This window comes from Arcobacter pernae (assembly GCF_049472135.1).
Taxonomy (GTDB): Bacteria; Campylobacterota; Campylobacteria; order Campylobacterales; family Arcobacteraceae; genus Arcobacter_B.
Window position 1 is genome coordinate 1 of record NZ_JBMOVV010000005.1, and the last position, 200,000, is coordinate 200,000.

Annotated in this window: 203 protein-coding genes, 5 tRNA genes, 1 other RNA gene and 1 pseudogene; 51 read left to right on the forward strand and 159 right to left on the reverse strand. The window is 28.2% G+C overall.

The features are described 5' to 3' along the window. Together ACH5BF_RS07020 and ACH5BF_RS07025 are read left to right on the forward strand one after the other, a co-directional pair. Nucleotides 1–279 (forward strand): PAS domain-containing protein (locus ACH5BF_RS07020; protein WP_423273503.1); only part of this gene is annotated, 279 nt, incomplete at its 5' end. A gap of 124 nt (nucleotides 280–403) precedes the next feature. Continuing rightward, nucleotides 404–772 (forward strand): hypothetical protein, encoded by a 369-nt coding sequence (locus tag ACH5BF_RS07025; protein ID WP_423273504.1) that lies wholly within the window; start codon nucleotides 404–406, stop codon nucleotides 770–772. A 30-nt stretch (nucleotides 773–802) separates the two neighbouring features. Here the strand turns inward: ACH5BF_RS07025 and def are convergent, their stop codons facing one another. Genes def through tig form a run of 3 tightly spaced genes read right to left on the reverse strand, consistent with a single transcriptional unit; the run spans nucleotide 803 to nucleotide 3,239 of the window. Then, on the reverse strand, nucleotides 803–1,324 hold the full coding sequence (def, locus tag ACH5BF_RS07030; protein WP_423273505.1) for a peptide deformylase: 522 nt from the start codon (nucleotides 1,322–1,324) through the stop codon (nucleotides 803–805). An 11-nt stretch (nucleotides 1,325–1,335) separates the two neighbouring features. Beyond that, a complete protein-coding gene (gene clpP / locus ACH5BF_RS07035; protein WP_423273506.1) occupies nucleotides 1,336–1,920 on the reverse strand; it encodes an ATP-dependent Clp endopeptidase proteolytic subunit ClpP in 585 nt (194 codons plus the stop codon). A 17-nt stretch (nucleotides 1,921–1,937) separates the two neighbouring features. Further along, nucleotides 1,938–3,239, reverse strand: a complete 1,302-nt coding sequence (tig, locus tag ACH5BF_RS07040) for a trigger factor (RefSeq protein WP_423273507.1) — start codon at nucleotides 3,237–3,239, stop codon at nucleotides 1,938–1,940. Between the two features lie 89 nt (nucleotides 3,240–3,328). Here tig and ACH5BF_RS07045 point away from each other — a divergent pair, with 89 nt between their 5' ends. After that, a complete protein-coding gene (locus tag ACH5BF_RS07045; RefSeq protein WP_423273508.1) occupies nucleotides 3,329–4,993 on the forward strand; it encodes a VWA domain-containing protein in 1,665 nt (554 codons plus the stop codon). An 11-nt stretch (nucleotides 4,994–5,004) separates the two neighbouring features. Here the strand turns inward: ACH5BF_RS07045 and ppk2 (ACH5BF_RS07050) are convergent, their stop codons facing one another. From ppk2 (ACH5BF_RS07050) to ACH5BF_RS07070, 5 genes are all read right to left on the reverse strand, one after another. Next, nucleotides 5,005–6,126: a polyphosphate kinase 2 gene (gene ppk2 / locus ACH5BF_RS07050; protein WP_423273509.1), complete on the reverse strand. Its 1,122-nt coding sequence runs from the start codon at nucleotides 6,124–6,126 to the stop codon at nucleotides 5,005–5,007. Further along, nucleotides 6,127–7,053 (reverse strand): polyphosphate kinase 2, encoded by a 927-nt coding sequence (ppk2, locus tag ACH5BF_RS07055; RefSeq protein ID WP_423273510.1) that lies wholly within the window; start codon nucleotides 7,051–7,053, stop codon nucleotides 6,127–6,129. Nucleotides 7,054–7,069: 16 nt separating this feature from the next. Beyond that, nucleotides 7,070–8,212: a carboxynorspermidine decarboxylase gene (gene nspC / locus ACH5BF_RS07060; RefSeq protein WP_423273511.1), complete on the reverse strand. Its 1,143-nt coding sequence runs from the start codon at nucleotides 8,210–8,212 to the stop codon at nucleotides 7,070–7,072. After that, a complete protein-coding gene (gene rd, locus ACH5BF_RS07065; protein WP_423273512.1) occupies nucleotides 8,202–8,366 on the reverse strand; it encodes a rubredoxin in 165 nt (54 codons plus the stop codon). The genes nspC and rd overlap by 11 nt, the downstream gene beginning before the upstream one ends. A gap of 85 nt (nucleotides 8,367–8,451) precedes the next feature. Beyond that, a complete protein-coding gene (locus ACH5BF_RS07070) occupies nucleotides 8,452–9,654 on the reverse strand; it encodes a saccharopine dehydrogenase family protein (protein WP_423273513.1) in 1,203 nt (400 codons plus the stop codon). A 138-nt stretch (nucleotides 9,655–9,792) separates the two neighbouring features. Between ACH5BF_RS07070 and ssrA the strand changes: the two genes are divergently transcribed. Then, nucleotides 9,793–10,190: a transfer-messenger RNA gene (ssrA, locus tag ACH5BF_RS07075) on the forward strand. 38 nt (nucleotides 10,191–10,228) lie between these two features. On the opposite strand, the gene ACH5BF_RS07080 is transcribed toward ssrA, so the two are convergent. Next, entirely contained in the window at nucleotides 10,229–11,005 is a 777-nt protein-coding gene (locus ACH5BF_RS07080) for an NYN domain-containing protein (RefSeq protein WP_423273514.1), read from the reverse strand. A 144-nt stretch (nucleotides 11,006–11,149) separates the two neighbouring features. Here ACH5BF_RS07080 and ACH5BF_RS07085 point away from each other — a divergent pair, with 144 nt between their 5' ends. The 4 genes from ACH5BF_RS07085 to ACH5BF_RS07100 all read left to right on the forward strand — a co-directional run bounded on the left by ACH5BF_RS07085 (nucleotide 11,150) and on the right by ACH5BF_RS07100 (nucleotide 12,936). Further along, nucleotides 11,150–11,686: a nuclease-related domain-containing protein gene (locus tag ACH5BF_RS07085; RefSeq protein WP_423273515.1), complete on the forward strand. Its 537-nt coding sequence runs from the start codon at nucleotides 11,150–11,152 to the stop codon at nucleotides 11,684–11,686. Nucleotides 11,687–11,846: 160 nt separating this feature from the next. Next, nucleotides 11,847–12,179 (forward strand): hypothetical protein, encoded by a 333-nt coding sequence (locus ACH5BF_RS07090; protein ID WP_423273516.1) that lies wholly within the window; start codon nucleotides 11,847–11,849, stop codon nucleotides 12,177–12,179. Between the two features lie 6 nt (nucleotides 12,180–12,185). Further along, nucleotides 12,186–12,602, forward strand: coding sequence for a DUF3293 domain-containing protein (locus tag ACH5BF_RS07095; protein WP_423273517.1), 417 nt, complete (start codon nucleotides 12,186–12,188; stop codon nucleotides 12,600–12,602). Nucleotides 12,603–12,669: 67 nt separating this feature from the next. Then, nucleotides 12,670–12,936 carry a hypothetical protein gene (locus ACH5BF_RS07100; RefSeq protein ID WP_423273518.1) on the forward strand — a complete coding sequence of 89 codons (267 nt, stop codon included), beginning with the start codon at nucleotides 12,670–12,672 and terminating at the stop codon, nucleotides 12,934–12,936. 231 nt (nucleotides 12,937–13,167) lie between these two features. Here ACH5BF_RS07100 and ACH5BF_RS07105 read toward each other — a convergent pair whose 3' ends face one another. Together ACH5BF_RS07105 and ACH5BF_RS07110 are read right to left on the reverse strand one after the other, a co-directional pair. Next, nucleotides 13,168–16,008, reverse strand: a complete 2,841-nt coding sequence (locus tag ACH5BF_RS07105) for an EAL domain-containing protein (RefSeq protein ID WP_423273519.1) — start codon at nucleotides 16,006–16,008, stop codon at nucleotides 13,168–13,170. Beyond that, a complete protein-coding gene (locus tag ACH5BF_RS07110; RefSeq protein WP_423273699.1) occupies nucleotides 16,008–16,922 on the reverse strand; it encodes a cytochrome-c peroxidase in 915 nt (304 codons plus the stop codon). The genes ACH5BF_RS07105 and ACH5BF_RS07110 overlap by 1 nt, the downstream gene beginning before the upstream one ends. A gap of 152 nt (nucleotides 16,923–17,074) precedes the next feature. Between ACH5BF_RS07110 and ACH5BF_RS07115 the strand changes: the two genes are divergently transcribed. From ACH5BF_RS07115 to ACH5BF_RS07135, 5 genes are all read left to right on the forward strand, one after another. Then, entirely contained in the window at nucleotides 17,075–17,374 is a 300-nt protein-coding gene (locus ACH5BF_RS07115) for a hypothetical protein (RefSeq protein ID WP_423273520.1), read from the forward strand. 147 nt (nucleotides 17,375–17,521) lie between these two features. Further along, nucleotides 17,522–18,610: an Opr family porin gene (locus ACH5BF_RS07120; protein WP_423273521.1), complete on the forward strand. Its 1,089-nt coding sequence runs from the start codon at nucleotides 17,522–17,524 to the stop codon at nucleotides 18,608–18,610. 239 nt (nucleotides 18,611–18,849) lie between these two features. Next, a complete protein-coding gene (locus tag ACH5BF_RS07125) occupies nucleotides 18,850–19,185 on the forward strand; it encodes a DUF2325 domain-containing protein (protein ID WP_423273522.1) in 336 nt (111 codons plus the stop codon). Continuing rightward, entirely contained in the window at nucleotides 19,185–19,952 is a 768-nt protein-coding gene (locus ACH5BF_RS07130; protein WP_423273523.1) for a hypothetical protein, read from the forward strand. The genes ACH5BF_RS07125 and ACH5BF_RS07130 overlap by 1 nt, the downstream gene beginning before the upstream one ends. Before the next feature lie 17 nt (nucleotides 19,953–19,969). After that, on the forward strand, nucleotides 19,970–20,464 hold the full coding sequence (locus ACH5BF_RS07135) for a flavodoxin (protein ID WP_423273524.1): 495 nt from the start codon (nucleotides 19,970–19,972) through the stop codon (nucleotides 20,462–20,464). A 25-nt stretch (nucleotides 20,465–20,489) separates the two neighbouring features. On the opposite strand, the gene ACH5BF_RS07140 is transcribed toward ACH5BF_RS07135, so the two are convergent. Next, on the reverse strand, nucleotides 20,490–20,933 hold the full coding sequence (locus ACH5BF_RS07140) for a Fur family transcriptional regulator (protein WP_423273525.1): 444 nt from the start codon (nucleotides 20,931–20,933) through the stop codon (nucleotides 20,490–20,492). 170 nt (nucleotides 20,934–21,103) lie between these two features. On the opposite strand from ACH5BF_RS07140, the gene ACH5BF_RS07145 reads away from it, so the two are divergent. Together ACH5BF_RS07145 and feoB are read left to right on the forward strand one after the other, a co-directional pair. Beyond that, the gene (locus ACH5BF_RS07145; RefSeq protein ID WP_423273526.1) at nucleotides 21,104–21,328 is read left to right on the forward strand and encodes a FeoA family protein; all 225 of its coding nucleotides are present in this window, start codon (nucleotides 21,104–21,106) and stop codon (nucleotides 21,326–21,328) included. Then, nucleotides 21,328–23,448 (forward strand): ferrous iron transport protein B, encoded by a 2,121-nt coding sequence (gene feoB / locus ACH5BF_RS07150; protein WP_423273700.1) that lies wholly within the window; start codon nucleotides 21,328–21,330, stop codon nucleotides 23,446–23,448. Before ACH5BF_RS07145 ends, feoB begins: the two co-directional genes overlap by 1 nt. Nucleotides 23,449–23,457: 9 nt before the next feature. Here feoB and ACH5BF_RS07155 read toward each other — a convergent pair whose 3' ends face one another. The 8 genes from ACH5BF_RS07155 to ACH5BF_RS07190 all read right to left on the reverse strand — a co-directional run bounded on the left by ACH5BF_RS07155 (nucleotide 23,458) and on the right by ACH5BF_RS07190 (nucleotide 31,723). Next, nucleotides 23,458–25,266 carry a GGDEF domain-containing protein gene (locus ACH5BF_RS07155; protein ID WP_423273527.1) on the reverse strand — a complete coding sequence of 603 codons (1,809 nt, stop codon included), beginning with the start codon at nucleotides 25,264–25,266 and terminating at the stop codon, nucleotides 23,458–23,460. Nucleotides 25,267–25,348: 82 nt separating this feature from the next. Then, nucleotides 25,349–25,798, reverse strand: coding sequence for a Fur family transcriptional regulator (locus ACH5BF_RS07160; RefSeq protein ID WP_423273528.1), 450 nt, complete (start codon nucleotides 25,796–25,798; stop codon nucleotides 25,349–25,351). Next, nucleotides 25,798–25,923, reverse strand: coding sequence for a hypothetical protein (locus tag ACH5BF_RS07165; RefSeq protein WP_423273529.1), 126 nt, complete (start codon nucleotides 25,921–25,923; stop codon nucleotides 25,798–25,800). The genes ACH5BF_RS07160 and ACH5BF_RS07165 overlap by 1 nt, the downstream gene beginning before the upstream one ends. 134 nt (nucleotides 25,924–26,057) lie before the next feature. Then, complete coding sequence (locus ACH5BF_RS07170; protein WP_423273530.1) at nucleotides 26,058–26,414, reverse strand: hypothetical protein; 357 nt, start codon at nucleotides 26,412–26,414, stop codon at nucleotides 26,058–26,060. Further along, the gene (locus tag ACH5BF_RS07175) at nucleotides 26,407–26,637 is read right to left on the reverse strand and encodes a hypothetical protein (RefSeq protein ID WP_423273531.1); all 231 of its coding nucleotides are present in this window, start codon (nucleotides 26,635–26,637) and stop codon (nucleotides 26,407–26,409) included. Before ACH5BF_RS07175 ends, ACH5BF_RS07170 begins: the two co-directional genes overlap by 8 nt. Then, nucleotides 26,627–27,364: an arginyltransferase gene (locus tag ACH5BF_RS07180; RefSeq protein ID WP_423273532.1), complete on the reverse strand. Its 738-nt coding sequence runs from the start codon at nucleotides 27,362–27,364 to the stop codon at nucleotides 26,627–26,629. Before ACH5BF_RS07180 ends, ACH5BF_RS07175 begins: the two co-directional genes overlap by 11 nt. A 1-nt stretch (nucleotide 27,365) precedes the next feature. Beyond that, a complete protein-coding gene (trpA, locus tag ACH5BF_RS07185) occupies nucleotides 27,366–28,121 on the reverse strand; it encodes a tryptophan synthase subunit alpha (protein WP_423273533.1) in 756 nt (251 codons plus the stop codon). Between the two features lie 80 nt (nucleotides 28,122–28,201). After that, complete coding sequence (locus ACH5BF_RS07190; protein ID WP_423273534.1) at nucleotides 28,202–31,723, reverse strand: transporter substrate-binding domain-containing protein; 3,522 nt, start codon at nucleotides 31,721–31,723, stop codon at nucleotides 28,202–28,204. 142 nt (nucleotides 31,724–31,865) lie between these two features. On the opposite strand from ACH5BF_RS07190, the gene panB reads away from it, so the two are divergent. Genes panB through ACH5BF_RS07205 form a run of 3 tightly spaced genes read left to right on the forward strand, consistent with a single transcriptional unit; the run spans nucleotide 31,866 to nucleotide 34,749 of the window. Beyond that, entirely contained in the window at nucleotides 31,866–32,675 is an 810-nt protein-coding gene (gene panB, locus ACH5BF_RS07195; RefSeq protein ID WP_423273535.1) for a 3-methyl-2-oxobutanoate hydroxymethyltransferase, read from the forward strand. Between the two features lie 2 nt (nucleotides 32,676–32,677). Continuing rightward, on the forward strand, nucleotides 32,678–33,706 hold the full coding sequence (ruvB, locus tag ACH5BF_RS07200) for a Holliday junction branch migration DNA helicase RuvB (protein WP_423273536.1): 1,029 nt from the start codon (nucleotides 32,678–32,680) through the stop codon (nucleotides 33,704–33,706). After that, nucleotides 33,703–34,749 (forward strand): AI-2E family transporter, encoded by a 1,047-nt coding sequence (locus ACH5BF_RS07205; RefSeq protein ID WP_423273537.1) that lies wholly within the window; start codon nucleotides 33,703–33,705, stop codon nucleotides 34,747–34,749. Before ruvB ends, ACH5BF_RS07205 begins: the two co-directional genes overlap by 4 nt. A gap of 11 nt (nucleotides 34,750–34,760) precedes the next feature. On the opposite strand, the gene ACH5BF_RS07210 is transcribed toward ACH5BF_RS07205, so the two are convergent. Then, nucleotides 34,761–35,510, reverse strand: coding sequence for a ferredoxin-thioredoxin reductase catalytic domain-containing protein (locus ACH5BF_RS07210; RefSeq protein ID WP_423273538.1), 750 nt, complete (start codon nucleotides 35,508–35,510; stop codon nucleotides 34,761–34,763). Nucleotides 35,511–35,555: 45 nt separating this feature from the next. Further along, nucleotides 35,556–35,963, reverse strand: coding sequence for a BLUF domain-containing protein (locus tag ACH5BF_RS07215; RefSeq protein ID WP_423273539.1), 408 nt, complete (start codon nucleotides 35,961–35,963; stop codon nucleotides 35,556–35,558). Between the two features lie 242 nt (nucleotides 35,964–36,205). Here ACH5BF_RS07215 and ACH5BF_RS07220 point away from each other — a divergent pair, with 242 nt between their 5' ends. Continuing rightward, on the forward strand, nucleotides 36,206–37,132 hold the full coding sequence (locus ACH5BF_RS07220) for a helix-turn-helix transcriptional regulator (protein WP_423273540.1): 927 nt from the start codon (nucleotides 36,206–36,208) through the stop codon (nucleotides 37,130–37,132). On the opposite strand, the gene aat is transcribed toward ACH5BF_RS07220, so the two are convergent. From aat to ACH5BF_RS07245, 5 genes are all read right to left on the reverse strand, one after another. Then, nucleotides 37,129–37,800 (reverse strand): leucyl/phenylalanyl-tRNA--protein transferase, encoded by a 672-nt coding sequence (gene aat / locus ACH5BF_RS07225; RefSeq protein ID WP_423273541.1) that lies wholly within the window; start codon nucleotides 37,798–37,800, stop codon nucleotides 37,129–37,131. The genes ACH5BF_RS07220 and aat overlap by 4 nt on opposite strands. Before the next feature lie 79 nt (nucleotides 37,801–37,879). Further along, the gene (locus ACH5BF_RS07230) at nucleotides 37,880–38,545 is read right to left on the reverse strand and encodes a c-type cytochrome (protein WP_423273542.1); all 666 of its coding nucleotides are present in this window, start codon (nucleotides 38,543–38,545) and stop codon (nucleotides 37,880–37,882) included. A 118-nt stretch (nucleotides 38,546–38,663) separates the two neighbouring features. Beyond that, nucleotides 38,664–39,512 (reverse strand): flagellin, encoded by an 849-nt coding sequence (locus ACH5BF_RS07235; RefSeq protein ID WP_423273543.1) that lies wholly within the window; start codon nucleotides 39,510–39,512, stop codon nucleotides 38,664–38,666. A 129-nt stretch (nucleotides 39,513–39,641) separates the two neighbouring features. Further along, nucleotides 39,642–41,861 (reverse strand): ATP-dependent Clp protease ATP-binding subunit ClpA, encoded by a 2,220-nt coding sequence (gene clpA / locus ACH5BF_RS07240; protein WP_423273544.1) that lies wholly within the window; start codon nucleotides 41,859–41,861, stop codon nucleotides 39,642–39,644. A gap of 3 nt (nucleotides 41,862–41,864) precedes the next feature. Then, a complete protein-coding gene (locus ACH5BF_RS07245) occupies nucleotides 41,865–42,164 on the reverse strand; it encodes an ATP-dependent Clp protease adaptor ClpS (protein WP_423273545.1) in 300 nt (99 codons plus the stop codon). Nucleotides 42,165–42,235: 71 nt separating this feature from the next. Here ACH5BF_RS07245 and bioD point away from each other — a divergent pair, with 71 nt between their 5' ends. The 7 genes from bioD (at nucleotide 42,236) to ACH5BF_RS07280 (ending at nucleotide 51,699) form a co-directional block, all read left to right on the forward strand. Then, nucleotides 42,236–42,868, forward strand: a complete 633-nt coding sequence (gene bioD / locus ACH5BF_RS07250) for a dethiobiotin synthase (RefSeq protein ID WP_423273546.1) — start codon at nucleotides 42,236–42,238, stop codon at nucleotides 42,866–42,868. Nucleotides 42,869–43,202: 334 nt separating this feature from the next. Further along, nucleotides 43,203–44,333, forward strand: coding sequence for an HpcH/HpaI aldolase/citrate lyase family protein (locus ACH5BF_RS07255; RefSeq protein WP_423273547.1), 1,131 nt, complete (start codon nucleotides 43,203–43,205; stop codon nucleotides 44,331–44,333). A 14-nt stretch (nucleotides 44,334–44,347) separates the two neighbouring features. After that, nucleotides 44,348–46,867 (forward strand): aldolase/citrate lyase family protein, encoded by a 2,520-nt coding sequence (locus ACH5BF_RS07260; RefSeq protein ID WP_423273548.1) that lies wholly within the window; start codon nucleotides 44,348–44,350, stop codon nucleotides 46,865–46,867. Between the two features lie 10 nt (nucleotides 46,868–46,877). Beyond that, on the forward strand, nucleotides 46,878–47,936 hold the full coding sequence (locus ACH5BF_RS07265) for a MaoC family dehydratase (RefSeq protein WP_423273549.1): 1,059 nt from the start codon (nucleotides 46,878–46,880) through the stop codon (nucleotides 47,934–47,936). Nucleotides 47,937–47,966: 30 nt separating this feature from the next. Then, nucleotides 47,967–48,950 carry an HpcH/HpaI aldolase/citrate lyase family protein gene (locus ACH5BF_RS07270; RefSeq protein WP_423273550.1) on the forward strand — a complete coding sequence of 328 codons (984 nt, stop codon included), beginning with the start codon at nucleotides 47,967–47,969 and terminating at the stop codon, nucleotides 48,948–48,950. Nucleotides 48,951–49,187: 237 nt separating this feature from the next. After that, a complete protein-coding gene (locus tag ACH5BF_RS07275) occupies nucleotides 49,188–50,678 on the forward strand; it encodes a fumarate hydratase (RefSeq protein WP_423273551.1) in 1,491 nt (496 codons plus the stop codon). A gap of 184 nt (nucleotides 50,679–50,862) precedes the next feature. Beyond that, nucleotides 50,863–51,699, forward strand: coding sequence for a DUF5718 family protein (locus ACH5BF_RS07280; RefSeq protein ID WP_423273552.1), 837 nt, complete (start codon nucleotides 50,863–50,865; stop codon nucleotides 51,697–51,699). Between the two features lie 27 nt (nucleotides 51,700–51,726). Here ACH5BF_RS07280 and ACH5BF_RS07285 read toward each other — a convergent pair whose 3' ends face one another. From ACH5BF_RS07285 to ACH5BF_RS07480, 40 genes are all read right to left on the reverse strand, one after another. Continuing rightward, nucleotides 51,727–54,681 carry a methyl-accepting chemotaxis protein gene (locus tag ACH5BF_RS07285; protein ID WP_423273553.1) on the reverse strand — a complete coding sequence of 985 codons (2,955 nt, stop codon included), beginning with the start codon at nucleotides 54,679–54,681 and terminating at the stop codon, nucleotides 51,727–51,729. A 232-nt stretch (nucleotides 54,682–54,913) separates the two neighbouring features. Then, nucleotides 54,914–55,480 carry a flavin reductase family protein gene (locus tag ACH5BF_RS07290; RefSeq protein ID WP_423273554.1) on the reverse strand — a complete coding sequence of 189 codons (567 nt, stop codon included), beginning with the start codon at nucleotides 55,478–55,480 and terminating at the stop codon, nucleotides 54,914–54,916. Nucleotides 55,481–55,593: 113 nt separating this feature from the next. Beyond that, nucleotides 55,594–57,594 (reverse strand): sensor histidine kinase, encoded by a 2,001-nt coding sequence (locus ACH5BF_RS07295; protein ID WP_423273555.1) that lies wholly within the window; start codon nucleotides 57,592–57,594, stop codon nucleotides 55,594–55,596. Nucleotides 57,595–57,602: 8 nt separating this feature from the next. Continuing rightward, entirely contained in the window at nucleotides 57,603–57,827 is a 225-nt protein-coding gene (locus ACH5BF_RS07300; protein ID WP_423273556.1) for a hypothetical protein, read from the reverse strand. Then, the gene (locus ACH5BF_RS07305) at nucleotides 57,818–58,999 is read right to left on the reverse strand and encodes an MFS transporter (RefSeq protein ID WP_423273557.1); all 1,182 of its coding nucleotides are present in this window, start codon (nucleotides 58,997–58,999) and stop codon (nucleotides 57,818–57,820) included. Before ACH5BF_RS07305 ends, ACH5BF_RS07300 begins: the two co-directional genes overlap by 10 nt. Then, on the reverse strand, nucleotides 58,986–60,695 hold the full coding sequence (locus ACH5BF_RS07310; RefSeq protein WP_423273558.1) for a molybdopterin-dependent oxidoreductase: 1,710 nt from the start codon (nucleotides 60,693–60,695) through the stop codon (nucleotides 58,986–58,988). Before ACH5BF_RS07310 ends, ACH5BF_RS07305 begins: the two co-directional genes overlap by 14 nt. Next, nucleotides 60,682–61,389: an efflux RND transporter periplasmic adaptor subunit gene (locus ACH5BF_RS07315; protein WP_423273559.1), complete on the reverse strand. Its 708-nt coding sequence runs from the start codon at nucleotides 61,387–61,389 to the stop codon at nucleotides 60,682–60,684. Before ACH5BF_RS07315 ends, ACH5BF_RS07310 begins: the two co-directional genes overlap by 14 nt. After that, a complete protein-coding gene (locus ACH5BF_RS07320) occupies nucleotides 61,390–62,871 on the reverse strand; it encodes a BatD family protein (RefSeq protein WP_423273560.1) in 1,482 nt (493 codons plus the stop codon). A 2-nt stretch (nucleotides 62,872–62,873) separates the two neighbouring features. After that, nucleotides 62,874–64,997, reverse strand: a complete 2,124-nt coding sequence (gene flhA, locus ACH5BF_RS07325) for a flagellar biosynthesis protein FlhA (RefSeq protein WP_423273561.1) — start codon at nucleotides 64,995–64,997, stop codon at nucleotides 62,874–62,876. Nucleotides 64,998–65,027: 30 nt separating this feature from the next. Then, nucleotides 65,028–66,182 carry a flagellar hook-associated protein FlgL gene (flgL, locus tag ACH5BF_RS07330; RefSeq protein ID WP_423273562.1) on the reverse strand — a complete coding sequence of 385 codons (1,155 nt, stop codon included), beginning with the start codon at nucleotides 66,180–66,182 and terminating at the stop codon, nucleotides 65,028–65,030. Continuing rightward, nucleotides 66,179–67,483 (reverse strand): flagellar protein export ATPase FliI, encoded by a 1,305-nt coding sequence (gene fliI, locus ACH5BF_RS07335; RefSeq protein WP_423273563.1) that lies wholly within the window; start codon nucleotides 67,481–67,483, stop codon nucleotides 66,179–66,181. Before fliI ends, flgL begins: the two co-directional genes overlap by 4 nt. Beyond that, a complete protein-coding gene (locus tag ACH5BF_RS07340) occupies nucleotides 67,483–69,477 on the reverse strand; it encodes a hypothetical protein (RefSeq protein WP_423273564.1) in 1,995 nt (664 codons plus the stop codon). The genes fliI and ACH5BF_RS07340 overlap by 1 nt, the downstream gene beginning before the upstream one ends. A 3-nt stretch (nucleotides 69,478–69,480) precedes the next feature. Further along, complete coding sequence (flhB, locus tag ACH5BF_RS07345; RefSeq protein ID WP_423273565.1) at nucleotides 69,481–70,536, reverse strand: flagellar biosynthesis protein FlhB; 1,056 nt, start codon at nucleotides 70,534–70,536, stop codon at nucleotides 69,481–69,483. A 13-nt stretch (nucleotides 70,537–70,549) separates the two neighbouring features. Next, complete coding sequence (locus ACH5BF_RS07350; RefSeq protein WP_423273566.1) at nucleotides 70,550–71,299, reverse strand: flagellar biosynthetic protein FliR; 750 nt, start codon at nucleotides 71,297–71,299, stop codon at nucleotides 70,550–70,552. Between the two features lie 6 nt (nucleotides 71,300–71,305). Then, the gene (fliK, locus tag ACH5BF_RS07355; protein WP_423273567.1) at nucleotides 71,306–73,870 is read right to left on the reverse strand and encodes a flagellar hook-length control protein FliK; all 2,565 of its coding nucleotides are present in this window, start codon (nucleotides 73,868–73,870) and stop codon (nucleotides 71,306–71,308) included. Between the two features lie 3 nt (nucleotides 73,871–73,873). Then, the gene (flgC, locus tag ACH5BF_RS07360) at nucleotides 73,874–74,344 is read right to left on the reverse strand and encodes a flagellar basal body rod protein FlgC (RefSeq protein ID WP_423273568.1); all 471 of its coding nucleotides are present in this window, start codon (nucleotides 74,342–74,344) and stop codon (nucleotides 73,874–73,876) included. A gap of 13 nt (nucleotides 74,345–74,357) precedes the next feature. Continuing rightward, a complete protein-coding gene (gene fliE, locus ACH5BF_RS07365) occupies nucleotides 74,358–74,654 on the reverse strand; it encodes a flagellar hook-basal body complex protein FliE (RefSeq protein ID WP_423273569.1) in 297 nt (98 codons plus the stop codon). A gap of 10 nt (nucleotides 74,655–74,664) precedes the next feature. Continuing rightward, nucleotides 74,665–75,006 carry a hypothetical protein gene (locus tag ACH5BF_RS07370; RefSeq protein WP_423273570.1) on the reverse strand — a complete coding sequence of 114 codons (342 nt, stop codon included), beginning with the start codon at nucleotides 75,004–75,006 and terminating at the stop codon, nucleotides 74,665–74,667. A 68-nt stretch (nucleotides 75,007–75,074) separates the two neighbouring features. Next, nucleotides 75,075–75,887 carry a P-loop NTPase gene (locus tag ACH5BF_RS07375; protein ID WP_423273701.1) on the reverse strand — a complete coding sequence of 271 codons (813 nt, stop codon included), beginning with the start codon at nucleotides 75,885–75,887 and terminating at the stop codon, nucleotides 75,075–75,077. 11 nt (nucleotides 75,888–75,898) lie between these two features. Next, on the reverse strand, nucleotides 75,899–77,053 hold the full coding sequence (gene flhF / locus ACH5BF_RS07380; RefSeq protein WP_423273571.1) for a flagellar biosynthesis GTPase FlhF: 1,155 nt from the start codon (nucleotides 77,051–77,053) through the stop codon (nucleotides 75,899–75,901). Beyond that, entirely contained in the window at nucleotides 77,050–77,442 is a 393-nt protein-coding gene (locus ACH5BF_RS07385; RefSeq protein WP_423273572.1) for a hypothetical protein, read from the reverse strand. The genes flhF and ACH5BF_RS07385 overlap by 4 nt, the downstream gene beginning before the upstream one ends. Beyond that, nucleotides 77,429–77,806, reverse strand: a complete 378-nt coding sequence (locus ACH5BF_RS07390; RefSeq protein ID WP_423273573.1) for a hypothetical protein — start codon at nucleotides 77,804–77,806, stop codon at nucleotides 77,429–77,431. Before ACH5BF_RS07390 ends, ACH5BF_RS07385 begins: the two co-directional genes overlap by 14 nt. Nucleotides 77,807–77,815: 9 nt before the next feature. Beyond that, complete coding sequence (locus ACH5BF_RS07395; RefSeq protein WP_423273574.1) at nucleotides 77,816–78,115, reverse strand: hypothetical protein; 300 nt, start codon at nucleotides 78,113–78,115, stop codon at nucleotides 77,816–77,818. Continuing rightward, the gene (locus tag ACH5BF_RS07400) at nucleotides 78,115–78,891 is read right to left on the reverse strand and encodes an OmpA/MotB family protein (protein ID WP_423273575.1); all 777 of its coding nucleotides are present in this window, start codon (nucleotides 78,889–78,891) and stop codon (nucleotides 78,115–78,117) included. The genes ACH5BF_RS07395 and ACH5BF_RS07400 overlap by 1 nt, the downstream gene beginning before the upstream one ends. 8 nt (nucleotides 78,892–78,899) lie before the next feature. Next, nucleotides 78,900–79,655: a motility protein A gene (locus tag ACH5BF_RS07405; RefSeq protein ID WP_423273576.1), complete on the reverse strand. Its 756-nt coding sequence runs from the start codon at nucleotides 79,653–79,655 to the stop codon at nucleotides 78,900–78,902. A 3-nt stretch (nucleotides 79,656–79,658) separates the two neighbouring features. After that, on the reverse strand, nucleotides 79,659–80,528 hold the full coding sequence (locus ACH5BF_RS07410; protein WP_423273577.1) for a FliM/FliN family flagellar motor switch protein: 870 nt from the start codon (nucleotides 80,526–80,528) through the stop codon (nucleotides 79,659–79,661). Between the two features lie 11 nt (nucleotides 80,529–80,539). After that, nucleotides 80,540–80,857 (reverse strand): flagellin, encoded by a 318-nt coding sequence (locus ACH5BF_RS07415; RefSeq protein WP_423273578.1) that lies wholly within the window; start codon nucleotides 80,855–80,857, stop codon nucleotides 80,540–80,542. An 87-nt stretch (nucleotides 80,858–80,944) separates the two neighbouring features. Continuing rightward, nucleotides 80,945–82,981, reverse strand: a complete 2,037-nt coding sequence (locus ACH5BF_RS07420; protein WP_423273579.1) for a tetratricopeptide repeat protein — start codon at nucleotides 82,979–82,981, stop codon at nucleotides 80,945–80,947. Continuing rightward, on the reverse strand, nucleotides 82,956–83,285 hold the full coding sequence (locus ACH5BF_RS07425) for a PIN domain-containing protein (RefSeq protein ID WP_423273580.1): 330 nt from the start codon (nucleotides 83,283–83,285) through the stop codon (nucleotides 82,956–82,958). Before ACH5BF_RS07425 ends, ACH5BF_RS07420 begins: the two co-directional genes overlap by 26 nt. Before the next feature lie 48 nt (nucleotides 83,286–83,333). Beyond that, nucleotides 83,334–85,565, reverse strand: coding sequence for a flagellar hook-basal body complex protein (locus tag ACH5BF_RS07430; protein ID WP_423273581.1), 2,232 nt, complete (start codon nucleotides 85,563–85,565; stop codon nucleotides 83,334–83,336). Nucleotides 85,566–85,650: 85 nt separating this feature from the next. Further along, on the reverse strand, nucleotides 85,651–87,111 hold the full coding sequence (locus ACH5BF_RS07435) for a flagellar hook-basal body complex protein (RefSeq protein ID WP_423273582.1): 1,461 nt from the start codon (nucleotides 87,109–87,111) through the stop codon (nucleotides 85,651–85,653). A 10-nt stretch (nucleotides 87,112–87,121) separates the two neighbouring features. Then, complete coding sequence (locus ACH5BF_RS07440) at nucleotides 87,122–87,808, reverse strand: flagellar hook assembly protein FlgD (protein WP_423273583.1); 687 nt, start codon at nucleotides 87,806–87,808, stop codon at nucleotides 87,122–87,124. 9 nt (nucleotides 87,809–87,817) lie between these two features. Next, entirely contained in the window at nucleotides 87,818–88,105 is a 288-nt protein-coding gene (locus ACH5BF_RS07445; protein WP_423273584.1) for a FliM/FliN family flagellar motor switch protein, read from the reverse strand. 77 nt (nucleotides 88,106–88,182) lie between these two features. Beyond that, nucleotides 88,183–88,848 carry a FliH/SctL family protein gene (locus tag ACH5BF_RS07450; RefSeq protein WP_423273585.1) on the reverse strand — a complete coding sequence of 222 codons (666 nt, stop codon included), beginning with the start codon at nucleotides 88,846–88,848 and terminating at the stop codon, nucleotides 88,183–88,185. Next, nucleotides 88,848–89,861, reverse strand: coding sequence for a flagellar motor switch protein FliG (gene fliG / locus ACH5BF_RS07455; protein ID WP_423273586.1), 1,014 nt, complete (start codon nucleotides 89,859–89,861; stop codon nucleotides 88,848–88,850). Before fliG ends, ACH5BF_RS07450 begins: the two co-directional genes overlap by 1 nt. Beyond that, nucleotides 89,861–91,600, reverse strand: coding sequence for a flagellar basal-body MS-ring/collar protein FliF (gene fliF / locus ACH5BF_RS07460; protein WP_423273587.1), 1,740 nt, complete (start codon nucleotides 91,598–91,600; stop codon nucleotides 89,861–89,863). Before fliF ends, fliG begins: the two co-directional genes overlap by 1 nt. Nucleotides 91,601–91,616: 16 nt before the next feature. Beyond that, nucleotides 91,617–92,024 (reverse strand): flagellar basal body rod protein FlgB, encoded by a 408-nt coding sequence (gene flgB, locus ACH5BF_RS07465; RefSeq protein WP_423273588.1) that lies wholly within the window; start codon nucleotides 92,022–92,024, stop codon nucleotides 91,617–91,619. After that, nucleotides 92,024–92,743: a flagellar hook-basal body protein gene (locus ACH5BF_RS07470; protein WP_423273589.1), complete on the reverse strand. Its 720-nt coding sequence runs from the start codon at nucleotides 92,741–92,743 to the stop codon at nucleotides 92,024–92,026. The genes flgB and ACH5BF_RS07470 overlap by 1 nt, the downstream gene beginning before the upstream one ends. 9 nt (nucleotides 92,744–92,752) lie before the next feature. Continuing rightward, nucleotides 92,753–93,757, reverse strand: coding sequence for a hypothetical protein (locus ACH5BF_RS07475; RefSeq protein WP_423273590.1), 1,005 nt, complete (start codon nucleotides 93,755–93,757; stop codon nucleotides 92,753–92,755). 22 nt (nucleotides 93,758–93,779) lie between these two features. Further along, complete coding sequence (locus ACH5BF_RS07480) at nucleotides 93,780–94,151, reverse strand: response regulator (RefSeq protein ID WP_423273591.1); 372 nt, start codon at nucleotides 94,149–94,151, stop codon at nucleotides 93,780–93,782. Nucleotides 94,152–94,317: 166 nt separating this feature from the next. On the opposite strand from ACH5BF_RS07480, the gene flgG reads away from it, so the two are divergent. From flgG to ACH5BF_RS07495, 3 genes are read left to right on the forward strand one after another with little or no spacing between them, the layout of a single operon-like run. Then, nucleotides 94,318–95,106, forward strand: a complete 789-nt coding sequence (gene flgG / locus ACH5BF_RS07485; RefSeq protein ID WP_423273592.1) for a flagellar basal-body rod protein FlgG — start codon at nucleotides 94,318–94,320, stop codon at nucleotides 95,104–95,106. Nucleotides 95,107–95,121: 15 nt separating this feature from the next. Next, nucleotides 95,122–95,535: a hypothetical protein gene (locus ACH5BF_RS07490; RefSeq protein ID WP_423273593.1), complete on the forward strand. Its 414-nt coding sequence runs from the start codon at nucleotides 95,122–95,124 to the stop codon at nucleotides 95,533–95,535. Then, complete coding sequence (locus ACH5BF_RS07495; protein WP_423273594.1) at nucleotides 95,535–96,599, forward strand: hypothetical protein; 1,065 nt, start codon at nucleotides 95,535–95,537, stop codon at nucleotides 96,597–96,599. Before ACH5BF_RS07490 ends, ACH5BF_RS07495 begins: the two co-directional genes overlap by 1 nt. A gap of 10 nt (nucleotides 96,600–96,609) precedes the next feature. Here ACH5BF_RS07495 and rimM read toward each other — a convergent pair whose 3' ends face one another. The 33 genes from rimM to ACH5BF_RS07660 form a co-directional block, all read right to left on the reverse strand. After that, a complete protein-coding gene (rimM, locus tag ACH5BF_RS07500) occupies nucleotides 96,610–97,140 on the reverse strand; it encodes a ribosome maturation factor RimM (RefSeq protein ID WP_423273595.1) in 531 nt (176 codons plus the stop codon). Between the two features lie 6 nt (nucleotides 97,141–97,146). Further along, complete coding sequence (locus ACH5BF_RS07505) at nucleotides 97,147–97,386, reverse strand: KH domain-containing protein (protein ID WP_423273596.1); 240 nt, start codon at nucleotides 97,384–97,386, stop codon at nucleotides 97,147–97,149. Nucleotides 97,387–97,402: 16 nt separating this feature from the next. Further along, on the reverse strand, nucleotides 97,403–97,630 hold the full coding sequence (gene rpsP / locus ACH5BF_RS07510; RefSeq protein WP_254576178.1) for a 30S ribosomal protein S16: 228 nt from the start codon (nucleotides 97,628–97,630) through the stop codon (nucleotides 97,403–97,405). An 84-nt stretch (nucleotides 97,631–97,714) separates the two neighbouring features. Continuing rightward, nucleotides 97,715–99,067, reverse strand: a complete 1,353-nt coding sequence (ffh, locus tag ACH5BF_RS07515) for a signal recognition particle protein (RefSeq protein ID WP_423273597.1) — start codon at nucleotides 99,065–99,067, stop codon at nucleotides 97,715–97,717. A 172-nt stretch (nucleotides 99,068–99,239) separates the two neighbouring features. Beyond that, on the reverse strand, nucleotides 99,240–99,995 hold the full coding sequence (locus ACH5BF_RS07520) for an RluA family pseudouridine synthase (protein WP_423273598.1): 756 nt from the start codon (nucleotides 99,993–99,995) through the stop codon (nucleotides 99,240–99,242). Beyond that, nucleotides 99,982–101,130 carry a lipid IV(A) 3-deoxy-D-manno-octulosonic acid transferase gene (gene waaA / locus ACH5BF_RS07525; protein WP_423273599.1) on the reverse strand — a complete coding sequence of 383 codons (1,149 nt, stop codon included), beginning with the start codon at nucleotides 101,128–101,130 and terminating at the stop codon, nucleotides 99,982–99,984. Before waaA ends, ACH5BF_RS07520 begins: the two co-directional genes overlap by 14 nt. Before the next feature lies 1 nt (nucleotide 101,131). Then, the gene (locus tag ACH5BF_RS07530; protein WP_423273600.1) at nucleotides 101,132–101,851 is read right to left on the reverse strand and encodes a zinc ribbon domain-containing protein; all 720 of its coding nucleotides are present in this window, start codon (nucleotides 101,849–101,851) and stop codon (nucleotides 101,132–101,134) included. Continuing rightward, nucleotides 101,844–102,599, reverse strand: coding sequence for a Nif3-like dinuclear metal center hexameric protein (locus ACH5BF_RS07535; protein WP_423273601.1), 756 nt, complete (start codon nucleotides 102,597–102,599; stop codon nucleotides 101,844–101,846). Before ACH5BF_RS07535 ends, ACH5BF_RS07530 begins: the two co-directional genes overlap by 8 nt. Before the next feature lie 9 nt (nucleotides 102,600–102,608). After that, entirely contained in the window at nucleotides 102,609–103,547 is a 939-nt protein-coding gene (glyQ, locus tag ACH5BF_RS07540; protein WP_423273602.1) for a glycine--tRNA ligase subunit alpha, read from the reverse strand. A 173-nt stretch (nucleotides 103,548–103,720) separates the two neighbouring features. Beyond that, entirely contained in the window at nucleotides 103,721–103,972 is a 252-nt protein-coding gene (locus ACH5BF_RS07545) for a hypothetical protein (RefSeq protein ID WP_423273603.1), read from the reverse strand. A gap of 4 nt (nucleotides 103,973–103,976) precedes the next feature. Beyond that, on the reverse strand, nucleotides 103,977–105,026 hold the full coding sequence (locus ACH5BF_RS07550; protein ID WP_423273604.1) for a hypothetical protein: 1,050 nt from the start codon (nucleotides 105,024–105,026) through the stop codon (nucleotides 103,977–103,979). Between the two features lie 11 nt (nucleotides 105,027–105,037). Then, nucleotides 105,038–106,318: a peptidase U32 family protein gene (locus ACH5BF_RS07555; RefSeq protein ID WP_423273605.1), complete on the reverse strand. Its 1,281-nt coding sequence runs from the start codon at nucleotides 106,316–106,318 to the stop codon at nucleotides 105,038–105,040. 107 nt (nucleotides 106,319–106,425) lie between these two features. Beyond that, a complete protein-coding gene (locus ACH5BF_RS07560; protein ID WP_423273606.1) occupies nucleotides 106,426–109,266 on the reverse strand; it encodes a methyl-accepting chemotaxis protein in 2,841 nt (946 codons plus the stop codon). 69 nt (nucleotides 109,267–109,335) lie between these two features. Continuing rightward, complete coding sequence (locus ACH5BF_RS07565) at nucleotides 109,336–110,493, reverse strand: HD-GYP domain-containing protein (protein WP_423273607.1); 1,158 nt, start codon at nucleotides 110,491–110,493, stop codon at nucleotides 109,336–109,338. A gap of 68 nt (nucleotides 110,494–110,561) precedes the next feature. Next, nucleotides 110,562–111,344 (reverse strand): alpha/beta hydrolase, encoded by a 783-nt coding sequence (locus tag ACH5BF_RS07570; RefSeq protein ID WP_423273608.1) that lies wholly within the window; start codon nucleotides 111,342–111,344, stop codon nucleotides 110,562–110,564. A 15-nt stretch (nucleotides 111,345–111,359) separates the two neighbouring features. Beyond that, nucleotides 111,360–111,797, reverse strand: a complete 438-nt coding sequence (locus ACH5BF_RS07575) for a DsrE family protein (RefSeq protein WP_423273609.1) — start codon at nucleotides 111,795–111,797, stop codon at nucleotides 111,360–111,362. A 10-nt stretch (nucleotides 111,798–111,807) separates the two neighbouring features. After that, on the reverse strand, nucleotides 111,808–112,248 hold the full coding sequence (locus ACH5BF_RS07580; protein WP_423273610.1) for an MOSC domain-containing protein: 441 nt from the start codon (nucleotides 112,246–112,248) through the stop codon (nucleotides 111,808–111,810). Then, the gene (locus tag ACH5BF_RS07585) at nucleotides 112,248–113,036 is read right to left on the reverse strand and encodes a thioredoxin family protein (protein ID WP_423273611.1); all 789 of its coding nucleotides are present in this window, start codon (nucleotides 113,034–113,036) and stop codon (nucleotides 112,248–112,250) included. The genes ACH5BF_RS07580 and ACH5BF_RS07585 overlap by 1 nt, the downstream gene beginning before the upstream one ends. A 95-nt stretch (nucleotides 113,037–113,131) precedes the next feature. Then, the gene (gene soxB / locus ACH5BF_RS07590; protein ID WP_423273612.1) at nucleotides 113,132–114,898 is read right to left on the reverse strand and encodes a thiosulfohydrolase SoxB; all 1,767 of its coding nucleotides are present in this window, start codon (nucleotides 114,896–114,898) and stop codon (nucleotides 113,132–113,134) included. A gap of 19 nt (nucleotides 114,899–114,917) precedes the next feature. Further along, complete coding sequence (locus tag ACH5BF_RS07595; protein WP_423273613.1) at nucleotides 114,918–115,571, reverse strand: rhodanese-like domain-containing protein; 654 nt, start codon at nucleotides 115,569–115,571, stop codon at nucleotides 114,918–114,920. 105 nt (nucleotides 115,572–115,676) lie between these two features. Further along, nucleotides 115,677–116,111: a hypothetical protein gene (locus ACH5BF_RS07600; RefSeq protein WP_423273614.1), complete on the reverse strand. Its 435-nt coding sequence runs from the start codon at nucleotides 116,109–116,111 to the stop codon at nucleotides 115,677–115,679. A gap of 12 nt (nucleotides 116,112–116,123) precedes the next feature. Next, a complete protein-coding gene (soxA, locus tag ACH5BF_RS07605; RefSeq protein ID WP_423273615.1) occupies nucleotides 116,124–117,059 on the reverse strand; it encodes a sulfur oxidation c-type cytochrome SoxA in 936 nt (311 codons plus the stop codon). A gap of 41 nt (nucleotides 117,060–117,100) precedes the next feature. Beyond that, on the reverse strand, nucleotides 117,101–117,418 hold the full coding sequence (gene soxZ / locus ACH5BF_RS07610; RefSeq protein WP_423273616.1) for a thiosulfate oxidation carrier complex protein SoxZ: 318 nt from the start codon (nucleotides 117,416–117,418) through the stop codon (nucleotides 117,101–117,103). A 68-nt stretch (nucleotides 117,419–117,486) separates the two neighbouring features. Next, nucleotides 117,487–117,936 (reverse strand): thiosulfate oxidation carrier protein SoxY, encoded by a 450-nt coding sequence (gene soxY / locus ACH5BF_RS07615; RefSeq protein WP_423273617.1) that lies wholly within the window; start codon nucleotides 117,934–117,936, stop codon nucleotides 117,487–117,489. A 16-nt stretch (nucleotides 117,937–117,952) separates the two neighbouring features. Next, entirely contained in the window at nucleotides 117,953–118,297 is a 345-nt protein-coding gene (gene soxX / locus ACH5BF_RS07620; protein WP_423273618.1) for a sulfur oxidation c-type cytochrome SoxX, read from the reverse strand. Nucleotides 118,298–118,314: 17 nt separating this feature from the next. After that, the gene (locus ACH5BF_RS07625) at nucleotides 118,315–119,496 is read right to left on the reverse strand and encodes a c-type cytochrome (protein ID WP_423273619.1); all 1,182 of its coding nucleotides are present in this window, start codon (nucleotides 119,494–119,496) and stop codon (nucleotides 118,315–118,317) included. Next, nucleotides 119,468–120,799, reverse strand: coding sequence for a sulfite dehydrogenase (gene soxC / locus ACH5BF_RS07630; protein WP_423273620.1), 1,332 nt, complete (start codon nucleotides 120,797–120,799; stop codon nucleotides 119,468–119,470). The genes ACH5BF_RS07625 and soxC overlap by 29 nt, the downstream gene beginning before the upstream one ends. A gap of 413 nt (nucleotides 120,800–121,212) precedes the next feature. After that, a complete protein-coding gene (locus ACH5BF_RS07635; protein WP_423273621.1) occupies nucleotides 121,213–122,745 on the reverse strand; it encodes an AAA family ATPase in 1,533 nt (510 codons plus the stop codon). Then, nucleotides 122,745–123,611, reverse strand: coding sequence for an NAD(+)/NADH kinase (locus ACH5BF_RS07640; protein WP_423273622.1), 867 nt, complete (start codon nucleotides 123,609–123,611; stop codon nucleotides 122,745–122,747). The genes ACH5BF_RS07635 and ACH5BF_RS07640 overlap by 1 nt, the downstream gene beginning before the upstream one ends. A 169-nt stretch (nucleotides 123,612–123,780) precedes the next feature. Then, the gene (fusA, locus tag ACH5BF_RS07645) at nucleotides 123,781–125,889 is read right to left on the reverse strand and encodes an elongation factor G (protein WP_423273623.1); all 2,109 of its coding nucleotides are present in this window, start codon (nucleotides 125,887–125,889) and stop codon (nucleotides 123,781–123,783) included. A 115-nt stretch (nucleotides 125,890–126,004) separates the two neighbouring features. Next, nucleotides 126,005–126,472 carry a 30S ribosomal protein S7 gene (gene rpsG, locus ACH5BF_RS07650; RefSeq protein ID WP_423273624.1) on the reverse strand — a complete coding sequence of 156 codons (468 nt, stop codon included), beginning with the start codon at nucleotides 126,470–126,472 and terminating at the stop codon, nucleotides 126,005–126,007. A 16-nt stretch (nucleotides 126,473–126,488) separates the two neighbouring features. After that, nucleotides 126,489–126,863 (reverse strand): 30S ribosomal protein S12, encoded by a 375-nt coding sequence (gene rpsL / locus ACH5BF_RS07655; RefSeq protein WP_423273625.1) that lies wholly within the window; start codon nucleotides 126,861–126,863, stop codon nucleotides 126,489–126,491. 170 nt (nucleotides 126,864–127,033) lie between these two features. Continuing rightward, nucleotides 127,034–127,333, reverse strand: coding sequence for a MerR family transcriptional regulator (locus ACH5BF_RS07660; RefSeq protein WP_423273626.1), 300 nt, complete (start codon nucleotides 127,331–127,333; stop codon nucleotides 127,034–127,036). Between the two features lie 115 nt (nucleotides 127,334–127,448). Here ACH5BF_RS07660 and ACH5BF_RS07665 point away from each other — a divergent pair, with 115 nt between their 5' ends. Both ACH5BF_RS07665 and ACH5BF_RS07670 read left to right on the forward strand, forming a co-directional pair. Then, nucleotides 127,449–127,673, forward strand: coding sequence for a DUF2798 domain-containing protein (locus ACH5BF_RS07665; protein ID WP_423273627.1), 225 nt, complete (start codon nucleotides 127,449–127,451; stop codon nucleotides 127,671–127,673). A 2-nt stretch (nucleotides 127,674–127,675) separates the two neighbouring features. Continuing rightward, nucleotides 127,676–128,398 (forward strand): hypothetical protein, encoded by a 723-nt coding sequence (locus tag ACH5BF_RS07670; RefSeq protein WP_423273628.1) that lies wholly within the window; start codon nucleotides 127,676–127,678, stop codon nucleotides 128,396–128,398. A 2-nt stretch (nucleotides 128,399–128,400) separates the two neighbouring features. Here the strand turns inward: ACH5BF_RS07670 and ACH5BF_RS07675 are convergent, their stop codons facing one another. Genes ACH5BF_RS07675 through ACH5BF_RS07720 form a run of 10 tightly spaced genes read right to left on the reverse strand, consistent with a single transcriptional unit; the run spans nucleotide 128,401 to nucleotide 134,888 of the window. Beyond that, nucleotides 128,401–128,844 (reverse strand): YaiI/YqxD family protein, encoded by a 444-nt coding sequence (locus tag ACH5BF_RS07675; RefSeq protein ID WP_423273629.1) that lies wholly within the window; start codon nucleotides 128,842–128,844, stop codon nucleotides 128,401–128,403. Next, complete coding sequence (locus ACH5BF_RS07680; RefSeq protein WP_423273630.1) at nucleotides 128,841–129,038, reverse strand: YwbE family protein; 198 nt, start codon at nucleotides 129,036–129,038, stop codon at nucleotides 128,841–128,843. The genes ACH5BF_RS07675 and ACH5BF_RS07680 overlap by 4 nt, the downstream gene beginning before the upstream one ends. 2 nt (nucleotides 129,039–129,040) lie before the next feature. After that, nucleotides 129,041–129,526 (reverse strand): hypothetical protein, encoded by a 486-nt coding sequence (locus tag ACH5BF_RS07685; protein WP_423273631.1) that lies wholly within the window; start codon nucleotides 129,524–129,526, stop codon nucleotides 129,041–129,043. A gap of 52 nt (nucleotides 129,527–129,578) precedes the next feature. Then, on the reverse strand, nucleotides 129,579–130,868 hold the full coding sequence (locus ACH5BF_RS07690) for a sensor domain-containing diguanylate cyclase (protein ID WP_423273632.1): 1,290 nt from the start codon (nucleotides 130,866–130,868) through the stop codon (nucleotides 129,579–129,581). Between the two features lie 48 nt (nucleotides 130,869–130,916). After that, on the reverse strand, nucleotides 130,917–131,732 hold the full coding sequence (locus tag ACH5BF_RS07695; protein ID WP_423273633.1) for a DUF2971 domain-containing protein: 816 nt from the start codon (nucleotides 131,730–131,732) through the stop codon (nucleotides 130,917–130,919). A gap of 43 nt (nucleotides 131,733–131,775) precedes the next feature. After that, complete coding sequence (locus ACH5BF_RS07700) at nucleotides 131,776–132,426, reverse strand: energy-coupling factor ABC transporter ATP-binding protein (RefSeq protein WP_423273634.1); 651 nt, start codon at nucleotides 132,424–132,426, stop codon at nucleotides 131,776–131,778. After that, nucleotides 132,410–133,069, reverse strand: a complete 660-nt coding sequence (locus ACH5BF_RS07705) for a CbiQ family ECF transporter T component (protein ID WP_423273635.1) — start codon at nucleotides 133,067–133,069, stop codon at nucleotides 132,410–132,412. The genes ACH5BF_RS07700 and ACH5BF_RS07705 overlap by 17 nt, the downstream gene beginning before the upstream one ends. A gap of 2 nt (nucleotides 133,070–133,071) precedes the next feature. Then, nucleotides 133,072–133,545, reverse strand: a complete 474-nt coding sequence (locus ACH5BF_RS07710; RefSeq protein WP_423273636.1) for a hypothetical protein — start codon at nucleotides 133,543–133,545, stop codon at nucleotides 133,072–133,074. Next, entirely contained in the window at nucleotides 133,542–134,144 is a 603-nt protein-coding gene (cbiM, locus tag ACH5BF_RS07715) for a cobalt transporter CbiM (RefSeq protein ID WP_423273637.1), read from the reverse strand. Before cbiM ends, ACH5BF_RS07710 begins: the two co-directional genes overlap by 4 nt. 21 nt (nucleotides 134,145–134,165) lie before the next feature. Further along, entirely contained in the window at nucleotides 134,166–134,888 is a 723-nt protein-coding gene (locus ACH5BF_RS07720; RefSeq protein WP_423273638.1) for a DUF4198 domain-containing protein, read from the reverse strand. An 87-nt stretch (nucleotides 134,889–134,975) separates the two neighbouring features. Between ACH5BF_RS07720 and ACH5BF_RS07725 the strand changes: the two genes are divergently transcribed. Continuing rightward, nucleotides 134,976–135,596 carry a transposase gene (locus ACH5BF_RS07725; protein ID WP_423273639.1) on the forward strand — a complete coding sequence of 207 codons (621 nt, stop codon included), beginning with the start codon at nucleotides 134,976–134,978 and terminating at the stop codon, nucleotides 135,594–135,596. A gap of 313 nt (nucleotides 135,597–135,909) precedes the next feature. Here ACH5BF_RS07725 and ACH5BF_RS07730 read toward each other — a convergent pair whose 3' ends face one another. Continuing rightward, nucleotides 135,910–136,605 (reverse strand): helix-turn-helix domain-containing protein, encoded by a 696-nt coding sequence (locus ACH5BF_RS07730; protein WP_423273640.1) that lies wholly within the window; start codon nucleotides 136,603–136,605, stop codon nucleotides 135,910–135,912. A gap of 179 nt (nucleotides 136,606–136,784) precedes the next feature. Between ACH5BF_RS07730 and ACH5BF_RS07735 the strand changes: the two genes are divergently transcribed. From ACH5BF_RS07735 to ACH5BF_RS07750, 4 genes are read left to right on the forward strand one after another with little or no spacing between them, the layout of a single operon-like run. Next, the gene (locus ACH5BF_RS07735) at nucleotides 136,785–136,976 is read left to right on the forward strand and encodes a helix-turn-helix transcriptional regulator (RefSeq protein WP_423273641.1); all 192 of its coding nucleotides are present in this window, start codon (nucleotides 136,785–136,787) and stop codon (nucleotides 136,974–136,976) included. Between the two features lie 2 nt (nucleotides 136,977–136,978). After that, nucleotides 136,979–137,434 carry a hypothetical protein gene (locus ACH5BF_RS07740; protein WP_423273642.1) on the forward strand — a complete coding sequence of 152 codons (456 nt, stop codon included), beginning with the start codon at nucleotides 136,979–136,981 and terminating at the stop codon, nucleotides 137,432–137,434. Nucleotide 137,435: 1 nt separating this feature from the next. After that, complete coding sequence (locus tag ACH5BF_RS07745) at nucleotides 137,436–137,912, forward strand: hypothetical protein (RefSeq protein ID WP_423273643.1); 477 nt, start codon at nucleotides 137,436–137,438, stop codon at nucleotides 137,910–137,912. Between the two features lie 2 nt (nucleotides 137,913–137,914). Next, the gene (locus tag ACH5BF_RS07750) at nucleotides 137,915–138,745 is read left to right on the forward strand and encodes a hypothetical protein (protein WP_423273644.1); all 831 of its coding nucleotides are present in this window, start codon (nucleotides 137,915–137,917) and stop codon (nucleotides 138,743–138,745) included. 159 nt (nucleotides 138,746–138,904) lie between these two features. Here ACH5BF_RS07750 and ACH5BF_RS07755 read toward each other — a convergent pair whose 3' ends face one another. Beyond that, nucleotides 138,905–139,255 carry a hypothetical protein gene (locus ACH5BF_RS07755; RefSeq protein WP_423273645.1) on the reverse strand — a complete coding sequence of 117 codons (351 nt, stop codon included), beginning with the start codon at nucleotides 139,253–139,255 and terminating at the stop codon, nucleotides 138,905–138,907. A gap of 605 nt (nucleotides 139,256–139,860) precedes the next feature. Here ACH5BF_RS07755 and ACH5BF_RS07760 point away from each other — a divergent pair. Both ACH5BF_RS07760 and ACH5BF_RS07765 read left to right on the forward strand, forming a co-directional pair. Continuing rightward, the gene (locus tag ACH5BF_RS07760; protein ID WP_423273646.1) at nucleotides 139,861–140,778 is read left to right on the forward strand and encodes a hypothetical protein; all 918 of its coding nucleotides are present in this window, start codon (nucleotides 139,861–139,863) and stop codon (nucleotides 140,776–140,778) included. 147 nt (nucleotides 140,779–140,925) lie between these two features. After that, complete coding sequence (locus tag ACH5BF_RS07765) at nucleotides 140,926–141,342, forward strand: hypothetical protein (RefSeq protein ID WP_423273647.1); 417 nt, start codon at nucleotides 140,926–140,928, stop codon at nucleotides 141,340–141,342. Nucleotides 141,343–141,351: 9 nt separating this feature from the next. Here the strand turns inward: ACH5BF_RS07765 and ACH5BF_RS07770 are convergent, their stop codons facing one another. Continuing rightward, nucleotides 141,352–141,585, reverse strand: a complete 234-nt coding sequence (locus ACH5BF_RS07770; protein ID WP_423273648.1) for a hypothetical protein — start codon at nucleotides 141,583–141,585, stop codon at nucleotides 141,352–141,354. A gap of 2 nt (nucleotides 141,586–141,587) precedes the next feature. Further along, nucleotides 141,588–141,875 (reverse strand): hypothetical protein, encoded by a 288-nt coding sequence (locus ACH5BF_RS07775; RefSeq protein ID WP_423273649.1) that lies wholly within the window; start codon nucleotides 141,873–141,875, stop codon nucleotides 141,588–141,590. Nucleotides 141,876–142,028: 153 nt separating this feature from the next. Between ACH5BF_RS07775 and ACH5BF_RS07780 the strand changes: the two genes are divergently transcribed. Then, entirely contained in the window at nucleotides 142,029–142,274 is a 246-nt protein-coding gene (locus tag ACH5BF_RS07780) for a helix-turn-helix domain-containing protein (protein WP_423273650.1), read from the forward strand. A gap of 396 nt (nucleotides 142,275–142,670) precedes the next feature. Then, nucleotides 142,671–144,392, forward strand: coding sequence for a hypothetical protein (locus tag ACH5BF_RS07785; RefSeq protein WP_423273651.1), 1,722 nt, complete (start codon nucleotides 142,671–142,673; stop codon nucleotides 144,390–144,392). Nucleotides 144,393–144,918: 526 nt separating this feature from the next. Here the strand turns inward: ACH5BF_RS07785 and ACH5BF_RS07790 are convergent. Next, a complete protein-coding gene (locus tag ACH5BF_RS07790; protein WP_423273652.1) occupies nucleotides 144,919–145,695 on the reverse strand; it encodes a hypothetical protein in 777 nt (258 codons plus the stop codon). 369 nt (nucleotides 145,696–146,064) lie between these two features. Here ACH5BF_RS07790 and ACH5BF_RS07795 point away from each other — a divergent pair, with 369 nt between their 5' ends. Together ACH5BF_RS07795 and ACH5BF_RS07800 are read left to right on the forward strand one after the other, a co-directional pair. Next, nucleotides 146,065–146,370 carry a hypothetical protein gene (locus ACH5BF_RS07795; RefSeq protein ID WP_423273653.1) on the forward strand — a complete coding sequence of 102 codons (306 nt, stop codon included), beginning with the start codon at nucleotides 146,065–146,067 and terminating at the stop codon, nucleotides 146,368–146,370. A 47-nt stretch (nucleotides 146,371–146,417) separates the two neighbouring features. Continuing rightward, entirely contained in the window at nucleotides 146,418–147,470 is a 1,053-nt protein-coding gene (locus ACH5BF_RS07800) for a hypothetical protein (protein WP_423273654.1), read from the forward strand. A 186-nt stretch (nucleotides 147,471–147,656) separates the two neighbouring features. Here the strand turns inward: ACH5BF_RS07800 and ACH5BF_RS07805 are convergent. The 7 genes and pseudogenes from ACH5BF_RS07805 to ACH5BF_RS07835 form a co-directional block, all read right to left on the reverse strand. Beyond that, nucleotides 147,657–148,216, reverse strand: a pseudogene (locus tag ACH5BF_RS07805) (recombinase family protein). Between the two features lie 354 nt (nucleotides 148,217–148,570). Continuing rightward, nucleotides 148,571–150,001 (reverse strand): protein kinase domain-containing protein, encoded by a 1,431-nt coding sequence (locus ACH5BF_RS07810; RefSeq protein WP_423273655.1) that lies wholly within the window; start codon nucleotides 149,999–150,001, stop codon nucleotides 148,571–148,573. Nucleotides 150,002–150,448: 447 nt separating this feature from the next. Next, the gene (locus ACH5BF_RS07815) at nucleotides 150,449–151,405 is read right to left on the reverse strand and encodes a hypothetical protein (RefSeq protein WP_423273656.1); all 957 of its coding nucleotides are present in this window, start codon (nucleotides 151,403–151,405) and stop codon (nucleotides 150,449–150,451) included. Nucleotides 151,406–151,963: 558 nt separating this feature from the next. Further along, the gene (locus ACH5BF_RS07820) at nucleotides 151,964–152,182 is read right to left on the reverse strand and encodes a hypothetical protein (protein ID WP_423273657.1); all 219 of its coding nucleotides are present in this window, start codon (nucleotides 152,180–152,182) and stop codon (nucleotides 151,964–151,966) included. 246 nt (nucleotides 152,183–152,428) lie between these two features. Beyond that, nucleotides 152,429–152,599 carry a hypothetical protein gene (locus ACH5BF_RS07825; protein WP_423273658.1) on the reverse strand — a complete coding sequence of 57 codons (171 nt, stop codon included), beginning with the start codon at nucleotides 152,597–152,599 and terminating at the stop codon, nucleotides 152,429–152,431. Between the two features lie 10 nt (nucleotides 152,600–152,609). After that, nucleotides 152,610–152,927 (reverse strand): hypothetical protein, encoded by a 318-nt coding sequence (locus tag ACH5BF_RS07830; RefSeq protein ID WP_423273659.1) that lies wholly within the window; start codon nucleotides 152,925–152,927, stop codon nucleotides 152,610–152,612. A 67-nt stretch (nucleotides 152,928–152,994) separates the two neighbouring features. Beyond that, on the reverse strand, nucleotides 152,995–153,555 hold the full coding sequence (locus ACH5BF_RS07835; RefSeq protein ID WP_423273660.1) for a recombinase family protein: 561 nt from the start codon (nucleotides 153,553–153,555) through the stop codon (nucleotides 152,995–152,997). Nucleotides 153,556–153,840: 285 nt separating this feature from the next. Here ACH5BF_RS07835 and ACH5BF_RS07840 point away from each other — a divergent pair, with 285 nt between their 5' ends. Then, entirely contained in the window at nucleotides 153,841–154,182 is a 342-nt protein-coding gene (locus ACH5BF_RS07840; protein WP_423273661.1) for a hypothetical protein, read from the forward strand. Nucleotides 154,183–154,259: 77 nt separating this feature from the next. On the opposite strand, the gene ACH5BF_RS07845 is transcribed toward ACH5BF_RS07840, so the two are convergent. From ACH5BF_RS07845 to ACH5BF_RS07890, 10 genes are read right to left on the reverse strand one after another with little or no spacing between them, the layout of a single operon-like run. Beyond that, nucleotides 154,260–155,237 carry a hypothetical protein gene (locus ACH5BF_RS07845; protein WP_423273662.1) on the reverse strand — a complete coding sequence of 326 codons (978 nt, stop codon included), beginning with the start codon at nucleotides 155,235–155,237 and terminating at the stop codon, nucleotides 154,260–154,262. Continuing rightward, nucleotides 155,234–155,926: a hypothetical protein gene (locus tag ACH5BF_RS07850; protein WP_423273663.1), complete on the reverse strand. Its 693-nt coding sequence runs from the start codon at nucleotides 155,924–155,926 to the stop codon at nucleotides 155,234–155,236. Before ACH5BF_RS07850 ends, ACH5BF_RS07845 begins: the two co-directional genes overlap by 4 nt. Before the next feature lies 1 nt (nucleotide 155,927). After that, nucleotides 155,928–156,617 (reverse strand): HNH endonuclease, encoded by a 690-nt coding sequence (locus ACH5BF_RS07855; protein ID WP_423273664.1) that lies wholly within the window; start codon nucleotides 156,615–156,617, stop codon nucleotides 155,928–155,930. Nucleotide 156,618: 1 nt separating this feature from the next. Next, a complete protein-coding gene (locus ACH5BF_RS07860) occupies nucleotides 156,619–157,170 on the reverse strand; it encodes a YfbU family protein (RefSeq protein WP_423273665.1) in 552 nt (183 codons plus the stop codon). A 9-nt stretch (nucleotides 157,171–157,179) separates the two neighbouring features. Next, entirely contained in the window at nucleotides 157,180–157,701 is a 522-nt protein-coding gene (locus ACH5BF_RS07865; protein ID WP_423273666.1) for a hypothetical protein, read from the reverse strand. After that, the gene (locus tag ACH5BF_RS07870; RefSeq protein ID WP_423273667.1) at nucleotides 157,688–160,789 is read right to left on the reverse strand and encodes a type I restriction endonuclease subunit R; all 3,102 of its coding nucleotides are present in this window, start codon (nucleotides 160,787–160,789) and stop codon (nucleotides 157,688–157,690) included. Before ACH5BF_RS07870 ends, ACH5BF_RS07865 begins: the two co-directional genes overlap by 14 nt. Continuing rightward, the gene (locus tag ACH5BF_RS07875; protein ID WP_423273668.1) at nucleotides 160,773–161,975 is read right to left on the reverse strand and encodes an AAA family ATPase; all 1,203 of its coding nucleotides are present in this window, start codon (nucleotides 161,973–161,975) and stop codon (nucleotides 160,773–160,775) included. The genes ACH5BF_RS07870 and ACH5BF_RS07875 overlap by 17 nt, the downstream gene beginning before the upstream one ends. A 7-nt stretch (nucleotides 161,976–161,982) precedes the next feature. Beyond that, complete coding sequence (locus tag ACH5BF_RS07880) at nucleotides 161,983–163,188, reverse strand: restriction endonuclease subunit S (protein ID WP_423273669.1); 1,206 nt, start codon at nucleotides 163,186–163,188, stop codon at nucleotides 161,983–161,985. Between the two features lie 2 nt (nucleotides 163,189–163,190). After that, entirely contained in the window at nucleotides 163,191–163,796 is a 606-nt protein-coding gene (gene fic, locus ACH5BF_RS07885; RefSeq protein WP_423273670.1) for a protein adenylyltransferase Fic, read from the reverse strand. Beyond that, nucleotides 163,793–165,355 (reverse strand): type I restriction-modification system subunit M, encoded by a 1,563-nt coding sequence (locus ACH5BF_RS07890; protein ID WP_423273671.1) that lies wholly within the window; start codon nucleotides 165,353–165,355, stop codon nucleotides 163,793–163,795. Before ACH5BF_RS07890 ends, fic begins: the two co-directional genes overlap by 4 nt. A gap of 287 nt (nucleotides 165,356–165,642) precedes the next feature. On the opposite strand from ACH5BF_RS07890, the gene ACH5BF_RS07895 reads away from it, so the two are divergent. Further along, a complete protein-coding gene (locus ACH5BF_RS07895) occupies nucleotides 165,643–165,939 on the forward strand; it encodes an AAA family ATPase (protein WP_423273702.1) in 297 nt (98 codons plus the stop codon). 966 nt (nucleotides 165,940–166,905) lie between these two features. Here the strand turns inward: ACH5BF_RS07895 and ACH5BF_RS07900 are convergent. From ACH5BF_RS07900 to mraY, 21 genes are all read right to left on the reverse strand, one after another. Continuing rightward, on the reverse strand, nucleotides 166,906–168,135 hold the full coding sequence (locus ACH5BF_RS07900) for a tyrosine-type recombinase/integrase (protein ID WP_423273672.1): 1,230 nt from the start codon (nucleotides 168,133–168,135) through the stop codon (nucleotides 166,906–166,908). 155 nt (nucleotides 168,136–168,290) lie between these two features. Further along, a complete protein-coding gene (locus ACH5BF_RS07905) occupies nucleotides 168,291–168,578 on the reverse strand; it encodes a YciI family protein (RefSeq protein WP_423273673.1) in 288 nt (95 codons plus the stop codon). Nucleotides 168,579–168,620: 42 nt separating this feature from the next. Further along, on the reverse strand, nucleotides 168,621–169,328 hold the full coding sequence (locus tag ACH5BF_RS07910) for an EAL domain-containing protein (RefSeq protein WP_423273674.1): 708 nt from the start codon (nucleotides 169,326–169,328) through the stop codon (nucleotides 168,621–168,623). Nucleotides 169,329–169,387: 59 nt separating this feature from the next. Further along, nucleotides 169,388–169,774, reverse strand: a complete 387-nt coding sequence (locus tag ACH5BF_RS07915; protein ID WP_423273675.1) for a hypothetical protein — start codon at nucleotides 169,772–169,774, stop codon at nucleotides 169,388–169,390. A 28-nt stretch (nucleotides 169,775–169,802) separates the two neighbouring features. Further along, nucleotides 169,803–174,335, reverse strand: coding sequence for a DNA-directed RNA polymerase subunit beta' (rpoC, locus tag ACH5BF_RS07920; protein WP_423273676.1), 4,533 nt, complete (start codon nucleotides 174,333–174,335; stop codon nucleotides 169,803–169,805). Beyond that, nucleotides 174,325–178,473 carry a DNA-directed RNA polymerase subunit beta gene (rpoB, locus tag ACH5BF_RS07925; RefSeq protein ID WP_423273677.1) on the reverse strand — a complete coding sequence of 1,383 codons (4,149 nt, stop codon included), beginning with the start codon at nucleotides 178,471–178,473 and terminating at the stop codon, nucleotides 174,325–174,327. The genes rpoC and rpoB overlap by 11 nt, the downstream gene beginning before the upstream one ends. Before the next feature lie 172 nt (nucleotides 178,474–178,645). Further along, nucleotides 178,646–179,020: a 50S ribosomal protein L7/L12 gene (gene rplL, locus ACH5BF_RS07930; RefSeq protein WP_423273678.1), complete on the reverse strand. Its 375-nt coding sequence runs from the start codon at nucleotides 179,018–179,020 to the stop codon at nucleotides 178,646–178,648. Nucleotides 179,021–179,079: 59 nt separating this feature from the next. Next, nucleotides 179,080–179,568: a 50S ribosomal protein L10 gene (gene rplJ / locus ACH5BF_RS07935; protein ID WP_423273679.1), complete on the reverse strand. Its 489-nt coding sequence runs from the start codon at nucleotides 179,566–179,568 to the stop codon at nucleotides 179,080–179,082. Nucleotides 179,569–179,734: 166 nt separating this feature from the next. Continuing rightward, complete coding sequence (gene rplA, locus ACH5BF_RS07940; RefSeq protein ID WP_423273680.1) at nucleotides 179,735–180,433, reverse strand: 50S ribosomal protein L1; 699 nt, start codon at nucleotides 180,431–180,433, stop codon at nucleotides 179,735–179,737. 74 nt (nucleotides 180,434–180,507) lie between these two features. Then, nucleotides 180,508–180,933 (reverse strand): 50S ribosomal protein L11, encoded by a 426-nt coding sequence (rplK, locus tag ACH5BF_RS07945; protein WP_423273681.1) that lies wholly within the window; start codon nucleotides 180,931–180,933, stop codon nucleotides 180,508–180,510. A 101-nt stretch (nucleotides 180,934–181,034) separates the two neighbouring features. Beyond that, nucleotides 181,035–181,562: a transcription termination/antitermination protein NusG gene (gene nusG / locus ACH5BF_RS07950; RefSeq protein ID WP_423273682.1), complete on the reverse strand. Its 528-nt coding sequence runs from the start codon at nucleotides 181,560–181,562 to the stop codon at nucleotides 181,035–181,037. Nucleotides 181,563–181,574: 12 nt separating this feature from the next. Then, complete coding sequence (gene secE, locus ACH5BF_RS07955) at nucleotides 181,575–181,757, reverse strand: preprotein translocase subunit SecE (protein WP_423273683.1); 183 nt, start codon at nucleotides 181,755–181,757, stop codon at nucleotides 181,575–181,577. Nucleotides 181,758–181,834: 77 nt separating this feature from the next. Further along, nucleotides 181,835–181,910, reverse strand: a tRNA-Trp gene (locus ACH5BF_RS07960). Nucleotides 181,911–181,949: 39 nt separating this feature from the next. Continuing rightward, nucleotides 181,950–182,120: a 50S ribosomal protein L33 gene (gene rpmG / locus ACH5BF_RS07965; RefSeq protein ID WP_404305795.1), complete on the reverse strand. Its 171-nt coding sequence runs from the start codon at nucleotides 182,118–182,120 to the stop codon at nucleotides 181,950–181,952. A 9-nt stretch (nucleotides 182,121–182,129) separates the two neighbouring features. Then, on the reverse strand, nucleotides 182,130–183,338 hold the full coding sequence (gene tuf, locus ACH5BF_RS07970) for an elongation factor Tu (RefSeq protein ID WP_423273684.1): 1,209 nt from the start codon (nucleotides 183,336–183,338) through the stop codon (nucleotides 182,130–182,132). A 208-nt stretch (nucleotides 183,339–183,546) separates the two neighbouring features. Further along, nucleotides 183,547–183,623 (reverse strand) — tRNA-Gly (locus ACH5BF_RS07975). A 9-nt stretch (nucleotides 183,624–183,632) separates the two neighbouring features. Then, nucleotides 183,633–183,717 (reverse strand) — tRNA-Tyr (locus ACH5BF_RS07980). 67 nt (nucleotides 183,718–183,784) lie between these two features. After that, nucleotides 183,785–183,861 (reverse strand) — tRNA-Thr (locus ACH5BF_RS07985). Between the two features lie 15 nt (nucleotides 183,862–183,876). Then, a tRNA-Phe gene (locus tag ACH5BF_RS07990) sits at nucleotides 183,877–183,952 on the reverse strand. A gap of 36 nt (nucleotides 183,953–183,988) precedes the next feature. Then, nucleotides 183,989–185,164 carry a UDP-N-acetylmuramoyl-L-alanine--D-glutamate ligase gene (murD, locus tag ACH5BF_RS07995; protein ID WP_423273685.1) on the reverse strand — a complete coding sequence of 392 codons (1,176 nt, stop codon included), beginning with the start codon at nucleotides 185,162–185,164 and terminating at the stop codon, nucleotides 183,989–183,991. 3 nt (nucleotides 185,165–185,167) lie between these two features. After that, the gene (gene mraY / locus ACH5BF_RS08000; protein WP_423273703.1) at nucleotides 185,168–186,229 is read right to left on the reverse strand and encodes a phospho-N-acetylmuramoyl-pentapeptide-transferase; all 1,062 of its coding nucleotides are present in this window, start codon (nucleotides 186,227–186,229) and stop codon (nucleotides 185,168–185,170) included. Nucleotides 186,230–186,344: 115 nt separating this feature from the next. Here mraY and gpmI point away from each other — a divergent pair, with 115 nt between their 5' ends. From gpmI to ACH5BF_RS08015, 3 genes are read left to right on the forward strand one after another with little or no spacing between them, the layout of a single operon-like run. Continuing rightward, a complete protein-coding gene (gpmI, locus tag ACH5BF_RS08005; RefSeq protein WP_423273686.1) occupies nucleotides 186,345–187,820 on the forward strand; it encodes a 2,3-bisphosphoglycerate-independent phosphoglycerate mutase in 1,476 nt (491 codons plus the stop codon). Nucleotides 187,821–187,826: 6 nt separating this feature from the next. Continuing rightward, nucleotides 187,827–188,522, forward strand: coding sequence for an ATP-binding cassette domain-containing protein (locus tag ACH5BF_RS08010; protein ID WP_423273687.1), 696 nt, complete (start codon nucleotides 187,827–187,829; stop codon nucleotides 188,520–188,522). A 2-nt stretch (nucleotides 188,523–188,524) separates the two neighbouring features. Then, nucleotides 188,525–190,501, forward strand: a complete 1,977-nt coding sequence (locus ACH5BF_RS08015) for a transglycosylase domain-containing protein (RefSeq protein ID WP_423273688.1) — start codon at nucleotides 188,525–188,527, stop codon at nucleotides 190,499–190,501. Nucleotides 190,502–190,584: 83 nt separating this feature from the next. Here the strand turns inward: ACH5BF_RS08015 and glnA are convergent, their stop codons facing one another. The 4 genes from glnA to ACH5BF_RS08035 form a co-directional block, all read right to left on the reverse strand. Beyond that, a complete protein-coding gene (gene glnA / locus ACH5BF_RS08020) occupies nucleotides 190,585–192,012 on the reverse strand; it encodes a type I glutamate--ammonia ligase (protein ID WP_423273689.1) in 1,428 nt (475 codons plus the stop codon). 122 nt (nucleotides 192,013–192,134) lie between these two features. Further along, entirely contained in the window at nucleotides 192,135–192,944 is an 810-nt protein-coding gene (locus ACH5BF_RS08025) for a histidinol-phosphatase (protein WP_423273690.1), read from the reverse strand. Then, entirely contained in the window at nucleotides 192,944–193,390 is a 447-nt protein-coding gene (locus tag ACH5BF_RS08030; protein WP_423273691.1) for a molybdopterin synthase catalytic subunit, read from the reverse strand. The genes ACH5BF_RS08025 and ACH5BF_RS08030 overlap by 1 nt, the downstream gene beginning before the upstream one ends. A 1-nt stretch (nucleotide 193,391) precedes the next feature. Beyond that, nucleotides 193,392–193,613, reverse strand: a complete 222-nt coding sequence (locus ACH5BF_RS08035; RefSeq protein ID WP_423273692.1) for a MoaD/ThiS family protein — start codon at nucleotides 193,611–193,613, stop codon at nucleotides 193,392–193,394. A 70-nt stretch (nucleotides 193,614–193,683) separates the two neighbouring features. On the opposite strand from ACH5BF_RS08035, the gene ACH5BF_RS08040 reads away from it, so the two are divergent. Beyond that, nucleotides 193,684–194,343, forward strand: coding sequence for an MqnA/MqnD/SBP family protein (locus ACH5BF_RS08040; RefSeq protein WP_423273693.1), 660 nt, complete (start codon nucleotides 193,684–193,686; stop codon nucleotides 194,341–194,343). Beyond that, nucleotides 194,343–195,113, forward strand: coding sequence for an undecaprenyl-diphosphate phosphatase (locus ACH5BF_RS08045; protein WP_423273694.1), 771 nt, complete (start codon nucleotides 194,343–194,345; stop codon nucleotides 195,111–195,113). The genes ACH5BF_RS08040 and ACH5BF_RS08045 overlap by 1 nt, the downstream gene beginning before the upstream one ends. Here the strand turns inward: ACH5BF_RS08045 and ACH5BF_RS08050 are convergent. Then, nucleotides 195,100–196,125, reverse strand: a complete 1,026-nt coding sequence (locus ACH5BF_RS08050) for a UDP-N-acetylglucosamine--N-acetylmuramyl-(pentapeptide) pyrophosphoryl-undecaprenol N-acetylglucosamine transferase (protein ID WP_423273695.1) — start codon at nucleotides 196,123–196,125, stop codon at nucleotides 195,100–195,102. The two genes, ACH5BF_RS08045 and ACH5BF_RS08050, sit on opposite strands and share 14 nt — an antisense overlap. Beyond that, nucleotides 196,126–197,373: an FtsW/RodA/SpoVE family cell cycle protein gene (locus ACH5BF_RS08055; protein ID WP_423273696.1), complete on the reverse strand. Its 1,248-nt coding sequence runs from the start codon at nucleotides 197,371–197,373 to the stop codon at nucleotides 196,126–196,128. 28 nt (nucleotides 197,374–197,401) lie between these two features. Between ACH5BF_RS08055 and ACH5BF_RS08060 the strand changes: the two genes are divergently transcribed. Next, nucleotides 197,402–199,276, forward strand: coding sequence for a peptidoglycan D,D-transpeptidase FtsI family protein (locus ACH5BF_RS08060; RefSeq protein ID WP_423273697.1), 1,875 nt, complete (start codon nucleotides 197,402–197,404; stop codon nucleotides 199,274–199,276). Nucleotides 199,277–199,286: 10 nt separating this feature from the next. Next, entirely contained in the window at nucleotides 199,287–199,799 is a 513-nt protein-coding gene (locus tag ACH5BF_RS08065) for a peptidylprolyl isomerase (RefSeq protein WP_423273698.1), read from the forward strand. Nucleotides 199,800–200,000: the final 201 nt, after the last annotated feature.

Below are 200,000 nucleotides of genomic sequence, written 5' to 3' on the forward strand. Positions count from 1 at the left end.
TTGTTAGGACAACCACATAGTATGGTAAGACATCCAGATATGCCAAGAAAAGCATTTAAATCATTATGGGATACAGTGCAAAAAGGTGAGATATGGACAGGGTATGTAAAAAATGCCACAAAATCAGGAGGGTTTTATTGGGTATATGCAACAGTATATCCATTTGAGTCATGTGATGGTTCAAGAGGTTACATGTCTTGTAGAAGAAAAGCTAGTCCTAAAGAAATAGCTGAGGCTGAAGAACTTTATGCTATTTGGAATAAGGAAGAAGGAAGATAATCTTTCTTTCTTAAAAGCTTCAAAACTAAACTACCTTTAAATAAAATCTCTTCTAAAAACTCTATAAATATTTAATTTATCTATAATAGGTATAATAAGAAAAAATTTATTATGGAGTAAGTTTATGGACTTAATAAACTGTCCTGTATGTGAACATCAAATACTATCAAGAATTGGAACTATTTGTCCGAATTGTGGCCATACAGTAAAATATTTTGAAGGTAATAAAAAAAGAAAAGAGTATAGCAAATATTTTGCCCTATCAATTTTTGTTCCTTTTACATCATTTCTAATTGTACTATTCTCAGCAGTAAATCAAACAGCTTTTTATATTGCAGTTGCTTTATTTATAGCACTAGCTATATATACAATACCTTTAAGATACAAAAATCTATTTTTTACAAACTACGAAAGATATTTATTTTGGGGGATTTGGCTTTTAGGAAATGGCTTAATTGTAACTATGATTTACAATTTAATAAGTAAATTTTAATAAATAAAAGAAAAAGAGCGGAAAAGTTTATTAACTTTTTCCTTTTTCTTTTAACTTCTTCTTCCATTCTTTTTCGAATTTCTTTCTTTTTAAGAATGATAAATTTTCAATAAATAAATGACCTTCTAAATGTTCCATCTCATGTTGCCATGCAACAGCTAGAAAACCTTCAGCTTCCATTGTTTGTTTTTGTCCAAACCTATCATAATATTCTACTATAATATGCTCAGCCCTTTTTACATCCTCATGAAAACCAGGAACACTTAAACATCCTTCTGTAAAAACTTGTTCTCCATCTTTATGAGTAATTACAGGATTAATTGCCTCAATTAACTCTTCTTTATTTTGAATATCATTCTCATCAGGTAGATTAATAATAAGTATATTTAAAGGAATAGCAACTTGAATTGCAGCAAGTCCAACTCCATTTTGGTCAATCATTGTTTCATACATATCATCTAAAAGAGTGTGAAGTTCTTCATCGAAGTTCTCCACATCTTTAGATTTTGTTCGAAGTAATTTATTTGGATAAGTAATAACTTCTCTAATCATTATATAAATCTCTATTTGTGTTTTGAAATAACTTGGTCAACTAAACCATACTCTTTTGCTTCATTAGCACTCATAAAGTTATCTCTGTCAGTATCTCTTTCAATTGTTTCGATATCTTGACCTGTTTGCTCAGCAATCATAGCATTTAAAGTATCTTTCATTCTTTGAATCTCTTTAGCTTGAATCTGAATATCAGTTGCTTGCCCTTGAGCTCCACCTAATGGTTGGTGAATCATTATTCTAGAGTTTGGAAGAGAATATCTCTTACCTTTAACTCCAGAAGATAATAAAAATGCACCCATAGATGCTGCTTGACCAATACAAATAGTACAAACATCTGGTTTTATATAATTCATAGTATCATAAATAGACATACCACTTGTAATCACTCCACCTGGAGAGTTGATGTAAAGATAGATGTCTTTATCTGGATCTTCAGCTTCTAAGAATAAAAGCTGTGCAACAACAGTAGAAGCTACTTGGTCATTAATCTCACCGCTTAACATAATAATTCTATCTTTAAGAAGTCTTGAGTAGATGTCGTAACTTCTCTCACCTCTTCCACTTTTCTCAACTACGTATGGTATATAGCTCATTTATCTATCCTAGTTAATTATTTACCTAATTTTTCATCTAATAATTTAGAGATAACTCTCTCTTCAATCATAGACATTTTAATAGCTGGTAGGTAACCTGCTTCTTCGTATTGTTTTAATACTTCTTGTGGGTTTTGTCCCATTTGCATTGCTTCAAAGTATAATACTTGAGTAACTTCTTGATCAGATACTTCTACTTCTTCAGCTTTAGCTAATGCATCTACAATGAATGTAGCTTTTACAGAGTTTTGAGCATCTTCTTTTAACTCATCTCTCATACTTTCAACTTTAGAAGCGTCTTCTTGTAATCCTTTGATTTCATCTTCGCTTAAAGTTCTGATTTTGTTATTTAACGCATAGTTTACTTCTTGGTCAACTACAGTTGCTGGTAAAGCGAAATCTAAAGTTTCAACTAATTTTTCTAAGTAAGCTGGCTTTAACTCTTCTCTGTAGTATTTAGCTTTTGCTTCGTTAGTGATTTGCTCTTTGATTTTCTCTTTTAAAGTTTCTAAAGTTGCACCCTCTTCTTGTGGTAACATTTTAGCTGCTAACTCATCATTTAATTCAGGAGCTGTTTTTTCTTGAATTTCATGTAAAGTTACTTTAAATGTAGCTTCTTTACCTGCTAATTCTTTAGATTGGTACTCTTCTGGGAAAGTTACAACGATATCTTTATCTTCTTCATATTTCATACCAATTACTTGATCTTCAAAACCTGGAATGAAAGAACCAGAACCAATTTCTAATGTATACTTTTCAGCTTTTCCACCATCAAATGCTACACCATCAACAAAACCTTCAAAATCGATAACAGCGAAGTCACCTTCTCTTACCATTCTTTTTCTTTTGATTTTTTCTAATGGAGCTGATTGCTTAGCAATCTCTTCTAATCTTGAAGTTACTTCTTCATCAGATGCTTCTTTAGACTCAACTTCTGGTAATAATGCTTTGTAATCACCTAAATCTACATTTGGCTTAACAGCTACTTTTACTTCTACGTCAATAGAACCATCTTCGTTTTTGTCAAATTTAGAAATTGAAGGCTCACCAACCATATCTTCATTTTTAACGTCTAATTCTTTTAATCCGTCAGTTAATACAGCTCTTAATGCTTCACCTTCAGCATCTTCTACTAATTTGTCAGCATATCTTTGTTTTACTACTGCTACAGGAACTTTTCCCTTTCTAAAACCTTGGATATCCATAGTTTTTGCAGCTTGCTTAGCTAAATTGTCTAAGTTTGTTTCAATAGTTGCTTTCTCAATTTTTGCAGAAATCACTACGTTTGCGTCGTCAACTCTTTGTGCGTTAAATTCCATTAAATTTACTCCGATTGTTATAATTTAAACGAAGATTTTATCTAAAAATTACTAAGGCTTTTATAAAATACTTTTTTAAAGGAGTCCACTTGAGTTTTTTATATGAAAATGTGCTATTTTTTATGCTAATTCCAAGTCTTTTTCTATTCTTTTTGATTCTGAAAAAAGGTGACAAATTTGGTGAATATTTTAGTAAAGAAATACTAGATAAACTATCTGTTTTAAATCAATATTTTTCTAATAAATCAAGAAATATAATAATGTTTATCTCACTTATTTTTATGATTATTGCTCTTGCTAGACCAGTTACAAATGAAAAAAATATAGAAACAAATCAAAAAATAAACTCTGTCATTATTGCTATTGATGTTTCAAAATCAATGTTAGCAAATGATATATTTCCAAACAGATTATCTTTTGCAAAAGAAAAAACCATAAACTTGATTAATGAGTATAAAGAATTCGCAATAGGTGTTATAGTTTTTGCAAAAGATGCTTTTATCTTATCACCTTTAACTCAAGATTTAGAATCATTGAAAGATCTTGTAAATAATCTTGATTATTCAATCAATTTTAATAATGGCACAAATATTTATAATACAATTGAAGCAAGTAATAAACTTTTAAAAGAGTATGAAAATAAAAATATAATTCTTCTTACAGATGGTGCCAATAAAGAAAACTTTAATGATGAAATCAATCTTGCAAAGCAAAATAATATAAAAGTATTTACTATTGCAACTGCTACAAAAAAGCCAACTGCAATAAAATTGAAAAACAATGAATATTTAACAAATGATAAAAATGAGGTTGTAACCGTAGCTTTAAATGAGAGAATAAAAGAGTTATCATTAAATACAAATGCTGGATATATAAACTTTACATTGGATAATCAAGATATAAAAAAGATTAAAAATGAAATCACTAGTTCATTTTCAAATAAAGAGTTTAAATCAAAAAAACATAAAACATACACTGAACTATTTTATTATCCTTTGGCATTAAGTATTCTTTTACTGCTGATTGCTTTTTCTTCTGTACCTAAAATAAGAAAAGTTAAAACTAGCGCTAATAGTTTTTTTGTTTTATTCATTTTATTATTTATACAAGAAGATATAAAAGCTTCTATCTTTGATTTTAAGTACATTGATGAAGGAGAAAAAGCTTATAAAAATAAGGAGTATGAAAAAGCATTTGATAACTTTAATGAAATTAAGCATAGTAATGAAAAAGAGTACAATATAGCAAATAGTTTGTATAAACAAAAAAAGTTTAAAGAAGCTATTAAAAGATATAAAAATGTTAAAACAGATGATAGAAATTTAAAATTTAATAAACTGCATAATCTTGGAAATGCCTATGCTAATAATAATCAATATAAAGAAGCAATACAAAGTTATGAAGATGCCTTGAAAATTAAAAATGACAAAGAAACAAAAGAGAATTTAGAAACAATAAAAAAATATTTAAATCGGCAAAAACAAAAAGATAAAAATCATGAAAAAAATGAAAATAAAGAAAATCCTAATAACAATGAATCTAAATTAGAAAAATCTAAAAAAGAACATAAAAATAGTCAAGACAAAAATAAAGAAAACAAACAAAAACCAAATGAAAAGAAACTAGATAATAAAGAGCACATTTCTAAACAAGAAGAAGATAAATGGCTTAAAAAATTAGAGAATCAAAATAAAAAAATATTTTTACAAAAAGTACCTAGTAAAAACAATTATGAAACAAAAACAGCTTGGTAAAATCTAAAAACTTAATAGTTTTTAGATTTTCTCATTTGAAGTAATTCTCTTTGAACAGAGATATTTACTTCTTCATTTGGCTCAAAGTCTAATGAGTAGTTTCTTCCATCATAGTCAACAGAATTTAAAATAACTTTCATTGCTTCAAGTCTTGCTTTGTGCTTGTCATCACTTCTTACTATATGCCATGGAGCAGATCTTGAAGTAGTTCTTCTTAGCATTTCATATTTTTTCTCAGAGAACTCATCCCATAAATCTTGTGCTTGCATATCAACTTCTGAGAATTTCCATTGTCTTAGTGGGTCATTGATTCTTCTATCAAATCTTCTTTTTTGTTCTTCTTTTGATACAGAGAAATAAAGTTTGATTAAAATCATTCCTTGTCTTACTAGATCTTGTTCAAAATTAACAACATCTTCCATAAAAATCTCATGTTCTTCTTTTGTACAAAATCCAAAAATAGGTTCAACCATAGCTCTGTTATACCAAGATCTATCAAATAAAACCATTTCTCCACCTGTTGGGAAATGCTCAATATATCTTTGGAAGAACCATTGGTTTCTTTGTGTTTCAGTTGGCTTACCAAGTGCTACAACTCTATAATGCTTATTATTCATATATCTTGTGATTCTTCTGATTGCTCCACCTTTACCTGAAGCATCTCTACCTTCAAAAAGAATAATCATTCTTTTATTCTCTTTTTCAAGATAGTTTTGAAGTTTAATAAGTTCGATTTGGTATTTTTTTAACTCTTCTAAATCATAAATTTTTTGAATACCATAAGCCAATGTTTCTGGATGAATTTTTTTATAATCACCTAGCACATTTATCAGCTCTTCATTCTCTTTTCTAAGTTTTTCTAACTCTTCATTTACATGTGTGTTTGTTTGAGCAGTCACTTTATTTGTCTCTTCCTTCGCTTTTTTTACAACAATAGACTCTTTAAAACTCTTCATAAGTTCTAATGCTGCTTTTTTAGTAAGATTATCCTTTTTTGTATAACCTAATACTTTTACATATCTTTTTCTTTCAAATTGAAATCTAGCAATATACTTTTTTCCAAAAATTGGATGTGTTGCTTTAGATATATATAATCCACTATAATTTGTCTTTTCAAAATCACTTAAATTCATCTATTGGGCCTTTGCAAACTTATTTTCTTGTTCCATAATTTCTATCTCTTTAGTACCATCAATTAAAACTTCGTTATCTATATTTTCAATAACTTCATGAACTTTATTTGGGTATTCAATATTAGATAAAATATGTTTTATACAATTTAATCTAGCTTTCTTTTTATTATCACTTCTAATTACTGTCCATGGTGCATGTTCAGAGTTTGAAGCCATAAGCATTGAAAACTTAGCTACTGTATATTTATCCCATAGATTTTGTGATTCTTTATCAACTGGTGAAAGTTTGTACTGTTTTAATGGGTCAACTTCTCTTTTTTTGAATCTTCTAGCTTGTTCTTTTTTTGACACTGAAAAATAAAATTTCATTAGAATAATTCCTGATTTTACTAACATTTTTTCAAACTCAGGAACTTCTCTTAAAAACTCATGATGTTCTTCTGTAGAACAGAATCCCATAACAGGTTCAACACCTGCTCTGTTATACCAAGACCTATCAAATAAAACTATTTCTCCTGCACTTGGAAGATGTTTTGTATATCTTTGGAAATACCACTGAGTCTTTTCAATATCACTAGGTTTTTCAAGAGCAACAACTCTTGCTCCCCTTGGATTTAAATGCTCAGTAATTCTTTTGATAGTACCACCTTTTCCAGCAGCATCTCTTCCTTCAAAAATCATTAAAAGTTTTAATCCTTTATCTTTTACATGATTTTGAAGTTTTAAAAGTTCAATCTGTAAAGAAGTAAGTTCTCTTTCATACTCTAAAGTCTCTTTCTTTACCCAGATTTGAACTTTTTTACCTTTTTGTCTAAGTTCAGTTCTTTTTCTATTTTTATTTACATAGTCATGTTTTATATCATCATGTGTATCAATCTCATCCATGTCTTTGAATTCTTCGTTAATGATATCTCTTTCTTGCCCCATTATCCACCTTTTTAAATCATGATAGTCTCATTTTATAGTCATTATATCCAAAATTGTTTACAACTTGGTAACAATCATTGTTCTTTTTTAATACTATAGATGGTAACTTAATTCCATTAAATGTAGTAGTTTTTACCATAGTATAATGAATCATATCTTCTAAAATAATTCTATCCCCTACTTTTAACTCATCATCAAAAGAGTAATCCCCTATTACATCACCAGCCAAACAAGTATTACCAGCAAATCTATAAGTATATTTTTTTTCATTTGCAAGACCACTATTTCTAACATCAGGTCTATATGGCATTGCTAATGTATCAGGCATATGTGCTTCAGCAGATGTATCTAAGATGGCTATTTTCATTCCATTATCAACAATATCTAATACTGTTGCACTTAGGTATCCAGTTTGCCAACCAACTGCTTCACCTGGTTCTAAATATACTTCTAAATGAGGATATCTTTTTTTGAAGCTTTTTAAAACTTCAATTAATCTATCTACATCATAATCAACTCTAGTGATATGATGACCACCTCCAAAATTTACCCATTTCATAGAAGGAAGGAATTCACCAAAATTTTTCTCAAAATTTGCTAAAGCACCTTCTAAAACATCAACATTTTGTTCACAAAGTGCATGAAAGTGTAACCCATCAATCCCTTCTAATTCATCTTCTTGGAAATTTGCTTTAGTAATACCAAGTCTTGAAAATGGTGCGCAAGGGTTATATAAATCAACCTCAACAGATGAGTATTCAGGATTTACTCTAAGTCCTAATGATGTTTTTCCTATTGCTTTTTCTTTAAATCTTTTTAATTGAGAAAAAGAGTTAAAAACTACATGATTTGATAAAGATACAATCTCATCAAACTCTTCATCTTTAAAAGCAGGAGAATAAGTATGAACTTCTCCACCAAACTCTTCTTTTGCAAGAATTGCTTCATGTAATCCTGAAGCACAACATCCTTTTAAATATTTTCTACAAATATCAAAAGTACTAAAAAGTGCAAATCCTTTTAAAGCAAGAAGTATATTTACTTCTGCTTCATCCTGTACTCTTTTTAGTGTTTCTAAATTTTTAATTAGTAATGCTTCTTCACAAACAAAAGCTGGGCTTGGAAGCTCTTCATTTTTAATAAGGTTATTATTCTTCAAGTGGTTCAAAATCCTCTTTACCTACGCCACAATCAGGACATTCCCAATCTTCAGGAATATCCTCAAATGCTGTACCTGGTTCAATCCCACTATCAGGATCACCTTTTTCTGGGTCATATACATAGTCACATACTGTACAAATATATTTTTGCATTTTATATCCTTTATATTTGATATAAACTATTATACAACTACTTTAAATAATAAAGTACTTAAATAAAGCACTTATTTTTATTATTTTACTCTGTTGGTAAATCTAATATTTTCCAAGGTAAACCTTGAGTCATTAACTCATCCATAAATGGTTTAGCATCAAACTCTTCAATATTAAATACACCTTTACCATCCCAGATACCTTTATAAAGCATCTTTGTTCCAATCATTGCAGGAACTCCTGTAGTATAAGAAACTGCTTGTGCTCCTGTTTCTTTATAACACTCTTGATGGTCACATACATTGTAAATATAAACTTTTTTCTTTTGTCCGTCTTTGTAACCTTCTATAATACAACCAATATTTGTTTTACCAACAGTTCTTGGTCCTAATGAAGCTGGATCTGGTAATAGTGTAGTTAAAAACTCTATTGGAGTGATTTCTACACCTTTGTGCATAACTGGTTCAATACCTAACATACCAACATTTTGTAAACAGTTCATGTGTTGAATATAAGAATCTCCAAATGTCATAAAGAATCTAATTCTTTTTAAACCTTTAATATTTTTAGATAGTGATTCTAACTCTTCATGGTATAAAAGGTATGAAGGTTTTACTCCAACTTCTGGATAATCATGGTCAACTCTAATTTCTAAAGGTTTAGTCTCTACCCATTCACCATTTTCCCAGTATCTACCATTTGCAGACACTTCTCTTAAGTTAATTTCTGGGTTAAAGTTTGTAGCAAATGGATATCCATGGTCACCTGCATTACAATCCATAATATCAATATAGTTTATTTCATCAAATAAGTTTTGTTGAGCATATGCACAAAATACACCTGTTACACCTGGGTCAAATCCTGAACCTAATAAAGCTTTAATTCCAGCTTTTTCAAATTGCTCATTTCTTGCCCATTGTTCTTTGTATTCAAACTTTGCTTCATCTGGGTGTTCATAGTTAGCAGTATCTACATAATCAACTCCACACTCAGTACAAGCATCCATGATTGTTAAGTCTTGATAAGGAAGTGCAACATTTAGCACCACTTTTGGATTTACTTTTTTAATTAATTCAACTAGTTCAGGAATATTATCAGCATCTACAGACGCAGTATCAATATCAACACCTTGATTCTTTTTTATATCAGCAGCTATAGCATCACACTTAGAAACTGTTCTTGATGCTAAAGTGATTTTCTCAAATGTATCAATATTCATAGCACACTTTACAGTAGCCACTCTACTTACTCCACCTGCACCGATGATTAAAATACCTTTTTTATCCATTTTTTTCTCCAAATTAATATATGCGATATTATAAACTTTTTTTAGTAAATAACAATTGAATTTTAAATTTGATTTTAATTAATTTATTTTATACTATATTTTAAGAAAATTACGATATGATTTCACACATTTTTTTATGGGGATGATATGGCTTCGATTAGAGCATTGAGGCTTGATTGCATGTCGGCCTGAGCATGCCGTTACGCGGCTCATTTTTTTTAGACGCAAACAATACAAATTACGCTCCAGCTTACGCTAAAGCTGCGTAAGTTTAACAACTTATAATAAGCTCCCTTCGGGTTGAGCTTTCGGAGGTTCACTCTGTAGATTCTATCTATGCAGAATATAGTGGATTCACCCAGATAGATTACCAAAGAGAGATTGATCGAATTTCTTTGGGACATCCTTAGATCTTAGCTTTTTAGTTGCCTTGCAGGTTGAGCTGCTAGAAAGTGAAACTTTTCAACCTCACTAAGCATGTAGACGTCAAGAGTAGATGTTTTAAGACTCCGGTTCGATCCCGGACATCTCCACCAAAATAATAAATAAAAGTTTTATAAATCAACTTTTATTCTCAATATTTATCAAAAACTTTTTTATTAGGTTTTACTAACATAGTTAAATTATCGTTTATATACCTAACTTCAAAAATTTCAAGATATTTGATTAAAGCTCCTAGCTTATTAAAGCCATGGTTAATTGGTGAGAAAGAACTATTTTGACTGATATATAAACCTACATCTTTTAAATCAGCCCATCCATTATCACCTGATACTTGTTCAACTGCATCAAGAAGAGACTTTTTTAGATTTTTATCTTTTTTTGCATCATAGTCATTACCTTTATAACTAATTTTAAAATCATATTTATATTCACTTTTATCATCAAGTACTTGACCTTTTTCTTGTAGTTGAATAAACTTCTCTACATAGATAAATTGAGAACAAGCTTTTACTAATGCATCTGGTGTTTTTTCTTCTCCATATCCAAGTACAGTTTTAGCATCAGATAATATCCTAGCAACTAGTGGAGTAAAATCACTATCACTTGTAATCAAAGCAACTATATCAATATCTTTTGTATATATTGAATCCATAACATCAATTACTATTGCAATATCTGAAGCATTTTTATTATTTGTGTATGCAAACTGCTGATAAGGTTGAATACTATAGTCTAATAAAACATTTTCCCAACCATTTAGATGTCTACTTGACCAGTCTCCATATGCTTTTCTTATAGTGATTTTTCCATATTGAGATAGATCTTTAAAAATACTATCTATATATTTTGCACTAACGTTATCACAATCAATAAACATTGCAATATTTTTTTGTTGATTATTTCCCATTGATAAAATATCCTCAAATTTATATAGTTTAGATTTTATCTAAAATCTATTTGAAGTAAAATGTTTTTTGAATTTTTGGCTAAATATAAGTATTTATTTAAACTTTATAATAATATAATAATTATTTATATCAAAAGGTTAAATATGATATCAGTTGAATTTATTATTCTATTTATACTTATTGTTATTATTGGATTTATATTTAAATCACCAATAGTAAAAGGAATTATTGGAGAAAAAAGTGTATATATAGTTTTAAATAATTTATTAAATAAAGAAAAATATTTTATAATGCAAGATATAACCCTAGAAAAAAAAGATGATACAACGCAAATTGACCTTATAGTATTTTCCATCTATGGAATTTTTGTTATAGAAGTAAAAAACTACAAAGGTTGGATTTTTGGAAATACAAACCAAAAAACTTGGACTCAAAGTATATATAAAAAGAAAAATAAATTTCAAAATCCTTTATATCAAAATTATAAGCATATAAAATTTTTAGAGGAAACTTTAAATATTTCTATGAATAATATATTTAAAAATGTAGTTGTTTTTACAGGTGATAGTAAATTTAAAACTAAACTTCCAAATAATATTTGCACTATACCTAATTTAGTTCTATATATTCAGAGTTTTAATAAACCTATACTATCAAGAAAAGATGTTGTAGAGCAGTAGAGCATATGAACAAAGTTAAGAAGTATAGATTAGACAAAGGTGTTAAAACAAATATCAGACATATTAATAATATAAAATCAAAACATAACAAATTGCAATAAAATCAAAACAATCAAAATTTTTTTGTTAAAATATAAAAAACAATAAAAAGGTTCATTTTATGGAAGGTAAGATTTTGGTTACTTACAAAATACTATGCAAGTCTGATTTCAATTTAGAAATTACTTTAGAGCAGTTACTTGCTAATGAAAAAGTTGCAAAGACAATTAAAAGTGAATTTGCAAAAGGCATTAGGAATATTGGATTAAATATAAAAAATAGTGAATGTAAACTAAAAATAGAAACACAAAAAGAGTTATATCAATTTGAAGCAAGAAAAGATGACTTTGCTGATTTAGTTAGTCTTGCAGAAGAAGATGCAAACACAAGAAAATTAAATAGAAAAGATTCTATTGGTATTGAACTTGTAGATATTGAAACAATAAAAGAGTGATTTATCTTGGATAACTACGAAAAGATTTATTTTGAAAACTACTATGAGATAGATGATAATTTTACTTTTTCACTAAAAGATTTCAATAAAGTGAAAAACAACTCTTTATTCAAAAAAGATTTTGCCGTTATTACTGCATTTAATCCTCAAAATGAACTTCTATCTTGTATTAAAAATCAAGATAGGCATATATTATTTAGAAAAGACATAGAGTCTAAGAAACTTGAGTTTTTGGATGCTAGAGGCTACTTAGATGATCATAGTGAAGATGGTTATTTAATTTTTAATATAAGTTTTGAAAACTCAATAAAACTTGCATTAAAGTATGAACAGTATGCAATATTTTATAACCATTGTCAAACTAAAAAAATTGGTTACTATATGTGTAGTTCAAAACTTCCAATTATTGAAAAAACCTATTAGACACTATTTTTATTCTAATATTAAAGTTTATTATATATACTAATCAAAAATACAATAAGGAAATAAAATGAAAAAGATACTAATTTCTGCTTTTTTACTGACAGCTTTTATTAATTCAGCATATGCCCTTAGTTGGTCTCAACTAAAAAGTTGGACAAATAAAGATATTGAGCCAGATGTTAAATATAATATCGAAACAGAAGGTTATAATGTAAGAGTTTATGAGTTTACACCACTTAGTGATCCAGGAAGCACTTGTATTATGACATTTACAAATGAAAAAATGGGAATGTTTTGTTTTAATAAATCAAAAGATGCAATAAAGAAAAAATAGAAGTTTAAACTTCTATTTTTTAAGATGACTTCTTTCTGTCATAATAATATACAAACATTAAAGAAACTAAACCAAAAACTGCAATAGAACTTAACATAAGATATAAGTTTTCCATCAAAATCCCCTTTTATAATACCATTTGATTATTTAATAAAAATTTTATCATTATAGATTAGATTTTTCAACACTTTTTTTATATTTTATAACAACAGTAATAACATTGTAACAAAATTACATATTTTGTGCTAATGTCTCTTTTGCATCCTCAAAACTTAAAGGTTTAGAATAAAAATACCCTTGTCCAATTTCACATCCTAAATCAGCTAATGTATCTTCTTGTTCTGGATACTCTATTCCTTCAGCAACAGTTTTATATCCTAGACTTTTAGATAGAGCTATTATTGCTTTTGATATTTGTAAATTACTATTATTTTTAGGAATATTATCAATAAAAGCTTTATCAATTTTGATTGTTTCTACAGGAAGTTTAGATAGATAACTCATAGAAGAATAACCTGTACCAAAATCATCAATAGACATTTTAAAACCTAGAGATTTTAATTCATTTAGCATTTTGATACTATCTTCACCAAAATCCATAATATATCTTTCAGTTAACTCAAGCTCAATTTGATTAGGTTTTATACCAACCTCATTAATAATAGATTTTACTTTACTTAAAAAATCAGCTGATCTAAACTGTACACTTGAAATATTAATAGCTATATACTCAAGTGTTCTATCAATCTCTTTAAACTTCATGAAGTCTTCACATGCTTTCTTAAAAATAAACTCCCCTATTGGCACAATCAATCCTGTATCTTCAGCAACTGGAATAAATGAAGCAGGAGAAACAAATCCAAGTTTTTCACAATCCCATCTAACTAAAGCTTCAAAGGATTTAGTCTTTTTAGAATGTAAATCATACTGAGGTTGATAGTTTAAATATAGTTCGTTTTTCTCAACTGCTTGTTTTAAAGCTTGTTCTATTACTAGCTGATCATGAACATCTTCAGATAACTTCTCATCATAATACTCAAAAGTATCTTTACCTTGTTTTTTTGCGTAATACATTGCTGTATCAGCATTTTTAATAAGAGTTTGCATATCTTTTCCATCATCTGGATACATAGCAACACCAATACTAGCACTCGTATTTAACTTGAAATTATCAATTTTAACAGGTTGCTTTACTATCTCTAAAATCTTTTCACATACAAAGGCTGCACTACTTTTATTTTTTGCTGATTCTAGTACTATTACGAACTCATCACCACCCATTCTTGCTAACATATCAGATTGTCTTAAAACAGATTTTATTCTAGATGAAACTTCAATTAATAATTTATCACCAATATTGTGCCCTAAAGTATCATTAATAATTTTGAATCTATCTAAATCTAAGAAAAGAAGTGAAATCGAATAATTATTTCTTTTTGATACATCAATAACATGATTTAAATGCTCTTCAAGCATAACTCTATTTGGTAAAGAAGTTAAACTATCATGGTACGCTAAAAAATCAGCTTTTTCTTGAGTATCTATAATCTCTTGAAGATTAGTATGTATTGAGATATATTTAAGAATTTTACCCTCTTTATTTCTTACAGCCGTTATATTTAACCAAGTAGGAATTAAAGTACCATCTTTTGCGATATCACTAACTTTTCCTTTAAAGTGTCCATATTTATTTAGATGACTTAAAACTTTTTTATAGAACATCTTATCTTGTCTATTTGTAGTAAGAACATTAGGTTTAGTTCCTATTAACTCTTTTATAGAATATCCAGAGATAGTCTCGTAAGCTTTATTAGCATTGATAATATCACCACTTCTATCAATAATAAGAATTCCTTCTTGAGTATTTTCAAATACAATAGCAGACTCTTTTAATTCTTGTTGCTGTCTAATATATTTTGTAATATCAAGTTTAATTGCAAGATAGTTTATAACTTCACCATTTAAAAAGATTGGAACGATAGAAGCTTTTTCATAGAAAATAGTACCATCTTTTCTTTTATTTATAAACTCACCTTCCCACTTCTCACCTCTACTTAGATTTTCATCTAGCTCTTTATATCTACTTTGTGGTGTCAATCCTGACTGTAATACTTTTGGTTTATTACCTAAAACTTCAGATTTTTCATACCCTGAGTTACTTTCAAAAATCTCATTTACATATAAAATATTTTTATTTGCATCTGTTAATACAACAGAGTTATCACTATGTTGAACAGCATATTTAAATGCTTGTAATTCATTTTGAATTTTTAAGGTATTTAAATATAGTTTTATCATCACAATAATCAAAATTACAGAAAAAATAAAAAACATAAGAGCAATAATCAACTGATGAAACATCTCTTTATCATGACTAATTTCTAAACTGTTAACGGTTCTAGTTATACTTGCATTTAAATCAATTTCATTAGATTTTTTTAATATCACAGCAAGCTCTTTTTTTAACTCTAAAACTTTTAAAGTATGTTTTACAAAATAGTCTATTTTTTTATCACTACTTAGTTCAGTAAGCCTTGAAACATGCTCTTTTATAACTTTTTCATTCTCATTTACATTTACATAATCTTGAACTAATAAAAAAATTACTTGACTAACTTCAGCTTTAATTTTTTTATCGAAATTACTATCTTTAGTAATACTACTATTTAAATCAAATAGATAATGTATAGAGTTAAGCCTTGTTGAATGCCTTGATTTATAATCTTCAATCAACTCAGATTTTTTTAAATAATCTATTTGTATATCTTTTAGCAAAAAAGTAAAGTTATTTCCAAAATCTTTTTTTATATCACTTTTTTCTAAAAATGATAATTGTTCTTCAAATTCATTTGTTTTTGATACGATATAATCAAAATTTATTAATTTACTATTTTTATGAAAGAAATTTGTAAAGTCTTTTTCTATAAGTAAAAGACTTATTAAACTATTTTTATAACTATCGTAGTTTTTTACGCTATTTTCTATTTTGAACAAATATAAAAAAAGACCTGATAATAATAGCGATGTTATAACTATTGAAGATATAAAAATACTCTTTGCTTTTAAAAACATTATTTCATACCTTCTTTAGGAAACTCACCTGATAGTGAATTTAAAAAGCTTACTATTTTATTAATTTGTTCATCACTTATTGGTCTACCTATTTGATAAAGAGCCATCATTTTTACTGCATCATGTAGACTATAAGTTCTTCCATCATGAAAGTAAGGAGCCGTATGTTCTATATTTCTTAAGGTTGGTACTTTGAAATAGTATTTATCTTTCTCTTTTTTTGTAACATTGTATCTTCCAAAATTTCCACTTAAAGCATCTTGCATAACACCAAATTTACTATATAAATTCCCTCCCACATTTACGCCATTATGACAAGCAATACAACCCTTGTTTTTAAAAAGCTCATAACCTTCTTTTTGTTCTTTTGTAATAGCATTTACATCGCCTTTTAAGTATTTATCAAAGGGCGAATTAGGAGTAATCAAAGTTTTTTCAAATTCAGCAATAGAGTTTACAATATTTTTTCTAGTAATCCCATCTTTAAATATCTCATCAAAAAGGGCTTTATATTCAGTATTATTTAGCTTATTAACTAATACTTTAAAATTACTTCCCATCTCAATAGGATTTTCAATTGGTCCTAAAGCCTGTTCGTGTAAAGTTTTTGCTCTACCATCCCAAAATTGCCTAAAATTAAATACAGCATTTAGAACTGTAGGCGTATTAATATCACCTACTTTGCCATCAATACCAACTGCAAAAACCATATTATCATCTCCACCATCACTTAAAATATGACATGAAGCACAAGAGATACTATTGTCTAAAGATAATCTTTTATCATTAAAAAGCTTTTCACCAAGTTTTGCTTTATTGATATTAATATCTAAATTAGTAGGTATAGGCTGTATATTTGAGCCATTTAAAAAAGTACAAATTAAAATTATTATTAAAAAAGATAGTTTAAAAATGTTATTTACCTTCGTTATTTTTATAGTTAGTATTATAGTACTATTTTACTTTATTGTTAAATAAACTTATATATATTTCAAAGCTAAATGAAAAAAGCCTTATTTAAGTATATTATCCATAAAATATAAAACTTTTTAACTAAGGAAAGAGATTGGAACCACAATACGAAAAAATCATAGTTTTAGTAATAGTTTTATCAGCAGCATTTATCACATGGAAAATGGTAAAAGATTTTTATATTACAAAACTACATAAAGTTTTTGCTCACCTAATTGCAGTTATCACTTCTTCTTTTATGCTACTTTCTACAATGTTTTTATTTATGCCTAAAAACTACCAAAGAGGTGCAGGTCCAGAAGTAGAATTAAGTATCATGTCAGTAGTGACTGTAGTTGCTATGGTAGCAGTTTTATACATATTTTTTAAATATGTACCTCAAAGTAAAAAATAGTTCTTTTCTATTTTTTACTTCTCTTTTTTTAATTTTCCTTATTGATAATCATAATCATAATTAAGTATACTTTAATTTTTTATTATATATTATTCCATCGAAATTTCGAATTTTTCTCCTAAAAATTCAAATAAAGGACATAAATAAATGAAAAAATTAAGTATTATTGCTAGTACTCTAGTATTAAGTTGTGCTGCATATGCAGCAAATAATGTAGATGAAGCTTTCAAAAATGGAAAAGTTTCAGGAGATGTATCTGTTCATCATCAATCTGAGAATAAAACAGCAGGAACAAATGATTCTGGATTTACAGCAGGAAGTATTGGATTAAACTATGAAACTGATTCATTAAATGGTTTTAAATTAAATGCAGGATTTAGAGCAAATCATGAATTTTCAGAAAAAGAAGCTGGAGACTATGAGGGTGAGTTTGAAAACGATGCAGTAATTAATACAGCAAATATCGAATATTCAAATGATTTCTTAACAGTAAAAGTTGGTAGACAAGAGATTGATTTAGAGTGGTTAGGTGATTTTAATGAAGCAGTTGTTATCTCATCATCAAAATTAATCCCTAATACAACATTAGTTGCTGGATATACTACAAGACAAGCAGCAGTAGGTGTTGATGAAAACAAAAAATTTGCTGATGTTACTAAAGATGGAGCATATGTAATTGATGCTAAATTTAATGGTATTGAAAATGTGATGTTAAATCCATACTACTATTCTGCTGAAGATGTAGCAAACTTCTATGGTTTAAAAGCAACATATGAAACTGATGTATTTGGAGTAACTGCTCACTATGCTACAAGTTCTGAAAAAGTTGCAGGACAAGAAGATGGTTCTATTGCACACTTAGAAGCAAGTACTAAAATTGCTGGATTATCATTAGCAGCTGGGTATATCACTACAGATAAAGATGCTGGTGTTGCTTCAATTTCTGCATTTGGAGATAATATTGATCCTACTGAAGAACTAGGAGATTATGTATATGCAAAAGATACAAATACAGTTTATGCAACTGCTGGATATACTATCTCGGATGTAGAATTATCAGCATTATATGCAATAGCTGACAATGATAGTTCAAATAAAGAAGATAAAGAATTAACAATCGCTGCTGCATACTCATTTACTGAGAATTTAGCTGCTGATATTACTTATACAGATTTATCTTTAGAATCTAACAATGATAAATCAAAAGTTGCTGTAAACTTAGCTTATTCATTCTAATATTTAAATAATATTTAAACTAAAAGGGAAGAAAGAATCTACTTTCTTCCCTTTTTTTATTTTAAATTTCAACAATTATGATAATTGTTCTCAATATTAATATATATTTAAGTTTTCTTCTTGTAGTATTCTAATAATGATTATCAATATGAAAGGATTTATAATGATTACTTGTTACGAAATTAAAAATAAAAAAGATTTAGTAAAACCAACTGGTTGTACTTGCTAAAGGAAGTAAAATGAGTGTATTAGTTATTGGAGGGGATAAGATATCTCCTATTTTAAATATGTTAGAAAACCTTGGTGCAAAAACTATAAATCATTGGGATGCAAGAAAAAAATCTTCAGCTCCTAAGAAAAAAGTTCCTATGGATACTGATTGTATAGTAATGCTTACTTCATTTTTAAATCACAATACTATGCTTAAATATAAGAATGAAGCTAAAAGAAAAAATATCCCATTTATATGTGCAAAAAGATCTGTTTCTTGTGTATATGATGAGTATGTAAAAATAATGGGAATAAAAGATTGTAGCCAGTGCTATGCAAACTGTTCAAAAAAAGAGGACATATAATGAAATTTAATTACTTTAACTACTGTGATGATTTTTTAGGATTTGATAACAACAAAGAGTTCTTACCAAAAGGATTTGATAGTTTTAATTCAATATACACACTTAGACAACTATTTTTAAATCTAAGTAATTATGTATTAAGACCATACTGTAACTTTTCAAAATATGAGCAAAAAAAACTAAGTTTACATCCATTAAAAGATGTATTTACATATAAAATAAAAAGCTTACTTCCAAATTCATATGTAAGAACACACAAGTTTTCAAAGAGTTTCAGATTTTGTGCAAACTCTACAATCATTATTAATAACTATTTAAACAAAAATACTAATACTAAATTCGTAACAAGTAAAAACCTAATTCCAGCTGCAAGACTAATTTCTCATTGTTTCATAAATAATAATATGCAGCTACTTATTGATAAGCATTTACTATTTCATGAGTTTGTCCTAGATAAGGTAAGAAAACTTCATAAAGACAAAAATGTAATAGATTTAGGTGATTCAATATGTATTGAAGCAAAAGATATTTGTAAACTAAAAATCTATACATCATGGAAAAATATTGAAGTTAAAAATCCTAATATCAAAGATGAATTAGAAAGTGCTATTAAGTCAATAAAAAAAGGAGAATACAATCAAGTATATTTAGCTTATCCAAAAGATGATGAGTTTAAAAAACAAATACCAATATTTGTAGATGAATTAAAAAACAAAGAGTACCAAATAAAAGCAATACCGTACTCTTTAAGATCAATTATTAGATAAAACAGGAGATTTTTTTAATGGCAACAGCTATATTTTATACAACAAGTACAGGAAATTCAACAGAGATTGCAAATAAAATTGCAGAAGAGTTAAATGGAATTGAAGTTTTTGATTTAAGTTCAAATCTTGACAAAATTGCAGAATATGAAAAAGTAATTATTGGTTGCTCAACTTGGGGTGATGGTGAACTTAATGATGATTTTGATGAAGTTTGGGATGAGTTTAGTGAAGTGGATTTTTCTGGAAAAACAGTAGCGTTATTCTCTTTAGGTGACCAAGAAGGATATGGTGATACATTTGCAGATGCACTAGGAATCATTTATGAACAAGTAAGCCAAAAAGGTGCTAATGTTATAGGATTTACATCAACTGATGGTTATGATTATGATGAATCAAAAGCTGAAATAGATGGTAAATTTGCTGGATTAGTAATTGATGAAGATAATCAAGATGATTTAACAGATGATAGAATTAAATCTTGGAGTGAAGATATCAAAAATGATATCTTATAAAAAACAAAACTAAAAGTTTAAACTTTTAGTTTTGAGTACAAGTTTCACAAGTACCATAAAGTTGCATTGAGTGACTAGTAATTTTAAATTTATTTTTCTTAGCTATTCTTTCTTGTCTTTTCTCAATTTCATCATCTAAAAACTCTACAATTTTGCCACATGAAGTACAGATTAAATGGTCATGATGAGATTTAGCATTGCTCTCATATTTTTTTCCATCTGTACCGAAGTTAATAGAAGCAATTAAATCAACCTCTTCTAAAAAGCTTAGTGCTCTATATACTGTAGCGATTCCGATATTAGTATCTGGATATTGTTGTTTAATTTCATTGTAAACTTCTTCAGCTGTTAAATGATCTTGTGCATTTATTAGAATACTTAAAACAATCTCTCTTTGTTCTGTGTATTTTAAACCTTTTTGTTTTACAATTTTTTTAAGTTCGTCTATTATCTCTTCGTTATCTACCATAAAAATTTGCCCTTAAATTTATAATGCCTAAAAGTATAGCTAAAGTTTCCCAAAATTACAAATACTAAATATTTTCGTCTAATATTTCTTATTTACAATAAAACTAGGATTTTAAGTATAAGTAAGTATTATTATATTATAATAATCATTATTAATTATAAGGTTTAATAATGACTTTAGACAAGTTAAATATAAAAGATAAAGCAATAATAAAATCTATAAATTGTGAACCCATTTTAAAAAATAGGTTCTACTCTTTTGGAATTGTAAAAGGTGCTTTAATCTCAGTAGAAGAAGTTACACTAACAAAAAGTACAATAGAGATTAAAATAAATAGTACAAAAGTTGCATTAAGACTAAAAGAAGCTTCAAATATTGAGGTTGAAAAGTGTTAATAAAAGATTTTAAAGAAGAAAAAGTAATAAAAGTAGCTTTAGTTGGTCAACCAAATGTTGGGAAATCAATGCTTATTAACTCTATTTCTAATGCAAGATTAAAAGTTGGTAACTTTTCAGGTGTTACAGTTACAAAAGAAGAGGTTTTTTTAAATTATAAAAACTATAAAATTGAAATTACAGATTTACCTGGTGCTTACTCTTTAAATGATTATACAATTGAAGAAAAGGTAACTAAAGAGTATTTAGAGAATTCTGTTTATGATATCATATTAAATGTATTAGATTCAACTAATCTTGAGAGAAACTTATATCTTACATCTGAACTTTTAGCCCTTGATAAAAAAATGATTATTGCTCTAAATATGAGTGATGAAGCGAAAAAAGAGAAAATTCATATTGATGAAAAACAACTAAGTAAAATTCTTGGGAAGCCTTGTATAAAAACAAGTGCTGCACAAAATATGGGTATAAAAGTTTTACTTGAAAATATAGTAGAAAAGTATGAATCAAAAAAACTTCCAACTAAACTTATTTTTTCTGATGCAATGGAAGAAGAGATTTCAAACTTAACAAAAGTTATGGAAGAGAACTCTTTTGGAACAAAACAAACATATAGACAACTTGCTATAAAACTTTTAAAAGAAGATAAACAAACTTATAAACTCTTTCATGATGAACCAATCTGGGTAAAACTACAACCTGTATTAAGTCATGCTTTTGAGCATTTATATATTCATTATGATACTAAAAATATGGATGATATATTTAGTGATGAGAGATTTGCTTTTGCAAAAGGTGCAGTAACTGAGACTGTTAAACAAGAAAAAACTATTGTAAAAACAACTACAGAGAAAATTGATTCTTTATTAATTCATAAAATATTTGGTTTACCAATCTTTTTATTTTTAATGTGGGGATTATTTCAACTTACTTTTGAAATTGGAAATATACCAATGGATATGATTGATGCATTTTTTGCATCACTAATTGATAATACAAAAGAAGTTTTAGGGAGTAGTCAAATAAGTTCTATTATAGCAGATGGAGCAATTGCTGGAGTTGGTTCTGTAATCTTATTTTTACCAAACATTGTAATTTTATTTTTAGGAATTGCCCTACTTGAAACAACAGGATATATGAGTAGAGTTGCTTTTTTATTAGATGGTTTTTTCCATAAGTTTGGTCTTCATGGTAAATCATTTATTCCTTTAGTTACAGGTTTTGGATGTTCTGTTCCTGCTTATATGGCAGCAAGAACACTAAAAAATGAAAAAGATAGGCTTCTTACACTTTTTATTATAGGATTTATGTCTTGTGGAGCTAGACTTCCTATTTATGTTCTTTTTGTGGGAGCATTTTTCAAAGAAGGAAATGCAGGAAATATTTTATTTATAATCTACATTAGTGGAGCAATTCTTGGATTATTTGCAGCAAAACTTCTTAAAATTGTAGTATTTAAAAGTGAAGATGAACCTTTCGTAATGGAAATGCCAAAATATAGAATGCCATCTTTTAAACTTATCTGGCACACTGTTTCAAATCAAGCTTTAATGTACTTGAAAAAAGCAGGTACATATATTTTAGCAGCTTCTATTTTAATTTGGTTTGCATCAAACTATCCTAAATACCCTCTAGTAGAACAAGAGTATGAAAAGAAAATTGAACTTGCTACTTCACTTGAAGAAAAAAATAGCTTAGGAAATGAACTTTCTATGTATAATTTAGAAAACTCTTATTTAGGGATTATTGGAAAAGCTACTCAACCGGTGTTTGAACCATTAGGATTTGACTGGAGAATGTCAGTTGCACTTGAAACTGGTCTTGCTGCAAAGGAGATTGTAGTATCAACTCTTGGAATTTTATATGGTTTAGGAGAAGACCATGACGAAAATTCAAAAGGTCTGATTGAAAAGATTAAAGACAATATACCATTTGCATCAGCAATATCATTTATAGTATTTGTAATGATTTATCTTCCATGTTTAGCTGCTTCAATGGTATTTACAAAAGAAGCAGGAGGATGGAGATATCTAGGTTATTTATTTGTATTTACGACTTCAACTGCTTGGATATTATCATTTATTGCATACAACATTACAAAAATAGTAGTAGGCTAAAGCCCTCTACTATTTTATAACAACTCTATTTCTTCCAGAGTTTTTTGCTTCATATAAAGCTTCATCAGCCATATTAAAATACTCTTCAAACTCTTTTCCTCTATCACAATATACGCATCCAAAACTTGATGTGATTTTTAGATTATACTTTTCATAAATAAACTCTTTTTCTTCTATTAAGACTCTTAATCTATTTGCAATACTTTCTAAATTTGTTTGAGATGTATTTACTGCTATGATAAACTCTTCACCACCAAATCTTCCAATTAAATCATCTTTATGCAAATGATCTTTTAATAAACTAGCAACATCTTTTAAAATACAATCTCCAATAAAGTGACCATAGTTATCATTTATACTTTTAAACTTATCAATATCAGCTACTATTAAACCAAAATCTTTTATATCTAACCAACATTTACAATAATCAATGATTGTATTTTTATTGTAACAAGAAGTTAACTCATCAATAGTTGCTTTATTTTCTAGCTCTTTTATTTTCTTATTATAGTTTGATACATCATTCATACAAACTATATATTTTGCGATTTCAACTTTTGATATATCAAAAACAAAATATTTTTCCTCACTATTATTTATAGTAAATTTAGCAGGCTTATCAATAGTTGAGTGTTTTTTAGCAATATTTAAAAGATTTAATTTGGCTTGATTATCCAAAATTGCAATATTACTCATAAAGCTATTGCTATTTTTAAATAAATCCAAAAACTTCTTGTTTACACTATGGATTTCACTTCCATCTGTTATAAAAATAATATGCTGTTGAGAATCAAGTACTGATTGTAAGAAGTCTCTTTCTTTTTTAATTTTTAAAGATTGTGAATCATGGATTGTTCTAAACATTTCATTCATTTTTTTTGTAAGATAAGTAATTTCATCATCATAAATAAGCTCTATTTTTTGTGTTAGATTTTTATCTTTTGATACAAGTTTTACAGTATTTGAAAGCATTTCAATTCTTCTAGTAAAAATCTTATTTATAAATACAAAAATTATAAAAGTAAAGATAATAAATGAAGTAAAAAACAATTGAAATAAAAGAGTATTACTATTCTTTATTTCATTATAAATCTCTCTTTTCATTTTCATTAATAAAAAAAAGCTATCATTTATATAATCATTTATTTTTATATCAATATATAAACTATCCTCTTCTCTATTTATATCATAATCAAAACCCTTTATAGTTTTATAATCATCTTTTAAAGTATAACTAGGAAGTAAAGATATATAAACATCCAATGCACTTGATAGTTCATTTAAAAAATCAGAGTTTAAAGATTTGGCTACAAATACATAACCTAAGTTTTCAACTCTTTCTAAACTAAAAATTAGTTTTTCATACTCAAATGTTGTAAATTTTATTTTCTCTTTCATTTGAAGATAGTTATCAAGATTTCCATCTTCAAAAAAATACTTAATACTATTTGCAATACTCATATACTCTTTAGAACTAGTATCAAACAGTTCACTATAAACTATCTTTTTTTCATTATTTAAAACAATAAAATATGAGATATCTAAATTAGAAGCGATTTCATAAAACTCTTTTGAAGGAATATCTTGCTTTAGCATATCAATAATAATTTGATTCTTTGAATACTCATAAGCTATATTTTTTAATATAAAGTTTTTTGTTTTTAAAACTTTTTTTAAACTAACAACCCTATTTTCGATTAATTTATCTTCAAATACTAAAAGACTATGTTCTCTATCTTTTATAATAAAATAAATGGATATTAGCAAAAGTAAGAATAAAGAAGTAAAAAGTAGAAATATTTTTTTGTTAATTGTCATTATAATCCTCTTTAATAAAATATAAAAAGAATTATAGTAACTTTTTGTTTAAATTATATTGATAATGATTATCATTAGCTAACTATTTTTGACAATCTTCGCAAATACCGTAAATTGTCATAATATGGTCTTTTAATTTGAAGTTATGTTTTTTCGCAACTTTTTCTTGTTGGTCTTCTATTAAATCATCTGTAAACTCAATAATTTTATTGCAGTTAGTACAAATCATATGGTCATGATGAATTGAGATATTTAACTCATATCTTTTTGTACCATCACCAATATCTAAAGACTTAACGATATTCATTGTTTCAAAAAACTTAACTGTTCTGTATACAGTTGCAATTCCCATATCTATTTTATATAAAGATTTTGAAATATTTACTATTTGTTCTGCACTTAAATGTTCATCACTAAAATATAAAATCTTTAAGATATAATCTTTTTGAATTGAATTTTTATAACCTGATCTTGCTACTGACTTCTTAAAATTTGCCAAAAAAGAATCAAAACTTATTTCATATCTTTTCACTATAAAACACCTTTAAAAAGTAAACCTATACCTATTAATACTAAAGATGCACTATAAACTTTCAACATGTTATTTTGAAGTTCAATATTTTTTTTATATAAATTTGTTTCATTAATATTTTTCATTTTTTAACCTTGATAATTAATATCATTTTTAATATGATACTAAACAAAGTCTTAATTAAATATTAATGATAACAATTATTGTTTTTAGATTAATTTTTTTGTAAAAGCTTATAGGAAGAGTGAATTGAAGTAAATTACTTCAATTCAAATTGTGTAGTATATTCTTGATTATCTAATATAATTTTAAAAGTCCAAGTTCCAATAGCTCTGCCTTTTATATATCTATAATCATAAATAGATCCATGACCAGCAGGCACTATCATCTCTCTACTTCTTGAAACTTCACCTGTAGGATCAATCCATTGAGCTATGATTGTTTGGTCTTCAACACTTCTTTGTGTTTCAAATTTACAAATAATAGAATTTTCATCTTTTAAAATAAGACAATCAACTGATGATTCTGTATCATCTTCTATTAAGTTTTCATTTTCTTGAACTTGTGCAACAGCAAATGTTATAAAAAATAAAAAAGGAACTAAAAATCTAATCATTTTTATTCTCACTTTCATCTGGTTCTACATCCATATATTTAAGTAATAAATGTTTAATTGGAGCATAAAAAGTTGTCATAGATACTATTGCTACGATAAGTTGTGCAATCTTAAATAGCGAGCTATTTTCATCTAATAAAAGCATTACTCCATAGTAACTTAACAATAAAGAGATTATAGCACAAATTACAACCGAAACGATTACAACAATATTATAATTCATATTTTTCCCAAATAGTTTCTTCATTTAATGTAGGTCTATTTTTTAAAACCTCAAATGGTTGATAAGCCTCTTTATATCCCATTGAAAAGTGATCTTTAATCCAATAACCAAGATATATATAAGGAATATTCATCTCTTTTGCAATCTTAATTTGTGCTAATATAGAAAACTTACCAATTGATAAATCAGCATAATCATGGTCATAATAACAGTAAATAGCAGAAATAGACTTAGGCAAAATATCAACTAATGCCACACCTATTAATTTATCATCTTTCATATACAAAAACTCTTTTGCATACTCTGCTTTACCTTCTACATATGACTTAGCATATTCATTTGGCTCGATTTTACTAAAAGGCCAATCTTTTTTTTCATTCATTAATTCATGATATTTATTATAAAGATTAAGATGTTCAACAGTCATTGAAGGAGGTCTTATATAAAGTTTAGTATCTTTGTTTCTATTAATTACTCTTTTTTCAGATTTTGAAAACTTATAATTTTTTACATCAATTCTCATTGATATACATTTATTACAGCTTTTACACTCTGGAACAAAGTGCATTTTACCAAATCTTCTCCAACCTCGCTCTAACATTTGTTGATATTGAGTTGTTGAACAATCATACATGTATCTATATCTAATATCTGATATTTCATCATCAAAATAAGAACACTCTCTTTGTTCTTCAACAAACTCTATATCTTTATTTAAAATATGCATCTTATTGGTTTATTTTTTCTTTAATCTCTTTAACAATTGAAGAGATTCTTTTTATTTTCTCATTATTAGATAATGATTCATCAATTAAATGTTTAACAAATGCACTACCAACAATAACACCATCTACACCTTGAGCTTTTTCTTGACAAGTTTTTTCATCAACACCAAATCCAATATATAATGGAGTATTAGTATATTTTCTAACACTTTGAATAACTTTTGATAAATCTTCACTTTGTCCACTACCTGTAATACCTGCATAAGCTACCATATAAATAAACTTTTGTGAATTTTCAACAACTTGTTTTATTCTTTCTTCACTATGAGTTGGAGCTACAAATGAAATATTAGCTTTATTATATTTTGTATATAAATCTTTTAAATTCTGTGCCATTTCAAAAGGAACATCAGGAATAATTGTTCCATTTACACCAAATTCATCTGCTTTTTTTAAGAAATTTTCAACTCCATAACTATAAAATGGATTCATATAACCCATCCATAAAGTATCAATATCTTTTGCTATTTTTGATGAAACTTCAAATAAGTCATCTAATTTAAAATTATTTGCTAATGCAATTTGATTAGCTTTTTCAATTACTGGTCCATCAGCAACTGGATCAGAAAAAGGAATACCTAATTCTAAAATATCAACTCCAGCTTCTTTCATACTAAATGCTAAATCAACGCTAAAGCTATTATCTGGAACTGATGATGTTATATAACCAACTAATTTTTTCTGTGTGTTTTCACCCATTTAAAATAATCCTATTAATATTTATAAAGATTACATTCTATCAAAAATCATCTTTTTTTCATATTTAATTTTAACTTAATCTATTTCTTCGTAAGTTTTTTAGGAAGCTGAATAATTATTTTAGCTCCTACAAAAACTTCATTATTTACAACTATTTCTTCATTTTCAATTTTTATATTTCCATTTAAGCTCTCATTGATTATCTTATAACACATATAAAGTCCTAAACCTGTTCCTTGTGATTCATGTTTAGTTGTAAAATAAGGTTCAAACACCTTTTCTAAAATCTCTTCAGGAATTCCTCCTGCATTATCATGGATAGTTATTACAACACCCTCTTCAAACTCTTCAAGGAAAACTCTAACTACTCTATTATCTTCACTAATATCTTTTAAGGCATCTTTTGCATTATTTAAAATATTTGATAAACATTGAATAAGTTCATTTTCATAACTCTCAATTTTTAAATTGCCCTTCATTTTAGTTTGAATATTTATAAAATGATTTGCCATAGCTGTACCAACAATATTTAATGCCTTATTGATTGTGCTACTTACATTAAACTCATCTTTGAATTTGTCACCTTTTATGAAGTTTCTAAAATCATCAATTGTTTGAGATAAATATTTAGAAGTTTCTGTAATTTTATCCATATCATGAACAAACTCTTTTTTATCTATTTGCATATTCATATCTTCTTTTAATTTGTAAGAGCTTGAAATAGAAGATATTATAGTTAGTGGCTGTCGCCATTGATGTGCTATATTCCCTATCATTTCACCTAAAGCAACCATTTTTGATTGTTCTGTAATTATTCTATTTTTATTTTCAATCTCTTTACTTTGAAGTATTTCTAAAGTAATATTTATTAACTCTATTAGATAAAAGCTTTGTTCATGCAGTTTTACAATACTTATATGAATTAAAAAGTGTTCATCATGCCCATCTTTTGAAAGAATAACTTTTAAGTTTCTTTGATTTTTATCATATAACTCTTCAACCCAAGTATTTGCATTTGTATTAGCAGATGAAATATAGCTTTTATTTTTATAATCTTTAAAAAGATTAAACATACAACCATAATCTCTTTTAAAATCTTCAAGATTAGAATATGAATCAAAAAAGTTTAAAAAGGCTTTATTAACTTTTGTCATTTCACTTCCTGAGTGAAGAACTAATATAGTAGATGAACCATTTAAAATAGAGTCATATTCATCATTTTGTTTTTGTATTTTTAATCTTTTTTCAACTTCTTTATTAATTTTTGATTTAAGTACAAAAATAAAAATAGCCAACAATAAAATAAGTAAAATAAGTCCTGCTAAATAGTTCCATAAAAAAGTATAACTCTCACTCTCTTCATACTCAACTTTTAACCATTTATCTACAATCTCATCTCTTTTTTGAGTATCAATTTGCGCTATTCCTTTATTTAAAATAGAAACTAAAATAGGATTAGTACTTCTTATTCCTATTTTTTGATGACCAATTGCATCATTAAAATGAACAAGATTTACCTTTAAATCTGTAAATAGATATTGTTTTATATTATGAATTATTACAGGAAGTGGAGCAAATATTCCATCAGCTTTATTCTCTTTTATCAAACTTAGTGCATCTTTATAATCATTTACAATCATAAGTTTTATGCTAGGATATTTTTTAGATAAATATTCTACTTCAACGGTTTTTCTTTTTACCACTAAAATTTTGTTTTTAAAGTCTTCTAATTTATTACTTTTAGCATAATCATTTTTAGTAATAATACCCATAGCAATAGTAATATATGGTTTTGTAAAAATAAGCTTCTCTTTTCTTGATTCACTATCATTTATATTTACGACACCACTTATTTCATGATTCATAGCTTTATTTAAAACATCTGGCCATGAGTTTGAATAGAACTCAATTTTTTTACCAATTTGCGTTTCTAAAGCTTTTATAAAATCTATTGTAAGACCATTTAACTCTTTTTTCTCATCTAGAAAATTCATAGGAGCATAATCATTATCAACTCCCAATACTATATCATTTTCACTTAACCATAATCTTTCTTCTTTTGTTAATTCAAAAGATGGCTTTTTATGTTCATTTGTAATAAACCATTTTTTCTTTATATCTCTTAAATCACTCGTACTTAAAGTACTTTCAATCTTATTTAATAACTCTATTAACTCTTTATTCTCTTTATTTGCAGCAATATATAAACTATTTGCTGAGTCATTCTCTTTTACATACTTTAAATTTGTAATATAGTTTTCTAACATCACATATTGAAGTGAACCTAAAGTTCCATGCCCAACATCAGCAAATCCATCAGATACAGCTCTTACAACCTCAGTACTATCATCTAAAGTTACAACATCAATATTTGGATAAGTATCTTTTAAATAATCATCAACATAATAGTCTTTTACAATTGCTAATTTTTTGCCATTTAAATCTTCAAAATCATCTATTAATTCAGCCTCTTTTCTTAAAACAAAACCATTACTAATCTTCAAATAACTATTATTTGTAAATAATAAATCATTCTCTCTTTTTTCATTTTTTGCAATATTTAAAATTAAATCTAACTCGTTTGATTTTAATTTTTCTAATGCTTCACTCCAAGAAATTCCAGAAATAAACTCAACTTCCAAGCCAAGTTCATCAGCAACTTTTTTAATATAATCAATAGAATAACCTTTTGGTTCACCATTTTCATTGTAATTATAAGGTGCCCAATCTTTTTCATTGTAAACTTTTAGAACTTTTTTATTTTCAATCCAAGATAACTGTTCTTTTGTAAAAGTTTTTAGACTCTTTTGCTCAAACTCTTTTACAATTAGTTTCCATTTTTCCTTTAGATATAACTCTTCTTCATACTTAACTTCATTTATTGCTTTATTTAATATTTCTTGTAAAATCTTCCAATCTTTTCTAATTCCAATCTTTTCAAAAAAATTAGAAATATCGTTAACTTTTGCTTCACCACTAATTGCAACATTTGTAATAAAATATTCGCTTATTAGATGTTCAAAAGTAGAAGACATACCAACAGTAGCATCAGCTTTTCCAGTAGAAACAGCTTTTAGGGCTTCTAAATTATCTTTCACAGAAAGCAGTTTTACTAAAGGGTAGTTTTGTTTAAAAAGTCCCTCAAAATAATAACCTTTTGGAATAGCTAATGTTTTATTTTTTAGTTCGGTTACAGAAGTGATTGGTTTATTTTTATTTGAATAGATAAAAGGATAAGATTTTAAATAAGATTCTGTAAAATTTAAATACTCTTCTCTTTGTTTTGTTTGAACAACATTTAAAACTATATCAATTTTTTTCTCTTTAGCCATGTTTAAATAATCATCCCAAGAATGATCAGTAACATATTTAACTTCAATACCCAATTTTTTTGCAAGCAAATTCATATAATCAATTGAATAACCTTGTATAATTCCATTTTTATTGAAGTTAATTGGAATATAGTCGGACTCATTTTGGGCAACTAGAACAGGATGCTCTTTTAACCATGATATTTCTTCTTGAGTTAAAGTAGAAACTGTTGGTTTTGCAAAAAGAGTAAACATAAAAACTACAAAGAATAAAATTAATTTTTTAATCATCTATTTTCAACCTTTTTTCGTAATTTTTAATGTAACTTTATATTTATTAATTTTTTCTAAAACATAGCCTACTTTACGATAATGTTGGAATAATTTAGATACAATAATTAGAAATTTAAATACACTATTAGGAAAACTTACAATGAGTATTATCAAAAATGATTTTGAGAAAATGAATGTTACAAAAATAAAAAAAGCAAAAAATAATAAAAAACTTACAATGATTACTGCATATGATGCACTTTTTGCTAAACTTTTTGAAGAAATAGCTGATATGATTTTGGTTGGTGATAGTTTAAATATGAGTTTCGCAGGTAAACCAGATACTTTATCTGCAACATTAGATCAAATGATTTATCATACAAATGCAGTTTGTACAGGAGCACCTAAAGCTTTTGTAATTTTAGACATGCCATTTGGAACATATAACAATAAAGATGAAGCATTAGCAAATGCAGTTAAAGTATATCAAGGAACAAATGCAGCAGCAGTAAAAATAGAAGGTGGAGAAGATAGAGCACATATTATCAAACATTTAACTTCAAACTCTATTGCAGTTGTTGGACATATTGGACTTATGCCTCAATATGTAAGAAGTGAAGGTGGATACAAAGTTAGAGGTAAAACACCAGAAGATACAGAACAACTAATCAAAGATGCAATTGCAGTTGAAAAAGCTGGTGCTTTTGCTGTAGTAGTTGAAGGAGTTATGAGTGATGCTGCTAAAAAGATTTCTGAAGCTGTTTCAATACCAACTATTGGTATTGGAGCTGGAAATGTAACTGATGGACAAGTTTTAGTTTGGTCAGATATGCTTGGATTTTTTGAAGAGTTTAAACCAAAATTTGTAAGACACTATATGAATGGTGCAGAAACTGTAAAAGAAGCTGTAAATCAATATAGAAGTGATGTACAAGACTCATCATTCCCATCTAAAGACGAAGAGTATTAAGAATGGAAAGAGTTGTAGAAGTTGAACAAGTCTCTTTTGAAGAGGATAATGCAGAAGTAAGTCTAAGACCCTCTTCTTGGGATGATTACATCGGTCAAGAGAAAATCAAAAAAAACTTAAAAGTTTTCATTGAAGCTTCAAAAAAAAGAGCAGAAGCCTTAGACCATATACTTTTTTATGGACCTCCAGGACTTGGAAAAACTACTATTTCTTACCTTATTTCAAATGAAATGAATACAAATATCAAGATTACAGCAGGTCCTATGATAGAAAAATCAGGGGATTTAGCTGCAATTTTAACAAATCTTGAAGAAGGTGATATTCTATTTATTGATGAGATTCACAGACTAAGTCCTGCTGTTGAAGAGATTTTATATCCTGCAATGGAAGATTATAGACTTGATATTATTATAGGTTCAGGACCTGCTGCTCAAACTGTAAAAATTGACCTACCAAGATTTACTTTAATTGGTGCAACTACAAGAGCTGGTATGCTTTCAAATCCTCTAAGAGAAAGATTTGGTATGCATTTTAGAATGCAGTTTTATACACATGATGAGTTAGCAAAAATTATTCAAAAAGCTTCACTTAAACTTGAGAAGCATTGTGAAGATGATGCTGCCCTTGAAATTTCAAGAAGAAGTAGAGGAACACCAAGGGTTGCACTAAGATTACTTAGAAGAGTAAGAGATTTTGCTGAAGTTGAAAATGAAAACTCGATACATATGAAAAGAGCTCAATATGCTCTTGATGAACTTGGAGTAAATGAAACAGGCTTTGATGAAATGGATATAAATCTTCTTGAATTGTTAGTATCAAATAAAGGTAAACCAATGGGGTTATCAACAATAGCAGCAGCACTTAGTGAAGATGAAGGAACAATCGAAGATGCAATTGAACCTTATCTTTTAGCAAATGGATATATTGAAAGAACAGCAAGAGGAAGAATTGCTTCTGTTAAAACATATGAAATGTTTAGATTATCATATCCAGGTAGTGAAAAACTCGAACCTGAAGGAACGCTATTTTGAGACCAGTCTACTTTTTAGTCGCAATTGCTTTAGTTACAATCTTTTTTATGGTGGAACTTTTTTCACCATTTTTAAAAGCTATGTTCGTAGCTTTACTTTTAGCAGTTGCAACAAACTCTTTAACATTTTATTTAGAGAATAGATTAAGAAGTAGAATAGTTGCCACTAGCTTTATGACTATAAGTTTAGCTGGAATATTTTTTATTCCAGTAATGTACTGTATTTTCTCTTTTGCAAATGCTTTTAAAGGAATCGATCAAAAACTACTTATAAATGGTTTTGAAAATATCAAACTTTGGGTTGAAAATATTTCTGAAGATTTTCACTTTTTAAAAGATTTATTGAATCAAATACTAGAAAAGATTGATGTGGGACAATTGGCTCAAAACATCATATCAACAGGGGCATATTTAGGAAGAAACTCTGCATCATTTATGATGGATATGGTTATGATACTTATATTTTTCTTCTTTTTCACACTATATGCAGGAAATCTATCTACTTATATAAAAGGTTTACTACCCATACAAAAAGATGATTCTATTATACTTTTTACAGAATCTTCTAATGTTATGACAGTAGTTTTATACTCTATTTTAGTTACTGCTGTATTTGAAGGATTTTTATTTGGATTCTTTTTAACTTTTTATAGATATGATGGTCTGTTGTTAGGAGTACTTTATGGTTTTGCTTCACTTATTCCAGTAATTGGGGGAGTTATTATGTGGCTTCCAATAGCTATTTATGAAGCGATGACAGGAAGTATTACAAATGCAATTGTAATAGCTGTCTATTCTATTTTAATGATTTCAGTATTTGCAGATACTTTTGCAAAACCTATAATCATTAAGTATATAAATCAAAAAGTAGTTAGAAGTCCAACTAAAATAAATGAGATTTTAATCTTTTTCTCTATTGTAGCAGGACTTTCAACTTTTGGTTTTTGGGGTATGATTATAGGACCCGCAACGGTGACATTTTTTATATCAATAATGCACCTATTAAAAAAATATTCAAATGAATATAAAGAGAATGCTTTTTAAAAGCATCTCTTTTACTCTTCATCTCCACTTAAACATTCACCTTGATAAGTTGAAATACCATAATCTAAGTTTGCCACTGATTTAAATCCTAAGTCAAGCATAATTCTTTGACAATAAGCAGATCTACTTCCACTTAAACAGTAAACAACAACTGGTGTATCTTTTTGGTCATCAATTTGCTCTAATGCTTGATAGAATGCTGTTGTAGGAACTAAATAATCAGTACCTTTGATTCGCTGACTTACCCATTCCATCCACTCTCTTGTATCAACAAGGTTAAACTTAACAAAACCTAAATCTCTAGCTTCAAGTAATGATTCTAACTCAACTGCATTTACTTCTGTTTTTTCTAAAAGTTTTTCACACTCTTCTTTTGTAAGTCCTCTTGAATGTGTAGCAATTGCATCATGCATTTCTTCTTCTTTTGCAGCTTCTTGTGCAAATTCTGCAGTACAGAAAATCCCACAGTGACAACTTCCACTTGTTGGTATTTCTTTTTCTAAAGCTGGTGTACATGGACATAATCGGTTGTTGGCTGCTTTTTGTTCTTCTTTTGTTTCTCCAACAACCATAAAACATGGACAGTATCTCTTACCATAAATCATTTTATTTCTAGTAAGACCCATTTGGATTGATTCATTAACCTCATCATTTGGGTTATATCTAAAATCAAATCTTTCAATTACTTTATCAGTAAATTGCTTTGTAAGTTCAAGTTCAGTTTGGTACTCTTCGCTTTCTATATCAATTTTTTTAATCATTTATAAAATCCTAGTTTGTATTTAAAATGACATCTTAATATAAAATCACTTAACCTCTATAAACTCTTTAAATATTTCAGAGATATCATCATGTGAAAAGGCTTTAATATTTTTATTATCAGAAAAATCAATAAGTTTCTTTGTCTTGATTTCATCTAAATGATTTATTGTTTTATATCCCATATACCAATTTGGAAAATATCTTTTGGAATCCTCTTCTTCTACAAGTTCTAAAATAGAATCATGTCTTTCATCTTTTTTGATTTTTTCAAAAATCTCTAAAACATCCTCTCTTTGCCCTTCTAAGCATTGTAAGAAGCTTCTACCTTTTAATATCAAAAGTCCAGTAACATTTTTCTTAGCATTATTTTGTCTAGCTTTAAATAATAACTCTTCTAGTTCCTTATCAGAAAATCTAACAACAGCTCTACTTAAATACATAATTCGATACATAACTAAACCTTTAAACTTTTATAAATAATTATATCATAGAAAATTGATACTATTTTTCAACACTTTTAATTATTTATAACTGATTATACAAACTTCTCATCCTCTTCAAAAAAAGTATCATAGATTACATATAACATTCCTACAAAAATAAAAAACTCCATTTTAATCCTTTTGTATATTTATAAAAAGTTTACTATACTTACTAGACAATATAATGTCCGTTTTTATACTAGGAAAAACTTATGAAAAAACATGATTATGATAAGATACTTTTTAGATTAACTTCTATCTGGCAACGCCTAAGAGAAGGCGAAATATTAAGTGTAAAAGAACTAGCTATTGAATACAATGTATCTACAAAAACTATACAAAGAGATTTCAATGAAAGACTTGCACCAAAACTTCCTATTGAAAAAAGTGGACATAAATGGAAGGTAAAAGATGGTTATAGTATTGACAAAGCATTAAGCTTTGAAGAAGACTTAGTATTAGATATATTAAAAGAGTTATCAATCTCAATGGGTAGTTCATTTAATGCCAAAACAAACAGATTATTTTCCAAGATACAAAATAGACATGAAACTCCTATTTATTCAAAGATAGATATAGAAGATATAAGTAGTAAGACAAATATCATAAAAGATATTCAAGAAAGTATCAAAAACAAAACACAAATAGAGTTCCAGTATAAAAACAAGTATAGATTTATTGAACCATATAAAATCACAACATTTGATGGATATTGGTATCTTTATGGAAATGATATCTTATCAAATAGACTTAAAACTTTTTATATTAAAGATATTGAAACTTTAAATACTACAAATAAAAAATTTGAAGAGAATAAAATAGCTATTGAAAAACTAAAACTAGCTATAAATGTCTGGTTTGAACCAAATGAAGATTTTTTTGAAGTAAGACTATTAGCAAAAAAAGAAGTTGCAAAATATTTTTTAAGAAGACCATTAAATAGTTCTCAAATTATCTCTAAAAAGTATAAGGATGAATCACTTGAGTTGATTTTAAATGTTACAAGTCAAAATGAAATAATATTTGAATTAAAAAAGTGGCAACCCTATTTATTAGTCATAGAACCAAAATCCTTAGCAAAAAAGATTTTAAATACAAGTAGAGAGTTTTTTGATAAGCAATTAGAACTTATGATTTAAAACTCTAAAGGATTTGAAATAGAGTTCTCAATCAAAGACAAGAAATCTTTCCTCAATATATTTTTAGCACCTAAAGAAGCTAAGTGTGAACTAGGTACTTGACAATCAATATATTTAAAACCTTTTTGCTTTAGTCTTTCAACTAAATAAAATAAAGCAACTTTTGAAGCATCACTTTTTTTAGCAAACATTGACTCACCACAAAATATATTACCTATATTAATTCCATAACCTCCACCAACAAGTTGACCATTTTCATAAGCCTCAAAGGAATGGGCAAATCCCATTTCATGAATTTTAATATATGCTTCTATTACTTCATCAAGAATCCAAGTACCTTCTTTATGTTTTCTTGCATTTGCACACTCTATTATAGTTTGTTCAAAGTTTGTATCAAACTTTATTTCATATATATTTTTATTTATAGTTTTTGTTAGACTTTTTGAGACTTTAAAATCATCTAAAGATAAAACCATTCTAGGATTAGGAGACCACCATAAAATTGGGTCGTTTTTATTATACCAAGGAAAGATTCCTTTTGTATAAGCAGTTATAATTCTATTTGGATTTAAATCTCCACCATAAGCAATAAGTCCTTCGTCATTTGCATATAAGGGATCAGGAAAGTTAAAAGAGTATTTATCTAAAGGAAAAATATTTAAATTCAAAAGTAACCTTCATTTTTTGAAGATTATAACAAATAAGTAGATTATGTAAAATAAAGTAGGTTTCCCTACTTTATTTATTTTATAAATTTGAGATATAAGTAGCTAATGCATCAATTTCAGCATCAGTCTTAGTAGCAACTTGTCCAGTCATAACACCTTTCATAGCTCCACCATAAGTTCCATTTTTATACCCATTTAAAGCATCAATAACTTTTTGTTTATCCCAACCTTTGATAATTTGAGATTTACCTAATGCAGCTTTTTCACCATTTTGACCATGACATCCAGCACATGTTGCAAATAAAGCTTGAGCGTTAATCGCAGGTTTTGCTTCTTCTTTTTCTTTAGTCATAGAACTAACCATAGCAGCAGCTTCTTTACTTACATTATTAACTACTTCTTTTGTCTTTTCAACTGTTTCATTTACAACTTCTTTAGTTTTTTCAACCGTTTCTTCAACTACAGCTGGTGTATCCTCAGCAACTTTTGAAGCAGCAGTTGCAACAGATTTTGAAATATCTTCAGCTGCTTTAGCAACTGTATCTTTAACTTCAGTAGCAGCTTGTGCAACTACTTCTTTAGTTGTTGGCTCTGTTTTTACTTCTTCAACTTTTGGTTCAACAGTTGTTTTAACTTCTTGTTTTACCTCAGCTTTAGGTGTAGGAGTTGTTTCTTCTTTTTTTTCTTCAGTACAACCAGTAAATAATAACACAGCTACAGCTGAACTTAATAAAATCTTTTTCATGTTCTAATCCTTTTGATTAATAATTTTTTATTTTACTTTAGAGTTGCTAAATAAGCACTAAATTTTTGAAAGTCTACAAAACTATTGTATAGAAATTGTGTTAATAAACACTAATTATTTATCTAAATAAATATTTAAGCATAATATCTTGTATTTTATTAGCTTGTGCAATAGCATACATTCCAGCTTCCATTGCAATTTTTAATCTATTTAAATTCATTATTTCTTCTGCATAATCAACATCTCTAATAGTTGATTCACTAGCTCTTAGATTTGTTTCCATAGTCATCATATATCTAATAGATGATTCAAGTTGGTTTTGAGTAGAACCAAATTCTGATCTAAAAGAGTTTAAAGTAGTTAAGGCATCATCAAGTACTCCCATATTTGTGGCTGCTATATCAGCAGTAAGTCCACCTTGAGCTAAATTTTTTAATGCAGTTAAATTAAGTCCAGTACTATTTGAACGAACACCATTTAGTTTAATAGTATCACTTGAACGCTCACCCACTTGAAAACTAAGCTCATTTGATAAAGTGTCATCATCACTTCCTTGCTGTAAAAGACTTATTCCATTATAGTTTGTTTGAGATGCTATGTTATCAAGTTGCTCAATATATTTAACAATATCTTTTCGTATAGCTTCTCTTCCCTCATCAGAAGTAGTTGCTGTTCTAGCTTGTATAAGTTTTGATTTAATTATATCAATTATATTAGATTGCTCACTCATAGCTTTATCTGCAATTTGAGTTAAAGCTATTGCTGAATTTGCATTTTCTATACTTTGTTTTACAGAATTAGCTTGAGTTCTTAGTTTATCTGCAATAGCTAAACCTGAGGGATCATCACTTGCACTATTTATTCTAAGTCCACTTGATAGTCTCTCTAAAGATTTTTGATAAAGATTACTAGTTGTATTATAATTTTCATAGGCTATATATGCAGCTATGTTTGTATTTAATCTCATAGTAAACTCCTTTCAAAAAATCTTTAATTAGCTAGTTTTACAAATTGTATTACTAATTATCTCATTTTTTATTTTAAACAATTCTTAAATTTAGTTTAATTAATTTTAGAGTTTAAAAAAAGCCACTTGTTAAAGTGGCTTATATTCGAATGTAAAATCTTCTTTATAGTCAATCTTAACTTGTCCGCCTTTTTTAAGTTTTCCAAATAAAATTTCATCTGTAAGAACATTTTTAATTTTCTCTGAAATAACTCTATTAAGTGGTCTAGCTCCCATTGCTTTGTCATAACCTAATAAGGCTAACTCTTTTTTAGCTTTAGCTGTAATAGAAATCTTAATATTCTTATCAACTAAGGCCTCTTCTAAGTCTTCTATAAATTTACCTGCAACTTTTGCTACTACATCCGAACTAAGAGGTGCAAATGATACTATATTATCAAGTCTATTTCTAAACTCAGGTGCAAAGAATTTATTGATAGCTTTATTTTCATTTAGCCCATCATCTTTTGCAAACCCCATAACATTAGCTTCTGTAGCACCAAGATTTGAAGTCATGATTAAAATTACATTTTGGAAATCAGCTTTATTTCCACTGTTATCTGTAAGTTCAGCATTATCCATAACTTGAAGTAAAATAGACATTAAATCAGGATGAGCTTTTTCAATCTCATCAAGTAATAGAACTGTATGAGGATGTTTTCTAATAGCCTCAGTTAAAAGTCCACCTTGTTCAAAACCAACATATCCAGCAGGTGCACCAATAAGTCTTGAGATTGTATGAGCTTCCATATATTCACTCATATCAAATCTCTCAAAATGAACACCTAATTGATTTGATAACTCTTTTGCAACTTCAGTTTTACCAACACCTGTAGGTCCTGTGAAAAGGAAACTTCCAATAGGCTTTTTATCAAGTCCAAGTCCTGCTTTATTTCTCTTAATTGATTGAGTAATTGCAGAAATTGCATCATCTTGTCCAAATACTCTTTTTTGCATATTTTTCTCTAAAGATTTTAATAAAGTCAAGTCAGACTTAGTAGCACTTCTAGCTGGAATATGAGCCATTTTTGAAACTGTAAGTTCTATATCTTTAGAAGATACAGTAAGATTGTTTTTAGTTTTTGTTTTTGTACTAGCTAATCCAATCTTCTTAGAAGCCCCAACCTCATCAATAACATCAATAGCACAATCAGGTAAAAATCTATCTGTAATATACTTTTTACTAAGCTCTACAGCACTTTGTATAGCACCTTTTGAATACTTAATACCATGAAACTCTTCATATTTAGATTTTAAACCTTCTAAAATTGTTATAGCATCTTCAGTTGATGGTTCTTCAACATCTACTTTAGCAAATCTTCTACTTAAAGCTTTATCTTTTGAGAAGTCATTTCTAAACTCTGCAAAAGTAGTAGCACCAATACATCTTAGTTTTCCATTTGCAAGCATAGGTTTTAAGATATTTGAAGCATCCATAGCACTTCCACCAACGCTTCCAGCACCAACTATTGTATGAATTTCGTCAATAAATAAAATTGCATTTGGAACTTTTACTACTTCTTTTAAAAGTGATTTTAATTTCTTTTCAAAATCACCTCTATACTTTGTCCCTGCAATCATAGAACCCATATCAAGAGAGAATACTTTTGCATTATTTAAAAACTCAGGTACTCTTTCATTTGCTATTTCTAAAGCTAAGCCCTCAGCAATTGCAGTTTTACCAACACCTGGTTCACCTACTAAAATAGGATTATTTTTCTTTCTTCTTGAAAGTATTTCAATTACTCTTGAAATCTCTTTTTCTCTTCCAATTACAGGATCTATTTCACCTTTTTTTGCAAGTTCTACTAACTCTGTAGAGTTCTGGTCTAATACTTTGTTCTCTTTTTCCTCACCAACTTTAGAGTTTTCCACGTCTTCATCAGGCTCTTTATGTGAAATCTCTTCTAAAATATCAACTCTTTGAATTCCTGATTTTTTTATTAAATAAGAAGCATAAGACTTCTCATCTTTTAAAAGTGCCACAAACATATCTTCTACATTTGCTTTTTGCTTACCACTTGTTTGTGTATGTGCTACCATATACTCAATTGTTGATGTTAAAGATACAGTCTCTATTGGTTCATCTTCAACACCCTCTGGTAATACCGGTGTATTTTCATCTATATACTTTTTAGTATCGTCAAAAAGCTTATTTGAATCAACTCCTAAATCTATAAAAAGATTTTCAATAGTCTCATCGTGTAGTAACATTAAAAAAATATGTTCACTTGTTAAATACTCATGTTTACTACTTTTTGCATAGCTTACAGCTTGTGCAAAAATATTTCTTAGCTCATTACTTATCATTTTTTACTCTTCTTCCATAACAGCTTTTAAAGGAAAGCCCTTCTCTCTTGCCATTGTTTTTACTTGTGCAACTTTAGTTGCAGCTATTTCGTAAGTATAAACGCCACAAACTTCTTTACCCTTATTATGAATATTCATCATAATACTTGATGCTTCATCAACAGACTTTCTAAAAACTTTTACTAATACATCTATAACAAAATCCATTGTTGAGTAATCATCATTTAATAGTAAAACCTTAAACTTCTTAGGTTCTTCTAAATCTAATTCATCATCTAATTCTATTTCTATTTCGTTACTCACTTCAAACCTTTTATGTGATAAAATATAATCTAAATTTTAAAATACATAAATTATACCAAAAAGAAAATTATATGCTAAAACAAAAAAATTATTATCAAAATAAAACAATATTCATAACAGCAACAAATACTGATGTTGGAAAAACTTACGCTTGTGAAAAGTTTCTAAGATATTTCGCAAGTTTAGGTTTAAAAGTTGGTTATTTAAAACCTTGTGAAACAGGAGTGATAGATAAACCATTAGATGGTTCTAAAATGCTAAAGTTAGTAAAAGAGCTAAATCCTAAGTTTGATGTAACTATAAATGATATAGTACCTTATCAATTTAAACTTCCTGCTGCTCCTTATGTAGCGAAAGGAAATACAACAATAGATATGGAGTTCTTAAAACAAAAACAAAAAGAACTTCAAAAAATGTGTGATGTTTTAATCATTGAAGGCGCAGGAGGATTAATGGTTCCTGTTGAAAAAGATATATTTATTATAGATTTAATAAAAGAGTTTAATGCTGAAGCTTTTTTAATCACTCCTTCAAAACTTGGTTGCATAAATGATACCCTACTTTCTATACAAGCTTTAAAAACAAAAAATATTAACTTTGAATTCTTTATAAATCTATATGAAGATAAAGATAGTTTTGAAGAAGTATCATTGCCATTTTTAAAAGACTATTTTAGTGAAATCAACTATCTAAATGAGATCTAAATTTTTTATTTAGATTTTTGAAAAAAACTGATTTTTTTGTAAAAAATTTGAAAATTTACAAAATTTTGGTTTTTTTCGCACTTTTATTTTTAAGTAAAACCTAGCCTTTTCTTACACTTTTGATACACTTTTATTACATCAAAGCACCATAAATACCTACTTTTATTATAATTCTAAATCTAATCTTAAATAAAATTGCTATTTTAAATAATATGAAAACAATTCATTTTAAATGCTGTATAACTTTCTCGTTCGTTTTTAATAAGCTATAATTAATAGGCTTAAAAACAGGAAGCAAATAAAAGCACAAAACAATATAGAAAGGTAAAGTAAGATGACTTCTGCAATAGATTTATCTAAATTAACGGCAAATGATGACTTAACACCAGTTCTTGGTGGTTACTGGCCAGGTATTCAAATTTACTACCCGCCAATTAAGTTTAATCCATTAGACGGAACATACGAGAGTATGGAGCAAGCAAAGCTTAGATTACAAAAACATGCTTATAAAACAAAAGCACATACTGTACTTTTTGACTTAGAAGATGGTTGTAGACAAAAAGCTATGTCAAGAGAGTTATTAATTCAAGAACTTCCAAAGTTCCCTGAAAGAAACTTTCAAATAGCTGTAAGAATCAACCCATTCAGAACAGACGAGTATGAAGAAGATTTAAAAATGTTAAAACAAATTCACCAATACATTGATGTAATTGTTTTAGCTAAAGCTGGAGAGGTTTATGGTTCAGCTGAAATTAGAGACTTATCTTCTTGGTTAGTATCTATTGGAAGTAACTTAACAATTCAACCAATTATTGAGCATCCAAAATCACTTCAAATTGCTGATAGATTAATGGACCACTCAACAGTTAAACACGTTGTATTTGGTATTCACGATTTCTCTAAAGCAATGGCGTATAAAATTACTCCAACTGGATGGATTAATGAATTAGAAACATTCTTTAACATGTTAACAATGGAAGCAAGAGTTAAAGGTACAGGTGTAATTGGTGGAGTTGAAGTAATGTTAACACCACACTCTTTACCAGATTCATGTGTTGAGAAAAAAGATATTAGAAGATGGTTAGATTTACATGGTGATGAAGCTTCAAGACAAGTTTACGCTCACGCTAAAAAAGAGTGTTTCATGGGTCTTACTGGTAAGCAAGTAATTACTCCAAATCATATTAATGTATGTAAAGTTGCATTTACTCCATCTCCAAAAGAGATAGCTAAAGATGTTTCAATCTTAAAAGCTGCTATTGAAGCAGATGCATTATTATCTGGTGCAATCAGATATGAAGGTGAGATGTTAGATCCACCAATGTTTGGTAAGTCATTACAAAACTTATTAAGAGCGTATGCATTAAGAGCATTACCAAAAGAGGATGAATTATTTGCATTAACAGTATTAAATAAAATGCCAATTCATACATTTAAAGAAAACTGGCCATACGGTCAAATTTAATAGGGAGTTATAATATGAGTTCAAATATTAAAATTGAAATACCTGAATTTTTAAATATCGGTGTTGCTTGTACATCATCTCATGTAGGGACTGATAAAGAGAACAATACTGCTATGATTATCGAAGATGATAAGTTAGGTACTGATGAAATTTCATATAAAGACTTAGCAGAAAAATCTGACCAAGTTTGTAACTTCTTACAAGGTTTAGGTTTTGAAGCTAGAGATAGAGTACTAGTTTGTTTAAAGAACTCACTTGCATACCCTATTTCATTCTTTGGAGCAATTAAAGCAGGAATTATTGCAGTTCCTACATCAACTTTATTATCAGGTTCTGAAGTTAAGTACTTAGCAGAAGATTCTCAAGCAAGAGCAATCGTACTAAGTGCTACTATGTATGAAAACTTAACTCCATATTTAGAAAACCTTGATAACCTTAAAACAATTATTGTTGCAGGTATTGATAGCGTTGATGGACTTAAAGTACCAAAGGGAATGAATGTTTACGCTTTAAATAAAGTTTTAGAAGAAACAGATAAAACTCCTAACCACTATAAGTCAAAATCTGGTGAGCCAGCATACTTAGTATATACATCAGGAACTACTGGTTATCCAAAAGGTGTTTTACACTCTCATAGATCACTAGTTGGTAGAACTCCTGCAACTGAGTACTGGTTTGACTTTAAAGAGAATGATAGAATCATGCACTCTGGTAAATTCAACTGGACTTATGTATTAGGTTCAGCATTAATGGACCCATTATTCAACGGTCATACAGTAATTGCATATGAAGGTGCAAACGAAGCTGGAACATGGATTGAGCTTATTAAAAAGCATAAGTGTACTATCTTTATTGGAGTACCTACAATTTATAGACAAATCATTCAAAAGACTGAATTTACAGCTGAAGATTGTCCATCATTAAGATATTGTATGTCTGCTGGTGAGCACTTATCTGATGAGATGATTGGTCTTTGGAGAGAAAGATTTAAGCAAGATATTTTCGAAGCTATTGGTATGTCTGAGTGTTCATACTATATTTCACACTCTAAAAACAATCCAATTAGACCTGGTTCTGCTGGATTTGTTCAACCAGGACACACTGTAAAATTATTAGATCCAGATACACTTGAAGAAGTTGAAGATGGAACTGAAGGTATGATTTGTATCGGTGAAGATGATCCAGGTTTATTCTTAGAATACTGGCAACTAGAAGAAGAGACTAGAAAAGCTAGACACAATGGATGGTTCTTTACTGGTGATTACGCTAAGAAAGATGAAGATGGATATATCTGGTTCATTGGTAGAAAAGATGATATTATCAACACTATGGGATTCAGAGTATCTCCACATGAGATTGAGAGAGTTGTAAAAACTAATAGTGATGTAGCTGATTGTGTTGCATTTGGTTTAGATATTGCTAAAGATAAAACACTTGTTGCAATTGCAGTAATTGGACATGATACTTTATCTGAAGAAAAAGAAGCTGAAATTTTAAAATTTGCACAAGATAATCTAGCTAAATATAAAGCACCTAAATTTATTTTTGGAATGAGTGATTATCCAAGAACTAAAAATGGTAAAGTTTTAAGAAAACAATTAGTTAAAAACTTACATGACCAATACCATGCTAAAGAGACAGGTGAAGAGATTGTTGAGTACAAAGCTAGAAGATCTATGTTATTTGTACCGTCATACAACAAGCACAATGTTGAAAAAGCAAAATCTGTATTAGCTGATACTGTAATCTTTGACTTAGAAGCGATTCTACCAGAGCAAAGAGAAGCAGGAAGAGAAACTATTAGAACTGTTTATAAAGAACAAGGTTGTAAGTTTGGTGAGTCTGAGAGAGTTCTTAGAATTAACAACTTAAATAGTGAAGATATTGCAAAAGATTTAGAACTTGCAAAAGAAGTTGAACTTGATGCTTTATTATTCTCGAAAATTGAAACTAAAGAAGATGTTTTAGAAGCTGTAAGATTAATTGAAGATGTAAATCCTGAATTAACACTTATGGTTATGATTGAAACACCATTAGCAGTTTTAAATATCCAAGACATTTGTGCAGCATCACCAAAAGTTGCAGTTGTAGTTGCAGGTTCAAACAAGTTAGCTAATAGACTTCAAATTGACATTAAAAAAGGTTCAAAAGCAATGTTCAACTACCTATCACAAATTGCACTAGCTGCAAAAGCATACGGTAAAATTGTTATTGATGGACCACATTTTGATGTTCATGATGAGTTTGCTTGTGAAGATTCAACTAAAGATGCATTTAACTTAGGATTCGATGGTAAGTCTTTAATCCACCCAATCCAAATTGAGTACATCAATGATATCTTTACTCCAAAGCAAAAAGAAGTTGAAAACTATGAAGCTATGATTGCATCATATGAAGAAGCTAAAAAAGAAGGTAAAGAAGTAATCTTACATAACAATAAACTTGTTGATGGTCCAAGAATTAAATGGGCTAGAAAAATGATTGCTTTATATGAAACATATAAATCATTAGGTCAAAACCTATTTGGTAAATAAGGAGAACTAAGTGTCTAAAATTAACGTTGGAAACTTTTTCGAAGATTTCTCAATCGGTCAAAAAATAGTACACCCACTTCCAAGAACAGTAAGTGAAGGTGATGTATCTTTATACATCGCTTTTACTGGTTCTAGATTTGCTTTACATTCATCTGATGTAGTAGCAAAAGAGATGGGATATGATAAAAGACCTATTGATGATACATTAAACTTCCACTTAACTTTTGGTAAGTCGGTACAAGATATTTCGTTAAATGCGATTGCTAACTTAGGTTATGCTGAGATTTCATTCCCTAATCCAGTATATGTTGGAGATACAGTTTCTATGACTTCAACAGTTATTGGTTTAAAAGAAAACTCAAATGGAAAATCAGGAGTTGTTTATGTTCACTCTATTGGTGTAAACCAAAAAGGTGAGGAAGTATTAAACTTCAAAAGATGGGTAATGGTTCATAAAAAGGACAAGACTACAACAACTGGAATTAAAGAAATTCCTACTTTTGCTGAGTCAACTCCAATTTTAGATGAGATTAATATTCCAGAGATTAAGTGTGTTGATACTGACGCATCTGGTGGAAAATATTTCTTTGAAGATTATGAAAAAGGTGAAAGATTAAATCACCCAGAAGGTATTACAATTGATAACAGTGACCACACTTTAGCAACTAAGTTATACCAAAACAATGCAAAAGTACACTTCAATGACCATATGATGAAATCTACTCCGATGGGAGAGAGATTAATGTATGGTGGTATTGTAATCTCAATAGCAAGAGCAATTTCATTTAATGGTTTACAAAACGCGTCATGGATGTATGCTATTAACTCTGGTGCTCATGCAAATCCAACTTATGCTGGAGATACTATCTATGCTTATACAGAAGTATTAGATACAATTGATCATAAAAGAGATGATATTGGATTATTAAGATTAAGAACAATTGCTGTTAAAAATCAAAAATCTGATGAAATTGAGTCACCAAAAGGTGAAGATGGTAAGTACTTAAAAAATGTAGTACTTGATTTAGATTACACAGTAATCATTCCAAAGAAAAAAACTCAAAAATAAATTTAATTTTAAAAAAGGAAGGAAATTATAATGACACACCCAAACGAAGCACTATTTGAATCTGGTAAATCTTTACCAATTATTCCAACTTGTGAGCACTTTGCAGGTAGCGAAAAGCTAATCAAAAAAGGTTTTGATATGCAAAGAAAACTAGGACCAGTTTTCGATATTACTTGTGACTGTGAAGATGGAGCAGAAACTGGTAAAGAAGTTGAGCATGCTGAAATGATCGTTAGAGTTGTTAACTCTGAAGAGAACCCATATGGAATGGCTGGTACTAGAATCCACGATTTCTCTCATCCAGATTGGAGACAAGATGTTGATATTTTAGTTCCTGGTGCTGGTGAAAAATTAGCATACATTACATTACCAAAATCAACTTCTTACGAAGATGTAAAAACTCAAATTGAGTACATTCAAGAAGTAGCTGCTAAAGCTGGTATTTCAAGAGAGATTCCAATTCACATCTTAATTGAAACTCACGGTGCATTACAAGATGTAGAAAAAATCGCTACATTACCATGGTTACAAGTTTTAGACTTTGGATTAATGGACTTCGTATCTGGATACCAAGGTGCAATTCCTGCAATCAACATGAGATCTCCTGGTCAATTTGATCACAGATTAATTGGTGCTGCTAAAGCTAAAGTTGCTCAAGCTGCAATCCAAAACCATGTTATTCCAGCACACAACGTAACACTTGACCTTAAAAACCCATACCAAACTTACAAAGATGCAGAAAGAGCTAGAAACGAGTTTGGATTCATGAGAATGTGGTCAATTTACCCAACACAAGTACAAGCTATCGTTGATGCAATGAAACCTGACTTTACTGAGTTAGAAGCTGCACAAAACATCTTAATCTTAGCACAAGATGCTGAGTGGGGACCAATCCAGTACGATGGTGAGTTACATGATAGAGCTACTTACAGATATTTCTGGGAATTAGTTCAAAGAGCTCACTTCTCTGGTGCAAAATTAATGGACGAAACTAATTCAAGATTCTTCTCTTAATAACTTAAATAATCTAAGGCTTTTGCCTTAGATTACTTCTTATAAATCACTTAATTTTTTTTCTTATAAAACAAAACCTTTTTTTACTTAATAATCTTTAGTTAAAATATCAATTATTTATATAGCTGTTAAGAGTTAACACTTTTTGAAAATAAAATTGTTAAGATTTTATGAAAAAAGATTTTTTTCATAATTACATAGGTATAATAATTACAATTTCTAAAGAAAAGGGAACAAATGAGCGTTATTACAGAACAAGATATTATTGATAGTGTTGCAGGAGCATGTCAATACATTTCATATTATCACCCAACTGATTTCGTAGAAGGAATGGTTGAGGCTTATGAAAAAGAACAATCTGAATCAGCAAAAAATGCTATCGGACAAATTTTAATTAACTCAAAAATGTGTGCAATGGGTCATAGACCTTTATGTCAAGATACTGGATCAATCAACATTTTTGTAAAAGTTGGTTTAAATGCTAAACTTGATATTTCAAGAGAATTAGAAGATATTTTAAATGATGGTGTAGCTAAAGGTTATACTGACCCAGATAATACTTTAAGATTCTCAGTAGTTTCTGACCCAGCAGGTGAAAGAAAAAACACTAAAAACAATACTCCAGCAGTTATTCACATGAGTGTTGATAACTCTGATAGATTAGATATTACAGTAGCTGCTAAAGGTGGTGGTTCTGAAAACAAATCTAAATTTGCAGTATTAAACCCATCTGATTCAATCTATGACTGGGTTATGGAAAATGTAAGAAATATGGGTGCTGGATGGTGTCCTCCTGGTATCTTAGGAATTGGAATTGGTGGAAATCCAGAAAAAGCTATGTTATTAGCTAAAGAGTCTTTAATGGATCACGTTGATATTCATGAACTAAAAGCAAGAGGTCCACAAAATGCTTTAGAAGAATTAAGACTTAAATTATACGAAGATATTAACAAAGTTGGTATTGGAGCACAAGGTTTAGGTGGTGTTACTACTGTTTTAGATGTTAAAATCTTAGACTACCCATGTCACGCTGCTTCTTTACCAGTTGCTATGATTCCAAACTGTGCTGCTACTAGACATATTCACTTTGAATTAGATGGTAATGGTGCTGCTAAATTTGAAAAACCAGATTTAGATATTTGGCCAGATTTAGAAATCCCAATGGATACAGTAAAAAAAGTTAACATTGAAGATTTAACAAAAGAGAACTTATCTCAATTTAAATCAGGTGATACTCTACTATTATCTGGAAAAATCTTAACTGCAAGAGATGCTGCTCACAAAAAAATCGTTGAGTACAAAAATGCTGGTAAGCCACTTCCAAATGGTGTTGAATTAAAAGACAGATTTATCTACTACGTTGGACCAGTTGATCCAGTAAGAGATGAAAAAGTAGGACCAGCAGGACCAACTACATCTACAAGAATGGATAAATTTACTAAAGACATGATGGAAATCGGTATCATGGGTATGATTGGTAAAGCTGAAAGAAAACAACCAACTATTGATTTAATTAAAGAGTACAAATCTACTTATTTAATTGCAACTGGTGGTGCAGCTTACTTAATTTCTCAATCAATTAAAGATGCTAAAGTTGTAGCATTTGAAGAACTTGGTATGGAAGCTATTTACGAATTTGAAGTAAAAGACATGCCAGTTACTGTTGCGGTCGACACTGAGGGTGTATCTATTCACACTACAGGTCCTGCAAAATGGAGAACTATTTAATTACAAAGGCTTTTGCCTTTGTGATTAATACTTCTTTTTTCTAACCTTATTTGAAATAATACTCCCTCCTAAAATAATCCTTATACAAAAAAACTAAGTTTTTACTTTGACTTTAAGAAGATAGATTTATGCTATATTCTTATTCAACAAAAAAAGATTGATATATTTTATAGGAAAACTCAATATGTTATTAGACGATTTAAAAGATTATTTAGGATTTGCTGTTGCTGGAAATTTTGCTAACCACTTAGGGGAAGCTGGGGAAGCTGATGAGTTTTCAGTAATCAAAACAGAAGAAAAAGATGCTCCAAAAGGAATGTTTCCTTTTTATATTAAAGGGCATGATTCATTTTTAGGAACATATCCTATTTGTGATGAGATTATTTACACACATGGAAGAGAAAAAGACAACTTACAAGTAGAAGCAGAAGTTGCACTAATTTGTGATTTTGTTTATGAAGACGGAAAAGTTAAAGATATTGTTCCTAAATATTTTTCTGCTTTCAATGATTGCTCTATTAGAATCCAAGATGGAAATAAGCTAAGTACAAAAAAGAACTGGGGAGAAAATACAAAAGGTATTTCTCAAGATATCATAGAGATTGATAACTTTACTGAAAAAGGTATTTTAAATAAATATCATATTGCTTCATTTATAAAAAGAGATGGTATTGTGCATGATTATGGAACGACAAGTGCTGTAAAGTCATATAGCTATTTCTTTGAACAATTAAAAGACTGGATGATTGATAAACTAAATACTCAAGAAGATTGTGGACCATTAGAAGAGTTAACACAATTTTTAAATACAGCAGCAGAAGATGCTAAAGGTATTTTAATCGCAGCAGGAGCAACAGCTTATGCAGACTTTGGAAAGAAGAACTTCTTAGAAAAAGGTGATGAGATTTTTGTTTATGTTTATGATGCACACTTCCATTCATTTGATGATATTTACAATGACATGTGTGGAATGGATACTTTCTTAAGTAAGTGTTCTAAACTTCATCAAGTAGTACAATAAAGTATAAAAGGTTAAACTCCTTTTATACTACTTTCTTAAATAGTTTGTATTAACTACAGCTATATCATTTAGACAACCAAATAATTCACCTGTAATATATTCAATATCTTTTGCTTTTTCTTTTAATTCATCATTACTTGCATTTGAAGCATTTAAATCCATAAACTCTTGCATTAGTGTATGGAAATTCTCTTTTTTAACTTTTAGATTTCTCCATTGAGTTGTACTTGTATAGTGCATATTTTTTGATTCACTATCAATAATCCATCTACCAAGTTCTGTATCTTCATTTTTTACTACATCAATATGCGTAAATCTATTTAATTCTTTATAATACTCTTTTTTAAGATTAATATTATTGTTTTTATATTTTGAGATTTGTTGAATTAAATCAATATCATCAACCATATCATAATATTTATCTGTAATTTTAGTCTTTTTAGTAATTCCTAAAAGTCTTGATGAAAGTTGGGCAACTTCATTTGATAATTGTCCAATATTTGCTGATGTTGAAGCATTTTCTTGTGTCATTTTATCAAGATGTGCCACGGCTGCATTAACTTGAACCATTCCACTTTCTTGCTCTTTTATTGCTAAACTTACATTATCAATAATATTTTTAGTATCAACAATTTTTGAAGATAGTTCATCATAACCTTTTATCATGTTATTAGCAATATTTTTACCTTCATTTGATTTTAGTGTGGCATCTTCAACTAAAGCCTTAATCTCATTTGCAGCTTCAGCACTTCTACTTGCAAGGTTTCTTACTTCTTGTGCAACAACAGCAAAACCTTTCCCTGCTTCACCAGCAGTTGCTGCTTCAACGGCTGCATTTAAAGATAAGATATTTGTTTGGAATGCAATTTTATCAATAACACTAATTGCTTCATTGATTGCTGTTACTTTATCATTAATTTCATCCATAGATTGGGAAGTTTTTGATGCTAACTCATTTCCTGTTCTTGCTGTATTATTTAGCTCATCAGAAATAGTAAGCATTTTTTCTACATCTTTACTACTTGATTGCATATTAGTTGTAATTTGCTCAATTGAAGCTGCTGTTTCTTCTAAAGATGATGCTTGCTCATTTGCACTAGTTGATAGATTCTGAGAAGATTGACTTAAAGTAATTGTATTTGACTCAAGTTCTCTTCCTGCATTTGTAATCATTGCAATTAGTTGTGATATTGATTGTCCTAATAAAACAGAACCTGCAAATAGTGTTCCAAAGTCACCATATAAGCCCTCTTTCTCATCTTCATTTAATCTTGTATCATATGCACCTTTTGCATATCCATCAAGAATTTTATTTATATTTGCAACTTTAGAACTAGTATTTAATATCATATCATTGATACTTACTCTTAATGATTCAACCTCAGCTGTAGCTCCATGTTGTTTTATTTGATATTGTAAGAATCCATTTGAAGTTTTCTGTGCTACATCTGCAAGTTCACTTACAACCTTTCTATCTTGCTCAATAATATCTCTTATTTTTACAATTTGTTCATTCATATCTTTTGTCATTAAAGCAAATTCGTCACTACCTTTAACTTCCATTGGTTTTAAATACTCTTTTTGTCTTATAACATACAAGAAGAAATACTCTAAACCTTGTTTAAACTCTTTAAGCGAACCAACTATTTTTCTTGTCATAAAGAACACTGATGCAAACACTAAAAATAGAACTAAAATAATTGAAGCAATTAATAAAGAAAAGTCTTGATTAATTGTTGCAATCTTTTCATCAATAATATTAGAAAGTTTTGAAACAATACTTTTTTCTAAGCTACTTAATTTCTCAATTCTTTTTAAAGAAACCTCATCCCATTTTTTCAAATCTGAACCATATATATTTTTAGACAATTCACTTAAAGCTTTTAAAGCTTGTGAATCATCAACTTGAACATACTCATCTATTTGCTCAATTGTTTGTTCTTGCTGTCTTAAAGCTTGAATTTCCGAAGCCATTAATAAATATGAATCAAATACTCTTTTTATTTTCTTAATTAGCTTTTTTTCTGCTCTTGTTACACCTTTTATTCTATTATATGCTTTTAACTTTCTAATAATAGATACATGATATTGTTCAAATTTTTTATAATTATCTAAATCACCTCTTAATACATAGTTTTTGAAATTATGTATCAAGCCACCATATCCAGCAAGTTCTTTTATTTCAGTTAAAAGACTCTCTTTACTATTTTTTATAGTTACTAATTCTCTAAACTTTTCAACTTCACTATTTTCATTTGATTTTAAAAACTCTTCTAATTTCTTAGACTCTTCTTCAAAAGCTAACTTCTCAAAAGTATTTAGATATGTATTTTGAGAAGAGACTAATGAGCCAAATCTAAAACCATCTTCACTAGAGACAGAAGCAACCTCAAAAATATTTCTAAGAATTAAAGACTCTTCATAAGCTTTATCTTTTGTATTTGATAAAGATACTAATAGTTGTGAATATTTTGATAACTCACCATTATTAGAAAAAGTCACTAACTCATCTAAAAAAGATAAAAGTCTATCGTTTAGTGAGTCATAATAATTTCTAACTTTTGTTGAGTCAACTTGATTTTGAACAATCTTTTTTCTAAAATCTATTAAAGTTGATAACTCTTTTTTTAACTCTTCTAAATTATTTTCTATTTTAATACCATATTTAGAAGAATCAAAATTCTCAATAAATTTATTAAATTTTTCAAGGTTTTCTATAGTTTTACTCTTTTGAGATTGAAGTTCAGTTTTAAAACTATTTCCATAAGAAGAAACATAAACTAAAGAATAATATCTTTCCTTTTGAAATTCATCTAATAAGCTACTTACTTTAATATTAAAATTCAAATACTCTTGCGTAGTCAGAGTTGATTTTTTTATATTGTACTCTCTTTCAAGAATCATTGCAGATAAAACAATAATACTAATTATGGGCAGTACTAAAATAAGTAGTATCTTATTTTGCAATTTTATTTTATTCATTACATCTCCAAAGTATATTTTTTGTACTATAGTATAAAATATATCAATAGATATTTAACGGTTATTTCTCTGTAACCGTAATGTAATCAAGATATTATTAGTGAGTTATTTATTATTAAGAAAGTTGAAAAAAAGTTTTTTATAATGCTAAATATAACAAATAAGTCTTTATAAAAAAAGTTAATTAATTTATCAGTTTAAGCTACAAAAAAGAGTAATACTCTTTTTTGTTTTATAGGTCAACTAGTGCTTTAAACTTAACACCACATCTTCCAATATTATCAATATTTACATGATTTCTTTCATTGATTTTATCATCTTCTATAAATTGATATTTAACTTCTAAAATTACTGGTGTAGTTTTTCCTGGAATTTCATATGTATCATAATACTCACAAAATAGTGCACTTTCACATGAAGCAATCATTGGAGGGAATCCCTCTTTTACATTTTGAACTTCAATTTCAAACTCTTCGATTTCACTTTGACCTTTATCTAAAGGTGTTGCGCATTTTTGTACAAGTTCAGCATGCTCTTTTTTAGCAAAACAGATAGTAGCTTTTTTACTTTTATTAATATTAGCAAGTGAGTCTTTTGGAGTTCCATCATCTTTTTGCCCAATAGCAACAAGTACTAAAGCTGGATTAGATGAAATAGGAATAAAATAAGAAAATGGTGCACAGTTTAAAACTCCATTTTCATCTTCCGTAACAATCCAAGCAATTGGTCTTGGAACAACAGTTCCTGACATTATTTTGTATCTGTTTAAATCATTTATATCTTTATAATCTAAAATCATTTACTTCCCTTATTTTTCTTTTGAATATACAAGATTATAGCTAAAGATTTAGATTAACAAAAATATTAATTATGATTTTTAAAACTTAATAAATCTATGTTTCTAAAAGTTATTTATTTACTTTCTAAGGGAAGAGAGATTTTGAAATTAGCACCTTTATAAACTAGTTCTTCCAATACAAACTCTTCATTATTTACACTTAAAATACCATTTAAATGTTTCTCAATAATCTGCTTTGTCATATAAAGACCTATACCTGTACCACTTTTTTGATCTTTAGTTGTAAAGTGAGCTTTAAATATATCATCTTTAATATCATCAGGAACACCACCTGCACTATCTTTTATACATATATAAGCATACTTATCATCGCTGTAAATATCAATTACAATAAATCTTTTTGATTCTTCTATTTCAAGTAAGGCATCTCTTGCATTATTTAAGATATTTAAAGTTGCTTGTAAAAGTTCATTTTTAATAGCTCTAATTTTTACACTATTATAGTTTTCAACCACAGTTATATAACTATTTTGAAAAGAAGCACTAATTAATGATAAATTCTTTTTAAGTAAATCTGTTAAGTCAAACTCTTCAAAACTCTTATTTTCATGAAAGAAATTTCTAAAATCCTCAATAGTATCAGATAAATGTTTTGTTGTATCAACTATTTTAGAAAAATCTTTTTTTAGTTCATCTTTTTCCAAAATATCAAACTCCATTTTTAAAGAGTTCCCACTTGCTATTGTAGAGATAGTACTTAATGGTTGTCTCCATTGATGTGCTATGTTACCAATCATCTCACCCATTGATGCCATTTTTGATTGACTATATAAAAGCTGATCTTTTTTTCTATTTTTTCTAACTTCTTCTTTAAATCTATTTTTTAACTTATCATTTAATTCTTCAAGCTCTTTAGTTTTTTCTTCAACTTTAAACTCTAAAGTAGCATTGATATTTCTTAATGCATTTTTCTGGCTTTCTATTCTAATCTTATGTTTTTTTAATAAGTGATTTAGTTTTAAAGATACAAAATATGAAATAATTAATGCTATAACTAAAAATACAACAACAATCTGAATTGTCTCTTTTATACTTTGTTCTGTCTTCTTTTTACTTGTACCTAAAATCTGTTCAATATTTTTATCTATATTATTTACATTTACAGCAACTGTAATTAGCCAATCCCAATGTTCAATATAGTTTAAAATATAAAGTTTATAACTATTTTCATTAATTTTTTTCCAAATAAATTTATATTTTTCATTTGATAGTTGAACTCTTGATTTTTTCATAAACTCATTTATAGATTCAATAACCTCTTTATTTTTTTCATACATTAAGAAGCTTCTATTTACATATTTATTTCTTTTTGAGTATTGAATAATTCTAAACTCATCATCAATAGTAAAAATATAACCATTTTCACCTAAACTCATTAGATTAAGTCTCTTGATTACTTCATTTTGAGATATTGATTCATACTCTTTTAAATCAACACTATATCCAATAACAATATTTAACTCTTTAAAATCTTTAATATAAGATATTTTTAAACTCTCTTTTTTATCATTTAAAGAATCATTAGCATTATATAAAATAAATCCAGAGCCCTTTGAACCTAGTATTTGATTAAACTTTTTTAGATACTCTTTATTTGAATATAAAGGTTCACCTAAAGTTGTACTATTTGAAGCATTTAAAAGTTTTGAGTCTTTTTGGTAAGTGTAAACAAAATATTTACCATGGTCTTTTGATTCAATTTGACTAAGAGATTTTAAAAGTTCAATTTGAATTGAGTTATGTAAGCTTTTTTCTTTATTGTATAATCCATCTAAAACTGTATTTGCAAAATCAACTTTAGATTTAACACTATCTTTTATTATATTTAAAGAACTAGCTTTTTTAAATTTTATATAAGAGTCAACAGACTCAACAATAGTTAAAATTCTTAGTTCTTCTTTATTTAAAAACTCATTTTTTAACTTATTGTAGTCTGTTTCAAATTGTAAGTTTGTTTTTTCTATATGAATAAAAGTTATAATCGAAGCAGTTAATATAATAAACACCATTGGTATTATGTATATTAAACCAGTTAAGTGTTTCTCTTTAAACATTTTTATTCTTATATTTTAAATTCTTGCTCTACTTGCTTTGCTAATAATTCACCTTTTACACTTAAAGATGAATCTAAAATATACTCATTTTTCTTTAAATTTTTTAATAATCTTTTTCCTTCTTTTAGTGAAAAAAGACCATTGTTTTCAAGTTTTAAAACAACATCAGTTAAAGATTCATCACTCTCTTTTTTTAAAATCCCTAAAAGTAAAACTTTTTCATTTATATCCATGTTCTAATCCTAATAAAATAAAAAGCAAACATTATAAATGCAAGCCCTAAAACGATAGTTATTATAGCAAGAGAAGTTAAAGTTGCCATTAATCCAATAAATAAGGTAGTTATTATGCATGAAATCATAAAAAACATATCATTATATGAGATTACTCTTCCTAAATACTCATCATCACATTTTTCTTGTAAAAGCGCATATGTAATAGACCACAATACTGTTGTAAATAAACCTGTCATAAATACAAAAATTAAAGACACATAAAAATTATGTTGTGTTAAACCCCACAAGATAATTGCTACACCTTGAATTATTAATAAATAATGTATATTTGTTTTATTAACATATTTTGATATAAAAAATGGACCTACCATTAAAGCTAAAGCTCTTACAGCATTTGAAATACCAATTGCCAAAGGAACAGCGATTACATACTTATACTCATTTTTTGCAAGTAGTGTAACTAATGTATCAAAAGATGTTAATCCCACACTAGCATGTAAAAAAATCAAGTGCATAATTTTTGGATTTTCTTTTATATAGTAAAATCCATCTTTAATCATAGCAAAGATTTTATGCTGTACTTCATTTTGTTTTACTTCAAAATCTATTCTAAATAAAACTAAAAGTGCTGCAAGGAAAAAACCTGCATCAATAATAAATGCAGTTTTCACACCCACATAATTTACAACAAGCCCACTTATTCCCATACCTGCTGAATATGCAAAAGACCAAATAATTGAGTGAACCTCATTTGCTTTTTGTAAAGCAGGACCTTTTACAAGTTTTGCTAAAAGAGACATCTCAGCTGAGAAAAATACTGATGCACAAGTCATTCTAATAAAAATAAAAATTAATAAAAGCCAAATATCACTTTTATCATCTATTAAAAGGAAACATAGCGTCATTAAAAGTTCAACACTAAGTAATCCAACCATTAGATTTTTTAGTTTAAATCTATCTATAATAGCACCTGAAAATGGAGCTATCACCACAGCAGGTAAAAAGTGCATTGCTGTTACAACAGCAATAGCAAACTCAGAAGAGCCAAATTGTACAAGCATTGTATAAATAGCTACATTTGAGAACCATGCTCCAAAATAAGCTATTAATTGAACTGTAGATAAGTCTCTTATTACCTTATGTTTTGAAAAAAGCTCACGATAGTTCAATTTGAATTAATACCTCTTGAAACATTGTAGAGTTTGCTACTTCATCCTCTTTATTTGGTGTAAGATAATTTATAGATCTATTTCCTGAAAAGAAAAAAGCACAATTACTTTTTATATCATCTGATATTTTAACACTAAAATTAGCTTCTCCATATTTAGATGATATTTTTACACTATCACCGTCTTTGTATCCCGTTGAACTATTCAAATAAACATTGTTATCAATTTTAAACTGAGAATTTAAAGAGTCATCTTTTTTAGCTGTTATTAAATAAAAGTCTTCTTCTGTTTTATCTTTATATAAAGGCTCAATATCTATATCTTCAATAAATTCAAATGATTCTAACTCTTCATAGTCAACTTCAGTATTTTTATAATATTCAATTATTTCTTCTTCATCTTTTAAGTTTTCAAAACCAAACTTATCAAGTAAGATTGAAGTTAATTCATATTCACTTAAAGAATTCTCATTTTTTTCTTCTATTACATCACTAATTGATATATGTCTATTTCCATAAGAAGATCTAACATCAAGTTTTGATAAAAATGAAGATGAAGGGATTATTAAATCAGCATACTTACATGTTTCATTAAAAGTTGTACCAAAATATACTACAAAAGAGTTTTCTAAACCATTTATGATTGATTGAGTATTAGGATTTGAAACTACTGGATCTGCACCTTGTATAAATGAAACTTCATATTTTGAAAAATCCATTTCAGGTACACAAACCTTTTTATTCTTACTTTTTGTTTCAAATTGGTCTTTATACCCATAAGAAGAGTTAGACAAGTACCAAACTCCACCTGCAGTTTTTGGATTATGGTATCCCATATATGCAGCAAAAGAATCAATACATCTCATAATTTGAGCACCTTCAAAATACTTTTGAACACCAACTCCTATCATAATAGCAACACTTTTACCTTCAATTAAATCAAAGAATTTATATACCTCATCAAGACCTACTCCAGTAGTTGCTTCATAAGATACTAAAGGTCTATTTTTTGCAATATCAAAAAACCAATCATACCCTTCACAATACTCTTCTAAAAACTCTTCATCATCTAAATTACTCATATGAGCAAGTCTTGTAAACATTAAAGCTAATTCATAATCAGTTTTTGGATTTATCTGTAAATGTAAATCTGATTTTTTTGCTGTTTTTGTCTTTATTGGATCAATTGTAATTAATGTCTTATCTTTTACTTGATTATACATATGAGAAGAAGTAACACAAAAATTTCTACCCCAAGATATAATCACATCAGCTTCAAGAAGTTTTTCTAAAGGTGGATTTATATTTACACCATTTCTTCCTTGCTCAATTCCTTCATTTCCAATCTCATCACATAGGCCACCTTTTGTTAAAACTGAACCATATTGAGAGAAAAAAGCTTTTGGTGCTTTTTGCATTAAACCTATATTTCCTGCACCCTTATAATAAATTGTATCTTCTGGATTTGTATTTTTTAACTTCTCTACTAAAATATCAATTGCTTCATTTAAAGATATTTCATTACCTTTATAAATTGGCTTTTGTAAATACTCTTGTTTTAAAAGTGATGCAAAATTTACACATAACTTTTTATTTGTAATATTCTCATCAGAACCTTTAATATTATCATCTATTTTTTGTGCTTGACAAGCATCAAAACAGTCCAATGGACATGCTATATTATTATTTGAACTCAATTTTTACTAACCTTGAAAATGTTTTTACTTTATCAACAATAATCTCTACTTTATATGATGAAATATGAGATTCATCAGCTACTTTATATACTTTATGGATTTTCTTATCTGTTTTTATACCATCTAAATAAATATCTTTTTTCTCTATATTTTCAATACTTGAAATTGGTACAAAAAATGATAGTTTAGCTTTTGATAAATCTTGTGCTTCATATAAAAGTGTTCCAGGATTAACATAATCCCCTTCTTTTACTGCGATACTTGAAATATAATTTGATTTTTCAATCAACCTCTTTTTTGAAATTGTATCTTTTAAATTCTCTATTTTTATGATGATATCAGCTTTTGATGATTTTAAATTTACAACTTTTAGTTTTTGTGAATCCTTTTCAAAAGCAGGTTTCGAAGAGATCCTACTTAATCTATCATAGTTTTTTTGCTCAATATTAATCATTTCATTGATAAAAGAAAGTTTGTTTTTTGATTGTTCTAAATCTATTTTATCAATATTTGAATCTATTTGTACAATTAAAGAATTATTTGCTTCTTTACCTTCAATCTCTTCATTTGTATAAACAACTTTACCTGAAACTGAAGACTTGATCTTATAACTTTGTACTGGCTCTAGTTTTGCATAATATTCACTTGCAAAAACTGAAACTGTTAAAAATATACTTATTAACACTATTCTCATTTATAATCCTTTTAAATTAACTCTTTTTAAAAGCTTAATAATCTCTTTTTTCAAAATATCTAAATCTTCATTTTTATTTTCTAATTTAAAAATCAATCTATTAAGTTCTTCATTTTTATTAACATAAACACTTAAAACCTTTAGAAGTTCATTTGAAGTTTTAGATTGCTTAACCTTTTTGATCAAAGGCGTATCTTCAAGCTTTTTAGATTTTTTAGAATTTATAACATAATAATATAAACCTAATGTTAATAGTGTTGATATAATACCTAAACAAAAGTATAAAATTTTACCTTGAAATGAACTTTTAACTATAATCTCTTCTACTTGTTTTTTTTCTACACTATTTGTAGCTTTTTCTAAAGTAGCTTTTTCAAGATTTAGATTTGATTCATCTTCAAGCACACTTATTTCAAAACTCTTAGTCTCTTTGTTTATAACTCTTTCTTCATCACTATTGAAATATGAAAACTTAAAAGAAGGAATTGTGTATGAACTATTAGAAATAATAGTATAGCTTTTTTCATAAATACCTTTATATTTGCCATCTATATATTTGGATTGAACTTGTGCTTTATTTGAATATATTTTTGCATTTTTAATATCTAAATTTAAATCTTTTATATCCTCAAAGTTTCCATTTCCTTCAATTTTAATAGTATATATAACAGCTTCAAGTGCTTGCACTTTTTGTTTACTAACTTTTGTTTCTATATCAAAATTTCCAACTAAATTAACACCGTTTGGTAATGCTTTAACACTTATATCCAAAAAGTTTGAATATATCTTTTTTGTAGAAATACTATTTGAGAAAAAAGAGATCTGGCTATTTGAAGTATCAACATATTGGGCATCAATTCTTAAAGGCTCAATTTGTAAGACACCATCTTTTTGAGGAAAAAGTAAAAATTTTAGTTCCGTAATGTTAAAACCATTGCTCTCATAACTTTTCTGATAATCAAGCTTTTTATACCAAAAGTTTTTAAAATCAGGATTTATAAATGACAAGTCTAATATTTGAATATCTAGTTTATGTTTAAATCGAATAAGTAGTTCAAAAGGCTGACCGACATACAACTCTTGCTTATTAGAACTAATTTCAAAATCAAATATTGAAGAGTTTGTCTTAGAAGCCATTGCAAGTTTTACTTCTTTTTTTTGTGTTCTAAACTCTTTATTATCAATATTAAAGACTAAAGAAGGGAATATAAAATCTTTTGTTGGATAAAAAGAGAAAACTCTTTTTATTTTTTTACTAATTTTTGAATTAATAATTGAAGTAGAACTTGAATTTGAAATGGTACTTACTTTAAATCCAGAAATCTCTTCAATTTTTGGAAAGATAACATCTTCACCTTGAACTTCAATACTAAAGATATAAGCTTCATCTTTTATTGCATTACTAGGAAGCTTTAAATCTACATTTGCAAAAAGTGTAGTAAAAAATAGAAAAAACAGAAGAATAAATCTAATTTTTTTCATTCTTAAAACTCCAATGTTCCTTCAATTGCAAAGTTTGCTCTTGAGTCTAATTCTGCATGAGATAAAACTGCAACTTGAAGACCAAATTTCTCATAAATTTCAGAAATTCTTTTTCTTAAAGATGGGTCAACAACCATAGCAACTTTACTAAATCCTTTTGCTTCTATTTGTTCAATTAAATCTTTTGTATGTGTTACAAGATTATTAATCTCTGCAATTGATAACATAAGTTGTGTTGCACCATGTTGGTCTTGCAGTTTTCCAATAAATTGTTGTTCAAGTTCTGGTTTTATAGTAACAATATGTAAAATACCATCATTATCAACAAACTTTTGTGTTATAAGTCTATAAAGTTTTGACCTTACATGTTCTAAAAGAACATCAGGTGCTTTTGTAAACTCTGCAATATCAGCAATTGCTTCAATAATAGTTAACATATCAACTATTGGTATTTTTTCATGTAAAAGGTCTTTACAAACTTTAAGTAAAGTACCATAAGAAGTAACCTTCATAGCTTCATCAACAACAATAGGAAAGTCTTTTTTTAATCTATCAACAATATCAACTATATCTTGTCTTGTAATAATATCTTCTGCATGTTTTTTAATAATCTCAGAAATATGTGTTGAAATAATAGTTGGAGCATCTACAACAGTAAATCCTTTCATTAAAGCTTCTTCTTTTAAATCAGGTAAAATCCATGTTGCATCAAGATTAAATACTGGTTCTTTAACTTTTAATCCTCTTAGTTTTTCACTTCCTAATCCACCCATAGCAAGTAGTTTATCTGTTTCAACTCTACCTTTTACTAAAGGTATTCTTTTTAAATATAATTGATATTCATTTGGCCCAATATTAGCATCATCTGAAATTCTTATTTGAGGGATAATAAATCCTAACTCACCTGCAATTGTCTTTCTAATTGCCTTGATTTTATCTAATAACTCTGAGTTTCCTTGAACTAATTGAAGAAGTCTAATTCCAAGCTTTAACTCTAAAACTTCAAGCTTCATAATTGTTTCTATGTTTTGTTCTTCATTAGCAGCTGCTGCTTGTTTTTTCTTCTCTTTAATAGTCTCAATATCATCAGTCATTTTAGTTTTAGACTTAGTCTCTTCTGGTTTTGTTTGGAAGAATCTTGTAATAGCATTTTCTTGCTCATTTTCAATCATATTTATTGTGTATCCAATAAATATTAAAATTCCACCCATTACAATTAAGATACCAGTGGGGAAACCTGGAACAAAACCAAAAAGAATCATACCAATACCAACTAGTACTAAAGCTTTTGAATCTTTTACAAGTTGCATTACAGATTGATTTGCAAATCTATCTTCATCCATATTTGATCTTGTAATAATAATTGCAGTAGCAGTTGATAAAATAAGTGCAGGTATTTGAGCAACTAAACCATCACCAATAGTTAAAATTGTATAAATCTCACCACTCTCACTAACACTCATATCATGTTGGAAAAGTCCAATTAATAAACCACCAATTAAGTTTACTAAAGTAATGATAATACCAGCAACAGCATCACCTTTTACGAACTTAGAAGATCCATCCATTGCTCCATAAAAGTTTGCTTCTGAAATTAAAGCTTTTCTTCTTTCTTGTGCTTGCTTATCATCGATAAAACCAGCATTTAAGTCTGCATCAATTGCCATTTGTTTACCAGGCATAGAATCAAGGTTAAATCTAGCAGTAACTTCTGCAACCCTTGTTGCACCTTTTGTTACAACCATAAAGTTAATAAGTACTAAAATAATAAATACAATAACACCAATAACCATATTACCACCAACAACGAACTCTCCAAAGGCGGAGATAATTGAACTTACGGCATCTGGACCATTATGTCCCTCACTTAAAATTGATCTGGTAGTTGCTATATTTAAGGATAGCCTAAATAGCGCTAAAATAAGTATTATTGTAGGAAAAGTTGTTAAATCAGATGGCTTATGAATATATAATGAAATTAATAAAATTAATAAAGATAAAGATAAAGATATTACCAAAAAAAAGTCTAGAATCCCTTTTGATAAGGGAACAATAATAATTACTAATATTGCAACAAATAGTGCAACTACAAATAAATCTTTCGATAATATCTTTCTTATGTTCATTTACGACTTTAACTTTTTAATTTAAAATAACTATCTAATAAAATTAACTAATGATAATTCATTAGTTTTATTAATTGTTGAATATAAAGCTGTAAAAGTTAATTCTAAAGCCTTTGCTTCAACTGCAACTTTTGATAAATCAGCTGCTCCAATTTCTTGAAATAAGATATTGTATTGTGTTAATTTTGCAGAAACTTTTTCTTCAGAAATTTCAAAAACTCTATTTCTTCCACCTAATTCTGCATGGGCAACGTTTACTGCATCAAATGCACTATTAATATTTTCTAATCCTTCAGTTAAAGCAGCATCTGCTACTGCATCACTTACAGGATTTCCATTAGAATCAACTTTATTTAAAGCATTTACAACATTATCTATTTCATCAAAAATATTTGTCTTAGCTTCAAACTTAGTACCATCTACATTTGGTGTTGTAACTTGATAAGGAAATTTTGCTGCGTTTGCTCCACCATTTGCTGATACTGTTAACTCATCAGTTGTTGGGTTTCCATTAAAATCATACCTTACTAATTTAGTAGGAGTTGTAAGTGAGTCTGGTTTCCATTCAAAACCATCTTGATCCACTATTCTTTGAGATGTTGAAAACTCTAAAGTATCAGCTTTTGTAGCGATATCAGTTGAAAACATCATCATATCAAAACCATTTACACCTTTTTCTCTATATGAACCTTCATCTACAGCAATTTTTCTTAAGTGGTTATCTCCATTATAAGAAACTTTCCCTGTTACTGGGTCTTCTGTAAAAGATGCAATTGATGAGTCTGATCCTGAGAATAAATACTCTCCATCAATTTTTGTATTAGCTAAATCTAAAATATTTTGCTTAACACCTGCAATACTAACTGCAATTGCTTTCTTACCTTCATCAGTAGTAGTATCAGTATTAGCCTTTAAAAGTTCGCTTTTTACTTGTTCTAATAGAGTTTTAATTTCTCCTATTGCTGAATCTGAAACGTTATTATGAACTGTTGTTTTATTTAACTGATCTTGAATACCTTCAAAAGTTCTAATTTTATCTTCAACAAAAATTTGTCTAGTAAATAAAACTGCATCATCACTACCATCATCTATCTTTTTACCAGTACTTGTTTGATAAGATATTCTTTGTTGTTCGGCATTAAGTTTATCTAATCTATGTAATGTAATTTCTGTTTGATTTATCATTGTAATACCTTTCTGAACATCTGTATAATTTCATTGAAGTTATACCGTTCTTGTGTACCTTGAGTTAAAAACTCTCTAATTCGCTCTTTTTTAGCCATTGCTTCATCTAATTCTGGATCCATTCCAGGTTTATAAGCACCTACTCTAACTAAAACTTCATTCTCTTTTATTAATGATAATACTCTTTTTAACTTTAAAAAGCCATTATAATGCTCTTTGTCAACAACTTTATCCATTACCCTTGAAGCTGATTTTAACAGATTTATAGGAGGATAAAAGCCTTGTTCTGTTAACTCTCTTGTTAAAACTATATGACCATCCAAAATAGATCTACTTTGATCAGCAATAGGGTCATTCATATCATCCCCATCAACAAGTACAGTAAAAAATGCTGTTAATGAACCTTTATCATTATTACCAGCTCGCTCCATAAGTTGAGGAAGTAAAGCAAAAACAGAAGGTGGATAACCACGACTTACTGGTGGTTCACCAGTACTTAATCCTATTTCTCTTTGAGCCATAGCAAATCTTGTAACTGAGTCCATCATAAGTAAAACATCATGACCTTTATCTCTAAAATACTCAGCAATTGCCATAGCCGTAAAAGCTCCATATTTTCTCATAAGTGCTGATTCATCTGAAGTTGCAGCTACAATTACTGTATTTTCTAAATTATTATCAAGATTATAGTGAATAAATTCAGGTATTTCTCTACCTCTTTCCCCTATAAGAGCAACAACTTTTATTTGAGCTTCACAACCTTTTACAACCATTCCCATAAGCGTAGACTTACCAACACCAGAACCTGCAAAAATACCTACTTTTTGACCTTTTCCTGCTGTTAACATTGAATCAATTGCTTTAACACCAGTTGAAAATCGCTCATCAATAATTCCTCTATCTAAAGGAGCCATAGAGAGTTTATTAATAGCAGAATTTTCATGTAAATCTTTTATTTTTCCTTTATCATCAATAGGTTCACCTAAAGCATTTACGACTCTTCCTAAAAGACCATATCCACATTTAACAGATAAACCTTCTTTTTGTAAATAAACCTTATCATGTATCCTAAATCCATCAATAAAAGAAAAAGGAACAATTGTAAAATCACTTCCATTAATAGAAGCAACCATTCCTAAAACCGTATATAAATGCTGAACTGATTCAATTTTGACAATATCCCCAACGGCAACTTCTAAACCAGTTGCGGTAACTGTTGTACTTGAAATATTTTTAATTCTTCCAAAAGCTATAGATAAATCACTTGATTCAATACTACTAATTAACTTATCTAAATCCATTACATCTCATCACACATTTTTTTATATAAACTATCAACAGTTCCCTCAACTTCTTTACATCTTGTAATATATTCTTGTTTTTTTGCTTTATTATTTTGTAAATCATAAATATTGATTAAATCATAATAGATTTTTACTTCATCATTTGGTTTAATTCTTCTCGTATTTTCTAAACCTTCAAGTAAAAACTGTTTTGATTTTTCAATATTATTTGTATCTTCTTCTAATTTAGCTAATGCCATTTCAACATCAGGAGAGTAAATATACGCTTTAATCTCTTTTTGCTTATCATATAGAGCATTTAAAATCTCTACTGCTTTATCTTTTTTTGAATGTTTCAATAAATAAAAATAGTAATCATAGTAAAAATCAACAATCAAAGGATTATTCTTATTTTTTTCTATAAATGCATTATTTCTTAAAGCATAAGAGAAAAATTTATCAAGAGCTAAACTATCATTTTGTAATTTAATAATTTTATATCTTGTCAAAAACTCTTGAGCTAAAATATTTTTATCATTAACCATCTCTACTTTTGCAGAAAAATCAAGAGCATCATCAAAAAGATTTAAAGATAATGCCATTTTTTCTAAATATAAATAAATATTACCATCTCTACTTGTATTAAATGTATTTTTAATTTGAGTATATGCTCTTTCATATGGAACATCAATTAAACATTGAAAGAATTTAAACTTAACACTATCATCTTCAATTAAACGCTCTAAAGTTGAGCTTCTTGAAGTATGTAAGGCTTCATTTAGAGCAAAACATTGGTCATTATTTAAAAGCATTTTAATTCGCTCGATATTTACCTCATCAAAAATTGCATTCATTGATTCATATCCAAATCTTTTTGCAATACTATCAGAAATAGTTTTATATATTTTCTTTTTTCTTAGAATATCATCAAATCTTTTAGCTTCTTTTTCATTTAATAACTCTTGTAATAAAGCTTTTTGTTGCATGGATTCTGAGTTTTCATATTTTTGAGAAATAACAGTTGTTTTTAAAATATTTTGTCTCATTAATATTTCATCAATAAACATTTTTGATTTATCTAAATATGCACCTTGAGAATAATCATTAATTATATCAGTATATAATTGCTTTGCTTTTTCTAAATAATAATTTGTTCTATCATACATAAGCATATATGTATTGGCTAATTTAAACTTAAAATCCTCAATAGACTCTTCTTTTGTAGTTCTATTTAAAAGCTCTTTTAAAATATTTGCAGCATGTTCAGGCATTCCAGCATTTATTAATTTTGTAATCTTTTTATTTGCTAAGTAAGAGTCGTTTGCATAAAAATCAATATTATTCTTTAAAACTTGAGAAATCAGCTCATTAGCTTTTTCATACTCTTCTGTAAAAATATATAAGTCAAAAAGCTCATTTGCAACTATCGTAGCAACCTCTTTATCTTTTGTTTTTGCTAGGATTTCATATAAGATTCTAATTGCCATATTTGGTTCTTTTTGATATTTATGAACCTTTGCAAGTGCTATTTTACCTCTAGTTTGAACTATCTTATCACTAAAGTTATTTACAATTATCTCAGCAAAATATTTAGCATCTTTTGACCTGTTTGATTGAAGTTTTAAATCAACTAGTAACTCATAAGCCCTTGGTAAATCATACTCGTTAATTTGTGCAGAATTAATAGCCTCTTCTAAAACTTTCGCTGCATCAATAATAAATCTTTTTGACTCTTTTTTTAAAGACAATTCACTATAAAGAATAACAATATCAGAGTTTAAAACTTTTAATTTATTTTTATCTTTAAAACTTTTTATTTGTGCATAGGCTTCATCAACTTTACCATCTTTAGCCATTAGTCTTGCATTTTTAATTAAATCAAAACCATCACTAATCTCTTGTTTTCTCTGTTCTGAGATTTGTATTCCAGAAGAGTTTATAAAACTATAATAAAAATCCTTCTTTGCATATAAAAAGTTTATTAATAAAAAAAATACAATTAAAAATTTCAAAATCTACCTTTTAGTCTTTTTTAACTCATAAACATAAGAGAAAATTTCTGCTAATGTTTTATAAAATTCACTTGGAACTTCTTGGTCAACATCTATTTGATCATATAAAGCCCTAGCTAATGCTGGATTTTCAATTATTGGAATATCATTCTCTTTTGCAATATCTTTTATTTTTATTGCTAAGAAATCTATCCCTTTTGCTATCATCTTAGGTGCTGCATCTACACTATTATCGTATTTCATTGCAATTGCATAATGAGTTGGATTTGTTATTACAACATCTGCATCAGGTACATCTGACATCATTCTTTTTTGTGCCATTTGCATCTGTATTCTTCTAATACGACCTTTTACTTGAGGATCTCCATCCATATTTTTAAATTCATCTTTAATCTCTTGCTTACTCATTCTAAGAGATTTCATATAATAGTGTCGTGTAAAATAAAAATCAATTATAGCAAAAATAATTATAATAAGTAATATGGCTGCTAAAAAGTAACTTGTTAACTCTATCATAGTATTTATAGTACCTAGAGTTTCTTGATCCATCATAGCAAGCATCATTTCACCAGTAAATAAAAAAAGAATAACCATTACAATCATGATTATTATTAGTTTAACTGTTAATTTAAATGCTTCAATTAACTTTTTTAAACCAAATACATTTTTCATTCCTTTAATTGGATCAAGCTTTTGTAAATCCAATTTTATAGGTGTAACAATCATTCCAAATTGAATCCAGTTAAATATCAACGACAAAATAAAAACCAAAATGAAAATTGGCGCTAAAGCTTTAAATGTTGCCATTGTTACTGAATAGGTCAGCGAATAAAAAATACTACCATCCATTTCTTGACCTATGAGGTTATAACAATACATCATAAGCTTCTTTATTTCAAACATTGCAGATGATGAAAAAAACAACAAGTATAAAGAACCAAAGAACAGTATAGCTGCCCCTGTAACTTCCATAGACTTAGCGACATTTCCTTCTTTTTTGGCGTCTTCTATCTTCTTGGGCGTGGGTTCTTCGGTTTTTTCGTCTTCATCATCAGCCATGAACTAATCCTACCTATTGAAACTTTGAAAGAAAGTACTCTGTAAAAGTTTCTGTAAATACTTCCATTCCAAACATTAAAAATAAAAAAATCAAACCAAATTTCATCTGAAAAGTAATAACAAAAGGTGAAAATGCTGGCATTGATTTCGTTCCATATCCGTAATATAAATCCATAATAAATCCAATAAAAAATAGAGGCAAAGCAAATGCAAATGCAAAAGTAAACATTCTTTTTATTTCATCAATTGCCAATTGAATTCCATTATATGAGAATATATCAAAAGAGCCTAAATGAACCATAGAAAAACTCTTTACCAACATTACAATTGTCATTTCATACATACCTGTTTGGAAAAACAATGCAATAATAATCCAATATAAAAGTCTAGAAACTAAACCCTCTTGAGAACCTGTTGAAGGGTCAAACATCATTGCCATAGATAAAGCTGTTGAATATCCAACAAAATCACCAATAATTCTAACAGCTGCAAACATTATTTGGAAAAATAAAGAAGCTATAGCACCTAGCGTAATTTCAGAAATTAATCCAATAATAAAAGTTTCTTGGGTAATTGCTGTTGTAACATTTACAACAGGAAAAAGAAAAACTGTAATATAAAAAGCAAAAGCAATTCTTATTCTTACACTAACAGCAGCATCACCAAATATTGGCATAAAAGCTACAAATGCTAAAATCCTAGCAAGCAACAATAAAAATTCATAAACTATATTTTCATTTAATAATGATAGAAAGGCTTCCATTAAATACTACATATAATCTAAGTTTTTATCGTCAGTTTTATTATTTTCTCTTGATTCTAAAATAGTTCTTGTATCTGCATTACTTTGAGCATTAGAGTTTTGATTACTATTTTGATTATTAGATGAGCTTTGATTATTTTCATTTGAGTTAAAATCTAAATTAAATGTTGTATCTTCACTAAATGTCTTATTTAATGCATTTTTTAATCCATTTTGACTATCCACAAAAGCTTCTAATGTAGAGTTATTAGAGATATTCATACTAATACTAATCGCATTATCTTTATCACTTTTCATAATAATTGCAATTGTTCCTAAGTTAGCTGGATTTAAATTAATTCTAAATGCAGTTACTGGTGGTTTGTAGTTCTCATACATTTGTCTTGCAACATCTGACATCATAGTTGACATTTGTTGTCTTGCACCAATTATTCTTGCTTGTATACTTTGTGCTAAAGAAGGATTTATATTAAGAGTAACTTCTTGTTCTATTTTATCAGTTGAAGTTGAAGTTGAAGTAGAAACTAATGTTTCAGTAGCTTTTGCAATATTATTACTATTTTCAATACTTTTATTGATTATATTTCTAATTTCATCTTGCTTAACACTATTACTTATAGCAAGTCTATCTAAGAAACTTCTTCTATCACTAACTAATGTTTCACTAACTTTAGTTTGCTCAGACTTAGTTACTTCAACATCAACTTTTTCTAAACCAATATCAAGTTTTTTAGCACCCTCTTTTACATCTTCTACATTTTTTGCATCTTTAACTTGGTTTAAAGCTTCAGCCTTATTTGCTAAAGAGCTTTTATTTGCATTACTTCTTTGAGTACTTAAATAAATATTTGTTAAGAAATCTTTTGAGTCATTGCTATTTTTTACAGCAGATGTTGAATCATTTTTAGAAACTTCATTATTTGCTTTTGTATCACCTAAAGTTTTCTTCTCATCTAAAAACTTAGACTCTTCTACCAGTTTATCTAGTAAAGATTTTTCTTCTTTCTTTTCAGGAGTTTTAGTATTTAAAACTGATTGCTCAAGCTCTTTTTTTGATACATTTAAACTTTCATTGTTATCTTTTGTATTTAATGAAGCTAAATCTTTTGCAACTTTTTCATTTTTAACTTCAACATTTGACAAATTAGAAGATTGAGATTCTTTATTTTCACTTTTTAAACTACTATTTTCTTCCTTAATATTCTTATTTAAATTAAGATTATCAGTTTTATCTTTTATTTGAGAATTAGTGTCTTCTTCTTTTAAACTATTTTGATTCAATGATATTGAAGTTTCTTTAGTTTCATTTTTCTTAGAATCTATTATACTTACAGTTTCAGTAGTTTGATTTTTTACTTGTGTATCTAAACTTGTTTTTTCTGTGTTATTACTATTTGATTGAGTAGTAGATTTTTGTTCACTATTTAATAAACTAACTTCTTTATCTTTAGATATTTCATCAGGTATATTATCACTTTGTTTAGTAGTGTTGTTTATATTTTCTTTATCTTTTATAAGCTTTTTATCATCTATAGCAGATTCTTTTTCTTTTGTTTCATCAGTTGACTCTACTGAAGATTTAATCTCTTTTGTTTCAACTTTTAGATCACTATTTTTACTAGTATCTTTTTTATTTTCTAAATTATTAGGTTCATTTTTATTTTCTACACTATTCTTAACTGAATCTTCTTTAGTATTTTGATTAGTTTTATTTTCACTATTATTTAATGAAACTGGTTTAGAATCGTTTAAAGGACTTGTTTCTTTAGTGTTTTTATCTTTTTTTGACTCACTAATAGTTTCAGTAGTTAAAGTTTCATCACTTTTTTTATCAGTCTTTGCTAAACTAGTTTCACTTTTATTTTGTTCTAATTCTTTTGAAACTTTTTGATTATCATCTTTTTTATCTTTTGAAGATACTTCTAATTGCTTTGTATCATCACTAGATTTTGTATCTTCTTTACTATCTGTTTTAGAAATTTCAAGCTCTTTTTTAGAACTATTATTTTCAGATAATAACTTTTTATCAGTTTTATTGTCTTCTGTTTGAGTTAAAGAATTATCTTTATTTTTTGTCTCATTTTTTGATTTATTATCAATATTTGAATTTTCACTATTTTTTGCTTCTTTTTTAGCCTCTACAATTAACCTATCCAATAAAGAATTAGAAGATTTTGTTGGATTTAATGTCTCACTTTTTTCTAAAGTTTTTTCAGTATTAGTTAAAGACTCTTTATTTTTTGAAGTATCTAAACTATTTTGCTTATTTTCAGTTTTTTCATTTGAAATATTTTTATCACTATTTTTTATTTCATCTTTAAACTCTACAGTTTGTGTTGATTTAGTAGATATTGTTTCATCTTTAGCAGATGATAACTCTTTAGAAGAATTAGAATTTACTTTATTTTCCTCTAAAGAACTATTATTCTTAGCTTCTTCTTTTAAGCCACTTAACATAGAATCAAAAAGTGAAGCACCTTCTTTTTTTTCACCTTTTAAAGATGTTTTACTTGATGAAGATGTATCATTAACACTTGTTTGTTTTGCTAAAAAATCAACTTGTTTACTCATAATCTATGCTTTCAATATATCTAATGTTTTAGTATCTATGTTCTTATGTGTATTAAATGCAGCAACATTTGATTCATAAGATCTCATAGCTTCAACTAAATTAACCATCTCAATTACAGGATTAATATCAGGATAAGCAACATATCCATCTTCATTTGCATCTGGATGATTTGGTTCAAATCTCATTACAGGTTGAGCATCAGATTCAACGATAGATTTAACACCTACTCCTCTTAATGCTACTTCTGTTTGTTCTTTACTATTCATTTTATCTAAAGTTTGTGCACTATTATTTTTAGTATTTGTTTTACCAAGTAAAATATCTTCAAAAACTACTTCTTGTTTCTTATAAGGTCCACCTTGTTCAGTGTGAGTTGTTTTAGCATTAGCTATATTTGCACTTGTAACATTTATTCTAGTTCTTTGAGCACTCATACCAGAAGTAGCTACATTATATCCATCAAAAAAACCCATTGCTAACTCCTAATTATATTTGCATTCTCATAACTTCTTTATATGCATTTAAAGCTTTATTTTTAACTTCTAATCCAAGTTTCATAGAAAGTTCAGCTTCTTCAATTTGTTGAACTGCATGTTGAAGATTTGTAACCTTACCAGTAGCTATTTCTTCCATAGCTTTATACCCTTGAAGTTGTTCTTTATTTACTTCTGAAACTGCATCATTTAACATATTTGAAAATGTTGAATCTTTTTTTGTATCAACATTTGTATTAGTATTTAATGTTAGTGGATTTATTGAGTCTGCTATTGAAGATATTTTCATTTATAATCCTTTAGCTTGCATTTTGTTTTTGCTGAGCTTTTTCTTCAGCATTTACTATTTCTTGAACATTTAGTTCATTTAACATAGCATCAATTTTTTCTTCATTGTAGTTAAAATCTAGTTCTGCTTTTCTATCATCTAAACTAAATAAAGAGATTATTAGTGATAGCATCATATTACTGATGCCTTTTAAAATTACTGTTATTCCTATTATACCTAAAATCATTTCATAAGGCGTAAATAGTTCTGCATTTACTACAAAAAATATTACTGTTGCAAAGAATCCAGTAGCTATATATAATCTAAATATACCACTGTTTATAACATTTTGAGAGAATCTTTCTACTACCATGTTACTCTTTTTTCTTTAACAATTAAAAAAGTACAATTTTTTTTATGCTCTTGCACTTCAACTAACCTTTAGTGAATATTTTTTAATAAATAATCAATTATCACCTGCAGTTGTCTTGTAGAATCATCTTGAATAAACTCTTTTGTAAAGAGTTTTCTTAGTCTTCCAGTTGTTGAGATATTAGCAGATGTTGAAACGTTTCCTATATATTCTACCATAAAATCTTTACTTAGTCTATTTTTTTTTGCTAAATTAACTAGAGAATTTACAATAGTTTTTCCTATCTGGTAACTCTTAGTGTGGTTAAAACACAACATAAGCTTACTTTTATCATTGGATAGCATTTTTATTAGTGAATACACATCTGTAAGGGCACTTGGATCAGTTGTTGTTATTGCCAAAATATTGTCAGAAATTGATAAAAACTCTTTTACATAATCATTTAATCCTGCTCCTGTATCAACAAGAACAATATCGAATTTATTTAAAGCAATTACATCTTGAACTATTCGTGAAAAAACAAAAGAGTTTGAGTGATTAGAATATTGATAACCACTTTTACCTGCTATTAAATATAAATCTTCATATTCCGTTTTTAAAATCACTTCATCTAAACTTTTCATTCCATCAATATAATCAAAAAGTGTCACCTTTGGCTTCATATTTAATAGAACTTGCATATTTGCTAAACCAATATCTGCATCAATTACAGCAACTTTAAAACCTCTTCTTGACAATAAAAAAGCAATATTTGCAGTAAAAGTTGATTTTCCAACACCACCTTTACCTGAAGTAATCGTAACAAGTTTAGTTTTTGATTGATAGTTTGATCTAACCCTATTAGTTAGATTTACAAGCTTACTAGCTTGTGAAGAAATCACATCAAACAATCTTATCTCCTAACACATTCATTATTCATGAAACAATCAATTAAAAAAGAACTATCTGATACTACTAAATCATCAGGTACATTTTGACCTACTGAAAAATAAGTAATAGATTTTTTTGTTTTATGAGCAAAAGAGATTAAGTTTCCAAAACTTTTTGTTTCATCAAGTTTTGTAAATGTTAAATAATCGATATTTAATCTTGAGTAATTAGCATATATTTCAAGTAAATCACTTTGTTTAACATTTGCTGGCATAACTAATATTTTTTCAATTGGAAGTTCTTCTACTTTTTTCTGATAATCATTTATCATCTCAATCTTATCCACATCATATTGACTAGAACCTGCTGTGTCAATAAATATGTAATTACAATCTTTTAATCTAAGTAGAGCTTCTGCTAAATCTTCAGGTTTTTTTACTATTTCTAAAGGTAATCTCATAATATTAGTATATGCTTGAAGTTGTTCAATAGCACCAACTCTAAATGAGTCTAAAGTAACAATACCTACTTTATAACTTTGACCTAATTTATAAGCATATCTTGCTGCTAATTTTGAAATAGTAGTTGTTTTACCAACACCTGTTGGTCCTACCATCATAATAATTTTTCTTTGATGCTTTCTTAAAGGCATTTCATATTTAATAGGTATAATTCTTCTTAGAATCAATTTAAAAAAATCATTAACTTTTTTAGGGTTTGATTTTAAAGAAATTGGCAATTGTTTTATTGTCTTTTTCATTATTGTATATGTCATTTCTTGATCAAATTCATTTTGCTCAAAAAGATTATATATATCTACAAACTCATGGGGAATTGTTAAATCATATAATTGACTTTTAGGATTCCATAAAGACTTTTGAACAAGCTCTAATTTCTCTTGCATTTTAGTTATTTCTTCTTTGAAATCATAAACATGCGTTTGAATTGGCTTTGTATCTTGACTATATTTTTTAGTTATTGCTGGCTTTTTATAAGAGAAGTTGTTTTTATTGTCTTCATCTTCTAATGCAACTACTACTTCATACATATCTTTACCAGATTCATGTGCATTAGCAATTTTTTTTGTAGAAATTACAATAGCTTCTTCACCGCACTCTTCTTGTGCAGCTCTTAAAGCAGCAGTAGGGGTTTCTCCTAAGAAAGAGAGCATATTCATTTTAATCTTCCATCTTTATAGATTTTTTCAATTGTACCGTCTGCCTTTTTAATTCTAATAAAATCATCATTTTCGTAAATAATTTTACCTCTTTTTTCAATTTCTAAAGCACCAAATTTAAACGTAACACTCTCTTTTTTATACACCTTTACATTTTTTTGGCAAAGGATAGAACCGTCATTTATATAGTGTCTTGTAACATACTCATTTTCATCAATATCTTTTAATGTTAAAGGGATACAAGACTTTCTAATTTTATTTACATTTACAAGTCTTAATTTTGCTTTTGAAAGCTTCTCTTCATATGCAAAAGACTCTTTTGCAATTAAAACAGTAATAGCATAAGATTGAATTGACAAAAATATAATCAATAAACTATGCTTTAACATCGAAGATTTGTCCTCCATTCACAGCAGAAATTTCATCTACTAAATCACTATACATTTGTTTAACAGGTAAAACTATAGAAGCTAGTTTTTTATTTAATTGATATAATTCTCTTAAATTATCTTCTAAACCATCTACTTGTTCTCTATAAATATTAACATCTACTCCTGTTTTCATTTCAGAGATAAGTTCTTTATTTAATTCAGATTTCAAAGAAGCAATTTCATTTATTAGATTATGTTTTTGTTCATTTCTTTCAAGTAAACCTTCATTTTTACCCTCTTTTATATCAACAATATCTTGATTAATCGACTCTTTTAATTCATTTACTAATTGAGTCATTTTTTGTACTACTTCTTCAACCATAAGAGTTCCTTACTTATTATTTCTTGATAAAAATTCATAAAGCATATTACTGATTCCCAAACTTCCTGTAGAACTATTAGAAATTGCTTGTGTATACATACCTTTTATGATATCAGAACCAGCTGCATCACCTGCAACTTTTGTTGATTTCAAAGATATATCCATGATTTGTTTTAAAAAAAATGCTTCAAATTCATCACTTACTTTTTTTAATTGTTGTTCTTCTAAGTTATCTGTTTTTATATTGTCAAACTTTTTTGCATTGTTTATTACAGACATGTTAACAAGATTATTAGTATTTATATCCATTATTCCAACCTATCAAAGAAATTTTCTTCACTTAAAATATCATCTTGTGCTTCTTGTGCAAAGAATCTCATTTCAACTCTTCTGTTATCTGCTGAAAGCTCACTTTTAGGATGAAAAGATGAGTAAGCAGAAACTTTTAAAATTGCAGGATCAATTCTATTTTTAATTAGCTCTTTTACAACAGAAATTGATCTTAAAGCTGATATATCCCAACCATCTCTTGGAATTTGACTATTGTTTAAATTATTTCTATCTGTATGACCTATAATTTCAATATTAAATGTTTGAGGCATCGTTCTAATAACTCTTGCAATTTTAGAAACAAAGTTTTTAGCCGCTGGGTTTGTTAAGTCATATTCACCCTCTTTAAACATAATAGTTGAAGGTATATCTAATGTAAACTCATTTTTCCCTTTTTCAATATTCACTTCTTGAAGTTCACTTGTAGAGTTTGCATTTATTTCTTGTACAATTTGAGCCATTTCTTCTGCTGCATTCTCTGCTGCATTTTCACTAGAGCCTTCGCTATTGTCATCTTCAGAAGTACTTTGAGCGTTATCATGTTTTTCTGTTTGAGTTTCAACTGATGTTGTTGTATCAATAAATCCCATTGCCTTTTTCATTACTTCAAAGTATTCTTCTACTTTCTTCTTATCCATTACAGCCATAGATAAAAGAAGAATAAAGAAAGTTAATAGTAATGACATTAGGTCACCAAATTGTACTAGCCAACCTGGTAAACATTTAGGACACTCTGGACATTTATCTTTTCCCATTTTATTTTCTACTCTTCTACTTCAGTTAAAATTGCATTTAATTGCATTTTGATATTACCAATAGACTCTTCTGCAGCAATCATAGTAGTACCTTTAATTATTACTTCACAAGCAACCATTTCTTTTTCATGTTTTTGACTTAATTTATTTTCAAAAATACCAGCTAAAAGAGTACCAACTAAAGCACCATACATTGTTGTAAGTAAGGCAACGGCCATTGCTGGACCAACAGCAGCAGGGTCAGATAAGTTTGCAAGCATTGCAACAAGTCCTACTAGAGTACCAATCATACCCATGGCACCAGCTGTTCCACCTACATTACCAAAAAGACCAATCATTGTTTTGTGTCTTTTTTCCATATGTTCTAATTTATACTCAAGTAAAGGCTGTAAAACTTCTGCTTTAGTACCATCAACTAAAAGTTGGAATCCTTCTTTAAAAAAAGGATTTGTTTCTTCCATAACTTTTTGCTCAATCTGCATTACACCATGTTTTTTAATTTCAGTAGCATAAAAAATGATTTTCTCTACTAATTCAGGTAAAGGTTCAACAGGAACTTCATTTAATGCAATTTTCATTGAAGCACCAACTCTTTTTAAATCACTTGCTTCAAATTGTCCTGCTGTTACAGCAATTGTTCCACCAAATACGATAACAACAGAAGGTATATCAATATAAGGTCCAAAACCAACTCCACCTAAAATAATAGCTAGGGCAACTAAACCCCATCCACCACCAAATCCAGCTAAGGTACTTTTATCCATAACTTACATCCCTATCTGACTTAATCTTAAGTCTTCATTTCCAATTTTTTTAATCTTTAAACCAAATTTCCCTTCAACAATAACAGCTTCACCTTCTCCTATTTTTACACCATTAACTAAAACTTCTAAAGGCTCGTTTACCATTTGTTCAAGTTCAATTATCTCTCCAACATCCCATTTTAAAATATCTTTTAATAAAACAATTTTTGTACCAAGTCTAACACTTAATTTTAGTTTTACATCATAAAGTAATTCTAAGTTTTTTGGAGGTTTGTATGAATTTTCAATTGGTGCACTTGGTGTATGAGAAGGAGCAGAAACAGCAGCTTGTGGTGCTTCTTCTGGTGTTGCTGTATCACCTACAATTGTAGAAAAGAAAGGTAATATTATTTCATCAAAACTAACAATAATTGGTAGTTTTTCATCACCTAAAGATACTAAAAATTCATAATTATTGTTTTGTGCTTCTAAACTATCTAATTCAACAATTTTAGAACCAACTACTTCTGCTTTTATTGATTCAACATCACCGAAACCTTGAGCATTTACAGCAGTACAAAAGCTTCCACATATATTTGAAATGATTTCATTTACAGCATCAGTAATTTCATCATCAATATGCTCTTTTAAATCACCCATTCCACCAAGCATTAAGTACTCAAATTTTGTTGCACTTACAGTTGGAATATAAAAATAACATGTTGATGATATAGCTTTAAACTCAAATTTAACTTGAGCTTCTATAAATTGAGATGATTCATAATTCTCAATTGCTAAGGGGTTTACTGTTTCAACTTGTGAACTATTAGATAATAATTGTTCTAATGTATTTGCTAGTTCATCTTTGAATATATTTGATAAATCTGATGCCAATTAAACTACCCTTATTTTTTATTTTGTGTTTCTTCTAATTGTTGTAAGATGTATGCTTTTACTTTCATCATATCCTCAGTTGGATATTTATATTCAGCTTCACCTTTAGTGATTTTAACAAAGAAGTCTTTTGAATTTTTGTTATAACCAAATTTTACATTGTCTAAAATTACTTCGTTTGTTTGAACTTCTTGCTTACTTCCAAGTGCTTTTTTATACTCTTCATCTTGAATAAGTTTACTTTTTTCACTTGTTTCGTTTATTTTTTCAACTTTTTCTATGTTATTTAATTTTGCATTATCTATTTCAGCTACTCTACCAAGTTCCATACTAGACTCCTTGAAAGATACTATTTTTAGATATTATAGCAGAAAAAAATTTAAATAATTAGTTGTATAAAAAGTTTTGTGTAGAAATTATAAAGATTCTAAATATTCATCAAAGCCAACAAGTTTAAAGTCAATTAATGCATCTTTATAAGCTTGAGTAATATATTGTTTAGCACTTGAAATTTTTAACTCTTGGATAAGTTGTACTGCTGTTAAGAAATCAGCATCTTTATCATTTAGAATAGCTTTAATTAATGAAATTTGAATGGAAGCATCATTATATCTTCCAGCTTCTAATAGTGCAGCTACTAGCAAATACATAGTATATTTATCTTCAAGTTTAAACTCTTTTTGTAAATATTCAATTGTTTTTATTGTTTCATCTGGCTTACCTGAATGTAAATCACTTAAAGCTTTTGTTCTTAAATATGATGGTGACTTCTTACCTGCAATATTTAAATCAGCTTTTTTCATTAATCCAATAGCTTTTAACACATCTATATAATATTTTGTAATAATTAGAGGACCTTCTAAAAAATTATTATTAAGAGTTAAAGGTACACTATCTTGAAGTCTTGAATAATAACCATAATTTGACTCATTTTTATCTCTATAAACCAATCTCATTAAATAAGTCAAAGGATCCTTAAAGTGCTTTGATAATAATGGATGGTCTAAAGTATGTTCATTATTATTAAGTTTTTCTAAATAGTCTAAAGCTTTGAAGAAAATTGTATTTTTATAAGATAAAGCCTCTTTTTCAAACTTATATTCTTCATTGATAAAAAGTTTATAAACTTTTTTTGCAAAATAATTATATGTACCATCTTTAGTTCTTATAATCGCGTCTATATAATCTCTATCTTTTAGTTTTTTACCTAATTTATCTGCAGTAATTAAAGTCATAACAGCATATAGTTTATTTCCAGGATTAAGTTTAAAAGCTTTTACAAACTGTTTATGAGCATTAAAATAATCTTGAATATGAGCATAAGATAAACCTAAATTATAGTAAATATAAGATTTTGTATCTGTAGTTAAAAGCTTTTTTAATTTAGTAACTCTAATAATTGGATCTTCTTTGATTACATCTAAAAATTTAGTATTATACTCAACCATTTCTTCTAAACTATCTAAATTTCCTGCTGAGTTAAAAATAAAACCTTTAGAACTATCATAAATTATTTCTTCAGAATCAGAGAATATAAATGGAGCAAAATAGAATAAGAAGTTATATTTTCTATCACTATCAAACTTTAAAACGAAATCTAAATAATCTTTAGCAGTATACTTGTTTTCATTGAAAAATATTTCCAATGGTAAATCTTGATTAGCTTTAAAAATCGATCTTCTTTCTTGAATTAAATCAAGATTCTCTCTAAGTCTCTCGATATTGTTAGCTTTTAAATCAATAAAAACTCTAAACCATAAAATATGATTTAATCTATTTTGATTAAGAGTATTATTTTGTGCTTTTTCAAGTAATATATTTGCTTTTTCATAATCTTTTAATTTTATATGCAATAAAGCTTTTTTTAAATCCATTGCATAGTCCATTGAATTTAAAACTTTTAAAGCACTACTATACTCTTTTAAAATAATATAAGTATCGGCTAACATTCTTTTTGAGTGTTCAGTTAAGTTTTTGTATTTTCTCGCAATTTTAACAATAGTATCTAAATATTTGTTATCTTTTGATATCTGATATAAATAATAACATGCTGACATATAAGAGTAAGTATTTGTATTTGCACTAGCTTTATTTTCATAAATAGTATTTAAATAAACTATTGCTTTATCAATTGCACCTAATTTATAATATGCAATTCCTATATTTAATTTTGATGGGATTTCTATAACATTTGAAGTTTTTTCAAGTATTTTAATCGCTTTTTCATATTCCCCTTTACCTAAAAATAAAACTGCTTTATTAAACTCTACTTGTAAAGCTAAATTTTCTTGCGATTTTTTTAGTTTATCATATTGAAAAAGTATTTCTGGTTGAGATTCTATTAATTCATTTTTAGCATATAAAGTATTATTTAAAAAAAATGATACTAATAATATTTTATATACTAAACTATTTAATTCTCTTATTTTAAACCATTGTATTAACTTGTGCATATAACTCTTCATTTCTTTTTTCAAGTTCATCAACTCTATGTCTTAAGTTCATATTTTCTAGTCTAGCTTCTTGTAAGTCATCTCTTGCTACTTGTAAAGTATCATGACTTTTTACTAGTGTATTTGAACTAATTTTTGCTTGTTTTTCATATCTATCAACAATTTTTTGCAATTTAGTTATTTCATCTTCTAATAAATTCTTTTCCTCATTTACTTTTCTATATAAAGATTTATATACATTAGCACTAGAAAAAAAGTATAATAATAAAATTCCAATAATAGTGATTAATAAAAAATTTTCCAAAACAATCCTACATAAATTAAGTAAAGTAGTATAAAACTACTTTACTTATTATCTTTTTAAGTTAATTAAAGTATTTAATAATTGGTCTGATGTTGTAATAGATTTAGCATTTGCTTCAAAGGCTCTTTGGAATACCATTAAATTTACTAAACTTTCACTTAAATCAGCTGTACTTAACTCTAAAGTTTTACCTTCAACTTTTGCAGTTTTGTCATTATTTAAGTTATAAATAGGCTCACCAGACTCATTAGTTTTAGCAAGTAAGTTATCTCCAGATGGATTTAAACCTCTATTATTATTAAATAGTGCAATAGCAACTTGTCCAATTGCAAAATCAGCTCCATCTTGTTTCATCATAATAAGACCAGTACTATCAACTGAGAACTCACCAAAAGCAGAATCAGAAATACCTAAAGTATCAAGTCTTAATTGCAATGACCCTTTTGTAGCAGTTTGGTCAACTTTATTGATAAGTTCAATAAACTCAGCACCTGCACCTTGTCTACCACTATAATCACTGTTTTTGTCAAGTGGTGTATAAACAGCTGTTAAGTTTGCACCAGCCGTATCTGTTGTATGGTCATCTGCAATTTTCATTGATCCTGTAAATTCAACATCATAGTTTTCATCTAATGTTTCAATTACTAAGTTTCCATTGATGTTCTTTGCAACAATATGGTCTGGTAAATTATTTGTTATTGTTGATGTTGTACCATCTTCAGCTGAATAAGTAATTCTTGAAGAATCATTAATAGCTGCTACAATATCATCAATAGAAGTTACACCATCTAAGTGAATATTTAATGCATTTGGTGGTGTTGCACCATCATTTGGAATTGGAACACTTTGTTTTAACTCTTTATCATAAATAGTAATTCCATAAGTAAAGTCTTTAGTTACACTTCCATCTTTTGCTAAAGATAAATCCGTAGTAGTATAAACATCTCTTTGCTTACCAGTAATAAGTTTAGATAAGGCATCTTTTGATGACTCTAATGCTCCTATCCCCTCACCTTTCTTAGCTTCTATTGTTGTTAAATAGTTACCTTGTACTGTTGTATTCCCTGAACTCTCACCTACCTCTGATATTGTAAACTCTTGTCCTGGAATTAATGATTTGATCTGGATTATACCTTTTGACATTTGGTATAAATCATGTGAGTTTGGACTTAATGTATCATCTAATTCTAATACATCATTATTTGTTCCTCCTCCCTCATCTGACATATGTGCTACTAATCCTGGTACTTCATCTGAAATCTTATTTGCTAGTCCTTTATATGTCTCTATTCTACTTGCTATCATATTAAATGTATCTCTTTGATCACTTGTTAATGTAGCTATTTCGGCATCTGTTGGCGGAGTTGAAAATGTCCCTGTTGCTGGTAAACTATAATCTGCTAAGTATGCATCACCAAATGGTGCATTTGCTGCTGCATCTACATAGAAATCTTTTATCCATTGATCTGTTGCTGTTGTTGATATAAATGTTTGTGATTTCTTCACTCCATCTATAAACACATATATCTCTTCACCCTCTTTACTTACTAAGGCATCTGAGTCTGATGTTTTGAAGTTTATATGAGATACTTGTGCTGTTGATGTTGCTGATGCTCCATCTGGCTCTTCTGATAATCTTTGTAACCATGTAGCATAATCTTTAATCGCTTCTTCTATATCTGATATCTTTGATGATTTACTCTTGTATCCTGCACCATTAAATACTGATTCTGAATCACCTTTTGCAGTTTGTGTATAATCTGTAGCTTTTGCTGTAATAGTTTCTACATATGTACTATGTTTTATTATCTTTGATGATAATAATTTTGTATAATCATTTGTAAATACATTTACATTTGGGTTTGTACTTGTTACATCTTTTGCAGTATCAATAGCTGTCATCATCCAACCTTGAACTTCATTCCCTGCTGAGTCTTGTAATGTACCATTATCTCCCATTCTAAAGTTACCAGCTCTTGTGTAGAAGTTTTCTGTTGTTCCTGTCGCTCTTGTATTTGCTACTGTAAAGAACCCTTCTCCACTTAAGGCCATATCATAATCAACACCTGTTAATTTTAAGTTACCTTGAGTGTATAACTTTTCTGCATCTAATATTTTAGAACCTTTACCAATTCTATCTTGGTACATTTGGTCTGCAAATGATATTCTTGATGACTTAAATCCGATTGTATTTACATTGGCAATGTTATTTGATTCATTGTCTAATGCTTGTTGTTGTGAAGATAGTCCAGATATCCCCGTCCATAGTGCCCCAATCATGATTTATCCTTTTTGTAAAAATGGTGAACAAAATGTTCACATATTAATACTTAAATAAGTACTAATATGAAAACACAAATAGCTATTATTTTCTAAGATTAATAGCTATTTTTAATAGTTCATCAGAAGTTGTAATTGACTTCGAGTTTGCTTCGAATGCCTTTTGATATGTTAACAAATTTGTCATAGTATCAGCATTATCAGTATTACTTACTTCTAAAGAATTACTATGTAATACATTTACTTTTCCAGCATATTGTGCTTCTCCAGCATCTAAACCATCTTTATATAAGTTATTTCCTTGAGGTTCTAGCCCCTGATCATTTCTAAAAAATGCTGTTTGTACTTTTCCAACAACAAACTTGTTATCTCCATCAGCTAAATAAACTATTCCTTCATCAACACTTATTTTTCCAAAAGTATATTCTGAAAGATTTAAATTTGCTAACTTCATTTGAATATCACTTACTTCTAATGCTTCCTGATTTTGCAAATCAATTGTACTAGTAATCTCAATAAATTCACTTCCCGCTGCTTCAACTGCTGCTTGTAGTGCATCTCTAGCACTTGTTACAATACCATAACCAGTACCTAAACTTTGATTTTGTAGTTGATAAATTGATGCAGCTTTATTATTTACAGCAACATCATAAATAGCAATCTCTTTTGCAGGAACCATTGATTCAACAGTAACTTTTCCTGTTGTTGTATCAACAACTCCTCTCATTGCTTGAATATCAGAAATTTTATCAGCGAACAATCTCATAGTAGTATCTACATCTGTATCAAAATATTGTATTACTTCTTCATTATTAATATTAACTTTTATAAAATCATTCTCGTCTTTTAACTCAGATAAATAACTTGTAAAATCTAAACTTGTTATTTGATTTGTAGAAGGAGTTGCTTCTTGAGTAGATACGGATCTATAAAGGTCAAGTTTATCTTTGTAGTCTGTAATTAAAGCTTCTATATCTACTATTTTTGAACTAGCACTTTTAAAACCTTCTCCATTTATTCCACTTGCTTGTGCGGTTTTTGAATAATCTCCAATTCTTGCATTTACTGTTTGAATAAAGTTTTCATTACCAATAGTTTCACTTGCAACAAAACCTGAATGTACTTTACTTAATTGAGTATAATTAGGATTAGTTGAAATAACTTGAGGCTCTTGAGGAACAAGTCCTTGAACTTTTAAGCCATCAGGAGTTTGTAAAAGCCCATCTGCACCTAATTGAAAGTTTCCTGCTCTTGTATAGTAAAGTTCATTATCTTCAGGGTCATTTACCATAAAATAACCCTTCCCTTCAATACCTATATCTAAACTATGTCCAGTTGGTTTAATATCACCTTGTTGAAATCTTTTAAAAACTTGTTCAATTTGAGAACCTTTTCCTGTTCCATTCTTATACATCAAATCTTCAAATCTTACATCATTAGCTTTATAACCAACAGTATTAGTATTTGAAGAGTTATTTGATTCAGCACTTAGTGCTCTTTCATAAGTACTTAATCCAGAAAATCCAGTCCAAAGTCCACCAATCATGATTTAGCCTTTAAAATATCTTTGTAATACTTGAGAATGGAATTGTAGTTAATTGATCTGAATAAACAGGTGTTGTAGCACCAGCTAATTCATATTTATGATCTGCAATTTCTTCATTGTTTTCATTAAGTATAACTAATTTACCATCTTTAATTAAAGGAAGTCCTGGTTCTTGTAAAACAATTTTTTTACCAGTAGTATTTCCTTCATCATCTAAGATTTCACCTTGAACATTATAGTTTACAAGTGTATCTGGAGTTGAGTCATCATCATCTGTAAGTTTAATTCTATCTTCATAATATAATATTTCTTGAGCTTTAACTTGCACTTCACCATCAACAGCCTCAACTGATCTTACTGTAAATGCCTTATTAACTCCATTTTCACTAATATTTCCATCTTCAATATTTTTTCCAATTACATTTGCCGCATTTGACAATGCTGTTTGTGCATAAGAAGATTGTAAAGAAGTCATTGCTTTTACCATTTCTTGGTTAGCATTAATTGTAGACATTTGCATTTGAGTTGATAACATTTGCTTAGAATCCATAGGTTTAGTTGGATCTTGAAGCTTTAACTCTTGAATCATTAATCTTAAAAAGTCATCATTAGTTAATTCATCATTACTAATAGATGAAGTATAAGCATTACCATCTACTCCTGTACTTGTATTTACTTGAACACTATCAACTGCCATAATTAACTCCTATGCCAAATTTTCATCAAAGAAATATCTAACAACATTGTCTGAATCCATCGCATCTTGGACTCTCACAGCTAATTTATCATCAATTACAATAATATCACCTGTACCAATAATTCTTTGATTTACATATATATCACCACCAGCACCTGCTGGTTTATTTAATGAAATTATATCTCCATCACCTAATTTCAAAAACTCTGCTATTGTAATATCTGAATTACCTAACATTACATCAACAGTAATTTCCGTATCAACTAATATATCATAATCTCTTTCACTAATTTCCATGACCAAACTTTAAAAATATTATTCTAAATACATTATAACATAAACTTTTAAGAAATAAAACTCTCCTAAATGTCTAATTAAATAACAGTATCTAAAGTTTCCAGCATAGAAGCTACTTTTGCTTCTATATTTCCATCAAAATTACCTAAATCACTAGCGATTACTACACCACCTGGTGCAACATTAGGATCTTCTCTAAGTTCAATATATGGTTCTAGAGCTAATTGATCTTTTAACATTTGATAATCTTTTGGATTTAAATGTATTTGTACCTTTGAAGCAGTTTTAATCTTATCTAAAAGATGAGAAATTGTTTGTCTTGCAATTTTTGCTGAGTTTTCACCAACTTCAATACTAATAATTTTTTGAGCAATTGAAATTGAAGTCTTTAAAAGTTTTGATTCCATTTGAAATGTTGCTTGTTCAAAAAAAGCTGCATAGTGTTTTAAATCTTTGATAGCTTGTACAACTTGTGCATCTATATCTCTTCCTTGAACTCCACCATTTTCAATACTTTCTACTTTAGCAGATATATGACTTATTTGTGCAGCAAGATTTCTCATTTCTGTTAATACAGGATCCACATGACCATTTAATTCTCTTGTATCTAAAACAGCTTGAGAAGGAGGAGCTTCTTCTGGAATTGGAGCACTGTTATTAACAAAACTACCTAATTCATATTTTTGAACATCAGCTGAACTATTTAAAACTTTTGCATTTGATCGAACATTATTACTTGCCATTATTCATCCATTTCTCTATCAATTATTCCATCTTCAATCATTTTCTGTGCAACATCAAGCATTTTTCTTTGAGCTGCTTCAATATCTTTAATCTTAACTTTATTAAGCATTTCAAACTCTTCTTTAAATCTATCTCTAGCTCTTTGAGACATAGCACTTGTGATTTTTTCCATATCTTCATCTGTAGCATTTTTCATAGCAACTGCTACATCTGCCGTATCAACATTTTGTAAAATTTTCATTACATATTCTGTATCTAGATTTAATAAATCTTCAAATACAAACATATTCTCTTTAATTTTTGTTGCAAGTGAAGTATCAACACCGTTAATATTTTTAAGAATATCTTGAGATTTTGGACCTAATCTATTTAACATATCAGCAACAACTTTAACTCCACCAACATCAACAATAGAAGAAAGTAAAGACTCTAGCTTCTTCTCTAAAACAACAGAAATTGTTCTTACTACATCAGGTGAAACATCCTTAATAGTAGCCATTTGCATAGTAACTTTAACTCTAACTTCTTCCTCTAATTGCATTAAAACCTCTGCAGATTTTGGAGCTTCCATATGAGATAATATTACAGCAATTGTATGGGGTGATTCGTCTTTAATAAAGTCTGATAACTGTTTTGGATTAATTGCATCTAAATAAGAGAATGATTGAGATGCTAACTTAAGTCTAGATAATTTAGCTAAAACTTCATCAGCCTCACCTTTACCTAATGACTTATATAAAATATCCCTAGCAAAATCATAACCACCAGAACTAATAAAACCTTTTGTTCTAGTATATAAATGGAACTCTTCTAAAATAGCTAAAGATGTCTCTTTATCAATTGAATTAATTTGTGTGATTGAAGTAGAAATATCTTCTACTATATTTTTTGGTAAATGTTGAAAAATTTTAACAGTTGCTTCTTCTCCAATTAGAACGAAGAATCTTGCAACCTTATCCTTCATTGACATCCCTTTTAGAACTTCATGTAGGTTATCATTTTTTTCAGCCATTATTTTTTCTTACCTTTTAAATTTGCATCACCTTCTGATAAAAGAAGTTCAATCATAGAAGCCATTTCCCCTGGGTTTGTATTAATCTCTTTATCTAACTCTTCAACTAATACTTCATATTTAGCAGCAGACTCTTCATCTAAACCTTCTATATTATTTAGAATTTGACTCTTAATTTTATTCTTTAATCTACCTCTAGCTGATTCTCTATCAAATTGATCACCATAATCACCTAGCATATCTTCAACTAAATTTTCATCATCTACTTCATCTTTTTTCTTAGCTGTTCCATCACCTAATATTACTACTTCGTGATTAACAATGAATTTTTTATAGAATACAAATAATAAAATTGCAGCAATTAAATATTGAATATATTCACTAAACTCTTTCATAATTGTTTTAACCATTGCAAGTGTATCTAAAGAAGAAGAGGCACTACCACCTTCAATAGGATTACCATTTTCATCTAATTGAACACCGCCAGCCGTAATAGGTTTTACACCAATAAATTTAAAATCTTTAACAGTAACTTTATCACCTCTTTTACTATCATATCCAATAGTATCTTGAACAATTGATTCAATTGAAGCTAAAAATTCATCTTTATTTTCAACATCATTTAAAACACTTGAATCAAAAGTTACCCCTGCTGTAATTCTATTTATTCTAGAATAATTGTTATCCTTTTGCTTAATAATCTTTTTTGAGATCTCATAGTTTGTTACGGTATTAGTTCCTTCACTATTAGAACTACTATTACCATTACCAGCTGCACCACCTGGTGTTTGAATATTATTATCAACACCTGCTGCACCACCAGTTCCAGCCGGACTTCCTGTTGAAGAAGCTGTATTTTCAATAACCTGCTGAGACCTAATAGTACCTTCTGGATCATATATCTCTTCTTGAATATCTTGCATAATAAAATCTAAAGAAACAGAGACCTTGGCAACTACTCTTCCAGGACCTACGAAAGGTTCTAATAATTCAACAATCTTTTTTTCATAATCATCTTCTATTTTCTTTTTATATTTTGTTTGAGAATAGGATTTTTGGCTTGCTAAATCATCTTTTGATTTTTGAAGTAAACTTCCATCTTGATCAATTAATTTAATATTTTCATGAGTTAAATCAGGAACAGCAGATGCTATAAAGTTTTTAATACCATCAATTTGTTTTTGTGTTAAAAAAACTCCAGGTTTTAATGACAATACAGCAGATGCAGTAGGAGGTGTTTTTCTTTCTGTAAAAATAGTATCTTTTGGAATAGCAATCTTTACACTAGCTCTTAATACACCTGTTAAAGACTCTAGAGATCTTGATAATTCACCTTCTAATGCTCTTAAATATTTAACTTTATTTTCAAAATTAGTTGTACCTAATGAAGATTTCTCAAATATTTCCCAACCTACATGTTTACTTGTAGATGCTTCACTTGTAACTAGTTTTATTTTTGCTATATTAATAAACTCTTTTGAAGTCTTTAAAGTCAAGTTATTTCCAGAACCAATAACACTAAAAGCGATACCTGAAGCTTCAAGTTCACTACTTGCCATCATAACTTGTGATTTTGTAAGATTAGAAGCGATTGTGTAATTAAGTTTTTTATCTTCAGCTTTAATATTTGAGTAAACTAATAAACCTATTAATAATATAAATAAAAGAGAAAATCCTCCTATAATAACTGCTCTTTGAGCAGCATTTAAATTATTAATAAATTTTAAAAGTTGATCCATATACTATTTATCCTGATTAATTTTTAGCTGATGATTCAATAACTGATCTAAATAATCTTGAATCTTTTTTAATTGCTGCTTGCAATGCGTCAAAAATCACTTTATTTTTTGACATTTCACTCATTTGAGTATCTAAATTTACATTATTTCCATCATTTTGTTCTTCTAAACCTTGCACTTGTACTAATCTAGGATTAGGCATGTTTAAATTATTATTGATGCTTGGTAAATGCTGACCATTTGTTTGTGCCAAAGCTAATCTTGGTTCTTTTTTTTGATTTGATAATTCATCTTCAAAAACAAGTTCTTTAGTCTTATAATTAGGCGTATTAATATTTGCAATATTACTTGATATTACTTTTTGTCTTTCACCTCTAAAATTTAAATGTGCAAAAAGAGTGTTTGTTACGCTACTTGCTTCCATTACTTAGTATCATTCCCAATTTTATCTATTACTCTTGAATTTATTTCATCAATACTTGTAACAGCTTTTTGTGATTGCTCAAATCTTCTATGTGCATCAATCAGTTCAACCATTGCTGTAACTGAGTTTACATTAGATTTTTCAATAGCACCTTGTTGTAATAAACCATCATTATTTTCATATAAAATTAAATCATCTTCATTTTTTAGTTTATAAGTATTATTTCCAAGCTTTTGAAGATTAGAATAAGGAGTTTGCGCAACACCAATATTATTTTGGAATCCCTCTTCTACTAATACTGGTTCATTATCAGCATTTAATACGTTATTTCCATTTGAATCCACTAAAAAACCATCAAATACTTTAAATGCACCATCTCTACTATAAACAATATCACCATTTTGATTTTGAATTTTAAAAAATGTATCAGGTTGTCTTAATGCAAAATCTAAATTATTACCAGTTGGTGTAATAGGTCCCATTTCACCATTTATAAATTTTGCATCAATTTTAGGTATATTATTTGTAACTTCATTAATTTTTGTAGGAACGAAACCTTCATCTTTTGCTCTTTGTAAATAATGATTAAAAGTAGTTTCAGTTAACCCTTCTTGTTTAAAACCATTTGTATTAACATTTGCTAAGTTATTACTAATCTGATCTAACCTATTGATTTGATTAATCATAGATGCAGCAAGTGGGTATGTTCCTTGATTCATTAAATATCCTTACTTTCCAAATTCTTCAATTAATTTATCTAGGTCTTCACCTATTAAAACTTCACCTTCATCTCCATGAATATGTTTAGCAACAGCTATTTCTTGATCCGTGTACTCATCTTCAAAAAGATTATTTAAGTAAAGTGATAATTTTCTAATTACAGACATTACTCTTTCGATTTTCTGTCTATTAATATCATTAAACTGCATTAGTTCCATAGCTTCGAAAATTTTCATATCTTCTTCATTCATGATAGTTTTCATAGCTTCTAAACTTTGATTTACTTCTTCAACTTTTTGTACATGTTGTTTGAAAACTTCTATATTTGGAAATTTTGCATTTAAAGATTTTAAAAGTTTTTCTTGAGAAACTAAAAATTGCTCAATATCTGATACCTTAGTTCTAAATTCATTATTATTATCAAGACCAAGACTTAATACATCAAAGATTTGAGAAACTTTTTCTTCTGAATCATTTGCTACTTGATTTAACTGATTTACAACTTTTGTATCTCTTTCAGCTGGTAGTGGAATTACACCTTCATTTATTTTAGTATCTGTCCAATCCCTAACTATCTTATCAGCATCAACAGGGTTATTTTGTTCCTTAACTTCGGGTTTAGGACTCTCAACAGGTTCATCTTCTTTAATACCATCAATTTGCGATAAAAGAGCATCAATATCATCATCAGATGATGTGTCATCACTAGAAATATTTGTTTCTAAATCATCTAAAATGTCATCAGTACTTATATTTTCAGATGAATTATCAAAATCTCTTAATAGTGCATCAATATCATCATTGTCAACTGTTTCATTTGAAGATACTTCTGGTTCTGCTGGTTCAACAGGTACCTCTTCTGGTACAGAAGTTTTCTCTTCACTTTGTGTTTGAGATATTAACTCATCTATTTCACTAGTATCAACAGTTGTGTCCGAAGACTCTGCAGATTCATTTTCATCATCAGAAATATCAAGTCCATTCATTAATGCTTCAATTTCTTCTTGGCTCATACTCATAATAATGCCTTATAAATTATTTTTTTAATACCCCATCAAGCTTTTCTTTTAAAACTTCTGCATTGAATGGTTTTACAATATAATTATTAACTCCAGCTTTTAAAGCTGTAATAACTTCACCTTTACCACCTTCAGTTGTAATCATGATAATAGGAGTTTTTTGATGAGCACCTTCTGCTCTAACTTTCTTAACTAAATCTAAACCATTCATATTAGGCATATTCCAGTCAGTTAGAATTACATCGTAGTGAGATTCCCCTAAAAGTTTCCAAGCTTTTACACCATCTTCAGCCTCATCAAAATCATCTTTCGCAAAACCTAACTGCATTACAACATTACCAATAATTCTCCTCATAGTAGAACTATCATCAACTATTAGAATTCTCATCATACAACCCTTTTAATCTTTATTAATATTCAATTATTGATTATTATATATAATTTGTTTTAAATATCCACTTAATCTAAACTGATAAATAACCACATAGATTTATCTTTTTTTAATTGTTCTTAAAATATAATAACTTATAATCTAAAACTCTAAAGGAAATTCTATGATAAGAGGACTTTACACTGCTGCAACAGGTATGAATTCTATGCAACATCAAATTGATGTTACTTCAAATAATATTGCCAATGTAAACTCAACTGGTTTTAAACAAGACAGAGCAGAATTTCAAGACTTAATGTACGAAACTTTAAACTATACAGCTGGACAAACTTCGCAAACAACTTTAAATCCTACTGGTATTGATGTTGGTCTTGGTGTAAGAATTTCAGGTGTACAAAAAAACTTTACTGAAGGTGATTTAAAACTTACATCAAATCCTTTAGATATTGCAATTGAAGGGAAAGGTTTCTTTCAAATTACACTTCCAAGTGGTGAAACAGCTTACACAAGAAATGGTACTTTTAAATTAAATGCAGAAGGTACAATTGTAAATGGTAATGGTTATGAGCTATCACCTCAAATTGTAGTACCTGATAATGTAGTTAAGTTAACAGTTGGAAAAGATGGAACTGTAACAGCTACAAATCCACAAACTGAAGAAATTGTAAATTTAGGAAGAATTGAAATTGCAGACTTTATAAACCCAGCAGGACTAGCACCAATGGGAGAGTCGCTTTTTAAAGAAACTGAAGCTTCAGGAGCAGTTATCACAGGTAATCCTACAACGGAACAATTTGGTAATACAAGACAAGGTATGATTGAGTTATCAAATGTAAAATTAGTTAATGAAATGGTTGATTTAATTACTGCACAAAGAGCTTATGAAGCTAATTCAAAAGCAATTACGACTACTGATGGTATGTTAGATACAGTAAATAGGTTAAAAAGATAGGTAATCAAATAAGTTATGGATTTAAGTGAATTAAAAAGACTTAGAGAAGAGAAATTTTTAGCACATAAAAGAAAAAAAAGAGAGTACTATCTAAAAAATAAAGCAAAAAAGAAAAGAGAAATCATTGATTACGAAAATGAATTAAATGATTTAAATTTTGCTAATAAAATAAAAGAGATTGCCAAAGTTCAAAAAGCTCATGTTGATAATAGAAAAGAGCTAATTATTGCTAAAATAAATGAATACAAAGATAAAAAGAAAGAGTACTACGAAGAGAATAAAGAAAAAAGACTTGAATATGATAAAGAGTACAGAGAAAAGAAAAAAGAAGAATTAAGAGAATACCGACGGCAATATTATCTTAAAAATAAAGAAAAAATATTAGCTAGACAAAAAGAAAAAAGAAAATATTCAAAAAAGAGTGACTAATGGCAGAAGAAGTAAAAGAAGAAGAATTAGAATTAACTTTAGAAGATGAGAATCAGCAAGACTCAGATACTAATAACGCAGCCCCTGATGAAAATAAAGAAGTAAATTCTAATGAGCAAGATGCTTCTACTGATTCAAAAGAAGATGAAAAACCTAACTTCAAAAAGAAGAAGGAAACAAATAAAGTAAAACTTATTTTATTTGGTGTAATTGGTTTTTTAGTATTACTACTTATTATTGGTCTAATTTTATATCTTATTGGTTTCTTTGATCCAGAAGAACCAAAAGAAGAACCCAAAGAAATGCAAAAACAAGAAAAGAAAATTATAGTAAAACAAGAAGATTATAAGTTTAGTTTAAAAGATGTAAATACTGATAATTTAAATAAAGAACTATCAAAATTGACAAACAAAGACATACTAGCAAAAAAAGAACAAGATAAAATTGAAGAACAAAAACAGATGCTAGAAAAAGAAAAAGAAGAGTATAAACAAAAACTTGCATTACAAGAAGAAGAATTAACAAAAGAAAAAGAACTACTACAATCAAAAAAAGAGAAACTAGAAATTCAGAAAAACGAATTAGAACAACTAAAAGAACAAGCTAAATCATTAAAAGAAGAGATGCTTAGAGAAAAAGAGATTTTAGAAGTTGAAAGAGAAAAGCTTATTTTAGCTCAAATGGAAATCGAAAATACTATAAAACATGAAGAGAATAAAAAAGAACAAGAAATGTCAAATAACGACTCTTCTAATATGCAAAATGAAATGATACAAAAAGAAGAAATAAAAGTAGAAAACAATTCATCTGAATTTATAAACTTAATTAATGTAGCGAAAATAAAAGGTGAACTATATAAAGACTACCTTGATAAAATACTTACAATTCACCATGATGTACTATTATGTAGAGATGACTTTAATAATATTGAAATCTATTATGGACCTTTTGATAATAGTGATGATAGAGCAGAAGTATTTAAAAAGTTAAGTAGTAATAATTTCTCAAATTCATATGAAGTTGAGCTAACAAAAGAAGAGTTTGATAAAAGATGTAATTATTAGTAAAACTCTTTTAAGAGTTTTCTAATATAACATAAGCATCTTTTACTTCAATAATCTTATTCTCAATATCAACATTTAATATATAAGTATCAAAAATATGTGGAAGTAAAAATGTTTTTGGTAACTGTTTCTTTACTAGTTCTTCAGATGTTTTAATCTCTAAATAATCACTAGCAGGATATCTGTGAAGTTCAACTACTTCACCTAATACTAAGCCATTTTCTACGATTTTACAAGCTACTAAATCAAACCAAAAGAACTCATTCTCTTTTAATTCACAATTTTGTCTAGTTTGTTCTAATGTTGAAAATAGTTGTTGATTAGTAAGTTTTTTTGCAAGTTCAACATCTTCATAGTTTTCAAATTGAATTAAATCTCTATTTGAATTATACTCTTTAACTACAAGTGTTGTTTTTTTATTAGTAATAAACTCTGAACCTTTTTTAAACTGTTCAGGGAAGTCTGAGTCTATAAAAAGTCTTAAATGACCTTTTAGACCCACTGCTTTTCCAAGCTTTGCTACGTAAATCTTATCATTCATAGAAAACTACTTTGATACAACTTGAATTTTATAAGAAATTCCATCTTTAGCTTTACAACCATTTGCCATAGTTTTTAAAGCATTAATCATATTTCCATTTTTACCAATAAGTTTACCAATATCAACACTATTAGAAACTATTGTAATTTCAGCAAAAGTATCATCAATCATCTCTTTATGAACCTTAATATCATTAGGTTCACTAACAATTAACTTTGCGTAGTTTTCTATAAATTTAGTAATCATTACTTATCTCGATGAACTATTTTGCAGCTAATTTTTTAACTTTTTCAGATGGTTTAGCACCAACACTTAACCAGTAGTTATATCTTTCTTCATCTAATTTTAATACTTTTGGCTCTGCAACTGGGTTGAAGTAACCAATTGATTCAATCCATCCTGAATCTCTTCTTTTTCTTGAGTCTGTTACAACGATTCTGTAAAATGGTTTTTTGTTTCTACCCATTCTAGTTAATCTAATTACTGTCATGTTTTTTCCTTTAATTTGTTTACTATTTATAGTATTGAATTCTAAACTCCACAAAGTTCACAGCTCAATACTATTAAGTATTTGTTATCTAGGGATTTTTGGCATCCCACCAGGTCCCATTTGAGACATCATATTTTGAAGACCTTTCATTCCACCTTTTGATGAAAGTTTCTTTGCCATTTTAGAAGCATTTTTAAATTGCTTTAAAATTTTATTTACTTGCATTTCTGATAGACCAGAACCTTTTGCAATTCTTTTCTTTCTTGATGCATTCATTAGGCTTGGTTGTTCTCTCTCTTTAGGAGTCATAGAACCAATTAATGCTTTAATTCTCTTGATCTCATCTGAGTTTTCAAAGTCCATATCTTTTAGAGGACCTGCCATTTGAGAAAGACCAGGAATCATTCCAATGATAGATTTCATAGAACCTAATTTACTCATCATTGCAAGTTGATCTAAGAAGTCATTAAAGTTAAATTCACCTTTTTTGATTTTCTTAGTTACTTCTTTTGCTTTTTTCTCATCAATAACAGCAGAAGTTTTTTCAGCAAGACCTTCAATATCCCCTGCACCCATTAATCTAGATACAATTCTATCTGGGATAAATACTTCAAGATCAGGCATTTTTTCACCAATACCAACAAATCTTAAAGGAACACCTACTTGATGAGAAATAGATAAGGCAACTCCACCTTTTGTATCACCATCATATTTAGATAAAATTACACCATCAATTCCAATTTTTTCTTTAAATGTAGTTGCTGTTTTAGTTGCATCATGACCTGTTAATGAGTCAGCAACATAGAAAATTTCGTCTACTTTAATTGCATCTCTAACATTTTTTAGTTGAAGCATTAACTCTTCATCAATTGCAAGTCTACCTGCTGTATCCACTAATAAAACATCATAATGTTCAGCTTTTGCTTTTTCTTGTGCAGCTATTGCAATTTTAACAGGGTCTTTTTCATTATCATCAAAGTAAACATCAACTTCAATTTGTGCTGCAATTTGTTTTAACTGCTCAACCGCTGCAAGTCTTTGTAAATCGGCTGCTGCCACTAAAACTTTTTTCTTTCTTTGTTTTAAGTAGTTAGCTAATTTACCTGTAGTAGTTGTTTTACCTGAACCTTGAAGTCCTGTCATTAAAATCGTTGTTGGAGGAGTATTAGAGAATACAAAACCTTGATTACCTTCAGTAGTTAAAAGTTTTGTTAATTCGTCTTTTAATGCATTTAAAAATGAATCTTGTCCTATTCCATTTTTCTTTGTTTCAATTTCAACAGCAGTTACTAACTCTTTAGTTGTTTTATGATGAACATCAGATTTTAATAAAGATTTTCTTAATTCAGTTACTGCTTTTTTTAATGAAGCAGCATCATCTTTATGTCTTATTTTATTAACTGCACTTCTTATTGAACCGGTTATTGAATCAAACAAAATGGAACTCCATGATTTTAAATTTTGTGGATTATACTTTTAAAATACTTTGATTAAGTTTAAACTTGTAGTATTTTAAGTTTTATTTCAGAAATAAGTTTTTAATTATTAGGCTAAAAATCCCATAAAATGGGATTTTTTGTTTTTTATCACTTTTTTATAAACTTAATTTTTAATTAAACTCATAAACATTGAATTCTCTTGGCTCTTTAGCTTCAAACTCATAATCAAAGATTTTTGTTTTCTTTGAGTGAAGTAATACTCTATTAATATTAGGAGCTACTTTTCCATAAATAGCATCACCAATAATTGGTAAACCAACTGAGTTTAAATGTACTCTGATTTGATGAGTTCTACCTGTTTCAATTACTACTTTAACTTTTGATTTTTTACCTTCAACAAGCATAGGATAAACTGTACTTTTTGCTGGTTTACCTTTTTTTGTATCAATTTTAGATTTTGCACTACCTTTTCTTTCTCTTGTAGTTAAAATTGGTTTATCTATTTCTATTTCATCAACTACTCTACCATCAACAATAGCAATGTATTCTTTATAAACTCTATTTGCTGCAAATTCTTTAACAGCTTTTCTTCTAAACTCTTCATTTTTAGCAAACATCATTACACCAGAAGTCTCTTTATCAAGTCTATTTAATAAAATTGCTTCTGGAAATTTTTTAGATACTTCATCTGCTGTTAAAAATGCAGGTTTATCAACAACTAAAATATCATCATCTTGAAAAATAACTTTTACTTCTGCTGGTCTTTTAACTGTAAATTTAGTATCTATACTAATTTCACCTCTTGCAATTACAACTTTTTTTCCATCTGCTTTTACTAAACCTTTATCAATTAAATCTTTAGCTTTTGAGTTTGAAATTTTTTCTTGTTTTGCTAATACTTTATATGCTTTATCATAAGTTGACATTTATTTCCTTTATTATAGGTTCTATCGAACCTATTTTAGTTAATTGTGATTCTTTTAAAGTATCTAATTTTTTTAAATACTCACCTAACTGTTCATTTTCAATCAAATAGTAATTCTCAACACATTCAAATAGAGGTTTTTGGTTAAATATATTTTTACCACTAATTATCTTACATGAAAAAAATGCTGGTTCAACTGGGTTATGACCACCTATTTTTTCAAAAGCACCACCTAATATTACAGTATTAGATATTGCAAAAATCTCATTTAAAATACCCATTTTATCAACTAGTATTATATCAGATTCAAAGTTCTCTTTAGAAGAAAATTTATGATATGAAATATTTTTATTTTTTATAAACTCTTTAATTAAGTTATCAACTTTTTCAAATCTTTCAGGATGTCTTGGTACTATTAACAATTTTCCATAAGATTTATCATAAGAGTTTAATATTAACTCTTCTTCATTTTCATGTGTACTTGCTGCTGTTATAACATTTTCATCTAATTTATTAAAAATATTTTCAACTTTAGGCAGTTGAGCTAATTTAATATTTCCTATAACTTCAACATTTTTTGCACCAAGTGACTCAAGTCTTTGTTTATCTATTTGGCTTTGTGCAAATACTTTATCAATATTTTCAAAAACTCTCTTATAAAAAAAAGATAATCTCTTATAAGAGTTATATGATTTATCAGAGATTCTTGCATTTATTAAAAAAGTCTTTGCACCTCTTGCTCTTGCACATAAAAACATCATATACCAAAGTTCAGCTTCCATTACAACTAAAACTTTTTGACGATTAACCCAAAAAGGTAAAAAAATCTCAAAAGGTAAATATCTAACTCTAGAAGTACTCTTTAATGCTTCTTCAAATCCTGTATTTGTTATTACAGAAATATTAGCATTATCTTTAAACCTGTCTAGTAAAGGTTTAATTGCTTTTGTTTCTCCCATTGAACATGAATGAAACCAAATACCATTCTCTTGAAATCTTCTATTATTCTTTAAAAAAAACTTTGCGGGAATTGCTTCTTTGTATTTTGTTGTTCTTGATTTATAAACTAAATAAGGTAATGCAAGTATATATATTACTAATAGTAATATGTAATAGAATATACTAAAAAGGCTCAAATTAAGCCTCTTCAGTTTCATCTTCTTTATATAAAATTCTTCCACAATGTGGACAGTTGATAATCTCTTCTGATTTAATTACTTCTGCATATGTTTTATCATTGATTTTCATATAACATCCATAACATGCTTGTTTTTTTACAGGAACTACAGCTGAATCTTTTGCCCATCTTTTAATTTTTTCATAGAAAGTTAAAATTTTATTATCAAATTTTTCTAATAATTCACTTCTTTCTTGGTAAACTACATTTCTTTCTTTGTTAATCTCTTCAATAGTATTGTCAACTGCTAATTGAATATCTTTAATAGACTCTTCTTCTTCAGCAAGTTTTTCTTGAAGTTCTTTTAACTCTTCTTCTTTAGCACTTGCTAAAGTATCAAGTCTTTCAATCTCTTCATTTGCAAAAGAGATTTGCTCTTTAGCAATTTCTTCTTCTAATTGTAAAGCTTTTAACTCTTTTTCAGTTTGAATATCTTTATTTTTCTTTGAGATATCTTCTAACTTAGATTTTAATTCTGCTAAGTGAATATTGTTTTTTGTTCTTTTAGATTTGATTTCATCAATCTCTAAATAAATATCATTTATTGATTTCTTAATAGACTCTGCTGTTTCAATAAATGTTGCTAGTTTAGCCTTTTCATTCTCAATTTTAGGCTCAAACATACTAATAGCTTTATCAAATTTTGATAACTTGATTAGATCCTGTAAATACTTATTCAACCGTTTCTCCTTGTTTAAAAAACTCAAATGGATTTTTTGAAGCTGTTATTATAGCTTTTAATTCATTTTTTTTCAAATATTCTGAAAGTAGCGACTCTAAAAGGTCACTAAAAAATCTTTCACTCTCATAATGTCTTATATCAATTAAAGAAATTCCCCTAGCTTTTGCTTCCATTGCATCATGATATTTTATATCTCCTGTTAGAAAACAATCAGCATCAACTTCATTTAATAATGACATTCCTGCACCTGTAACAATAGCAATCTTTTTAATCTCTTCACTACATTTAACTGCTTTTGTTGTTTTAAGATTTAATTTAGTAGATACATACTTTACTAAATCTTCAAAATTCATATCTATATTTGCATAAGATATAAACTCTTCACTATTTAAAACATCAAAACCTAAAACTTCATTTACTACATATTTATTCAAATGAGTTTTATCTATATTTGTATGCATTGATATTAAAGCTATATCTTTTTTAATTAATTGCTTTAATATTTTTGTACTATAAGAGTCATAATTAACTCTTTTTAATCCTGAAAAAATAAGTGGATGATGAGTAATAATTAAACTATTTTCTTCAATTTGTTCAACTAAAGCTTCATCTAAATCAATACTAATATGTACTGCTTTAACTTCATCTTCCATTGAACCTACTAATAAACCTGAATTATCCCATTTTTCTTGTAATTCAAAAGGTGACACTTCATTTAAATAGTTATAAATATCTTTTACTTTCAAGTTCTTATCCTATGCAAATAGTTCTGGATTATTCTCTTTTAAATTAGCTAAAGCTTTTCTAGCAGCATCACTATCAACTTTTTGTAATCTTTGAACTTCTTGTTCTTTATATAAAACAGCACACCCTTGAGCTAGTTCTCTAACTTTTAAGATATAGTTTTGTCTCTCAGTTACAGAAATTGCTTTTCTTGCATCTAAAGTATTAAATGCATGTGAAGCTATCATACATTGATCATATGCAGGTAAAGGAAGTCCTGCTTCTAAACAAGATTTACACTCATTGAACGCATCATCAAAATGTCTAAATAACATATCTGTATTAGCTACTTCAAAGTTATATTTAGAAAATTCATACTCCCCTTCTTTGTGAACATCAGCATAAGTTGTTGTTCCAAAGTCATTTTCATTCCATACAATATCAAATACAGAATCAACACCTTGTAAATACATTGCAAGTCTTTCAGTACCATAAGTAATCTCAACTGCAACAGGATCACAAGGAAGACCACCTACTTGTTGGAAATAAGTAAACTGAGTAACTTCCATACCATCAAGCCATACTTCCCATCCAAGACCCCATGCTCCAAGAGTTGGTGATTCCCAGTTGTCCTCAACAAATCTAATATCATGTTTAGATAAATCTAATCCTAAATACTCTAAAGATTGTAAATATAAATCTTGAATATTATCTGGACTTGGTTTTATTAATGTTTGAAACTGATAATATGCTCCAAGTCTATTTGGATTTTCACCATATCTTCCATCAGTTGGTCTTCTACTTGGAGCAACATATGCTGTACTCCAAGGAGTTGAATCTAAACTTCTTAAAAGTGTTGCTGGATGGAATGTTCCTGCACCTGCTGGAATATCATAAGGTTGAACAATATTACAACCTTGTTTAGCCCAGAACTCTTGTAGTTTTAATAGAATTTGTGAAAATGTAACCATTAACTTAACTTCCCTAACCTTAATTTTCAAAACCATAGATCTAACAATAGATAGTTTACTTTATTACATCGATGCTTTTGATTGTTTGTTTTGTATATTTTAAAAGAAGTAGTCTATTTATCAAGGTGAAGTCTATAAGATAAATAGTCTATTTCATAAAGTGTAAGATTATATCAAAATGTTTCTAATAGTTTGATAATCTTACTTACTTTGAGATTTTTCCAAGATTCAAATCTGTAAAAAGTTAAAGAATCATTTTCAAAAATAAATTTAGACATACTCTTTGAACTATCTTCAATTTTTATTGCTTTTACATAGTTATAGTACTTGATCTCTTCTTCAATTTTAGGACTTGTAGATATAACAACAGTAGGAATCATAAATGCATCACTTAAATGCATTGTAGAAGTATGAGTTGTAACCATACAATCAACCACATGATACTATGTATGTTAAATCTTTAAAAGTTTGAGAGTCTTTATTTAAATTAATAAGCCTATCATCTTTTATTTTTGAATCAATTGTTAAAGTTGTAACAATTAAATAGTCTTCGCATTTTTTTAATAGTTTTTTCAAAAATTTTATAGCATACTCTTGAGGTATACTCTTTTTAGGATCAGCAGAATAAGGATGATAAAGTAATAGTTTACCTTTTGATTTTAAATCAAAAAGTTTTTGCTTTAATTCATCACTAACACTTACCTTACTAATATCAATTTGATTATACTTTTCAAAGTCATTAACTTTTTTGTAATCAATTCCAAATTTATACAGCCATGCATCTACACAGTTCAATTCATGATAATAGCTTGAATTTTTACTTACCATGCTATTATCAACAAAATAATCATAAGTGCAAAATCTTTTTACATTTAAACTAAGAGGATAAACATTATTTATGAAATCTTGATTTGAATATATTTGTTTATCTCTTGAAAAATAAGTATTATTTGAAGCATTTAAATAAATATCAAATAATACCTCATCGTAGACTTCTTTTAGTTTATTATAGAAAATTCTAAGTGCAGCACATGAACAAATCATTTGTCCTATTGTATGTCCTAAACTTCCGATAAATGCAACATTTACTTTTTTTTCTTTTACTTTTAACTGTTTAAATAAATCAACACTCTCATTTTCTTGTAAAAATGACTCTACTTTTGATTCATCTTGAATAAAATAATTATTTGTTTTTTCTTTGTAAGATACAAAGTTTAAGTATTCGTTTTCATTAGAGATTCCTAATTCAATAGGAAAGTCCTCTAATTCTCTAATTTTTTCTTCTTTTAAAAGTCTGGCATGATACAACTTAGCATCAACACTTTTAAACACTGTTTTTAAATCTTCAAAATCATCATATGTAGTAATATATGCTGTTTCATTATTTAAATCAGATGGCGTTTTAAATTTAAAATATTTAACTAAACTGCCATCTGTTGTTTTAACATTGATATTTTGAGTAACTCTAAAAAAAATCATCTATTTAAAAACTAAACCTCTTCAGTATTTTCTACTCTTAACATAGTTAAGTAAGGTAATTTCCCTGGTAATTGAATTTTATTAGTATTTCCACTGTGAACAGAATCTAACTCTTTATTTGTTTCAGTTAAAATCTTATTAAAGTTTACATAATAAAGACCATCTTCTTTTTTGAAGATTTTTCCAATTTCATTATCACACTCTTCAATAACTGCGCCTCTTGGAGCAAAAATCTCTACATCATCACCTGGGTAGATTTTGTATTTACACATAAAGTGTTGTTCATCTTCAGTTACTAATCCACTTACTTCATAAGAACCTTTTGACAATGCATACTCATGGTTTTGAGTTGTTGTTTTTTCAAATGGTCTATGTACTAAATAAGCATCAGTAAATCCTCTGTTTTTAGTTGTGTGTAGTTCTCTTTGATATTTTTCTGGTTTAAATTCACCTGCATAATAATCATCAATTGCTTCTCTATATGCATTAGCTGTAACTGCTGCATAGTAAGGTGATTTTGTTCTACCTTCAATTTTAAGTGAATCAACTGCACCTGAATCTAAGATTTCTTGAATATGTGATGCTAAGTTCATATCTTTTGAATTAAAAATATAAGTTCCAACACCTGGTTCTTCTTCTAATCTAAATAGTGTATTTTGGTTTGTACTTTCTGCATATAAAGTATATTCAAATCTACAGTCATTTGCACATGAACCTCTATTTGGTACTCTTCCTGATTGTACTGCTGATACTAAACATCTACCAGAGTATGCAAAACACATAGAACCATGTACAAAAATCTCGATTTCCATATCAGGTAAATGCTCTTTAATTTGCTTAACATCTTTAAGTGAAATTTCTCTTGCTACAACAATTCTTTTTACACCTAAATCCCAATATACTTTTGCATCTAGATAGTTAAGTACATTTGCTTGAGTTGATAAGTGAACATCAATCTCTGGTGCAATTTCTCTACAAAGTTTTACAACTCCTGGTGCAGCTACAATAAAACCATCTGGTTTTAATTCAGCCATTTTTTCAATATGTTTTTTAAGTAAGTCTATTTGATTATTAAAAGGGAAACCATTAATAGTTGCATATACTTTTTTACCTCTAGCATGTGCATAATCAATTCCCTCTTTAAAAGTTTCAAATGTAAACTCTTTTCCAGCTCTAATTCTTAAACTGAAGTGACTAACACCAGCATAAACAGCATCAGCACCATAGTTAATAGCAATTTTTAATTTTTCTAAATTCCCTGCGGGGGAAAGTAGCTCTACTTTTTCGCTCATAAAATTCCTTTAATAATATTTATCAATTGTATATATTTTCTAAAATCTGGAATTATAGCGAATTTTGCCATAAATATAAAAGTTAAAATTAAAAAGAAGGAAAGCTTTTAAAAGCTTTCCCAATCATCGTTAGAAGATGTAGTAAATGAATTCTTATTTGGAGTATCTACAAGGGCAGGTTCATTGTTTTGTTTTGGATTATTTGTAATTATAGATTTTACATCATTCTCTTTTTTAATTTGGTCTAAAGAAGAGAATACATTTTGCATAGAGTGTTCTAAATTTGTTGCTATATCTTTTAACCTTTGATTGTTAGTTAAATCATTAGCATTAACATCTACATACTCTTGAACTAAAGCATGAACTTTATTGTGTTCAGCTTTTAGATTAGTCCAGTTTGAAGTTTTAGTAAAAGCCTTATTTTTTGATTCTTCTTCAATTATCCATTTACCAAACTTACACTCATGTGATGTTTTTACTTTCCATGAAGTTTTAGAGCTACCTACTTTTTCAAAGTTTTCATTTTTAAATTTAATATGGTCATTTTTCAGTTCAGAGATTTTATAAACTAAATCAATATCAGCAATCTCTTCATTTGAATACTCATTAAATTGAGCTCTTTTTGCAACCTTTAGTAAACTATCAGATAAAGAACTAACTTCAATTGCAAGATTACTAATTGTAGTAGCAGAGTTTGCATTTTCTTGCGTAGCTTGGTCTAAATCATTAATAGTATCATTGATTTGAATAATTCCTTTTTCCTCTTCACTACTAGCTTGTGTAACATCTTCTATTAGTTTAATAGTTTCATATACTTTTTCATTTAATGTTGTGTAACCACTTATCATTTCATTTGCAATGTCTTTACCTTCATTTGCTTTTGAAGTAGCTTTTTCAACAATCTCTTTAATCTCTTTTGCAGCATCAGCACTTCTATTTGCAAGATTTCTTACTTCTTGGGCTACAACTGCAAATCCTTTTCCAGCTTCACCTGCTGTTGCTGCTTCAACGGCTGCATTAAGTGAAAGAATATTTGTTTGGAATGCAATTTGGTCAATTACTGTAATTGCTTCATTAATTGAATTTACTTGCTCATCTATTTCATCCATTGATTTTGTTGTTTTAGAAGCCAATCTTTCTCCTGTAGAAGAAGATTTTTGAAGTTGAGTTGCTAAGGTTGACATCTTATTTACTTTTTCAACATTTGATTTAATAATTGATGTGATTTGCTCAACTGCCGCAGCTGTTTCCTCTAAAGATGCTGCTTGCTGATTTGCAGAAGAAGATAGACTAGCTGCACTTTGAGATAGAATCTTAGTATCATCATTTAACTTTTTACCACTAGCTGTAATCATAGATAAAAACTCAGATACACTTCTTCCAATTAATTTCGTACTTGAATCAATAGATGCAATAATTCCATTTGTATCAATTGCTTTACTATTTGACGAAGCTTTAAAGTTTGAGTTTCCATACTCTATTAATACATTATTTAATTTAACTAAATTCTCATTTGTTTTATCAATCATAGTATTAATAGAGTCTCTTAAACTTCTAATTTGTGGGTTAGATGAACTTTGTTCTATTTTATAAACATAAAAACCATTATTTACTTTTGTAATAACATCATCAACTTCTTTAATAACTTTTGAGTCTTCATTTGATTGATCAATTAGTTTTTTAATATATTTATTAAAACTTGAAACTAATTTTCCAAACTCATCCTTAGAATCAAGCGTAATTTGCTCACTTTTAGAATTAGGATCACTCATTTTTAAAATTGCATCATTTAAGTTATCTATAGGCTTAACAATCGTTCTTCTTACAAAATATGAGTAAATCAAATACATAACTACAATTGCTATTAAAGAAAATATTACTATATTTTTAATAATTTCATTTATCTCATTTTTTGTTTTTTCTTTCATCTTTATAATATCAGCTTCAATATCATCAACATAAGCACCTGTTCCTATTACCCATCCCCAAGGCTCAAATAACTGAACATAAGAAAATTTTCTTTGTGGTTTATCAAATCCTGGCTTTGGCCATAAATAAGGAACCATTCCACCATTTTGATTCTTTGTTGAAGCTTCTACAAACTCTTTAAATAAGTACTTACCATCTTTATCTGTTATATTTGATAAATCCTTACCATCTAAACTTGGTTTAATAGGATGCATTACCATTTTTGGATGAGTATCGTTTATCCAAAAGTATCCATTTTTACCATATCTCATTTTATTTATAGTAGCTAAAGCTTCTTTTTTTATTTTTGCTGATACATCATCTACATAAGCACCTGTTCCTACAACCCAATTAAAAGGTTTAAATAGTTTTACATAAGAAACTTTTGGCTGGGGCTTTTCAAAACCAGGTTTAGGCCATACATAATCTACAAAACCATCACCATTTGATTTTGCAACACTTGCAAACTCTTTGAATATTTGTTTTCCACCCTTGTCTTTATACTCATAAAGGTTTTTACCATTTAATTGAGGCTTTATAGGATGCATTACAATAACAGCATCTGTATCATTAATCCAGAAGTATCCATTTTTACCATACCTAGACTCTTCAACAATAGTTTTTAATCTAAGTTTTAATTCTTCTTGAGAGAGAGTATTTTTATGTTTTTCATATTCCCCATTTAATATTGAGAAAATAAAGTCAGTTTGATCTTTTAGATGATCTTGCACTTCTAATTTAATCTTATCTATTGAAGTTCTTTTATGATAAGCATTTACGGTTTTCATAGCTAAAGAAACATAGTTCTTTAATTCTTCTTCTTTTTTAGCAAAAGCCTCTTCTTGATACTTTTGCATATTCTGCTTGGAAAACTTGTTAATTGAATAAATTGATTCAATAGCCACAACACTTGAAACAACCAAAATTGTAAATAAAGCAAGCATTAATAGCTTTGCTTTAATCGTTAAATTCGAAAACATGAACCACCCTTATTATAAACTAGTTTATAATAGCCTCTAAAATAATAAAATGTCAAGTTTATCTATATCTTATTCTAAAATATTTTCAAAATCTTTTACTACCGTTAAGTCAATTTTGTTATTTGAAGCCATACCTTTCATTATTTCAATAGTTTTATTATGAGAATAAGCTTCTCTATAAGGTTTATTTGCAATTAGAGAACTATAAATAATTGCACAAGATAAAACTCTTTCTTTTAAACTTAAGTCTTTTGCTTCAAAAGAGTATGGATAACCTTTACCATCAAGTGTTTCTTGAACTTTACTAGCCCAAATACTAATATCATTAAAACCTATGATGTTACTTAAAAACTTTTTATTATAATATGGGTAAGACTTTACTAATTCATACTCGTAATCTTCTAGTCTATTTTTCTTATTTAATATTGATGAAGGTATAGTAAATTTACCTAATTTACTTAAAGATGCTGTTATTAATAGAGTCATTTTATCTTTATACTCAAATCCATAATAATCTACAACTTTCTCTAAAATAACTAAAAGCTCACTGTTCTTTGAATCTATTTTATCAAAGATACAAGTTATATCTAGAAGCTCATCAAAATTTAATACTTTTGAGTAGTCAAGTAAGTTTGAAAAGATGAAAAAAAGTATCTCATTTTCATTTTGTAAATCTAACCAAAAACTTGTATTAGCACTATATTTTAAAAAGTAGTTTGCAAACTCTTCTTTAAAAAGAACTCCTGAATTTGTCTTGATAAATTCATTTATCTTTTTAATATTTTCCAAACTATTATTTGATAAATCAAAATTAATATCTAATAAGTTTGCAAAAGATAAAATTTGAGAAAATAGTGGTATCTCATCATTTTTTAAACCAAAAACACCACTTCCATCTATCTTTTCATGACTATATTTTAAAATATAATTTTTCTGATTTTGAAAAGGCAACTTATCACAGTACTCTTGAGATAGTTCACAAAACTCTTTTGAAATACTCTTTGATTCATATAAACCTAAATTAGCACAAAGACTATATGCACATAAATCAAATTTATCTTCATTAGATAAATTTAATTCATTTGCGATTTTCAAACTAATATAAGCAACTCTTTTAGAATGCCCTAAAGATGTATTTAAATACTCTTTTGCCTTATAATCAAGAGCATTTGAAATAGATAGCAAAAAGTTATTTAGATTAAATACAATTTGTGTTTTTTTATTCATGGTAAGATTTCCTAAGATTGAATTTTATTTTTGTAAAAGGAGAAAAAAAGACTCAATTGAGTCTTTTTTTATTGTTCAAGTAGTTCTGTTATTGCTTCAACTGATGTATCATGCATATCTAAATCAAGATGTGGTGCACCTTTTACCTCAATTAGCTTAACTAATAATCCTTTATCTTTTGCTAATTTATAAAAGCTTTTTGTAACTTCTGGTTTAGAGATTTTATCTTCAGTACCATAAATAAGTAAAATCTTAGTTTCTTTTGAAATGTCATCAATTACATCAATAGCAGAAATCAAATCTTTAGCATCTGATACTTCATGAATATCATATCTTCCACCAGCTAAAGCAATATTATTTATTAACTCTGGGTATAAACCTGTAATAGTTGCTCCAATCATTGCACCTGCAGAGTGACCAATAAAGTTTATAGTCTCAACATCATACTTTTCTTTAAGTTTTTGTATAACTTTTGCAACAAACTCAACATACTCTCTTTTTGCTGCTAAATTTTTAATTTCATCATTATCTAAACTTGGAAAGCTATTAGTTGTTGAATTAGAGTAACCTGGTAATGCTATTGCTACTGTTGTAAAATCAGTAATCATATTTAATGATTCAGCAAAAGGTGCATATCTTCCTAAAGTATTTGTTCCCCTATCCCATGTTCCATGTAAAATAATATTTAAAGTATCACTATCTTCTGTTTTTGTGATAGCAAGCTGTAAACACTCTTTTCCAACGTATAAATAATTCTCACCTTTTTTATTACAGTTTTCTTCATTCGCATGTAAAAAACTTGCTAAAAATGCTATTAAAAATGCTGTTTTAAAAAATCTTTTTCCAATCATAATCAATTCCTTTAATTAATAAGCTATTATTCCAATATATCCATCAACTTGTCTTTCAATTAGTTCAACAATTCCTGCTTGAACAAACTCAACATCATCAATAAAGTCTTCTTTAGTCCACTTCATAGTTTCCATTGTGTTTTTACACACAATAAATTCAACATCATACTCCATTAAAGAGTTTATTCTACTAAGTGTCTTTGCATCATAATCTTTCTTTAAAGCTCTAACACCATTACCATAAGCAATTACAACAACCTTTAAAGACTCACTAGGATACTCTTTTAAAATATTATAAATCGTACTTAGATTATGATTTACCTTTCCTAATTCTGAATCATATAATTGAATAGCAACTTTTCTTGGATTCTCAAAGCTAGGTTTTGGATCACTGAAAGTTGATTGAGCATAAGTAAAAATACTTAAAAATAAAATTAACACTATTTTTTTCATAAAAATCCTTTTATATTTTCTCTACAGTCATATCTTTTTTAACAATACCACTTTTTATAATTTTACAGTATAACCCTCTACAATCTTTTACAATTACAGGAAGTTCTTTACTAAATACTGCTAAGTGATTACATATAGTACATTTTTGAGTTACCTCAACAACTGAATCACCTATTTTAAATTTTGAACCTATTTCATAATCCTGAGGATTAAAATCTAAAAGAATATTTTCACCTAAACTACCCTCTTCTAATTCTATTTCATTATCTAATGCTATTTTATATGAAGGTAAACCTACAATCATTACAGTACTATCTAAATCTTTATTTGCAAACTTATCAAATTCAATACCATAACCTTCAATTAAATTTAACTCATTAACCATAGGTCTAGGTGAACCACTTTCACCTTTTTTTGCACTAAAAGTATTAATTACTTTTCCTAAACTCATTATAAATTTTCCTTTAATATTTCAATGAAATCTTTTTTTACCCATGCTCCTGGATATATATTTAAAAGTTTACCATCTTGTGTTAAAATAAAAAAGGTAGGAGTCATTCCTTTAAACTTTTTTTTCAAATCAAAAGGAAGTTTAACAAAATCAACATCTACTTCAATAAAAATATAATCTTCATTGATTTTCTCTTGAATTTCATCTAAATCAAGAACTTCTCTTTTCATTTTTTTACAAAAATAACAACTTTGAGAAGTTGCATAAACAATAAAATGTTTACCTTGTTCTTGAGCTTCTTTAATTAACTCTTTTTCATCATATTTTTTATCTAATATTTTTACTGCTGAAGGAGTATTTTTTAATCTGTTTTTCTTATATTCCATAAAATAGAATGCTAGATTAGTTGCTTCTTCATCAGAAATACTCATAGGCTCTTTTTTCTTATAATACTTTCTAACATGAACATCACAAATACTATTATTTATATCAGGATTAGATAAATACTCTTTTAAGTACTCTTCAATTTCAATAACTCTCATTTCAGGGTCATTTGGATCACCGATTTTTCTAGAACTTTCCATTATAGCCCAAGCAAGCATATTTACAGTAGGCACTTCTAAATTTAATAGTTCATTATTTCGTTGAAAATAATTCTCTTTTAATTTTGAGAAAGAGATATATCCCTTATGACAACTTGCACATTTAGTATCAAATATCTCTTTGCCTTTTATGTAATCTGCATTTAAAATATTTATAATAAATAAAAATGCTAATAAAATTCTCATTATTTTTCCTCTATTCAATTTAATAAACCTCTTAAATAAAGAGACTTATTAAATTGAAAAAGTATAAAGAGTAATCTTTATACTTTATTCAATAATTAAACAATTCCAGGATTACCTTTGATTCCTACAATATCAGGAGTATCAACTTTAAGATTTTGGATATGCTTAACATTTCTTAAATATGTTTCCACAGTTTCCCATACAGGTTCACCTGGTGATTTAGCACCAACAGTAGACCATCCAGCAACAGAATATTTTTTATTAGCTTCTAACTTAGCACCATTTCTTGTAAGTTGAATATCACTAATTCTTTCACCCATTTTTGCTGTTGGATTAATTTTATATGAAATACCACCTGTTCTTACCATATCTCCACCTTGCTGATAGAAAGGATCTTCATTAAATAAGTTATCAGCAACATCTTCTAAAATAAGCTTAATATCTTTTCCAGAAATATCTCTTCTATATGTTTCAGGATATGTCATAGCCGTTTGAGTCATTAGATCATCAAAAGTAATAGCTTGACCAGGCATTACAGATGTTCCCCATCTAAATCCAGGAGATAAAGAGATTTCAGCATCTTTAACTTCCATTAAAGCATCACAAATAATTTGATCCCAAGAACCATTGAAATTACCTCTTCTAAATAGAGTTTCATCAGTTGTTGCAATCTCTCTAGTTAACTCTTTTAAATAAGGTGCTCTAACATCTTGAATATATTTCTTCATTTGTTTATCTTCAGGAATTAAATCTGAGAAGATTGGAAGTAAAGTAAATTTAAAGTCTTTGATTTTTCCATTTTGAATATCTAAATCAAGTACATTTAAGAATTTACCATTTGAACCTGCATTACAAACGTAAGTAGTACCCTCTTCATTTTTAACAGGATATGCTTCTGGAACACCATCATGAGTATGCCCACCCATAATAAAGTCAATTCCTGTAACAACCTCTGCCATCTTTTTGTCAGTATCATATCCATTGTGTGATAATACAATAACTGCATCAGGTTTTTCAGATTCTCTTACCTCATCAACTAATTCTTGCATACCTTCATCATTAATAGAGAAAGTCCAATCAGGAATAAATCTTTGTGGATTTGCAATAGTAGTGTAAGGGAACGCTTGACCAATAATTGCAACTCTTGCATTACCCATTTTTTTAATAGTATATGGTTTAAATGCATGACCTGTATCTTCATCATAAGCTTCAGCAGAACCATCAAATAATGCATCTTCTTTAACTTTTACGTTTTGTGCTAAGAACTCTGCATTAAGTAATTTAACATTTTCAAGTACTTCTTCAGCCTTATATGTAAACTCCCAGTGTCCAACTGCTACATCTACACCAAGTAAGTTCATAGCACCAACCATATCTTTACCTCTCGTATATAATGCAGTTGCACTACCTTGCCAAGTATCTCCACCATCCATAAGTAAAGTTTTATCTTCACCAAAACTTTTTCTTAAGAAATCTACTACAGTTTTAATTTGAGAGAAACCACCTGTTCTTCCCATAGCTTTTGCATGCTTTTCAAAATTTACACAAGAGTATGCGTACTCTAATCTTTTATTACCTTTAATTCCATAATAATCTAACAGTTTTTCACCTACAATATGTGGTGGTTTACCATAATTACCATGAAAACCTAAGTTAACACTTGGTTCTCTAAAGTATACAGGTAAAAGCTGTGCATGTGAATCTGTCATATGCATTAATCTTGCATTACCAAATGGTTTTAATTTATAGTAATCTTCTAATTTATTTGTGTCAGTCATTCTTGTATGAGAATTAGCAAATACAGGAGCAGCTCCTAACATTGCCATCATATACACAAATTCTCTTCTGCTTAATTTACTCATTAAAATACCTTTTAATTAATTATTTTCCAGAACCTACAACAGTAAATCCTAATGATGTCCAAGCTTGCATACCACCTCTGTAGTATTTAATTTTTTCAGCTGGGTACCCCATATTTAACAATGAATATTTAACATTTTTAACCATTGCTGGTGTTTGTCCACACCAGTATCCATTACAATATGCAACAATAGTTTTTGCATTTGAAAAATCTAATGTACCATCTTCTTTTTCAACTACACCCATTTCATCTTCCATCATTTCAACTGCTGTTTCTTTACTATTAAAGTTAGTAAAAGGAACATTTACAGAACCTGGAATTCTAAGCTTTGCATGCCATCCTGGTTTTCTCGAATCTAAAATTACAATTGATTTATCAGATTGTGCTTTTTTCATATATTCAATAAACTCTAATTCTCCAACAGTTTCAACACCTTTAGCTATACTCATTGGTTGAGGAGCACCTCTATTTGTAGTGTTGTATAACTCAGAAATTACATTTCCAGGATTTTGATTTCTCATTAAAGTGAATTTTTCACCATTTAAATTCATTTCAATAGATTTCACACCTTTTGAAATTGGAACAAATTTAGATGTTTCACCCTCAGCAAATACCAAACTTGAACACATTGCAGTAAGTGTAGTTGCCAATAATGCTTTTCTTAAAAGTTTCATATTATTCTCCAAATTTTTATTAATTAATAATCTTTCTTAATTATCAAGACAAAAAAAAGCCAAGATATAAAATCTTGACTCTTAAAACACTATTTTAAAATCTTTTTAGTATTTATAACCCTCACCTGGCTGAGCTAATTTCCAAGTTGATTTAGCTTCATGTGCTTGTTGTAATGCTCTAATAGCAAATTTACAAGCTCTATGGGCAGCAAAGTTAGTTTCTAAAACTGTTTTAGACTTTTTACCTTTGAAATCTTTTGGATTAACTTCTTTAGCACCTGTTTTAATTGCTTCTTCAACAGCTACTATAATTCCTGAGTTATTAACACCTAATCTTCTAAACTCTAAACCCTCTTCTTGAGCAATAGTATTGTATTTTTTAGCAGTTTCTAGAACTTTAGAAATACCATTTTTTTCTACACTACATACTTTTTCTATATCAATTTTAGATGCCATTTCAGGAGCAGAAGGAGTTTTTGCACAAGCACTAATAGCAAATGCTGTTGTTAAAGCTAATGATAAATTTAATAATCTTTTCATAATAATTCCTTCTTACTTTCTAATATCTGGGCCATCAACTGGCATTCCATTTGACATATAAGCCATAAAGTATAATAACTCTTTCATAGTTTCTGACTCATCTTTTGGAGGAACTTGACCTTGGTCTTTAACACAACCAGACATTCTTCTCTCTAATGTACCTAAACCATCATTTGAAGCACTAGCTGCTCCCCATTTTAATCTATATACAGGGAAGTGTGAAGTTTGACCTAAAAGTTGAGATAAACTCTCATTTCTAACTCTTTGACCAGCACCTTGAACGTGACATGTAGCACAAGAAAGTTTTAAATAACCTCTTTGAGAATAGTAATACTCTTTCCCTCTTTCATAAGCTTCTGCTGCTGCTTGGCTATTGATTTGGATATTAACTTTTTTCTCTGCTTCTTTTGACTCATTTGCAAAATAAGCTTGAAGATGTGCCATTTTACCTTTAGATGTTTTCCATGGCTTTTCACCATTATCTTTTAAACATGTATTAATAGCTGATGTTAAAGAAACTAATTGATCTTTTTTATCATCATAGTATGGGAAATCTCCTGCTACATCAGGATTAGGGAAACAATTTTTAAATGACTTTCCATTTGCAAAAGGTTTATTATATAAACTCTCTCCAGACTCTACAAACTCTTCGTATGGAGGAAATTCATTAATCTCTTCATATGAAACTTTTCCATTTTTAGAAAAAGCATAATTTCCTTTTGAAAACTCTTCAAATTTAAGACCACTAATAATATTGTTTTTTAATTCATCATCAGTTGAGTATGGGAAAAAAGTATTTTTATTTCCATAAGGATCTTTAAATTTAGCTTCAAAGTAATCAACTAATGCAAGTCTATCTTTTTCTGCTTGAGCATTAAAATCAGCTGCATTTAAAGCGCATGAAGTTAGAGCTAATAATGCAGTTGTCTTAGCAATTTTTAATAACATAATCTCTCCTTAGGTATAGCTAGTTACATATTTGTAACTAACTATTTAATTTTACTCTTGTCAGTTCTAGAGTCACCTTTTAAATCAACCCATGAGATTACAATCTCATCACCAGCTTTAGCACCAACTGCATCAGCTTTAAATTTAAATTTTAAGTATGGGTTTTTTGATAAGAATTGAGACGTTGAAGCTTCAAATACAATTTTATCATTAACTTTTGCAGTTAAATATGTAATAAAGTTAGCTTCTTTTTTAGCTCTTTGTGCTTCTTGATAACTTAACATTTCATGTTTAGCCATAGCTTTAATAGTTACAACACCATTTTTTAATTTTGCTTTAATTCTAGTTTTACCAGCCATTTTATATTCCTTTATATTTCTTTTTTATTATTTAGTTTTAAATCTTTTTAATTAGGGGAGAGCTTAAATCAACCTCCACATCCACCAATTGTAACTTTAACTAATTTAGATTCTGCGTATAATTTTCCATCTGCTTCAACTACAGCTGTTACAGTTCCAGTTTTAGCCATTTTAATTCTGATTGAATAATCAATAATTCCACCTTGTGGCACTGTAAATACAGCAACTGTACTTTCAGGGTTTGCATCTTGGAATATTGCTACTTTAGAACCTGCTAATTTTGAAGAAACAGTTACAGGAATAACTGCACCATTTTCTGCAATATCAGGAGCACTTAATTTAACTTTTCCTTTAGTAGTTGCAGTTGTACCAAAAAGCTCATTCATTGCTGCATCTACTTTTGTAGCAGTCCAAGCTTTTGGTTTAGTATCTCTAAAATTTACAGCACTTAAAGATGAAGGTGCCATTGATAATGCTAATGCTCCTAATCCGAATCCTAAAAAATTTCTTCTATTCATAATATATTCCTTTTATTTATTTAATTGTTTTTAAAAATGCTACAACAGCTTTAATTTCACTATCACTTAACCATCCATTTTTACCAAATGCTGGCATAGCTGAAATTGGGTTTGTTGTATATGGGTCATAAACTTTGTCATATAAAGCCTCATCTGGCCAGTATTGTAAAGCCTGAAGTTTTGGTCCCATACTTCCAGGTCCATCAACTTTCATACCTTCAATAGCATGACATGCAAGACAGTTACCTTTATTTTTTGTCATAAAGATATCTTTACCTTGTTTAATTAAAGCGTCATTTGCTACTGCACCAGTAAGAGAAACTGTACTAATAGCAGCTGCTATTAATAAATTTTTTATCATCTTCATTCCTTGCCCCTTTATTTACTAGCGTTAATCATATAATCAACAACTTTTTTGAACTCTTCATCAGATAAATTCATAGCTCCACCTTTTGGAGGCATTGCATTTATTCCTTTGATACCATTATTATACACAGCTTCTTTACCTTTTGCAAGTACTGAAGCCCATGCTTCTTTATCACCAACAACTGGAGCTCCAATTGCTTTATTTCCATGACAAGCAGCACATGATGTTTCATAAGCTTTTTTAGCTTTTGGATCAGCTACGCTATCTTTAACTTCAGCCACTTTCCAAGATCTTTCAGTAGATGCAGGCGGCTCAAAGTCTTTTAACTCATTTTTAATTCTAAGAACAGGAACTTTACCTTTGATACAATCTTTCATACATCTAGTACCAGTACCATAATTTTTAGGATCACTTAAAAATGCTCTCATATTTTCAATAGCTTGCTTAGGATCTTTAGTATCTACATTTGGATAAAAACCATCTTCATTTGGCATTTTAATTTTTAAAAATTTTTCTCTATCAAGAACATACTCTTCGTCTAATTCTTCACCATCGATTTCAATACCATTTTCCATTAGTAAATATGCAGTTATTGCATAAACTTCGCTATTAGTTAATGATTTTGGGTGATTAAATGGCATAGAATCTTTTATATACCAAAATAATGTACTTGCGTATGGCCAGTATGTACCAATAACTTTAGTTGGTCCTTCAGGACTAGGGTTCTCGTCTGCAGGATTTAGTAATTGTTTACTTAATGATGCAGTTGAAGCTTCACCAATTGATAATGGAGGATAACCTTTTCCACCAGTACCAAACTCACCATGACACATAGCACATTGTGCATCATAAAGTTCATTTCCCCATCCAACAGAACCTTCTGCCTTTTTTGGTTTACCATTTTCTAAAACTGGTTTTCCATGTTTAGTATCATACATTGGTAAACCTGTTCCATCAGGCATAACATCTGTATTCCATGCAGCTATTTCATTCTTAGTAGCAGCTCTAAAGTGATTAAACTCTTTTACATTTTGAGTATTAACATGATAAGCAGTATATTTACCATCTTTTACTTCATACTTAATTGCACCATCTACAACTTTTTGAGCAGCAAATGATGAAGTTAATAAAGCAGTAGTAGCAACTAACCCTAAAAGAGTCTTCTTAAGCTTTATGTTTTCTAATGTGAACATTATTAACCTCCCCTTTAGAATTAACTTCCCAAGTAACCATACCATTTCTATGGTAGATATTTTCAACACCCACAGTAGAAGTTTCTTGATCAATTGTAGGTTGAACATTACCTGTGTCATCAACTGCTCTACTTGTTAATAAAATAGGTTTTCCATCCCATTTATAGATATAACTAAATCTTGTCCAAGCTTTTGGTAAAACTAAACCTTTTAAGCTTGCTTCAACCCAGTTATCTCCACCATCAATAGAAATATCAACATGTTTAATAGTTCCTTGTCCAGACCAAGCAATACCTTCAACCTCTACCATATCACCTTTTTTCAGATGAGTCCATGGCTTTTCAGGACATGGAGATGTGATAACAGAATTAACTTCATTTATCCAGAAGAATTGAATTGCTTTTCCAGATTTTTGAAGCATTGTATATTTAGATGTCTCTTCTTTTGCATGCCATGGCTTATCAGAAAATTCTAATCTTCTTAACCATTTAGTATTTAAGTTACCTTCCCATCCAGGAACAAGTAATCTTAAAGGATAACCTTGTTCAGGTCTTAATGCTTCACCATTTTGACCCCAAACTAACATAGCATCATCTAATGCTTTCTCAACAGGAATTGTTCTTGGATTTGTAGCATTGTCACTACCTTCTGCTAACATCCATAAAGCATCTTTTTCTAAACCAATATCTTCAAGTACAGTTTTTAGCATTACACCTGTCCACTCAGCTTGACTCATCATTCCTTTCATGAACTGTAAGTTATTAAATTGAGGTCCTCTCCAACCAGTACTTCCATTTGCTGGACACTCAATAAAGTAAATTCTACTTTCACTTGGATATTTTTTTAAATCATCTAAAGTTAAAACAACTTCTTTTTTAACTTTTCCATGAATCATTAATCTAAACTCTTTAGGATCAATATGAGCTGTACCACCATGATTTCTAGTAAAGAATAAACCATTTGGTACAATAATACCATCTAACTCATGTAAAGGACACATTGAAACAGTTGCATATTTATCACCTGAAGATAAAAGTTCAGTAGTTCTTCTAACAACATTATGTTCATAAGGAGAAGGTACTCCATATGGATACTTATCAGTTTTATCACCAAGTTTTATTCCCCATGGTGCTTCATTCATAATTGCAGGATCATCTGCTTTTGCTTTAACAGGACTTAAAACATTTGCAGCTGCAATAGCACCAGCTGAATAAACGGCTGTTTTTCTGAAAAAATCTCTTCTACTTAGTTTCTTCTCAGAAACGTCTAAAGTTTTTTCAGAATTATTACTTACTTTCGTCATCATTCCTCCTTATATAATTTGGTATTCTATATTAATACCAAGACAAACATTCCAATTATAAGTCGCTAACTCTTAATTAAAACTAAATACCTTAATATAAAAAAAACTTATATTTAGATATAACCAAACTATTATTAGTATATCATATAAATATCATAACTTATATTTATTATATAATTCATAATAGCAATTAAATAGCTGTAAATACTAGTTTTTACAAGATTAAATAGATTTTTTTATATTTATGATAATTTTCATTTATCAATAGTTGTATAAAAAAAATTTTTAGAAAAATAAATAATATTTTACTTGTTGAGTATAAAAGTAACATTATGTGAGTTTTTTTATAAAAAAAAAGATAAACTGAATATCTATTCAGTTTAGCTTTATAAAAAATATTTATTGAATAATTCTTAATTATTCAATAGATTCTTTGCAAATTTTACAGCTTCTTCTGTTATATTTTCACCACTGATCATTCTAGATATTTCATTTATCCTACCATTAGAATCAAGTTTTTTAACGATTGATTTTCCATCTTTTTTATCAACTAAAAAATGTTGATTTGAAGATGATGTAAGTTGAGGCTGATGAGAAATAGCAAATATTTGATATGAATTTGCTAATTTTGTAAGTACTCTTGAAATTGCTTCACTCTCTTTTCCACTTAAGTTAGCATCAATTTCATCTAAAAAAAGTATTCCATTATCTACAATATCAAATTCACTCATAGAAGTAAGTAATGCAAGCCTTAATCTGTTAAATTCACCTGAACTTATAGTTTCCAAACTTACACCAGAAAGTTCAAATTTAATTAAATCAATTCCTGTTTTATCGAGTTCTTTTTTCTCAAATAAGATTTTTGCATTGCTTAAATATAAATCTTTTAAATATTTATTAATTTTTTCTTCTAATACTAAACTAGTCTCTTTTCTTATATCACTTATATTAGATGATAAAACTTGTATCTCATTTTTTAGCTGTTCTTCTTTTTTTATCAATTTATTTTTTTCAAAACTGATATTTTCATAAGACTCTAGCTCTTTTATTTTCTGTTCTTTATAATCTAAACACTCTTTAATAGAACCAAATCTTTTTTGTAAAGAAGAAAGTTTTTCAATTCTATCTAATACATGTTCAATATCAATATCTTCTAACTCATATAATGAGTCGTTAAACTTTTCAAAGATATTAGTTAGCTCATTCATAGTATCATCAAAAAAGCTACTGTCTACTTCTAGTAGTTCTAATGCATTGTTAACAGATGAGTTATAGTTTAAAATCACTGATGCTTCTTTTATAGCATCTTCAAGTTTGTCTTTTTTAGCAAGTTTCTTTTTAATTTCATTTAACTCATCATACTCTTCAATCTGAGGATTTATTGCTTCAATTTTATCGATTTCAAATTTTGCAAACTCTTTAAGATCTTCAAGTTTAGCTTCATCACTATATATCTTTGCCAATTTTTCATTTACTTCTTTTAACTCAATATATAAAGCATCATATTCATCTTTTAAAGCAGTAAATTTTTTATTTCTTTTTTTAGCTAATGTATCTAAAAAATTAACTAGTTTTGAACTTTGAAAATCACTAGTATCTTTTAAATTTAAATGTTTAATTAAACTTGAACTAAACTCATTTAACTTCTTTTTAGAAATTGTTTGATTGTTTAAAAAAAATCTTACTTTTTCTTTTTTAATTGTTTTGATTACAATATCATCATTTTTTGAGATATCAAATGAATCATACTCAACACCTGAATTAAGTAAAGTTACTTCACCAAGATTAGCTTTCACATCACTTAACGAAAATAAAGATAATATTGCATTCATCAATATTGATTTACCAGCACCACTAGGTCCAGTAAAAACATTTAAGCCATTTTGAAAATTTAATTCAACTTTTTCAAAAGATAAACAGTTTTCTAAATAAACTCTATCAATCATTAGTTACCCCATCTTAACTTTTCATTTAATACATCAAAATAGTTTCTCTCACTTCTATGAATCAATCTTGCGTTTTCTTGTGCAATCTTAATTTTTATAGATTCATTTTGCCCTATTTCATAAATATCTTGTCCATCAACAATAACAACTGCACCTTGATTATCAGAGATATTAAATTCTATTTCAAAATCAGCAGGCATTACTAATGGTCTTTGAGTTAAAGAGTGAGGAGCAACAGGAGTAATAATAAATGCCTCTGTTAAAGGATAAACTAAAGGACCACCCACAGATAAATTGTATGCCGTTGAACCTGTAGGACTTGAAATAATAACACCATCACCATAATAAGAGTTAAAAGGTCTTCCATCAATTTTTGCATCAATAGATATCATTGAAGAGATTGATTTTCTTGAAATAACAATATCATTAAAAGCAACAAAACTATTTAAATTCAGATTACCTTCAATCATCATTCTATTATCAATTCTGTATTTCTTATTTTTAAAATCAATCAAAAACTTTTCTAACTCATCCATATTAATATCTGTAAGAAATCCTAATGTACCTAGATTAATTCCTAAAACTGGTATATTATATTTAAATGATCTTCTTACTACTGATAAAAGCGTTCCATCTCCACCAACGGAAACTAAAAAATCAACATTTTTACATAAAGTATCTAAACTATGACCTTCTAAATCAATCATTTGTGCTGAGTTATACTCTAAAGTTGTTTCAATTCCCATTTCATTAAAAATTCTTTTTATCTTTAGATAATCTTTTTTTAATTCTGGACTTGAGGGTTTTAAAATTATTCCTGCACTTTTAATATTTTCTAATAGATTAAGACTCTTTTTCAGTTTCAATTTTTTATCCTAGTAAGATATATTTTTAGGATTTTATCATAATTTTATTATGAAGAGTATTATAATTGCAATTTGCAATATTTTTATTGTTAGTTTATTTTTAGATATAAAAAAAGGGAAAGTACAAAAGTACTTTCCCTTTATAATAGTTATAGATAATTTATAAAAATTACCCGTTTCTTTTTGCAATAATTTCTTCAGAAACGTTCTTTGGAACTTCTTGGTAAGAATCAAATAACATTGCGTAAGTTGCTCTACCTTGAGACATAGATCTTAAGTCAGTAGAGTATCCGAACATTTCAGATAATGGAATCATAGCAGTAACTAGTTTTACACCAGCTCTTTCATCCATAGATTGAACTTGTCCTCTTCTTTTGTTAACGTCACCGATAACATCTCCCATGTATTCTTCAGGAGTTTCGATTTCAACTTTCATCATTGGCTCTAAGATTACAGCTTGAGCAGCAGCAGATCTACAAGCTTGTTTGAATCCCATAGAAGCAGCTAATTTAAACGCCATTTCAGATGAGTCAACGTCGTGGTAAGAACCATCGTATAATCTAACTTCGATATCAACCATTGGGTAACCTGCAAGTACACCACCTGCCATTGCTTCTTCACAACCTTTTTGTACAGCTGGAATATACTCTTTTGGTACAACCCCACCTTTAATATCATTGTGGAATAAGAAGTTATCTTCACCACCAGCTGGTAATGGTTTAATGTCTAAGTATACGTGACCGTATTGACCTTTACCACCAGATTGCTTAGCATATTTGTACTCTTGTTGTACAGCGTTTTTAATTGTTTCTCTGTATGCAACTTGTGGAGCACCTACTTCAGCTTCAACTTTAAATTCTCTTTTCATTCTATCAACAAGAATTTCTAAGTGTAACTCACCCATTCCTGAAATAATAGTTTGTCCAGACTCTTCATCAGTAGCAACTCTGAATGATGGATCTTCTTCAGCTAATTTACCTAATGCGATACCCATTTTTTCTTGGTCAGCTTTAGTTTTTGGCTCAACTGCAACAGAAATAACTGGCTCTGGGAATTCCATTCTCTCTAAGATTACTGGATCTTTTTCAGAAGCTAATGTATCACCTGTAATAGTGTTTTTTAATCCAACTACTGCACCAATTTCACCAGCATATAATTGAGAAACTTCTTCTCTATTATTTGCGTGCATTTGAAGTAATCTTCCGATTCTTTCTTTTTTCATTTTTGTTGAGTTCATTACGTAAGTACCAGACTCTAATTGTCCTCTATATACTCTTGTAAATGTTAATTGTCCAACAAATGGGTCAGTCATAATTTTGAATGCTAATGCTGCAACTTCACCTTCATCAGTTGAAGGAACAATAACAGCTTCACCATCTTGAGTCTCACCTTTAATATCAGCAACCTCAGTTGGAGCTGGTAAATACATAGCAACAGCGTCAAGTAAAGTTTGAACACCTTTATTTTTGAATGCAGTACCACAAGTCATTGGAGTAATTGTCATTGATAAACAACCAGCTTTTAAACCAGCAATAATTTCATCTTCAGATAATTCACCCTCTTCGAAGTATTTTTCCATTAACTCTTCAGAAGACTCAGCAGCAGCTTCAATCATCTTTTCTCTGTACTCTTCAGCAGTATCAACTAAATCTTCAGGAATTTCTTCTTCTCTATAAGCAGAACCCATAGCAGCATCTTCATCCCAAACGATAGCTTTCATTTTAACTAAGTCTACGATACCTTTAAAGTTTTCTTCTGCACCAATTGGAATTTGAATTGGAACTGGATTAGCTTTTAATCTTTCAGATACTTGTTTTTCAACCATGAAGAAGTCAGCACCTGTTCTATCCATTTTATTAACGAAGATCATTCTTGGAACACCGTATTTATTTGCTTGTCTCCAAACAGTTTCAGATTGTGGTTGAACCCCTCCTACTGAACAAAATACTGCAACGGCACCATCTAAAACTCTCATAGATCTTTCAACTTCAATTGTAAAGTCAACGTGCCCTGGTGTGTCAATGATATTTACTTGTAATTGCTCTTTAGTTTTTGGGTGAGGCCAGTGACAAGTAGTAGCAGCAGAAGTAATTGTAATACCTCTTTCTTGCTCTTGCTCCATCCAGTCCATAGTAGCAGCACCATCGTGAACCTCACCAATTTTATGAGATACACCAGTATAGAATAAAATTCTCTCTGTTGTTGTCGTTTTACCAGCATCAATGTGAGCAGCAATACCGATATTTCTAACTCTATTAAGAGGTGTTTTTCTTGCCATCTTAAGTTTTCCTTTTAATTTTTAAATAATTTTTGTAATTCTATCTAAACTACCATAAAAAAAAAGGGTGTAAAACACCCTTTTAATTATCACTAAATGATTTATTACAGATTGATTACCATCTGTAGTGAGCAAATGCTTTATTAGCTTCTGCCATTCTATGCATGTCTTCTTTCTTCTTGAATGAAGTTCCTCTTTCGTTAGCAGCTTCGAATAACTCGTTTGCTAATCTCTCAACCATAGTTCTTTCATTTCTTTTTCTAGCAGCGTCAACTAACCATCTTAATGCTAAAGTTTGTCTTCTTACAGCTCTAACTTCAACTGGAACTTGGTAAGTAGCTCCACCAACTCTTCTAGATTTTACTTCTAAAAGTGGTTTAACATTTTCAATTGCTTTTTCAAATAATTCGATACCAGCTTCTTCACCTCTAGCATCTAAGTTTGCAATTGCACCGTACATAATTTTTTGAGCTGTAGATTTTTTACCATCTAACATAATTGTATTAACGAATTTTGTGATCACTTTACTATTGTAGATAGGATCAGCCATAATTTCTCTAACTGGAGCTTTTCTTCTTCTCATTCTTCTATCCTTCTACTTATTTCTTTGGTCTTTTAGTACCATATTTAGATCTTGCAACAGTTCTGTTTGCAACACCAGCAGTATCTAAAGCACCTCTAACAACGTGATACTTAACACCAGGTAAATCCTTAACTCTTCCCCCTCTAACTAATACGATAGAGTGTTCTTGTAAGTTGTGACCCTCACCACCGATGTATGAAATAACTTCAAATCCAGTAGTTAATCTAACTTTAGCAACTTTTCTTAAAGCCGAGTTTGGTTTCTTAGGAGTTGTTGTATATACTCTTGTACATACACCTCTTCTTTGTGGACATTTTTCTAATGCTGGCGATTTAGATTTTTTTATAACCTTTTTTCGCTCTTTTCTAACAAGCTGATTAATTGTAGGCATTTTTTCCCTTTGTTTAAATTGGTTTGAGCAATTAAAGCAATGCTCATGCTTCTCGTGTAAATCAACATACAGTTGAAACGATACTACCATTCTAGGAAACTTTGTTGAGTTTACTAAAAAAGTTTCGGATTATACTGAAACAAAACTTAATTATAGTTTAGGTTAGTTTTTTATTGTGATTTATCTAAACTTTCAAATAGCTCTATTGTAGGAATCAATTTTTCATTTGCTTTTTTAACTGAAGCATTTAATGTGAACCCTTCTTCCATAAACTCTTTTATAAAAAGAATCTTTTTTACATTTATATAGTTAAACAGTTTATTTGCACCGCATTTGCCTTGAAGAGAACTTATTATTCCTTTTTCTTCCCAATATCTTATTTTTCTTTGATTAACACCAGTTATATCTTCAACACCACCAATACTTAATCTTAATTTTGAAATTAATTCTAAATCTAAAATATCATTCATTCAAGTCCTTTATATTTATATATCATACATATTTTGTCTTTAATATACAATTAAGGTAAAGAATATTAGTATTTTACATACATTTATTGTATATTATATACAAAAAAGGAATATTATGTTTGATAAAAAATACGAAGCTTTTTTATTTGCTTTTATAAATGGTTTATTTATGTCTGGTTTTATGAGTTTTATTATTACAGTTATTAATTTAGGATTTACAGAAAATTTTTTAACTATATGGTTAAATGCTTATTGGAAAGCTTTTATTATTGCGTTTTTAATTATGCTTTTTGTTACTCCTCGAATTAGAAAAACTATTCATTTATTAATTAAAGAATAATTATGAATATAAAAAATATTTTAAAAGAAAGTCTTACTTATCTTGCAAAACTTTCGTCTAATACAATTTTTGATGAGAACATTTTTATACCAGATTTATATCCTAATAAAATTTTAATGGAAGATTCTAATTTAGATAAATTAAATAATTTAGAAATAGAAAATAGACTAAATCTTTTTACACAACTCTATGTCATAAACAATAAAACCACTAATTATCAAAAAACAATTGAGTTCTTAACTAACTATAATTATTTGTTCTCACATGAAAAAAGAATACTAAGTTTTGATTTAAATTCAAAAACTATTCCAATATCAAATAATTCAATGGATATTAGATATATTGGCTCAAAAGATGATATTGAGAAATGGCTTACAATTACAAATAAAAATACTTTATTTAATTTGGATTTTAGTAGAATATTCAATCTTTCAAAATTTGATTGTATTGAACCTATATTAATCTACAAAAATAAAAAGCCTATACTTAGTTCACTGTTTTATATTTATGAAGAGAGTTTAAATATACATTTTATTAAAAGCTTAGATAATTTAAGAAACAAAGAATTAAAATTTTTTTTAATTAAAGAAGCTTATGCTTTTGCAAAAAGAGAAAAACTTAAAAATATTATATTACTTTCTAATGAAAAAAATTTAGAGTTTTTTAAAAGTATTGGCTTTGAAGAACAGTCAAATATTATGATATTTATAAAAACTATTAAATAAAATTATAGTTTCTGTAAAAACATATTGAGTGCATTGGCAAATTTTTGTGAATCTTTTTGACTAAAAGGCTTAGGGCCTTTTGTCATTTCTCCACTATCTCTAATCTCTTCCATTAAATTTCTCATTGCTAAATACTCTTTTATGTTATCTTTTGTGTATAACTCACCTCTATGATCAATTGCATGAGCATTTTTAGTTATTGTTCTATCAGCAAGAGGAATATCTGCTGTGATTACTAAATCATTCTCTTTTAGTAGTTCAACAATTTTATTATCGGCCTCATCAGCTCCCTCATCCACTATTAGATAATTTATATGTACTGACTTACCGATATTTATTTTTTTATTTGAAACGACATAAGTATTTAATTTCTTTTTTTCAATAGCTCTTAGAACAATTGGTTTTAAAAGATTTGGAAAAGCATCACCATCAATAAATAGTGTCATGATAAAATCTCTTGAACCCTACCTACTTGCCCATCCTGCAGTCTAACTTTTATTCCATGAGGATGTGAAGGAGAATTTGTTAAAATATTTTTAACAATTCCTTGTGTTAATTTACCAGTTCTTTGATCTTGTTTTAAAACAATATTTACTTTTTGTCCTTGTTTTATAGAAAACCTTTTTTTTGGATCATTCACACTTATGCCTTAAAGTTTAAAGCTTGTTTTGCAAAATCTTTATTGTAAAAAAATATGATTTTATAAGGTAATGATACTTTTATATTTTGTTCATCAGTAAAATCTATTATACTAAAACTAAAACCTTCATCTGAATTGTTTTTACTTCTTACTTTTACCTCAACAGGCTTAAGTGTTCTCATCATATTATCTATATTCTTTTTTTCTTTAGGTTTTACAGTTGATAGATACTTTTCATCTTTTTCCATATTTTTTAAGTAGTTGTGTAATAAAAGTTTTGTATCTTTATATATTGATTTGTTCCAAGAAACTTTTCCTTTTGAAAAGTGATAAATATTACTCTTATTTAAAAGTGGGAAATTAGTCTCTTTTTTTATATCATCAAGAAGTTGTAAAAAGAAGTTAACTCCACCAATTGAATTAGCATAAGTCAACAGCAATTGATTTATCTCTTTTTTTTCTTCTAAACTTAAATCTTTAAAATTCATTTATAACCTTATTTTTTCGTAAGTATATCTAAATCTTAAAGTTTTGAGTAAACTATTTTATGCAGATTCTATTTCTTCCTGTATCTTTTGCTTCATATAAAGCATCATCAGCCCTTGAAAAAACATCTTCATAACTTTCATCTAATTGAAAACATGAAGATATACCCATACTATAAGTAATATTTATTTCATCCTTACAAATACATTTTAATGGATTTCTTTCTTGATAGTCTTTTATTCTTTGTGCAAATTCACTTGCTTGAACAATATTTGTATATGGAAGAATAAAAGCAAACTCTTCTCCTCCAATTCTACAAAAAACATCCTCTTCTCTTTTTAAGTGATTACAAACTTTTACAATTTCTATTAAAACCTTGTCACCAACTAGATGTCCGTAGGTATCATTTATTTTTTTAAACCAATCTACATCAATAATAAGTATTGACATATCAAGACCATGTCTTTGAGATTTTTTAAACTCTAATTTTGCTTGTTCAACAAAAAATCTTCTGTTATATGCTTTTGTTAAATAATCAGTAATTGATTGTCTTTTTAGTTTCTCTTTTAATTTCTGTAGTTCAGTAATATCAGTTGATAATCCAATTAAAGATAAGAAATCATCACCTTGCATTTTAAAAGGAAGTTTTTTACTCCAATAATGTCTTTCATTTCCTTTATCATCAAAATATACTTCTTCTTGACTCTTTGGCTCATTTGATTCAAAAACTTCTTTATCCATTTCCCAAAAGTTATCTGCAACTTCTTTATTTAAAATTTCAATATCTCTTTTTCCAACTACATAATCAGCTTCATAACCAAAAAGATTAGCCACTTTTGAATTTACATATTTAAATCTTCTATTTTCATCTTTCATATAGATGTAGGCATCAACATTATCTAAAATTGTATTTAAAAGTTTCGTTTTTTCTTCAAGTTGATTTTCTAACTTTTTTCTTTCAGTTATATCAGTAGAAATTCCACACATTCCAACAATTGAACCTTCTTTATTAAAAAGTGGTTTTTTTACAGTCCAATAAACCCTTTGTTCTTTCGTATCTTTTATATAGTTTATTTCTTCTTTTTCAATAACTTTTCCATCTCTTAAAACAGATAAATCATTTTTTCTTAATTGGTTTGACATTTCTAAGTCAAAAAAAGCAGTGTCATCTTTTCCTATAACCTCATCTAAACTACACCCAAACAGTGATAGAACTAAATTATTAGCAAAAGTATATTTACCTTCTAAATCTTTTGTATATACATATGCACCTGTTTCATTTACAAGTGTTTTTAAAGATTCTAATTCAATATTTAGTTTTTCGTACTGTTCTTTGTAATCCATCAATCTTCCTTTATTACTACATTTTATTATAATATTAATAAAACTCTCTTATCTATATGAAGATTTAGAATTTTTTATATTTACATTATAGAAATCATTATTTGATAAAAATATCTTAATCTCTTTATCTATAAATCTGTTTTTAGGTCCTTTTATTATCTCAATAATTGCAGGAGTATCTTCAATTTTTTCACTGAAATCAAATTCAAAATAAGGAATAAGATTCCCACATACTGCTCTAAACATCATAGCTGACAAATTCTGTTTAAATATAAACTTCTCATTTCTTTTATCATCTATAATTATTGGATTATGAATTAACCTCACTTCTTTTTCTTCTTCGAAAAGTTCGTTTTTTGATTTTGCTGCAAGATTATTTATATTTGATATTACTTCATTACAAACTTGTTTAAACTCTTCACTTGAAAAGTCTATATTATTAGATACAGTTTCTAAAGGTTTAAAGATTTCATCAATATAGAGTTCTTGAAGTTTTTCATCATATAAAACCTCAGTTGTGTGAACTAAACTATTTGTTTTAAAATAATCAGAATTAAAACCTATAGCTACACCATAACCATCATTAGCATAAGCTCTCCATTGACTTAATAAATCACTTCCTTGGGAAAAAGAGGCTATATATACACTTGGAAGTTGTTTATTAAAAATATCTTCAAAAGCTTTATATTTAGCAAAGTTATCTTTGTTTCTAATATTCTCTAGTTTTCTGTTTACTTTATCATTAATCCAATGTATCTCTTTATAATCATTTAGATTGTATACAGAACTTAACCATAGTTTTTTGTTTTGAATAATTGCACGAAATGCTTCAACATGACAATAGTGATAGATAATTTTTCCCATTATAACTCCTACGAACTATTATATATTTATATCTTAAATCAGTTTAAACTAGCTCTAAGCCACTATTTTTAAGTTCATAAATATTTGAAGTAAGCTTTTCTATAAAACTTTTATGATGAGAGACTATAACCATTGATTTATTAATTGAGTTTAATAATTCAATTATAGTATCTTCAGATTTTGAATCAAGTGCATTTGTTGGTTCATCTAAAAGCAATATTTTTGGTTTAGTTATCAAAATTCCTGCAATAGCAACAATTTTTTGTTCACCACCACTTAATTCATAGATTATTCTATCTTTCAAATGAGAGATATTCAACTCATCTAATATAATTGATGCTTTATGATAAGCCTCTTCTTTTTTCTCTCCTATAGCTCGAAGGTTAAACATTACATCTTCAATTACAGTAGGACAAAGAAAGAAATCACTTACATCTTGAGGTAAGTATCCAATCTCTCTTCTATATTTTTCATACTCTTTTTTTGATTTAATTAAATTATGAAAAAGATGTAATTCTCCTTCATAGTTCGATTCTAATCCTGCAATTATCTTAAGTAATGAACTTTTTCCTACACCATTAGAACCAATAATTGCAACTTTTTGTTCATGACCAACATTTAGATTAACATTTCTAAATAACTCTTTTGAATCATTTTTATAAGAAAGATTTTTTAAATTAAAAGAACAACTCATATATAACCTTAATTAAAATTGTAAATAAGACAATTGTGAATAAACAATAGTCATCTTTTTTTAAAGAGAAATCATCATTTAAAAAGATTTCACCTTTAAAGCCTCTATGTAGAAAAGTCTGTTTTAAAGAGTAGGATTTTCTGATAGCTTTTACGAAAAGTAAACCTATTATATTTCCAAAAGTCTCATATGTAAATAAAGAAGTATTTGCTTTAAATCCTCTTGTTTTAAGACTATTTTTTATTAATTTAAAATCATTAGATAAAAATTCAATCATTTTTAAAGTAAAATATGTAGAAGATACTAAATTTTTAGGGAACTTCAACATATTTAATCCTCTTACAATATCATAACCTTTAGAATTAAAAAAAAGTGCTATATTAAAAAGTATTATTGCATTAGCTCTTAAATATATATTTAAAGCATCATCAAAACTACTACTATAAAGCAGCGTTAAAAAAAGTACAAAAATAAATAGATTTAAAAAAAGAAGTTTTTTAAGAATTTGAAAGACATAATTTTTAGTAATATAAAACAAAAAAACAATTGGTAATAAATAATAAATCTCAAAAATTGTAAAACTAACAACTAATGAATATATAAATGCAAGAATTAAAGAAAGAGCTGGATTAAAACTTATCAATATCAACTCTTTTTAATTCTTTTTAAAAACATAAATATTCCAACTATTATAAACAAAGCAAATATTGTTTTAAAAAACTCAAAATATGCTAGTTTTTCTTCTAAAAGTTTTAATTCTAATTTTAACTTTTTATTCTCTTCTTCAAGTTTTTGTAATTGATTATTTTCATATCTTTGCTTTGGTTTTATAATCTTTTGAATATCTTTTAATACAGCATGTCCAGAACCTGCATCAACACTTAAAATAAAAGAGTTTTCTGAAATAAGAGTTGAAAATTCTCCTTTATCATCTGTTTTATCTTCAAGTATTAACTTATCATCTTTAATAATTCTAATCTTACAATTCTTACAAGCATTGCCATTTGCAAAATAAGAGTTAATATAAAGTTTATTATTTTCGAAATTTGTAAAAACACTTAACTTATGTGCAAAAACAAGATTTGTTAATATAAAAAAGATTGTTAGAATTCTAATCATATATTAGCCTCTTTTAAAAGTTTGGGTATTGATTTTTTTATATAAAGAAGTAAAAAAAGTGTAATTAAACCTTCTAAAATTATAGCAGGTAAATTTGCAACAACTAAGGAATAAGAGGCTATTAAATATTCATCTTTTGCAAAAACTAATACTAAAGCCAAAAAGATTACACTAAAAGAAATTGCTAAACTACCATATAAAAAGAATCTTAGCTTTTCATTTAAAGCTTTAAAAAATGAAATTTTATTTATTAAAAATACCATATAAGCAGGTAGTGCCATAATAATTATATTTGCCCCCAAAGAACTTAATCCACCATAACCTAAAAGTAAAGCTTGTAGAAAAAGTGCGATAGCTAAACTTATAAAAACTGCTTCCTTTAAAAATAGCCCTATTACGCCTATTAAAAGCAAGTGAATTTGTGTTGGACCTAATGGTATATGAATAAATGATGCTATAAAAAAAAGTGCGCTCATTGAAGCGACTAGTGAAATATCCTCACTCTTTATTTTTTTTAAAGAATAAGCACATAAAGCTAAACTAACTGCTCCTAAACCACTTGCAACTTCAAGGCTTAATACACCATCTGATATATGCATCTTTTATCCTAAATCATTATATTAATAAGTTTTAACCCACATAAGTGCGCCATTTTCTATTGGATACATTTTACCATTAAACTCTTTTTGTCCTTCTTCAATAAGTGCAGCAAATCCCCACCAACCTTTTTGATTCATAACAAAACTAAATTCACCATTTGCATTTGTTTTTACAACTTGAGTAATATGTGAATCACTTGGAGCTTTTAAAGCTAAATTATTAAAAAACTCAACTTCTACTTCAACATTAGAAACCGGTTTACCATCAACTAAAACTTTCCCGGTAAAGATGTTCCCTGTATATAAAGCAAATGGTTTTACCATTGGAATAATCTCATACTTTAATCCAATTGGCTCATCCCATCCCTCTTCTAAACCATAAGCACTTACAATTACTTTTGGTACATGTGATATATATTTTTCTTCTGCTGGCTCAAAATAAGGCTCAGGTATAGTAAAAAACTTATATACTCCTGGTTTATTTACACTATAAGTTGTAGCCCATGCTTTTTCATTAAATAACTTTATTTCATTTAAAGGTAAAGGATTACTTTTCGTGTTTAAAAATATACCCTTTGGTTTTTCCATATTCATACCAGTTTGTTCATAAGGATGAATAAACATAGCCTCAATATTTAATTTTGATTCATTTTTATTTTGAATAAGATCTGTATTTGGTAATAGTGTTAAAAAATGTGCATTAGCAACTATAGCAAAACAAAAAAGTAAAATTAATTTTTTCATATAAACTCCTAATTTTTGAAGAATTTTATCTTAAGATTATTACTGTAAAATAAATTTTTATATTTCTTATATATTTTTGGAACTAAAATGAACAAATGTATTTATTGTAATAGCGATAAATTATACTATCTTAAAAATGAGCATATTAAATGCGCTACTTGTAAAAAAAAGTTTTCATTAAAAAAATACAAAAGAGAGATTAAACTAATAGAGTCTTTTTGCAAAAATCATACTGCTTTAGAGTGTTCTAAAAAAGAAAATTTAAATTATATTACAGTGTCAAATAAATTTATGCTCTTTAGAAAACTGATTACAACATTTTTACATGAAGAGTATAAAAAAAGAAAAAATAGTAAATCAGAATTTGATGAATACATATATATAAAAAATGAAAATTTAAAAAGTTCACAAAATTTTCTAACTTTTAATTATGAAGGATATATTTATAATTTAATGCTCCCCTCTTTGAATAAATTTGGAAATACACAGTTAAAGGATATATCAAAATTTATTAAATTTAATAAAATTGCAATGCTTGAAAGCTCTAATAGTCTGATAAATGATTTTTGGAATTTTTTAGAGAGTTTTTTAAAAAAATATAAAGGTGTAGATAGCAAAAATTTTATTTACTATTTGAAAGAAGCAGAATTTAAATTTAACTATTCAAATAAAGCTCAAGAAGATATACTTCTTAAGCTTTTGGCATAACTTTAACAGGAACTACTTGGAATTCAATTTAAATCAAGAAGCCTATTTAATAGTGATTAAAAAGTTTTAATTGTTATTTGTACCTGATTAATTACCTGAAAAAAGGCTTATTGAATTTCTAAAAAAGAAAAAGTATTATATTAATTATTTCAAACGTATTGAATGCATAATTGAAGTAAAGGAAACTAAATTAATTAATTAAGTCTCCTATCGAATCGAATGTTTAATCTGATTTAAACGGTCATAATTAAGGGGAGGATTACAGAATTTTCATTTGACGAACAAAACTCAGTACAGTCTCGAAAACAATTTATTAACTATTGAATAAATTTCTATGAAACTTAACTAAATGAGGAGGCATATTCAACTCTATTATATTCAATGTTTCTTTATTTTTCTCAACTAATAATCTACACTCTGATTCTGTAAGTTTTATATCTATAATATCTACTATTGAATTTTTCATTGAATCTGTAAAAATAGGTTGATTCTTAAAACTTAATGTTTTATAGTTTTCAATAATATCTTTCAAATATTCTTTATAGCTTTTTACTGATTTACTATTTTTATCTTTTTCAATCATTTGAAATATGTAATATAAAAATAAAATAGGTCTTGATTTAAATACACCTTGGAGGCTTACAAAACTTAATATCTTTGTAAATATATTACTTTTAGAATCTACAAATCTTTTTAATATTTCATCAATTAATATCTCGTTTAATTTGCTATTTATCTCACTATTTGGAATTGTAATTACAATATCTTTTAATAAATTTAATGTAACTTCATCGAATACAGGATAATCATCTAAGGTAGCTGGCTCCATTTTTAAAAATAAGAAATTTGGATTGGCATCTAGTATATTTATATATTTTTCTAAAATTATTGAGGTAGGATTAATTTGTTTTTTTTCATATCTAGCAATAGTTGTTTGAGCAACATCTATTTTTTCACTCAACTCTTTTTGAGTTAAGTTTATTCTTTCTCTAAATTCTTTCAAAAACATTAATATTTCCTTTTTATCAATTTTATCTAAAAAAACATAAAAAAAACTTATGTGTTGCATGCATATCAAATAGATAATATAAACTGCATATATTTAATTAAGCTAGCATTAATGCATATATTGTAATAATTTGATTACAAGATTAAATAAAAATGCATATAGTTAATAAAAGGGGTGTTATGAAATTAGACAAACTTCTAAAAAGAAAAGAAATTACTGATTATATTTCGATAGGAGATACAAAGCTTCGAGAACTTATAAAAAAAGACTTATTTATAAAACCAGTGAAAATTCAAGGTTTTAAAGAAGATTTGTATTCATTAAGTGAACTACAAAATTGGATTTCAGAACAAAAAGAAAAAAGAATATAGAAATGTCTTCAATTGATAGTATCAAAAAGTTTAATCAAGAAGCTCAAAACAAAAAACTAAGATTTTTTGCAAAAGTTGACATAACAACAAAGCTAAAAATCTTAGAACAACAAAAAAAGATTTTTCATCAATTAAAAAATGTACATAAAGATGTTGATAATGTTTCACTTACATATTCATCATTAATTCTTGCAATTGATAACTTTGAATCAAAACTTGATAGTGTTAATTTAAATGCTATCAAGCTTAGATCAAAAAAACAACGTTCAAAAATAAAAAAAGAGAAGTTTTTGAGCTATTTTTCAATTGTAAAAACATTAAGAAATAATGAAAAGATGAGTTTTAGAGATATATCAGTTTATTTAAAAAAGTATCATAAATTTGAGGTTTCCTATTCATTTATTTATCAAATATGGAATGAAATTGAAAATAGAAATACAGAAAAAAAGGAAAAATAAAATGGCACAAGATCAAATTATAACAATTCAAGATGAAGTTGGTAACAGTCTAAATGTTCTAAAAATTTCACTTAATTTAGACAAAGATATATACTTATTACATGTATTTGAAGAAGATTATACATTAAGAAAGAAGTATCTTCGAAATGATTTAATACTCGTAGAAAATCAGATTCTAACATCTTCATTTTCTGATACAATACATTTTATTGAAGAGCTTAGACTCTTCGATGTTGGGAATGATCAAAATAAATTTTTAAGTATTACAGAGTATAAAAAAACAAGAAATTTAAAGTTAAAACAGTTTGATAAAAAGAATATTTTTATTTCAAAATCTGAAGCAAAAGCTATATGCAAACTATTTGATTTTGCACTTCGAGGCTATTCACTTGCAACTGTACTTGAAAGTGAGTTTAGCTTCACACCTCAAACATTAACAAATGTTTTACATGAAAATAGACTCTTAGAAAAGAACTAAATATGTATACTATTTTAGTTTTTATAATCATAATAGTAATACTTCTTATTGTATTTAAAATAAGAAAGCAAAAGTTATATAAAATAGAACAAGAAAAAGCTAAAAATGAAAAAAAGCTTGCAGATGATGATATTAAAAGAATGTTAAATAAAATAGTTGAAACTCAAGAACAAAAAACAGTTGAAAAAACTGAAGATTCAGCAGATAAACTATATCAATTAAATATCAATAAAGTAAGATATAAATTTTTTAACTCTTCAAAAGATTTAAATGAATTTTCTTATTTATATCATCTTGTAATTTATAAAAACCTTTTCATTAATGAACCTTTTCATTCAAAGTTTTATGAGATATTATTAACATTAGAAAAGAATGATTTTATGATTATTGATCCATCCTTTGATGTTTTAATCTTAAATGTAAGAAATAGAAACAATGAAACTCAAACATCAAAATCATATCAAGTATTTAGAACAAATGACATTGTTGATTTTGTGATAAGACAAACTATTGATGAAATACTAGAATATAATAAAAAAGATGCACAAGACATTTTAATAGCAATAATGATTTTTTTAATAAATGAATCTGTTTATTATCTTGATAAAAGTATCTCATTAAATACAACTACAAAGTTGTTAGAAAACTATGAACATAAAGATTGTATTAATTATATTACAAAAGAAATCAAAGAAAATAATGAGATTTTTTCATTCATAGTTAATGCAATTGAAAAGTCTTTTATAATTTCAATTACATTTGCATATAACAGTTCTGAGAATATTAAAAAAGTAGAGTTTATAAAAAAGCTACCTAATAAAAAGGAGTGTTAAAAGTTTAAAACTCATTAAATAAGTTCATTATTGAATTAAATAATATTTAAATTCAATTTGAACTTATTTTATTTACTTACTTGAGATTTAGCATCAATATATTTTGCTAACCAATAAAAAGATTTTTTATGGTTTTGCTCAAGACCATACTTTCCATGTTTATATATATGCCATATTTTCCATGGCTTTTAAACAACCATTATTTGCTGCTTTTTCTAAATACTTTAGTCCTTTTTTTATATCATTTTTTTCTTCTATATAGAATGATGATAAAACAAACTGTGAATTTTTATCATTAAGTTTATCATTTTTTTTAAGATAAAACTCTACATTATTATAATCATTTTTACTCATTGCTTGTAATGCTTTTTTTAAACTATATTTAACTTGTTTTTCTCTATTCTCTGTTGAATAATTATTATTTAGTTGTTCATCAGCATTACTTTGTTTCAATTGGCTTATATATATACCCAAAAAAACTATAATAAATATGAATATTCCTTTTTTCATTTCCTTCCTTAATAATAAAATTAATATAATTATATTCTGTTAGATAAATAAAAAACAATTTTAAGATAATCATACTTATTAATAAAAGATGTTTAAAAAAGTGTTTATTATTTGTTTATTTTCAAATTTTTATAATGTGAAATAAACTATAAAAGAGAACCTAAAAATAGGTTCTCTTTTTATTGTCTAGCAAAAAAGGAAACTGCAAAAAACAGTTAAGTCTCTCAAGTTTTTACCCAAACATTCACTAAACAAAAATCTATGTTAAACTTATTTAAATTTTTTTATTACTAAAAGATTTAACTTATAGTTGGAGCTCAGACTCATTTACGAATGATTCCTCCCATCTTAACCAAAAGAGCGTTTAAAATTTTGATTTACTTTGATTCAGAAATTTTAAGACTAATTAAAATCAAAGAAGTTTGACAAGCTTTGAATTGTAAGAGTATTGAATATATTTTATTAGTTTTTACTTCTGACAAGTACACTCAAAATGTTAGTAACTTAGATGCAAAAGTTATAAATAAAATGCAGATTGACTTAACAAATTTTGCCTAGAATAGAGGCTGAAACTATTCAAAAAAATTTTATAAAAAGTAAAAGAAATGAGAGGAAGTGTATATTATCAAAGTTCACAATTAGTAAAACAAATTTTTAATGAAGGTGCTAAAAAAATTGACAGAGTTAATCCTAATCATATTGATTATCAGATGATTGCTTCATACAAAACGATGGAGAGTTATAGAAATATTTGGAACAACTTTTTTAACTATCTTTTAGAGCATTGGAAGATTAAAGACTTTGAAAGAATAGAAGAACATCACATTTACTCTTATATGCAATATAAAGTAGAATACTATCCATCAAAACAATATTTAGAAAAAATATCTGCAGCTTTAGGAAAACTGGAAATTGCTTTAACAAAGTTTTCAAAAAACATTTCAAATAAAAACATAGAGTATGACTTTTCAATAAGACAAAATATATTAGATGAAGCAAGAGATTTAAATCTTGTTGCAAATAATTATCACAATAGAGCTTATACTAATCCTTTATTAGTAATATCAAATTTAAAAGAAGATTTACACAAAATTGCTGCATCAATTCAATATGAAGGTGGTGCAAGAGTTGAAGCTGTTTCTTTTATAAGAAAAGAGCAATTATTAGGTTTTAAAATTGATTCTATTACAAATACTAAAAAAGGAATTATCTTTACAAAAGAAAAAGGTGGTAAAGAAGGTGAGGTTTTAATTAGTATTGAAACTTATAATAAACTACTTGAATATTTTAATACAAAAAAGATATTTAAAATTCATAGACAAAAGTATTATGAAGATATAAAACAGGCTTGTTTACTATCAAATGAAGTTCCAGAGGGTTCACATGCTTTTAGATGGTGTTTTGCTAAAAGAAGAATGTTTGAGTATGGGAAGGCTGATTATTCATATGAAGACTCACTTCAAGAAGTGAGTCATGAGATGAAGCATAATAGAGCTAGTATTACTCAACACTATTTGGTTTAGTTTTATAAACGATACAAATATTTTTATACATTTATAGTTATTTAATAATCCTAGATATTTAATAAAAAAATATTTAAAACTCTTGACAAATATCTAATTTAGTGTACTATATATAAATAAAAAACCTAAATTAGATAAAGGATTGTCATGTTAGTTTTAAAAGTAGTTTTAGTTTTAGCAGTTGGTGCATTAATAGTATACCTTTTAAATAAGATCAATATTCTTACTGCAAAAAAATATAAATGTGAATTTTTTTCAATAGAATATTTCTCTATATTTTTATGTATTTTTGCATTAGCATTTTGGGGTTATGATTGGTATTTTGATGCATTAAAAGCAAAGGGTGATACATTAAATGGAATATTAATTATGGCATTTACTTCAATAATATATTTATTAGTATTAATATCAAACATTAGAAAGTCTAGTTTTTTCTTTGGTTTATTAATTACAATACTTCAAACTATAGTATTTTTACCATTAAGTGCAGCAGTACTTATTGTAGCTATTATAACTCTTTTATTTTTATCACAAACAAGACCTGTTTATGTTTTAAACAAATAGTTCAATTTATTAGATTGAACTATTTTTATCAGATTTTATATCACTAGCTTTAATATATATACTAGCTCCCAAGATTATAGTAAAAATATTATAGTATAAAAACTCAAGGATTCTATATCCAGGAAGCGAGCCAAAGAATAGTAAATATAGAAATCCTATTATTAAAGATAGTATTCCTATAATAACTAGAGGCTCTGAGATTTTAAAGAAGAAAGTATTCATAGTTTTATAAAAGTTATACATATTTATTCCTCCACTTTTTTACAATGTCTTAGATTAAAAATCTCATCATTTTTATTTACAAGAGCTTTTTCATATTCAAATATTTCATATCCATTAGAAATAGAAATTATTCTATCTTTACAAAGAAGTTCTTGTTTATTTTTAAAAGCTTCTAGATTTTTAATAGTATTATCATCACTATTACGCATATAAAAGTATACTATTGCTGCAAGACTTGAGATAACTACAATTCTTCTAATAATTTGAAAAAACAGTTTTTTTTCTTTTAAATATTCTTGATCTTTTTTCATTTACTCTCTTTAACAATTTATATAAATGTTTAAAAAGTATAACCTACATTAGTATATCTGTCAATACTAATATTTACTAATTTAGCTATAAAAATTTACACTTATGACTAGTATGGTATATATATGTTATACTTTTACTAGTAAGGATACAAATTGACAAAAGAACAGTTTAATAAAAGATTGAAAGAGTTAGATTTAACTCAAAAAGATTTTTCAAAGATTAGTGGTATACCATATTCTACAATTAACAATTGGGGATATACATCAAAAGACAAAACAATAGCTGTACCATTATGGGTTAAGTCATTTTTAGAGTATTATGAAAAGTCTTTGAAGTATGATTATTTAACAAAAGAAGTATTTAATATAATGAATGATTTAGAGAAGAAAAAAGATTAGTAGAATGACTCCAAAAAAGTAGCCACAAATTAATTCAATTAATTAATATTACGATAATGAATCAGGCTTTAACTATTTCACGGTAAGCGATATTATTTGAAAATAAATTATATGAATCTTTAAAGTCATGACTTAAAAAATGATTTTTTTGTTCAAAAAATTCTAAGGGTTTTAGAGAATCTATAAATTCAATTTCTTGAACACTTTTTGGAACAAATTATATCTCTAAACGAAGGTTATCAAGCCAATAAATGAGATTTTCTAGTTTTGTTCCAAAATTTAGAGGTTAAGGAGAAGAGACTGTTCAGAATTTTGTGTTCTCATATGTATTAATCAACTATATATCATTTTTATTAAGATAAAATATTTTTTATTATTTCTATAAAGGTTAAAATAATGACAAATGTTGATTTTCTAAAAGATAGATTAGATAAATTACTTAATGGAGATGATTCGTTAGTAATAACTCTTGATGGTGAATGGGGTGTAGGTAAAACCACTTTTTGGAAAAAATTTGTAAAAGATAATTTAGAAAATAAAAAGGTTTCATATACTTCATTATTTGGAAAGGATACTATACAAGATATTAGAACAGATATCATTTTGCAAATATCAAAAAAAGATGAATACCTCAATAAATCTAAAAAATTTTTCTCAAACATCAAGCATAGTATTGGATTGAAAGATGATGACATTAATTTTGGTTTAACAGGTTCAATGATTTCATCTTTTTTAACTTTATTTTCCAAAGATGATTTTGAAAATGTAATTGTATGTATTGATGATTTTGAAAGATTATCAAAACATTTAGATGAAAAAGATATTTTGGGTCTCATTTCAGAATTAAAAGAACAAAAAGAATGTAAAGTTGTAATGATACTAAATCAAGATAAAGTAGATAATGAAACTTTATCAAAATACAAAGATAAAATAATTGATTATGAGCTAAACTATTTACCAACACCTGAAGAAAGCTACGAGTTAGTAAAACACAAATTAAAATCCTTTAAAATCTACCCTTCTAGTTATTTTATTCAACATAATATTACTAATATAAGAGTTATGAAAAGAGTAATAAATTCCTTAAATGATTTTTCTTTTGTAGAACAACTTGTTAAAGGTTATATGAGTTTAGAAAAAGAAATAGCTGAAAATATTATTGAAATATCTACGATAAATGCGATTGAACACTTTAAAGATTTTGATAAATTAAAGTCTTATTCATTTGAAAAAATGAGTTCAAAATATTCTTCGCATAATACTGAATTTGAGGAAAATGAACAGTATGAAAGAGTATTAAATTATATCACCACTGCAAATACTAGCTATTTCGATATTAGTAAGATAACAGAATATATAATTAATTATATACACACTTCTATTATAAATCAGGAACCTTTACTCAATATTATTAATGAGCAAAAAAGTATCAAAAATAGAGAAATGATTTATAATGAAATAAATGAACTCCGTGATAATTTTCATTTTAATATGAAGTATAAAAATGCAGACTTTGTTAAAAACCTATACACAATCTTTGAAAAGAATAACGAAAATATTGTTAGTATTTTAAACACTATTAATTTTATATTTTATATAAATCTACTAAAAGAGCTAGATGAAATCAACTCAGACAAATATCATAACTTTGGAATTAAAGTTTTAAAAAAACAATTAGTAAAGATACTTTCAAAAAAAGAGAATCTATATGGTTTTGATAAAGATAACTTTACAAGTATCCTAGAGTTTGACGAAAGTTTAGAAATCTATCTAAAAGAAAAAGAGCAGGAAGAAGAAAAACAAAAATTAAATAACCTAAAAGAAATTATACAATTGATGAAACAACCTCTTCAAAATAATTCTTGGGGTGATGAACCTACATTATTAGCATCATTGGAAGAGAAAAGCATAAGACAATATATTTTAGATAGTCCAGAATTTGTAGAGGTTTTATTTGATTTCATTAGAAAATACCAAAAAACTGAATCTTTTGTACCTTATACAAATAAGGTGATTAAAGTATTTGAAGAAATGAAAAAAGACGAAGATATAGACATTAAAACCAAAATTAATAAGATGCTAACATTTTTTAAATACGGTTCATTCAGTAGTAAATAATATACAAAAACAAAATTCAAATTTCAAAGAAAGATTTAATTTTAAAAGAGTTTATATTAATTAAAATACTTGTTTTATAATATTAGCAATTGGCAGATAGTAAGTAGATATCTGCCATATTTATTTTATGTTCTTCAACCACCTATTTATACACAATTCAACAATAATTAAAATATTTTTTTATAAAAAGAGTTGCAAAAAAGGTACCATTTTGTTGTAAAAAAAGTTGTAATTTTCTTCGAGAAATTTCGATTCTATGGGATTTTATTGATGCTGGCAGACAGGAAGGGATTCGAACCCTCAGAAGCGTGAACCTCGCCGGTTTTTAAAATCATTTTGAAAACGTTTACTCTTATATAAAGCCGTTTGAAACAGTCTTTTTTAGATTTTATGCTTGACTAAAAATATGACTATTTTTGACTTCTCAAAAGCTTAAAAGGATAGAAAACTATCCTTTTAGACGGTGTCATATTTACTAAAGGTTTTCTTCCATTTTTAAATAGATTTCCTTGGAAATAGCTCATTATTAATCTCCTTTGTTGCCCTCTATTTTATATAAGCTTGAATCAATTATATTAATTTCTTCATAAGGGGTAATACCAAATATATGACGATAAAGTTTTTCATCTAAATGTTGACTTGCAAATCTCAAATACTCATTTATCTCGTTATTTAACTCACTGGCTCTCCTAAAATTAGTTTCACCAGATTTTAAACTAGCCCCATCTATTTCATCAATTGTTTCCAGTAGTTTTAGTCTTCTATATTCTAATTCTTGTATATCTGCATTGTTATAAGAGTAGCCCATATACTTATATGCATATCTAGCTCTACTTAATAAAAGTGATATTTGTACTGTATAAGATCTACCTAAAATACATTTATTTTTGATTACATTCCAATCATCTAGATTTCTACCAAATGTACCATAAAGTAAACTAGTTAATTTATAACCTTTTGCATGTTGCACTATTCTACTTGGATGTGAATTTCTTCCATTATATAAAACTTGATTGGTTACTTGATGACAAACTCCATCTCTAGCATATCGATATATTGAACCTTTACCATTTTTTGTGTTTGATGTGACAAGACAATTTGCAAGAGTCCAAAGATTTGAAGATTGTCCTATTAAAGTACCTTGTGAATAAAAGTCTCCGTGACAAAACCAAAAATGTTCATTTCTATTTATTACATTTGCTATCGTTTTTATTTTAGTTTTTGTGATATCATAAGATGTCACAAATGTATGGTCAACCGGTGCACCCTGTACAAATGCAGGTTTTGTGAATACGTATAACATTCTCCCCTCTTTTTCTACTTTTTTAAAATTGATTATACTTTATATCACTTATATTTATATATATAACTGCCAACAGTTAAAATTATAATAAGAGATAACACCATGTATAAACTGATACCATAGCATAGTACTGTTGATAAAAAAGTTATTCTTTTATGAAAATAGATATTTCTTTACAATCATTCTAACTAAAAAAGGATATTTTATATTTAAGGATAATAGTATAAAAGTTAGTTTTTTTTTAATACATTATATTTGTAATTAAAAACATTCTTAAAGGTACACTTTTTATGTCTTTTAATAATGTATATAAATATTAATTAGGATAAAATGTTCCTTCAATATATAGTTATCTTAGAAAGGAATAATATGATTTATGGAATAGTTTTACTAACGTGGATAGTACTTTTAGCCTGGCTTGCAGTTGATATTCATAAAAGAAGTCCTTGGACTTTGTTTTTTGGAGCAATAGGGTTTACCTTATATGGAGCTATACCAGCAATTGGCTTAAGTATGGACGGAGATAGCCTCAACAATATAGCAATGAAATATTTTGGTCAAATGTTAATGATATTTGTGTCTGTGCTTGGTGGAGGATTAATGAGTTTAGCATTAACTGAATTAAGGCAAAAAGCAAAAAATAACAAAAATGAGGAGACCAATAATTTACCCTAGTGGGAAATTATTGGTCACGACAAACATTATCTTAAAAAAGGAGTTTTATGCAATTAAAACAAATAAATAAAATTTTTGGAATGTCTTTATCTACTATAGAGCAAAATAATAATAATTCAAGTTTTCAATTAAATTCAGAAATTTATCAAAATGTACTTTCGAAAGTAGAAAACAAATATGGTAATCAATTTTTAAAATTTGATATATCTCCAGAAAATTACATGAAATATAAAAATGGAAAAACTTCATCTATGATTAAAAGTAATACAGGCGGAATTCAAGAACATTCAGGATTTGAAGCTGTAGAAATGGTTAATCTTGTTGATTCAATTTTTATGGAAATTGATAGATATTATACTACTCAAATAATATCTGAATTTAACAGTTCTGTAAATCAAATTTTTCGAGCAATTGACGATTTTCAACTTCAAATAAATAATCAATTTTTAGACTTTAAGAAAGAAGAAAAAATTGAAGAACTAGCTTCTTTTAAAGACTTTTTTGAAGATATAAGTTATGAATTAGGAGAAATATCCATATCTCCGATGAGAGCAACAAGTTATATTACTAATCTAATTGATATAAAAAGAAAAAATTATAAAATTTATAACTTTTTTATTGAAAAACTAAATGGATGGATTGATACTATTTCTTTGTACTATACTAATAGTGGTGATTATGTAAATAATATAAATTTTCAAGAATTAGAAAAAGATTTTTATTTTGCTAGACAATCTATTTCAACATATATGATTTGTTTAATTTATGAACATATTATTTGTGGAAATATTGATATAAAATCTAAAGATAAAATTATCTTAAAATTGGATACCTTTCTAAAAAAGTTTAAAGAGGTTGAATCTAAAATAAAGAATGTTCTAATTCAAAGATATAATCAAAATTATAATAATTGGAATTGGTATCATTCCTATAAACAACATGACAATAATAATATTAATTGGTTTTTAGAAAATTCAGTTAAAGAAAACTTTGAAACAAATATCGTAAATAATATTTTTAATAAAAGTGCAAATATTCTAGAAAATGTAATTTTAGAGGAAGAAAAAGATAACAAAATGCAGGAAGAAGAACAAGTCTAAACTGCTATTAATTCGAGCTTTTAAGTGTCGAATAAATAAAATCCAAAGACCAAACTGTCAAGTCGTTTCGCCACTTGTCCTTCAGTTAGGTCGTTCTCCAACCTCTTACTTTTTGAGCAATTTTTATAAAATAAAGACAGTTCCCAAAAGAGTTGAATTTTTGAACAGATGAAGTAGTCAAATTGACTACTTCTTTTTAGCTACATCTTTGATTGCTCTATAGATTGTATTACGTGCTACATGAAAAAGTTTAGATAATAAAGCAACAGACTTTCCTTTTTCATGCTGTTTATATATAACATTCTTTTCTTTAGTGCTTAGTATAGCTTTTCTACCAAACTGAACACCTTTTTTTGCAGCTTCAATTCCTTCTCTAACACGCTCATTTATTAAATCACGTTCAAATTCTGCAATAGCACCTAACATGGTAAATAACAATCTAGTTGCTGGAGATGTTGTATCAATGTTTTGATGTAACACTTTTAGATTTACATCTTTATTTTGTAAAAACTTTGCAATATTATGGAGATCTATTACAGACCTTGCTAATATGTCAAGTTTTGTAATATAAAGTACATCACCTTCTCTTACAAAATCCATCATAATCTTAAACTGTTCACGATTTGATTCATTTTTTCCTGATTTTTTTCTGAGAAAATCTTTTCACAGCCAGCACTTTTAAGTTGATCAATTTGATTCTCAAGATTTTGACTAGAGGTTGAAACTCTTGCATAACCTACATTCATAATAAATCCTTTTTATTGAACTTACTATTTATCTCATATATAACTATCAGTATTAAAAGGACATGAATGTCTGTTAATTGTTAAAAATCCCATTAAAAAGACAAAATGTCCCTTAAGTAAGGTCAGAAAGAACAAGTTCACCAACCTGTTCTTTTTGGAGTTTGTTCAAAAATTCAACTCTTTATGGGAAAAGATCTCCTTTAATAAAAACTGCTCAAAGAGTAAGAGGTTGTGAAACGCCGCGTTAAGTAGTAAGCAACGCTACCACCTAACCTAAACCATTGCACCGTAAACACAAAATCCAACGTTAGCACTGAAAATGCTGAGCGTTGGGAATCTGTCTTAAACGCTTTGTTAGGCTTTAAAGTGCGCTTCAATACGAGCTACAAAATGTTTGTATACTAAACTTTCTAAAGACTTCAATTTTTGATTGGCTACGGTTGACAAAGATTTACAAGTAAACTGCTCAACAATGTACTCACTTACATTAGTTTGGTCTCTAGAAGCAACTAACCAATAAAACTCCTTGTCATTGGTAAATCCCATATAAAAATTCAAATATACATAACTCATATCCTTATGATCTTGAAGCTTGTTGGATGGATCAAACCGAATACCAACAGATTTATTCCAATGATTATTGTCTGAATAGTCGATTGTTAACCCAGCACTTTCTAAAGAAAACATCAAATTCCAGTCACTATTATTTGTTCTAAACGAACCTATGTCGGTAGAAATTTCTTCACGTAACTGTTTAGCATAAACTTCGAGGCCTCTGCATATTAGATTTAATGACTCTGATATTTCATTAAGCCTGATGTTAGTTTCCGATTCATCTCGTTGTGAATCTATATATACATTACTATTTTTAATTTGAGACGAAAACAATCTAATCTTGTCGTTAATACTTTTCTTAGCTTGCTGTCGTTCAGTCATAAAGCCAATGATGTCATCTTTAACTACATCAACTTGTGTAATTAGATCATCGATACTTGGACGTTTATTAGGAGATTGACTAGTACATGAAGTAACAATGCTCTGCACTATATTGGCATATTCTTTAGGCAAATATAGGTTTAAATGCGTGCCGTTACCACCCAACGTTTCATAGTTATTAGGTGCATTTTTGCCAGCAAAAATAGCCCATAACGTTCTTCCTAAGCTCCATATGTCACCAGGAGAATGATCTGGCAATGGATAATTGCTTGCCCATTCTGGGGGTCTATACCCCTGAGAACCTATAGATCCTTGCTCAGGTGTCATTCTGTCTTCATTACACGTGTTAATCCATAGAGACAACCCAAAGTCAGCTAATATGGGTTCATTCTTTTCATCTAATAATATGTTCTGAGGCTTGATATCTCTAATAGCAAGTCCTTCATCATGAAGTTCTTTGACAATTTGAAGAAGTTTCTGAAAATCTTCTAATTTTTGAATTGGTGAGATGTTGGCATTCTTATCATTCAAATACTTACTTCTATATGTACCACCTGAATAATACGGCATAACATAAAAAGGTCTGTTTGATGACAGTCCGTGATCAATATATTTAATACACCCTGAAATATTAGATAACTCTTTCACTATATTGATTTCTTCAAGAAATCTCTCATATCTCTCACCTTCAAACTGCTCACTCTTATACAGCTTTAGTGCAAATATTTCTTGTGATGTGCTTCGAGACACCTTATAAACATAACTATTTCCACCTTGTGCAAATGGCTTGGTTTCGATGCATTCCCATTCTGACTGACCGCTAAATATCATTGTTTCCTCAAATTTCATTATTAAAACCCAACTATTTATTAAACGTACATTATATACAAGATAGCCTGAAAATCAATAAATAACATGCACAAAAAGTGTCGTATATCAAAATGCCTACAAACACCTTAAATAAGCTATTTTTGTAGATGTTACTATAAAAAATATTGAAATTGAGATACTTTCTAAATAAATTTTATTTATGATATGCTTTTTATGTATGTTTATTATCGATATTTAGATGATAATAGTACTTAATGCATGTATATTAAGGTGATTCGTAATATTAAATATATCAAGAGAAGTAATGTGGGCAGAAAATTAGCTTTAAAAATATAAGTTCAACAACCAGTTCTTTTTGGGAAAACCTTTTCATTCGTAAAAACTGCTCAAAAAGTAAGAGGTTGTTGAACGTTTAAAATAAGCCAATAATTGTCCGCAGAGTAATTTATTAGCTCCACTGATTTGTTATACACTTATTCTGTATTTATCAAACAAATTTCTAAATTTAGCTGTAAACGATATACAAGTTTGATATTCTTCCTCTGTAATAGTTCCAATATATTTATTATTTCCACTATTATCCAAAAGTGGTATTAAAAAATTTGAGTGCTTCATATATTTAATAATAGCATTATAAGCAATATTATTATATTCCCAATAATCGTGTGGCTTAGCTTTTATTTTTCTCGTAAGCACGGTATTTTTAATATCTTTACTTGTACTTTTAATTTTTAATCCAATATTCATTTTATAATGTTCATCTTCGTCAAACTTTCTGTTATCTGTTGTTCTATCAAGAGCATATATTGAGGAAGCAAGTGAACCAATTGAAGTATAAAAGTTTTTCTCTGAACTAAACATGGCTAATATTTTCTTATTTTCTATTGCTATTTCTTTAGCTTTAAACCACTCTTGTTGTCTTCTCTTTGACTTAGTTATTCGTTGAATATCAGATACATTATAACCTAACAACTGAAGAAATTTATAATTTGACATTCTTCTTGTCTTTAATACTTTACTTTCTGAATAAAAATTTTCTAATAATTCATCCGTTGAAACTGTACCATATTGTAAATTAGTATGATTTTTATATACTAAATAACTATACGCTGATATTTTGTCATTTGAAATAACTAATAATTCATGCGTGTCAGCAAGTGAATACACGAATAGTTCTCCTTCATCAAAAGGAAATTTACTTAGTTCCTCATACACTTCACTATTTGAGATATTAAGAGTAAGTTCTTGTAAATACCCATCTGTAATATATTGATTTACAACGCTTACTAATTCTGCTTTAAAGTTATCAATAGAAGAAATATCTTTGGGTATATAAACATTAATTAGACAAGTATGTAACTCACATAATATTGAATTTAATTCATTTTTTTGATATAACTCTATAATCACATCTGAATCCAAAATAATTCCATTAAGTGCTATACTTGATATTTTATTTGCTTCGATAGTTGTCCCTTTCCATAACGTTTGTCGTGAGCGATAATTTACCGCTAGGGCAAATTATTGTGTTCCTCGTAGTTGTTTACTGACCTTTTTAATGTTGATACACCACCGCCATGCAAGTCTGTTTCAATTCTCACTGTGCTGTGATAAAGTTGCTCCGTTAATCCTAGGCTCATTATTTCTCCTTATGCATAACTATTTATTATCAGACACAATGTAAAAAAATCAAATTTATTCTTATTATTAGGATAAAAATATGTTCCTATAATAATTTAAAAATAATTATATTAGAATAACAATAAAAAATTACTTTTTAATATAAGAATAACGGAAAATATGAGTTATTTAGAATAATATGTCTGGATAAAAGAGCATTATGGACTTTTTATTTTTGTAGTAATATTTAAATAGAAGTGATTTTGTTCCACTAAATCATACTTGAAATTCTAAAATATCTAAGCTAAAATTACAAGTTCAACAACCTGTACTTTTTGGCACAAATCTATGAACAGTCACTTAAACTATTTTAACATCAGAGATAAACTTTTCCATACCATATGGATCTGGAACTACAAATAGTATTTGTCCATCGTTTATCAAAGCTTTTGCTTTAGTTCTTTCAATTGTTTCTTCACCATTAAAATAATCTTTATTTTTATACTCGATTAGATATTCATTTCCATCTATAATATTTAGTTTTTTTAGCTCTTCTTGTGATGTTGGAGTGAAGTTCATTTTTAGCCTTTAGCTTTTATTTTTCATCTTTAAAATATGGATGATTTTTAAAATGACTATGTACTAAAGCAGTTATAGCTAATATTGCTCCAACAGCAGTTACAATAGTTATAGCTGTAAAATCAATTACCATTAGTTATTCTCTTTTTGTTTCTTTTCATAATCATATTTACCAATAACTAAAATAGTAGCAATAAATAAAACAGATATAGTTAATATTTCAATACCAGACATTTTAAATCCTTTCTAATGAATATATTTATCTACAAGATAAGTCATCACTTTATCTTTTTTCGCATACATTAATCCTACAAATCCAAATACTGTACAAAGTACTGCAGATAAGTAGTCTTCTTGATATAAAGATACAATAATTAAAATTGTAAATACTAATATTATTTGTAATTTTAGATTCATGTTATTTCTTTTAAACTCTTTTATTAATTTTATCTAAAAGGTCTTCAATAATATTTAACTCATCATATAAACCTTGTTTAAAATCACCATCTTTTAGATTTGAAAGTTTTGCTTTTTGTTTTTGAATATGTTCTTTAAATTCAACGATAAATGTACTTTCTTTTTCTAAATAAAAAAATATCAATTCATTAAGCCATTTTGCAGCACTTACTCTTCCTTTTCGGTACTTTTCAGATAAATGCTCATCCATTTTATTGAATTTATAATATGTTTGATGAGATGATAAACTTTTACTTAATTGTTCTAATTTAGGCAGAGACTTTTTCATACTATAATATTAGCAAATGATTTTATTCTTCATTTAAAATATTACAGTTTGTAAGATTTATAAAAATCTATTTTTCTAATCTATTCAAACTATCAATTAAAGTACTTCTTTTTACATTAAATGTTCTACAAGCAGCTGCTTTACTCATTCCATCATCTAGTGCTTTTTTAATGGCTAATAGTTTTTCATCATCAATAGCTCTTGGTCTACCACCAACTTTACCTCTTTTCTTAGCTGCTTCTAATCCTGATTTAACTCTTTCTTGAATTAGACTTCTTTCAAATTGTGCTAATGCACCAAATATATGAAAGAATAGTTCACCTGATGCTGTTGTTGTATCCATTCCTTCTGTTATTGATACAAAGGAAATATTTCTTTGTTTTAAAGAACTAATAATTTGAATTAGATGAGCTAAGCTTCTTCCTAGTCTATCTAATTTCCAAACAACTAAAGTATCACCTTCTTTTAAAAATTCTAATGCTTTTTCTAAACCTTCTCTTTTATCTTTTGCACCAGATGTCTTATCATAAAATATATTTCTTTCATCTATTCCATATTTTAAAAGTGCATCTTTTTGCAAATCAAAGTTTTGATCTAATGTTGAAACTCTTACATATCCTATTAACATACGAAAAACCTTTATATTTTAGTTTTCGTATTATATCATATTCCGATATAGTTTTTCGCATATTATTTGGGTGTTTTTTTGTTAAATTTTGGGTTTTTATTTAATGTGTCGGAAAACAGATGTTTTATGATGAAAAAAATTATTTAATATTTAGACTTTAATAAATCTAAATAATATTATTTAAATATACTATTATTTATGAATTATTTTAATTCATAAAATTTTATTAAATGAAAATATTTAATATGATATAATTATTAATATTCTGATTATTTAGGTGGTAAAATGTCGAGGCTAGTTATTTTAGGTTTGGATATAGGTAAAAGTTCGAAAGGTTGGTCATTAATAGACAAAATGAATAACTATAGAATCATTGATTGTGGAGTAAGAATTTTTGATGCTCCTGAGACACCGAAGGATCAAATATCGCTAAATAAAATTAGATCTGAAAATATTAGAGCTAGAAATTCAAATATTAATTACAATTTTAGAAGAAAAAAAATATCTCAATTGTTTATTAATTATGGACTTGTTAAAAAAGAGTTATTAGATAAGTATAATAAACTTGTTCCTAAGTCAAAAAAAAGAAATGCACTTTCAATAAAAATGGCTAACTATTTACATTAATCATTTTATTCCCCCAATATCTTAATTTTAGACACTAACTCTTATTAATCTATGTTATTTTTTTATTAACAGTACTTTTAATGTTTGATTATTACAACATTATCTTCTAGTTCAGATAATTCTTTGATATAATCATAAGGTTTTATATTGTGTTTTATAATATAGTCTGCTTCATTTTTCATTGTATCAATACGATTAGATGTTTCTTTTAAAATACTATCAGTATAAATAATTTTTTCTTTTAAATTAGAATAATCATTACCTAGTTCATTATTCAGATTATAATCTGATTGTATTCTTAGTACATCTATTTTATTAAAACTACTTATTTCTTTTACATTTGAATAATTTAACTGCCAATTATACATATATGATTGCATATCTCCAAGTAAAAATTCTGAATATAGTTCCCCTAATACACAAGTTATGTATCTAGAGTATAATATATTTGCAACATCCAAAGGTAAACTACCATCAACCCAAAGTTTTTTATCTTTTGCTATTGCCAAATAATAATTTTTATATTTTCTAAAAGTACTATTTGCTTCGATTAGAAGTTCTCTTCTTCTTTTTTCATCACTAGCAAACAATGCATTATGTAATTGTTCTGATGCAGTCTTCACATCAGCAAAATTTAGGAATTCTAAATTAGAATCAATTTTTTCAGCTATTTTTATTACTTTTTCTACTTTATTAACTACTATATTTAAATTTTTTTCAATACTTTTTAATTTTTGAGTAACTAAGGTAAATCCACCTACACTAATGCCCAAGTTTGCTAATGAAGATATGGCTCCTACACTACTTATTAATTCTAATAATTCCAAACTTTCTTTTATCTCTGATAGTCCTGAGGTATCTAAAATATTTGTAATAGAATTTAATGGATCTACAGAAAAAGGTATATTATTAAATATTTGAGAAAAACTTCCTGTCTCTTTTAAATGAGCAACAATCCTTCCCGTTTTAGCATCTTTTAATATTGCACCATATCTTATAATTTTTCCAGATGCTAATAATCCTCGCCATGCTAAAGGTACAACAAAAGGTATCATTTAAGCTCCTTTTCAATTTCAATTCTCTCTCTTATCTTAATTAAAAGCAATGTAACAGGAATTATTTTTCTATATGCTGGTGAACCTAATATAATAAACAAAGCGGGCAAAGCAAGGATAGAAAAAACAGATGCTCCTACCATACCCATAGTTAATGTTGATACACCGAAAATGTAAGCGTATGATGAAGCCCAGAAACTACTGTAAAATAAACTTAATGTTATAGGTGTAGCTCCAATAAGAGATGCAGTTGTACTTGTGAAGATTGAAATTGAACTATTTATAATATTATCTTTATAACCTAGTTTAGATAATTCCTTTCTAACTTGTTTTAATTTTTTTTCTTTTTTTTCTTCAGGAAGTTTATCCCATTTTTTTTTCATAGTATCAACTTGAATTATAAAATTCTGCATTAGCTCATTTTCTAAATCAATTACTGAAAAAGAGTTATCTATTTTAATTTTTCTTCGTTCTTTTACTCTTATTTTTTTTATAATATTAACTAAAACATCTTTATAACTATTTTTATTTTTCTTTATAATATTGTTAAAAGTATGATTAGCAGCATCTTCATATATTTTTAATATTTCTAAATCATTAATATTATCGTGACTTATTTTTAAATGTTTACAAATTTCTTTTTTTTCTTCATAAGTTGCATTTTTTATTCTCTCTAATATGATATTCATTTTAATAAACTTCTCTCAATCTATTCAATAATGAATCTAATATCTTATTATCAATCTCAAGATCAAACTTGTCAGCAACTAAACTATGTAAAGCAATAGTTTTTTTAATATAATCTTCCTGTTCTTCAAATGTAAATCTATTCCAACTATTTTTATTCTTTTTACCATTATGATATTTCAACAGTAATTGTAAATTGCTTGGATGGTGTTCACCTTGCTTTTCACTATTTAATAGGGCTTCTGCATGATCTATTTCAAAGTCTAATCCAAAGAACTGTTTAAAACCTTTCTGAATGTTCTCAAACTCTGTAATTCTATAAAGTTCAAAGATTTCTAATTGATTACTGGCATTATTTATAATATCCTGCCTTTTTAATGGTTCTATATCTTCTTCAATTTCTTTATCTGTTTGTTTTTCTAATTCTTCTTTAGAAATATATTTAACTTTTCTTGGTCTTTCAGTATCATCAATTGATAACTCCTTTGCCCATTTTCCAGACGATATATTTGATGAAATTCTTGCTGCTATTTCTCTTAATCCAGTTGTATCATTTTTTTGATTAGCTGCTTGTTCATTAGCTTTTAGTAATTCATCAGGGTACATTTCACTAAATTTTATTGCCCATTCAGAAATAGTTACATAATCAGTGAATGTTTTTATCGCTTCTAAATATTTTTCAACGATTTTCATATTATTTTCTACTTGGATGAATTTGTGATTTAAGTATTTTAGTTAAATCTTCAACACTCATAGGTTTGTTAGTTAAAGTTTTTCTAATTGGTTCAAATGTATCTAACATTCGGTTGTATGTTTCCACTACTTGCATATGAGAATTAAGGTCTCTTTCTTTAAACTCTTGAAATCGTTCAAGATCATTTACTAAAAACATCGCTGTTCCCATATATTCACTTTCATTATTACCATCAAACCCTCTGAATTTAGGATCTTTGCCAAAAGGTTCAGCATCAATTTCTAATTGTTTCTTCTGTTCAGGTGTCAAGTGAGAATATGCATATTCTATAAAACTCCACATATCTAAAATATCTACTACTTCTTTAACTACTTTAGGATCTTCTGATTCTTCAAATGGTATTCCACTATATTTCCATTTTAAACCCCAAAGTTGATTCCCAAAAATTGCTGATTTTATAAAGTCAGGTTCAATTTCACCCTCTACACCTAGTTTTTCATATAACTCACTAAGCATTAAGATAATTAATTTTTCACCATCTGATAACTTCATTTTTAATCCTTATTTTTTATTTTCTACTTGTTCACGTTTTTCATCTGAAAGTTTTTTTACTATGGGAATAAAAGTTTGAATCTTATAATATATACTCTTCCCATACTTCTTTGTATCTTCAAAAGTAATAGCTTCTGATAGATTTTCTATATCACTTTTCAAATCACTATTTAGTTCTTTAGCTTTATTATTAAAATTCTGAGAAAAATGTTCACTTTGTTCTAATATAAAACTTGAAAAAACCTCTACTTCTTTTGCGATATCAGCACAATTTATTCCTGCAAAAACAGAAGGATTAAAAGATGGACCAACTTTTGAAACCACATTCAAAACCCTTTTTGTTTCAGAATAAACTTGAGAAACCTCTACCGTTTTTCTAAGATAAATGATTTCATTTTTAAATTCTTCTGCTTTAGTTGCAGCATTTATAGATTTTCTGGCTTCTACAAATGCCCATATTGCAGCACCTACAGAAGCAATTGAACCAATAACTGAGATTATATCTACTGTTTCCATATCAAACTTTCCCACCTACACCTTTAAACTTCTCAATAAACATAGCTATCTTTTGAAACACACTTTGTTTTTTAGTTAAGTATTGTGGATTAAGTGGACTCATCTTAGGCAAGATTGCATTTAGTTCAGTTCCATTCTCACTAGCATACTCTTTTTTTAAAGATGACATTATATATCTCTTAGCAGCTTCTTCATTTAGGTTTTCATCAGTGATTAACTCATCAGCTTCTTTTTTCTGCTCTGCTTGTGCAAATTTAAAAAACTCGTCAATCACACTAGCTTTATCTCCAATACCATTTATATCAGTTTGATTAATAAAATCAACTATTAAACTCTCTTTTGCTCTATTTCCTAAACTAGCACGTATAACCCTTCTAACTTCTTCAACTAACTCTGATTTATCTTTTACTTTTTTATTATGTTCAAATATCAACTCTAAAATATAATCAAGGTTAATCTCTTGGGATTTAAGTAGGTCAATTTCAAATACTACTTCATTCCAATCAATAGTAGACTTCTCTTTTTCATCAGATGATTTTTCTCGTCTTATCCACTCTCTAATATCATTATATGTTGATTTATAATCTTGAATGATTCTTTCATTTGGGATTTTAATTTCACACATTTTATTAAAGTCTTCATCATTTAGATAATACTGTGCTTTAAACTGCTCTACTGCTTGTTCATCTTCTTTATCTAAGTCTTGTAGTGCTTTTAATCCTGAGAAATCATCATAGTTTTGAAGTACATTCTCAGCTTTTAAATATTCACCAAATAATTTAGCGAACTCTTTTTTATCTTTCTCTTTTTCGATTTCATCTGGATTAGGGAATTTTTGTTCAAGCTCATTTACAATATCTAAATAACCCCTTCTTGCATCTCCCGTTGTTGCATCTGTGAAACCTTGCATATATTCAGTATAGCTTTTTTCTAATACTACGTTTTTAGTGTTTTTATCTCCAAACAATGTAATAGCATCAACTGTTGATTTTTCTAAATCTCTAAAAGTTACTATATTTCCAAATGTTTTAGTAGCATCATAGATTCTATTTGTTCTAGAGTATGCTTGCATTAAACCATGATATCTAAGGTTTTTATCCACAAACAAAGTATTTAAAGATGGTGCATCAAATCCAGTTAAGAACATACCTACTACTATAAGTAAATCTACTTCTTTATTTTTTACTCTTTTAGCTAAATCTCTATAGTAGTTTTGAAACTCTTTACTATCAACCCCATACGAAGTTTTAAACATTCTATTATAATCATCAATAGCAGAACTTAAAAACTCTTTTGCACTAGCATTCATAGCAGTTGGCTCAAAGCTTTCATCTTCTATATCACCTATTGCATCTTGAGTTTCATTAGCAGCAAATGAAAATATAGTAGCAATTTTTAAAGGTCTATCTTTATCTCTTTGTAGATTGTTAAAAGCTTCATAGTACAACTTAGCAGCATCAACACTACTTACTGCAAACATTGCATTAAAGCCTTTAGCTCCGATTGCTAGTCTATGTGTTTTTTGATTGAAGTTATTTAAAATATATTGAGTGATTTCATTTATTCTTACTGGATGAAGTAGTGCTTGTTTATTCTCAAAGCTACTTAGTTTCTTTTCATCTGTTTCACCCTCAAAGTCTTTAAACTGTGGTCTTACGTCATTATAATCTACTTTAAACTTTAATACCTTTTCATCTCTAATAGCATCAGTTATAACATAAGAGTGTAACTGTGTTCCAAATACACTTGCAGTAGTTTCAGCACCTAATGCATTTTCAGGGAAGATAGGAGTTCCTGTAAATCCAAATTGATAGTACTTTTTAAACTTTTTAGCTAAGTTTTTTTGAGCTTCACCAAACTGGCTTCTATGACATTCATCAAATATAAAAACTACTTGTTTATTGTAAATTGGTAGGTCATTTTCACTTTTCATTAGATTATTTAGTTTTTGAATAGTAGTAACGATGATTTTATTATCATCTTTTTCTATATTCTTTTTAAGACCTGCTGTACTATCACTTCCATTTACACTATCAGGAGAAAATCTTTGATACTCTTTCATTGTTTGATAATCTAAATCTTTTCTATCAACTACAAAAAATACTTTATCTATAAACTCTAACTCAGTTGCTAATCTTGCAGCCTTAAAACTACTTAGTGTCTTACCCGAGCCAGTTGTATGCCAAATATATCCTCCACCATCAATACTGCTAAATCTTTTAGCTTCATAAGAGCTGGTTACTTTCCAAATAAGTCTTTCTGTTGCTGCTATTTGATATGGACGCATGATTAATAGTGTATTACTTGTATCAAATACACAGTAGTTTATTAAAACATCAAGCAGCGTTTTCTTTTGTAGAAAAGTAGCTGTAAAATCTTTTAAATCTTTAATTAAAGTATTATCTGATTTTGCCCAGTTCATTGTAAAATCGTAGCTATTTTTATCTCTTTTAGTTGTATTAGCAAAGTATCTACTATCTGTTCCATTTGAGATTACAAATATCTGTAAGTATTTATATAATGAATTATCAGAGTTAAAACTCTCTTTAGAGTATCTATGCACTTGGTTAAATGCTTCTTTTATAGCTACACCTCTTTTTTTAAGTTCAATTTGAACTAAAGGCAAACCATTTACTAAAATAGTTACATCATATCTATTTGCTTGTTTTCCTTTTATGGCAAACTGATTGATTACTTGAACTTTATTTCTAGAAATATTCTTTTTGTCTAAAAGGTAGATATTTTTAATAGTTCCATTATCAAAGGTAAAATCATAGATATAATCATCATGAATTTTTCTAGTTTTATCTATGATATTATCGCTTGGTCTATCTAAGTATTCTTCACAAAACCTATTCCATTCACCATCGCTGAACTCTATTTTATTTAGAGTTTGAAGTTGAGTTCTAGCATTTATAAGCATTTTAGAAGCATCAGTTAAATCTTTAACAAATTCATAACCTTGGTTTTCCAAATCAGAAATAAGCTCATTTTCTAAATCAGCTTCACTTTGATAAGAGCTTCCCTCTTGGTCAATTTTAGTATATTTATCTAAAACGATAAAGTTTTTTGATTCTGCTATTGTTTTAGTTTGTTGTGTCATTTGATCCACTTTGATTTAAAAATTTATATTCAGTCTCTAAAAAGTTAATTAATTCAATTAACTTAGTTTTATCATTTTCTTGAACTTCACTAATCTCATCACCTGCATGTGCAGAATGACTTGAAAGGTTTAAGATACGGTTTGCAAAAGGATCCATGACTCCATCAATTACAGGTAATAAGTTTTCCCATTTAGAATGTCCTAAAAATGTAGCAGTTTTTTCTAAAATATTCCTCATAAAGCTAAAATGATACTTCTTTATTTGATCATCACTAATAGCTTTCTTAATCTCAGAAAAAAGTTGTAAATGGTATGAAAAAGGAGTTCTCCTGCCAAGTTCTGTTAAACTAAAATTACCATCACTATGTTTATTAAAGCGATATTTTATTGATTTGTCAAAATGATAAATCCACCTTTCTATTCCCGTGTTAGCTTCACCTTGAATATAAAGTTCATTAGGTACATTATTATTAAGTTCATTAGATATTACATTGTAAAATAGGGGATTATGAGTTGTTATTATAAATTTAAGGTTTGACTTACTATTTTTAACTAGTTTTGAAATATTAACTGCTAATTCTATCAAGTGATTATCATCTAAAGAACTTACAGGATCATCTATAAATACATATTCTAACTGATTAAATATATCTGTTGAACGATTGGATAAATCAGTTTCATTTAATATCTCAATAACTTCTTCTAATAAACTGTAATATACACACCATATAAAATTACTTTCTTCAGCTTTAGAGATTTTAACATTTGTTAAACTTTGATCGTCACCTCTTGTAATTGAAAATGTCACCTCTGAATATTGTTCATTAAAAAAAGGTGTTATAAAATCACTAGTAAAATTTTGGAAATTGGTTACAATATTATTATCTAATCCTTGATCTCTTAAAAATTGTAATGCTAAATTTGTAAAATTATTAGGACGTATTATCAGTTTTCTATTTGTATCTGTATCTAAATCATTATCCCAATAAAAAAGGTCTTCGGTAAAAGCATTGTAATACATTACTTTTAATTGTGAATTTTCTTGTTCTTCTTCAGTGCTTTTAGGATCAACTAATAACCTAAATTTACGTGATAAACGGGTTTTACCAGTACCATTAAAAGCATAAATAAGCTGTACTTTTTTTTGAGAGTTCTTTAATTCTTGAGCAACTTGTTCTAGTGACAATGACATATTATACCTTCATATTTTGTTTTGGGAATGTTAAAAGTAAATCTCTGTAATACTCGTATTGCTTTGTTCTAAGTTCTATCTCTTTTGGTAGACCTTCACTGATTGAGTTAGTTAAAGTGTCGAACTTATCTAAGATTGATACGATTTTTTCTTGTTCTTCTAGAGATGGAATAGGGATTGAATAGTTTAATATTTGTGATTTATCTCCTCGAGGCATTTTCGCTCCTTTTGCGTGTTGCATATTAAAATCAAAAAATCTATCATCTGATAATACTTGAAATAAAAATTTAGGATTTATTCTTTTATCAGAAATATGAATAACTAATACATCACCATTAGTTCCACCTTCACAGTCAGCAAACCAGATTTTTTTAAGATAAGGTCTTATATTTCCAATTAAAATATCGTCATTGACAAATTTAGTTGAATTTCCTTCAGTTGGAACATGATTTGAGTCTACTTTACCAGCTCTATTTTGTAATAAATTATCTACTCCTACATAGTTTTTATTGTTTAAGAACTCTGCACTAATCCGTGCTTTTGAATATTGAGCTACTTCCCCCAATGGCTTAAACTCAACTTCGCCATCTTCAAAAGTCAATAATTTATCTCTATAGTAAGTATATTGTTTTTTTCGTGCTGTAAGCTCTGCTGTAAGCTCTGCTGTAAGCTCTGTGAAATTGTCTAAAATTCGTACAATTTCACTTTGCACATGCAAGGGTGGGATTGGGATTTCAAAGGTTTTTATTTTTGTAGTTCCTACTAATGCAAATCCTCCAGGACTAACATTCATCTTACATAATTCACCAAAAATATAACTGTAATAAAATAAATATTTATGATTAACTATATTTTTAAACTTCTCTTTTATACTCAATACTGTTAATTGTTGATTGCATAAAAAATCATTTGTAATTAAAGCATACTCACCAATAGTGGCTGTAGTAGATAAGATTATTGAATTAGCAGGAAATAATTTTCCTGATTTTACTGCTTTATCAGTAACATGTTGAACTGAATCACTTAAAACTCTACCATTTTTACGAATATCTTCCATTCTAAACCAAGGAACAGTTCCATTAGACCAGAACTCAGGCTTATTTTTGGATGGTGTATAACCATTTTTTACATAACAAACTTCATCTAAAGTTTTCCACTCAACTTCTACACCATCAAGCAATTTTTCCATAAAATTTAAGCTACTCACGATTATAGTTCCTCTGTCTTAAATTCACTATAACCCTCATAGTAGTAACTTACATCAATACCTTTCATAAATAAGGCTCTATCATCGATTTGATCTGTAAGTGCAAGTTTTAGTAGATGTTTGATTTCTATGTCTTTTACTACACTTCTTTTCATAGCTGATAGATATTCATCTTTATCTACCTTGTTCCAGTCTATTACTTGTTTAACTTCTTTTTTTAGTATTAAATCAAGCCATATTCTTGTAGCTCTCCCATTTCCTTCTCTAAATGGATGTGCTATGTTCATCTCTACATATTTTTCTATTATCTCGTCAAAGTTTGACTGAGGCATTGAATCTATATGCTTTAAAGATACTTCTAAGTACATCAAAGGAGCAAATCTAAAATCATCTTTAGAAATATTTACTTTTCTCATATTCCCAGCAAAATCATAAATTTCAGAAAATAGATAGTTATGAATAAAGCATAGCCCTTTAAATGTTCCTACTTCTACTTTAGCTAAGTCTTGTGAATCAAAAAGTTGTTTGGCTTTTTGCTTAGAGATTTTTTCTTCTGCTTTAGCTAGTTCTATTTGGTCTGTGATACCTAGTTTGTTTTCTAAAATCATGCGATATCTCCCTCAATCTGTGAAACGATTTTATCTATTTCACTTCTTAAAATGTCAATCTTAGATACAGTAGTTTTAAGTTCACTATTTAGTTTAGTAATATCAATCTTCTCTCTTGTGTCCTTTGCTTCAACATAAGAACTAACAGATAAGTTATAGTCATTTTGAGCAATAACGTCATTATCAACACTTTTAGTAAAATGTTCGATATCTTCTTTACTATCAAACACTTTCATTATTTGCTCAATATGGTTATCTTCTCCCTCATAAGTTAAGATATTGTTATTAGTTTGCTTTTTGTAAAGCTCACTTGCATCTATGAATTGTGTTTTAGTCTCTTTTTTGTTTTTAGCAAGAACTAGAATATTAACTGCAATTGAAGTTCCAAAGAATAGATTTGGTGCTAGTGATATAACAGTTTCAACATAATTACCATCAACTAGATATTTTCTAATCTTTTGTTCTGCCCCACCTCTATAAAAGATACCAGGGAAACAAACGATTGCAGCTCTTCCTTTTGGCGATAAATAGCTTAAACAATGTAATACAAATGCAAAGTCTGCTTTTGATTTTGGTGCAAGTACTCCAGCAGGTGCATATCTATCATCGTTTATTAGTGTTGGGTCATCACTTCCTACCCATTTAACAGAATATGGAGGATTTGAAACGATTGCATCAAATGGCTTATCATCTATGAACTCTGGTTCTACTAAAGTATTACCAAGGGCTATGTTAAATTTATCATAGTTGATGTTATGTAAGAACATATTCATTCTAGCTAAGTTGAAAGTCGTGTGGTTAATCTCTTGTCCAAAGAAACCATCTTCAACAATATGTGCATCAAAGTGCTTTTTAGCTTGTAGAAGTAGTGAACCTGAGCCAGCTGCTGGGTCATAGATTTTATTAACTGTTGTTTGTTTATGCATTGCAAGTTGTGCTATTAGTTTAGATACACTTTGAGGTGTAAAGAATTCTCCACCACTCTTACCTGCATTTGCTGCATAGTTTGAGATTAAGAACTCATAAGCATCACCAAACAAATCAATATGGTTTTCTTCAAACTTACCAAAGTTTAGTCCTGCAACACCTTTTAGTACAGCTGATAACCTTGTGTTCTTGTCTTTTACTGTATTTCCTAATCTATTACTAGTTGTATCAAAATCAGCAAATAAACCTTTTATATCTACTTCTGATGGATATCCATTAGCTGAACTCTCTATAGAATCAAATATAGCTTTTAAATCTGTGTTTAAATCTGGATTATCATTAGCATTTTTAGCTATGTTTATAAATAATTGACTTGGATAGATGAAGTAACCTTTGGTTTTAATGGCATCATCTTTAATTTCTGGTGTTATTACATCATCAGGAAGTGCTGCATAGTTTACACTTTCATCACCTGCTTCAATATAATTAGAGAAGTTTTCACTAATGAATCTGTAAAATAAAGTACCTAAAACATACTGCTTAAAGTCCCATCCATCAACGCTCCCTCTTACATCATTTGCTATTTGCCATATTTGACGTTGTAACTCGGCTCGTTGTTGTGTACTTGTCATTAGTATAATTCCTTATTATTTTAATATTATTATTTTACTGAATTTTGACTAATATTCTCATGTAACTAACATGATATTATTGGACTTTTATAAAATGAATCATCTTTTAGTAAATCATTATCAAAATATATTATGCCTCCACAATATAAAAGACTTTATCCTACAACATATGAATTATTAGATGATTTAATAGGATTAGAGTCTGTAAAAAAAATATATTTGATATTATTAACATAATTAAGGTAGAGCAATTAAGAAGTCCTAAAAAACCTGTAATAGGTCATTATATATTTCAAGGTAATCCAGGTACTGGTAAAACAACTGTTGGTAGGATTCTTGGTAAAACATTTAAAGAGCTAGATCTTTTAGATTATGATCATTTTATAGAAGTGACAAGAAATGATTTAGTTGGGCAATATCAAGGACATACTGCTGAAAAAACAACTAGAGTTTTAGAACAAGCATTAGGTAGAGTTTTATTTATAGAAGAAGTATATTCTTTAGTTAATGGTCCAGGAGATGATTTTGGGAATGAAGCAATTAACACAATAGTTTGCTTTATAAATCAGATTCAAAACCAGTAAATTACCTAAGAGTCACAGGTGAACCATCTGGAAAAGGAAGAGGTAACAATCCTCCTAAAATATAAGGTAAGTAACCTTATCTAAACACTTTTATTTTAATATTCTGGATTTAGATCTTTGAAGCAAAGAAAAGTTTGGCATTAAAACACAAACTTTTTTGATAATACTCTTGGAATGAGTCTCATCGCTTAATTTAGTACTTTTTCATGCTCATACTAAAAAGGCTTCATGGTGGGTAATGCGATACCATATATTTCACATATCATTAAGACTTAGCAAAAGTTACCTCAAGCTTGGTTGAGTATCTAGTATCAAACACTACGCCATATCTGCATGTAGTCCAACTTATTAGCTTCAATAGTTTCCTATTTCACTACAACCGATGTACGGTCTCTTTTTTATTTGTTCACTAAATGGCGTTATTATGAGATACCTTTACAACTAGAATTAGCCTCATAGATAGCTACTTCACCAGACACAAGAGATTATGCCTATCAATTAAAAAACATTACTTTATTCTCAACAATAAAGTTGATTTTTAATTTTTTTAACATTGAAAAAATAGTTTATTTTTGATATAATTTAGTTCTAATTATAATAGCTCGGTCGGTCGCCAAACTCACTCGGGCTATTATTCCCTCCTTTAAATAGACAGAATTATCCTATTAACTTAAACATTGTAAATAATAGAATTTAAAAATTGATTGTAATTAAGATTAGATTGTAGATTTGGTAGATGCACAATCTAATAATAAATACTTAGAGCTTGATAGCTTATCAAGTGACAAACTAATCAAGCAGATTGTGCGCCTACCAAGCTCTAAATATTTATAGGAAAAGTATATATTTATTTAAACATATTGTAAATAAGAGATTTTTTGGTAGTATAAATTGTAATATGATTTAATTTGATTGATTATGTAATTTAAAATAAAGATTTTAAGATTTTAAGCTTAAAAAAAATAATTAATTATTGAAATTAAGTTTATCAAGCCAATCTGCATACCATTGTATCAGCTCCCTTTTCTCATTAATGTATTTGTATTTAGACTCACGATTATATGCAGCCTTAATTCTATTTCTTTCTTTATGTGCAAGACAAGATTCTATAATATCAGAATGAAATCCATGTTCTTTATAGTTTTCATAAGCTACAGTCGAAAACATACTTCTAAATCCATGAAATGTATGCTTACCTTTATAACCTAATTTAAAAAGAGTATCAGATAATGTTGCTCCAGATACACCTCTATCATTTTTAAAAGGTGAAGGGAAAACAAACTTGCTACGATGTCTTGAATATGGCTCAATTTGCTTTAATAATTCAACTGCTTGTCTAGGAAGAGGACAAACAAACTCTACTTTTGCTTTCATTTTTTCTTTTGGTATTTCCCATACTTTATTATCAAAATCAATATCATCCCAACACATTAATCTAATATTTTCACTTCTGACAAAAACATAAGGTATAATTTTAAATATAAATACTGTACTTATATCACTCTTAAACTTTTCACCTATTGTATTTATATCAATTAATAATTCTTTTATTTCTTTTGCACTAGTTACTGCAGGGAAGTGTGTATTTTTATTGTTAGAAATAAGAACACTACTTTTATCTATATCTGCAATTATATTATGTTCTATGTACTCTTTTGTAACAGCGTATTTAAAAACTTTATTAATTAAAGAAAATAACCTATGAGCAGTTTCAATAGTTCCTTTATTTTGTATTTTTTCTAAAACATTAACTATATCAATACTTCTAATGTCCTTAATTGCAACATTACCTAACCATCTTGTAAGATTATTTAAAATTCTTTTATTTTGAGTAATGGTAGCAATACTTGCTGACTTACTTCTAAATTCAATCCACTCATCAATTATATTTTGAAGAATTAGTGTTTCACTAATTTTTTTTATTCTTTTGTCAACAATTGGATTAATATTATTTTGTAAAAGTTCTCTTGCATTTTCTCTTTTTTCTCTTGCTTCTTTTAATCCAACATCAGGATAAAGACCAAAAGACATAGATAAATTTTTTCCTCCATATCTAAAATCGTATCTCCAGAATTTACTACCGTTTGGTTTTACAACAATCCAAAGTCCTTTACCATCAGCTTTCTTATATTGCTTTTCTCTAGGTTTAAAACTTTTTAATTCAGTAATTGTTAAAGGTTTAGATATCTTTGGCATTTATCAGGTACTCACTTTAAAATAAAATTTAATTACCTGAAATAGTACCTTATAAAAACTTGATTTTTTCTGATTTGATGTGATTAAATATGATAGAATATAGTATTACTGAAGAGTCTCAAAGCCCATATTAATGGGCTTTTTTGACAACTTATTTAAGCTTTTGGCATAACTTTAACAGGAACTACTTGAATCTCTTCCATGTTCCATACACCATTTACAACATAAGGTTCATTTACTAACCACTCATCAAATTCATCTTCGTTTTCAAAGTTTGTTAATACAGAAGAACCTACCATTTTTTCATCTTCTATTAAAGCACAAGCTGAAACAATTTTACCTTCAGCCATTAACTTTTGAGTACCCTCTACATGAGCAGGTCTTGCTTCCATTCTTTTATCTAAAGCATCTTCATAATCATAAGCGATAACTAAATATTGCATCTTAATCCTTTTTTCTTGATATAAAATTTTAACCAAATAAAATTAAACAATAGTTACAAGAGTATCAAAATAATATCCTTGCACAAAATCACAATCTAATTCTTTAATCATATCATAATCATATTTTGTTTCAACACCTTCAATAATTGAAAACTGACCATTTAATTTTATAGTCTTCAATATACCATTTAAATAGTGAATATAATTTTCGTTTGAATTTATTTGTTTTATAAAAGATTTATCTATTTTTATATACTTACTATTATTCATCATATGAAAAGAAAACATTGAACCATCTTGAGCAAAATCATCTAAAGCAGTATCAATTGACTTGCTATTTAACCAAGTTGAAAAATCTTTCATAATTGTTGCACTTGTTTCATCATCACTACCATTTTCTGTAATTTCAACAACTAGATTTCTTTTATTCTCTAATAAAAAATTTTCCCAATATTTTTGTTGTTCACATGTAACAAAAATATCTGCATCAAAATTTAAAAAAAGTTTACAATCAAATCTGAAATTCTTTATCTGTAATTCTTTATTTCTTTTCTCAAGTTCAAAAAAAAGTTTATTATTATGATGTAGCTTTTTAAATATTTCTTCTGTACTAATTAAATCATTATTGATGTCAAATTTTGACAATGCCTCATATCCATATATTTCTAGACTATCTTTATATAAAATAGGTTCATACTTAGTATAATAACTAGCATTTAATATTAATTGTTTAAACTCTATACTATTCATAGAAAGGATAATAACAAATTTATCCTTACATAAAAATGATAATTACTATTAATATTGATTTATATTAAATTTATTGCAAATATGAAACTAACTGGGTAAATAAGGACATTCATATACCTAAATAAATTACTCATTTTAATATTTATAGGCATTACTTCTTCAACACTTATTCCATTTAATAATTTTTTCATCATTGATAATTTAAATGTTATATCTAAAAACTTAACAATTAAAATTGAACTCATCCAAAAACCAAAGTTATTTAAATAAAAAGATAAAAAAATAGTATAAAAAAAAGTAACATGCATAGTAAAATACAAAAAGATATTTTGTTTAAATATATAAAAATTATTTAGAATTAATCCATGTAGTGTATCTGCTTTTTGCCATCTTGATTCAAAAAGCTCTAGTAGTATAAAAATTGAAAGTAGTAGTAAAATTTCCATAATTTAACTTAAACAATAAGGCTATGCCTTATTGTTCGTTAGGTTGAGAAAAGCTAATTTTCTTACCTTTATATAATCCTGTTCCAACTGGAATTGTTCTACCAATTACAACATTTTCTTTTAAGTCTTCTAACATATCCATCTTAGCTGAAATTGCAGCTTCAGTTAATACTTTTGTAGTTTCTTGGAATGATGCAGCAGAGATAATAGAGTCAGATGTAACAGCTGCTCTTGTAATACCAAGTAATAATGGCTCTGCAATTGCAGGTTGACCACCAAGCTTGATAATTTTTTCATTCTCTTGCTTAAATCTTTTCTTAGAAACCATATCACCAATGATGAATTTAGTATCTCCACCATCAAGAATAGATACTTGTCTTAACATTTGAGATGTAATAACCTCAATATGTTTATCAGCAATATTTACCCCTTGAGATCTATATACTTGTTGTACTTCAGATACAATAAAGTAATGTAATGCTTTTTCACCTAAAATTCTTAATACGTCGTGAGGAGAAACTTGACCATCTGTTAATGCTTCACCAGCGTGAACAAACTCACCTTCGTGTACTAAAATTTGCTTAGATTTTTCAACTAAGAATTCACCTTTATTACCATTTTCATCAGTAATAATGATTCTTTGTTTATTTCTAAGTGGTTTACCAAATGAAACCATACCATCAAATGATGCAAGTACTGCAATATTTTTAGGTCTTCTAGCCTCAAATAATTCAGATACTCTTGGAAGACCTCCAGTAATATCCTTAGATTTTTGAGTTGCTTTTGGTGTTTTACCAATAATATCTGCAACTTGAACTTTTTGTCCTTCAGATACGTTAATAGATGTTTTAGGATCTAATTTATATCTAATTAACTCTTTGTCTTCTGTTGCTAAGATAACTGTTGGTTTGTATCCACTTGGAATATACTCATTAACAACTAACTTAGAAGTTCCTGTTAACTCATCAAATTGCTCAGAAACAGTTACACCAGGAATAATATCTTCAAATGTAATAACACCGTCTTTTTCTGCAATAGATGGGTTTGAGTATGGATCCCACTCAGCAATTACAACTTGCTCTTCACTCTCTGGAATAGCAATTACTGATTCTTTTTCAACTTCAACATCGTCATTTAATTCAACTTGTGAACCTCTAGCGATATAGTGTCTTAATGCTTCTCTACCTTCACCATCAACGATTACAGCAAATAAACCTTTTTCATCAACTTTATCACCAGCTTTAATGTCTTTTCTTCTTTCTAAGTAATCACCAGTTAATTTGTAGTATTTAACTACACCTTTTGCACCAGTAATAATCTTAGAAGTAATAGGAGCACCATCAGAAACTCTTAATTCAGAAGCAAACGGAATTCTGTTTGGAACATTCCATCCATCTTTAATCATTTCAACGATAGACTCATTCTCTTCAACTTCAACACCATCAAAGTATGGTAAGTATAATTTACCTTCAATTTTACCAGAAACACCTGCAAGCTCATTTGGCTTAGCAACGTCATTCTTTCTTAAGTAATATTTCTTCTCTTCTGATCCATTAGTAATAGTTAAAATAATCTCTTCGTGGATTGTTTCAACTGTAACATTACCTTTGAATGGAGCATTAATTTTAGGTTCAACTAATAAAATACCTGCATTTCTTCTGTTTGCAACGATTTTCTTACCTTGGCTATTAGTATACGTTCTAATGTTGTAATATCTAATGAAACCTTCTTTATCAGCTCTTAACTCTCTTTCTGTTTGAGTTGCAGATGCAGTTCCCCCAACGTGGAATGTTCTAAGTGTAAGCTGAGTTCCTGGCTCACCAATAGATTGTGCTGCAACAACACCAACAGCTTCACCTGGAGTTGCTTTTCTTTGCTCACCAAGGTTAAGACCATAACATTTAGAACATAAACCATGCTCTTCTTTACAAGTTAATGGAGTTCTGATTACAACAGATTTTACTTCAGCTTCAGCAACAACTTTTGCATTCTCTTCAGTAATTAATGTTCCTTCTGTAAATAAAATCTCATTTGAGATAGGATCAATAATATCTTCTGCAATAACTCTACCTGTGATTCTTTCTTCTAGTGACTCAATTAATTCATTACCAGAAGAAATATCTGTAATTTCAACACCTTCGTGAGTACCACAATCTTCAACTGTGATTCTAACATTTTGAGATACATCAATTAACTTTCTTGTTAAGTATCCCGCATTGGCAGTTTTTAAGGCTGTATCCGCAAGACCTTTTCTAGCACCGTGAGTAGAAATAAAGTACTCAAGTACATTTAGACCTTCTCTAAAGTTTGAAATAATTGGTGTCTCAATAATTGTACCATCTGGCTTAGCCATAAGACCCCTCATACCTGATAACTGTCTAATCTGTGCAGCAGAACCTCTAGCCCCAGAGTCAGCCATCATGTAAATAGAGTTGAATCCATCTTTATCTTGCTCAACTAAGTTCATCATTTCAGAACCAAGTTTATTATTAACTTCTGTCCAGATATCAATAATTTTGTTGTATCTTTCTTGCTCAGTTAATAAACCTTGTGCAAATTGCTTTTGAACTTCAATAACTTCTTTTTTAGAAGCAGCAATATGTCCTTCTTTTGAATCAGGAACTCTAATATCATCAATAGATACAGAAATACCAGCATCAGTTGCGTATTTGAAACCTAAGTTCTTTAAGTTATCTAAGAATCTAGGAGTTACTTCATAACCACCATGCTTATAGATATAGTCAACTAAAGTACCAATATCTTTTTTCTTTAAAATCTTATTCCATAATGTTACAGGTACAAAATCAGGTAAGATTTCATGAATAATTAATCTACCAACTGTAGTATGAATTACTTTATCTTCAATCTTAGTTCTAATTTTTGCATGTAAATTAACTTGCTTCATTTCTAAAGCAATTTTTGCTTCATTTACATCTGTAAATAATTTATGTTCACCTTTAACACCATCTTTTTCTAATGATAGGTAGTAGATACCTAAAATCATATCCTGTGATGGTACAGCAATTGCTCTACCTGACGCAGGTAAAAGAATATTCATAGATGACATCATAAGAATCTTAGCTTCAGCTACAGCTTCTTGTGATAATGGAACGTGTACAGCCATTTGGTCACCATCGAAGTCGGCATTAAACGCAGCACAAACTAGTGGGTGAAGTCTAATTGCTTTACCATCAATTAATACTGGGTGGAACGCTTGAATCGATAATTTGTGAAGTGTTGGAGCTCTGTTCAGTAATACTGGATACTCATCAACAATTTCATTTAAACATTCCCAAACTTCATTAGTCTCAGACTCAATTAATCTCTTTGCAGATTTTAATGTAGTTGCATAACCTTTTTCTTCTAATTTAGCCATTAAATGTGGTTTAAATAACTCAAGAGCCATTTTCTTAGGAATACCACATTGGTCCATATTTAATGTAGGTCCAACAACAATTACAGATCTACCAGAGAAGTCAACCCTTTTACCAAGTAAGTTTTGTCTAAATCTTCCTTGCTTACCTTTAATAATCTCAGATAAAGATTTTAATGGTCTTTTGTTTGCACCTTTAACTGCATTTGCAGTTTTACCATTATCAAATAATGCATCAACTGCTTCTTGAAGCATTCTTTTTTCATTTCTAATAATGATTTCAGGTGCATCAAGTTCTGTTAATCTCTTAAGTCTGTTATTTCTGTTGATAACTCTTCTATATAAGTCATTAACATCAGAAACAGCAAATTTACCACCATCTAATGATACTAATGGTCTTAAGTCTGGTGGAAGAACTGGTAATTGAGTTAACATCATCCATTCTGGTCTATTTCCAGAGTTGATAAAGTTTTCAACTACTTTTAATCTTTTAATAATAGTTTTTCTTTTTGCTTCTGATTTAGTTGCAGACATTTCTTCTTTTAACTTAGTTAATAATTCAAATAAGTCTAAAGTTTCTAATAATTCTCTTACAACTTCTCCACCCATATCAGCTTGGAAACCAGTATGTTCAAATAAATCAGAGATAGTTCTATATTGTTCTTCATTTAAAATATCGTATTTTAATACTTTTTTAGTCTTTTCATTGTCATAATAAGCATCACCTGGCTCATTTACAATGTATGCTTCGTAGTATAATACTCTTTCTAAATCTTTTAATTTAACACCAAGTAATGTACCAACTCTTGTAGGTAACGATGAAACCATCCAAATGTGTGCAACTGGTGAAACTAAGTCAATGTGACCCATTCTGTGTCTTCTAACTTTTGAGCTAGTTACTTCAACACCACATTTCTCACATACAACACCTTTGTATCTCATCTTTTTGTATTTACCACAAAGACATTCGTAATCTTTTACAGGTCCAAAGATTTTAGCACAAAATAATCCATCTCTTTCAGGTTTTAATGTTCTATAGTTAATAGTTTCTGGTTTTTTAACTTCACCAGAAGACCAAGAAAGAATTTTTTCAGGACTAGCAAGTCTTAATTGAAAGGCCGCAAAATCTTGCGGTCTTTCTAATTCTTTAATTTCAATTGGTTCTAAAATTTTTTCATTATTGCTCATCGTTTTCTACCTCGTCAAAAATCTCAACATCTAAACCTAAAGCTTTTAACTCTTTCGTTAATACGAAGAATGTTTCAGGTACACCAGAACTTGGAACATTTTCACCATTAGCAATCGCTCTATATGCTCTTGTTCTACCTTCAACGTCATCCGATTTAGTTGTAAGCATCTCTTTAAGAACATTTGTAGCTCCATATGCTTCAAGAGCCCAAACTTCCATTTCCCCGAATCTTTGTCCACCAAATAGTGCTTTACCACCAACTGGTTGTTGTGTAACTAATGAGTAAGGTCCAGTAGATCTTGCGTGAACTTTTTCATCAACTAAGTGGTGAAGTTTCAGCATATACATGTAACCAACGTTTACTCTCTCGTTCATTGCTTGACCAGTTTTTCCATCATAAAGTTGAGTTTTACCATCTGTATCAATTTTTGCTAATTCAAATAACTTAACAAACTCTTCTTCTTTTACACCATCAAATACTTGAGTTGCGAATCTAACACCTTTAGACCAATCCTGTCCGTATTTAATTAATTCTTCATCTGATAATGAGTCCATAAACTCTTTACCATTCATAAGCTTAGCAACTTCAGCAATTTCAGTCATTTTAGCTCTTAACTCAGTTACAAACTCAGCTTTTTTGTTTTCGAACATTTCTTGAATTTCTTGACCTAATTTCATACCAACTAGACCTAAGTGAACTTCAAGAATCTGTCCAATATTCATCCTTGATGGAACCCCTAGTGGGTTAAGAATAACATCAACAGTTGAACCATCTTTCATATAAGGCATATCTACTTGAGGAACGATGTTAGAAACGATACCTTTGTTACCGTGTCTTCCGGCCATTTTATCCCCAACTTTGATTTTTCTCTTAGTTGCAATATAAACTTTAACTTGTTTAATTACACCTGAAGGTAAAATATCATCATGCTCTAATACTTGAAGTTTTTCTTCATGTTCATCTCTAAGCTCAGCTTTTTGCTTAATAAAGTAATCTTTAATCTCGTTGTATTTTTTCTCAACTTCATTAGAGTAAGATGCAACAACTTTTTTCATAGCAAATCTATTAACGTTAGTTAAAATATCAAAAGGAATTTTTTCACCTTTTTTATAAGTAACTTCTTCAACTTCAACATCTTTAGCTAATTCAGATTTAGATAATAAATCATTAATTTTTAAGATTTCTTCTCTGTCTAACATTAAAAGTTTATCATGATGCTTAATATCAAGTTCTGCTTTTTCAGCTTCAATTTCAGCAATTGCTCTTTCGTCTTTTTCGTATCCTTTTTTAGTAAATACTTTAACGTCAACAACCGTACCTTCCATTGAAGTTGGAGTTAACAAAGATTTATTAATAACATGACCTGCTTTTTCTCCAAAGATTGCTCTTAAAAGTCTTTCTTCTGGAGTTGGTTTAATTTCACCTTTTGGAGTTACTTTACCAACAAGAATCATTCCTGGTTTAACAAAAGTTCCTACTTTAACAATACCTGATGCATCTAAGTGAGAAATTGACTCTTCTTTAACACCTGGTAAATCTCTAGTAATCTCTTCATTACCATGTTTTAATTCTCTACACTCAACATCTTTTTCATAAATATGAACAGATGTAAATGCATCTTCTTTAATTAATCTCTCACTAAGAACAATAGCATCCTCATAGTTATATCCATTCCATGGCATGAAGGCAACACAAGCATTAACACCAACTGCCAGCTCTCCATTATCCATTGAAGGACCATCAGCAATAACTTGTCCTTTTTCTACAACATCACCTTCTTTTACACCAATTCTTTGTCCAAATGAAGTATTGTTATTTGTTCTAACATTTTTATTCACTGTATAGTGGTCAATGAAAGCACCGTTTTCATCTTCACCTCTTACATAAATGTTTTTAGCGTCAGCTTTTTCAATTACTCCGCCTCTGTTAGCTTTAATAGCTTCCCATGCATCTCTTGCAACAGTTTTTTCTAAACCTGTTCCAACAACTGGAGCATTTGGTCTTAATAATGGAACGGCTTGTCTCATCATATTCGATCCCATTAAGGCTCTGTTGGCATCATCATGCTCTAAGAATGGAATTAAAGATGCAGCAACACCCATTACCATTTGAGAAGAGATATCAATTAAATCAACTTTTGCTCTTTCAACAAGTAAGATTTCTCCATCTTGTCTAGCTTCAATTAAGTTTTCAACAATCTTTCCATTTTCGTCAACTTTTGTTGAACCAGGAGCAATTACTAATCCCTCTTCTTGAGTTGCAGTATAATATTTAATTTCATCAGTTACAACACCATCTTTAACAGTTTTATATGGAGCTTCAATAAATCCTAAATCATTTACTTTAGAGAAAGTAGATAATGTATTAATAAGACCAATATTTTGTCCCTCTGGAGTTTCAACTGGACAAATTCTTCCATAGTGAGTTGGGTGAACGTCCCTTACTTCGAATCCAGCTCTCTCTTTTACTAAACCACCCTCACCAAGTGCAGAAAGTCTTCTTTTATGAGTAACTTCTGATAATGGGTTAGTTTGATCCATAAATTGAGATAATTGACCAGATGTAAAGAATTCAGTAATAGTTGATGTAATCATTTTAGAGTTAACTAAATCATGTGGCATAATATCTTCTAATGTACCAGATAAAGTAGTCATTTTATCTCTAATAGCTTTTTGCATTTTGATTAAACCAGAATGCATTTCATTTGCTAATAATTCACCAATTGCTCTAATTCTTCTATTACCTAAGTGATCTCTATCATCGATATGTCCATGACCAGATTTAACTTTTACTAAGTATTGAACAGTTTTAATAACATCTTCATAAGTTAAAGTCGTTACATACTCAGGAACATTTACACCTAACTTGTGGTTCATTTTCATTCTACCAACTTTAGTTAAGTCATATCTTTCTGGATCAAAGAATAATTTTTTAACAAATTCTTTAGCAGCTTCTTTAGTTACAGGCTCACCTGGTCTCATAACTTTATAAATTCTAATTGCAGCTAAATCATTTTCATCATCAATTTCTTCTGTTTGTTTTAACAGTTTTAAAGATTCTGCATCAGCTTTAAATGCATTAATAATAGAATCATCAACACCTGCAGCTAAGTCATTTGCAATATCAAAATTATCAAAACCTAAGTCTAATAATTTTTTTAATTTAATTTCATCAAGGTTAGTTAATGCATCAAATAATACTTCTCCAGATTCTGGATCGAAAATTGTAGATGCAGTAGATCTATCCATTAATAACTCAACTGGATACTCAACTAATTTTAAACCACCCTCTTCTAAAGCTTTAGCTTTTCTTGCAGTTAATCTCTTACCTGCAGCTAAAATTAAGTTACCTTTTTCATCTTTTAAATCAAACTCAACTCTTCCTGTAAAATCATCAGGATTAAACTCTGTTAAGAATTTATTGTTTTTGATTTTAACATTTAAAATTGGGTAGAATAATTTGATAATATCTTCTTTAGAGTAACCTAATGCTCTAAAAAGAATAGTAACAGGAACTTTTCTTCTTTTATTAATTCTAACATATAATACATCTTTAGCATCATATTCGAAGTATAACCAAGAACCTCTATCTGGAATAATTTGACCAGTGTAGATTAGTTTGTTATCAGATGTATTTGACTCTTCTTCTTTAAATATTACACCTGGTGATCTATGTAATTGATTAACAACTACTCTTTCAACACCATTTACAATGAAAGAAGTTCTATCTGTCATTAAAGGAATTTCTCTGATGAATAAAGATTGTTCTTTCATATCTTTAACACCGATTTTTTCACCTGTCTTCTCGTCTAAGTCCCATAAAGTTAATCTAATATTGATTTTTAAAGGAATAGAGTAAGTAAGACCTCTAACCATTGATTCTCTTACATCGTATTTAGGTTTACCTACTTCAGAACCTAAGTAGTCTAATGTAATTCTGTTTTGAACATCGTGAATAGGGAAAATCGATTTGAATACTTTTTCAATACCAGCTTCATTTCTTTCTTCTTGTCCAATCATTAAAAATGAATCATATGAATTTTGTTGTAATTGTAGTAGATTAGGAATTTCAATTTGTTGTGGATTTTTTGCAAAATCAACTCTAAGTCTATTACCAGATTTTAAAGAGTTTAACATTGTCGGCCTTGTTATAAAATTTGGTTTAGTTTTAAGCTTTTTGTATAAAGCACAAAAGCATCCATAAAGGATAGGGTTAAAATTTGGGGTAAATTCTAACCTTAGCCTTCAAAGATGCTAATCTTTACACAAGGCCGTCGCCTTGTGTAACGTTTATAAGATGGGTAGAGAATTATGCTAATTCTACAACTGCTCCAGCACCCTCTAATTCTGCTTTTGCAGCTTCAGCATCGTCTTTAGAGATACCTTCTTTTACTTTTGCTCCAGCTTCTTCAGCCATAGCTTTTGCTTCTTTTAATCCTAATCCAGTTAACGCTCTAATTACTTTAATTACGTTAATTTTCTTAGCTCCAGCATCTTTTAAGATTACATCGAACTCAGTTTTTTCTTCAGCAGCTTCAGCAGCTCCACCAGCAACAGCACCAGCTACAGCAACAGGTTGTGCAGATACTCCAAATTTTTCTTCGAATTCTTTTACTAATTCAGATAACTCTAATACAGATAAACCAGAGATGTATTCTAATACGTCTTCTTTAGAAATTGCCATTTCGTTTTTCCTTAATTTTTTTTATTATTTTTATTTATATATTAAATGCTTAATTTATATTAAGCAGCCTCTTCTTCTTTTTTCTTTGCAAGAGCATCAAGCCCAATAGTAAAGTTCTGAACTGGAGCCATCCAAGTAGCAGCAAGCATACCAAGAAGTTCATCTCTAGATGGTAATTTAGCGAACGCCATAACAGTGTTAAGGTCAGCAATTTCACCTTCAATGATACCAGATTTGATTGCAAATTTATCTTTGTTTGCAAGAGCAAATTTATCAGCAACTTTACAAGCAGAAATTTGATCTTCAGACCATAAGAAAATGTTGTTTCCAGTTAATGCAAGTTCACCTAACTCAGCATTTTTTACAGCAACTGTAACTAATGTGTTTTTAGCAACTTGAACTTTTACACCAGCTTCTTTAGCATCTTTTCTTAAACCTTCTAATTCTTTGTGAGAAACACCATTAAAATCACAAACTACGATAGCTTGAGACTCTTTGAATTCACCAGTTAAGAAATCAATTACTTCTGATTTTTGTTGTTTAGTCATTTATATATCTCCTTCCAAAACATCCAACTTCGGCAGGTTTTACAAGACACAGGAGTAGTGTCTAACCGGCTATCTTCAGTTTTTAATGTAGTGCTTTGAATAACACTCAAAAATATTGATTTAAGTATCAACACTTTTGAATGTTTATTAAATAAGGAAAAGTTCCTTATTTAATGTCCATTAACTCTGTTGCGTCCATTTTAACTGATGGAGACATTGTTAATGATACAGCTGCGTTAGTAATATATCTACCTTTTGCAGTTGATGGTTTAGCTTTGTTAATAGCTGTAACGAATGCTTCAATATTTTCTTTGATTGCTTCAGTAGAGAAAGAAACTTTTCCAACTGCTGCTTGCATGTTACCTTTTTTATCAACTCTATATGCTACTTGACCACCTTTAGCATCGTTAACTGCTTTAGTAACATCCATAGTTACTGTACCAGTTTTAGGATTTGGCATTAAACCTTTTGGTCCTAAGATTCTACCTAATTTACCAACTAATCCCATACAATCAGGAGTAGCGATTAATACATCAAAATCAATGTTTCCAGCTTGAACAGTTTCAACTAAATCATCGTTACCAACAATATCAGCACCTGCTGCTTTAGCTTCGTCTACTTTAGCACCTTTAGCGAAAACTGCAACTCTTACAGTTTTACCAGTACCATTTGGAAGTACAACTGCACCTCTAATCATTTGATCTGCGTGTCTTGGATCTACATTTAAGTTTAATGCTACTTCAACTGATTCGTCGAATTTAGCTGATTTTAATTCTTTTACTAAATCACAAGCTTCAGCTAAAGAATAGCTTCTGTCTTCGATTTTTTCTGATAATGCTTTATATCTTTTTGAAATTTTTGCCATTTTATTCTCCGCAATATTTTATTTTGCTACCGCCATTTTAAGTCTGGTGGTAAGACTATTAAAGAAACTAAAGCTTATGCTTCAGTTTCAATACCCATAGATCTAGCTGAACCTGCAACAATCTTAGCTGCTTGCTCTCTATCATCTGTATTTAAGTCAGCAATTTTTAAATCAACGATTTCTAAAATTTGCTCTTTTGATAACTTACCAACTTTATTTTTAAGAGGGTTATCAGAACCTTTTTTAACACCAGAAATTTTTTTAATTAAATCTGTCATTGGTGGTTGTTTAGTTACAAAAGTAAAACTTTTATCTGAATAAACTGTAATTTCAACAGGAATTGTGAAACCACCTTTATCTTTTGTTTTCTCATTGAATGCTTTACAGAATTCCATGATATTGATACCTCTTTGACCTAATGCAGGTCCAACTGGTGGTGATGGGTTTGCTGCACCAGCAGGTATTTGTAATTTAAGTATACCGTCTACTTTTTTAGCCATGCTATTCCTTTGTTTAAAATTGTTTATAATGTACTTAGGCATTAGGCAAGAAAACTCTATGGAAGCGAAGTTTTATTGCCTAATGCCTAATTAACTATAAATTATACTACTCTTTCTACTTGTGTATAAGAGATTTCAACAGGTGTATTTCTACCAAAAATAGAAACATTTAGTTTTAAAATACCTGATGCCATATCGAAGTCTTCAACTAAACCATTAAAGTTAGCAAATGGACCTTCATTAATTCTAACCATTTCACCTTCATCAAAAGATACTTTAGGTTTAGCAGCAGCTCTATTTTGAACTTTTTCTAAAATCATATTAATATCTTTGTCAGATAAAGGAGTTGGTTTTTTAGATTCACCAATAAATCTTCCAACTCTTGGCATTGATTGGATTCTATGCCATAGTGCAGTATCTAGATCGATTTTTGCAAAAGCATAAGCAGGATAAAGTGGTCTTTCAACAATATTCTTTTTACCCTTTTTAATCTCAATTAAATCTTCAGTAGGAACAAGAACTTCTGAAATTCTTCCGTCACCCATTTCTTCAGATAATTGTTCTAATGCTCTTTTAACAGCTAATTCACTTCCTGAGTAAGTTTGTATTGCATACCACTTTTGTGCCATATTTTAATATCCTTAATTCATTACAGATGACAAGCTTAAAGACATTACTGTGTCAATTAATGCTAAGAACAATGTGATTACTGTAACAACAATAAATACAGATAAATATGCAGATCTAATTTGTTCTTTTATAGGAAAGATAACTTTTGAAAGTTCTTCTTTAGCATTCTTGTAATAGTTTTTTAGTTTATTCACAATTGACTCCAGATTTGATGATAATAAGCTTGAAAATTCTTTTAAAAGGAGTCGCAACTGCTTTTAAAAAAATTTAGTGGCAGGCCAGGAGGGACTCGAACCCCCAACCATCGGATTTGGAATCCGGCGCTCTACCATTGGAGCTACTGACCTGTGAGTCAAGGCTTGAAAATCAAGCCTTGATATAAAGTCTTACGACTTAAGTTTTACTTCTTTGTGTAAAGTGTGTTTTTTTAATCTTGGACTATATTTCTTAGTCTCAAACTTTTCAGTGTGAGTCTTAGGATTTTTTGTCGTAGTGTAGTTAATATCACCACACTCTTGACATTTTAGTCCGATTTTAATTCTTACTCCGTTTGCCATCAATCAACCTTATTCGATGATTTCAGAAACAACACCTGCACCTACAGTTCTACCACCTTCTCTAATAGCGAACTTAGTTCCCTTATCAAGAGCGATTGGAGCAACAAGATTAACAGTCATTTCAACGTTATCACCTGGCATAACCATTTCAGTACCTTCTGGTAAAGTACAAGAACCAGTTACGTCTGTTGTTCTTACATAGAATTGTGGTCTATATCCTGAGAAGAATGGAGTGTGTCTACCACCTTCCTCTTTAGATAAGATATATACCTCACCTTTAAATACAGTATGTGGAGTAATAGATCCTGGCTTAACAAGAACTTGTCCTCTTTGTACGTCTTCTTTTTTGATACCTCTTAAAAGAATACCAGCGTTATCACCAGCTTCAGCGTAATCCATTTCTTTTCTGAACATTTCAATACCAGTAACTGTAGTAGTTTGAGTATCTTTTAATCCAACGATTTCAATAGTATCACCTAATCTAACTGTACCTTGGTTAATAGCACCAGTTACAACTGTACCTCTACCTGCAATTGAGAATACATCTTCAACAGGCATTAAGTAATCTTTATCAGTAGATCTTTCTGGAGTTGGGATATAAGCATCAACTTCAGCCATTAAGTTATAAATCTTTTCAGACCACTCACCAGCGTTACCAGCTTTAGCTTCTTCTAATGCTTGGAATGCAGAACCTGCAACGATTGGAGTATCATCACCTGGGAAGTCGTACTCAGAAAGTAATTCTCTTACTTCCATTTCAACTAATTCTAACATCTCTTCTTTATCTTCGTCATCTAATTGATCTTCTTTGTTTAAGAAAACAACGATGTAAGGTACACCTACTTGCTTAGATAATAAGATGTGCTCTCTAGTTTGAGCCATTGGTCCATCAGTTGCAGCAATAACTAAGATCGCTCCATCCATTTGTGCAGCACCAGTAATCATGTTTTTAACATAATCGGCGTGACCTGGACAATCTACGTGAGCGTAGTGTCTAGTTTCAGTTTCGTACTCAACGTGAGAAGTAGCAATAGTAATTCCTCTTTCTCTTTCTTCTGGAGCGTTATCAATTTGATCATAATCCATTGTAGCTGCACCAGTTTTTAAACCTAAACACATAGTGATCGCTGCTGTTAATGTAGTTTTACCGTGGTCAACGTGTCCAATTGTACCAATATTTACGTGTGGCTTACTTCTTTCGAATTTTTCTTTTGCCATAAAATTCCCCTTCTAAAATTTGTGGTTATAGCCCTCTGAGTAGATAAGCCCATTGGCTTCTCTATTCAGAGGGGATTACTATTATTTTGTTTTGTGACGTGTATTATATTAAAAAAATACTAAAATAAACTTTAATGGGAGTAATTTTTATGTAGAGTTATAAAAAAATGTGCTTATAACTCAGCTCCCAGTAAACAATAAAAATAAATGGAGCGGGAGACGAGACTCGAACTCGCGACAATCTGCTTGGAAGGCAGAGGCTCTAGCCAACTGAGCTACTCCCGCTCATTTAAATGGTGGTGAGGGAAGGATTTGAACCTTCGAAGCCGTAGGCGGCGGATTTACAATCCGCAGGATTTGACCACTCTCCAACCTCACCGATATTAAAAAAATTATTGTTCTGGTCAAGCGCTGGTCTTTAAGACTACGCACGACATTATTAAAAATGGAGCTGGTGAAGGGACTTGAACCCCCGACCTGCTGATTACAAATCAGCTGCTCTAGCCAACTGAGCTACACCAGCGCCAAAAAATTTGAATGGTGGTTCGAGGCAGAATCGAACTGCCGACACAAGGATTTTCAATCCTTTGCTCTACCGACTGAGCTATCGAACCCTCTCAAATTGGAGTGAAAGTATACACATTAGTTTATTAATTTTTCCTTAAATTAAAAACCAATCTTTTAAATTCTTCTCCTCTTTGTTTATAAGATGAAAATTGATCAAGCGAGGCAGCCGATGGAGACAGCATTCCTAGACTATTTTCATTATGATTTTTATTTATTAAATTTACTGCGTTTTCTAGGATTTCACACTTATTTGCTGTGATTTTATACTCTTTTGCAAGTAAAAGTAGTCTATTTGTATTAGTTCCTATTGCATAAATTGTAATATTTAGGTCTTTTATATATTCAAAAAGAGGTTTTAAATCTGCACCTTTGTCATCTCCACCTAATATTATATGGATATTTTTATCAGAATAAGGTTTAATTGCATTTATAGTAGCATCTACATTTGTAGCTTTACTATCATCTATCCACAGCCTATTCATATTATCTTCAAACTCTTCAACTTTATGCTTATCTACAATAAAAGTATTAATACTTTCATAATCTATTTCATCAAAAACTATCTTTTTAGCACATAATGCAAGAAGTGCATCTAATAAGAATGGCTCTTTAAATTTAATTTTGTTTTTATCAATATGAAATTTTTCACATAAGTCATCACTATTTTTATATGTAATAAGTGTTGCTTTTGTTTCAATATCTTTAAACTCATAGGGTATTATTGCTATTTCCCCTTCGCTCATCATAGTTATGGGTTTTAATTTAGCTTTTTTATATTCTTTGTATGATCCATGCCATGATATATGATCTTCAGATATAGGTAATAATAAATATAGATTTGGTTTTGCTTTATTTGTATAATGAAAAGTAAAAGAAGATGTTTCTAAAATCCAAATTGAACTATCTAGATTTAAATTTGAAACTGGTGTACCAATATTCCCACCATATTGGCTTCCTTTTTCTTTTAATATATGTTGACACATTTGAGTAGTAGTTGTTTTTCCATTTGTTCCACTAATCCAAATTGAAAAAGGCATATCATTAGCAAATAAATCATAATCACTTACAATATTCTTTGAAGATTTAATCATTTCATTAAAAGGTGGTATACCAGGACTAACTACTGTTAGTTCATTACTATTTTTATCATATTCACTAAAATCACTATCATCATATAAAATAGAGTTTGGGAATTTGTTTTTGATTGCTTGAGCTGTTAAGCCTTTACCTAACACTCTTATTCTTTGATTATAATCCATTATTTACCTAATTTTTAAACTCATTAAAGCTAAAAGATTTGTCATAAAAGAGATTATCCAGAATCTAACAATAATCTTATTCTCTTTCCAACCTTTTTCTTCAAAATGATGATGTATTGGTGCCATTAAGAAAACTCTTTTTTGTCTTAATTTATATGAACCAACCTGTAAGATTACGGAAACTGTTTCTAAGACAAAAATAAATCCTATTAAAAGTAATAAGATTTCAGACTTAGCAACAACAGCCATATATCCCATAAATGCTCCAATTGGCAATGAGCCACTATCACCCATAAATACTTGTGCTGGATGAGAGTTAAACCATAAGAAAGCTATAAGTGCTCCTGAAATAGCTGCACCCATTACTGCTAATTCTCCTGCTATTTGTATATTAGGAAGTAATAAATATCCTGCAATAATTGCATGTCCTGTTACGTAAACTAAAGCTGATAATGTAAAAAATGCCATTATAGATGGAACTGTAGCTAATCCATCCAATCCATCAGTTAAATTAACAGCATTAGATGTAGCAACTAAAACAAGTACCCAAAATGCAAGTGAAAATAATCCCATATCAAATAATGGAAGTTTATAAAATGGTGTATAAAGTGTAGTTGTATGTTCATAAAAATATAGAACCAAAACTACTAATACAGCACTTAATATCTGCAATACAAGTTTACCTCTAGCACTTAAACCAGCATCATTCTTGTCATTTGATATTTTTGAATAGTCATCTTGTATTCCAATTAATGAGAATAAACCAATAGTAAGTAGACCACCTACAATATAAAAATTGTTAAGCTTTGCAGTTAATAAAGTAGCAATAATTGTTGCAAAAATAAAAACTACTCCTCCCATAGTTGGAGTACCAACTTTTCCCTTATGTGATTCAGGAGCTAAGTCATAAATAGGTTGAGAAGCTTTTTTTGATTTTGCCCAAGTGATGAACTTTGGCAATAAATACATTGTGAGTAAAAAAGCAATAAAAAAACTAATACCAGCTCTAACTGATATATATTGAAAGATATTAATATCTAGATGTCTATAAAACCAATAAAACAATCTTAAACCTTCATTTTGTACTAATGCAGTATTAATGTTTTCAGCAAACATATTCCTACATTTTGATATAATCCATGCGATTATATTATATTATAGTTTTTAAAAGGTTTAAACAATGGCAAACAAGACAATTCTAATAATTACAGATGGTATTGGACATAACGACTCTAATGAGTATAATGCATTTGCAAATGCTAATACTCCAACATATGATTATTTATTTGAAAATGTACCTTATTCTTATATTCACACTTATGGTAAACATGTAGGGTTACCTGATGGACAAATGGGAAATTCTGAAGTGGGACATATGACAATTGGTAGTGGTAGAACTTTATATCAAGATTTAGTAAAAATTAATATTGCATTAGAAGATAATACTTTAAAAGATAATGAAATATTAAATACTACATTAAATAGTTCAAATAATATTCATTTAGTTGGTTTATTAAGTGATGGTGGTGTTCATTCTCATATTAATCATATAATTGGAATTGCCAAAATTGCTAAAAACAGTGGTAAAAAAGTTTATATACACATGATTACAGATGGTAGAGATGTTGCTCCTGATTGTGCAAGTAAATATGTTCAACAAATTATAGATATTTGTGATGAAGATATTAAAATTGCAACAATTGCAGGAAGATATTACTCAATGGATAGAGATCAAAGATGGGACAGAGTTCAAAAAGGTCACGATGCAATGGCATTAGGTTTACCAAAAACTACAAAATCTCCACTTGATTATATTAAAGATTCATATAGTGAAGATATTTTTGATGAATTTATATTACCATGTGCTTTTGAAGGTTACAATGGTTTAAAAGAGAATGATGGAATTATTTTCTGTAATTTTAGAAGTGATAGAATGAGAGAATTATCATCAGCATTAGGTGATGAAAACTTTTCAGCATTTCCAAGATTTGCAAATAAACTAAATCTTGCAACAATGACATCATATGATAAGAATCTTCCTTTACCAGTACTTTTCCCTAAAGAGTCTCCAAAAAATACTTTAGCAGAAGTAATTTCAAATGCTGGATTAAATCAACTTCATACTGCTGAAACTGAAAAATATGCTCATGTTACATTCTTCTTTAACGGTGGTGTTGAAGAACCTGTATTAAATGAAAGCAGAGTTTTAATCCCTTCTCCTAATGTTGCCACATATGATTTACAACCTGAAATGTCAGCACCTGAAGTTGGAGATACTGTTAGAAAAGCAATGGATGAAGAGACTGATTTTGTAGTTGTAAACTTTGCAAATGGAGATATGGTAGGACATACAGGTGTTTATGATGCTGGAATTAAAGCTGTTGAAGCTGTAGATAAAGAACTTGGACTTATTATTGAAAAAGCAAAAGAGAAAGATTATAATATTGTTTTAACATCAGATCATGGAAATTGTGAAATGATGAGAGACAAAGATGGAAATACTCTTACAAATCATACAGTTGGAGATGTATTCTGTTTTGTGATTGCTAAAGATATAAAAGAAGTAAAAAATGGTAGCTTAAATAATATTGCACCTACTGTTTTAAAACTTATGAATTTAGACATTCCAAAAGAAATGGATGAGGCATTAGTTTAATCTATTATGTTGAATATTGATATTAATAAACTAAAAATTTCTTACAAAGATAATACATTAGTTGATATTGCATTTAATATCAATAGTTCAACAGCACTAATTGGAGAAAGTGGTAGTGGAAAGTCATTGACTTTAAAAAGTATTTTAAATTTACTACCACAAAGTTTAAATATTGAAAAAGAAATTAACTCTTCATTTCCTTTAAACTATGAAACTATTGGTTTCATTCCTCAAAATCCTTTTACTTCACTTTCTCCTATGACTAAAATCTCTAAACAGTTTTTTTGCAAAAAAGAAAAACAGCTTGAACTTTTAAAACTAGTTGATTTAGAAAAAGATGTTTTAAATAAATTTCCAAATCAATTAAGTGGTGGTCAAATACAAAGAGTTATTATTGCCATAGCTCTTAGTAAAAATATAAAACTCTTACTTCTTGATGAGCCAACAACTGCACTTGATGCAAAAAATAAAGAAAATATCATAAAGTTGGTTGATCAGTTAGTAAAAAAGTTAAATATACTTATACTTTTTGTTACTCATGATATAGAATCAATAAAAGATTTATGTACTAATATAGTTATTATAAATAAAGGTGAAATAGTAGAACAAGGTTCTTGCCTAGAAATACTAAATAACCCTAAAAATGAATATACAAAAAAATTGATTGATTCTAATTTTAAAAATAAGGATTTCAGGAAATAAGAATGATAAAATATATATTTGGATTCTTTGTTATAATTGGTTTAGTTACACTTGGTTGGCTTTATACTTTATATGATGAAATTAAACATGATGTTGATAAAGTAGTTAATTATAATCCAAAACAAAGTACACAGTTTTATGACAAAGATGGAAGACTAATTGCTAATATATTTGAAGGTGAAAACCGAGAATATGTAAAGTATGATGATATTCCTGCAAGAATTATTGAAGGTCTAGTAGCAATCGAAGATACTCAATTTTTTGAACATCATGGTGTTAATCCAGATGCTATTTCAAGAGCTATGATAAAAAACATCAAAGCAGGAGGTTATGTTGAAGGAGCTTCAACACTAACACAACAACTTGTAAAAATGCTTGTTTTATCAAGAGAAAAAAAGCTAATAAGAAAAATTAAAGAAGCTTTATTATCAATAAGACTTGAAACAATATTAACAAAAGAAGAGATTTTAGAGAGATACTTAAATAACGTTTATTTTGGTCATGGTTATTATGGTATAAAAACTGCTGCAAAGGGTTACTTTAAAAAAGATTTATATGAATTATCTTTAAAAGAAATGAGTATTCTAGTAGGACTTCCTAGAGCTCCAAGTTTTTATGACCCTACAAAAAATCTAAAAATTTCACTTGCAAGAGCTAATCAAGTAATTACAAGATTAAATACTCTTGGATGGATTAATAAAGAGCAATATGAACATTCAATAAAAGAAACACCAATTGTATATAGTCAAACACTTACTAAAAATAAAGCACCTTATATAATTGATTATGTTTTAAAAATATTAAAAGATGATATTCCAGATATTCAATATGGGGGATATGATGTTAGATTAACAATCGATTTAGATGCTCAAGATATTGCTAAACAAGCTTTACAAAAATCATATGAACAAGCTTTAGAAAGAGATAAATATTATAGAGAAAAAGAAAAAGATTTAGAAAATAATTACTATGTTGAAAAATTAAATGGTGCATTAGTATCAATAGATAGTAGTACTGGAAAAATCCTTGCTTTAGTTGGTGGAATTGATTATAAGGAATCAATGTTTAATAGAGCTGTTCAAGCAAGAAGACAACCAGGTTCTGCAATAAAACCATTTTTATATCAAACAGCATTAAATGAAGGTTTAAATCCAGCATCAAAACTTGTTGATATTAGTAGAACATATGATTATAAAGATGCAAATGGTAATGAAAAGAAATGGCAACCAAAAAATTATGGTGGTAGATTTAAAGGTTTTATTAATCTAAGAGATTCACTAGTTCAATCAAGAAATCTATCTACTGTAAATCTTGTTACAGATACAGGGATTGATATTATGTATAAATCTTTACAAGAGTACGGTTTTACAGGTATGCCTAATGACTTATCTATCACATTAGGTTCTATGTCAGTTTCTCCGCTACAACTAAGTGAATATTTTAGTGCATTCTCAAATAATGGAACTATAGTTAAACCATATATAATTGAGTCAATAACAAATAAAGATGGTAAAAAAATCACTTTCGAACCTGAGACAAAAGAGATTAATACTCCAGAACAAACTTTCCTAATAACTTCTATTTTAAAAGATGTTGTACAAAGAGGTACAGGAAGAAGAGCACAAGTTGATGGAATTGAACTTGCAGGAAAAACTGGAACTACAAATGATAATGTTGATGCATGGTTTTGTGGATATTCACCATCAATACAAACTATAATATGGTTTGGAAAAGATGATAATACACCTATGAGAAAGAGTGAAACGGGTGGAAAAACACCAACACCTGCTTTTGCACATTTTTATAAAGAATATTTAAAAATTCATCCTGAAATTCCTAGAACATTTGAAAAACCTAATAATGTTCATGAATCAAAAATCAATGGAAAACTTGAATACTATACAGATAAATCACCATTACCTGAGATTGAAGTAACTATTGTTCCAGAAGATCCAGAACAAGAAGTAATAGAGTTCTAATACTCTATTATTTTTTTATTATAAACATAAAAAAAGGCAAGCTCAAATGAGCTTGCCTTTTTTGTTTTATAAAACTTATCTTATTAACAAGAATAAGTTGAAGCAAATTCAAATGCAGTTGGTCTAGCTTCGTAAGGCCAAACTTGTGTTTCAAATTTGTAGTGTTGGTAAGTATCAATCATCTCTTGAGTGAATACTGGTTTTAAGAAATCATTATCTCTAATTAATGCTTCTAAAGAACCTCTTAAAGTGTGAGGCATTTGAGGAATATTTCTTTCTCTAATTTCATCTAATGGCATTTCGAATAAATCTTCATCCATTGGACCAATTGGTTCAACTTTATTAGCAATACCGTCTAATCCAGCCATTAACATAGCAGCGAATGCTAAGTAAGGACAAGCAGTTGAATCTGGGAATCTCATCTCAATTCTTGTTGCCATTTCACCTGCTCCATAAGGAACTCTACAAGATGCAGATCTATTTTGAGAAGAGTAAGTTAAAATTGAAGGAGCTTCAAATCCTGGAATTAATCTTTTGTATGAGTTAGTTGATGGGTTAGTAAACGCAGCAACTGCTCTAGCGTGCTTGAAGATTCCACCTACATAGTGTCTAGCAGTATCTGAAAGGTTTCCATACTCACCCTCTTTGTAGAATAAGTTTTTACCATCTTTCCAGATTGATTGGTGTACGTGCATACCATTTCCGTTATCACCAAATAATGGCTTAGGCATAAATGTACAAGATTTACCATTTAAGTGTGCAACCATTTTACAAACATACTTGTATTTTTGTACGTTATCTGCAGCTTCAACTAAAGTTCCGAATTTAATACCAATTTCACCTTGTGCTTGTGCAACTTCGTGGTGTCCTAACATAACTTCTAAACCAACTTGCTCTAATACTTGCATCATTTCAGCTCTTAAATCAACCATTGAATCAGTTGGTTGAACTGGGAAGTATCCACCTTTAGTTCTTGGTCTATGACCCATATTTCCTAATTCGTAATCAGTGTTATCTGACCATACACCCTCTTCTGAATCTACTTTGTAGTAAGACTCATTGATTGAATCAATAATCTTAACATCATCAAAAATAAAGAATTCATTTTCTGGTCCGAAGTAAGCAACATCACCAAGACCTTGCTCATCTAAGTGAGTTAAAGATTTCTTAGCAATAGATCTTGGACATTTTTCATACATTTGACCTTTATAGATATCATAAACGTCACAGATTACAATAATTGTAGAATCAGCAGTAAATGGATCTAAGAATGCAGTTTCTACATCTGGCTTTAAGATCATATCTGATTTATTAATTGGTTGCCATGCATCAACAGATGAACCATCAAAAGGCATACCAAAATCTAACTGTTCTTGTGTTACAGCACTCATCATGTAAGAAATGTGATGCCACATACCTTTCATATCTGTAAATCTAAAGTCAACGAATTTTACTTCATTCTCTTCACAATATTTAAAAAACTCTTCAGTACTGTTTACAAACTTACCCATAGTTTTAACTCCTTGAAATAATTAATGTAAATATTGTATCGAAATTTAAAAAAACTAAGATAAAAATACTGTATAAAAAATATACAATAGTATAAAATATTATACTTTTGAAACTATTTTATTTAAAAAGATACTTCTATTTTATCTCTATTGTTAAAATATATACACTTTTTATAGCCAATCTCTTTAGCTAAATTTGTTACTTCATCGTAAGCAAAGCCTATTTGCTCAATATTATGGGCATCAGAAGAGAAAGTAATTGGAATTTCTAATTCATAAGCCATTTCTAAAAGTTCTTTTGAAGGATATGGTTGTTCAATTGGTTTTCTCAAACCTGCACTATTAACTTCAATAACCATATTTGATTCTTTGATTTGATTCATTGCATCTTTTGCAATAACTCTTATATCTTTTTTAGGTAAATATTTAAATACTTTAATTAAATCTAAATGTCCAACAATATCAAACTTTCCACATTTAGCAAGAAGTCTTATTGCTTCAAAGTAATCAATCCAAATATCATCAATATTTTTTTTCTCATATTTACCAATAAATTCTGGATTATCAAATCCCCAAGGCTCATTATCATTACTATTTTTTTTAGGTTCTAAAAAATGAATTGAACCAATTAAGTAATCTACTTTTGAATTAAGTATCTCATCTAGCATTGGAACATTTTGCATAAAATCAACTTCATATCCCAATAATATATTTATATCTTTTTCATAAATCTTTTTAAAATGTAATATTGTATTTTCGTAAAACTCTTTATGAGATAAAGACATTCTATATTTTGGGTCAAAATCCATTGGTGCATGATCAGTAAAACCATAAACATCAATTCCTAATTCTATAGCTCTTTTAATATACTCTTCAACTGTACCATCTGCATGATTACAAAGAATTGTATGGTTATGTAAATCAACTCTCATTAATTTAATATCCCTGCACCATTGATTGCTGTACTTCTATCACTTGCATAAACTCTTTTTCCATTTAAAATATCATACTTCCAAATAGGAGCTTGTGCCTTGAAATCCTCAACAAATTCATCAATCATTTCTAAAGCAACTCTTCTTTTTGGAGAACATACAGCAGCAATATATGAACTTTCATGATTTAAAACATCACCTTTTGAATGAGCCATTAAAACAATGGCATTTTTTGAGGCAGCTTTTTCTTGCCAAGAGTTGAACCAAGATTTTAGTATTGGTTCATATATATCAAATGATAGACCATCAATATTATCTTCATCTCTTACAACACCAACAAAAGTGATAATAGCACCATAATTAGAGTTTTTAAACTCATCATACCATTTTGAGTTTATCTCATTTACATTAAGTGCACCTTCACATAAAATTAGTTTATCATTCATATTATCCACCACATACTGGAGGTAATAAAGAGATTTTATCTCCATCATTTAAAGAAACATCTTTTGTTGTTACTAATGTATCATTTACAGCAACTGCACATGTTTCAAGCCACGAAGAAACATCTTTATCATTTTTTAATATTTCACTTAGTTGTGATAAGTTATCAATATCTAAATCTAACGAATCTTTATTAATAGGTCCAAGAAATTCTACCTTAACCACTTTAACCCCTTTTTACATATTTTTGAGTATTATATCGAATTAAATTTAATAAAAGGATGACTCAAATTAAATGATATTTGCGAAAATTGATTTCATAAATCTATTACCTTTTAATATACATATAAAAAAAAATATTAAATCAAATCAAATTAAATCTATAATAAATTATAAAAAATCTTATCCTTCAGCTATCAATAAAAGATTCAAAAAAAGAGAAGTAGATGCAGCTTTTATTTCATCTATTGCTTCAAGAAATGAAAAAAAATTTAATCTTGGAATTGTTGCAAAAAGGGAAGTGCTATCAGTTTTACTAATTCCTGGAGAATATGAAAAAGACTACCAAAGTGATACTTCAAATGCTTTAGCAAAAGTTTTGGAGCTTGAAGGGAAGGTTCTAATCGGAGATAAGGCATTAAAGTATTATCATGATAATAAAGATAAAAACTTTATTGATTTAGCTAAAAGATGGCAAGACACATATAATTTACCTTTTGTATTTGCTGTATTATGTTTTAATTCAAATGAAAGATTATTAAAAAAAATCACTAAAAACTTTGATAAAAGAAAAATAAAAATTCCTCAATATATTTTAAAACAATATTCAAAAAGAAGTGGAATATCACCAAGTAATATTTTAGATTATTTAGATAGAATAGATTATGAATTAAATATAAAAGAGAAAAGAGCGTTAAAACTCTTTTTTAAATTAACAAAAGAAAAAGGTTTATAATGGATGTATTAGATACTGTAATATTAGGTATCATAGAAGGTTTAACAGAGTTTTTACCAATTTCATCAACAGGTCACTTGATTGTAGCAAGTGAATTTTTAGGTTTAGAGCAAACAAATGTTAATAAAGCTTTTGAAGTGATTATTCAATTTGCAGCAATTCTTGCAGTAATATTAAACTACCCATCAAAATTTACTTTCTCTCATATAAGTTTATGGGCTAAAGTTTTTATTTCATTTTTACCAATTGCAACAATAGGGTTTATTTTTTCAGATCAAGTAAAAGCTATGTTCTCAATTGAAATTGTGGCATGGATGTTTATTATAGGTGGTATTGTATTTTTAATTGTTGAGAAGTTTTATGATGAAAAAGAAACTCATACAACAGATGTTGAAGATGTTACATATAAACAAGCTATTTGGATTGGTGTAGCTCAGATTTTTGCTTTAATTCCAGGTACAAGTAGAGCTGGTTCATCAATTATTGGAGCAATGCTAGTTAAGTTAAATAGAAAAGCGAGTGCTGAGTTTTCATTTCTTTTAGCCTTTCCTGTTATGTGTGCAACAACTGGATATGATTTATTAAAACACCATGAAGAACTATTTGCAGCTGGCAATATCATGAATCTTGCAGTAGGATTTGTAGTATCATTTATAGTAGCATACCTAGCAATAAAGCTTTTTATTAAGTTCTTAGAAAACTTTACTTTTGTTGCTTTTGGTATTTATAGAATAATATTTGGATTAGTATTACTAGCTATTTTTGTATAATATCTTCAATAATATTTTCAACAGCATGAGGCTTAATAGAGTTTTTAAGTCTTATGCTCAACTCTTCAATATTAATATTTTTTAATACTTCTAAAAACTCTTGAACATTTAAATCATCTTCATTACATATAAAAGCCATTTTTTTATCATATAAATCTTTAGCATTATAAAACTGATGATTAGCAGCTGCATATTTATAGGGAACAAAATATGCAGGTAAATTATTTGCACACATTTCCCAAAGTGTAGATGCCCCTGCTCTACTTATTACAAAATCAGCTTTATTCATTTTTGAAATAATATCTCTAGTAAAATCAAATACATCAACATCTATTTCGTTTTTCTCATAAAACTCTTTTACTCTATCAAAATCATTTTTTCCTGTCTGATGAATTATTTTTATGCCAAGTTTATTAAGTTCAATACTAAGATTCATTGCAAAATCATTAATTGCAACTGCACCTTGTGAACCTCCAAAGAAAGCAATAGTTTTTACTTCTGTTCTAACTCTTGCATTTTGAAAAAACTCTTTTGATACAGGATAATCTTTAATTGGTGAAAAACTATGAAAAGATGAGTAAACTTGTTTAGCGAATTTAGATGTAATTTCATTTAACTTCCCCATTTTTGAATTCTGTTCATGAATAAAAAGTTTACAAAAAGGTTTAATTATAGAAGCAAATGTAGCAGGAGCAGCAGAAAACCCTCCTACAGAAATCACTTTTTTTATTTTGTATTTATAATATAAACTAAGACAATAAATAGTTTTTTTTAATATATTAAAAAGAGAAAGAAGTTTTCCAATTCCTTTTTTATTTACAACACCTCTAGTATCTAAAAATATTTTCTTTTCAATTCTATCATCATGTTCAAACCATAATTTATCTTGCCCATTTACTGAACCTATAAATATAATTTTAAAACCTTTTTTAAAAAGCTCATCTATAAAAGCATCTGCAACTTTTAAATGGCCTCCAGTACCTCCACCAGTAACAACAATGTATTTATCCATTTATTTTTTAACCTTTCTTCTTTTTATATCTTCTTTCTCAACTACTCTACTAATAGATAATACTAATCCCATTGCTAAACACATAGCAAGCATTGAAGAACCACCATATGATAAAAATGGCACGGCAATACCCTTAATAGGAATCATTCCTGAAATTCCATAAGAATTAATTAAAAAAGCAATAATAATCATTAAAGCAATACCTAAAGTAAATAAATGGTAAATTGGATTACTAACCCTTCTACTAATTTTAAAAATTCGCCAAACAATAGTAAACATTAAAGAAACTAAAATAACTAAACCTAATAAACCTATCTCTTCAGTCATTCCAGCTAAAACGAAGTCCGTGTGAACTTCAGATAAAAATCCAAGTTTTAAATCACCATTAGAAATACCCTGACCTAAAAAACCACCATTATGCATTGCATTTAATGAGTGTGATACCTGATAGGGTTCTGGAAGTTCATCAATTCTTAAATACTTCTCTGCCCATGAAGGCATTACTGATAAAATACTATCTTGAACCATTGCCCACCAAGAATAAATTCTTTTTATTCTATGAGGTGCAGCTAAAATTAATCCAACTAAACCAAGTAATGCAACCCCACCTAATACCAAGAATATTTTAAATGACCTATTAGCAAAAATTAAAAGAACTACTAAAATAACTCCAAGAAGAACTACTTGACCTAAATCTTTTTGTAAAAAAGCAACAATAAAAACAACAATAAAAAATGTTAAAAAATATGGTGCTAAAAGTAAAGCTTCATCTTTTAAACCTAATTTTCTAGGTTGATCAATAACTTTTCTATGAAAAGACCAAGATAAAAAGTATATAAATCCTATTTTAAAAAACTCAACTGGTGAAAGCGAAAAACCAGGAAGTCTAATCCATCTATTTGCACCACCAGAAGCTGTCACCATTGATGAAGGTAAAATTGGCATTATTGCCATCAAAATAAAAAAAGATACGAACAAGGTCATACCAACTTTATTTATTAATTTATCAGGATCTATTAGTGAACAACCCCACATCAATAAAATGCCGATTATTCCAACTAAAGCTTGTCTAGTAAAAAAATGGAATTGATTATATCCATAAAATTCTACAGTATATATAGTAAGAGAATATGAAAAAATTATACTAGTTACAATTAATAAAGAGACTAATATAAAAAGTGGATAATCTGCGTTAACATTATTAATTTTTTTTTGTCGTGATTTAATATTTATTTTGTTAGAATACATACTCTATTATATAATATTATGGATAAATATGTCTTCAAACAATACCGAAAAAATTAATAAAACAAAAAAAATCGCAATTTTATTTATGCTAATATTTTTCTTTTTATTAATCCTTATACTATCTGTTTCTAAAACAATTTCTGACTCACGAAGATTACCAACACTTCAAAGTGAAAAGAAAGAGTTATCTGTTAGAGGTGATATTATAAGTGCTGATAATTTTAAAATTGCATCTTCTAAAAAACTCTATAAAGCATCAATTGATACTAGACATTTAGCAGAAGATAAAAAGGAACTTTTTCTACAATTATTTTCTATTTATAGTGGGATTCCTTATACAAAACTAAAAACTAGATTACAAAAAGATAAAACACCTGGGTACTTAGTACTTTCATATAATATTGATTCAAGAACAGCAAAAAACTTAAAAGAGTTAGCATTTAAGTTAAGAAAACTTGATGTATTTGTATCAAGAACAGTTAATGGCTCAAAAGTTCTAAGAGGTTTAACTATAGTAGAGAGTGGTGAAAAAAGACTTTTCTCTTATGAAGATACACTAACACCTGTAATAGGTTATGTTAGAAAGTTTGAAAGTGAAAAAGGTAAAACTAGAGTTAAAGGAATAAAAGGTTTAGAAAGAAGTTATAATCAAGTATTAAATGAATCAAAAGATGGGATTTTAAAAGGAAATAGAGATGTATTGTCTTATATCTCTTTTGATAACAATTCAGTAATTAGAAAAAGAATAGATGGGGCAACACTGAAATTAAATATTCCTTTAAAACTTCAAAAAAATATAGAATTAACTTTAGATATGTATAAAGAAAAACTTGGTGCTGACGAAATTATAGCATCAGTTGTGGAGAGTAAAACAGGTAAAGTTCTAAGTTTAGCATCATCAAATAGATTTAATCCTGAAAATATTAAACAAAGTGATATTCCTTCTTTAAATGTAAATGCCATAGAGTATCAGTTTGAACCTGGTTCAATTTTAAAACCAATTTCAATAGCTTTAGTAATGGATAAAGGAAGAATAAAAAAAGACGAACTATTGTTTGCATATAATACAAAAGGTAAACCTAATAAAAAAGGTGAATTTCCAAAAGGTAAATATAAACTTGGAAGATTTACTATTAAAGATGACCATAGATTTAAAAAACACTATTTAACATTAGATGATATAGTTATATATTCATCAAATATTGGTACTTTACAATATGCACAAAGATTAACAGGACCTGAATTTTATGAAGGTCTTAAAAGTTTTGGTATTACAAAAGAAACAGGAATTGATTTACCATATGAAAGAGAAGGTATAATGCCAAAAGTTTGGCAATTCTCTGCGGGAGATAAAGAGGGTGAAGATAATGTATTTAAAGCTACGGTATCTTATGGTCAAGGTATGACATCAACTTTTATGCAAATGATTAAAGCATATACAGTATTTCAAAATGATGGATATATGATAACACCCAAAATTGTTGATTATTTAGTTCATGATGGAAATAAATATAAACCTTATAAAGATGAGCCACAAAAAGTAATATCTAAAAAAGTTGCAAATGAAATGAAAGACTTACTTGTAAAAACAGTAGATGAAGGAACTGGTAAAGCTGCAAAAATAGATGGCTTAATTGTAGGAGGGAAGACTGGTACTGCACAAATAGCAAGAAGAGGTAAATATTTAAAAAAATATATATCTTCATTCTTTGGATTTGTTAATGATGGTGATAAATCATATACAATAGGTGTAACCGTTATTAATCCAATTTCTACAGGTAGATATTGGTACTACCATTATGCTTCATGGTCAGCAGTTCCAGTATTTAAAGAAGTGACTAAAAATTTAATTAAATTAAACTATCTCACACCTAAAAAAGATATAATTTCAGATAAAAAATAAAAGGAATAATATGTTTGGTTTCGGAAGAAAAGAACTAAAAGAATACAACTATTCAAAAGATGAATTAGCTAAATTTAACTATGCAAAAATTACTACAGATAATGGAGTAATTTGGCTAAAACTATTTAACGAAGAAACACCAAATACAGTAGCAAATTTTGCAACATTAGCGAATGATGGTTTCTATAATGGATTAAACTTTCATAGAGTAATTGATGGATTTATGGCACAAGGTGGATGTCCTGAAGGTTCAGGTATGGGTGGACCAGAATGGGCTATTGCTTGTGAAACTGATGCTGATAATCAAGTTCATAATAGAGGTTCTTTATCAATGGCTCATGCAGGTAAAGATACTGGTGGAAGCCAATTCTTCATTTGCTTTGTACCTTGTCCTCATTTAAATGGTGGTCACACTGTATTTGGTGGTATTGAAGAGAATGATGCAGATAGCTTTGCAGCCTTAGATAATATTCACCAAGGTGATAAAATAGTTTCTATAGAGATTTTAGAAGCAAAGAACTAATATACTAATACATAACTCATAAAATAAAAGTCAAGTAGTAATACTTGGCTTTTTTATTATCCAAATATATACACAAAGAATAGAGACATCAAAGAATAGGTAAAAAAACAAATAAAATAAGTAAAAATAAAAAAGAATAATAAGGGAAAAAAATAGCTAAAAAAAAAGCTTAGTTAAAAACATGTGAAAAATGTTTTGAAC

Bases quoted from the DNA above. Each gene is read 5' to 3' on its own strand.
- ACH5BF_RS07025 (WP_423273504.1), top strand. From the start codon at position 404: ATGGACTTAATAAACTGTCCTGTATGTGAACATCAAATACTATCAAGA.
- def (WP_423273505.1), bottom strand. From the start codon at position 1,324: ATGATTAGAGAAGTTATTACTTATCCAAATAAATTACTTCGAACAAAA.
- clpP (WP_423273506.1), bottom strand. From the start codon at position 1,920: ATGAGCTATATACCATACGTAGTTGAGAAAAGTGGAAGAGGTGAGAGA.
- tig (WP_423273507.1), bottom strand. From the start codon at position 3,239: ATGGAATTTAACGCACAAAGAGTTGACGACGCAAACGTAGTGATTTCT.
- ppk2 (WP_423273509.1), bottom strand. From the start codon at position 6,126: ATGAATTTAAGTGATTTTGAAAAGACAAATTATAGTGGATTATATATA.
- ppk2 (WP_423273510.1), bottom strand. From the start codon at position 7,053: ATGGGGCAAGAAAGAGATATCATTAACGAAGAATTCAAAGACATGGAT.
- rd (WP_423273512.1), bottom strand. From the start codon at position 8,366: ATGCAAAAATATATTTGTACAGTATGTGACTATGTATATGACCCAGAA.
- ACH5BF_RS07070 (WP_423273513.1), bottom strand. From the start codon at position 9,654: ATGGATAAAAAAGGTATTTTAATCATCGGTGCAGGTGGAGTAAGTAGA.
- ACH5BF_RS07080 (WP_423273514.1), bottom strand. From the start codon at position 11,005: ATGGGAAATAATCAACAAAAAAATATTGCAATGTTTATTGATTGTGAT.
- ACH5BF_RS07085 (WP_423273515.1), top strand. From the start codon at position 11,150: ATGATATCAGTTGAATTTATTATTCTATTTATACTTATTGTTATTATT.
- ACH5BF_RS07090 (WP_423273516.1), top strand. From the start codon at position 11,847: ATGGAAGGTAAGATTTTGGTTACTTACAAAATACTATGCAAGTCTGAT.
- ACH5BF_RS07100 (WP_423273518.1), top strand. From the start codon at position 12,670: ATGAAAAAGATACTAATTTCTGCTTTTTTACTGACAGCTTTTATTAAT.
- ACH5BF_RS07105 (WP_423273519.1), bottom strand. From the start codon at position 16,008: ATGTTTTTAAAAGCAAAGAGTATTTTTATATCTTCAATAGTTATAACA.
- ACH5BF_RS07120 (WP_423273521.1), top strand. From the start codon at position 17,522: ATGAAAAAATTAAGTATTATTGCTAGTACTCTAGTATTAAGTTGTGCT.
- ACH5BF_RS07125 (WP_423273522.1), top strand. From the start codon at position 18,850: ATGAGTGTATTAGTTATTGGAGGGGATAAGATATCTCCTATTTTAAAT.
- ACH5BF_RS07130 (WP_423273523.1), top strand. From the start codon at position 19,185: ATGAAATTTAATTACTTTAACTACTGTGATGATTTTTTAGGATTTGAT.
- ACH5BF_RS07135 (WP_423273524.1), top strand. From the start codon at position 19,970: ATGGCAACAGCTATATTTTATACAACAAGTACAGGAAATTCAACAGAG.
- ACH5BF_RS07140 (WP_423273525.1), bottom strand. From the start codon at position 20,933: ATGGTAGATAACGAAGAGATAATAGACGAACTTAAAAAAATTGTAAAA.
- ACH5BF_RS07145 (WP_423273526.1), top strand. From the start codon at position 21,104: ATGACTTTAGACAAGTTAAATATAAAAGATAAAGCAATAATAAAATCT.
- ACH5BF_RS07155 (WP_423273527.1), bottom strand. From the start codon at position 25,266: ATGACAATTAACAAAAAAATATTTCTACTTTTTACTTCTTTATTCTTA.
- ACH5BF_RS07165 (WP_423273529.1), bottom strand. From the start codon at position 25,923: ATGAAAAATATTAATGAAACAAATTTATATAAAAAAAATATTGAACTT.
- ACH5BF_RS07170 (WP_423273530.1), bottom strand. From the start codon at position 26,414: ATGATTAGATTTTTAGTTCCTTTTTTATTTTTTATAACATTTGCTGTT.
- ACH5BF_RS07175 (WP_423273531.1), bottom strand. From the start codon at position 26,637: ATGAATTATAATATTGTTGTAATCGTTTCGGTTGTAATTTGTGCTATA.
- ACH5BF_RS07180 (WP_423273532.1), bottom strand. From the start codon at position 27,364: ATGCATATTTTAAATAAAGATATAGAGTTTGTTGAAGAACAAAGAGAG.
- trpA (WP_423273533.1), bottom strand. From the start codon at position 28,121: ATGGGTGAAAACACACAGAAAAAATTAGTTGGTTATATAACATCATCA.
- ACH5BF_RS07190 (WP_423273534.1), bottom strand. From the start codon at position 31,723: ATGATTAAAAAATTAATTTTATTCTTTGTAGTTTTTATGTTTACTCTT.
- panB (WP_423273535.1), top strand. From the start codon at position 31,866: ATGAGTATTATCAAAAATGATTTTGAGAAAATGAATGTTACAAAAATA.
- ruvB (WP_423273536.1), top strand. From the start codon at position 32,678: ATGGAAAGAGTTGTAGAAGTTGAACAAGTCTCTTTTGAAGAGGATAAT.
- ACH5BF_RS07210 (WP_423273538.1), bottom strand. From the start codon at position 35,510: ATGATTAAAAAAATTGATATAGAAAGCGAAGAGTACCAAACTGAACTT.
- ACH5BF_RS07215 (WP_423273539.1), bottom strand. From the start codon at position 35,963: ATGTATCGAATTATGTATTTAAGTAGAGCTGTTGTTAGATTTTCTGAT.
- ACH5BF_RS07220 (WP_423273540.1), top strand. From the start codon at position 36,206: ATGAAAAAACATGATTATGATAAGATACTTTTTAGATTAACTTCTATC.
- ACH5BF_RS07230 (WP_423273542.1), bottom strand. From the start codon at position 38,545: ATGAAAAAGATTTTATTAAGTTCAGCTGTAGCTGTGTTATTATTTACT.
- ACH5BF_RS07235 (WP_423273543.1), bottom strand. From the start codon at position 39,512: ATGAGATTAAATACAAACATAGCTGCATATATAGCCTATGAAAATTAT.
- clpA (WP_423273544.1), bottom strand. From the start codon at position 41,861: ATGATAAGTAATGAGCTAAGAAATATTTTTGCACAAGCTGTAAGCTAT.
- bioD (WP_423273546.1), top strand. From the start codon at position 42,236: ATGCTAAAACAAAAAAATTATTATCAAAATAAAACAATATTCATAACA.
- ACH5BF_RS07255 (WP_423273547.1), top strand. From the start codon at position 43,203: ATGACTTCTGCAATAGATTTATCTAAATTAACGGCAAATGATGACTTA.
- ACH5BF_RS07260 (WP_423273548.1), top strand. From the start codon at position 44,348: ATGAGTTCAAATATTAAAATTGAAATACCTGAATTTTTAAATATCGGT.
- ACH5BF_RS07270 (WP_423273550.1), top strand. From the start codon at position 47,967: ATGACACACCCAAACGAAGCACTATTTGAATCTGGTAAATCTTTACCA.
- ACH5BF_RS07275 (WP_423273551.1), top strand. From the start codon at position 49,188: ATGAGCGTTATTACAGAACAAGATATTATTGATAGTGTTGCAGGAGCA.
- ACH5BF_RS07280 (WP_423273552.1), top strand. From the start codon at position 50,863: ATGTTATTAGACGATTTAAAAGATTATTTAGGATTTGCTGTTGCTGGA.
- ACH5BF_RS07285 (WP_423273553.1), bottom strand. From the start codon at position 54,681: ATGAATAAAATAAAATTGCAAAATAAGATACTACTTATTTTAGTACTG.
- ACH5BF_RS07290 (WP_423273554.1), bottom strand. From the start codon at position 55,480: ATGATTTTAGATTATAAAGATATAAATGATTTAAACAGATACAAAATA.
- ACH5BF_RS07295 (WP_423273555.1), bottom strand. From the start codon at position 57,594: ATGTTTAAAGAGAAACACTTAACTGGTTTAATATACATAATACCAATG.
- ACH5BF_RS07300 (WP_423273556.1), bottom strand. From the start codon at position 57,827: ATGGATATAAATGAAAAAGTTTTACTTTTAGGGATTTTAAAAAAAGAG.
- ACH5BF_RS07315 (WP_423273559.1), bottom strand. From the start codon at position 61,389: ATGAGAATAGTGTTAATAAGTATATTTTTAACAGTTTCAGTTTTTGCA.
- ACH5BF_RS07320 (WP_423273560.1), bottom strand. From the start codon at position 62,871: ATGAAAAAAATTAGATTTATTCTTCTGTTTTTTCTATTTTTTACTACA.
- flhA (WP_423273561.1), bottom strand. From the start codon at position 64,997: ATGAACATAAGAAAGATATTATCGAAAGATTTATTTGTAGTTGCACTA.
- flgL (WP_423273562.1), bottom strand. From the start codon at position 66,182: ATGATAAATCAAACAGAAATTACATTACATAGATTAGATAAACTTAAT.
- fliI (WP_423273563.1), bottom strand. From the start codon at position 67,483: ATGGATTTAGATAAGTTAATTAGTAGTATTGAATCAAGTGATTTATCT.
- flhB (WP_423273565.1), bottom strand. From the start codon at position 70,536: ATGGCTGATGATGAAGACGAAAAAACCGAAGAACCCACGCCCAAGAAG.
- ACH5BF_RS07350 (WP_423273566.1), bottom strand. From the start codon at position 71,299: ATGGAAGCCTTTCTATCATTATTAAATGAAAATATAGTTTATGAATTT.
- fliK (WP_423273567.1), bottom strand. From the start codon at position 73,870: ATGAGTAAACAAGTTGATTTTTTAGCAAAACAAACAAGTGTTAATGAT.
- flgC (WP_423273568.1), bottom strand. From the start codon at position 74,344: ATGGGTTTTTTTGATGGATATAATGTAGCTACTTCTGGTATGAGTGCT.
- fliE (WP_423273569.1), bottom strand. From the start codon at position 74,654: ATGAAAATATCTTCAATAGCAGACTCAATAAATCCACTAACATTAAAT.
- ACH5BF_RS07370 (WP_423273570.1), bottom strand. From the start codon at position 75,006: ATGGTAGTAGAAAGATTCTCTCAAAATGTTATAAACAGTGGTATATTT.
- flhF (WP_423273571.1), bottom strand. From the start codon at position 77,053: ATGAATATGCTCTCTTTCTTAGGAGAAACCCCTACTGCTGCTTTAAGA.
- ACH5BF_RS07385 (WP_423273572.1), bottom strand. From the start codon at position 77,442: ATGTTAAAGCATAGTTTATTGATTATATTTTTGTCAATTCAATCTTAT.
- ACH5BF_RS07390 (WP_423273573.1), bottom strand. From the start codon at position 77,806: ATGGTTGAAGAAGTAGTACAAAAAATGACTCAATTAGTAAATGAATTA.
- ACH5BF_RS07395 (WP_423273574.1), bottom strand. From the start codon at position 78,115: ATGGATATAAATACTAATAATCTTGTTAACATGTCTGTAATAAACAAT.
- ACH5BF_RS07400 (WP_423273575.1), bottom strand. From the start codon at position 78,891: ATGGGAAAAGATAAATGTCCAGAGTGTCCTAAATGTTTACCAGGTTGG.
- ACH5BF_RS07405 (WP_423273576.1), bottom strand. From the start codon at position 79,655: ATGGATAAAAGTACCTTAGCTGGATTTGGTGGTGGATGGGGTTTAGTT.
- ACH5BF_RS07415 (WP_423273578.1), bottom strand. From the start codon at position 80,857: ATGGAACTTGGTAGAGTAGCTGAAATAGATAATGCAAAATTAAATAAC.
- ACH5BF_RS07420 (WP_423273579.1), bottom strand. From the start codon at position 82,981: ATGCACAAGTTAATACAATGGTTTAAAATAAGAGAATTAAATAGTTTA.
- ACH5BF_RS07430 (WP_423273581.1), bottom strand. From the start codon at position 85,565: ATGATTGGGGCACTATGGACGGGGATATCTGGACTATCTTCACAACAA.
- ACH5BF_RS07435 (WP_423273582.1), bottom strand. From the start codon at position 87,111: ATGATTGGTGGACTTTGGACTGGATTTTCTGGATTAAGTACTTATGAA.
- ACH5BF_RS07440 (WP_423273583.1), bottom strand. From the start codon at position 87,808: ATGGCAGTTGATAGTGTTCAAGTAAATACAAGTACAGGAGTAGATGGT.
- ACH5BF_RS07445 (WP_423273584.1), bottom strand. From the start codon at position 88,105: ATGGAAATTAGTGAAAGAGATTATGATATATTAGTTGATACGGAAATT.
- ACH5BF_RS07450 (WP_423273585.1), bottom strand. From the start codon at position 88,848: ATGGCAAGTAATAATGTTCGATCAAATGCAAAAGTTTTAAATAGTTCA.
- fliG (WP_423273586.1), bottom strand. From the start codon at position 89,861: ATGGCTGAAAAAAATGATAACCTACATGAAGTTCTAAAAGGGATGTCA.
- fliF (WP_423273587.1), bottom strand. From the start codon at position 91,600: ATGGATCAACTTTTAAAATTTATTAATAATTTAAATGCTGCTCAAAGA.
- flgB (WP_423273588.1), bottom strand. From the start codon at position 92,024: ATGGAAGCAAGTAGCGTAACAAACACTCTTTTTGCACATTTAAATTTT.
- ACH5BF_RS07470 (WP_423273589.1), bottom strand. From the start codon at position 92,743: ATGAATCAAGGAACATACCCACTTGCTGCATCTATGATTAATCAAATC.
- ACH5BF_RS07475 (WP_423273590.1), bottom strand. From the start codon at position 93,757: ATGAGCCAAGAAGAAATTGAAGCATTAATGAATGGACTTGATATTTCT.
- ACH5BF_RS07480 (WP_423273591.1), bottom strand. From the start codon at position 94,151: ATGAGAATTCTAATAGTTGATGATAGTTCTACTATGAGGAGAATTATT.
- flgG (WP_423273592.1), top strand. From the start codon at position 94,318: ATGATAAGAGGACTTTACACTGCTGCAACAGGTATGAATTCTATGCAA.
- ACH5BF_RS07490 (WP_423273593.1), top strand. From the start codon at position 95,122: ATGGATTTAAGTGAATTAAAAAGACTTAGAGAAGAGAAATTTTTAGCA.
- ACH5BF_RS07495 (WP_423273594.1), top strand. From the start codon at position 95,535: ATGGCAGAAGAAGTAAAAGAAGAAGAATTAGAATTAACTTTAGAAGAT.
- rimM (WP_423273595.1), bottom strand. From the start codon at position 97,140: ATGAATGATAAGATTTACGTAGCAAAGCTTGGAAAAGCAGTGGGTCTA.
- ACH5BF_RS07505 (WP_423273596.1), bottom strand. From the start codon at position 97,386: ATGATTACTAAATTTATAGAAAACTACGCAAAGTTAATTGTTAGTGAA.
- rpsP (WP_254576178.1), bottom strand. From the start codon at position 97,630: ATGACAGTAATTAGATTAACTAGAATGGGTAGAAACAAAAAACCATTT.
- ACH5BF_RS07520 (WP_423273598.1), bottom strand. From the start codon at position 99,995: ATGTCAACTTATGATAAAGCATATAAAGTATTAGCAAAACAAGAAAAA.
- glyQ (WP_423273602.1), bottom strand. From the start codon at position 103,547: ATGGTTACATTTTCACAAATTCTATTAAAACTACAAGAGTTCTGGGCT.
- ACH5BF_RS07545 (WP_423273603.1), bottom strand. From the start codon at position 103,972: ATGGTTACAACTCATACTTCTACAATGCATTTAAGTGATGCATTTATG.
- ACH5BF_RS07550 (WP_423273604.1), bottom strand. From the start codon at position 105,026: ATGATTTTTTTTAGAGTTACTCAAAATATCAATGTTAAAACAACAGAT.
- ACH5BF_RS07555 (WP_423273605.1), bottom strand. From the start codon at position 106,318: ATGAGCGAAAAAGTAGAGCTACTTTCCCCCGCAGGGAATTTAGAAAAA.
- ACH5BF_RS07560 (WP_423273606.1), bottom strand. From the start codon at position 109,266: ATGTTTTCGAATTTAACGATTAAAGCAAAGCTATTAATGCTTGCTTTA.
- ACH5BF_RS07565 (WP_423273607.1), bottom strand. From the start codon at position 110,493: ATGAATAAAAAAACACAAATTGTATTTAATCTAAATAACTTTTTGCTA.
- ACH5BF_RS07570 (WP_423273608.1), bottom strand. From the start codon at position 111,344: ATGATTGGAAAAAGATTTTTTAAAACAGCATTTTTAATAGCATTTTTA.
- ACH5BF_RS07575 (WP_423273609.1), bottom strand. From the start codon at position 111,797: ATGAAAAAAATAGTGTTAATTTTATTTTTAAGTATTTTTACTTATGCT.
- ACH5BF_RS07580 (WP_423273610.1), bottom strand. From the start codon at position 112,248: ATGAGTTTAGGAAAAGTAATTAATACTTTTAGTGCAAAAAAAGGTGAA.
- ACH5BF_RS07585 (WP_423273611.1), bottom strand. From the start codon at position 113,036: ATGAGAATTTTATTAGCATTTTTATTTATTATAAATATTTTAAATGCA.
- soxB (WP_423273612.1), bottom strand. From the start codon at position 114,898: ATGAGTAAATTAAGCAGAAGAGAATTTGTGTATATGATGGCAATGTTA.
- ACH5BF_RS07595 (WP_423273613.1), bottom strand. From the start codon at position 115,571: ATGAAACTTTTAAGAAAAGCATTATTGGCAACTACACTTACTGCAATG.
- ACH5BF_RS07600 (WP_423273614.1), bottom strand. From the start codon at position 116,111: ATGAAAAGATTATTAAATTTATCATTAGCTTTAACAACAGCATTTGCT.
- soxA (WP_423273615.1), bottom strand. From the start codon at position 117,059: ATGTTATTAAAAATTGCTAAGACAACTGCATTATTAGCTCTAACTTCA.
- soxZ (WP_423273616.1), bottom strand. From the start codon at position 117,418: ATGGCTGGTAAAACTAGAATTAAAGCAAAATTAAAAAATGGTGTTGTA.
- soxY (WP_423273617.1), bottom strand. From the start codon at position 117,936: ATGAATAGAAGAAATTTTTTAGGATTCGGATTAGGAGCATTAGCATTA.
- soxX (WP_423273618.1), bottom strand. From the start codon at position 118,297: ATGATAAAAAATTTATTAATAGCAGCTGCTATTAGTACAGTTTCTCTT.
- ACH5BF_RS07625 (WP_423273619.1), bottom strand. From the start codon at position 119,496: ATGTTCACATTAGAAAACATAAAGCTTAAGAAGACTCTTTTAGGGTTA.
- soxC (WP_423273620.1), bottom strand. From the start codon at position 120,799: ATGACGAAAGTAAGTAATAATTCTGAAAAAACTTTAGACGTTTCTGAG.
- ACH5BF_RS07635 (WP_423273621.1), bottom strand. From the start codon at position 122,745: ATGATTGATAGAGTTTATTTAGAAAACTGTTTATCTTTTGAAAAAGTT.
- fusA (WP_423273623.1), bottom strand. From the start codon at position 125,889: ATGGCAAGAAAAACACCTCTTAATAGAGTTAGAAATATCGGTATTGCT.
- rpsG (WP_423273624.1), bottom strand. From the start codon at position 126,472: ATGAGAAGAAGAAAAGCTCCAGTTAGAGAAATTATGGCTGATCCTATC.
- rpsL (WP_423273625.1), bottom strand. From the start codon at position 126,863: ATGCCTACAATTAATCAGCTTGTTAGAAAAGAGCGAAAAAAGGTTATA.
- ACH5BF_RS07660 (WP_423273626.1), bottom strand. From the start codon at position 127,333: ATGAATGATATTTTAGATTTAGAATTAATTTCAAAATTAAGATTAAGT.
- ACH5BF_RS07665 (WP_423273627.1), top strand. From the start codon at position 127,449: ATGTTTGATAAAAAATACGAAGCTTTTTTATTTGCTTTTATAAATGGT.
- ACH5BF_RS07670 (WP_423273628.1), top strand. From the start codon at position 127,676: ATGAATATAAAAAATATTTTAAAAGAAAGTCTTACTTATCTTGCAAAA.
- ACH5BF_RS07675 (WP_423273629.1), bottom strand. From the start codon at position 128,844: ATGACACTATTTATTGATGGTGATGCTTTTCCAAATCTTTTAAAACCA.
- ACH5BF_RS07685 (WP_423273631.1), bottom strand. From the start codon at position 129,526: ATGAATTTTAAAGATTTAAGTTTAGAAGAAAAAAAAGAGATAAATCAA.
- ACH5BF_RS07690 (WP_423273632.1), bottom strand. From the start codon at position 130,868: ATGGATTACAAAGAACAGTACGAAAAACTAAATATTGAATTAGAATCT.
- ACH5BF_RS07695 (WP_423273633.1), bottom strand. From the start codon at position 131,732: ATGGGAAAAATTATCTATCACTATTGTCATGTTGAAGCATTTCGTGCA.
- ACH5BF_RS07700 (WP_423273634.1), bottom strand. From the start codon at position 132,426: ATGAGTTGTTCTTTTAATTTAAAAAATCTTTCTTATAAAAATGATTCA.
- ACH5BF_RS07710 (WP_423273636.1), bottom strand. From the start codon at position 133,545: ATGATTAGAATTCTAACAATCTTTTTTATATTAACAAATCTTGTTTTT.
- cbiM (WP_423273637.1), bottom strand. From the start codon at position 134,144: ATGCATATATCAGATGGTGTATTAAGCCTTGAAGTTGCAAGTGGTTTA.
- ACH5BF_RS07720 (WP_423273638.1), bottom strand. From the start codon at position 134,888: ATGAAAAAATTAATTTTACTTTTTTGTTTTGCTATAGTTGCTAATGCA.
- ACH5BF_RS07725 (WP_423273639.1), top strand. From the start codon at position 134,976: ATGAACAAATGTATTTATTGTAATAGCGATAAATTATACTATCTTAAA.
- ACH5BF_RS07730 (WP_423273640.1), bottom strand. From the start codon at position 136,605: ATGTTTTTGAAAGAATTTAGAGAAAGAATAAACTTAACTCAAAAAGAG.
- ACH5BF_RS07735 (WP_423273641.1), top strand. From the start codon at position 136,785: ATGAAATTAGACAAACTTCTAAAAAGAAAAGAAATTACTGATTATATT.
- ACH5BF_RS07740 (WP_423273642.1), top strand. From the start codon at position 136,979: ATGTCTTCAATTGATAGTATCAAAAAGTTTAATCAAGAAGCTCAAAAC.
- ACH5BF_RS07745 (WP_423273643.1), top strand. From the start codon at position 137,436: ATGGCACAAGATCAAATTATAACAATTCAAGATGAAGTTGGTAACAGT.
- ACH5BF_RS07750 (WP_423273644.1), top strand. From the start codon at position 137,915: ATGTATACTATTTTAGTTTTTATAATCATAATAGTAATACTTCTTATT.
- ACH5BF_RS07755 (WP_423273645.1), bottom strand. From the start codon at position 139,255: ATGAAAAAAGGAATATTCATATTTATTATAGTTTTTTTGGGTATATAT.
- ACH5BF_RS07760 (WP_423273646.1), top strand. From the start codon at position 139,861: ATGAGAGGAAGTGTATATTATCAAAGTTCACAATTAGTAAAACAAATT.
- ACH5BF_RS07765 (WP_423273647.1), top strand. From the start codon at position 140,926: ATGTTAGTTTTAAAAGTAGTTTTAGTTTTAGCAGTTGGTGCATTAATA.
- ACH5BF_RS07770 (WP_423273648.1), bottom strand. From the start codon at position 141,585: ATGTATAACTTTTATAAAACTATGAATACTTTCTTCTTTAAAATCTCA.
- ACH5BF_RS07775 (WP_423273649.1), bottom strand. From the start codon at position 141,875: ATGAAAAAAGATCAAGAATATTTAAAAGAAAAAAAACTGTTTTTTCAA.
- ACH5BF_RS07785 (WP_423273651.1), top strand. From the start codon at position 142,671: ATGACAAATGTTGATTTTCTAAAAGATAGATTAGATAAATTACTTAAT.
- ACH5BF_RS07790 (WP_423273652.1), bottom strand. From the start codon at position 145,695: ATGTTATACGTATTCACAAAACCTGCATTTGTACAGGGTGCACCGGTT.
- ACH5BF_RS07795 (WP_423273653.1), top strand. From the start codon at position 146,065: ATGATTTATGGAATAGTTTTACTAACGTGGATAGTACTTTTAGCCTGG.
- ACH5BF_RS07800 (WP_423273654.1), top strand. From the start codon at position 146,418: ATGCAATTAAAACAAATAAATAAAATTTTTGGAATGTCTTTATCTACT.
- ACH5BF_RS07810 (WP_423273655.1), bottom strand. From the start codon at position 150,001: ATGAAATTTGAGGAAACAATGATATTTAGCGGTCAGTCAGAATGGGAA.
- ACH5BF_RS07820 (WP_423273657.1), bottom strand. From the start codon at position 152,182: ATGAACTTCACTCCAACATCACAAGAAGAGCTAAAAAAACTAAATATT.
- ACH5BF_RS07825 (WP_423273658.1), bottom strand. From the start codon at position 152,599: ATGAATCTAAAATTACAAATAATATTAGTATTTACAATTTTAATTATT.
- ACH5BF_RS07830 (WP_423273659.1), bottom strand. From the start codon at position 152,927: ATGAAAAAGTCTCTGCCTAAATTAGAACAATTAAGTAAAAGTTTATCA.
- ACH5BF_RS07835 (WP_423273660.1), bottom strand. From the start codon at position 153,555: ATGTTAATAGGATATGTAAGAGTTTCAACATTAGATCAAAACTTTGAT.
- ACH5BF_RS07840 (WP_423273661.1), top strand. From the start codon at position 153,841: ATGTCGAGGCTAGTTATTTTAGGTTTGGATATAGGTAAAAGTTCGAAA.
- ACH5BF_RS07845 (WP_423273662.1), bottom strand. From the start codon at position 155,237: ATGATACCTTTTGTTGTACCTTTAGCATGGCGAGGATTATTAGCATCT.
- ACH5BF_RS07850 (WP_423273663.1), bottom strand. From the start codon at position 155,926: ATGAATATCATATTAGAGAGAATAAAAAATGCAACTTATGAAGAAAAA.
- ACH5BF_RS07855 (WP_423273664.1), bottom strand. From the start codon at position 156,617: ATGAAAATCGTTGAAAAATATTTAGAAGCGATAAAAACATTCACTGAT.
- ACH5BF_RS07860 (WP_423273665.1), bottom strand. From the start codon at position 157,170: ATGAAGTTATCAGATGGTGAAAAATTAATTATCTTAATGCTTAGTGAG.
- ACH5BF_RS07870 (WP_423273667.1), bottom strand. From the start codon at position 160,789: ATGACACAACAAACTAAAACAATAGCAGAATCAAAAAACTTTATCGTT.
- fic (WP_423273670.1), bottom strand. From the start codon at position 163,796: ATGATTTTAGAAAACAAACTAGGTATCACAGACCAAATAGAACTAGCT.
- ACH5BF_RS07890 (WP_423273671.1), bottom strand. From the start codon at position 165,355: ATGACAAGTACACAACAACGAGCCGAGTTACAACGTCAAATATGGCAA.
- ACH5BF_RS07900 (WP_423273672.1), bottom strand. From the start codon at position 168,135: ATGCCAAAGATATCTAAACCTTTAACAATTACTGAATTAAAAAGTTTT.
- ACH5BF_RS07905 (WP_423273673.1), bottom strand. From the start codon at position 168,578: ATGCAATATTTAGTTATCGCTTATGATTATGAAGATGCTTTAGATAAA.
- ACH5BF_RS07910 (WP_423273674.1), bottom strand. From the start codon at position 169,328: ATGAATAGTATAGAGTTTAAACAATTAATATTAAATGCTAGTTATTAT.
- ACH5BF_RS07915 (WP_423273675.1), bottom strand. From the start codon at position 169,774: ATGGAAATTTTACTACTACTTTCAATTTTTATACTACTAGAGCTTTTT.
- rpoC (WP_423273676.1), bottom strand. From the start codon at position 174,335: ATGAGCAATAATGAAAAAATTTTAGAACCAATTGAAATTAAAGAATTA.
- rpoB (WP_423273677.1), bottom strand. From the start codon at position 178,473: ATGTTAAACTCTTTAAAATCTGGTAATAGACTTAGAGTTGATTTTGCA.
- rplL (WP_423273678.1), bottom strand. From the start codon at position 179,020: ATGGCAATTTCTAAAGAAGACGTATTAGAATACATCTCTGGTTTATCT.
- rplJ (WP_423273679.1), bottom strand. From the start codon at position 179,568: ATGACTAAACAACAAAAATCAGAAGTAATTGATTTCTTAACTGGTGAA.
- rplA (WP_423273680.1), bottom strand. From the start codon at position 180,433: ATGGCAAAAATTTCAAAAAGATATAAAGCATTATCAGAAAAAATCGAA.
- rplK (WP_423273681.1), bottom strand. From the start codon at position 180,933: ATGGCTAAAAAAGTAGACGGTATACTTAAATTACAAATACCTGCTGGT.
- nusG (WP_423273682.1), bottom strand. From the start codon at position 181,562: ATGGCACAAAAGTGGTATGCAATACAAACTTACTCAGGAAGTGAATTA.
- rpmG (WP_404305795.1), bottom strand. From the start codon at position 182,120: ATGGCAAACGGAGTAAGAATTAAAATCGGACTAAAATGTCAAGAGTGT.
- tuf (WP_423273684.1), bottom strand. From the start codon at position 183,338: ATGGCAAAAGAAAAATTCGAAAGAAGTAAGCCACACGTAAATATTGGT.
- murD (WP_423273685.1), bottom strand. From the start codon at position 185,164: ATGGATTATAATCAAAGAATAAGAGTGTTAGGTAAAGGCTTAACAGCT.
- gpmI (WP_423273686.1), top strand. From the start codon at position 186,345: ATGGCAAACAAGACAATTCTAATAATTACAGATGGTATTGGACATAAC.
- ACH5BF_RS08010 (WP_423273687.1), top strand. From the start codon at position 187,827: ATGTTGAATATTGATATTAATAAACTAAAAATTTCTTACAAAGATAAT.
- ACH5BF_RS08015 (WP_423273688.1), top strand. From the start codon at position 188,525: ATGATAAAATATATATTTGGATTCTTTGTTATAATTGGTTTAGTTACA.
- glnA (WP_423273689.1), bottom strand. From the start codon at position 192,012: ATGGGTAAGTTTGTAAACAGTACTGAAGAGTTTTTTAAATATTGTGAA.
- ACH5BF_RS08025 (WP_423273690.1), bottom strand. From the start codon at position 192,944: ATGAGAGTTGATTTACATAACCATACAATTCTTTGTAATCATGCAGAT.
- ACH5BF_RS08030 (WP_423273691.1), bottom strand. From the start codon at position 193,390: ATGAATGATAAACTAATTTTATGTGAAGGTGCACTTAATGTAAATGAG.
- ACH5BF_RS08040 (WP_423273693.1), top strand. From the start codon at position 193,684: ATGATATTTGCGAAAATTGATTTCATAAATCTATTACCTTTTAATATA.
- ACH5BF_RS08045 (WP_423273694.1), top strand. From the start codon at position 194,343: ATGGATGTATTAGATACTGTAATATTAGGTATCATAGAAGGTTTAACA.
- ACH5BF_RS08050 (WP_423273695.1), bottom strand. From the start codon at position 196,125: ATGGATAAATACATTGTTGTTACTGGTGGAGGTACTGGAGGCCATTTA.
- ACH5BF_RS08055 (WP_423273696.1), bottom strand. From the start codon at position 197,373: ATGTATTCTAACAAAATAAATATTAAATCACGACAAAAAAAAATTAAT.
- ACH5BF_RS08060 (WP_423273697.1), top strand. From the start codon at position 197,402: ATGTCTTCAAACAATACCGAAAAAATTAATAAAACAAAAAAAATCGCA.
- ACH5BF_RS08065 (WP_423273698.1), top strand. From the start codon at position 199,287: ATGTTTGGTTTCGGAAGAAAAGAACTAAAAGAATACAACTATTCAAAA.